Origin of the sequence: Poriferisphaera corsica (genome assembly GCF_007747445.1) — a bacterium.
In the GTDB taxonomy this organism is placed as follows: Bacteria; Planctomycetota; Phycisphaerae; order Phycisphaerales; family Phycisphaeraceae; genus Poriferisphaera; species Poriferisphaera corsica.
Genome location: NZ_CP036425.1, coordinates 57,672 through 288,357 on the forward strand (window position 1 = coordinate 57,672; position 230,686 = coordinate 288,357).

Here is a 230,686-nt window from a genome sequence, read left to right on the forward strand (position 1 = left end):
GACAAACCATCAGATTCAACACGACAAGTGGTACCATTTTGCAGTAGTTAGTGACGGTAAGACGCTGAGTTTAATACTTGGTTACAAGGACACTAATGGGGAATTTGTAACCGATGAGATCGTGCACACCTATACGAATACTGCCGAACCATCTATCGTGGTAAGCGAAGCCCAAATAAGTGTAGGTGGTGTAGGAATCGATAGGGGATGGGGCGATTCAAATGCACTCGGTAATGGCGATATGGATGAGGTTCGTTTATCAAATATTGCAATTGCGCCTGCTGGCTTGTTGATGAATCAGAATATGAACAATGCGAGTTCACAGGTGGCTGTCGAATTTCCTATGAATAGTAGCAATGATGATTCTATTGAGGAGATAGCGGAGCCTGGCCCGATCAGGAGTATTACAAAATGGGGAGATTATCTGTTAGGTGTGCGGGTCGGACCAAATGAGAATATCGCTTCATTTTTAGGTAAAAATGTCCACGTTACATCACCGTATTTTTCCGGTGCTACTGAGGTGCAAAATCTGGTCATTCATGTTTTTATGAGTCGTGATCAGGGTAGTACATGGGAGCGAATCAAAAATATTGATGTTCAAGGGGGGCAACCGTCAGGTCAAACTTACGCTAATCTGATTGTGCCAACAGATATCACGATCAGTGCGCAGGATGGTTTTGTCGTTGTGGCGTATCGCGCGGAAAAATATGATCTAAAAGAGTCGAATAATTGGAAAAATGAGATCAAAGATTTCGACAAGATGGGTTTGCATGTTGTCAATCAGATACATGATCGCGTACCTTTAGAAGGCTATTATGGGGTGCGTGACTCAAATTATGGCAACAAGATTATTGCTAGTAGTTTTACGGTTACACATAGAATTGAAACGACTCTGACGAGTAGGATTTATGAGCCAATCGAGTTGGTGCATGTTGATTCGAAAGATATTTCTACTCAGGCTTATAATTCGAGTTTAGAAACATCATATTTTGTGGGGGCCCCGCATATTTATCGCGCTTCTGATAGTTCTTGTATCGTTTTTTACGACAATGAAGTCGCAGATAATGACCCGACCAATGGTCACAATCAGTTGATTGCTTATAGGCGAATAACGTTTGGTAGTAACCATCACATAGCAGTTTTATCAAATGAGTATCAGTTAACAAAGACAGATAATCGGATTCTTAAACGGGATGGAATGGCGACGGTAGCGCGTGTTAAAGCAAAGTCGGGTGGCCGCGATAAGGTGTTTGTTGTATTTGAGGGTATTGAGGATAAGACGGGTGCCAATCGTAATGTTGTGTGGGGGTTAATCGGTGAATTGCCGCAGCATAATGCGGGGAGCTCGCATGCGTTTCAGAATGACGAGCCGTTTGAGGTCTATAAATCGCCTACGAAGCCGAATGGTCAGAAATATAATGCGTATGCGCCTTATATCGTGCGTTTGTATGATGGCGATGAGATTTTGAATGATTATCCCAATTATGCGATCGCATTTTGTACGGATGAGGATGTGTATTTGATCAATGATAGGGCTCCGGCTGATTCACCGAGTGAGGATGTCATGAAGCGAAGATCAACGATCAAGGTTGTTTTTGGTAAGTATGCAGAAACGCCGTTATATCAACGTATTTTTAGTTCGCCCAAGACAGTATGGCCTGGGTATATGGTGGATGTAAGAGATCCGAATGAATTTCATAGCTATATGCCGGGTCTTGTGAGGCTGTCAGAAAATAGTCTTTACATCATTGTTGACTACTTTAATAACCATCAAGCAGGCTTCGGTTTCAGGCGTGCGGCTAATTAATAAGAATAGGCGAATTGGAATAAATATAAATCACTCAATGTGAAGGAATATAAAGATGAGATCATACAGTATGATCAGTTGTATCGTTGTGTTATTGATGAGTTGGTGTGGGGTTGTGCATGGGGAGTCGTGGCAGCGAGGTGTGAAGGCATATTGGCGGTTTGAGAAGAATCTTGCGGGGGATGGGATTCATCAGTTTGATGATAGCATGAAGAATGGAACTGGTTTGTGGGGGTCGGCGTGGCCGGGCGAGAGTACGGATGTTCCGTTTAGTGGGGTGGTGTCTAACAATGGATATGCGACAGCGCATTCGTTATTTGTAGATGATGATCTTCATTTGATGACGAACACAGAAGCGCATATTAATGGTGGTCGGTTGGTGAAGGTTGATATTGAGACTCTCAGTTTTCGTCAGTTTACGGTAGAGGCGAGTTACAAGCCGGACTTTACGAATTATTCGAATAGTGGCTGGCGATCGGTGATTGCGTGTCAGGTTTGGAATAAGTATGAGGCGGGTCATGCGGTACGTGACGGGTCGTTTGTGAATGAAGTATTCCGAATATTGTGTAAGAGTGATGGTAGTATTGAGTTGCGAGTGGTTGGGCCAGACGATACTTATGTGATCTCGACTCCAGCAGGTTACATGCCGACGAATGCTGGGAGTGAGCAGTGGTACAACATGGTGGCGGTCGGTGATGGTAAGACGGTCAAGTTTGTGATCAATGGAGAGTTGATCGGTACGGCTATGATTGATCCGGCCCATAAGTTGAATTTCAGGATAGCGAATGATATTGCCAACAATGATACGATTGCTCGCTGGGCTGTTGGTTCTTCGCGGCATTGGAATAGTTCGAGTCAGGGTTTATTTGCACGGGGAAAGATTGATGAGGTTCGGCTGTCTAATATTGCATTAGATGAGTCGGCGTGGTTGCAGAACGACATGCCGACAATCGAGAATATGGTGTGGGAACAGGTTTATGGTCATGAGAAGGAGGACGATGGTGATCCTGCGACGGGGGCGGATGATAATCCCGGGCCGTTCCGTCACATTACATCATGGGCGGGGCAGCTGTGGGGTATGACGGTAGAGCAACATGATGAAGATGGCAACGGGGTGGATGAGAATTATCTGGTTTTGTATTGGAGTGTCGATGAGGGGGATACGTGGACTCAACTGCAAAAAAGAGGCGAGACGGAAACACATGAATATAAAGATCCGATGTTCTTCTACGGGGATGTGAAAGATAGCTCGGGTAATATTGAGCAGCAGCTGCTTATTGCTTATCTCAAGAGGTATTCGGGGGCAAGTACAGGGCCTTGGTTTATGCATGTTGAAGAATATCTAAAAATACCGGAGAACGCGGCTTCAACTTCGAGTGCAGTGATAGGGTATTCGGATTCGCCGTATTTGCATGCATTGTCGGATGGGACGTTACAGTTGTATTACGTTTTTGAACCGAATTGGTCGCCGCATAATAATCGTACAAGTGGACGACAGGATCGGTATGTTGTGATGCGTCATCTTACGTTCGATTCGGTAGCAGGGGTGGCGTTGGGTGATACAAATCATCAATCGGTTTGGGTGAGTGATTTGAGTAATTACATGACGAATGGGCGTCAGGATGGGATGCCGAGCGTTGTGACGTTGAAGGAGGGGAGTTCGGGTAATGATGAGCTGTTAGTTGTGATGGATGGTGTTGATGAGTTGGAGAGTACGACGGAGCAGCCGCACAATATTGTGCATGGTGTGCGAGTGAGTAATGGCGGGAAGCTACAGGCGGATTGGGACAGTGGAGTGAGAAGTGTTTTATATGAGAGTACGAAGCATGGATATCACGGGCGAAAGTTTAATGCGTATTCGCCGTATGCGGTAATGCCGATGAGTAATCTTTATAACAATAGCTTGATGGATGGTGATGGGGAAGACCGTGTTTGGGTAGCGTTCTCGACGGATGAGGATTTTGAAGAGCATAGTGCGGACAGCCCGTTTACGCCTGAGGTTTTCAGACGATCATCGGTGAAGCTGATTGAGGTGAATACGGAGAATGGGGGGCTAAGTGTGCAGTCGGGCGGGCCAGCGGTTCTGTATACAGGGGATGAGAGTGATGATGTTGGCGATGTTCATCATTACGGGATTGGTCTACTCCGCATTGCTGATAATGAGGTCTATGGTGTTTTGGATTTCTTTAATGGAGATGTGAAGGGATTCAAATTGAGAGTGAATGATGAATAGTTTGATGTGAATATGACATGTTAATTGAACTGAAGAGCGGAGCTTTTAGCTTCGCTCTTTTTATGTGGTGATATCGTAATGAAGTGATGGTGAATTGATATTCATGTGGTTTGCGTGTGGGATTTTGGCTGGTGTGGGCGTTATAGATAAAAGTTTGATTGAAATGAGATAATTTAGTGTATTTGGGCTATTGACTTGTGGTTTTAGGTTATGGCTTTAAAGAGCTGTTATTAGGGATAATGGAGCTTGTACCGCGAAGGCTAGTACGAAGGAATGGATGAGTGGCGAGGTGGGTGGATGTAGATTGTGGCGCGAGTTCTTTGCTGGTGCAATTTCGGGAACAATGTGATTGAGGAAAGCATGATCGGCTTGCTATGTGGTAAGCCGAGAAGTGTTGTTTTGAGGAGAGATTAGTACGGATTGGAATGTTGTTTGTTTATTAATTTGATGCACTGAAGATAGAGGAAAATGAGATGAAAAAATTATTATGTCTGTGTTTATTTTTGTTATCAATAATGGGGGGGACGTTGTTTGCGGATGCAAGTGATAGTGTGTTGGCGTATTGGCGGTATGATGGGCTTACACAAAGCGTTTCGGGTGTTCCGTATTATCAAAATGATCATTCGGGAAGTGGAAACCATCTACGTAATTCAAATGGCCAGCAAGTTTATTACTCAAGTTCTGTGCCTTTTGATATTGTCCCAGAAACTTTATGGGAAAATTATCTAAGTTATTGGTTAGTTGAAACTGATATCACGCAATTGGCAAAATTTAATACTGACTATGTTAATTATCCTTTGCCAAGTTCGCCTTCCCCAGATATTACGACAGCCAATTATGATTTAATGACAGTGGAACTAAATTATTATCCACAATTTACCGATTCATCTGGAAATCCGAATCTAAACGTTGGTGATATACGTAGTCTTTTATCATGCTATCTAAAGGATGGTAGTGGTTATGTCAGTCAACCCTTTGCGGTTGCAATGTTTGCCATTCAGGACCCGGTCAGTAGCGATGTACTGGGGAAATTCGTGACGGCTTATATTGATAACAGCAACAATATGCATTTTATTGAAGTGCCGGTTAACGATTGTATTGTGGCGAACGCTGCTAATGAAAAGTGGTATAGCATTCGTGTTGTTAAAAGTAATACAGCTTTTGAATTATGGGTCGATGGTGAACTAAAAGCATCGGAGGCCATCTCAGGCGCGCAAACCACATTTAAGGCGCGTGGATCAGGTGAGATTTATCAGTGGAATTTAGGATATGGGCGAGATCATATCAATGGTATTGATGGTTATACAGCTTATGGCAGATTAGATGAGATCAGAATTTCTAACAAGGTCGTTGATCAAAGTAATCTTTTGGAAACATACACTTGGAATGTTAAAGAAGAATTTAACGGGTCGGGCCCGTTTCGTAGTGTTGTGAATTTTAATGGTGCGCTGTGGGGCGTTCGAAATGGCCCGCATGAGATCGTTGAGTTGATTAATGGTGAGTATGTTGTCAAAAATCTGAACGATGGTAATAATGCAATCCATCTGTTTCGAAGTACGGATAACGGCAAGACATGGCAGCGTATGAGAGATCTGTATTATACAGATACTGACTTACGTGATCCTTCGCTATGGGCGGGTACTGTCACGGAAAGTGGTGGCACAGCGACAGCTAAGCTGCTGTTAGCTTACGGGATTGTTAATAAAACGACAAAAAATTTCTCAGTCAAGGTTGGTATTGTGGATGGCGCATCGGCCACTACGTTGCCGAACAATTTGTCGTCGCCAAATCTGAATAGCTCTTCAATCAAAACGATTGCAACTGGTGCTAATATTACGATCAACAAAGTGCCGAATGATCCCAATCAAGGTACCATGCCGTACCATACGTTTGTGGGGGCGCCATTTATTCTTCAAACGGGGGACAATTCTTTTCAAGTGTATTATGACAACGAGACAATAACACCATCAGACTATAATAGCGGCAATGGGTATCAGCAGATTACATGGCGAAAATTAGAATTTAACAATGGGTCGATTGTATTGCCTAGTGCTTCGCCAATATTTAATGATATTCCTATCGGAGCAACTGGTTTGACTCGTGATGGTATGGCGACTGCGGTATCCCTTGGTAGTAATAAAATTATAGCGGTGATGGAAGGGATTAAAACAGAGACTTATCGAAGTGATAACCAGGATAAGCCTAATGATTTTAATGTCGTGCGTTCGGTGGTATCGAATGATGGCGGTGTAACTTGGACGAATCGATCGATTATTTATGAATCTTCTAAGAAGGGGCCGGATGGTCGTACGTATAATGCGTATTGTCCTTACGCGACAAAAGTTGGTAGAGATGGCATTGCGGTGGTTTTCTGTACGGATGAGGATAAGAAATTATTGGAGATTCGGCCGGATGAATCATTTATGTCACCGAGTATGCGATCTTCATCCATTAAATTTGGTTTGCTCAATGATAATCATGATGGTTTTGCGCATGTAGAAACTGTACACTCCATGTTCCCGGAGGGTGTGGTTGATCCATCTTCGCCGGTTTGGCGGCGATATAAAGAGGGTCTAGCAATCGAAACGATTGAAGATTCTCATAATTATCACCCCGTACTATTTGATGGGAAGCAAAATAAACAGCTGCATTGTCTTGTTGACTTTTTTGGGGGCAAGCAACGCGGGTATTTGATTGGTAGTCCTGAAAAATAAAAATTAGTTGCATAGATCTATAAAATGATGAAACGCGCAGCAAAGGGCTGCGCGTTTTTTTTATGTTTGGACGTTGTAGATGGTGTGGCAGAGTGGAGTTGGATAAAAAGGGGTAGGGGGTTATGCGTTGGCGTAGCGGGCGCGGAGGATAATGCGGGCGGTAGCGAAGAAGAGGAAAAGGAAGAAGATGATCGGAGCGGCGATGCCGACAAAGAGCTGTAAGGTTTGGGGGTCGGCATAGAAGGAATACTGGCCGACCTTGAAATCGAGGTGACGATAGATGGGTTTGAAGAAGTTAGCTTGCGTGATGAGGATGGTGATGTTGATGAGGATGGGGTAGAAGAAGAGGAAGAGGAGGACGGGTGCGGCGGCGAGGTTGGCGATATGCATGGCGAGGTGTGGGCGGAGGCGGCGGGCGGTGATGAGGATGGAAGCTGTGTTTAGGAGTGCGATGATTTGGATGAGTGAGTAGAGGATGAGCAGGGGTAGAAAAAGAAGGGGTAGGAGTGAGATGAGGCTTTCGATGTAGTTGATAAAGGTGTTGGGGAAATTGTAGGGATTGGTGTTTGCGAGAATTGGAAAGCAGAGAAGGGTGATGAGAGGGGTCATGAGGAGCGTTGCGAGGAGGATGACGCGGGCGGTGTGGTGGTGTGTCTGTGGAGGGGTTAGTGTTTGGAGGGATCGGCCAAGGGATGAAGGGGTGAGTAGGAATTGATAGGCGAGAGCGGGGATCGTGAGGATTTTTTTAAGAAGGGTGGGAGCGCGGTGGATGGGATCGCCTATGCGATGGTTAGATGGTATGGATAAAGAGATAGGCTGGCCACATTCTGGGCACCCCCGGAAGTTGTCTTCCTGTGTGTTTACGGTCGCTGGAGCGGTGAGGGTTGCGGTGGCTACCGATTGGGGTTGTGTGGTGAGTGATGTTGATTCGGATATCGATTGTTGATCGGTGTGGAAGCTGTCCAACTTTCGGGGATTCTGGGGGGGGCTGGGGGGCTGGGGGGAGAAGATGGGGTAGTTGCAGGATTCGCATGAGGCGGGCCAAGAAGAACGGGGGGGGGCCGGACGGCGGTGGGTGAAGATGCGGAGGAGGGTGAGGAGGATCATGGAAAACAGAAGAGGCGTGAACCAATACGAGGTGGAATTGATGAAGTGGATGCGATGGCGATATGGGGAATCATTTATTTGTTGTTCGTGAGCGACGTATCGGGATTCCCAATCAGCGTAGATATTCCGCTCTTCATCGCTAAGATCGCCAATTATGTTGTAGCCGTATGATTCACTTGGGTCGGGGTTTTGCGTGAGCCAGTTGCTTCGTTGTTGTGTGATGTAGCTGTTTTCAAGCTGGCTTGGGGTGACGAGGGCGGTGAGGGCGAGAGTGAGGATAAAGAGTATGAGTGGGATGAAATAGGCGGTGCGCTTGTAGGCGGAGATGTAGGCAAAGCGGAAGGGGAGATGGGGGGCTGCTGTGCGCGGGGTGAAGAAGAGGGCGATGATGGGGAGGATCAAGGTGAGTGCTATGAGCATGATGAGGAAAGGAGGGAGATAAAGATCCGAGGCAGCAAGGTAAGCGTTGGTGAATGAAGAGATGAAATAGGCGTTGGTCTGATAGGTTGAGTAATCGAAGTAGATGTAGCTGAGAATGATGATGAGTGGTGCGAGGATGAAGGAGGCTAAGAGGGTCAGGATTGTGGGGAGGGAGAGGAAAAGGAAAAGTAGAGAAAGGTGTGTGGTACGTTTCATGGTGGGCCCGGAATGTTGGTGTTGATGCTGGTCGTTGAGGTTATTTTAAGAGATTGGCGGATGGGTTGTCATGAAAAAACCTCGCGATTGAGCGAGGTTTATGGATGGCGGATTGATATTGATTATTAGTTGGATGAGTTTACTGAGTGGGGATGAGTTTTTGTAGGGTTGTGGCGATGTTCGGGCCGAAGAGGTCGGTGTCTTTCGCAATGATTTGGCCTGTTGGGGAGATGAGGTAGATGCATGCAAAATCGGATGCGCCGAGTGTTTGGGTTGCAGCATCGTCGGCGGCGTTGGGGAGTAGAACGACGGGCCAATCGGTTTTGTTTTCGTAGGTTTTTGGATCGTAAGGGTCGAAGTCGGGTGAATCTTTGAATAGGAATGAGAAGAATTTGACGTTGGGATTGGATTTGAATTGTTGGTAGGCGGTGTTGACGTCGGCGATTTGAGAGAAGGCGAAGCCGTTGAAAGCAGGGGAGAAGTCAAGGAGGACGTACTTGCCGCGGTAGTCGTTGAGGTTGAATGATTGGTTATCGTTTAGATATTTGGCTGTAATTTGTGGGGCGGCATTGCCAGTGTCTAACGATGCGTTAGGCGCGCTGAGGGGAATAGTGCCAAGGTTGAGGACGAGTGGCGGGTTTTCTGTGGGGATATTGATGGTTTTGCGGAGAGTTTTGTTGTCAGAGTTATCGAGGACGTTTTCAAGTTTGTTGACAAAGGAGATATTGGCTGAGAGTGAGAGTTCAGCTGGGATGATAGATTGGAAGGTGAAAGAGCCATCGGGAAAGAGGGTTGATGAGTAATTCTTGAGAGGTTGTTTGGAGGAGAGCTCAATCGTTGCGGAGTAGAACTTGGGAAGTGGTGTGTGGTCGTAGTTGATGATTTTGCCGGTGATGATGGTATTGTCGAAGTCAAACTTAAGGACAGGGAATTTGTCCGACTGGACTTTGATGAGGTTGTTTTGGATGACAGTATCAGGACGGTATGGGTCGTCTTGGATGATGTTTGCGTTGATGAATTGGAAGGGCATGTAATCGAAGAGGAACGAACCATCGGTCTTGGTGCGGGTTTTGAACGAGAGAAGGATATTAGTGGGTTTGAAAGTGTCTTCTATGGCGCCGGGGGCGTAGAGTGGGCCGTTGATTTTGATGAGCTGGCCGGCGATGGGTTTGTCTTTGAGTTTGATTGAGCCGGTGAGAGGTTGCCATTCACCGAGCGTAATGCTGTTGGGTTGATCGGTATCGAGATCTTTTTGTTCGAGTAGTTGGTAGCCTTGTGGCGAGAGGATGAGGAGGCGGAACTTTTCGTTGTGAGGTGGGAGCGTGAAGGAGCCGTCGAGGTTGGAGTTGTAGATGAGGAGTGGCTTTTTGTTTGTGTGAGAAGCTTCGATATCGGCAGAGGGGTTGAATTGTTCGAAGATTGGGCCGGAGATTGTGACGCGAGTATCGTCGATGACAGGGATGAGTTGTGCGTTGTAGACAGGGTTGCCAGACGGGGAGAGGATCGTGCCGGTGATGTTGGCGGCAGGTTTGAGTTTGATCGACCAGGTTGAGTTGAGGGTATCAAGTTCCCATTCGTGAGAGTACTGGGGGAGATAGCCGGGTGCGGTGATGTAGAAGGCGTAATGAGCGAGTGGCTCAGTGGTACGGATCTTGAATGTGTTTTCAGTGATACGGACGTTGAATGGGGCGAAGGATTTGAGGGGGTACCAAGTGGTGTCGAGTTTGGAGGGATCACGGTAGCCAATGGTGATGTCGAAGTTATAGATTGGGGAGCCGGTATCGGCATCGGTGACAGTTGCGGCGATTGCAGTTGTTTGTTTTTTGGTGGGCGCTTTGAATGCGGCGGAGAGGTCGAGCTGGGCTGCGGCGGGTGCGCAGAGTAGCGTGAGTGTGAGAAGGAATGAAAGGGTGTGGCGGATGGTCATGCTGGATCTCCGGATGATTCGTTGTTGTGGGTTGCGGGTGGCGTGGTTGCTGGTATCTGTAAGTTGTTGATATGCAGGTAGATGCTGTGGCTGTCTATTTGTTTGGTCATAAGCAGGTCCGTGAATCGGCCTGGTTGGTTATCTGAGCCGTCCATCATAAAAGAGGAGGGCGGTTGATCGCAAGATTGGTACGTGGATTTGGGGGTAAGGGTTCGGTTTCTGATTATGTGAGGAAGGTTTTAAGGGGTGTTGATTTAGTTTTTCGAATAGTTAGAATATCTAACTAAAATAGTCTCTGGCAGTGCATATCGGTGTTGGGACCGAAGGCGTGTTGGATAAGAAAGATTGTGATGCGACAGGCGCATTTGGGTGGATTGGGTGGCAGTAAAATGAATCTATCTTTTTAATGAGGAAGATGTGATGGAGCAGCGGCTTAAAGAGATCATTGACGTGAGTGAGGAACTGGGTGATTGCTTGGTTTTCAATGCGATTAGTCGTGTTGATCGAGCGGGGAAGGACGCATTGTCGGGGTTAACGGGACGGCAGATTCATGTGGTGGTGGGTTTGTCGAAGATCGAGCCATGCAGTTTGAAAGCTGCGGCAAAGCGGATGGGTGTAAGCGATGCGAGTGCGAGTGTGATGGTGGACACATTAGTGGGGAAGGGGATGCTCAGGCGGGTGAGGGATGAGCATGATCGACGAAAGGTGTTGATTAGCCTGACGGATGAGGTGAGGCAGAGTATGGAGGAGATTGATGAGGAGATTTGGGCGACGTATGTGAGATTTACAAAGAAGTTAGATGATGATGTGCTGGACAGGTGGCATGCGGTGATGGGGGAATTAAAGGAGGTTCTCGATGAGTGCCGAGACGAGTTTGAATGAGCAAGCCGAAATGGCAGTGGGGAAGATGGCACATTTAGGTGAGAAGCCGGTGCTGGGTTTGTTGATGGGTTTCTTTGCGCCGGCGATGGTGGGGATGATGACGCACGCGCTTTATAACTTGGTGGACAAGATTTATGTGGGACAGGGTGTAGGCGCGATAGGTTTGGGAGCATTGACGGTGGTGTTTCCGGTCATGATGGTGGGGTTTGGTGTGTCGTTGTTGTATGGGGCGGGGGGTGCTGCGCTGATTAGTTTACGGATGGGCGAGGGGAAGGTGAGGGAAGCGGAGAAGTATTTGAGTGGTGCGATTGGGATGTCGTTGTTGATGGGGGTGGTGTTGGTGGGTGTGGTGATGTGGTGGCAGGAGGATGTGTTGCGATTGTTCGGGGCGAACGATGAGTTGATGGGCGATGCGAAGGCATATTTATTTTGGATATTGGTTGGATTTCCGATGTTGTCGGCAGGTTTTGTGATGAATTTCGCGATAAGAGCGGAGGGGCGCCCGACGGTTTCGGTGGTGATTATGATGATTTCGACCGTGGTGAACATCGTTCTGGATCCGATTTTGATTTTTGGGTTGGAGATGGGTGTTGCGGGTGCGGCGCTGGCGACGTGTTTATCACAGACGGTAACGTTGATGTTGGGGGTGGTTTATTATGCGGGTGGTTGGAGTGTGTTGAAGGTGAAGATGAGGTTGTTGTTGCCACGTTGGGGGGTATTGCGGCCGATGTTGCTGTTAGGTTTGCCGGCCTGTTTGGCTGATGCGCTTTTTGCGGTGCAGCAGCTGTTTATGAATCAGAAGTTGGTTGAGCATGGTGGGACGATGGGTGTTGCGGCGATGGGTGTTATTTTTGGGGTGATGACAGTGGCGGTGATGCCGATGTTTGCGATGGGGGATGGGCTGCAGCCGGTGGTTGGGTTTAACTACGGGGCGAAGTTGTACGGGCGGGTGAGGGAAGCATTGCTTTGGACGAGTGGATTGGTGTGGTTATTGGGTGGTGTGATGATTTTGCCGGTGGTGGTTTGGCCAGAATTGTTTGTGTGGATGTTTACGGGTGGTGATGAAGCTTTGATGGTGGAATCAGTGCGGGGATTGAGGGTGTTTAGCTTAGGGGTACCGTTGTTTGGGATGTGTTTTGTGATGACGCGATACTACCAGGCGATCGGTCGTGGGGGGATTGCGATGGTGTTGTCGACATTGAAGCCGTTGGTGATGTTTGTGCCGCCGCTGTATGTGATGGCGTGGTTGTGGGGGATGAAGGGCGTGTGGGCTAGTGAACCTGTTAGCGGTGTATTGAGTATGGTTGTGGTGGGTTGGGTGATGCTGTTGGAGCTGCGATCTGGTCGCGGTGAAGCGGCTGCGGTGGAGGCGTGAGTGTCAGGTGAGGGCGCAGTGTGAGATGGCGGGGAGGGGTACAGTTTGAGTTTTTTTTGATTGAAGGGGAGCAATTAAATCAGGATGATCTGGTACTGATTTGTAAGTTATTTCTATAAATGATGTTATTGTGGGAAATGGTCTGTGTTTTCAAGGGGTATGTGGGATGATTATTTTTGTTTATGTCACAAAACGGGGGTATGATGAGGGGACGGGTTGATTGTGAGATGGTGTATGAGGGGCGGATTTTGGGGTGTGCGGTTATGTTGCATTGGTATTGGTGGGGAGGTTGACGCGTTGAGATGTAAGCAGCGTGTCATGAGATCATGGAATTATGGAAGGTCGTGGAAGATGAGCGAGCAGCCGTCAAAGAAGTTTGGGTTTTCGAGTCGAGGTCGTCGTAGTGTGGATCAGCCGATCAGTTATCTGATTGCGAAGGCGGTTGAGAATCCTGATTTGATTTCATTGGCTGCGGGGCTGGTGGATTATGAGACACTTCCGGGTGAGGAAAGTTTGGAAATCCTGAAGGATATTTTGGGCGATAAGAAGCGTAGCGAAGCGGCGTTGCAGTATGGTATGACTGAGGGATCGGGCGAGCTTCGTGATGAGCTATATAAGCATTTCTGCGAGTTGGAGGGGATGAGCGAAGCTGAGTTTACGGGCAGTGCGAAGGATATTGTTGTGAGCACAGGCTCGCAGCAGTTGTTGCATATGTTGGCGGACTTGGTTTTGGATGAAGGGGATGTGGTGATCAGTAGTTGGCCGAGCTATTTTGTGTTTACCGGTGTGCTGTCGGCAATGGGTTCGACGGTACGCAGTGTGGACATTGATGAAGGTGGGATGAAGCCAGAAGAGTTGGACAAGATGCTGGCGAGCTATGAAGCAACGGGGCAGTTGGATCGCGTGAAGATGGTGTACCTTGTGAGTTACCATCAAAATCCAACGGGTATCACGTTGGCTGAAGAGCGGAAGCCTGAGATTTTGGAGATCGTTAAGAAGTACTCGAAGAATCATAAGATTTTGATTATTGAGGATGCTGCTTATCGTGAGTTGACGTATGGGGGGAAGGCGCCGGCGTCGATGAAGGTTTGGGATAAGGACAATGAGTATGTGGCATTGCTGCAGACGTTCAGCAAGCCGTTTGCGCCGGGGTACAAGACGGGCTATGGTTTGATACCAACGGACTTGATTGACGGTTTGATATTAAACAAGGGTGGGCGTGACTTTGGTTCGAGCAATTTGGCTCAGCACGTTTTGGCGGAGGCGATGAGGCGGGGTGTGTTTAAGAAGCATGTGGAGAAGCTTTGTGCGAAGTATGCTGAGAAGCGTGACGCGATGTTAGAAGCGCTTGAGAAGTACGTTGGGCCGCTTGCGCCAAATGAGATTGAATGGACAAATCCGAGTGGCGGTTTGTATGTTTGGCTGACGCTTCCAGAGGGTATTGATACGGGTAAGGATGGAAAGCTATTTGCGAAGAAATTGGAGAAGGGTGTGATTGGTGTGCCGGGTGTTTACTGTTATCCGGATGACCCGGCGAGAGAGATTCCGGTGAATAAGATTCGCTTGAGTTTCGGTACGCCGACGAAGGAACAGGTTGTTGAAGGTATCAAACGCTTAGGCGAGGCGATCGCTCACGTTCTTGAAGAAGAAGGTGTGGCGAAGAAATAATTCCTTGTTATCCAGATGAAATAATGAACGCTGGCCGAGTGGCCGGCGTTTTTTTGTATGGGGTGATGCGTGTAGATGAGTTAGAATATCGGGCATGATGGAATGGAAAGCATTATTGAATGGTGAACGGTTTTATGACGCGAGTCGAGGGGCAGGTGATGTACGTTCAGAATTGCAACGTGATTATGATCGGGCGCTATTTTCGAGTGCGGTAAGGCGATTGCAGCATAAAGCGCAGGTATTTCCGCTTGAGCCGAATGATAAGGTGAGGAATAGGTTGACGCATTCGCATGAGGTGAGTTGTATTGCGCGGAGTTTGGCGGAGAGATGGGTTAGTGGATATGGGGCTAACCGAGGGTTAGACGAGGAGGTTCGATTGGGGGTGCCTGTGGTGTGTGCGACGGTGGGGTTGTTGCATGATTTGGGGAACCCGCCGTTTGGCCATGCTGGCGAGATGGCGATTGCGGAGTGGTTTGAAAGGCATGACGAAGAGGTATTTGGGGGTGTATTAGATGAGGATGATAAGGAAGCGATATGGGTGAGAGAAGATTTTTTGAAGTTTGAAGGTAATGCGCAGACGATGCGGATCATCTTAAAATTGCAAAGTATTTTGGGGGATAGTGGCTTGAATTTGACGTATGGGACGTTGAGTGCATGTCGTAAGTATGTCGGGCGGTCGATCGATGTCTGCAAGGATGATCAGGGGTATAAGAAGCCGGGCTTTTTTTGGTATGAGCGGGAGCGTGTTCGCAAAGTGGAAATACGGACGGATTGTGTTGGTGATGATGGGCGCGGGGTAAGGCATCCGTTGACGTACTTAGTCGAGGCTGCGGATGATATTGTCTATAGCACAGTTGATTTGGAAGACGCTTTAAGTAAAGGGGTTTTGAATTGGGAGATGTTAAAAAAAGAGCTGTTAAGGCGAGTGAAAGATGCGGGACAGAAAAATGTTTTAGCTGAGATTATTGAGCAGATTGATGAGCGTCTTGAAAAATATATTGTTGTGGATGTTGCCACGGAAAGAAATACGGTTGCAGGGCAATTATTGCGAACGATGTTGATTGGCCGATTTATCGAATCGATGGTTAGAGCGTTTGATGAACACTATGATGCGATTATGAAAGGTGAGTTTGGCGATGAGTTGGTTGCGGTTAGTGATGTGTGTGAGATCGTTAAAGCATGTAAAGGGGTTGGGTTTGATCATATATATGTGATTGTGGCTAACTCAAAGTTAGAGGTCATGGGTCGAAAAGTGATTCATGATTTGATGGATCTTTTTTGGGATGCAGTAAAGGATTATGAAGGTCGTGATAGTCTAAAGGGGAGTGGGTATGGTGAAAAAGTTTGGCGTATTATGTCGGCTAATTATCGGGGGTTATTTGAGACGTGGTATGAACAAGCGGATAGTGAGCTGGAGCGTCAAATCTTGAAGCTGCATCTGGTAACAGATTATGTTTGTGGCATGACGGATCATTATGCAAGGGAGTTGCATCGCGAATTGCTTGGGTGGTAAGACGTGAAGGTTGTGTAAGCAACATGTTATCAGTGGTGAGTAAGTGTATCACCTGATTCCTAGGATCAGGTTGCATTTGCGCGCATTAACATAGGACGGGTTAGATCATTTTTATTAATTTGGTTGTTGGTCATGAAATTTAGGTGTTGATACTGAGTAGGGGTACTGTTGAGGGTGTGGGTGGTCGTACATGTTTACCCAATAAAAGTAAAAAAAGTCTTGAAAATAAGGGTTATTGAACGATTTCTTGGCAAGGTAGGTGGAAAGTTCGTGTTGTGGCTCAAAGATCTATGAGACGCAGACAACAATCCGAGTGGATTTACGGTGTCTGTCGAGAAATCTTGTGAAAGGTGAATGTTATGAAGTCGATTGATGTGATAGCAGCAATTCTGCTGGTGATCGGTGGTTTGAACTGGGCGTTGGTTGGTTTGTTCCAGTTTGATCTGGTTGCCGCAATCTTTGGTGGCGTGGACACGTTCCTCGCACGTCTGGTGTATATCGTTGTTGGTGCTGCTGCTGTATGGCAGATTGCACAATTCAAAGCGATCCAGATCCGCTGGAGCCAGACAAGCATGAACTAAAAGGTCATGCGAGTAAAGGATTGAAAGTTGATAACGGATTAGGCTGATGCGCACGGAAGTGTGTATCAGCTTTTCATGTTTAAGGGGTGAGTGTTGGTAATAAGGTGGTCATGCAATGGCTAATGGGTTAAGAAAAAAATACAACGCCATGATTGATGCACGCTACTTTTGGTTTGTCGTGTTGATGATGTTATGTATGTTTTTGGGTTTTGGTGTTGTGTTGTTTATCAGTGAACGTGCGTTTGGTGAGTCTGTATTTGAAGAGGATGGGCCATTCTTGCTTAGAGAGAGAAGCAATGTGTATGAGGTTGTTGAGGAGCACGATCGGTTTTCGGTTTTTGAAACGTTGGTGAAGCACGCGAAATTGGTAGATGAATTAGAGGGGGAGGGGCCGATGACATTATTTGCGCCGACAGATGATGCGTTTGAGGATATGGAGAAGGGGATGCTTAATGCATTGTTTATGGAAAAGAATCGTGGATTATTGGTGAAAGTGATTGTTTATCACTTGTCGCCGCGGATTTTCCTGGCTGCGGATGTTGTGAATGAAGAAGAGTTGCCAACAATCGAGGGCGAGAAGTTGGTGGTGGAGATACGTGGTGATGATGTTTATTTGAATGGAAAAGAATTGGTCGGAACAGATGTTGTCACGGGGAATGGTGTTGTTCACGCAATCGATGGGGTGCTTATTCCTAGAACAGTATTAGAAAAGTTGAATGAGAATGATGATCGAGAAAAGGACGAGTCGTAGGTGAACTGAGCTATATAGAAGCGATAGCGTGGCTAATACGTTGAGGTTGCGCGTCGTTGAATGATTAGTGACAGATAGCACTGATAGGAGAAAAGTCATGTTTAAGATTGAAAAGTTGAAAACAATAGGGTTAATGTTAGCGATGACGTTGCCGTTGGGTTTGGTCGCGTGTAGTGGTGAGACTCAGCAGAGTAGCCGTGATTCGGTTGAGATGGATGATCAATCGATGATGAATCGACGCGACGCAGATAGAAATGCGTCAATGGGAATGGATGAGCCAAGCACGATTGTGAATGTAGTTATTGATCGTCCTCAGTTCGAAACATTGGCAACAGCGGTGAGTGAAGCGCAGTTGAAGAGTGCTTTGGAAGCCTCAGGGCCATATACGTTATTTGCACCAACCAATGATGCGTTTAATGCATTGCCTAGCGGTGTGCTTCAGAAGCTTCTCAAGCCTGAGAACCGTGGCAAACTGCAGATGGTTTTGAAGTTCCACGTGGTACGTGGTTACTTCCCAGCTGACAAGGTGATGAAGACTTCACGTATGTTGACGTTGGAAGGTCAATCGTTGAGCGTGGATGTGCGTGGTAATGAGGTTTATATTGATGGCGCGCGCGTAACGCAGACGAATCTGGATGCGAAAAATGGTGTCGTTCATCAGATCGATAAGGTTTTATTACCTACCGGTTTTGATGTGAATTCTCTGAACTAACAAAGTTTGGAAGAGAAAATTGATATTAAAGAGGCTCCCCTGGAAATGCTGGGGGAGCTTTTTTATTTTGATCTGTTGGTGTGCTATGCTTTGCATCATGAGCAGTAACATGACTTCAAGCCATAAGCAGGACGTTGGTAAGCACGGATTCGAAGCTTCGGATTTACCGCCATTTGAGGATGGCGCGTTAGATGTGTTGAAATATTTCGGTTTTATCGACATATCTTTGCCTCTTGAGATCGAGATTGGGTCTGGTAAAGGCACATTCTTAATACAGCAGGCTCCCCAAGCACCTGAGATCAATTATTTGGGAATCGAATACGCGAAAGCGTATTGGCGTCATGCGGCTGATCGGATGAGAAGGCACAATCTGCCGAATGTAAGGATGCTGCATGCCGAGGCGGGGTTCTTTTTGCGGAATTATGTGGCAGATGATTCTGTACAGCAGTTTCATATCTATTTCCCAGATCCTTGGCCGAAAGCGAGGCATAACAAGCGACGGCTGGTACAAGAGGGGTTCTTGCGGGAAGTGTGGAGTAAGTTGAAGGTGGGTGGGCAGATCAGCTTAGCGACAGATCACCTAGACTATTTTGCATGGATGGAAGAACATGCTGCGAAGGTGACAGATCTCTTTGAGCGGCATGAGTTTGTGTCGCCAGAGAGTGCGGGTGAGGGGGAATTGGTGGGGACGAACTTTGAACGGAAGTATCGTGAAGAGGGCAGGGAGTTTAATGGGATGATCCTCAAACGGATTGGATAGCTATAAGTTTGAAGCTGATAGGGGATTATGTGAGCAAAGATTAGAAAAAAGAGGGTGGAGAGGTGGGATGGATGTTTACGTTTTGGGTGGAGTTGGAGTATGATGTGTGGCGCCTGTCGAAGGACGAATACTTAGGCAAATAGACGCAGTCTTTATCTATCTGGAGATTTTGATCATGTTGAAACGAATTGCGAGTGTGCTGGTTGTGGCAATTGTGGCAGGCGGCTTTGTCGCTGGTTGTGCCAATAGCCCGAAGGCTGCAGAAGGCCCCGAGCACAGCATGTCTGAACCTGTCGCAATCAAGAAGGCTCAGGCCGGTTCTGACGAAGCGTTGAACACGGCTGGTGTTCAGGTTGTGAACAGTGATGTTGAACTAAATGAGTTGGGTGCAGATCTTGATCTTCAGCCTAACTTTGATGAAGAGTCGGTTGTGATCGTCTCTTTGGGTGAGCAGAACACCGGTGGTTACTGGGTTGAGATTACCGGCGTTCAACAAGTCGGCGATACACTCTATGTTCAGGGTGTTGCTAATCAACCAGCTGAAGACGAGATGACGACTCAAGTTATTGAGTACCCATACGCTGCGGTTGTAGTCGACAAGGTTGATGCTGTGAACGTGATTCCTGACCTTGACCAGGTTTCTGGCAAGAAAAAATAATCGGGACGCATCATTGCGAAAACTGAATATTAAAGACGCCGCTCGTTGAGCGGCGTCTTTTTTTAGTGGTAGTTGATCGGGGAGAGCAAGTTGCGATAGGCCGATAACTTGAGTGGAACAGCGTTGGTGAGCTGGGAAGATAGCGTAGTCCGGTAAAAATCGCGCGTGAACGTGGGTGCGACTGATTGGGCCGATATTGTTGGTGTATGGCAGACAATGCAAAACAACGGAAAACGCAACGTAACAGGACAGAACCTGTTGCACGTTTGGGTGCTTATAAAGAGCGGCCAAACGTGTTGATGTTGACGCATCGTGTGCCTTATCCGCCGGATCGCGGTGATCGAATCCGCAGTTATCATTTATTGAAAGAGCTAAGCCGTCATTTCAATGTTTCGCTTGCATCATTCACAGAAGAAGATGTTACGGTTGAGCAAAAGACGAAATTGGATCGTTTAACCAGACGGTTTGCGATACAGCGTCTCAATAGAAATCAGAAATATTTTAGAGCAGGCATGAGCTTGCTAAAGGGGAAACCGATCACGACATCGGTGTTTTACGATGCAAATTTGGCGAAACAACTTCGCCAATGGCATACAGAGGTACGGTTTGATGCGGTGGTGACATTTTGCTCGGGTATGGTCCAGCATGCTCGGGATATTGTTGGTGGTCGATTGCAAGCAGGATGCAATATTCATGGCGGGGGATTGCATCTGCTTGATTTAGTGGATGTGGATTCGGTGAAGTGGGCGAATTTGGCTCGGCAATCCAGTTTCTTGAAACGCATTATTTTTCAGCGTGAGTCCAAATTGTTACGAGAAGTTGAGCTGGGTTTACATGACCGAATTGATGTGTTGAGCGTGGTAAGCAAGGCTGAGCTTGAGGTCTATGAGCAGATTAGAGAGCATCATTGTTCAGTTTCTCCGTCGGTGGATAGTGTTGTGGCGAGCCATCTTCATGGCTTTGATCAAAAAGGCTTGCGGGCGTTTGCGGTAACTAACGGTGTCGATCTTGATTACTTTAAAGCAAGGTTTGATAAAGGGGCTGCATGCTACAACATCGTTTTTGTGGGTGTATTGGATTATCAGCCTAATATTGAGGCTGTTCAGTGGTTTGCTACGCAGGTGATGCCACGGATTCGTGATCGTGTACCTGATGCGAAATTTATAGTGGTGGGTAAGCGGCCAGCAGAAGCGGTAAGAGTGCTAGATGGATACATGGGAACGAAAGTCGTGGGTGAGGTTCCAGATGTGCGACCCCATGTATATGATGCGGCCGTGGTCGTTGCTCCGCTGAAAATTGCGCCAGGCGTGCAGAATAAAGTTTTAGAAGCGATGGCAATGCAGCGTGTGGTGGTCTGTTCACCCGAGGCCGCGAAGGGCATTGATGCGATGGTTGGGCGGGATCTGCTCACTGCGGATACTGTTGCTCAGTATGCAGATACGATCACAGGGCTTTTAAGAAATCCAGCTGCACGCGAAGCGATCAGTCAAGCCGCTCGATATCGTGTTGAGATCGGGTACGATTGGCATGCTGTTCTCAATCCGCTCTCACAATATCTAATGCGAAGTGTGCGCCCGAAGGCCAAAAAATCACAGTCTAAACAGGCGATCTCCAAGGTGACGCAAGCAACTCGATTGGCAGCCTAGTTGCGTAGTGCTCTCGTTTATCGGGGGTGTGTAAAACATAAATCTAGAAAAAATATAAGCTTGTGGAAAAAGAGCAGCTTGTCACAATCGTCATATCTTTCCTAGGAATCAGCCAAAACTATCTTTATATATAGGTTATGGCGATTTATATACGTGTTATATATTTATCGTTTCGCCGTTAATCGTTCTCAAGATGCAAAAATATACGTTTATCGTCCATTTAGTGCGTCTAGTTGCTGTATTTCGAATGGATACGGGATTGAAACATGCTGATTTCAGGTATTAATCCTACTAATTTTACGGTTTTAGAGCATATTTGGCGTGTAATCTGATTTTGTTAGGCGAGCAAAACGCTCTTGTGGAAAGGGCAGCCCAAGTATGTAAGTTCCGTTAAATGGAACCTCGTTCGCTAGAACAGAATTTGAAACATACTACAATCTCGGCCATGCATTGGCGCGAGAACCCATTTTTACTGACGAAGATACTGGCCACAGTTGGCCCTGCTTGTAATACTCCCGAGAAATTCGCGGAGATGATCAAGTCAGGCGTTCGTGTGGCACGGATTAACTTTTCACATGGTAGCTTTGAGGATTTTGAACAATCACTCAATGTGGTCCGTGAGGCTTCCAAACAGACCGGCATTCCAATCGGTGTGCTGGGCGATCTGTGTGGCCCCAAAATCCGAACCAAAGAATTCGAGCATGGCGGCATCGTTCTTAATTCCGATGACTCCGTCCGGATCGTCGCAGATGAGTCCGTGATCGGTAACAGATGCGAAGAATCAGGCGTCTCTACCATATCAACCAATTACGGCTTGATGGTTGACGAGATTAAACCCAACGAACGCATCTTTATTAATGATGGTGCGGTCAGGCTTCGGGTCAATTCGATATGCGGCGAAGGCAAAGAGAAATATCTTGATTGCCAGTGTATCGTTGGCGGCTTGGTTTCAAATAAAAAGGGAATCAACCTCCCCGATTCAGACATCTCAACGCCATCTGTTACGGATTGGGATAAAGAGTGTGTTACATGGGCGGTTAAACATGATCTTGATTACCTGGCGCTTAGCTTCGTCCGTACTGCTGTTGATATCAGTACGCTGAATGCGTTACTGAGACAGCATGGTTGCGATAACAATGGTCGTGGTGGCCGAAAGCATTTACCGATTATTGCAAAGATTGAGAAGCCACAAGCGATTGACGATCTAGATCGCATTTGCGAGAAAGCGAATGCTGTGATGGTTGCACGCGGTGATCTTGGTGTGGAAATGGATATGGCCGAAGTGCCCGTGATCCAGAAGAAAATTATCGCTAGGGCACACGACTGGGGTAAGCCAGTAATCGTGGCAACTCAAATGCTTCAGAGCATGATCAATGAAGCAACGCCGACACGTGCCGAAGTGAGTGATGTTGCCGGCGCGATCATGGAAGGTGCTGATGCTGTCATGCTCAGCGGCGAAACCGCAGTTGGTCGTTATCCACTTGAGGCAACAGCCGTGATGGCGCGCACCGCTCGTATCACTGAAAAAGAAGCAAGCAGGGAACGCAGTCATCAGCATTCGAAACCACCCAAGAAGCTTCAGGAAAATAAACGCCGCACACCAGCACTTGCACACGGTGTTAGTGTAATTGTCAGAGACTTACAAGCGAAGTATGTTGTCGTCTGGACGGAATTAGGCGGTACAGCACAATACATGTCTCAAAATCGTTTGTGTGTGCCAATCATCGCGCTTAGTGCCGATCAACGAACACTTCGGCAGATGGCATTGTTTTTTGGCGTCTTCCCGATGTATATGGATCGACCCAATGATAGTCAGGAGCTGACTGCAGCGCTTGATAAGCTCATGCTCTTGTATGCATGGAGTGATGTCGGTGAGCCAGTTGTCGTCTGTCAGGGGGAACCACTCGGAACTCCCGGTATCACCAATACGATTCGCATTCATTATGTTGGTGATGTGCAACGCATGGATTGGCATGACGAGGAAGAGGAATCAAAACAGATATCCTCTGACACGATTGCTCAAAAAATACTTGATCAATAATCAGCTCAGTTGATCGGGATTGCGAAGTCCATAAGATTTAATTTTTCGATAAATCGTTGCCTCTGATATTTCTAGATGCTTTGCAGCTTTACCCGGTGAGCCTTGGCACAATTGAATCGCGTGTTCAATCGCTCGTCGTTCTAACTCTGCAATAGGGACAATATCTTCTGGTTTTTTAGCGTGATCAGGGTTGTAGGGTAGCGCGGGCGTTGTCGGACTTGGGAATGTATCTGTATGCTCTTTGATGGATTGTAGAGATTCAGAATTATTGGATTCAGATTTAACAGACGGCTGCTCCATCGGATGCAAAATATCGTGTGGCAGCATATCCAGTTCCAATGTCGTCGCATCATTTAAAACAACCACACGTTCAATCGTATTCAACAACTCACGCACATTGCCTGGCCATCGATAATGTTCAATTGCGGCTAATGCAGCAGATGAAATCTCATTAAACGATTTACCGTATTTTTCAGAGTAATCATATAGAGCATGCATTGCGATTAATGGGATATCACCATCACGATTACGCAGCGGCGGGACTTCTATAGGTATCACAGATAATCGGTAATACAAATCTTCACGAAATCGATGATTTAGAACTTCTTCTAGTGGGTGTCGATTGGTCGCACTAATCAATCTGACATCTGCAGTATGGACAACCGTAGAACCAAGTCGATTGAATTTATGTTCTTGAGCAAACCGTAATATTTTTGGCTGCAACTCAAGCGGCATTTCTGTTACTTCATCCAAAAACAACGTCCCAGTGTCAGCATCTTCGCATGCGCCTGTACGCATTCGATCCGCACCCGTAAATGCCCCCTTCTCATGGCCAAACAGCATCGACTCAATTAAGGTGGCGGGTAAAGCTGCCGTATTCAGCGCAATCATTGGGTTAGGTACACGATGTGAACGGTTATGAATCGCATGAGCAATGAGTTCCTTGCCCGTTCCAGATTCTCCATGAATCAAAACTGCTACATCAGTTGGTGCGACCTTGCTGATCATATGAAACAACTTTTGCATTTGTTCTGATCTGCCGAGGATTCCTTCATATCTCGCATTTGTATGTGTAGCAGCTGAAATATGATCAGGATCTTTTACCGTTTCGATTAAATGGTAATGTTCAATTGCACGGCTGATCGTTTGAATCAAAATATGTTCTTTGATCGGTTTACTCAAAAAATCGAAAGCGCCACTTCTCATCGCATTCACAATTAAATCAGGTGTATCATGCGCAGTTAATAAAATGACAGGTGCGTCAGGGTTGGCCGCATGTAATGGAGCGATCAAATCCAGCGAAGTTTCATCGCCCAACCGATAATCTAATAAAACAACATTTGCTGACGGATTATTGGATGGAAAAGCTTTTTGTGCCTGCTCAAATGAATAAGCGCAAGTTAACTGTACCGGTATTTTCCGTAGCATGAACCGTACCAAACGATGAATCTGTACATCATCATCAATCAAAAGCACATTAATTATTGGCGTTTGACTCATAACCTGATTATTGACCCAACCTTATTGCGAATACCCATTCTACTCACACCTTTAGTATCGGAATGATAGGCATTGCTCTCAATATGCGCTTATGTCATAATTAACCCGGACGTCGATCAGTTCCAAAGAACAACCATTGATACGACTGATATGATGCCTCAATCAGTCTGCGGTCAATTGATGACAAACTTATGTAACCGATACAAAGCATAACCAGCATTTTGGTTATTGCTTTATTTGTGTGTTAGCCTGCTATTCAAGAGATAGTGTGTGAAAAATATGGCAGATCAAAATCACAAAGCAACAACAGGCGACCAAATCGAGTTGATGGATCCAACGGGTTTCATCGTTCCCGCTCGCCTGATTATTCTGGGATTACCCATTATCGCCTCAATGATATCGCGCACCATTATGGGGTTTGTCGATTTCATTATGGTTTCACAGCTCGGAACAGATGCACAAGCCGCCATTATCCCTGCAGGCATCCTACTGTTTTGTGTTCTTGCATTTGGTATGGGGTTACTTAGCGTCGTAAATACATTTGTCGCACAAAACTACGGCCGAGGTGAAAAAGCATCTTGCAGTGCATATACATGGCAAGGTGTTTATATTTCAATTGTTATCGGTTTCTTTGTGCTGCCTGGCTGGTACCTCGCAAATCCATTTTTCGCATGGGTTGGCCATGAATTTGAAGTTGCCAAAATGGAGGCGATCTATGTTCAGATAGGAGTTCTCGGTGTCGCCCCAACACTGATCTGTGTGGCTGTCTCAAATTTTTTTAACGGAATTCATAAACCTGTTATTGGATTCTGGGCAGCCGTCATCGGTAATATCATTAATGTGATCGCAAACTATGCCCTAATCTTTGGAAAGTTTGGATTGCCCACTATGGGTATCGCAGGGGCAGCTTGGGGCACTTTTGGCGCCGCTATCATACAAATGCTTATCTTGCTTGGTTGGTTTTTGCTCCCACGCTTTCAACGTGAATACGCAACGGCAGTTGAATCTCGCATCAATCTTGCACGCTTATATGACATTATCCGCATAGGTTTTCCTGCAGGTGTCCAATTCATGATGGATGTTTTGTCCTTCACCGTCTTTACACTTTTCCTCATCGGGCGATTTGGTACGGAGCAGCTAGCAGCAAATAACCTGACATTTAAATGCCTTGAAATTAGCTTTATGCCTGTTGTCGGCATGGGAGTTGCTCTTACTGCTGCAATCGGTAAATCCATTGGTGAAGGTCGACTTCGATTAGCACGTATTCAGGCACGTTGGGTATGCGGTATGAGTGTTGCCTATATGGGCTGCATTGCAGCGTCTTTAATTTTGTTTAACCACCAATTTGCTGGCCTACTCAGTGATGATCCCGAAGTCATACTATGGGCGAGTCGGATGCTCATAATCTGCGCAGTTTTTCAAGTTTTCGATGCTGTTGGCATTACATACAGCAGCGCTTTACGTGGTGCTGGAGATACTTTTGTGCCCGCAATAATGATGGTGACAAATGCATTCATTGTTTTTATGGGAGGTGGCTTCATCATGGTTTACTATTTCCCGCAACTTCAAAGCATGGGACCGTGGTATGCCGCAACCGCCTACATCTGTATTCTGGGAATCGCCTATAGCATTCGATTTGCATTTGGCGCTTGGGAAAGGATCACCATCACCTCACGTTAATCATCCGTTTAGCGTTTTATAGGATCAGAAGGTATTTCTACTACTAGTGCAGATCTGCCACGTTTTTTTGTCTTTCTCGTTTGGCCAGTATCTTCATTCATGCGCTTTAACATCAATGTTGCCACGTCAGGCGCAATGTCTTCTGGTATCTGCCCCAATATTATCTGCTGCACAACTCTATCCTGATCACAAAACCAACCAAGCACACGAGAAACCATTTCCTTCTGTGTCATACCATTCCAATTACGTAATTTCTCTAAGCGATCCTTGTTAGTAGCAGTTAATTCAATATTCAAATTTTGGCGGGGTTCATTCATTATAGAATCCCTCATATGCTTTTAGTATGGAAATGAAACACAATATGTAGTGTACTTCTGGCGAGATAATATGCAATTGCGTATAAATGCGTATTAATGTGTTTTTGTTGTATGTGGTCAATTATACTTCATATCATTCAACAAAAAACCTCACTATTCATATAAGTGAGGTTATCCTTTTGAGCTGGAGTGTACATTTATTTACTTTGTACTGATGCTTCCTTTGATTTGGCTTCCTCATAAATTTGAATCAATGACGAGCACAGATCGGTTATCGTTACAAGTAAGTATATTTGTGAACAGTTTAACTGTACTGAATGATCTATAGTCAAAGTAAGTGATGCAAAAGAATTTTGATACTTAAAGCTTTCATCTGCCCATAAACATGTACTAGGCATGATGTTCAAAATCGATTTACCTGTACATGTATTATTTAGTACATCTGGGTTTTGATAGTTTATTAATACTTTCGGTTGTTTAATCTTTGGATGGTACTCGAAACAACACGATTCAAGATGCAGTAAAGCCAACAACTGTTTTTCAATCTCATTAATAAAATTACGAATCTCAATTTGATCAATAATTTCCAAATTTGTAGCGATCCAATTCATAAAACAATCAATTTTACCCGCATCATCAGCCACTATTTGTCTAGAATTACGTTCTAAATGCATATTAAGATTAGTAATTCTTGAAATATATAAGTGCTTGCTAGACTCAATATGCTTCTGATATTTCTGAATAATTTGATATGCCAAAAAAGCAATAATTTGTCTTATCTGTCTTTCACTAGTAAGCATGTTAATGTCAATACGGCAAATGTCATGTCTGCAAATACATGCTATTTCCTGCCGATTAAAAAACAGCGCTTCTTCAGTAATATTCAAATCATATCCTATATCATCAATGCAAATTCTCATCTTCAGGTCCAGCCATATCAAGTTGTGTATACTCGATCCATCAAGCAACACAACGGCTTCCTTTCGATACAGTCCTGGTATCGAATACCATGCCTTGAGACTTTTGCCCTATGACTACCAATCAAAATTAAGATGAAACAACCCCGCCTGAGATATAATTGATTTGAATGATTGCTTCTAAAGTAATCTGATATCCTTCACGCAGCAAGAAGATATTATCCTCATAGGATCAACCGTTATCGCACATATGGATACACATATCCCGCCAATATATACCATAGACAAAAATCATATAACTATGATGAAGCAGACGCCTGCTAATAGTATTGATGCCTATCACCGCACAAATAATTACTAACAAGCCTAAGAGTATATTAGTGTATACAAATGTATTGACGTGGGCTTATGTGTTTTTTACTTTAGAGATAGATCAACAAGTGATAGCGAAATTTACTCCAAATCGCTTGTTGTAATCTAACACATCATTCGGAAAACAAAGCATGAGCTCGGATGGTGATGAATCATATCTGAAAATGAATAATTAATAATAACTAGAATCTCCCAATTATTTGAAGGATAGCGCGGCGCAGCAAACCAAGTTATGGAAGATTAATCTGAAATGGCCAAGGACGGCCCGCGTCGCTCATCAATTGACGTGGTGCAATTCACCATAGCCATACAGAATGAATTAATGACTGATAATGTTTAGTTCGATAAATATCGTCCTAATTACGCCATAACGATTATGCCAACGCAGCCTCCCGATGCGACCTGTCATCGACCCACCCCAGCGACAACCATCGGGAGGTATTTTTATAGTCATAAGTTGTTTTGACACGAAAATATCATAACGATCATAATTGGTTGTGGCAGCATAACCCAATGGTCAGAAATATGCTCATGACGAGTGTTGCAGTCAACTTTTCAGTTATATTTTTATCGTATGCATACGACTCGTCCGAATGAAGCAATGTCAAGCGAATCTATTTGTTATCTATGAAATTTCTTGATTGCGGTTAGTTAGTTCTTGGTCTCGTAAAAAAAATAAAAACCAAATTCATCCCTCTAGCATCAGCAAAGGAGTGCATCGTTATGAATTGGCAGGGAATGCGTCATATCTTACGCAGTATTAAAGGTGGTGGTCTGATCCTCGTAGTGTGCGGTAGCGTCACACTCGCCGGCTGCAGCATGCTTTCAACTCGTTCCGCAAAAGTCAGCAACGATAGCAAGGCATTTAGCCAAAGCCTCGTTGCCTGTACTCAAGCAATACAACGTGGCAATCTCGAGAAAGCTGAAATGCTTCTCTCTGAAGCCCGTCCATCAGCAAAGAGTTCCAAGCAGCGCATGAAAATTAGAAGCCTTCAAGCACTCATCGAAGGGGCAGAAGCGCTTATGAACGGCAACGGTGAGCTCGCAGAAACACACTTTTCACGTATCGAAGATCCATATCTTCGCCGTGAAGTTCGTGTAAAAGCACGACAGGTCGACCTCAAAGTTCCAATCACGCCTCTCGCAGCATACGGAGGTGGCCGATGAGAAAAATTACTTTTAGTAAAATCTCTCTTTTGGCGGTCGTCGGTGTTCTCGGCAGCATGACGCTTATAAGCGATATCAATGCAGCTGAAGTAATCGATATCCGTTCGAAAAAGAGTAAAAGTACACTAGATCTTGAAGGGTACGACTTCGGCCATGTTGTCGAAAAGCTCGCAACATCTATTGATCCATTAGAACGCGAAATGGAAACCAGCTTCACCACTTTTGTTGAGGCAGTCAATGATGCAGAACAGCTGCTTGCTGAAGGCAATACACGTAATGCACTAGAAAAATGTGAAGTTGCAGTCGAGAGTGTTCTCAAGGCACGTGAAAACGTTTTAAATCCCATGTGGGACGGCCAAACTTATCTTACCGAACAGATCGGTTGGGTTCGTATGCGTCTTGCCCGAGCACTAGAAGCAGAAGGCAAAGCAAGTGATCTAAACCCAGATGCTCGGTCAGAGAAACTTCTCGATAATATAGCCAAGCGAATTCCAGAGGAAAAGGATCCTGTTCGCAAGAAATGGCTTGTCGCACATTATCGCACCGTTCGTGATCTTGCCAAGATCAAACGGATGACTGATCGTCTCTCTCCCGATCAGCGTAAACTCTGGGTGAACGTGCTCAGCGTTCTCGATGAAGCTTCGCTTGCTCATCAACAAGTCCTTATGGGTACGGAAGTTCTTTTTGCTCAGTTCGAATCGACTGCAGTACGTTTAGATGAATATCTCACCTTGCTTGATACCGTTGATGGTGCCTCTGAGCTCCTTGATATGGTGCGTGGTATCGGTGGTTCATCAGGCGAAATCAGCGCATTCACGTCAAGTATGACTCAGCTTCAGGATCAACTTAGCGGCTTCAACACCGCTGTTGAAAATGCGCTGCAGGAAAGTATGTTCGAACTCGAATCGACCATCGATTCCATTCAGCCTAGCGATGACGGTATGTACTCCTCAAATGGTAACCGGACCGGTTTTGGTAGCACTAACGAAGATGAAGAGCTTTCAGCTCGCATCATGAAGCTCCAGGAAACCGAAGGACGTTAAAGGGAATAAGAGGGCGCAGGCCGGCCACCCCATGGGGATGGCTGGCTTTTTCCTCTCTTCTACGACAAAAGCAATCCATCCTTAAGGACATTGTGATGAATAATCTCAACTTACTAAAAATCTCCTCAGCCGGCTGGTTGGTTGCAATGTTAGTCATTACAGCAATGCTAGCATTAACGACAAATCTGCAAGCTGAACCTAAGAATGTCGCGAAAGAGCGAGCTACCTATTACAAGCTTATCAATGAGCGTCAAGTAATTCGTCAACGCCTCGCGCAACTTGATCGTCGAGCCGCCCAACTTATGCAGCAAGGCCAGGACCCCGTTGTCCTCCATGCTGAGCAGGTTGGCTTACAAGACAAGCTTGATTTAATCGAACTCCGTTTGGAAATCGTTGCCGCACGACTGGGCTTCGATGTTCCACTCAACGACCCTGTACAGCCAGAAGCTGAAGTTGTTGAAGAAGATCCTATCAGAGCAAAAGCGAACCGCGCATTTGAACGTGGACGTGATCGCACCATGATCCGTCTCCGTGAAGACGCGAAACGCCTGCTTTCTTCTATTAACTTTTCACGTTTCCTTGCAGAACCGGTTGTTGACAAAAACAACTATTGAGCCGGTGTTGCCACAGATTGTAGACATATAGTCTGTGGCATTCCTCTCAATCCGCAACAACACACAAGCCCTCGAAAGGGTTTAGAGAACCTACGCACGCTTGCAGAGCCTTGAAAGGATAGCCAATGATCCGTATCTGGGATTACTTTGAACTTGGTGGCTTCATGATGTGGCCATTGCTCGTGTGCTCCATTCTCTTAGGAGCAGTACTGATCGAACGTGTCATCGTCGTAGGCCTTTGGGGTGTTGTTTTCAAACGCCCGCTCACTAAACGTGTTTGGTGGGGGCATGGCCACATTCTTCGATTCTTCGAGGAAGTTCCGCCCGGCCTCGGCCTTCTCGGCACTATTATCGGCATCGTTCAAAGCTTTCATCTTGCTGACGGACAAGTCGCAGGTAGTGAAGTTGGTGCCGGACTCGCCGTTGCATGCATGACTACAATCTTTGGCCTCTCCATCGCGATCGTCGCAACCGTAGTTCGATATATGCTCGATGCCGCAGCCAATCGCGCTATCCACTTCGGCCAAGTTAAAGCGTAAATACGAATACATAAACACTCTCACGGTACCAAACCATGCTTCAAAAAGGCTTCATCGACATGCTCTTTATACTCCTCTGTGCCACGATTGTTTTGCTCAGCGAATCAGTCCGAATCGGTACAGTGGATGCAAAGCCCGCAAAAGTCGGTGGTGGCGCCGTGACCGATATCTCAGTAAACCAAGTCAGGATCGTTATCGTCAGACCCGACGAACTGATCTTTGAAGAGCAACCGTATGGAAATATGACCGATATAGCGAAAGCTAATCAATGGTTAGGTGATGAATGTGCCGTCCTCATTCCCTCAATAGAGAATGTTACACATCACCGCATGATGGATGTATGGTCCAGCTTTCAGGAAGCGGGCTATCAGGTTAAATTCGGCGCCAAAGCTGTCAACGATGAGCAATCTGTCCCCACTAGGACCGTTGCCTCGACTGGTAGTGAGCAGTGATTGGGGGTGACGCTTGTCCCGTACTGTGTTGATATTAGGATTTTTTGTTTCGTTTCTTTTGCATGCGATCTTGATCGAACTCCCCTTGTTCAATAAACAGGACCGTTCGATCGATATGCAGCAACTCGCAGCAGTCGTTGAACTCGCAAAAGTGATGAAGGAAATTGAACAGATCGAAGAGCCTCCTCAAGAGCAGGCCCCAGATCCCGAACCGGAACCGGAAATCAAGCCTGAACCCGAGCCTGAACCAGAACCTGTTCAGCCGGAGCCCGAACCCGAGCCAGAGCCGCTCCAGGAACCCGAACCGGAACCGGAGCCTGTTCAACCTCCACAGCCACAGCCTGAACCCGAACCGCTTAAGATGGACAAGATTTTTGAAACACAGAAAGCTGAAGCTCCCGAAACCCCCGGCGACTTCGCAACAGGTAGCCAGGAAACTAAGCATAACCCCGAGCTTCGTATCGATTGGGGCTCTGCTCAAACCGCTCTCAATATCATCAAAAGCGGCGGAATGCGCCTCGTTGTCTATTCAGGTGCAGCAAGTTCGATTCACTATGAATACGTTAATCGAAGCGGACAATGGCGACGACAACGCCTAGCCGTCAATCGCAGACTCCGTTTTTCTAATCGAATCCGTATCGTTCAGGATGTCCCCGCATTCAGCAAAATCATCCAAGGCGACGATTGGAAAGAAAAGGACCGTCTCGCAATTATGGTCCCCCGTGATATCGAACAAATGCTTCAATCCGCACAGCTCACGGCCGCATCCACTCAGGGACTCACCATGAGAGATATCCATAGTTTCGCTGGCAGATTCCAACTCGTAAACAGCAATCAATTAAATTTTGATGTGACAGCAATTCGTGTACGCATGCAGTAAGCGTGAGAAAGGCAAGGAACATGAGCGGCAATAAAGACGACAAAAAAATCAACCAAACCCTGTTTGGCGTCAACCTGCTCCTAATCATTATGCTCGTCGTTGGTATGATCGTCTATTTTAATATTAGACAGCAACGTAAGTCCGAATTTGAACAATTCAGACCAACCGATCAATCCGTCGCTGAGCAAAAGCAGTCAGATACCCAAACTCCACAAGTCGTTTCGACCGATAAGCTTGGGAAAGAACTGCCCAGTAGAAAAGCGAATCGATCCGGCGAATCGAACGCCTCCGCTTCCGGCAGCGCAACAAATGCTGACGGGATTCATGCGGCAGCGAAAGATTCTAAGGAAGAAATCAAAATGACCATGGCCGAAGATATCAAAGATATCATGGACCAGGACAGCAATGATGATCAAAACGTCATTGATGAAATGTCCATCGACTATGACAACGGCTCCGACCTTCTCTCCGGAACAGATCGAGCCCGCCTCATACTCCTTGAAACCAAGGACATGAAGCTCGTTGATCAGCTTGTCGGCCAAGATGAACAAGATAAGAAAAATAAATCAGCGTCAAGATCCAAAAAATCAGCGCTTGAGCAAGCCGCTGAAAACTCTTCCGGCCGACGTCCCAACTACGGCAAGGTACGCAAGGGACTTATCGGCGTCGCCGAAGCGCTCGTTAGACTCAATTCCAGAATCGTTGAAGTCGAACCTCTAAAGGAAGACGACGAAGAAGCCGTCACCTCTTTAGAGTATGGACCATAAAACGTGTATGTTCCTGCCTGAAACTATGCACGAACATGGTTTGGGATGGGTCGGAGTCCACGAGTTGCTCCGACTCATTTTTTATTTCCTCATCCCCAGTTTCCGCAATATCCCCAATGATATCGGCAATATCGTTCCAGCATTCTCTTCCACAAACTGCTCAATCTCATTCAACCCCACCACATTAAACTCCCTATATTCATCGTTCTGCGCTTCATCTAGCCTTGCCACCATCGCCCTATAATCTAGTTTTGATCGAATCCGCGCACACACTTCGAAGCTCGCTTCCTTCATATCTCTACCAAATCCGATCACGTCTACACCATCCATCTCCGCGACTTGCAGCCCTGTCTCTTCATGTAACTCTTTCATGAGCAGTCGTTCATAATCCACCATCAATTTATCCGTATTCAAACATGTCGGATCAACCGCTCCTGACGGTGCAAGCTCCCACGCACCCGGATAACACATCACCCGATCACTCCGCCGACCAAAAACCACATAATCTTCATGCGCAATAATCCCGCTAACACCCAATGGAATCAAGAACGTATTCTCAAACAGATACGGATCATAACGGTGCGCGACATAATATTTATATTCAAACCATCGCCCCATGACCCGCCGTCGATCATAATCAATCACGCCAAATAATCGCCCGTTAAACAGCCCATCGCCTCGCTTTAGCTTCTCTTGCTCCCATATTTCATCCACAACCTTCGCAACCTTATCGTCTGGTTGCCACATCGCATTATCCACCACATTCACCTCAAATCCATCATCAATATCATTAATCCAATGTGTCTCATCCATCCGTCTATCCTACATCTACTCACATTAAAATCCCAACTTCAATTTTAACCGTGTCTCAATCGCTCTGCATGTTAAAATAGACACGACATATTTTTTAACGAATCATTTCTACTTTATCCCATTGGGAGCAAACGTTTGAACACGTGCATCGTACACGACTGGATCGCCACATATGCGGGCTCAGAGAAAGTTGTTCAATCCATCTATAACACATTCCCTCAATCACATCTCGCCACGCTTTTCGCAAAACCCGGTCCACTAAACCAGATGCACATGTCTAACTTACCGCTGCAAACAACCTTTTTGCAGAAACTTCCTTTGGCAAGCCGCTCCCACCGCTACCTTCTCCCGCTCATGCCCTTCGCAGTCGAGCAACTCGATCTTACTCCCTACGATCTTATCATCTCATCCGCCCACGCCGTCGCCAAAGGTATTATCACCTCACCTGATCAGCTTCACATCTGCTACATGCATACCCCCACACGCTACGCATGGGATCTACAAAACCAATACCTTTCGTCTAAGTCTCTCAAAACGAAACTACTAAACCCATTAATGCGCCTTGCGCTTCATCGTTTCCGCATCTGGGATCAACTTGCCGGCCAGCGTCCTGACCTTATCATCGCCAACTCTCATTACATCGCACGTCGTATTCAAAAAATCTACAAACGCGCCGCACACGTGATCTATCCGCCCGTTGACGTCGATCGCTTCAAACCGCAAACCAATCGAGACAGCTTCTTCCTGACGGTCACACGCGCCGTTCCTTATAAACGCTTAGATCTTATCGTGCGTGCTTTCAATCAAACCAACCACACCCTCAAGATTGTCGGCTCGGGACCGCAACTCTCATACCTTAAAAAAATCGCTAAACCCAACATTCAATTCCTCGAGCATCAACCCGACAAGACAGTGACAGAACTCATGCAAACTTGCCGCGCGTTTGTTTTTACTGCTCTAGAAGATTTTGGGATCTCTCCCGTCGAGGCCATGGCCGCTGGCGCTCCTGTCATTGCACTCGGCCAAGCAGGCACAGCCGAAACAGTTATCCATCAATCCACTGGCCTCCTCTTCCCCGAACAAACCCCTCAACACCTCCTCGCCGCCATCAATCAGTTCACAGATACCTCAACAAATTTCGACCCAAACTATATCGCCAACCACGCGCAGCAATTCTCTATTCAACGCTTTGAGTCACAAATTAAAACATATATCCAAGAACAATATCATCTCTTCCAGGAGCGTAAAAATGAACATCTTCAAGCCCAGCCTCACCTCCTCTCCGCCGCATCCCAAAATTAAATATATCACTGATCTTTTACTGATCCTTGTGACTTCCCCAGTCCTTATCCCCCTCTACTTTTTCATCACTCTACTAATCCGTCTTCAATCCCCCGGCTCCATTCACTACACCACCACAAAAATGAATCATCGCGGGCAACCCATACGCACAACACAATTCCGAACATTTCATTCCTCCGCCGATCACCTCGTCCATGAATTCCATCAGCGCTACGCTCACCTCCATCACACACTCACACCCGACCAACAAGCCTACCAACCGCGCTACACCCGCATCGGCCGTCTCCTCACTCGTACAAACCTCCACAACCTTCCTCTGCTGTTAAACGTCATCACCGGCCAAATGTCTCTTGTCGGTCTCACTCCCCGCTTTCGTGAACAACCTACGACGCAGAGCATTATTACTCCAAAAACAACCACCGGCATCCTCAGCCTGTGGCACCTCGCACAACATCGAGGCTCCCCTTCGCATCATCGTTATCGATACGACAACCTCTACCTCCAAAACCAATCTCTCGCACTTGATCTCAAAATTCTTTTCCGCACAATTACGCAATCTCTTCATCTATTTTACGGTTAGTAATAAAAAAAATGAGCGTCCAACTTTGGACACTCATTTCAATAAACCGTATCTAACGCCCTCTCCCCCCACAATTCATAATTACCCAGCCGGCAGCGTCAGCAGTGGCGCCATCAGACCCGTGTCCCTTGATTGTAGATTAAACAAATAAGTTAGTAGTGCAAACGTCCGTTTCGATTCCTTATCATCATCCGAGATGTAATAGTATCGCTCTCTGAACCAAATCTTTACAAACGCTTCTTGCGGGTCACTATTCGTTGAATATATAGCCAGTAAATGGTCTTCCACTTCTTCCGACATACTCATCAGCATCTCTTCAACCACATACCCCTTCTCGATATCTTCTTGCGATGCCATCACTGTCCTGCTCAGCCCCATCAAAATTGTTAAGATCGACTTAGTTTGCACCGCAAGCTCCATCCCATTCCGCTGTACCGGGCTTGTCACCAGTGTAAACTTTGTCGCTGTTTGGCTCAGACCCAATAACTGCTTCGCTCGCTTCGCCAGATCCTTCTCATCATCCGACATCCCAGCAGGCGGCACGAACAACACAACCGTCGATCCTTCTTGTTCAACACGGATATCCAGCATCCCCCGTTCTTGCATCGCCTTCAACATGATCAACAGTTCATGAAACTCATCCAGCCCAGATTCGCTCGCTTGATTTTTGGTTGTCCCCGTGATTGCTCTGTTCTTTATCCCATTCACCTGGTCCACACACATCTCAAATAAGTGGTCCACCGGCCAGCCCGATTGTGAAATATATATCAACGTGATCGGATCAATCGGCTTCAACAGCCTTTCCGTAAACTCCTCACCAACCAAAGGCGAATATGTGATCGTCGGCGCTTCTCGGAACATGCCTTCCAACTGGAACGGAACTTCCCACAACCCGCTCACGCCATCACCATTGGCGATGAACCCGCCAAACGATGAAATCTCCAACTGATACTGCTGCAAGATCGAGTTCACTTCCACAAAATGTGGCGTTCCTCCGTACCGCATCCTCACCAAATTTTGCAATAGTTGTGTATTCCACGACTGTGCGATCGACTCGTTGTAATCAAACCGGTCAGGCCCAATCGTTGTTGGCCCATACGCCCGACAACCCACCATTCCCCCCGTTATCACCAATAGACAACCAACTGCCAGCAGTCCGATCAGCAACCTTTTCATGAGCCATCCTTTGCTCTTTATTCACTTATTTACTGCATTACCAATAAGATATGATCCGTGATCCAAAACGTAACGCTCAATGCCTACCTTCCCAATGACCCCCATTAGCAAGATCACCACTGAGTTTCAGCATCATCCCCAGCATAATCCTCATAAATCTTTTGTATATAGCGAATAACACTTACTTTGCACCCGATTTCGTTAATACCCCGGCCAAGGACCACCGATTTTGCCTCTCAGCCCCCTTCTCATAAAATACCTTACTCAATTTCACACAGTCATTACCCACGGAGCTTCTCATGGCCGGTCACAGTAAATGGGCGAATATCAAACACCGCAAGGGCCGTCAGGACGCTAAGCGTTCCAAAATCTGGTCCAAGTGTTCAAAAGCCATCATGGTCGCTGCCAAAAACGGTGGCGGCAACCCTGAAATGAACCTCGCCCTCCGATATGCCATCGACGAGGCCAAAGCTCAGAACATGCCCAAAGACACCATCGCCAATGCCATCAAAAAAGGCACCGGCGAAATGGATGGCGTGGTCTTCGAAACTATCGTCTACGAAGGCTACGGCCCCGCAGGTGTCGCCGTCATGGTCGATATCCTCACCGACAACCGTAACCGCACCGCAGCCGAACTACGCAAAATCTTCGAGCGAAGCGGCGGCAACCTCGGCGCAACCGGCTGCGTTGCCTACAACTTCGAACAAAAAGGCCAAATCTTTGTCGCCAAACAAGGCGCAGACGAAGAAGAGCTCATGATGGCCGCGCTCGAAGCCGGTGCAGACGATGTCTCCGGTGCCGATGAATCATTCGAAGTCCTCACTGAGCCCGCCGCATACACCGATGTCCGATCTGCTCTCGACACCGATTACACCATCGAGTCTGGCTCCGTCGCCATGATCCCTCAACAAACCGTCGAGGTCACAGGCAAGGATGTCAATAAAGTCATGAACTTCATCGACGCTTTGGAAGACAACGATGACGTCCAAAAAGTTCATGCAAACTTCGATATATCCGACGAAGACCTCGCCGCACTCGAAGACTAAGCCGCGCCAACTCATAACCCACTGGTCAACGAAGCGAGTAATTTCGCAAGACACACTAAAACATAAAGACAAATATGATTCGTTACACAGTCCACTACATCGGCCGCGTTCAGGGGGTTGGATTCCGTTACACCTGCGTTAATATCGCACACCGTTTCCACGTCGCCGGTTACGCTCAAAATCTTCCCGATGGCTCCGTTAAACTCGTCGCAGAAGGTGAAAAATCCGAAGTTCTCACTTTCATCGACACCATCACTGAACGCATGTCCCGCAATATCGATACCGAAGATCGCACCACCACAGAACCCACCAATGAGTTCGGCGACCCCGCAAGCCCCGATACTTTTACCATCCGCTATTAAGTCACCCCCAAAAAGATACAACCACAAACAAACCAAACTTTTCAAGCCCACGACCGCTGGTCGTGGGGTGTCTTACAACCCAACATTTATTCGCCTGCAACTCCTTATTCTCCCACAATTAAATCCACCGCCCGTTTCACACCATCTTCGCCTGCAATCTGCCCCGCCATATTCTCACAATTCGACTTCATCTCCGCATCCCCAACCATCTCCTCTAACCGCGCCGCTACGCGCTCAACCGTAAACTTCTTCGGCGCAATCCAATCCCCCGCCCCCAGCTCCTTCACCCGCTGCCCATTGTCCGGCTGATCATGCGCCAATGGCATAATTATTTGCGGTACTCCGCTCCCCAAACACCGCGCTGTCGTTCCCACGCCCCCATGATGCATCACCACACTCACCCTTTTAAACAACACGTCAAACGGCGCATACTCGCACCACATCTCCCGCCCTTCTTTTAATTCGCATATCTGCTCCGGGTATCCCGTCATTACCAACGCCCGTCTTCCGATCTTTCGACAAGCCTCAACACCCACCTCAATAAATTTCCCACCAAACACATTCGCACTCCCCGGTGTAATCACCACCGGCCTATCCCCCCCACTTCCCCCCTCATCTCCCCCATTCAAAAAAGCTTCCAATTCAGCGCTTAGACCCGCCTTTTCCTCATCATCCCAAACGGGAAACCCCACCACCTCACTCACCCGTGGCCACTCCTCTCCCTTCTCCGCAAACCACTCCGGAAACATTCCCAAAACCAAATCCGGCGAATGCCCCCAATCTCTAAAAATGCCTTTTTTAACAGGCTCAATCCCATGCTCAACCTGCCATTCATTCAGCGGCTTTCTCACCACACCATCCAACAATAAATCCGCGACACCATAAAACCCCCGGTTTACCCATCGTGGCAATTTCCGCATGTCCGGCCCATACACACTAAAACGAGGTGGCTTGCGGGTGTCCCGGAAAACCAATGGCTGCAAATGCACCGTCACCAACCTAAACCCCCATTGCTCCCGCGCCAACCTTGCGCCAAATACAAGCATAGACGCAATCACGACCAAATCTTCTCCATGTTTCTCATACTCATTCCTAACCACTGCATAGCTCGGATCGATCAACTCCCCAATCTTCTCAGCCACCATAAACGATGCCTTCCACGGATGCCAGATATCCGGATTCCGCACACTCTCCTCATATAGTGCATCATCCCCCGCACCAATAAATTCAATCCCAATCCTTTCCGCCATCTCCCTCGTCCCCGGCCGAGAGCAGAACGCAACATCCTCACCCCGTCGTTTCAATTCCTCACACAACCCAAGCATCGGAAAGACATCCCCATAACTCCCAAACGTCATCACAACATAGCGCTTTTTTCTGTTCATCTCCCTATTCTAGCATTAGAACAACTTGCGTGACTATTCGCAGGTTTTTCCTAAGTAAGCAAACAGCACAACAGCTTACGATGCCTCATCAAATCGTAAACCACTTTCTGGTCAATAAGTGAGTATTTACGAATAACGCTCTAGATGCGCCTCGTGATATCCCACATATTTCCCAATCCTATAATCAATACATCACACCCACATCAACGCGCATTAAAAACGCGGCCAAGCATCTCGCTTAGCCGCGTTCATCCATCATTTAATTTTATTTAGGTGATCTAAACGAGCGAGCCGCCGCACGGATACGCTTCGTTCGCTTATCCGTCTTTACTGCAGCACGATCTAACTTTACGTTATCCGTAAACCGCATCTCCCCGCGGTATGCTGCCTGACGCTTCTTAATAATCTTTTCAACCGCAGCGCTGACCTTGCTATGTGCCTGATCGCCAGCATAAGCTTTCGATGCAAACCCACCGCCCAACACACCAATGCTCAGCGTAGCTGCAATCACAGTATGCTTAACAAACAAACCCAAACCCGATCGTGTTTCCCGTTTTTCTTGCAATCTCATCATGATCTCCATTTCTACAATTCAGCCTGTGAAAGCCCTCCAATGGTGCTCCCACGTGTTATCGCGTTTCCCGAGTTACTATGCATAGCCCATTGGGGCCAGTTTTTATTTCATCGTCAATTCAGAAATTTTGCGCAGCGCCTATAAAAAGCAATTGCAAGATTCTGAGTACAGATGGGTCACCAACCCCCCGCTTCATTCCAAACAACCCGCTAAACAGTTGAGATCAACACACTTAAGTAAAATAAAAAAAACGTCGATGCCCAGCCCAGCATCGACGCTCACAATGCAGTGATTTGCTCAATCAGTTTTTATAGTCGCCGATCACTTTCACTAATCTTGACATCATTCGCGCTCATGTCGCGCCGTCTCATCAGCCCTTCCTCATCAAACTCCCAATGTTCATTCCCATGTGTCCGGTACCACTGCCCCGCCGCATCTCGCCACTCATACTCAAACCGAACACTGATCCGGTTACCCGTATAACACCACAACTCCTTCATCAGCTTATAGTCCAGTTCTTTCTCCCATTTGTGAGTCAAAAACGTGACGATCGCCTCACGTCCTTGAAAAAACTCACCTCGATTCCTCCAATCACTATCCACGGTATAAGCCTTCGATACACGCTCAGGATCGCGTGAGTTCCACGCATCTTCCGCTAACTTCACTTTCAGCCGCGCCGTCTCCTCCGTGAATGGTGGTTTGATGCTCATCTTTTTATCCATCTTTATGACCTTTATTTCATAGTTAGAAAATATACGCAGCCGTGCAACACACCAATAGCCACGCAGAACGCTCCTAACGGTTGTTTCTGTCCATAAACGCCCGGATCCGTTCCGCGATAAAATCGCCATCCTCCTCTAGCGCAAAGTGACCCGTGTCTAACAAATGAAATTCCAAATCCTTGATGTCGTCTTTGTACGGATACGCGCCTTCAGCAGGAAATATGACATCATTCTTCCCCCACATCAGCAGCATCGGCGGCTGATGCTCTCGGAAATATCGCTGCCATTTCGGATACTCCTTCACATTGCTCCCATAGCTATAGAACATGGCTAGTTGAATCTCCTGATTCCCTGGCCGATCCAAACGCGCCTGATCCAAAACCCATACATCAGGATTAATCATTTCCGCATTTCGCGCACCTTCCACGTACTGCCACTTCGTTGCTTCGAGTGTTAATAAGCTCCGAAGGGCATCCCCGTTTTCTTTGCTCCGATCCGCCCAATAAGCTTTCAGTGGTTTCCAGAAATCGCTTAATCCTTCTTCATAAGCATTACCGTTTTGAACAATAATCCCATCCACCCGATCCGGATGCTTGGATGCGAGGCGGTAGCCGATCGGTGCGCCGTAATCCATCACATAAAGTGTGTATGAATTCAAATCCATTTTTTCCGTGAATTTCTCAACCATATCCGCCATGTGCGCGAACGTGTACTCAAATTCATCAACACGAGGCATGCTACTGTTGCCATAACCCACATAGTCCGGCGCAATCACGTGATACTTATCTGCCAGTGCAGGGATCAGATTTCTGAACATCTGTGAGCTGGTCGGAAAGCCGTGCAGCAAAAGCACAATCGGCTTGCCGCGTTTCCCCGCTTCACGATAAAAAATCTCCTGCCCCATTATCTCAACGGTTTTGTATTGAATTTCCGGTACGAGCATTTTTTCTGTTTCCATCATGGTCTCCTTTATTTTTTAAGAGGTAGCCTTTGTATTTTGCCGCCAAGAGGCGGCTCCCAGATATCAATCGTTAAAGTGTGCGATCTCAAAGCGAGTGTGATATTTAGTATGGCGGTGGATAATGGTTTGCTGAACCGCGTTATTTGCTTTGAGGTGGGCTCCATCCGCAGCATGCGATTCAGATGCGAGTGCGCCGCCGGTGATTGTGGCGAAAACGGCTGCGCCGCCGAGGAATAGTTTTGCTCTGGGTCTTGTGCTGCGGTTTTGCGCACATTTTTGAAACTTAAGCAATTTCATGATGGTCTCCAAATTGATTGTGAAAATTGAAAAACGTGGTTTTTGGATGGCTTTTCAATAAGGTTTTTATGTATACTGTACAGTCTATATGTTATAGGTTTTATTTCAGGTTGGGGAACTATTTTTATTGTCATTATTCAAAATATTATGAAAATAAGAATAAAATGGCTGTTTAAGGCGTGTGGCAAGGAATATTTGGGTTGGTTTGGACATGTATTATATGTATACTAATTAGTATAATTAATCGCGATGATGAGGTGAGTGAGGATGCGCATGTTTGTGTGAGCAGGAAGCAGGGGGTGTTGGGTTAAGTTGGTGCTGATTCGTGGGGGGGGTGTGGGTATAGGGGGGACGTGTAGGTGTTTGTAGGTGTGTATGATGGGGGGATAAGGAGTTTTGATATGCCGCCGAGTCGTCGAGATGATCTTGTGAATGCTGCTGTGGACGTGTTTTACAGACACGGGTTCCATAAAACGAATATTGATCAGGTGTTGGAGGTGGGGGGGATTAGTCGGATGACGTTATATAACCATTTTGAGTCGAAGGAGGCGTTGGTGGTTGCGGCGCTTCGGCAGCGTGATGAGCAGTTTCGTGAGTTGATGTTGAAGGGAGCAGATGAGGCGATTGATCGATATGAAGGCGCACTTGCGCGCGCGGTTGAGGCGCGGGCGAAGGGTGGGGAAAACGGGGCTGTTGGGCTTGAGAGCGTGATGGATTGTGAGGGGGGCGAGTGTGGGGCGGATGAATGGGTGAGGGAAATGTCGCTTGGCCGGCGCAAAGGGGTGTGGCGGATTATTGGGTTGTTTGATTTTCATTGTGGGTGGTTTGAAGAAGAACAGTTTTCGGGGTGCATGTTTATTAATGCGTCGGCGGCGTATGAGGATGCGGGCTGCGAGGTGCGCGGGGTGGCGAGTGAGCATAAACGAACGGTCGTTCGATTCCTGCGTAACCAGTGTGAAGAGGCGGGGTTAAGGAATCCATCAAGGTTGTCTGAGCAGTTGAATATTCTGTTGGACGGCGCGATTGTTGCGGCGCAGGTGGAGGGACAGGTCAGTGGAAATGAGATTGGTATGGGTGACTCAGGTGAGTGGGCGAAGCGGGCGGCGTTGGTGTTGATGCGGGAGGCGGCGCGCGATTGAGGTGATGTGCTGGTGTGATGATGAGTCGTTCGATAGGCTTTGGGCTTGGATGGCTATCCATTTTGTGCGCACAGATGGCGCGCACGTTTTGTACAGATTTAGGTGGGTGGTTGTGGCAAGTGATGACAGCTTAGATGATTAAAGCAATTGACGGGCTGGCTTGTTGCGCGCACAGAAATGGAAGGGCGGTGCACACAAATGCGCTTGTTTTTAAGGGTTTTTAGGTTGCAAATGGTTGTGGTGGGTGAGGTTAGGCTTTGAAGTTGGGGGAAACCATTGGTTTTAAGAAATGGCGTGTTTGGGCCAAACTTTGGTGAGCTTTGGTGAGAAAAGGTTAAGGTTTTGAGAGTTTTGATGCGTTTTTTGAGCACATGCGCAGAACGTGCGCGCTGAGCGGTTTAGTTTGTGCGCGCGTCTAGTTGAGGTGTGTCTCGCAAGTGAAAATTTGGAACGATTGCAGATTTGAGGGGTTTATGTCGGGGCGGCTAATGGTGTTTTGGCTGGGCTTGTCGTGTACAACGAAGTGGGTATTTAGTGTTGCAGGCGATTGATGGTTGATTATTAAAAACACCCCATAACCGGCGGTCATGGCTTGAAGAAGTTTGGATGAGCGTTTTCTTTTGGGCTGATGACGAGTTGGAGGTTTGGGAGTCATGCGTGAAAGAAATAAAAATGATCGGTAGGAGCGAAGAAGTAAAAGATACAAAGGGAGGAAACAGAGATGAAACAGGGGGGAGATGAGGGGGGAGATGAGGGGGGATGGGGTGGGGTATAAGAAATGGTGGTGTGGTATGCGGCAAGGTGGTATGTTGTTTGGTGGTTGAATTAACTCTGTTGTTTATTAATAACTAACTCCTGATTAGAGGTGAGGTGTGATGATGAGTCAGATGAAGCTGATTGCGTTGTTTGTGTTAATGGTCTTGGCTGGTGGTGCTGGGAGTTGGGGGGCTGAGGCTGATGGTGGTGATCCGTTGGGGTTGGGCGAGTTGAAAGCGCGGGGGGAGAAATTGGAGGTGAGTTGGGTGGTGTTAGCGGGTTTGCCGAATGAGCTGTTGGGGGGTGGGGTGAGAGCGGATGGTACGGATGCGGCGGGTTTGGATCGGGATTATTTGAAAGGCCTTGATGGGGTCGGGGGTGAGGCGGAAGTGGTGCTGCGTGATGGGATGGTGGTGAGGTATCAGGATGATAAGACGGGTCGACTATGGGAGGCGAAGGCGGCGCGGATGAATCGTAAGCTGGGTGAGGTGGTGAATTTTCAGGATTTGGTGACGGCGAGTGATCGGCGAGTGGGGTATGCATATGGTGAGATTGCGGCGAAGGAGGCGGGGCAGGTTTATGCGGTGTTTGGTTCGGATGACCGAGCAGTGGTTTGGGTGAATGGTGAGCAGGTGCATGCGTTTCGCAAGCATGGCCGATCGATGGCGCTGGGGGATGATGCGTTTGCGTTTGAGGTGAAGCGAGGCGTGAACCGGGTGATGGTCAAGGTTGAGAATGGGACAGGGGATTGGGGATTTGTGTGGGATTTGATGACCCGGGGTGAGCAGGAGGCGATGCACCGGCGGCAGCAGTTGAAGGTGAAGGTTGAGCGGCTGGCGGGGATGCGTGTGGTGGGTTTGGGGGATGAAGGTGCGTATCAGTTTCATGTGGGTGATGGCGCGTTTCCTGAGTTAGGTTTTGAAAACGAGACGATGGCTGCGGAGGTGCTGGGTGACTATGCGCTGCGTGTGAGGTGGTTTGATGGTGAGGCAAATGAGGTTGAGAAGCCTGTAGGCGTGGGGCGATATGGTGCGGTGATTGAGGTGTTGAGTGATGAGGTCAGTGTTACGCGGGGTTATCCATTTTATGGTTTGCCTGATGGGTATGAGAAGGCGGGTTTGCTGGGCGAAATAGATGGTGATTATTTAGAGATGGTTGGGATCGATCGCGCGGTATTGACGGATGGGGAGGCGATGATGGGAGTTGAGCAGGTCTGGCGGCAGGAAGATCTGGTGGCGAAGCAGCAGCGGCGAGCTCGCGTGCTGGGCGCGCTGCATGCTTGGGGTGAACAGAGGAAGGCGGGGGCTGAGTGGGAGGAATGGTTGAATACGCGGATCATGAGTAGTGATTATCTGTTGAAGGTTAAATTGAAGGCTGATGGGATTGAGGCTAAGCCTAACCGAAGGATAGAGGGGCCGCGTGTGATAGGTGCGGATGAGGAGCGTGGGATGATGGTGCATGAGGGGGGATTGTCTGAGGCTGGTTTTAAAGAGGGGTTTAAGGAAGCGATTGCGGAGGTGTGTCAGACGTGGAGTGATGAGGGGGGCGAGCCGTTTACGGTGATGGTGGTGAGGAAGGGTGTGATTGGTTATCGAGGGGCGCACTATCCGAAGGATAGTCGGGTGATTGATGAGAAGACGCGGTTTCATGTGGCGTCGATCTCGAAGTTGCTGTTTAGCTCGGTGTTATCGATGGCGCGATATGAGGGGTTGATCGATGTGGAAGATGCGTTGGGGCTGTATTTAAAGGGGTTTGCAAGGGAGGGAGAGAAGATGATGTCGGTACGGATGTGTATGATGCATTCGGCGGGGACGGAAGGGCATGGGAATTATGGTGGGATGGGGAATTTATGGTTTGAGGAGAATGTGAAGGGAATGTTGCCGAGTTTGGAGCCTGGGGTGAGGGTGAAGTATAACGGGCTGAGTTTGAATTTGGTGGGACGCACGCTAGAGGTGATGGGGGGTGTAAGTTTTGAGCGATATATGCAGAAGAAGCTGTATGGGCCGTTGGGGTGTGTGGATACGGATGTGTATGACACGTCGTTTGGTACGAATACGACGGCGCGAGATATGGCGGTGGTGGGACAGATGTTGTTGAATGGTGGGAAGTATGGGGCGTTGAAGTTTTTTGATGAGAAAACGCGGGACGAGATGTTGCCAGTACGGAGGGGTGATGTGTTTGAGAAGATGAGCGAATATGATGATGAGTATGGTTTGGGATCGAATTGGTATCGCGATGTGCATGAGGATGAAGCGCGAACGAAGTTACGGTTTGGCAAGCGGATGTTTGGACATGGGTCTGCGACGTCGTCGATTTTTCGGGTTGATTTAGATCATGGGCTGGTTATAACGATGGCGCGGCCGGGGGGCGGGAAGGATTATGAGGAGCATTACCAAGCGTTTTTCCATACGATCGCGGACTACATGGAGTGAGATGAGAGATGAAGATGAAACAATGACACCCCACGGCTGACGATCGTGGGGTTGTTGTGCGCAGGTTTATGAGCGTATCCACAGTTAGATGAAACGAAAAAGGGGGGGATGGTTAGAGGTCGAGCTTGGTTTGGATTGATTTGACCATGCGGAAGAGAGATGCGTTTTTTTTGCAAAGATCGCGGAGCTGGTAGATGAGGGAGATGGGGAAGAGGCGGATGATGAGGAATGATAGATGGTCACGTTTGTAGCGGATCCAGCTGCGGCGGATGACGTTGTAGAGCTTGGTGAGGGACTCGTTGTGCTGGGACGCTTTTTCTTTGAAGACGAGGAGGGAGGAGAATGAGATTTCGTTACGGGTGACACGTTTGGCGGCGCGGTGGATGGGTGAGTTTTTGCCCCAGAAGTGTTGTGCGATGGCGGGGAATTTATCGAGTGCGAGTTCGACGCGGCCGGCGATGCCGAGGTAGAGGAATGAATCGTTCTCGCCACGCTTGAGGAAGACGGGGTCGGGGTAGTACCAGAGTGTGAGATTGTTTTTGGCGATGGCGTAAGCTTTGGCCTGAATGATCCAGCAGGAGTCGTGGAATTCGGTGCATGGATCAGCGGCGAGCCAATCGTTGCGGTTGACGATGATGGAGGAGATGAAGCTGAAGAGGGCGGTGGAAGTGAGCGAGCGGGAGAGGTAGTCGTTGAGTTCGGCAGGGTCTGACCAGTTATAGGTTTTGTGTTTGTCGGCTGAGTTTAAGATGTCGTGCGAGGTGATGGGGTTGAGGTTGTAGTCGCAGAGCATGAAGTTGAGGATGGCGATATTCCACTGGCCGGTGAGGTTTTGGAAGATGAGATCGATGGCACCTGGTGAGAGGACGTCGTCGGCGGAGAAGAGCCAACAGTAGTCGCTTTGCGCGAGTTCGACGGATTTGAGGATATCTCGATCGACGCCGCAACGTTTGTCGCGCTTGAAGAAGGTGAGTCGGGGGAAGCGTTGTTGATACTCGTGGATGATCTGGTCGGTGTTGTCGGTGGAGTTGCCGTCGACAATGACGATTTCGATGTGGCCGTTGTCTTGAGAGATGATGGAGTCAAGTGTTTGTGGAAGGAACTGGCCGAAGTTGTAGGTGGGGATACAGAAAGAGAGACGGGGCTTGTTGGGTTCTGGTTTAGGATTCAAAGTGCAGGCTTTCGTGGTGTGATACTCGCTAAAGTGTTAAGGTTCTTAGTAAGAATAAAAGAAAGATTGCGACGTTAGTGTTTGAGGGTAAGCTATGTGTGGATGCGTGTTATCGAGCAGGTGGTCATTTACAGATGGAAAAATGTGATTTCAGCTTTGGAATAAGAAAAGGGGTGATTGAATGATTCAGGGATTCAAGCGGAAAGTCTGGGGCTTGATGGGACGCGTGCAGCGTAGTTGGTGCTATTTTAAGATACTTCTGAGGGATGTCTATGATAGTTATGTTGGTGGGAAATGTGAGGCGGCAACGACGAAGTGGGGATTTAAGATGGTGGGGTCGCGGTCGCAGCATCATGTGGCGATGCAGCGGGGAGAGTTTGAATTAGATGAGATTGCAGTGTTGGGTAAATTGCTTGACGATGTTGATGTATTTGTTGATGTGGGAGCAAATATTGGATATTTCAGTTGTTTTGCGAGAAATCGAGGTGTGAAGGTGGTAGCGATTGAGCCGCTTCAGAAGAATTTTCAGCATCTGTGTGAAAATATGTATTTGAATGGTTGGGATGATATTGACCTGTTTTCATTTGGTTTGTCGGACAGACGAGGAGTCGAAGTGATGTATGGCGCTTCAAGTACGGGTGCTTCGTTCATTGAGAAATGGGCTGGGGCTTCGTCAAAATTTAAACGCTTTGCTGCGATGACGACGTTAGATAGGTTAATCGAGGAAGAATACCTAGGTAGTAAACATTTGATCAAAATGGATATCGAAGGTTACGAATATCACGCGTTACGTGGGGCTAATCGAGTGATAGAAGGTGATCAAGAAAGCGGAGAGAAGCCGATCTGGCTGATTGAGATAACGATGAATGAATATCATCCAGATGGTGTAAATCCCTGTTTTTTAAGGACATTTGAATTATTTTTTGAATCTGGTTATCGATGCTTACTTCTTGATGAGAATGCTGAAGAGGTGGATGAAGAGATGGTTAAAACTTGGGTTAAAGAAAGAAGTACGGGGAGATTGGCGGTTAATTATTTGTTTGTTGCGGTGGGTCGATTTGAAGAAGTTGTGGGCAAGATTAAAAGTATTGAGTATCAACTTGGATAGGGTTATATTCTGAGTGTGGTTTGTGGTGGTGTATGTTTTTAAAGTGTGTTGCGAAATTACTGACATGATGATTAATGATTTGATGTTGAATGATTAGTAGATATCAATGATCTGCTGATGAACATAGACTAGATCATGTGTTAAGTGTATACGTTTATTGCTTTAAAAAAGAAGTGTGGTTGTTCTATTTGTTTGATTCATATTTGTTTAAAGCTTCTTGCGTAGTATGCACATGTTAACCTTAGGGTTGATGTGATGGCATGTGGCGATTTAATTTGTTTGTCATGTGTTTGTTTATGTTTTGTGTCTATGCATGTAGTTGGTTTCTTTAGTTCATGCGATGATCAAACGATTGTTTGATTGTGTTTGTTGATGGCATATCGAAGCACGTTGATGCGTGTTGTTTGATGGGACATTCTGCGAAGGACGCAGTGTGTTGTGTGATGTGCTATTACGTTGATTCACCTGATGAGTTCATCATAAAGGATTGTTATGCGCGCGTACGACTTGCCGAAAGCGGAAGGCATTGGGACGAAAGTTGATGAGCGTGTTGCGGCGGGAGAGATATACCGAGAACGCGAGAATTGCAGGGTTTGTGGGACGCGGTTAGAGAAGGGCGTGGTTGATTTAGGGATGCAGGCGATGACGGGGATATTTCCGAAGGATGCGGCGAGTGATCCGCCGTTCGGGCCGTTGAGTCTGGGTTTCTGTACAGGGTGTACGTTAGTGCAGTTGTGTCATGATTATGATTCGGGGCTGATGTATGGTGAGAACTATGGGTATCGATCGGGGCTGAATAAAAGTATGGTTGTGCACCTTGAAAAGAAGGTGTCGTATTTGAAGCGATTAGTCGGACTCGAGGCGGGCGATTGGGTATTGGATATTGGGAGCAATGACGGTACATCGTTGAATGCATACGGGGGGATGGGTTTGAATCGGGTTGGGATTGATCCGACGAGTGAAAAGTTTTTGAAGTACTACGAGCAAGATATACAGGTGGTGCATGATTTTTTCTCGGCTGAAAATTACTGGGGGGTGAGTGGGGGTGAGAAGGCGAAGTTGGTGACATCGATCGCGATGTTTTATGACTTGCCTGATCCGGTGAAGTTTGCACGTGATATTTGTGAGGTGCTGGATGATGAGGGGGTATGGCATTTTGAGCAGAGTTATTTGCCGGCAATGTTGCGGACGAGTTCGTATGACACGATCTGTCAGGAGCATTTGTTGTATTACAGTGTGCATAGCATTGAACGGATATTAGATCGTGCGGGGATGAAGATTTTGGATTTGTCGTTTAATGATGTGAATGGTGGAAGTTTTGCGGTGAGCGCGGTGAAGAAGGGTAGTGAGCGTTCGTGTAATCATGCGGTGATTGAGTGGGCGATGCGGTCAGAGATGATGTTGGGTGTGACGGGAGTTGGGGTGTTTGAACGGTTCCAGAAGAAGATTGATTTACAAAGGGATTTGCTGCTGGATTTGTTGATGCGGATAAAGCGGGCGGGTCAGGTTGTTGTGGGGTATGGGGCATCGACGAAGGGGAATGTGTTGTTGCAGTATTCGGGGATTGATGAGGAATTGGTGAGGGCAGTTGGTGAGATTAATCCGGACAAGTTTGGGTGCGTGACGCCGGGGAGTCATATACCGATTATGTCGGACGGTGATGTGAGAGCGATGAAGCCGGATTACTTTTTGGTTTTGCCGTGGCATTTTCGCCATGACATATTGAATCGAGAGCAGGGTTACATGAATGATGGTGGGCATTTCATCTTCCCATTGCCGGAGGTCGAGGTTGTCTGAGAAGATTCATTTAATTGTGGGGCATGAGGGACAAGATGGAAGGTTATTACGTGAGTATTTTGATGAGCAGGGGAAACTATGGATCGGGGTCGGGCGGCGTGGTGTTGCGTGCTCGGCGGGGCTGAACGTTGGGTTTGAGCGGATAGATGTGCGTGATGAAAAAGAAGTGGGATGGTTGATGCGCGAGGTCGGGCCACGAGAGGTTTATTATTTAGCGGCGCATCATCATGCATCTGTAGGGAAGGGGAGTCGTGATAGAGAGGTTGATGATTTAAGAGAGGGGTTGGAATGTGGGTTTGATGTGAATGTGCGGGGGGTGGTGAATTTCCTGGATGCGATTGAGCGGTATGTGAAGGGGGCGAGGTTGTTTTATGCGAGTAGTTCGTTGGTGTATGGGGCGCCTCGTGGTGGGGTGAGGATTAGTGAATCGACGGTGAGGGAGCCGAGCGAGGTTTATGGGGTTGAGAAGCTGTATGCGATGCAGATGTGTGAGGCGTATCGGAAACGCGGTGTTTATGCGGCAGTGGGGATGTTGTTTAACCATGAGTCGATCTATCGGAAGCCGATGTTTTTTACACGGAAGGTTGTGGATGGTGTTGCGCGGATCAAGCTGGGTTTGAGTGATGAATTGGTGGTGGGGGATATGAATGCGGTTGTTGATTGGTTGTATGCGGGAGATGTTGTAAAAGCGATGGTCAAGGTTTTGGGGCAGTGTGACGAGCCACGAGAGTATGTGATCGCGTCGGGAGTTGGGCATTGTACGGGTGATTTTGTGCGGCATGCTTTTGAGTGTGTGGGCTTGGAGATGGAGAAATATGTGCGTAGTGAAGGGTTGGCGATGAGGCGGCGGAACAGTGGTCGGGTGGGTGATGCGAGTCGGATTATGAGTGTGACGGATTGGCGGCCGGGGGTGTGTTTCGAGGAGTTGGTGGAGACGATGACGGCACAGGCGATTGTGCTGCAGGAAAGGGCTCATGGATCAATCATTGGTTAAAGAGAAAAATGCTGAGGCTGTGGGTGGGTCGTTGCGTCGGCTGAGCGTAAATATTTTTGCGGGCAGTACGGCGACGGTGTTGCAAACGTGTGCAAATATTTTGTTGTTACCTATATATATCAAGTATTTGGGGATGATGGGGATTGGAGTATTGGGTGTTTTTCAGGTGATCGCGAATGTACTGCGATTATTTGATATGGGATTGTCTGCATCGCTGAGTAAGCAAGTTGCAGAGGAAAGAAGCGGGGTGTGGGATGGGGTGTCTTTTATTCATGTGGTGAGAACCTATGAGGTGGTGTTTTATTTGTTGGCGGTGTTGATGTTTGTGCTGGGTAGTCTTGGGGTATGGATGATTGGTGGGACATGGTTGGGGGTAGAGCGGTTTGGAGGTATGCGGATTGAGGTTTTGTTGTTGATTGCGTGTGGTGTTGCGACGCTTCGATGGTGCGCAGGGATTTATCATGCGGCGCTGGTTGGAAGAGAACGGATTGTAACGAGTAATGTAATTCGATTGATTGATGTTATGGTCTATCATACGGTTAGCTTGAGTTTGCTGGTTGGGTTTGAAGGTGATGTTGGGGTGAAGGCGTTCTTTGTGGGTGTTTTGGTGTGTGCTGGGCTGTATTGGGTGTTGTCGTTTGCGAGTATTTGGGCGGGGCGATTGAGGGAAATGATGAGGGCGAATTTTGATTTGCAGGTTTTATTAGGGACGTGGGATTTTGCGGCGGCGATGCTGGGGATTATGTTGGTGAGTACGGTGTTGACGCAGATGGATCGTGTGTTGGTGAGTGGGGTGATGGGTCTTGAAGTGTTTGGTTATTACACTTTGGCGATGACTATTGGTAGTGGGATTATTAGTGTGTTGTCGTTGCCGATATATAATGCGATGTTTCCACGGTTTGTGGGGATGTTAAAGAAGGGGCATTTGGGGGCATGTCGAAGGCAATATATTTATACGATGTGTTTGTTGACGGTGGTGTTGCTGCCGATGTTGGGGTTCGTCTATTTATATAGTGGTGAATTCATCTATGTTTGGACGGCGGAGTTGGAGGTAGCGCGATTTTTGAAGCCGGTGCTATTTGTGTTGGTGTTGGGGCCGGCGCTCAATGTGTTTGTTGTGCCGGCATATACGGTACTGTTGGCGGGCGGGTACGAGAAACATGCTTTGGTTGTGGGGATTGCGCTTACGATATATGCGTTTGTGGCATACTGGGTTGGGCTACATTGGTGGGGTTTGTATGGTCTGGGTATCGCGGCGGCGGTGTTGTATTTTTTGAATGTGATTTTACTGTCAGGGATTATGTCACGTAAGTTGTTAGGTGGCGTGGTCGGACGGTATTTGGTAATGGGGATGCTGCCAGGATGCGCATTGATTGTGTTGAGCGGGTACGTTGTTGAATTGTTTAATGTTGGTGACGGAGTAGGACGGTTTGAGCTGCTTATGGTGTTGGTGGGTAAAGGCGTATTTATGTTGTTGGTTGTAGGTGGTGGGATGATGTTCTTTTGGCGTTTAATGGATGCTCGCAGGAATGCCGAGCTGGGTGATAATGAGGGTGGGGTCATGGAGGGTGTTGCGCATGATTACGTTGCTAAAGAATCAGTCTGAGGTTGAGTCAGCAGTTACGTTTTTGAATGAACGTAAGATCCCGTTGCATTTCACACGGCAGAAAAATTGGGATCATGTTTGTGTGGTGAATGAACTCAATCGAGTGAAGCGAGATGTGAAGGTTTTAGATATGGGTTCTGGGGATGGTTATACGCTGCGGTTATTGCGTAAATTGGGGTATCGAAAAATTCAAGGGATAGATTTTAGTAAGCCAATTTTGAGACGACGTCAGAGATGGTTGCGGAAGTTTTGGCCGTTTGGTTATACGGGGGAACATGATATTGTGGTTGGAGATTTGTGTGATACGCCGTTTGAGGATGAGGGGTTTGACGTACTGACGTGCGTGTCGGTGATAGAGCATGGGGTTGATTTGGAGCGGTTTTTTAGAGAATGTGGGAGGCTATTAAAGAATGAGGGGAAGTTGATTGTCACGTTTGATTACTGGCATGATTTTGATCAAGGGTTATTGGTTGAGGAGCGGATTTTCGATTTGCCGTGGTGTGTGTTTAATACAGAGATGGTTGATGAAATGATTGGTATGGCGGCCCAATACGGATTAGTGGTTGCTGGAGAGCGTGAGATGCCACGGTGTGAGGAAACGACGGTTCGGTATCGCGGTTTTGATTACACGTTTATGTGCGTCATATTTGAAAAGATGAATACGACATGAGATTGCTGATCTTGACAGGTCGGATAGAGGGATGTGGGATTGGGATGTACGCCAAGCATTTAGCTGCGCATTTGAGTCGTGTCGGTGTGGATGTGGTGTTGGGATGCGTAGGGGATGGCAAGGGAGGTTGGGTGAGTGATGAAGATGGTGTGCGTGTTGTGCGGATAGATGTGCGGCGAGGAGTAGGGATGTGGGATGTGTTGGATAGGTGGAAGCCAGAGGTTGTTCATATACAGTATCCATCGAGTGAATCGTTGGCGTTGTATCTGTTTTATAAGGCGCTTAAACGGTTTTATCGGCGTGTGCCGATTGTGACGACGTTACATGAACGGCCTAATAGTTGGCGTGTTTGGCCGATTGTATGGGGGGCGAAGGTGGTGATTAGTCCGAGATGGGCGAAGCTGATGTGGGGATGGAAAATCGCCACAATGAAGCGGATGGTACATATTGCGAATGCCAGTATGTTGCCGAGTGCGAAGGTTGGGCGGGGTGGACGTGAGAAGCTGAGAGAGAAATGGGGTGTAGGAAAGAAGAAATTGGTGTTGTCGTTTGGCTTTTTGACGCCTGCGAATGAAACTGAACTATTGTTCCAGATTTGTGATGTGCGAAAACATCGGCTGGTCGTGTCGGGACGGGCGTTTGAGCAGACAGAAGCTTACCACGCGGCGTTGCGAGATCGGTGCGGTGAATATGGTTGGGATGCTGCTGAGGTGTTTTGTGGTTATCTGGATGGTCAACGGCTATCGGATTTGATGGAGGTGAGTGATGCGATTGTGTTGCCATATCGGGATGGTGGAGATGATTGGAATACGTCTTTGCTGGCGGCGATGGAGCATGAAACGTTTAAGCTGACGACATCGAAGAAAAGGCGGGGGTATGAATCAGAGACGAATACGTATTATGCGCGGATAGGTGATTTGGATGAGATGAAGAAAGCGCTGGAGAGGTATATTGGGGTGCGAGGTGGGGATGTGAGGCAAGGCCGGCAATGGGAGGATGTGGCGTCGGAGCATATGGAGGTATATGGGCGGTATATGAATGTTATTGAATGGTGTGAGGCTGTGGAGAGATCGTGAAAAAGCCAACATCACTGTGATGTTGGCTTTGAATTTACCTTGAATATAAGTCACGGAGTATGCCGTCAAAATCTACCTGATTTGAGGCAGCACTTTTTGAAAGCGTTTGTTTGAGCCGCAGGGGCAGGGGTCGTTTCGACCAAGTTTTTCTTCGAGGATTTTGTTAGCGTGAACGATGCGTATGCCGCGTTTGACGTTGGTTTCGGATGGGAAACCACGTTTGCGTTTACTCATCGGCCAGTTAAAAATTGTCCTTGTGGTATTTATTTGCCATGGTGCACCTCCGTGGTTGGGTGGCAAGAGAACATTGAAAAAGCCAGCATCGTGAAGATACTGGCTTTGAAGTTTTAAGCTCCCCCGGCTGGACTCGAACCAGCAACCTGCGGATTAACAGTCCGACGCTCTACCAATTGAGCTACAGGGGATCGCTAAGGCTTGGAATTTTAAGCATAAACAGGATTTGAAGCAAATTGTGGGGAGGTATACCCGTGGTACAGTTTAGAGGTGAGGGGAGATCGGGATGTGCTTGGGCAAGGTGCCGTCGCATGATGGTTATAAGTTATTTTAGAATAGGAATTTAAAGGTCAATGATTTTGGGCTGTTGAGGTGAGGTTTTGGCGAGAATCTCAGTCTCGATTGAATGGTTGAGGGGTCTTGATAACGTGTGGAAAGGGGGGTATGTGTGCGTTGTGTCATCAAGTTGAACTTGAAGAAAAAGAGCTTTAAATGACTGCCGTATATTGGGTTGTGTAAGTTTATGTTATATAAGGGTTTGCGGGTTTATGGGTGATGCGACTTTTACGTACTCGTAGATGGTAAGGCTGATTGATATACTTGGAGTATGGGTTCAAGAGGGGAATATGTGGGATCTGGGGAAGATTTATAAGATATGACGTTGTGTGTGGGTGCTGTGAATGACCCGTGTGGTAAAAGATGCGGAGAAATTGTCTGCATCGGAATGAAGGGTTTAGACAATGGCTACAAGCTTTGGTGCTTTATGCACTGATTTTTATATTAATCAGAAATTGGCGATGAAACTCGAGCTGCCGCGAGATCGGGAGACCGTGTTGCACTTTTTTGATCGCATGAAGCGGTCGATGCCTGAGATGCGGAAGTTTCGTCATTATGAAGGTGAGCTGGCGCTTGAGAGTGCGCGGCTTGATGCACGTTACAAATGGTTGGCGCTGTGCAAGAATCAAATCCGTGCGGGGCAAGTGAATCCTGAGACGATGAAGGAAGCGTATGACTACCATAAATTGATTATGGAGTTGAGCCCGCATTTTCTGACACTCAGTCCACTGGATATTGATTATGTGGAGGTGCTTTTTGGGTTTGATCTAGAGTGCGAACGGAATCACGATGATGTGATTTATGAGGCTTTGTATACCGGTTCGCCGCTTGCAGAGTTGTTGTATAGTGAGCATGGGAAGGTGATGGATGTGCAGCCGTCGTTGGGTGGTACGTTAACTGAGCGAGGGGATCTGCAGGTTTATTATGAGATTAAGAGTCGGCAGAAGAGTCGAAGGGGTTCGAGTCAAGCGTTTCGAGATCAGCCGTTGAGCGTGTTTTTGACGATGCGGAAGTATGAGCCGGTGGGTGATGTTCGGGATCTGGGGAAGGTGTTTAGTGAGTTGTGTGGTTATGGTGAGCAGTTGGCGATGGATAAATTGGTGCCGCATGTGATTCAGCCTATTAGTCAGTATATAACGACGGGTGGGCATGATTCGGGGCCTGATCATGGCGGTGGGATGTATCAATAAATTTAAGAAAAGACAGTGTTTTATAGACCCGCTGAGATGAGGCGGGTTTTTTTGTTGGCGTGTGGGTAAAGGCAAAAAGGCAGATAAAAAAAACTGGGCGGAGAATAAAAGTCTTGCCCTCGAACCATGGGTGTGCAACAATTGCTCAAAACATACGTGACCACGTGTGTCAATAGATGGAACAATGAAGAGGCCAGAGGCTAGCCGGGCGTGACGAATGAGTCGGGTATCAGGTTGATAAACCGGCTTAGCTGATGGTCGAAAATGGTGTATGGAACAACGATGCGTCGGTTGTGACCGGTGCGGTGTTGTCAGTAGGTATGGTGTGTGTTTCGCTACTCTTTGACAGGACGCTATCTATGAGCAGGTTCACAAAATTGTTTGTAACAGGTTGTGCGGGGCTTTTGTCGTTATCACTGTGCAGCGGATTGCTAGCTGTTGACGAGGGAGTGGAAAAGCAGAAGCCGATGACGAGTGAGTTTATTGGGGTGAATGATCATGCGATCCGATTCAAGCCCAAGCTTAATGCGCCGTTGATCAAAGATTTTATGGGGATCAATGGCCATACGTTTCAAATGAATGCGTCGATCTATAGTCCACTAGTCAAGAATGCTCGAGATTTTCATGGGATTAATTGGGATCTGGCGGATGACTCAAGTAGAAAAACAACATTTCCTATCGCAGCAAACGGGACTGATTGGAATATTATTTATGGTAGTTGGCTCGGTTCCGGCATGACGGTTGATGTGTCATTAATGATTCATCGTTTTACGGAAAAAGATTGGAAGAATGTCGAAGTTGATGCACCTGCGTACGCAAAGGCTTTTGCTGAATTTTTTGGGCCAACTAAAGGCAATGGGCTTGTGTCTTCGATCGAGATTGGTAACGAAACGAAAACATACAACGACGAGTTTTACTTGAAGGTTTTCAAGTTGATGGCTAAGGCAATTCGTGATGCGGATCCAGCGATTCGGATTTTACCTGCTTCAGTACAGTATCGTGAAAGCTCTAAATACCATCGTAATGTTGAGGTATTGCGCAATGATATTGATTTGTTTGATGTATTAAATGTTCACACTTATCCCTTCTTAAAGAAGTGGCCCAGCTATGAAATGACTTATCCTGAGCATCAAGAAATTGAATACCTCAAATCGGTTAAAGGTATTATTGAGTGGCGTGACAAGTATGCGAAGGATAAAGAGATTTGGATTACTGAATTTGGTTGGGATTCATCTACTCAAAAGCCGAATCCAAATGGTAATTGGAAAGATTGGGTTTGTGTAACTGATCGTCAGCAAGCTCAGTACATTGCTCGTTCGTACCTTATTTTTGCGGGTATGAAGGTTGATCGTGCGTATCTGTTTTGGTTTGATGATAATGATGTGCCCCAGTTGTTTGGTTCATCGGGTGTGACGCGCATGGGTAAGCCGAAAGAATCATACTGGAGTATGGAGCAAATCCAGCGTTTATTGGGTGAATATCGGTTTGATCGTAAGATCAAAGAGACAGAAAATGTATACGCATACGCTTATGTTAATGGGTCGGATGCGAATGAAGAGATATGGGCGATTTGGTCACCTACTGGTGAGGATCGTGTTGCTGAGGTTGTATTAAACGGCTTTGAGGGACAGGTCGAATGGGTTAAGCCAATGGCTGTGGGGCGTACAGGTGATTGGCACGGCGATGTTGTTTACGATGATCATATTAGTGATAAGCCAAATGGTGGATGCAAAGTCGTTAATCGTAGCCAACTAAAAGTGACCATTAGTGAATCGCCGATCTATGTGAAAATTAATAAATAATAATCTCCAATGTATTTGATGTTCGTGTTTATAAGCAACTCAATTGAGTTGCTTTTTTATACGGATATAAATAAGTATGCTTGCTGTAGTCAACGAGGCATGTATAGATTCATGCTGTAAAAATAGTGTTAAACATATTTTTTTAGCTGATACAGGTAGGCAAATTGACAATGTTTTTTAGTAAATATTGTTAATAGTATTTCGTTTAGCAAAACTAACTTAGTAGAATTAAATTATTATAAATAACAAAACAGAATATGTTGTGAAGTATTTCTAACTTCATTTATAGTTAGAAACATTGAAATTTCATTTAAATGAGTTCACATTGTTCTTTTGTGGAACAGTGAGGTTGTTATACCTATTTGGAGAGCTGAGATGCAAAAAAATTGGAGTCGTGTGGGTCGTGAAATCGTCGTTTTGGTGATCGCATATGTGTCAATGATGTCGACACTATATGCTTCGGAACCTTTGATGAAGGATTTTGTTGGTATTAATGGTCATACGGTATTATTCAAGCCAGAGGTCTATAGTCCCGTTTCAAAATTGGCTCGTGATTATCATAGTTTTTCTTGGGATGTGGGTAATGATTCTGCAAATGCGACCAGTTTCCCTTTTGCACAAAATGGTGTGAATTGGGAGTCGTTATATAGTAAGTGGAATGCACAGGGAATTGATTCACATGTCAGCATCATGTTTAATCATTTTCAAAAAGCATCTGATTGGACAAATATTGCCGCGGATGCAAAGGCATATGGTCGTGCCATTGCACAGTATTTTGGCCCGACGGTTGGCAATGGACTGATTAAAACAATTGAGATCGGTAATGAGCCACACGATATGGATGATGAGCTTTATGTGAAGATATTTCGAAATATGGCGATGGGTATTCGTGAGGTCGATTCAAATCTGAAAATTTCGACAGCCGCTGTTGGAATTAATCCGCAGAGCAAATACATCAAAGATATTGAAATAATGAAAAGTGTGATTGATTATGTTGATATTATCAGTGTGCACACTTATCCGAATCTTACGAGATGGCCTTATTACGATGTTAGTCATCCTGAAGATGATCGGATGAGCTATCTTGAAAATGTACGTGATGTCATCGATTGGCGAAATAATTTTGCAGAAGGTAGAGAAGTTTGGGTGACTGAATTTGGCTACGATGCGCCATCATCCAATGCGAGTACGCCAAACGGCTGGGAAAAGTGGCGGGGTGATGTAACAGAACGTCAACAAGCGCAGTATCTCGTACGATCCTACATGGCTTTTGCTGAGATGGATGTTGAGCGTGCGTATATGTTTTGGTTTGATGATGATGATAAGGCGATGCTGCATGGTTCGAAGGGGATTACTCGTCATGGCGTACCCAAAGAATCATATTGGGCAATGAAGCAAATGCAGGAAAAATTGGGTGACTATCGTTTTGAAGGTATCATCGAATCAGATACTGATGCTTATATCTATTCATTTGTTAGTGGGGAAAATGAACACGATAAAATATGGGTGATGTGGTCGCCAACGGGAGATGGTTTGGAAATAGATTTGGATGTAAGCCTTTTGGGTGCTCAAGTTGAATGGGTTGAATCGATGGCGTATAGCCAATTTGGTGATTGGTCTTCGGATTTTGAATTGCTTAATGACAATATTCAGATCATAGTTGGCGAATCACCTGTCTATGTGAAATTGCTTGTAGTACCTGAGCCCGGTGTTTTGATAGTGATTCTAGGAATTATTGGTGTGCTTAGTATGAAACGCTGTCGATTTACGTTGGCTTAATTAATAAAACGTCAAACCACGCCATTTATTCGCTTTTGTGTCGTAGGGCATGAGGCAGGATAGGTGGCGTTTTTTATTGCGATGGTAATTTTATAATCATGTTGATATTGAATGTATTTCAGATTTATGATGTTTACGAGAGATATATTGTGGATAGCCGATGAATATTCAGGCGGTATTACGCGTTAGATATATAAACATGAGTAAATCAAGCGATCACAACGACTGGAATGAAGAAGATGATGCTAAGCATTTGTCAGCGAGTTCTGGCGATGAGGATGTACCTTCAAAGTTACCGGACGCAGGTACGCTGAAATCGGGTAACAAAAACCAGCCAAGCAGAATGGCTTTACGTGCGGCTGAATTGCGTGATGCTAACATTCGGGTTTTGACACTTTTGTGGTGCTTATGGCTGTTGGGTGCATGGTTGGTCGTTGCGTTGCTAGGTGGTGGTAATGAGGGCGTTCGGTGGATGGTTTTTGGCGCAGCGATTGGATTGTTTGGTGTATGGCCAGCATTTCGGCTGAGTAGTATTGGGAGCCGCTGGCTTGTTCGGAAAAAGAAGTATTTAATGGTGGGCGAGGTCTTTATGGAGTGGTTGAGCTTAATTGTCGTTTTGCAGGCCGTTATTTGGCCGCTACAAATTACTGGTGGCTGGTATATTGAACAAACTATTTTGATTAATGGGCTATTGATCGGTTGGAGTTTGCTTACTGGCATTGTCGTTGCTTGTGGTGCAATGTCGGTTCATGGTTCACGAAGAATTATTGCGATGTTGATTTGTATGGTGTTGGTTTTTGGTTTGGCTTTACTTGAGTTCACACCCTTGCAACGGCTGCTAACTGTTGAGGTTACAGGAACTAATTACACATTCAGTGTGGTTAATTCCTTGGAACAGCTTTGGCTTCTCAGTGCTGGCGACGGTGGGCTCGGGCTTGATGTTTATGACAAAGAAATCTGGTGGATAACGATTGGTGCGGTGATGGGATTGGGGATATGCGGCTGGGTTGTTCTGAAGATGATCGTATCGACCAAAGCAAAATAATGTTCGTGGTAAAAAGATTGTGATATCTATTGTCGTTAATTACGACGCTTGCGGATGTCGTGGAATAAAGATGGCTTGATGGGGATGGTGGGATCTGTAAAAATGTCATGGTATGTTGTGATACACTACAGTTCTGGTTGCATATAATCGCAGTGCAGAATCGTGGTTAGGGAGATTTGGGGGCTTGGATTGTGTGGTCAATCTTGGGGTAATGGGCTTGTATACCCGTGAGGTGAGGTCCGGTAAGGAACCGCCGCAAAACAGTGGTCAACCGAACGTGATTTCGGTTACGATATTGATTTGAAAGAAACATGTAAAAATACCGGCTGGGAAGTCGCCAGACCCCAGAATAGCCGATGAAGGGAGTAGTGATCGTGGAATTCGTGACTGCAGAAGAAAAAGAAACGCTGGAAAAGCGTTTGGGAGAATTGAAGAGTAGACGACCAGAGATCACAGCACGCATCGCGGAAGCGCGAGCTGATGGCGATCTCAAGGAAAACGCTGACTATCACGCTGCACGTGATGATCAGGGTATGAACGAAGCCGAAATTCGTCGTTTGGAAGAGCGTCTCACCAACGTTTCGGTTGCCGCTGCAGAAGATATTCCCGATGACATGGTTTTCCTCGGTGCCGTCGTGAAGCTCCGTGATCTCGATGACGACGACGAAGATCTTTATAAGCTGGTCGGCGAAGCCTCAGGTAATTTTGATGCAGACGAAATCGAAGTTACCGCTAGCAGCCCAATGGGTGAAGCCTTGATGAAAGCTCGCGTTGGTGAAACCGTTAAGGTTGATCTGCCTCGTGGTGAAAAGCGTTTTGAGATCATTGAAATTCTCTGATCGATATGCAGGATGATTTTCACGATTTAATCAGGTCACGTTCAGACGTTTGGGCAGCCAGATTACCTTAGAAAGATCTGGTTTCCCCTCATCCCAATCAGCAGGATTGATACACCCTGCCTTAGTTTTTGAGCTACTATTCAATGTGTAGCTCAGTGATTTGGATGATGACTCATCACGCACCCCGCACTGGGCTTCGTATGTCAAAGGATCTTGTATCCTGACAGGTCAAACAATCACACGTCTATACCCTAATGGGGCATGACATGAACAGACACCGAATCATCAAATTACTTGGCGTTGCTGGCATCCTTATCATAGGAATGGATCAGCTTCACGCGCAGCAAGCAGTTAACCAATCGGGCCAAGCCCTTGATGCCAATCAACAGATTGGTACCGGCGGTCTCAACGAACCGAGATTCCAAGAGGACTATCGTCTCCGTAACGACCTCGTCACTGACAATGTTCCCGGTCTTCGCGGCTTCCGGGGTGTTGTCGGCTACACCGCACCCGGTGTTTTTGGTTTCACAAACGAAGACACCGACCCACTCTTCCGATTCCGCGCTCAAAGCCTCGCATCCAGCCCCTCCAGACTCGATGCCGTACAGATCGGCCGCTCCGGCGCAGAAGACTACCAAGGCATCAGTATCTACGGCACATTCACCGATATCCCACCCTTCCGAACCGGCGATAAAGTGCTCTCCGCTGTCGACCTCAAACCCGGTGTAGGCTACCAGGTCATCGCGCCAACGCGCACTGCGCGTGGCGTTGTAATCGAGACTGATGAAGGTGTTATTTCATATCGCCCACAAGCGAGCACGATCGGTATTTCTGAACTCCCACAAAGTGCGGGGCAACTTGAAGTACAGGCATCGCCTCTGCTCGGTGTCCGCCAATACCTCCGGTTGACCAACCCCACATTAGATACCACAAACCCAGAGTTCCCGACGCTCGCACAAGAAGAGCAAACAACACCAGAAGGCATCACCAGTGTCGATTACCGTGTCGAAGGCACACCAAATGCCGGCGTCGGCACGCTCGAAGCATTCACCGAACGCCCCGCGCAGATCGCACCTGGCTTAAGAATCGGCCAACAACTGCAAACGCAAATCACGCAACAAGGTGATGAAACAGAAGCTGAGCGGATTGAACGTCTGGAAGACAACCTATTTAATCCACCGCTTAGTGATCGTCAGGCGAAGCCCGGTGACGATGTCTACGCCGATTTACTCAATGCAGCCAGAGAACAGAATAGCGACAAGACCAATCAGCTCCCAGAAAACACGTTTGGCACGCCGCCAACGCTTCCTGATGATGAGTCACAGCAGCAGGAGCAGGGGAATAATCCATACCAACCTCAGCTCCCAGAGCAAACGACAACAGAAAAACAACTCAGCCCACTCGAACAAGCTATGTACGATGCCATCAACAAGCCTTCTGAAGAGGAAGTTGAGGCGGAAGAAGAAAAGGCCGCGCAGCAGCGTCGCCGCTTGAATATACCATCCAATACGGTTTACAGGCCTCGCACCACGCGTCCGACACAAGAGCAATATCAAAAGAGCTTGGACGAGTTGATGAATCAGCTCGATTACAATTTACCGCGTATCGAAACCTTAGCTGGCACGAAGAATGATCGTTTTAACCGAGAACTTCGAACAGCTGAAAAAGAGCTTTCTGCGGGTCGATACTTTGCCGCTGAGGATGCTTATAGACGAGCAGTTCGCGAAAGACCAGAAAACCCACTCGCTCGCATCGGACTCATCCATGCGCAGCTTGGAGCGGGCTTGGTTCGCAGCTCTGCACACAATCTCCGCCTGCTCTTTGAGCAAAAACCCCAGCTCATTGCTGCACGGTACAACCCGAAGCTCCTCCCCACGCCACAGCGTGTTAAATGGGTGCAGGGTGAACTCGAAAACATGATCAGGGAAGGGCAGGGTGGAGCCGATCCCGGCCTGATGCTTGCCTATCTCGGTTACCAAATCGAATCCAAGCCTCTCGTTCGATACGGCCTTGCCGTCATTGAACGTATCACGCCCACAGATCCGCTTGTTCCCGTTCTGCGACGCATTTGGCTCGATGAAAAGCCACAACTGTCACCTGCAGAACCGACCAAGTAACAAACCCAAACAGCTATTTCAAAACACGGCCCATACGGTCGTGTTTTTTTTACATACCCTTAATTGGGTACTGTCATTCCCCCTTAATGCCACCATGCTGTCTCTCAAGTACGTCATTTCTGTTAATTTTTACTGTCACAGACCCCCTTATATTGCAATTCACGCCTGAGGCTGTAACTTGGCCATAATGAATGACTTTGAGTCACAAAACATCACTGGGGATTCGCTATCCACTGCCTCCCTCTTGGAGACTGTTACAGAGGGTGCGGTCGAGCGCGCAGGCGGCCTCCTCTCTCTACGTGACTTTCTTGACCTCAATTTACTCCAAGAAATCCAAGATAGCTTTACCGCAGTCACCCGCCTTTCAGCTCGTGTCGTTGATGAGGACGGTGATCCTGTCACTGCTGAAACCAAACGTGATGAGCGTGATGCATCAAACATCGCTCTCGCTCATCTCATCGGCCCGGAAGACATGGAAGAGGGTTTTCTACGCGCACCCATCATCGTGGAAGGTAAAGCGCTTGGCTCGATCATGGTTGAGCCCGAAACAACCGATTGCCAGCGTGATCCTAAATGCATTGAAAAATTCCGTTCCCTTGCATGCCGACTTGGTGTTGAACACAACAAGCTCGATGGTCTGATGAACGCTTTCGATCAATCATTCGGCGCCTCCAGAGCCGCATCCATACAGCTCCTCTATCTGCTAGCTAATGCGATCGCGCGACTCTGCTACGAAGAATATCAATCTCGGCTTCGCGCCGAAGAGCTTTCTGTCCTCTATGAAGTTTCGCGTTCGCTTGCTGTAAGCCGTGATCTTCAACAAGTCCTTGATAAAGCAGCCAAGCTCATCGCTGAGGTGATGAAGGTTAAAGCTGTCGGTATCCGTCTACTTGAGAAGAACAAGGATGCGAGCGAGGATCTTGTTCCAAAAGCCATCTACAACCTTTCTCCGCATTACCTTCAGCGTGGCACCATCCGACTCGATACCTGCAATATGTTTGGCGAGGTGATTGAAGGTGATGACATCTACGTGCGTGATATGCTCGATGATGATCGTGTTATGTACCCTGGCGATGCCGCTGCCGAAGGCCTTCGCTCAATGCTCTGTGTTGGCCTCGTCTATCAGAACAAAGCTGTTGGTACACTTCAGCTTTTCACAGGCAACCTCCGCGAGTTTTCTCAATATGAGATCCGCCTCGCCCGCGCGATTGCTCAGCTGCTCGCCACCTCGGTCGAAACCGCCCGTCTTGAAGAGCAACGCAAAAAAGGCAAAGAAATGATGCGGCAAGTTCAACTCGCCGCTAGCGTTCAACGCCGCATGCTCCCCAAACGTGAACCCGACGTTGATCCATTCGACGTTGCTGCACGTTATGTTCCGTCGATGGAACTTGCCGGCGATTTCTACGACTACATCTTGCTCGATAACAACCTCGGCATCTCGATCGGTGATGTGGTCGGTAAAGGTGTTGCAGCCGCGCTTCTCATGGCCTCTGCCAAAGCCAGTATTCGTGCATACGCACAAGACCTCTACGATATCGATGAGATCATGCAACGTGTTAACGAAGCACTCATCCGTGACACACTCACTAGTGAGTTTGCCACCATTTGGTACGGCGTCCTCGACCCTAAACACATGCGCCTGACTTACTGCAACGGTGGTCATGAGCCACCTATTCTCATCCGAAAAGGTGCTATCCATCAGTTAGATGTCGGTGGCATGCTTGTTGGTGTTATGCCCGGACATCCTTACGAGAAAGGCCTTTGGGATCTTGAGTCTGGTGACATAATCATGCTCTACACCGATGGCCTGCTCGATGCCTTCAACACCGATGGCGAAAAGTTTGGACGTCAGCGTGCGATGAACGCATTGCTTACAGCTTCAAGAGAAAAGCAGAACGCTTCAGAAATGCTGAACCACGTCCTCTGGGAGATGCGCCAGTTTACAGGGATTCACCGCGCAACAGACGACACTACAGTCGTCGTTGTCCGTGTGAAATAAGACCTTCACATAATCCATTGAATTAAAAAAAGCCGTGATGTCGCATCACGGCTTTTTCTAAGTTTATATTTAATCAATTATTTTATTGCTTCGCAGCAATCTTTCGAGTTGACCGGATCAGCCTTAGCGACTGCAAGGTTCCACTCTTTAAACTCGTTATAAATATCTTCACCCGCATAACGTTTTGACAGGAAGTTACCAAACTCCCAAGTAATCGTTCGCGTGACATATTCTTCACCCAGCTCATACTGCTTGTCGTAGCGGGATTTCGGTGCCGAGTAGAAACGTAAATCATTACTCACCAAGGTCGTGATGTCTTCTTGCGTTGTGTAAGTGTGATCATCGAACGACGGGTTCTTGATAAATGTTTCAACGTTATTCCAGAACACCATGTCATGCTTGTCCATGACTTCTTTGAAGCCCGGATAGTAATCGACCACATGCTCAGGCCGCAGGTTACGCGTGCAGCCCACACCGTCTTGCATGGCCACCACATCAAACATACGTTCAGTCAGGAATGAGTCCCACCAACTCGCTAATTCCGCAGGCGGGAAACGTAAGCTAAAGAATGGCGAAGTCAATACCGGCAGATCCGGAGCAATCGCTTTCAAATTCTTATACGTATTCGTACAGAAGTGCTTCAGCGAATCTTCGCGGCTTGTGTTTCGGCAATTGTCCTGGTCCGGCTCATATGAAACATAAAAACCAGCAATCGGAGCCACATCACCATATTGTTCATACAGCTCGTTGAACAGCACCTTTGAGATGTTTGTATCACGCTTGCACAAACGATCAAAATTCTTGTCATCAACATTCCAGAACTGATTGTTAATCTGGCCCGAAAGATAAATCGGCATCTTCGTGTCGCGACAAGCTTCCATCAACGGCGTCAACGTGTCACGTTCATGCCATGTCTCAAAATGATCTGAGAAATGGTACGTACAGCCGTAAATCATCGTACGTGCCGGAATCACAGTTGTGATGCCTGCTGCCTGCATATCCGTCAACTCTTCACACCACTGATCATAATTCAGATCAAGCAGATACTTGTCCAAATGCGTACGTCGGGACAAGTCAATGAAGGTTGCCGAAATCTTGCCCCGCTTCGACGGTTCTGGGACATTTCTGAAACTCATGAGCGCTGAATCCTGTAATGAGGGTACACATAAACACACCGGGTGCCGGCCTGCATCATACTTCACAAAACCCTCTCAGTCTAGAATGATAGTGTAAGAGTGGAAGAGATCATGAAAAAGTGTGGCGATTATAACAGTTATTTCGTGACTATCATTAAGTAATCGTATGAACGAAAGAGATATTAAAATTTTAAATATTTATAAAATATAGATTTATAATCATGAAACAGTGTGGTATTTCAAGCTGTGTTTTGCGGCGTAACGAGTTAAACTGTGTCAAAATCGACTCACTTGTCTACTTAATATTTCCTCTGTCAAACTCAGAATGACAAGTTTCATCGTTAAAATGTAACGGTGAGTATAAGACCTCCTCCTAGTTCGCAATAACCTCATCTCAGTTTTACTGAGACACATCGACAAACTTAGGCAACCGCTTTGGGGTGTCCTTACGCATGAAGTACGACGACATCTCCAGCCGCTTCATTCCCTTCGGCAACGGCACATAATCCCTGTTCATCACATAATTAAACTCATCATCCAGCTTTTCCATGACGCCCTTGCCATATTTCCCTTCTAATGCTGCGATCACCACATCGTTGTAACCGTAAATCGACTTGTCAGGGTCCTTTGGCAGCTTCCCTCTATAAATATGTACTCTCACCCCAACCTTATCCCATAAAAATCGACTATAAACGCGAGGCGGATACGCGATCCCAGATGAACGGAGTTCCCACTTCCCCTTTGACAGATCTTTATGCGCTTGCATCGGCCCGCCTCGATGTGGCCCTACGCATCCACCAGCTACTAGCACAAACAAAATAGCCAACAACAACACGGCTGTGCTCGTTACTCGATTCATCTTGATGTTCTCGTCTTTTCACTTCAGGAAGGTATGATCCGCAGCCGCGTTCACTGCATAATCGCGACCATCATCAATTTCGTCATAAACGGGCCCCCAATCCACCCCACCCCATCAAGCACTTTCCCCTTGTTATCACGACCGTACTCATCAGGTATTAAAAAAGCTCGGCACATTTACCGAGCTTTCGTATTTAGATTTATTGTTGGCCTCAATCTTTAAACTTCACCTTGTCAAACTTCCCGGCCAGCATATCCTCACAAAGCTTCCAACACATCAGTTGCATCCGCGGTAAGTGGAACGGGCCCTTAAAGATATTTCCCTTCGATGGTTGCGATATCTGTCCATCTCTTCTTAAATAGCCAAACCAGTCGCCGTGCTCTGCATCCGGGAAGAATTTATATGCCCAGTCATGCACTTGCTGATGCATCTCCGCATACTTCTTTTCACCCGTCATCGCATAGGCATACAGCGTTGCAATGATTGCTTCATTGTGGGGCCACCAGAACTTCATATCCTGCCAGTATTCTTGCACAGGCTTACCATTTAGCCCGACAAAATACATCAGCCCGCCAAATTCCTTGTCAATACCGCGTGCCCACATCCAATTGAGAATATTCAACCCCAAATCAATGAGTCGTTTGTCATTGTTGCGGTAGCGTGCTTCATGCAGAATAAACCATGACGCCTCGATCGCATGACCAGGATTCAGTGTTTGTCCGTCAATATGTTCAATAATCTCACCCTCTGGCGAGACCTGTTCCATACAAACTTCCAACTCAGGCTTCACAAAATCCTTCTCTATTTCATCAATGCAGCGCATGATGAGGTCGTCCCACTCATCCGTATCTAACGCCGCACGTAACTCTTGACACGTCGCCATCATAATCATTGGCGTGCCAATCCCCTTCGCCGGACGTACACCCGTAAATTTCGGCTCAACCAATCCCGGCGTGTTGTTGTATTTCAAGATCAGATCAATCAGATTGCGTGCGCGATCTGCATAAAAATCGTTGCCTGTTGCCCGAGCAAATGATGCTGAAGCGATCGCACCAAAAGTTTCTGTAAACGTATATCGGCGTTTACGGATTGGCTTGCCATCTTTCGTTAACTGAAAGAACATGCGCCCATCACTATCAAACATGTTCTCATCCATGAACCGCATGGACAGCTTTGCCGCGTCCAAATACTCCGGTTTCTGCTCATGGAAGTTCCACATGTTCGCATACGTCCAGATCGCACGTCCCTGCTGCCAGCCACCCTTGTCCGTATCAAGCAGCGAACCATCACGATCCACGCACGTCATAAATCCGCCGTACTCGTGATCCAAACTGTGCTTCAGCCAGAACGGCAGCACATCATCTATCAAACCACCCTTATAGATACCCAGCAGCGACTCCAAACGACTTTTTTCCATCTTTCAATCCGATCATAAAACGACATCCAGCAATTATAGATAATTGCCCATTCTTCTTGAACACGACAGACCCACTGCTTGTCCCTTTAGCATAGCACAACCATCCCCCCCCTTCTAACCAGCCGCTTCATAAAAAAAGCCGAGCATAATGCTCGGCTTCTTAATTTCAATCAAATTGCGATCGATTAAGCTTTAACCGCCTTCGTCTTGCGAACCTTCAATGTCGAACCACAGAACAACATCTCTGCAGCTTTCAACTCAAGCTCCACACCGTTGAAGACCACGGATTTCGCACCAGGTGCATGCAAAACAGGGCGAATTTTCAAGCCGCCACCCGACAGATCACGGTCGACAACATCAATCTTCACGACACCACGAAGTTGGCGAACCTTCAACGTGACACGCGTACGCTCGCCTTCCTGATAAGCAAACGTTTGACCATCATCGTAGCGATACACGTACTCAGCAGCTTTCGTATTGTCCTTGCTCAAGAAGATATGCAGCTCGATATCATCAAGCGTATTCTCATGGGTCTTACGCTCGCCAACCTGCATCGGGACAATCGCTCCGTCGCGAATATACATCGGCGTCGTTTCATCTTCCTTCTTCGCCATGACTTTCTTGCCACCATCAACCCATTGACGCTTCATCACGTCAAGCCACTTGCCCTTAGGCAACGCAACTTCTCGTTTCGCTTCATCTTCTTCCATGCACGGAGCCTGCATCAACGAATCACCAATCATGAACTGATCATCAATCTTATCCAGCGGCACACGGTTCGTGTGCTTAAAGTGATACATCAGCGGACGCAAGATCGGATCACCATCTTTCTCCTGGTCCATAAACAGATTGTAAAGATATGGCAGCATCTTATAACGCAGTTGAATATAGTGCTTAAGCACCTTGCGGATCTTCGGCCCAAACGCCCATGGCTCTTGGTCTAATGTACCAATAGATGAGTGGTTACGCAGGAATGGGAACATGAAACATGTCTTATACCAATCAATCGCTAACTCAGGGTTAGAGTCAAACCCAAAGCCCGGAACATCCGGCCCGTTAAACGGAATACCCGACAATGACAAGTTTAGCGTACATGGAATCGAACACTTCAGATAATGTCTATTCGACGCATTGTCACCCGTCCAGATCGCAGCATAACGTGAACTTGAGATAAACCCACTACGACTCAGCAAGAACGGACGCAATTCAGGATTCGCCATCAGGAACCCGTCACGTGACGCCTGCTGCATACCCATCGCGTACTGCGAGTGATACGTCGTGTGCTTATCTTTACCATCATTAAACAGCATGTAATGGCATTCAGACGAACCTGTTGATGGGTCGTTCATATCCAACCATGCGCCGATGATACCTGTATCGCTGACAAACTTGCTGACCCAAGCCGCCCACCATGAACGCGCCTTCTCCATCGAAAAGTCTGGGAACACCGTTGCGCCCGGCCAAACAAATCCAATGAAATCACCACCCTCAGGGTTCTTACAATAAACACCCTTTTTCAGACCGTCCTTATAAACTTCGTAGTTCTCATCCACCTTCACACCCGGATCAATGATCGGCACGACTGGATGGCCCTTCTTCTGAATCTTGCCAATCTCTTTGCCCGGATTTTTGAACAGCTTGTTGTCGAACGTGAATACGCGGAAGCCGTCCATATAGTCAATGTCGATCCAAAGACCATCGTTCGGAATCTTATACTGCGTGAATTTCTTTTCGAGGTTGTCCAAATCCTTATACGACTTATAACCCCAGCGGCATTGCTGATGGCCAAACGCCCATACCGGTGGCAATGGCGTTGTGCCTACGAGTTTCTGCAACTTGCGCGTAAGATCCGCTAAGCTTTCGCCCTGAATAAAGTAAACCTCAGGTAGCCCATCAGCAGATCCAATGCAGAATCGTGTACCCAAAATATCATCCGCATCGTTCTGATTTGCAATGATCACATTCGGGTTCATATGCATGAACACCGCATCAGGGTTGTTCACCAAAATGCCAACATAATTCTCACCGTTCTTCACGATCAGGTAAGGCACAGATACGTAATACGGATCGGGACGACCTTCTGCCAAAGATTCAAACGGGAAGTCCGCCCAAGCATCCGTATTCCAAAATTTCGTTGAGCGCCCCGTGTGCTCAAAACCAAACATCTTTTCACCCAGCCCATAAAACCGCAGATCTTTTTCATAGTCGAACTGCATAATCCATGCATTACCCGACACACCAAAGAACCGCCCTTCACGTGAGCCAAGCACCGTCTCGCCGTCTTCATTACTGATCTGCAAACCTTTACGCTTGCTCAAACTCGCACGACCAAGCTTCTCTGCCCCTTCAGGCTCACTCAGTTCCGCTTGCGAATACTGCTTCGGCCACACCTTATTCTTCACGACCAGCTGATAAACATCATCACCACAATCTTTGAAAGCAAACTTGAATGAACGTTCCGAAATCGACATCGAGCCATTTTCAACGTCCAGCCCCGTCGGCTTCACAAACGAAAAATTCTCTGGCTGTGGGTACTTATTGAAATACATCTAAACAAACTCCGATCTGCATGGGGACCGTATACAACCAAACCGACAAGCCTCGTCAATCCTTCTCACGACACTTGCTCAGCCCAGTTCACGCAATCCATATGAAATTGATCAACCGACAAATAAACCCAGCCATCTATCACAGCCTAAATCCATCTGTCACGATCGTCTTGGATCGTTAAAGCAAATTGCGCATTTACCTGGTGTATCTGAAAAGAGTAAAAATTCAGCAGCAGACCAGTACGATGACCGCTATTTACGAGACGGCTCACTGGTCAATGCTCCAAGTGTTTGGCAAAACGCTCTAAACCCATCATCCTCAAGACGATCCACCCTTGCTCATCTCCCGGCCTAAATACCCGATTTAGTGCAACTAAAACGTTGTAGCAGCCCTGGTATGAGCCCCCAGATTGTAAACGCATTGAGCATTTGAGCCAAACCAATAACCTCTATTCTGATAAACTTTCTTTCTTCCCCACATGACATTCACCCCATGCCCTATGACCACTAGAGCAATCCAATCTCAGCATTCTTGTACATTTCCCTCACGCGCCGATAATACTTCTGTGACAACCCCTGCTCCCAATCAAAATAGTCTCAAAATCATCGTCCTCGCAGGCGGCCCCGACGCCGAACGCGAAGTCTCTCTCCAATCCGGCTCTCAGGTCGCTGCCGCCCTCCAAACCGCCGGCCACCACGTCACTACCCTCGACATCTCACCCGACAACCTCACCGCCATCGACATCTTCCATCAACAGCAAGCCGACCTCATCTTCCCCGTCCTCCACGGCAAGTTCGGCGAAGGCGGACAGCTCCAGCAAATCCTCGAATCACACAACCTCCCCTTCGTCGGCTCGCACTCCCTCGCATCACGCATCTGCATCGACAAGCAGCAAACCAAACTCATCCTCCAGCAGCACAACCTCCCCACCCCCGCATTCGAAGTCCTCACCCCAGACCAATCCCCCACCATCCCCGCACCCGTTGTCGTCAAACCCGTCGACGAAGGCTCCTCCATCGACCTGCTCATCTGCAAAACCCAAACCCAACTCACCGACGCACTCGCCCAGCTCCACACCAAGCACCACCGCCTCATGGTCGAGCAATTCATCCCCGGCCGCGAACTCACCGTCGGCATCATCCCATCCCCCCCCTGTTCGTCGGATGTATATTGCAATTCCGCCCTTGAATCGGCGCGTAAAAACAACACAAAAGAGCAGGGTGGTTACCTTCCTCTGCCCATCCTCGAAATCATCCCCGCCACCGACTTCTACGATTACCAAGCTAAGTACATCCGCGACGACACCACATACACCTTCGACGTTGGCCTCACACCCGAGCAAACAACCCATATCCAATCACTCGCCCTCCGTGCGCATCACGAACTCGGCGCTCGCCATCTTTCGCGCGTCGACTTCATCCTCGCTGATGACGGCACCCCCCATATCCTCGAAATCAACACCATGCCCGGCTTCACCTCTCACTCACTCCTACCCATGGCCGCCAACCATATCGGCCTCTCGCTCCCACATCTCACCTCCCTCATCGCTCACACCACACTTCAAACCCATCACACCATCGACACGTCTTCAGAATACGTCGATAAAAACTAAAAACATCGACACACTCTCACGGCATGTCGATCCCATCAACCAATCCCCCATCTTTGAATCACCTGAGCAACGCGCTTGCTCTCGCCATCATCGCCTATCAATCCTAATGGTGCGCCCATCCACTTTTCACATAACCCCAGCTCCGCCATGCCCGCTTTAACCGTACGCACTGCTTCGTTCACACCCCCACCTTCCAAAAACAAATCGCGTGCAAAACCATCAAGCTTTTCCCACAACACCGCAGCCACATCATCATTCCCACGCAACACCGCTTCACAGTACCCACCATAAACCCCCGGCCACAAATTCGCTCCACCACACACACCACCATCACCACCCATACACATCACTTCCTTCAGCAGCACATCCGGCCCAACCAATACCACTGCCTCTCCCTCATCGCGTAATCCAATCACTTCTTTCACATACCCCAGATCCCCCGACGAATCTTTCATCCCCACCACGCCCTCGTGTTTCATCAGCTCACCCATCAAACCCGCACTCAAGCGATGCCCCGTCACCGCAGGAAAGTGATACACCATCGTTGGCATGCCGCCTTTCTCAACCAGCCTCACCAAACTTTCCGCCACAACCCCTTCACTCACCTTAAAATAAAACGGCCCACCACACAGCACACCATCCGCGCCACACGCACCACTCCACTCAATCAATTTCAGCGCATCCACTTCCGAACACGACATCACCCCAATCAACACTTCTCCCTCCCAATTGCTGCTCCCTTTGCACACCTCAACGCCCCGTTCCACAACTTCACGCTTCATGCCTTCGCTCAACGATGCCCCCTCGCCCGTTGAGCCCATCAATAAGATCCCATCCACGCCACCATCACCACTCCCCTCCATCACATAATCCAGTACATCACTCAACCCCGCCACATCCAGCCCCCCGTCCTCATCCACAGGTGTTACCACCGGCGCAATCATGCCACTAAATCTTCGCCGTTTGTGCTGTCCCATAATCACCCTTTCAAGCAAGTACACCCACCAACATTCCTATCGCCCATCCCACCACAGCACCCACAATTACCACACAATATTATTAGCCGCCGATCCATGATCCACGAAAGTCTTTCCCCTCCCCCATCAAAGTCAGCCATCCAATCACCACCCTCACGCACTTCCGATCCTTCGCATTTCTAGCAAAGCACGAACCACTAGCACTAAAAAAAAGAAACGCGTCCCTGATCGGTAACGCGTTTCCCATCTTCTCGTTTGTACCAGCCATCTATTTGATGGTTAGTACAATCGGCATCTTTTATTATCGACTAGAGCATGTTGCCTCATTACGTACCACATGTCCTGCGAAACAATCGGATGCAGGCTTATGTGAAAAGCGTTTTTAACGTAACGACCCATTGCTCAACGAGGCAAGTCATTTCGCAAAACGTTCTAATACGTGTTATTCACCCGCCGAAATCCCCCTTGTTGCTCCCCCTTGGCCGGTGCACCCAAACCCTTTCCTCTTGTAATCCGTGGCCCAGTAATCTCAACATACTGACCATCAAAATCAATCAACCCGCCTGTTTGAACATTATTCGCAAGCTCAACAAGCCGCTGCAATTTCACATCACTCGCCACCTCAATCCCCTGATCATCCCGTGGCGACCTTCCCCAAACAACTTCACCACCATTCACCGTCTCCAGCACAACCTTTACCCGCCCATACATATCCGCACCACTCACATCCACGCTCGCGATTTGCTTCGCCACACCCACCTCAAAACGTAAACGATCCGCCACCGCAATCCCAGCCATCACCTTCGCATCTTCCCAGCGATCGCCTGCTCTCACATTCGACCAACTCACACCTGAAATCACTGGCAACCATTCCCGATATAAATCCACCTGCTCCGACTGCATGATCATTGGCAGCAAATAACCTTCTTTGTCCACCGCCTGATAACCATCCGCCCGCGCGACCAACGCCACCGGCTCACGGTAATCAGCCTCAACCACAATCGTCCCGCCCTTCACTCTTCGAATCTGTTTCAAATCCCTCACCCACGCAATATCCGAGATCAGTCCCGCTGCTTCCTGCAATCGACCCCCATCAAACGGCCCCGGCACCGGCAATCCTTCTGGACAAATCGCCGTTGCAACCAACTCCTTCACTTCTTCCGCCACCCAGTTCGGCTTACCACGCTCATCCAGCATCCATCCCGGCACACCCGCCAGATAAACATCACCCGCCAAAATCTCGTGACTCCAATTCCGCTCCGCATAATCCATCACCCCCTTCTCCATATACCGCCATCCCACCACGAGCGCCACCACCAGCGCGATCCAACCACACACCTGCACACCTACCACCGTCTGCGCAGGATCCCACTTCGGCGAGGCACTCTTCGCACCACGCTTCGCTGTTGCTTTCTTCTTCTTACCCCCGTTAAAACTCTCACGTGTTAAAAACCAGCCCATGCCTACTCCATGTAAACCGTGTTGTTTTCAATTCAGTACCCGTCCCCAGTCCAAAACGGCAAGCTTACAGCTCGCACTTTTTTGACCCGCCCTCTCACATCCTTTCATCGGCAATACCTTCCCATAACCAACACCCATGACCCCACTCCCAATACTGCCGCCCCCACAATTATCAGCTCCCCTCTTTTATCAGACCTTCCTCGTCTCGCCCACCCCCTCGCCCCACTTCCCCAACCTTTCACCACCCACTTCACAATCCCCATCTTCATCATCACTTAAGCAAAACTTGATCTCATCATCACGCTCCAATAAAAAACGCTACCCGATTGAGCAGCGTTGATTATGGCCCTTTATTTTTCCCCTCTCTATCACCCCACACTCATAGCTTTCTCTTTCTCAACTTCTTCACCACGATTTCTAGGGGTGAATGCTTTCGCAATCCGCGCCTCCTCAACTCCCGGCGTCACCCACGATACCACCGGTACCACAAACAACGGCACGATCATCGCCACGCTCGCACCCACCGGCAAACCCAATCCCCCATATTCATACCCAAACCAGCCGCAAATCATCGGCAAGTTAAACACCACACCCGCACACAACAGCCCACTCACCATCCCCGCATACGCGCCCCACTTCGTCGTTCCCTTCCAGAAAAACGCATATAACATCACACCCATAAACGCCCCCGCCGTCGTTCCCCAACTATACGAAATCAACTGCACAATATACGTAAAATCATTCAACGCAATCACGCAGCTAATCGCCACGAACACCGCGCTCATCACCCGCATCAATCCCAACCCGCCCTTCTTCTCGCACTTCTTCATCGCCCCCACAATATCCACCGACACCGCGCTCGCACTCGTCATCACCAGCGCCGCCAGCGTCGACATGCTGGCACTGAACATCAACAACAAAATCACCGCCAACAACCACTCCGGCAACTCGTTCTGCAAAAGCTGAGGCACCATCGCGTCCCATTTCGGGATCGTCTTCTCAACACCATCCACCACCTTCGTCACCGCCAGCGGCTTCTCAAAAAACATATGCAGCATACTCCCCATAAAATACGCCACACCACCAATCACACCCGCAAACAAACACGTCGCAATCCCGCCCTTCACAAACATCCCCTCATCCTTCACCGCAAAAAACTTCTGCGACATCTGCGGCAATCCCCACGTCCCAAAGCTCGTCATAAACACCAACCCGCCCAACAACAACCATCCCGGCCGCCTACCCACCGGCATATGCGCCTCATACGCATTCTGTATCGCATCAAACACACCGCCCAAACCAACCTTCATACTCACATTTTCACCACCAATCATGTACATCTGACCTGCCGGCATCCCCGCCACTTTCATCACCAACACCCCAATCATCAGCGTCGAACCCACAAGCATCACCATCCCCAAAATAAAATCGATCAACGACACCGCAAAGTACCCGCCCAACACCAAATAAAACGCTGTCACAACCGCCATCCCGATTACCGCATATTCATACTCAAGCCCGAACACCAACCGGAACATTTCGCCCAATCCTTTATAAACACTCGCGCTGTACGGGATCAAAAAGATAAACACCACAATCGCCGCCAGGATCCGTAACCCCTGACTCCCAAACCGCTCCGCCAAAAAGCCGGGCACCGTTACCACACCAAGGTTATGACTCATCCGCCTCGCTCGCGCACCCAATACAAGCCACGCCCCCAACGAACCGATCACCGCATTACCCACCGCAATCCAAAGCCCGCTCAGCCCAAACCCCCAACCAATCTTCCCCGCAAACCCAATAAACAGCACTGCCGAAAAGTACGCCGTCCCAAACGAGAGCGCACTCATCCAAGGCCCGATCCCTCTCCCCCCCAACACATAATCATCAACGCTCCGCGTCTTCTTCATCCCCCAGATCCCGATCCCAAACATCAAACACAGAAACACGCAAAATAGAGCAATCGCAAACACGTTCACGTTTCAGCTTCCCTTCATTCCCCCCATCCTCTCAGACAGTCATTCGTACCTAAAATGCCCACCACTCACATCTAAAATCCCACTCAATCAAGTGTAACGCAGTATAACAGCTATCAATAAACCAATATATCTTTATATAGCCCCCCCCGTCCCCACCCCCCCCACCTCACACCAATCACTTCATCCCTCCAACCTTCAAGCCCCGCACCGCCGGTGCGGGGGTGTCATTCCGTCCATCGTCATATTTCAACACAGCATTCTTCCCCAAAAAAAGCGCTTTCCCCTTCTTCATCAATGAAACCAGCACGACCCGCTCGCACTCGTACAACTAAAAATTTAAACTACCCTTCGAGATCGTCATTCTCACTTTCCATCAATAAGGGCAAAGCATGCAATTCATCCAAATCGAAGGCAAAACCTCTCTCGAAAAAACAATTCAATCGCATCAATCCGATACGAAATTATTCATTTGCGGCTTACCTGAGGAACAAGACAATTTCCAAGATCTAGCATGCATAAATCCAGAATCCCCATCCAATATTCTGAAAAGTGCAGATGAAATCGACGTTCAAGAATGGTTCGCTAGTCGTAGACGCGAACTAGAAGACGAGCATGGCGAACTGGATTTTTACGAAGGTACTTGGCCAGGCGAATCTGAAAACTCTCACGGTATCCAGCTCAATGAATTTGGTACCATTAAAACAGACGTAACCTGCATTACATTACCGATTACTTCCATTTGGAAAGTTTTCGCCCATTTGAAATATGGCAACTGGAACGATTGCCCATCACCTGAAACGCACTGTGCCATCTGGAAATACTGGGAAGAAAAATACGGCGCTAAAGTAGTCGCAGTCAGCAATGATATTGTCGAAGCTTATGTCACAAAACCGCCAACAACCCAGGAAGAAGCCATGAAACTTGCGTGGGAGCAGTTCATCTATTGCCAGGATATTGTCTTGCAGGGGGTTGAACGGGTTGCCAATCTCGCTTCGGCAATGAAAAACAATCAGTACTGGTACTTCTGGTGGGATTAACCGCTCTCTAAAACTTCCTCCTCCACTGCTCACCTATTAAACTACCCCTCATGGCCATCATCCACACCACCCAAACCCGTGTCCGCTACGGCGAAACCGACCAGATGAACACCTTCTACAATGCTGTCGCTCTTGACTGGTTCGAAGTCGGCCGCAACGAAGCCCTCCGATCCACCGGCCGCCCCTACACCCAATGGGAAACCGATGGCATCTTCCTCCCCGTCATCGAAGCACGCATCTTCTATAAAGGCCGCGCCAACTACGACGACCTCCTCGACATTACCGCCACCCTCACTCTCGAAGGTCGCGCCCGTCTCCGCGCCGCCGTCACCATTACACGACCCGACCACGACGGCGCATCCGTCGCCGAAGGCTACACCATTCACGCACTCGCCAACCCCGCCGGCCGCCCCGTCCGACCTCCTCAATGGGTCACCGACCTTTTTACAAATTGATCATCGATCTAAGTAAAATCCGATTAATACAACTTTTCATTACAGAATTACCCAAGCACACCCATCAATCCTGTTGTTTTCTCTTGTTCATGAACGATAATTTCACCATGTTCACATCCGCCTGTGAACATTGTTCGTCGCCAGATGCCTGTGTTCCCGTCACATCTCTCGACATATAAAACCAAAAGCATCAAACGGGCCTTACCGTCCCCAAACCCGATTGCTGTAGCACATAAAGCATCTAGCACAATGACATGCAGCAATGAATAGCCGCCGCGACACTTCGCGGCGCGCCAATATAAGTTTTCAGCAAATCCATTAACACGCAAACGCTCAACTCGACCTATTTTCTGAGATGTTGCAAACAGTCACCCAAGACGTATTAAGCAGTTGCGTCATTCAACACCCAAAGGGAGGAATAGATGTCATTCACGAAACCATCCGTTATTTGCACGATTCTGCTCGCAATTTTCACCATCATCACAACCACCCACGCCGCACCCATCAACTTCGGCAACGACACCGTTAATTCTGCCGATACCCACATCTTCGGCGGCGATGCACTCCTCGGCCTTCAAATCAACGTAACACACAACACCGTCGCAACACACATCGGTTCAATCTACCAAGGTACCGGCAACCAGGTTCAATTCGGCATCTACTCCGACTTCAACAACGCCCCCGATCAACTTATCGCATCAACTAATCCGCATAACATCATCTACAACTCACACAACCACATCCCACTGATATCCAACACACCCATTAACGCCGGAACCTACTGGCTCCTCTCCCTCTACGACGTGCAAGCCACTGGCACGATGCGCGCTGAATCAACCACGAACCCATACATCCTCACATCCTTCACTGGTTCCATGCCCCCAGTATTCCCCGCAAGCCACCTCACCTATGTCGGCAGATCATTCAATTACTACCTCATTACCGACATCAATGCTCCCATCCCCGAACCCGCATCCCTCGCCCTACTCTCATTCACTATCGCCCCGATTTTTCTTCGCCGCAAAAAAATAGGCGTATAATTTTGCCTAAACTGCCTAATTCCCCTTGTTTTATAGACTATTACAAAAGAATAAAATTCTTTTTTTAAAACGTGCTCATTTATTTGTAAAGCGATTTTCTCGGATTAAACTGAATTGAGTACGTAAAACATGCACCACGTTTTCGCGTTGTAAGTTGTCGTTTACAAGGGTGGGAGCATTTCCTTTATACGCATATTGTGTATCAGGTAATCAAACCAAGGTTTCGCCGTTTTGTTTGTAACTAATCAACGGTTAGAGCCGATTGAGGGAGATCGCAAATCATGAAGACCCAATGGCTAAACGCTTTTTTAAGCGTCCTGACTATTTTTACCTTATCACTCACCGCTACCGCCGCGCCTGTTAACTTTGGCAACGATCAACCCCTAAGCGGTACAACCACATATGTTGCAGATTACCTGCTCGGCATCCCCGTCACCATCACCCAAGACACATTCATCACACACTTCGGCTCAACTTATAACCAAGCCGGCTCACAGGTTCAATTCGCACTTTACGCCGACAACAGCAATGCGCCTGGTGACCTCATCGCAACATCTGTTTCGCACACCACATCCCTCGGCATCAATGAAATAGCCGTCGATACACCCACGCAAACCTTTACCCTCGGCACAAGTACATACGAAATGGATCTCCCCATCTCACTTTCCGCAGGCAATTACTGGATCATGGCCATCTACGACCAAGATACACTCGCAACCATCGGCGTCGGTCAAGGCTCAAGCAACATACACTACATCAGCCAATCATTCGACAGCCCACTTCCCGCAACCTTCCCCCCATCTCACAACAGTTATGACACTGGCGGCCTCATCAACTACTTCGTCGTCACCGACGACGACATCTGTGTAAAACCTCGCCTCGTCGTCCCAGAACCCGCCTCACTCTCACTCATCGCACTCTCATCCCTTCTCCTACTCCGCCGCGAACGCAATCGCGCATAATCTCAACGCAGTCCATGCTCACAACAAGAACAACAAACATCATCAGCCCGACCACCGCGTCGGGCTTTTTTTATAGCATCTCATCGACATATATCTAAAACATGTCGATAAAAACGAATAATATCGACACATAATGCAAGCATGTCGATCATATAATGCGCCAATACCATCCTTTCACTCTTTCAGCCTGTCTCGATTTCATTAAATGCGAACCACCCCATCTGTCCCATCTATCACATCCCATATCCTCGGTTTCCCCACCCTCTCCCCACTCAATTGAGACTCTTTCTCATTTCAAAATAGTTAAAGATCCTTTTATAATGTTCCTGTAGCTCTAATGGTCTTCCCTCTCGTCCGCACCTTGCCTGTGCCCCGACCCATTGAGCTTCTAAACGTCCGACGCCTGTGGTTCGACTCCCTATTCGAGCGCTGCAGTCTACGGAGGTGGCCAACAAGCACGCCTGCCACGCTTGTTGTCTCACCGCTTTGCTTCGCCTGTGACCCGATCAGTGTTCGCGATCGATGTCTTTGTTGTGTCTCGCTTGTGTTGTCTGTGTTGTGCGTGTTCTGTGTTTTCATCAACTACGCCTTCTTCCGAGACGCCATCATGACCGCCGCCTTAGATCAAATCGCCCTCTTTCATCCGACTTCATCTCCGGATTACTTGCCCGTTGATCAGTTGCGCCAGCTCCAACTTCAACGCCTCCAGCAAATCGTCCAGCATTCCTACGACAACGTCCCACTCTTCCGTAAACGCATGGACGAACGTTCGCTCACGCCTACAGACATCCACACACTCGAAGACATGAAGCTTCTCCCTTTCACCGTCAAAACAGACCTCCGCGACGAGTACCCACTCGGCCTGCTCGCCGTCCCCATGAAAGACGTTGTTCGGCTCCACGCCTCCTCCGGCACAACCGGCAAACCTATCGTCGTTGCCTACAACCAAGACGACCTCACCACCTGGGCCGAAGTCATGACACGCACCTTCGCAGCCTGCGGCATGCACGCCGGCGACGTCGTACAAAACGCCTACGGCTACGGCCTCTTCACCGGCGGTCTCGGCGTCCACTACGGCATCGAATCACTCGGCGCAACCGTCGTCCCCATCTCCGGCGGTAACACCACGCGCCAAGTCATGCTCATGAAAGATTTCGGCACAACCGTCATCTGCTGCACCCCCTCATACTTCCTCCGCATCATCGACAAAGCCAACGAAATGGGACTCGACCTCAAAGACTTCCCCATCCGTGCAGGCATCTTCGGCGCCGAACCATGGACCGACTCCATGCGTAAACGCATCGAACAACTCACCGACATCAAAGCCTACGACATCTACGGCCTCTCCGAAATCATCGGCCCCGGTGTCGGCTGCCAATGCTCCGCTCAAGAAGGGCTTCACATCTTCGAAGACCACTTCTACCCCGAAATCATCGATCCCGAAACCTGCCAACCGCTCCCCGATGGTACCGAAGGCGAACTCGTCCTCACCACCCTCTCCAAGCAAGCGATGCCCATGCTTCGCTACCGCACACGCGACATCACCACCATCTACAACGAACAATGCTCCTGCGGCCGCACCATCCGGCGCATCGAACGTATCGGCCGACGCTCCGATGACATGTTCATCATCCGCGGCGTCAACGTCTTCCCCTCACAAATCGAAACCGCACTTCTCAACGTTGAAGGCACACTCCCTCACTACCAAATCATCCTCACCAAACACAACGACCTAGACCAGATCGAAGTCCAGGTCGAAGTCACCGCCGAGCACTTCTCCGACACCATCGGCTCACTCGAACGCCTCCGCAAAAAACTCTCCGCCGCCATCGCCGAAATCATCGGCATCCGCGTCAACCTCCGACTCGTCGAACCCCACACCCTCCAACGTTCAGAAGGTAAAGCTAAGCGCGTCATAGATAATCGCAACGAAGCCAACACATAAGCCGAACATCAAGCCCACACGTTACACGTATGGGATCACTCGCCTGTTAAAACAAAAAACCAACCTAACTAACAGTTAGAAACTTAAAGAGACCAGACATGAAAATCCAGCAACTCTCAGTCTTTCTCGAAAACAAGCCCGGACAAATGGCCGCCGTCTTCGACATCCTCGGCAAGAGCAGCGTCAACATCATCACCATGTCTACCGCTGACACCGAACAGTTCGGCATCCTCCGCATCATCACACCCGAATGGGAAAAAGCAAAAACCGTCCTCGAAAAAGGCCAGTTCGTCGTCAATCTCACACCCGTCATCGCCATCCAAGTCCCCCACAAGCCCGGCGGCCTCTCCTCCATCCTCGCACTCTTCCAAAACCAAGGCATCAACATCGAATACATGTACGCCTTCCCTTGCGCCCACACCACCGAAGCCGTCCTCATCGCCCGCTTCGAAGACCCCTGCAACGTGGCCGACGTCATCAACGCAACCAGCGATTTTAAAATCCTCTCAGAAGCCGATGTCTTCAAAGAAAAGAAATCCTGTGAAATCCAGTCCTAATTACAAGTTAGATTGATACTCAAGCCCACCACCGCCGGTGGTGGGGTGTTTGGAAGAGCCGCCTGCATTTGTTCAATCTCGTCACGGATGAAACCCTGAAAAATGACACAATTAGCAACCGAACAAACGATCTGGGATAAAAACGAATCCCTGCCTCGCGAAGAACTCCAAGCCCTTCAAGCAAAACGCTTGAAGCAAGCCGTTGCCCGTGTCTATCAAAACGTTCCCTTCTATACCGCAAATCTGAACGCCCTTGGCCTCACCGCCGATGACATCAACGCCATCGACGATGTTCGCAAACTTCCCTTCACCGTCAAGACTGACCTCCGCGATAACTATCCCCTCGACCTCCTTGCCGTTCCACGTGACCAACTCGCCCGTCTTCACGCATCATCAGGCACCACCGGCAAACCAACCTTCGCAGTCTTCACACAAGAAGACCTCGACACTTGGTCAGACCTCTGCGCCCGCTTCCTCTACGCAGGCGGGTTACGCAAAAACCAATTCGCTCACGTCGCTTTCGGCTACGGCCTCTTCACCGGCGGATTCGGCCTTCACTACGGCATCGAACGCGTCGGCGCCGGTGTCATCCCCGCCGCCTCCGGCAACACCCGCCGGCAAATCGCACTCCTCCGCGACCTCAACACCGAAACCCTCATCTGCACACCATCCTATGCATTGAATATAGCCGAGGTTGCTCGAGAAGAAGGACTCGATCCCGCAACCGACCTGCCAATCAAATTCGGCCACTTCGGCGGCGAACCTTGGACAGAAGACATGCGCGTCGCTATCGAAGCTGAACTCGGCATCACCGCATTCAACAACTACGGACTCTCCGAAGTCCTCGGCCCCGGCGTCGCCGGCGAATGCCCTTGTCGCAACGGCATGCACCTTCAGGAAGATCACTTCCTCTTCGAACTCGTCGATCCGCAAACAGATGAGCCTGTAAAACCCGGCGAAATCGGCGAACTCATCATCACAAATCTCACCAAACAAGCCACCACCCTCCTCCGCTACCGCACCCGCGATCTCTGCGTCATCCACGAAGAGCCTTGCGATTGTGGCCGAACCACTCGCCGCATGGGCCGCGTCATCGGCCGCTCCGACGACATGATGATCATCCGTGGCGTCAACGTCTTCCCTTCCCAAATCGAAGAAGCCCTCCTCTCCGTCGAAGGCACAACCCCGCACTACATGATCGAACTCGACCGTCCCGGCAACCTCGACCAAGTCACCGTCTCAGTTGAAATCCAACCTCACATGTTCTCCGACAAGATGACCGAGATGAACATGCTCAAACGCGCCATCGACAAAGAAATCCGCACCATCACCGGCATCGGTGTCACACTTAATCTCGTACAACCACAAACCCTCGCCCGCTTCGAAGGTAAAGCTAAGCGCGTCATAGACAACCGCTTTGCTCCCGGAAGCATGGAAAAATAAAACAAACACCCCCACAACTCCTCAAGCCCGCCACCGCCGGTGGCGGGGTGTCTGAGCAAATAACTCCAAGTTTGCCCAACTCAAAACAAGCCCCACGCTCCGTGTATGGGGCAACACCCCTCAACCCACACAACCTAATCAACGATTAGCCGTATTTTCCTCACGCATAAACTCACCGCCTGTTCGACATGCCGTGCATGTCAACGCAAGTAATTAGACCCAACCCCGTTCAACGATGTATTGACGGAAGACAACCATGAGCGAATTAAAACAAGACCTCCTCTCCGGCAACGACGCCTATGCACGCGGTGCATGGGAAGCCGGTGTTACCGTGGCCGCCGGATACCCCGGCACGCCTTCGACTGAAATCCTCGAAGCGCTCGCTGCATACAAACAACAAGACCTTCACTGCGAATGGTCACCCAACGAGAAAGTCGCCCTCGAAGTCGGCGCCGGCGCCGCACTCACCGGTGCCCGCGTTCTCGTGACCATGAAGCACGTCGGCCTCAACGTCGCCGCTGACCCCTTCATGACACTCGCATACACCGGATGTGTCGGCGGGATCGTGATCCTCGTCGCCGACGACCCCGGCATGCACTCGTCTCAAAACGAGCAGGACACCCGTCACTTCGCCCGGTTCGGCAAGGTTCCAATCCTCGAACCCTCCGATGCCACCGAAGCCAAAGATATGATGAAACGTGGTTTTGAAATCTCAGAACAATTCAAAACACCCGTCATCGTCCGTTCAACCACCCGCGTCTCCCACTCCCGCGGCCTAGTCGATCTCGAAGACCGCCAACTCCCCGAGACCAAAATCGGCTTCCAGAAAAACCCACGCCAATTCGTACCCGTCCCCGCATTTGCTCGTCAGATGCGCGTCGATCTCGAAAAACGCCTCCACGATATCAAAGACTTCGCCGAGACCGACTCTATTAATCGAATAGAGTACAACGACAAATCTCTCGGCATCATCACCTCATCAACCTCATACCTCTACGTCAAAGAAGTTTGGCCTGAGGCTTCCGTCCTCAAACTCGGCATGGCCTATCCATTCGCCGACAAACTCTTCAAAGAGTTCTCAGAGAACGTCGACAATGTCCTCGTCATTGAAGAACTCGACGACTTCTACGAGGAGCACATTAAAGCACTTGGCATCAAGTGCGATGGTAAAAACTTCGTACCAAACATCGGCGAATTTACCCAATCAAAACTCGCCGTCATTCGCGCCAAGTACGAAGGTAAAGAAGCGCCGAATCTTTCACCCGTGGAAGAAGCAGCCGACCTGCCCATGCGACCGCCGACACTTTGTCCCGGTTGCCCGCACCGCGGCATGTTCACAGCACTACGTTACTTCGATTGCATCGTCACCGGCGACATCGGCTGTTACGCTCTCGGCGTCGCGCCACCCCTATCCCGTATCGACACCATCCTCTGCATGGGCGGCGGATTCACCATGGCTCACGGCATGGATCGCTCACCCGAACCGAAGAAAGTGGTCGGCATCCTCGGCGACTCCACCTTCTTCCACTCTGGCATCACCGGCCTTTGCAACATCGCCTACAACAAGGGCACCTCAATCATCATCGTCCTCGACAACCGCACCACGGCCATGACTGGTCATCAAGACCACCCCGGTACGGGTAAAACGCTCATGGGCGATCCAACACAAACACTGTCTATCGAGAAGATAGGCGAAGCTTGTGGCATTAAACGCATCTTCTCGGTCGACCCGCGTGATATCGACAGCAACGTTCAATTGCTTAAACAAGAGTTTGAAGTGGATGAGCCGACGTTGATCGTAGCGAAATACCCTTGTGTTCTGAATGATAAATCGGTCTGGGAAACGCCGCGTGAGATCGATCAAGATCTCTGTGTTTCCTGTGGTAACTGTGTGCAGCTCGGTTGCCCGGCGATTGAGTACAACGGTGAAATTCCGAAAATTGAACCATTGATGTGTACGGGTTGCTCGCTGTGTGAAAATGTTTGCGAGCTTGACCTGATTAATGCTCAAGGTACGGAGAAGTAAACGCTGCGGATCGGTTGAATAATCGAGCAAACGCTTGCAGTTAAGATACTTTGTGCAAGCCAAAAGATAGCGTTAATCAGTAGTAAAAACCTCGAAATGATAACGAGTGATGATAAAATGAATCAAGTAAATGCTAGCGAAGATAAAGTCACAAGCGTCGTTTTGCTCGGCGTGGGCGGTCAGGGCATCTTGCTCGCCAGTGAGATTATGGCCCGTGCGGCAATGCACGCCGGGTTTGATGTGAAGACCAATGAAGTGCACGGTATGGCCCAGCGCGGCGGCTCCGTGATTGCGCAAGTACGTTATGGACAAAAGGTTTACAGCCCTTTGATTGCAGAGCGTACGGCGGATGTTTTGGCTTCTTTTGAGAAGGTCGAAGCGGTGCGTGGTGCGCACTATGTGAAGTCGGGCGGTCTAGCGGTGATTGCGAATACGCAGATTATCCCAACGACAGTCTCTTCGGGCCTTTGTGATTATCCGGCTGATATTGATGATCGGCTGAAGAATGCGTTCAGTAATCTGAGCCTGATTGATGCACAGCAAAAAGCGGTTGAATTGGGGAACGTGAAAGCTGCTAACGTCGTGCTGATGGGTGGTTTAAGTGTTGGTTTGGACTTACCGTTAGATGTATGGCATGAGGGTGTGAAGACGTCGGTGAAACCCAAATTTTTGGAGTTGAACCTCAAGGCGTTTGATGAGGGTAGGGCGATGACGATTGCATCACAGAGCGCGAATGCGTGATGTAAGCTAACTATTTGATGATGTTATGAGGCTCGCAGTCTTTGGCTGCGAGCCTTTGTTATGCGCACGTTTCGCTCAGTGTTTGGTAGTGAGTGTGCTCGCGTTTGATTCAAAAAAGGGGGTGTTCAATTGCGTTAACTGCGCGCACAAACATAGAGAAAACAGGGGGGAAACGCGCGTTTGTGCGCACGAAATCTCCAAATCAGTGACTTACCCGTAGTTAAAATTGGTCTGTTTTGGTGAGAAATGGCTAAAGAATAGCAAAATTTGGGTGATAACCGCGCGCTAACTGAATTTACCACACGAGTGCGAATAGGGGCAAAGGCGCGTTTGTGCGCTTTCTAAAAGATTTTTAGTCTCAAGATGAGGGGCTATTCGTGATTTTTACGCGTGCGTCGTGTGCTCATGTTTATGCTGCAGCTTGATGATTGGGTGGCGGCTTTTGGATAGGTGCGTGCGGTATTTGCTGTGTGCCGTGACGTGTTGAGGAATGGATCGAGTTGATATCCACACGGAGCTAAATGAGCTATCTGCGTTGTGAGATTTTGGGGAGTCAGTGCGTGGAGAGAGACAAAGATTTTTTAGGTGGGGGGGATTGGGGTTGTGTTCGATATGATTGCGATAACGAGGCGTATTTAGATGCTGTAAAAAGGTATGACTTGATGCGAGGCTAGAAATATGCTTGCGATAAATTGGGTTGTATAACCTTTGATTAGATTAATTCGTCTAACGTGAAACGCCTAAAATAATCTAACATTTGAATAGAGTGCTAAATGCTTGTCTTTATAACGTGGCAGCAAACATCTAATTGTAGATCCCTGTCATCTTTTGTGATCCTAGCTGGCAAACACTGTTTTCTGATGGCAACTGCGTTTGATGATGAGACCTATGGCCAACGTTGGCAAGTTGAAACCGTGACGAGCATGTTGAAACGAAATCTTGGCACCGCGCTAACTGCTCATAGTGATGCACGTCGCAATCAGGAAATGATGCTGATGGTACTCACACACAACCTCGCCATCATCTACATCCGCGGAGGGTTTCTACAGAGCATACCTGGCACCTTTTATTCCCAATGGCGGGTAGGTGTGAACCTTCCAGCTCGCATTGCTCTCAGATTATGTAAGTTTGTTTGAAAAACTAACAATTGATTAGCCAAATTAATATTCCCGAAATCCTCTATTTCTTCGATTAGTCAACCTGAGTTATTGCATACACAAGAGGATCTCCATACTCCGTACCAAACAAGTACAGAGCATTACCCAAAAATAGGGAATAAAAATCGAATGGTGATGGCGATTGTTCACCCATAATATTCAGTTCAACTTGCGGTGGAGCGGCCTCATGCACATGAAACTCTATTCCAGAACACAGTTGCATAAGAAAATGCATTGGTATATCTCCATCATAAGAAGCTGGTGACTCATTTTCCGACATCCATTGTGGCGTACCCCCCAACATTCCAAAGTTGCCAAGCTCATTGGATTCAATCAATTCAATCGCACGAAATTTCACTTTCTCCTGATAAGATTCCATCAGGAAGCCATTATTGGTTTCAAAGACTAAAAACTCGAAGTTCCTTTGGTAATTCGATAAAAACTCTCCAGGGATATCGGCTTGGTGCAAAATCGTTTTAAGCATCTGTGGAACAATAAAGCTTTCATCCATACAAGATGTACAACAAAACAGTGCAATTGTTTTATCAGCCCAAAACATTCCCGTGGGTAAGGCAATCTGATAGTAAAAGCATTGCTCATTGCCGCATAATTTACATTTTGGAACAGTATACCCTCTTGGAATACAGGGTTTTCCTCCCAAGAAAGAAATCTGTTTATTCTGAATGATGTCATTCGTAATATTTAGTGACCAACTCATATCAGTTTGAAAATATCCTTGTGTATGTAGTACCATCAATTTTCACTTGATATACAACAGAATGTGGCCGTGTTGCCCTAGGTGCATATTAAAACATAATTTTGGCGCCATATTAACGACTCATAGTGATGCCCTTTGTAATCTGAGAATGAGGCTGATAGCGTTCACATATAGCCTCGTAATCATCGATCACTGCACAGAGTTACTACAGAGCATTCCTATTACCTATTATCCCTTGCTTCAAATTTATGAGCCAATCCCCTCTCGATAAGCTCCATGTACTGACCAAACTCAGGATATTGTGCATAGTATCCAGAGACATCGACATGAGAATGTAAAATTTTTGTTTCGGGCGAATTATATGCTGATTGCCGAATACACAAGTCGCCTGACGTTTTATAGATATAAGAACGACCATCCAAGACATTGTCAGTATTTTGTTCATAAGATCGTCGTATAGCCATCCTCATAAAAAGTCGACTTGTGTGTACCTCTTCATAGTGAAATTCTAAATAAATGCGTAACAAATGATCTAAAACACAAACACAAACAAACGTATCTTTTACAATAATTACATACTTAGGAATCTCATCTTTGCTGATAAGAACAGTGTACATTTGCCTTGCATTATGATCATATTGTGCAGTTTTTTGATCTATTATATTTAGTGCTTTTTTCTTAGCGTTAAACCACGATCTACAATAAATATAACTTATCATACTCAGTACACCTTTCCATTCACATCCCTTATTAGTACACCATGCTTATCCGCATAATCTAATACCTTCTGTGGAATTGGCCTATTTTGTACAGGTACTTCAAGTATATATTGTCCCTGCAAATTGAGTCCAACTAATCCATTGCTCGTAGGCACATCCGCTATCTTAGCACCAACTGGATACTTTTTGGTATTTCTCTGATATAAGATTTTGCTGTGTTCAATTTTATTTGATTGGATTGCGTATATTTTCTTGATACTATCTCGCCCAAATCTGGGTTGTATGAATCTAACCTAACATGATTTTTACCAGATCTTTCAATATACACTTCATTATATGGATAAGAAGCACGTCTATCTCGATTAAACTGATTGCCTTCTATGATATTTTGTTTCCATTTCGGCAACTCATCAAATGACGTTATGGTTTTGGGTGATTTAGGTAGCTTCGTAAGCGGTACGAGTACCATAGCAGTATCATAAGCCACACTACCTGCGTATGTTAGATTGCTTTCATGATCAACATCATTATATACAAATTCTCTTACTTGATTTCGCATCCCTAGCGGATTTAAATCTTTACGAACTGGTACCCTTAAGCCTAATTTTTTATACATTGAATCAAGCAATCTCATGACGTAAAATATATAATCATTGAGTACCGCAATTTCTTCAGCAAGCGCTCCAGCAGTCCCTGCCGTATAGTTACCTAAAATATGTGTATTACTCCCACTAGAAATGCGTTCTCCATTAACAAGATGAATCGTAGTGGGTTGTTTCTAACATATGCATAGAGGTTGTAGCCATCGACGTAGCCGGCGGGGTCGCGTTGGAGGAAGCGGCCTAACTCTGGGCTGTAGGCGCGGCGACGGTAGTGATACAGTTTGGATTCTGAATCGTAACGTCGGCCGGTGAAGCCGTATGGGTTGTTATATGCAGATGTAGCGAGGGGGTTGCCGGTGGCGTCGAAGACGGAGGTGCGGCCGAAGGAGGTGTGGGTGTATTGTTCGAGGATTGTTGCGTTGGATGCATCTGCCATGGCGACAACGCTGTAGCGACGATTTTGTATCAGCAAGCGAACATCGGTGAGCGCAGGGTTGGTTTGCGTCATGATGGCTAACGGCTGATCGACGTATGAGCCGTAGAGGTATGACTGCTTGAAGACTGCGTTTGCGATGGTGGTATCGGGGCTGTGGTGCTCTTCGATGACCTGTGAACTGTTGTAGATATAGAGTTGAAAAGTTTCGGCGAGGTTGTTGGCGTAGCGGGTTTTGGTGATGCGGCGATCATTGATTTGCTAGAACGGGCGAAGCGGCGAAGTGAGGGGCATGATGGTTTGGCTGAGTGATTCTTTGAGATGGGGTTGACAGGTGTTTGGGTGCTTATTAGACTTAAAGAAATTGAGATTCAATCTCAATAAAACAAACAGGCTTCGGTATTCCTTCCACTCCCTGATTGCTGATGCCACGGTTGTTGCCATGTGCCATGTTGTAAATGCATGTTTGGCAGTAGCTTGTGATTTCGGTGACAAAGCCGAGCCTGTGGTGCTGGCTGTGTTGGCTGGCAGTATGGTGCGTTAAACGTGTTCGCGTTCGATTGGTGAATTGTTCGCTATGAAGGACGGAACATGAGGCGCAGGTCTGCTGCGAATTGTCTTGTTGTTGAAAGCAACGAGTCGTGAGGCGGGCAGTTTATATGAACCCTCGTTTCTGGAAGGAGAGACGATGAAGAATTCAGGTCATTTAGGAGCGGCATTGGTCGCTGGGATGGTGTTTGTTGGTGTTGTAGGTGGTGTTGCGGAGGCGACGCCTGTGAATTTTGTAGATCCGGGTGAATGGTCGGTGGGATCATCGGGGTCGACGTATCAGGCTTGGGATGTATTTACGGGGACAACGGGGAACGGGCCGGATGTTGGCTATAACCGTGAGGGAGATTTGGTGGCGTCTTCTGGCGTGCAGGTTAGCGGGCCATATGTTGCGAGCTCGGGGAATTTTTATGGGTTGTTTGGTGAGTTTGATGTGACGGCGGATGTTGTGAATGCGTCTGGTGGTAGTGGCACAGGTACGCATGTCGTGGTGCAGATGGCATCGACGTCGAGTGCAGATGAGGTGAAGGTTTTCAATGGAGCTGGTGAGGAGATTGCGGGTGCGGTGCAGTTGCGATCGGATGAACTAGGGAAGGTGTTTTTGTACAACATGACACCTCCGGGTAGTTCTACGCCGGTTCCGATTTACAGCTATGAAGATATTTATGAGTTTTATCTGCCTGACTATGTCGGTGATTACCAGATTGTTGCATCGTATGCGGGGCATTCGAGTTTTGATGGGTTACGGATTGATAGCTATCTGACGGATAGTGCGATGTCGGTGACGGTTGTGCCAGAGCCGGCGGCGGTTGCGCTGCTTGGTTTGGGTGGGTTGATGATACTACAGAGACGTAGGAAAGTTTAAGGGAGTGGAAGGGGCGGCTGCGTTAGTGGCCGCCTCTCCTTTTTCTGTTTTGGTAATCTTCGGGTATTGATCATGATTGGAAAGAAGATGAAGAGGGCATGGCCCGGGTTTACATTAATAGAGTTACTTGTTGTTATAAGCATAATCGCGATGCTTATAGGGATGCTATTGCCAGCGCTTAGCAATGCTCGGGTCGCGGCGATGTCGGTGAGGAATCGGAGTAATTTAAAACAGGTTTTAGTGGCTGGCGAGTTGTATGCAAATGAGTATGACGGGGAGTTGTTGTATGGGTATGCGCCGCCGACGTTAGGGGGTGTGGGTTTTGATGTTGAGGCGAATGGATTGAAGTTGTCATTTCCGGTGACATCGCGGTATGCGTGGCGGTTGTCGCCGTATTTTTCGGGGATATGGGAGGTGATGTATGACCACACGGCGTTGCCAGAGGTTCCGCGGGTGGGCGAGGATGCATCGACGGCTTTTGAAAAAGCGTATGCGATTAGTGTGACGACGGGGTTTGCGCCGAATTCTGTGTTTGTGGGTGGTCATCATTCGGTAGCTTTTTTTAAGGGGTTTAGGCCGGCAGGCTGGTCGTATGAACGGAATGTGGGTGAGCATGTGGTGTTTAAGCGATCGGAGATCCGGAACGCATCGGGGTTGATTTGGTTTACAGAAGTGCAGCAAGTGTTGACTGGTGATCTGGTTGAGGGGAATGGGTTTTACTGGGCTACGCCACCGGTTGCGAATGGGCGGAAGTGGGATGTTGAGGATGGTGAGATGGTTGTATCTAACCAAGGGATAGGGATGGGTTTGCCGAAGGGGCGATATGGGGAGGTGACATCAAGCGGGTTTTTGGATGGGCATGTGGAGGGGCTTCGAGCGGAGGAGCTGTTGGATATGCGGTTGTGGTATCAGGGTGCGAAGTGGGCGGATGATGATTTTGTGGATTAATTGATTATATGTAGGCAGAAATCAAAGGAGATTTTGATATGTCGATAAATGGTATGCGAAAGCAGATGAAGTATATGTTGCCGATGGTTGTGATTGTTGGCGCTTTGGTTATGACTGCGGTTTTGCCGTTGGTTGTGTCGGGGGCTGTGGGTGATAAGCAAGCTGATGTAAAGCAGGTTGTTAAGGATGATGTGGCGGTTGTGTTGGTTGGGCATGGGGTGCCGCCGAGTGATTTCCCGAGGAATGAATTGCGTGCAGCGATCAAGGCGCTGAATGAGATGACGGGTCATGATCATGGTGATGGGGGAGAGGATCATGAGCATGATGCGGAGGGGGAAGTGCTTGCGAAAAAGCTGCTGAATTGGCCGATGACGCGAGAGAACAATGCGTATTATTTTGGTGTGAAGGATATTGCAGATGTTCTGCGATCGAGGTCGGGATTGCCGGTTTTTATAGGTTTTAATGAGTTTTGCGGGCCGACGACGGGCGATGCGATTGATACGGCGGTGAAGCAGGGTTATACGCATGTGATTGTGACGACGGTGATGATGACGCCGGGGGGTGGCCATTCGGAGCGGGATATTTTGAATTCGATGAAACGTGTCGAGGAGAATTATCCGCATGTTAAGTTGACGTATGCGTGGCCGTTTCCGGTTGAGCGTGTGGCGGGGGTGTTGCATGAACAGGTGATGGATTCAATGAATTGAGGATTGTGAGGAGATTGATGCTGAGAGAAAAAGGACAGGCTTTTGGGCCTGTCCTTTTCTAATTGGTGAATCGATTGATGTGTGATTGGGGGGGGAAGTTAAGCTGCTTCACGGATTTTGAATTGGCTGACGAGCTGCTTGAGCTGATCGGCTTTTTCAGAGAGGTGATTGGCGGCTTGGGCGGCTTGGTCGGTGCCTTCGCGTGATTGGGCAGTGACGGCTGAGATGCTTTGGATGTTTGAGGAGATTTCTTCGGCGGCGGCGGATTGTTGTTCGGCTGCTGCTGCGATGGTTTGGATGAGGGATGAGACGTTGTCGGCGCCGTCGATGATTTCGGAGAGTGAGGAGCCGGCGTCGGTTGCGGTTTGTACGCCGCGTTCGACGTTGCCTTTGCTTGCGTCCATTTGTGTGATGGCATCGTTTGTGCCTTGCTGGATGTTGCCGATGAGTTCGGTGATGTCGTCGGTGGCTTTGGTGGTGCGGTCGGCGAGTTTGCGGACTTCGTCGGCGACAACGGCGAAGCCTCGGCCATGCTCACCGGCGCGGGCGGCTTCGATGGCGGCGTTGAGGGCGAGGAGGTTGGTTTGATCGGAGATGTCATTGATGACGACGATGATTTCGCCGATGCGCTGAGCTTGTGAGCCGAGGTTGCCGATGAGTGAGCCGACTTGTGATGCGTCGGAAGCGATCTGCTCGATGCCTTGAATAGTTTGAGAGACGATGTCGGAGCCTGTAACGGCGGTGGATTTTGCTTTGTTTGAGTTTTCGTGGGCATCGTTACTGCGGGTGGCGACTTCGGTGATTGAGGCGGACATTTCTTCGATTGCGGAGGAGACTTCGGTGACCTGAGCGGATTGCTCGGACATGCCTTGGGCGATTTCTTCGCTTGAGGATGCGATTTGGGTTGCTGCGGAGGCGACTTGCTGAGTTGTTTCGGTGACTTGAGCGATGATATCGTGGACTTTTTCGGCGAATGTGTTGAAAGCGTCTGCGAGGTCGCCGACTTCGTCGTCGGTTTGTCGGGCGAGACGTTTGGTGAGGTCGCCGTCACCTTGGGAGATGTCGTTCATGCCATCAACGACTTGTTTGATTGGGTTGGCGATTTTGCCGCCGAGGTAGTAGAGGAGGAATGAGGCGGCGATGAGGCAGAGGAGGCCGAGGCCGATCATTTTGAGGAGTGCGGCTTTGGCGGGTGCGAGAATGACGGATTCGGGTACGGCGATGATGGTGGTTGAGAATTGGCCGCCACGTCCGAAGGATGTGGGTGCGTAGACTTGGAGTAGGCCTTTGGCTTGCCAGTTCATGGATTCGCCTGCGAGGATGCGGTCTTTATTGAGCTTGAATTCTTCGTTGATATCGGCGGCGTTGGTGTTGAGCAGGTCGGGCTGATCTTTGTAGCCAACGATGTGACCACCGGGGCTGAGGATGACCATTTTGGCTGAGCCGTCGAAGGCGTCACAGGCGCTTGCGAGCTGTTGTAGATTATCGAGTGGGATGTCGATGCCGATGACGCCGACGGTTTTGTTGTTTTTGATGATGGGAGTGGCGAATGAGGCCATGAGGACGGTTTTGCCGCCGACTTCGTATTCGTAGGGTTCGGTGGCTGCGTCTTTGCCGGCTTTATAGGGTTGTTGGTAGTAATCGGCTGTTGCGGGTTCATTGGTTGCGATGTCGGTGTAGATGAGTTTGCCGGTGTCGTCGCGCGACCAGTAGAAGTTTGCGTAGGTGTCGGGCGCTTTTTCGGTTTGGTTGGTGGGTAAGAAGTTGGGTTCGTAGTTGAGCCAGACGCCGACGTAGCCGGGGTTGGTTTCGAGTGTTGATTTGAGGGTTTGTTTGATGAGTTCGGGGCTATCAATGCGATTGGTTTGTGTGTTGACGGCGCTGGCTGCGAAATCTGCAAGTGTGCGGACGGTGCCCATGTCGTTATCGAGTGCGCCTTTGATGGTGTTTGAGGTGGTGAGGGCGATTTTGATGGCTTTTTCAGTGGCAGAGGATTGTGCATCACTCCATGCTTTCCAGCCTGCGAAGGTGGTGGCGACGGTGAGTGAGGCAACGAGCGCGAGGCTGGACCAGGCGACGAATTTGGTTCGGACAGATTTGAACTTCATTGGTTGGCTCTTTCTATATAGATAGAGAACTGGTGGAGAACAGTTGTGCGCGCAGCGATCGCGCATTTTGTTGTTGGGATAGATGAATAAGGTTTTATGTGGCCGGCGTATTGAGACCGGGTGAGCGTTAAGGGGGTTTTGTGTTGTTATTTGCTCATTGAGCAGCGTGTCGTTTTGTGAGAGTGGCTTACAGCATTGATTTGCTGAGGCCGCACATCTGGAATACTGGGTGGTTCATAATGCGAACGATTCTTGGCTTCTAAACAATGAATTCAGTAATCCTGTTTCTGTTATCGTTGTTTAAGCTACCCTTGTTTAGTATTAATATTTAGTAATCGTTATTACTTTTAGGGGTATTGCCTTGGTGCTATATTTGAAATGACGTTAAATAGTCATGAATGAGGGGTTGTCGGCAGGTAATAGATGATTTGTGTAAGAGTAGAAGTCTGTAAGATAAAAATTCTGTAAAACACTGTTAAATCTTGTATAATGGCCGCATCTCTGAAGTCCACGATTCAGTGGCGAGCGTGATTAAAAAGGTATCGGAATTGTCTGATAAAAAGGCGATTTTGAGTCAATAGAGCAGCTTTTGGGCGAGGGATTTGGCTGCGAGCGAAACAAGTGGGTCTTGTTACGCGAATGAAAGTTTGTGGCGGCTATATGGAGGAGAGAGATAGCTGCGACGGGCTTTGAAGGTCTTCGGTTGAAAGCGTGGCGGCGATGAGCTGCGGCGAGCAAGACTGAGAAAGAGATGACACGGTGTGCGGGCGCGCGATTGGCGTGAGCGTTTGCTGTGGATATTGAGAATGTGGCTGCACTGCAGATGAGTATGTCGTGCGGTTGAGAGAAAATGAGACCCCGAATCCTGTAACTTCCGGACATTGAGGCTGAGGAATGAAGCCGAGGTGAGGTTAGTGAAGCGTCGCGAAGGTGTAGCCAGAGTGGTTATGCCGGGTGTAGGTGAGCGATGCTGAGTACAAGGGTTCATAACGAAATCAGGTGATTGCCCGTGAATATGCATGCATTGGACTGGACGCTGGTCGGAATCCTGTTGGTCGGGATTATTGGTTTGGCGTACTACACGAAGCGGTACACGCAGAGTGTGGCGGACTTTTTGGCGGCGAACCGTTGTGCGGGTCGTTATCTGCTGGCGATCTCGGAAGGGATGGCGGGGCTGGGTGCGATCTCGGTGGTGGCCCAATTCCAGATGTTTTACAACGCTGGTTTTACGGCGACGTATTGGTCGCTGGCTTCGCAGCCGATGCTGATTTTGATTACGTTGTCGGGATATGTGATATACCGATACCGTGAGACGCGTGCGATGACGTTGGCGCAGTATTTTGAGATGCGGTACAGCAAGGGCGTGCGTATCTATGCGGGGATACTGGGTTGGATCTCGGGGATTGTGAACTTTGGTATTTTCCCATCGGTGGGTGCACGATTCTTCATGTACTTCTGCGGGATTCCAAGATATATCCTGGGGAGTGTTGAGTCGGGCGGTGGTCACATTGTTGCAACGAGCAGTAAGGTGACGCATTACCTGGCGAATGGTGAGACGAATGTTTATGCGGGTGATGCGTTATCGAAGCTGGATTTGTCGAGCTTGACGTACACGTTTTGCTGGGCACAGATTGACTTGACGTATATTGCGCTCATGTTGGGTTTGCTGGCGGTGTCGCTGTTCTTCGTGTTTATGGGTGGCCAGATTGCGGTGATGGTGACGGACTTTGTTCAGGGTATTTTCACGTTTATCGTGATGCTTGTGATTGTTGCGTTCATTTTCTGGAAGCTTGACTGGGTGGATATTTCGACGACGCTGGCGAGCAAAACGGGTGAGGGGAAGAGTATGCTGAACCCGTTTGATACGGGGAATATTGACGGGTTTAATCCGTGGTTCTTCTTTATCAGTATTTTTGGGATGTTCATTACGTATATGGCGTGGCAGGGTGCTTCGGCGTACAACTCGAGTGCGAAGAATGCACACGAGGCGAGGATGTCGAAGATTTTGGGGTCATGGCGTGGGATGGTGTTTATCATGGCAACGATGTTGCTTCCGATTGGCGCATGGGTGCTGATGAATCAGGGCGGTGATGGTGCTGAATCGGCGGCTGCATTGACGGGTCAGGTTGATGGGGCGCTTGCGATGATTGGTAATGAGAGTGTTCAGAATCAGATGCGTGTGCCGATTGCGCTGACGAAGATGTTGCCGGTGGGGATTACGGGCGCGTTCTGTGCGGTGATGTTGTTTGCGTTTATCTCGACGCACGATACGTATTTGCACAGTTGGGGTAGTATTTTTGTGCAGGATGTGATTTTGCCGTTCAAGAAGAAGCCGTTTACGCCGAAGCAGCATATTTGGATGTTGCGATTCTCGATTATGTTCGTGGCGTTGTTCATCTTTATGTTCAGTTTGTTCTTCCAACAGAGTCAGTACATCTTGATGTTCTTTGCGATTACGGGTGCGATTTATGCGGGCGGGGCAGGGCCGGTGATTGTGTTTGGTTTGTACTGGAAACGCGGTACGACGAAGGCTGCGTTGACGTCGTTGACGCTGGGTTGGGCGGTCGCGCTGTCGGGCATGGTGTTGCAGAATGGTTGGAAGAGTGTGTGGTATCCGAAGATGGAGGCGTATGCACCGTGGATGCTGGATGTTTGGGCTGGTTTATTTGAGATGTGCCGTCAGTTGCCGGGGATCAACTGGGCGCTGGATCCTGAAAAGTTTCCGATTGACGGGCAGTGGTTCTTCTTCTTTGCGATCGTGCTTTCGCTGACGGCTTATATTACGATTTCATTGATAGAGTCATATGTGCTTGGCAAGCCTACCCATAATATGGATCAGCTGTTGCATCGTGGTGATTATCGAATCAATGATGACCATGCGGAAGCAGAGAAGCCGCCGGTTGGCATTAAGGCGATCTTGCCTAGCTCTGAGTTTACGTTCAGAGACAAGCTGGTTTACTGGGGTAACTTTGCGTGGGTTGCGGTCTGGTTTGTGGTGTTTGTGGTGGCAACGACGATGAACTGGTTGTTGCCAAGCATGGGGTATGACACGTCATTTGGTAATGATGGCTGGGCGAAATTCTGGCAGGTTCAGGTGTTTGCATCGATCGTGTTGTGTATATTTACGGTGATTTGGTTTATTGTGGGTGGTTTGGGTGATATGAAATCTATGTTCAGGACGCTATCGACTGCGAAGCGCGATGTGCGAGATAATGGTATGGTTCATGATGGACATAGCATTGTGGATGATGAACTGGTTGAGGATGCAGAAGAGAAAGAAGCTGAAACAGAGACTGTTGAGGCTTGATAATTAGAGGCAAATCGCTTGCTGGCAGTTAACGCTGCTGGCAAGTATTTTAGGGTGGGATTACAGTGTGGGCGGATGAATGGGGGGAGGGAAAGGGATTGAGGCTAACTGACGATTAGGAGTCATAAGATGAAATTGATGAATATGATGAGCGTGGGGCTGGTCGCTGGTGGTGTGATGATGGGTGTTGGTTGTGCTGGTCAGGAGTTGGTGAAGGAAGGGGGGCCGATTGCTGGGGTATCGGGTCGGGATGTGTTGGTGGATGGTTTTTACGCGTTCTATACAAGTGAAGAAATGACGATGGATGGGGTGTTGGATGAAGAAGTGTGGGCGAATGCGGACGAGGTGCCAATCAAGTATGTGTTTGCTCCAGAAGGTTTTGAGGGTGAGGTGAGTCAGACGACCGCGAAGCTGATTTGGAATGATGAGTATTTGATTGTGGGGATAGAGTGTGCAGATAAGGATGTGAGGTCACATAGCGAGAAGCATGATGACACGTTGTGGGATGGTGATGTGGCGGAATTTTTTGTGAAGCCAAGTGAGGATGGGCCGCGATATACGGAGATCGTGATAGCGCCGAACGGTGCGTATTATGATGGTGCCTATAACAAGCGTTGGAAAGATAATGGGGCAGGTGGGCCGGGCTGGGAGAGTGAAGCAGAGATCGGTACGGTTGTGAAGGGGACGGATGGGGATGCGAGTGATGATGATGAGGGGTATGTGGTTGAGTTTAAGGTGAAGCTATCGAAGTTCACGGATGGTGAGCCAGCGAAGGCTGGTGATGTGTGGCGGTTTGGTGCGTTTCGATATGATTTTGCGAAGCAGTGGGAGAAACCGTTATTGCTGATGAACTTTGAGAAATCGGAGAAGGGGTTCCATTATTACGAGGGATACTTGCCGATCCGGTTTGTGAAATAAGTATAGAGTGATGAATGAGCAACATGACAACGCTTGCGGCTAAGGCTGTGAGCGTTTTTTTATATGGCTTCGGGTTTGTGCATGAGCCGGGGATAAGCAGAGTGCGGATAGGATTTTAGAAAAGAGACAAAAAAGATTTTTATTAGTTACTGAGATGAACGTCTGGTCATTAATAAAGACTTGAAAATCTTATGATCATGATTTTATGAAAATGAATTGATATGAGTGGGAAGTAGGCGTTGCGGGCGTTGTTAAATGGTACTGAATGGATGCGAATAAACACGTAACAGGATTCATGTAAACCCTAGAAAGCGGCGTGTGATTGTAGTATCTTGGGGCAGGGTGAGGCTTGTTTTATGGTTGAATGGAAGCCATAAGACATTATCATCTTGAGATTAACGGATCTGGTGACTGAATTTTGTATTGAGCATCAGATTTGTAAGGTGTTGTCGAACATGTAGGCTGAGAGATCAGCTGGGCCTTGTTGATGTGTTGAGCGTGTAGCAAAGAGGAGTATTGCTGCGAGACATGTGAACGAGAATGAGAAACGCTGCTTGTGTTGGCAATTTCATGTTTAGGATTCAGCTTCGAAATGATTGATGAGAATACGTATGCCGCTGCAGAGAGGTAGTCGGTGAGTGATCTGCTGCTGAGTGTAGTGGATGGATGTGATTGAGCGTTAATGAAGCGAATCTAATTAGTTTGAGCAGTCTGCCCGTAAGCATGTTTGTGATGTAAAAGAAGAAGCGTTGTGTGCTGATGTTTTATGGAATGTTAGTACGCATGAAATTCGAGTGAAGTGTGGCGAGCTGATATCGGGAGATATGGGTGTCGTTGGATTTCCTTTAAGTGAATGAGCAGGGACTGTTGTTATGGCGAATGACTCGGCAGTGACAAAAAAAGCATCGATAGCGGTAAGCGGGGAGAGCTTGGAAGAGTTCAGTTACGATGACGCGATTGTGCGTAAGTTTCTGACGGCGATGCTGATTTGGGGGATCGTAGCATTTTTGGTGGGTTTGATCATTGCGATTGAGCTGTTTTTGCCAAGCTTGAAAGAATCACTTCTCAATGGTGTGTTGGCGAGTCTATTGCCGGCGGCGATCGCAGAGCTTTGTGTGAACGCGATTGATTCGTTTTTTGGTATTCAGTATTTGACGTTTGCGAGGCTGCGGCCGTTGCATACGAATGCGGCGATCTTTGCGTTTGCGGGGAATGCGATATTTGCGGCGGTGTATTATTCGACGCAGCGTTTATGTAAAGCGCGGATGTGGTCGGATAAATTAAGCATCGCACACTTCTGGGGTTGGCAATTGATTATTGTGAGTGCGGCGTTGACGCTGCCTTTGGGGATTACGCAGGGTAAAGAATATGCGGAGTTGGAGTGGCCGATTGACATTGCGATTGCAGTAGTTTGGCTAGTGATTTTTGGTGGTAACTTCCTGATGACGGTTTTGAAGCGTCGGGAAAGGCATATGTATGTGTCGTTGTGGTTTTATATTGCGACGATTGTGACGGTGGCGTTGCTGCATGTGTTTAACAACTTGGTTGTGCCGAGCGGGCTTTTTAAGAGTTACTCGATGTATGCGGGTGTGCAGGATGCGTTCATGCAGTGGTGGTATGGGCATAATGCTGTTGCATTCTTTTTGACGACGCCGTTCTTGGGGTTGATGTATTACTTTTTGCCGAAGGCTGCGGATCGTCCGGTGTTCAGTTACCGATTGTCGATCATTCACTTTTGGAGCTTGGTGTTTATTTACATTTGGGCGGGGCCGCACCATTTGCATTACACGGCGCTGCCTGACTGGGCGAGTAGCTTGGGGATGTTGTTTAGCTTGATGTTGTGGATGCCGTCATGGGGTGGCATGATTAATGGTTTGTTGACGCTGCGTGGTGCTTGGCACAAGGTACTGACTGATCCGGTTTTGAAGTTCTTTGTGGTGGCGATCACGTTCTATGGGATGTCAACGTTTGAAGGTCCGTTGTTGTCGATCAAAGCAGTGAATGCGTTGTCGCATTACACGGACTGGACGATTGCACATGTGCATGCGGGTGCGCTGGGTTGGAATGGCTTTATGGCGTTTGGCATGTTGTACTGGTTGGCGCCACGTATTTTCCAGACAAAGTTGTGGAGCCAAAAGATGGCGAACGCACACTTCTGGATGGGTACGATTGGTATTTTGCTGTATATCCTGGCGATTTATGTCGCTGGTTTGGCGCAGGGTTTGATGTGGCGTGCGATTGATGACAATGGTCAGCTTCAGTTTGCGGATTTCATCGTGACGATCGATTCGATTATTCCGATGTACTATGTGCGTGCTGTGGGTGGAGCGTTGTTCTTGTTTGGTGGTTTGATGTGTGCGGTGAACTATTTTATGACTTGGAGGAGTCGCCCATCGACCTATGAAGAGCCAGTCTATGCAGCGGCGCCGCTGAAGAAGGTTTACGAAGGATCGGAATCTAAGGCTGAGGCACGCATTGATGGTGTGCTTGATTCGGCGAAGGCGATTGATCGGTTTAATCAGTTTAAGTGGCATAGACGTTGGGAGCGTTTGCCGGTTCGATTTACTGTCTTTGTTGTGGTGAGTGTGACGGTTGCGAGTTTGTTTGAAATTATTCCGACCTTCTTAATTCGTTCGAATGTACCGACGATTGCAAGTGTGAAGCCGTATACGCCGTTGGAGTTGGCGGGCCGTGATGTTTATATCGCGGAGGGTTGCTACAACTGTCACTCGCAGATGATTCGTCCAATTTTTGCGGAAGAGTTGCGATACGGTGAGTACAGTAAGCCGGGCGAGTTTGTTTATGACCATCCGTTCCAGTGGGGATCTAGACGAATCGGGCCAGACCTGGCTCGTGAGGGTGTGACACGTCCACAGGCGCTGTGGCATTATCGTCACTTCCTGAATCCGCCAGATACTTCGCCTCGCTCGTTGATGCCTCCATATCCGTGGTTATTTGAGCAGGATTTGGACTGGAGTTCGATCAAAACGCGCGTATGGGCGATGCGTGCATTAGGTGTTCCGTATAGCGATGAAGAGTATGCGAATGCTCGTGAGTTGGCTGAGAAGCAGGCACAGGAAGTTGTTGCGAAGTTGATCGAAGATGCGCCGTCACTTAAATCAAAGGCGGCATCGCTTGAGAAGAGTGAGGGGATTGCATTGATCGCGTATTTGCAGCGAATGGGTACGGACATCACGAAGGAAGCTGAGCCTGAGGCAGATGCGAAGTGATTCGGACTTTTGTTGCGTGCTGATTGATTGTGGACAATGAAGAAGGAATGAATGATGTTTAAAGATGTGCTGAACAGTTTTGGGAACTACACGTTCTACGCTGAGATAGCGCTGATTATTTTTTTCGTGGTGTTTGTTGCGGTCGGCATTCGTGTGATGATGAAGCCGAAGGGGGAGATGGATCATATGGCTGACTTGCCGAATGAAAAGGATGATGGGCCGGTTGGGGAGGAGATGCGAGAAGAAGAAGAGGATGAGGGTACGGATAAGTAATTAGTCGAAAAGACTATCTGCTGATTAGGAGCAGTTTGCGATGGCTGAAGATAAGAAGAAAGAAATCGATAACCTGACGGATCATAATTACGATGGGATTATGGAATATGATAATCCTTTGCCGGGATGGTGGGTATGGCTGTTTTGGGGGACGATTGTGTTTTCGATTATCTATTTCTTTATTGTGACGATGGCGCAAGGGGAGCTGAGCCCATTGGGTGAATTGCGTCGTGAGAAGGCGATGTGGCAAGAGAGAAAGTTGGCGGTGTTGGGTGAGATGGCGCCAAGTGAGGAGACGATGTTGCGGTTGATGAGTGAGCCGGCGATGTTGGAGCAGGGGCGGAGTTTGTATGTGGGCAAGTGTGCGGTGTGTCATGGTCAGAATGGCGAGGGGATTGTTGGGCCAAATCTGACGGATGACCGGTATCGTAATGTGAAGACATTAATGGATGTGTTTAAGGTTGTGAAGGATGGTGCGGGCGGTGGATCAATGCCAGCTTGGAAGACGCAGATGATGGAGAGTGATATGCTGCTGGTTTCGGCTTATACAGCTTCGTTACGTGGGGAAGATTTACCGGGTAAGACACCGGAGGCGGCGGATGTTGAGATTGCGCCGTGGCCGAAAGCAGAAGAGAAATAAAAATGGTTTTGGCGAGGTTGGTTGAGTGGGGGATGTGTCGCTTGTGTTGTGATGGGCAGGCGCATGATGGGGGAACAGGAAGGATCATGGGTCTTGGGAGCTAGAATGAGTATTGTTTGTCCGAATTGTATTGACGGATAAGCAAGAAGCGTGGACGACTGAGGGAAGGGAATGAATGGCTTGGTTGCCACGCGGCTTGTTCGGTAGAGATGCGTGCGAGAGACATGAGACTAACTGTAGAATAGAGGAAGAAAAACATATGTCTGAGGCAGAGCGGAATGATGGGCCTATGCCCATGGAATCGCCTGAGCAGGTATTGACGACGCTGACAAAGGAGGGGAAGCGTGCGTGGATGTATCCGCGGTTGTCAAAGGGGAAGTATCTGTCGATGCGTCGGTGGGTTGCTTATTTATTGATTGGTGTGTTCACGCTGTTGCCGTACATTAAGCTGAATGGCAAGCCGTTTGTTTTATTGGATATTGTACACCGTAAGTTTACGATTTTTTTCTACACGTTTTTGCCTACAGATAGTATTTTATTAGCGATGTTGGCGGTAAGTTTCTTTGTGGGGATTTTTTTGGTGACGGCGGTTTTTGGTCGGGTGTGGTGTGGGTGGGCTTGTCCGCAAACGGTGTATATGGAGTTTTTGTATAGGCCGATTGAAAGATTGGTGATGGGGACAGGTGGGAAAGGTGGGAAGCCGAGAGATGTTGGTGGGGGAAGATATGTTTTGTTATACATGATGTATTTTCTTGCATCATGCTTTTTGGCGCATACATTTCTTGCATACTTTGTTGGAGTGGATGCGTTGTGGATGTGGATATGGGGTTCGCCGTTTAATCACCCGATGGCGTTTTTGGTGATGGCGGCGGTGACGGGTTTGATGATGTTTGATTTCGCGTTCTTTCGGGAGCAGCTTTGTATTATTGCTTGTCCTTACGGGCGTTTTCAATCTGTATTGCTTGATAAGAACAGTTTGATTGTGAGTTATGATCCTAATCGTGGGGAGCCTCGAGGCAAAAAGAAACGGGCTAAGAAGGGTGAGGATGTGTCACTAAAGGTGGTGGATGAGCAAGGGGATTGTATTGATTGCAAAATGTGTGTGACGACGTGTCCGACTGGGATAGATATTCGTGATGGCTTACAGTTAGAGTGTATTTCGTGTACGCAGTGTATTGATGCGTGTAATACAGTGATGGATAAGATTGGTAAGCCACATGGATTGATACGCTATAGTTCTCGTGCAAGAATCGATGGAGAATCTACACGGTTTTTACGGCCGCGTGTGATTATTTATCCACTAATCATTTGTTTACTATTAAGTATATTTGTTTTGTTCTTTATTAGTAAGCAGCATGCGTATGTGAAGGAATTACGACAGATCGGTAGCCCGTTTACATTGGTAGAAGGCGGGAATGTTGTGAATATCAAGCGATTTAAGTTGATTAACCGTGATGATGTTGAGCACGTGTATTCGTTTATGGTCGTGGATGATGATCGTGTTGAGTTAATGATGGGAGATGAGATGATTCGCTTGGGGCCGGGAGAGGCGACGGAGGTGAGTTTGAGAATGATCGTGCCACGAGATATGTTTGAGAATGGGCATCATCGTTGCAAGATCAGGATTTCTGATGATGGTTCGTTCAGCAAGATATATACATCGAGGTTGTTAGGCCCGCTGTGATTCGACTGTGTTTTAGTTTATAGGGGCTGCGGAAGCAGCTTGGGAGATACGTGATGAGTGATTTTACGAAAGAACGCAAAGCAAAGTGGTTGTGGGGTGGAATTATTGTGCTGTTGTTGGGTGGTCATGCAACGATCATGATTGGAGCCGCCTATTTAGCGCTTAGTGATCGATCTCATGCGGTTACACCGAATTATTATGAGAGGGCGGTTAAATGGGACGAGACACGTGCCGAACAAGTGAAGAGTGATGCTTTGGGTTGGGACATTGAGTACGCGTTTGGTGAGCCGGACCTAACAGGTGAGCGGGAGCTTGTTGTGCGCGTAAAGGATGCGGCTGGGCAGTTGTCAGATGGGATGAGTGGATGGGTCGAAATGTTTAGTCATAAGGTGGCAGGGAAGGTGATTGGGATGGAAGTAAGTGTTGGCGAAACGGTTAAGGTTAAAATGCGTGAGAGCGGAATATGGACGATTCGTTTTCGAGGTATTGGAAAGTCAGCGGATGATCTGTGTTTAGATGAAAGGCAGGTTGTGTTGGAGGATTGGCGGGCGGGGAAAGTGAAGCCATTCTAATCGAAGGATAGGATCAGCAAATGGATATGACAGTATTGTGGGCGGTATTGTTGGCAAGTTTGGCGGGATCGCTGCACTGCGCTGGTATGTGCGGGGTGTTTGTGATGTTCGCAGTTGGAATGCCGGATGAAGAGCGTGCAGGGTTCTGGCGGAATCGACATTTGTTGAATGGCGTTTATCATTCGGGGCGATTACTAACGTATACCTTGTTGGGTGTGGTCAGTGGTGCGCTTGGGCAGATGATTGATATGGGAGGGACCATGGCTGGGGTGCAGAACACAGCAGCGGGGTTGGCCGGTGGGATGATGGTGATTTTGGGATTGGTGATGATTTTGAGATGGCGCGGTGTAAAGATTGGCGAGATGAAGGCGCCCGGATTCATGCAGAAATTGGTGGTTAGTGGGCAACGGCTTGCAATGGGATGGCATCCTTTTGTAAGAGCGGGTGTGATTGGGATGTTGACGACACTTCTTCCTTGTGGATGGTTATATCTGTTTGCAGTGTTTGCGGCTGGAACAGGGAGCGCGGTGATGGGGGGGGCAGTGATGGCAGCGTTTTGGTTGGGAACGGTACCGGTTTTGGCGACGCTGGGGATAGGTACGGGTTTTGTAACAAATAAGTTGGGTGCGAAGATGCCGTTGGTTTCTGCGGTGATCATTATTGGGGTTGGTTTATTTACAGTCGTCAATCGGATTGGGATTGATACGAGCGCTTTTGCAGAGAATGCTAATCAAAAATTAGATTTGGTTGAAGAACAATCGGACCAGACGAAAGGGTTGACGACATCGGATTTGCCGTGTTGTTTTGAAGGTGAGTAATGGTGGCAGCTAATCAAGACAGTGTCGATGCACGTGATGCGGATCACGTGAAGGAAAAAGTTGGTGGCCCGTGCGATCATTGTGGGCTTCCGGTACCACGCGGTTTGTGGGTTGATGATGCGGATCTACAGTTTTGTTGTAATGGATGTAAAACGGTTTATGAGGTGATCCATTCTTGTGGTTTGGATCCCTATTATACGATTAGAGAACGGGCTGAATCGGGGGGTGGAGTTGATAAGCAGAAAGCAGCGACGAGCGGCAGAAAGTACCGAGAGTTTGATGATGAAACGTTTTATGAGCTTTATTGTCAACGGTTAGGTGAAGAAGGTAGTGAGCGTTTTGCGATCGATTTGTATTTAGAAGGTGTTCATTGTGCAGCATGTGTGTGGCTGATTGAGAAGTTGCCATTGGTATGTGATGGTGTGTTGGAAGCGAGGCTTCATCTAGGTAAGTCATTGGTTCGTGTGACATGGGATCGGAGCGTGGTGGCTTTATCGAAAATTGCAAGGATGTTGGATTCATTGGGGTATGCGGCACATCCGGCGCAGGGGAGTGAAACGCAGTTGCTTCGTACGCGTGAGGATCATAAGTTTTTGATTCGTATTGGGGCTGCAGCGGTTTGTGCGGGGAATACGATGCTGATTGCGTTTGCATTGTATGCGGGGATGTTTAGTTGGATGGCGGATGAGCATCGTGAATTGTTTCGATGGCTAAGTATGTTTATTGGGGTGGTGGCATTGTTGTGGCCGGGCCAGATTTTTCTGAAAGGGGCGTGGGCTGCAATCAGAATGAGGACGCCACATTTGGATTTACCGATTGCGGTTGCATTGGTTGCGGGTACCGTTACAGGGATAATCCATACGATGTTGGGGCAGGGCGAGATATATTTCGATTCTTTGAGTGTGTTGATTTTGTTACTGCTGGTTGGGCGATGGTTTCAACATCGTCAGCAACGGCAAGCTGATGATGCTGTGCAGCTTTTGTTTTCATTAACGCCACGTCGTGCGCGACTGGTGATGACAGAAAATGAAAGTGATTTGGAACGGGTGTTTGATTCCGGACACGGTGTTGTGCGTGAGGTTCCGATTGAAGGTATCAATGCTGGGGATGTTGTTGAGGTGCTGGCGGGAGAAGTGTTTAGCGTGGATGGCGATGTGTGTGCGGGTCGATCGAGCGTCAATGAAGCAATCTTAACCGGTGAGTCACGGATGCGTGATTTGCTGGTGGATGATCATGTGTGCGCGGGGACAGTGAATGAGTCCGCGAAGGTGTGGGTGAAAGTACGACAGGCAGGAGAGGGAACTCGTTTAGGTAAGTTAATGCAATTTGTTGAACGATTTGCTCGAGAAAAATCGCCAAGTGTGGCGATGGCGGATCGTATTGCGGGGTGGTTTGTTGTCGTTGTGATTATATTAGCGTCTATGACATGGTTAGGTTGGTTCTTAATTGATCGTGGGATGGCGACTGAGCATGCGATTGCACTTTTGATTGTGGCGTGCCCGTGTGCGTTGGGATTAGCGACACCTTTGACAATTGCATCGAGTATTGGGAAGGCGGCACGATCTGATATTTTGGTTAAGGGCGGTAGTGCGCTGGAGAATTTGTCGAAGCCTGGCCGTATTTACTTGGACAAGACCGGTACGATTACGAAGGGGCAGACGACTCTAAGGGAATGTTATGTAGATTCTGTGTGTGACGATCCTGTTTGGCTAAAGGCTGCGGTACTTGTTATTGAAGAACGGTCGTCTCATCATGTGGCTAAAGCATTTGTTGAGGCTTTTAATGGGCATGAATCTTTGGTTGATCGAAGTTATGACTTGCGTGTTGGTGACGTTGAGCAGATGGCGAATGGAGGGATTGTTGCTGAGATTGATGGCAGAGAGATAGTGATAGGCTCATTGCGGTTTTCAAATGACAGGAGAATAAATCTTGGCAAAAAAGTTCTTAGTGAGGCGGAGACGGTTGTTTCTGATGGATTGACTTGTGTGGTGATATCACTTGATGGACAGGGAGTCGGCGTGGCGGGGTTTGGTGATGCGGTCCGTGATGATTCGCACAAGGCGATTAAAGCTTTGGAAAAATTGGGTTGGCAGATTGGTATTTTGTCTGGCGATAGTCAGGAGATTGCCGAGGAGGTCGCGGTACATGTTGGGTTACAAGGTCGAGATATTTATGGAGGGATGAGCCCTGAAGAAAAGCTGGCGGTCATTAATGAGACGAAAGAGTTGGGTCAAATGACCGTGATGGTTGGAGATGGTGTGAATGATGCTGCTGCTTTGGCTGCGGCTGATATTGGTATCGCAGTAAATGGTGGCGCTGAGGCGTCATTAAGTGCTGCAGATGTGTATTTAGCAAGGCCTGGGCTTGGAGGGATTGTCGAGTTAATGGGACTATCACGGCGTACTGTGCGTGTGATTCGACGTAATCTTGGTTTCTCATTGAGCTATAATGTGATTACGGTTATGTTGGCTATGTTGGGTTTGATTAATCCGTTGATTGCAGCAGTATTGATGCCGATCAGTTCGTTGACGGTAATTACGATGGCTGTTGGGGGAGTGTGGGTTGGGAAGAATAAACACGGACTTTGAAAGGGGACATGATGTCAGTGATCTATATTGTTTTGCCATTGGCGTTGGTGCTCGCATTAATTGCATTGGTGGCGTTTATATGGTCGGTTAGAGGGGGTCAGTTTGATGATCTAAGTACACCCTCGCTAAGGATGCTGCATGACGATGAGCAGCTGCGGCAGACTGGTGATACTGACGAAGTTGAGAGCGAAGATGATTGAGGGGTTACCTGTGGGTGGGATGCTAAAAAATGATGGATAGCGCTTAGTACGATGGATATTGCGATGAATGCGATCAATGATTCATTGGACGGTTATGTTATGTTCAATGGCAAGCATTGTGACCATACAGATAATTGGAGCAATCCAGATGATACGAAAGCAGAAAGATAAGCAAGATCAGTTGTTAACCACAGCGAGCGGGATACCAGTCGGTGATAATCAGAACAGTCTGACGGCGGGCGAACGTGGTCCTGTTTTGATTCAAGATTACCACATGATGGAAAAGTTGGCTCATTTTAATCGTGAGCGGATTCCGGAGAGAATCGTTCATGCTAAAGGGTCAGGCGCATATGGTCATCTAACAGTGAAGCATGATATCTCGAAGTATACATGCGCCAAATTGTTTGATGAGATTAATAAAAAAACCGAATGCTTTGTTCGGTTTTCGACAGTGGGGGGTGAGCAAGGCAGCGCGGATGCTGAACGTGATCCACGTGGTTTTGCGGTGAAGTTGTATACAGAGGAAGGTAATTGGGATCTAGTCGGAAACAATACCCCCATTTTTTTTATACGAGATGGCGTTAAGTTTCCGGATTTCATTCATACACAAAAGCGATGTCCGATGCGTCATGTGAAGGATCCAAACATGATGTGGGATTTTTGGTCTTTGAGCCCAGAGAGTCTGCACCAAGTTACGATCTTGTTTAGTGATCGTGGTATACCGGCTACCTATAGGCATATGAATGGCTACGGTTCACATACCTTTAGTATGATCAATGACAAAGGGAAGCGGGTGTGGTGTAAGTTTCACTTTAAAACAAATCAGGGAATTATGAACCTGAGTGCTAATCAGGCAGAGCGTATGAAGGGTGAGGATCCAGATCATGCTCAGCGTGATTTGTTTGATGCGATTGAGCGGGGTGAGTATCCAAGTTGGCGTTTTTGTATACAGGTGATGAGTGAAGAACAGGCAGAAAAAGTTGAGTTTAATCCTTTTGATTTGACTAAGGTGTGGTCACATAAGATGTGGCCTTTGATTGATGTTGGTGTGCTGGAACTCAATCGAAATCCTGTTAATTATTTTGCGGAAGTTGAACAATCTGCATTTAGTCCCAGTGATGTTGTTCCCGGGATTGGCTTTAGTCCGGATAAGATGTTGCAAGCGAGAATCATGAGCTATCCAGATGCGCAACGCTATCGTTTAGGCACGAACTATCAGCAGCTGGATGTCAATCGGCCACGTTGTCCATACGAAAATTATCAACGTGACGGTCAAATGAGCCAAGGCTTCGGTGGCGACCAACCTAATTACGATCCGAATTCAATACAAGGGACTCCAAAGGAAAATAGAGAGTATAACGAGCCTGCTCTAGATATTGGTCATGCAATCGTAGATCGATACGATCATCGTAAGGGCAATGATGATTTCACACAGGCAGGCGACTTGTATCGTTTAATGACCGATGATGAACAACAACGACTAGTTGAAAATATTGTCAATTCATTAAAAAATGCAAATAAGGTAATTCAGGAACGTCAGATTGTTCATTTCTATAATGCTGATCATGAGTATGGAGAGCGTATTGCAAAGCATTTAAAATTGACATTGCCTAAGAAACAAGGTGTGAAGACAACTTGATGCTTAGTATGGGAGAAATAGAAAACCAGCCGCACATTGTGCGGCTGGGCGTCTCGATGTTCCCGTGTTCGAGATTGTATGTTAGCGTTAGCTTGATTTGATTTTGAGTTTTATACTTGTACTTTTTAATAGTGCTTTAAGTTGATCAAGATTTTCGGAGCTTAAACGAACCATTCTTGATCGGGTAGAGCCTTTAAAGAGCGACAGTGTATAAGAGCCAGTATCCAATTTCGCATTGATGGTAGCATCTGCATCATCAAACGAAATATGACCATTGTGGTGGTATTTTCGGTAAATAAGTCGATGATTGGTGAAGATAATTCCTGCGGATCCTGATTCAGCAGGAGTAATGTCCGTGTCAATCAAATACTCTCTGACGCTTTCGTCAGTTTTCAGATTTGCCCAAATGCATATTTGATTTAAACATTTCTCTGGAATGCGTGAGCTGTGAACGGGTTGCTGTTGTCGCAACTGATGCTTTTTGAATCTTGCATCACGTCTTTTCTTACGTTCAGCTTCCTCATCAATCACTGTTATTTCAATATCATCAATATTCGTATTTTCTAATAGCGAAGTTGATTGTGGTGGCGCTTTAGTTGATGCTGTTGAGGTGCTTTTGAATTTTATATACCGTTTTTTTGTAGATTTAGAATCAGCGTCAGTTTTTGAATCTTTTTTGAGCGATTTCATATCGAGTAGCTTTTTCTCATGTTCTTCATGAAAAGCTACTTCTTCGCGTACGGTCTCTTCGTAATCTTCTTCAAGCCATGATGAAAAAGTATCATCATTTAAATCGTTTACTGGGGAGGGGGCGATGAAGACATGTTCACATAACGTGCACTTTACTTTGCAGCCAACGACTTCAGGAGGAGCAATGAGTGTGTTATCACAATTTGGACAAGGAACGTTCATGGTGAAACTTTCAAATCGTAATGCAGAAGCTAATTCAGAGAGATTGTGCGCAAGTGTTGAGTGAGACAAATTACAGTGTTAGATACTAATGATAAAGGTTCGACGTAATAGTAATAATGAAACCAAGCAAAAGTAAAACAATTGATACAGTTAATGGATGTGAAGTAAAAACAAACATTCGAATATAAAACTGTAACGTTAAATGAAACTCAATGATATAAACACATCATAGCGTATTTTGATCGAAATGCCGAAAGAATTTTTAGATTTATATTCGGTTGGAAACAGATGAGTTGTCTAATGATTTTGATGTAAGATGATCAATAATTAGAGGTTATGAATTTGCTTGATAAGCCACGATGCAAACTCTGCTTTTCGCAATTCGCCGGGAGAGCTTGTTTGGCCACTGGGGGTGATTAATGTCGGTGTTATAACGTCTGCCTCCATCGTGCCAAGTGGATTTGCTACGATCGCATCAACTTTTTTCCGTTTCATTTTAGCGGTTGCTCTTTCAATTAATACGTCAGCTTCCTCGAGTGCGAACGCAATAATCTGCTGATTCGGTTTTTTTTGCGGTGCAAGTGCAGCGGCCAAATCAGGGGTTGGTGTCAATTCAATAATCATGCTATCCCCTTGATCGTGTGAGCGAGGTAATTTCCCGTCATGTTTTTCAAGTGGGGTATAATCAGCCACAGCGGCTGCCATGATAAGTATGTCACAATTGGGGAAATGAACAGAAAGTAGTGATTGCAGATCTGCAGTCGATTCAAAACGTAATATGCTGATCTGGCTTGGCATCTCAGGTAATTGAATCCCAGGACCCATCAGCAAAGTTACATTGTGCTCATTTTTATAAGCTGCTAATGCTAGCGATATGCCAACTTTGCCACTCGAGCGATTGCCGATGTAACGTACCGCGTCAATGGGTTCACGTGTAGGACCCGCAGTGATCAGAATATTCATATATCTTCTCCAAATCAATCGCTTACATTTTAACTAATCGCGAACTGCATGTAGGGTTACTCGATTCTAATGTGGTTTATGATGATTAGGCAAGATAAAGAGATTGCGCAATCTGAGGAAGTCGAATTGTGTAGAAACTCGTTGAGTGCCTGTAGTCGAGAATCATAACGAATGCGATTCTACATGATCGAATAATGTATCATTAGAAAATAAACCATATTTATACGGCAGATTGATTATGCGCCTTACCGCCAATCTGATAGTTATTTCAATTATTAGCCTCTTGGTGGGCTTTAGTGTCCGCTATTACTACCATGCTCAAGTGCTTACGCAGCAAAGCACACAAGTTATGAATGCGCTAAATATGCTCAAAGATGAGGTGGTCTACCGATCGCATCTTGCTAAAGTAGAGCAAAAAAAGAATATTGTCATACGGTACATTGAAGCTGGTTGGTTTCGAGAAGGCCTGCCCTATAACCAGCTTGTGGGGCATGTTCGTCCATGGATTGATCTTGCTCCTCCCAATGATTATTCAACCGAACCTCCAGACCCAATTATCGTTTCAGATTTACAGGCCGGTATTTGGTACAACCCAAGTAATCAGATTTTTAGAGCTCGCATCAAACCGCAATCAACGAAAAAGAAAACTCTTGCGCTTTATAATAAAATTAATCAAGTGACATTGGTTAGTTTGAACAACACATTTAATGTTTCTCGTATGCCGATTGCAATGAATAGGCCAGTTGATGATGTTATTGCGGCGTCCGCTAATATGACTCTTATCCAAGAACAAAATGTGATAATGCCAGATGTTATTTATGGTTCTAATGTGCAAATGTCACATCAAGATTGGCAGGTTGCTCAGGAAGTTGAAGCACTTCAAGGTGATGTTTCTGCTCCACAACGGATTAAGTTAGATGATCTGAGGTTGAATAGAAAGACGCAAAAGACCGAATAATACAGGTTGAAATTTATAGGCATTGGATGCTTAGATGATCTAAAGCGGTTTTTGATGACAGTCGATTCAATATATATAAAAAGCTAAAACCCGTTGCCTAAACTGCAGATAGCTAGCGGGTTGTTTGTATGTATCGAGTTAGCCGAAATTAAGGTGTTAAATTGACTGACCAGGCAGATAAAGACATTAATATTCTTAAGTCAGACAGCGATGATAATGATCATTCGTCAATTTACTCTACGCTTCCTGTGAATCGTGAGAGTTATGATCTGATTGTGTTTTTTATAGGAGAATTGCAGCAACACATTGAGAAAATGAGCGTAAGTTTACATTCGAATAACTTGCGAGATCTGTCGCATCATTTGCATCAGATTAAAGGGGCTGGTGGAAGTTTTGGGTTTCAGATACTAACAGATGCTGCAGAGCGAGCGGAGCAGGTTTTAGAAGAAAAATCAGCACGGGATTCAGATCGGGTTAAAGCGGTTGATTCTTTGATTTGTCTTTGTAAGCGTGTGAAAGCGCCACCAGTTTCGGAGTAATCGTTTGTGGAACGTTTCGCGAAAATATTCGTGATTGATGATTCAAGAATGACTCAACAGCTTGTGATGAGTCACTTGCAGACATTGCGTGTAGAGATCATTCAAGTTTATAGCAGTATTGATGCTCTGGATAAGGTGAAAAGACAGAAGCCGGATGTTATTTTATTAGATGTAAATATGCCTGAAATGAGTGGATTCGATCTTTGCCGAAGGATTAAATCAGAGCCTGAGCTACATGATATACCCATCATTTTTTTAACAGCAAAAGATGAGATTATTGATAAAGTTAAAGGGTTTGATTTGGGTGCTGCAGATTATATTACTAAGCCGTTTGAGCCTGTAGAGTTGCGGATGAGAGTGAATGTACATTTAAAGACAAAGCATCTTATAGACCTTCTCGCAAAAGAAGCTCGATTAGATAATCTGACAGGACTCTACAACCGCTTGTATTTCGATGAACGTATCGAGCAAGAAATACACAGATCAATTCGTGAATTTAAGATAGCAGCAATCATGTTCATTGATGTTGATGATTTCAAGCACATTAATGATACTCTAGGTCATCCAGTTGGGGATCAAGTGCTACAGAGGATTAGCGAACTTATCTTGTCCGTAAGTCGTATTACCGATGTGGTATGCAGATATGGGGGCGATGAATTTTGTATGATTTTGTGCAATACCGATAAAAATGAAGCTGCTCTTGTCGCGAAGCGGATCATAACGACAATTGAAAATGATCACGAATTGAAAAAAACAGTTCAGCAACTCGTCACGGTTAGTATTGGTATTGCTACAACAGGTCTAGATACAGGCATTGATATTCAGCAGATTGTCGTTTCTGCTGATCAAGCGCTATACGACTCGAAAAGGATTGGTAAAAACTGCGTTAGCATCGCCAAGTGATTGATGTGATTCACTGCGAGGTAGCTATTTGTGGGTAATGTGCCACATTACCATGCATGCGATACAATGTCTGGCTATGGATCAGATTTATCAAAAGCAACTTGCAAACGGGCTAATCCTTTTAGGCGAACCAGTGCTAGGATCGGGTTCACTTGCGATGACAATGATGGTACCTGGCGGGCTTGCTGCGCAACCAGCGGATCAAGAGGGTGTTGCCTCGTTACTATCTGAGATCATTTGTCGTGGCGCAGGCGATCTTAATGCACGTGATCATAGCGACGCACTTGACATGCTTGGTGTTGAACGTTCGACCCATGTAGATACGCACCACACAAAATTAGCAGCAACCATGATCGGTTCAAAATTGTCGCAGGCTTTTCCGTTGCTAATGGATATGATACTCAAACCGCATTTTGAACTTGCAGTATTGGAGCCCACGAAACTTCTCGCTTTGCAAGCACTTGAGGCTTTAAAAGATGATCCGCAACAATATGTATTCAAAGAGCTTCGCAATAATCATAACCGGCTTCCATTCGGTCGTTCTTCGCTCGGTAATGCATCACATATCGAGTCTATCACAATAGAGAATGTGAGACAGTTTTGGGCGGCGCGATTTAAACCCAAAGGCACCATACTGGCGTTTGCCGGTTCTTTTGATTGGCATGAACTAGTCGCTTTAGTTGAGCAGAATTTAGAAGCTTGGAGCGGTTCTGCAGATACGGTAGATGCGATCTCCGAAGGCGATCGCGGCTATCAACACCTTCAAGCCGATACATCTCAAACACACATCGCATTGGCGTATGATACGATTGCGGATCGCGAACCTGATTCAATATTACAAAAAGCAGCGATACAAGTTCTTTCGGGCGGAATGTCTGGCCGTTTGTTTACTGAAGTGCGAGAAAAGCGTGGCCTATGTTATTCCGTTTACGCGACATATGGCTCGCAACGTGATCGGGGTATGGTGTTTGCATATGCAGGAACAACAACCGCACGTGCTCAAGAAACGATTGATGTGATGATTCAAGAACTCAATCGTCTGTCTCAGGGTATTGATGAAAGCGAATTTGCACGTGCAATCGTTGGTATGAAATCGCGCCTTGTTATGCAAGGAGAGTCAACAGCAGCCCGAGCCGCCGCGATAGCCAATGAATTATTTATACGTGGCCAATTTATGACGCTAGATGAGTGGGCTACATATACTGATCAAATTACGATTGATAATCTAAATCGTTTTTTAAAAGAAAATCCACCAAACAAAATGACTGTGGTAACGATGGGCGAGAATCAGTTAACTATTTAATCGATGGAAATGCTAGTTTTTTGATAACTTGTGGTCTTTGTTTTTGAACTGAACTGCATAAGCTGCACTTTTTAAGATTTGTAAATAATTGCCTCGCTCATAAGCTCGTTTATCTTCAGCGTGCGATAAATTCATGCAGCCTCGAATTTCGCCAAGTGTGTCAATCTGATGTGATTCACACCATTGTTCTAGCTGCTTTACCATTTGGCTTAATAGGCCGACGCCTTCAGAAATAAATGGCGTGACAACTTGGCATGTACTGGCACCGCACATAACAGCTTTAATAACGTCTTCAGATGACTTCACTCCACCAGTGATACCAATCGGCAATCTGCCATGGCTCGATAGAATTGCGGCCCATCGCAGTCTCAATCGCAGTTCATCTTCATGAGTAGCATTTAGTCGGTAGGTCATGGTGCGTGTTTCAATATCAATATCTGGCTGCATAAAACGATTGAAAATGACAAGCGCTTGAGCGCCAGCGTCACGTATTGCATCAGAATAATGCGATAAACTCGTGTAATTTTGAGAGATTTTAACTGCCAAAGGTACATTGATACGTTTTGTCAGTTCGCTGACAATTTGCACATCCTCAGCTTCAATATCCTCGCTGGATAAATCTCGTTCAGTTGCCACGCGATATAAATTCAATTCAATAGCATCCGCGCCTGCATTAATTGCCTGTATTGCATATTTAGTCCAGCCACCCGGGGTCGCACCATTGATAGACGCGACGATCGGCACATGGACTTCACGTTTCAAATGTTCGATTTGTTTTAAATAGGTGGAAGGATCAACAATCGGTTCTCTTGTTAATGAAGCTGAATCGTGATTCGATTCTTGTTGGCGCATTTGAATGAGCCTGATGTCTTCTTCGAACAGAGAACGCATGACAATCATCGGTGCGCCTGCATCGACTAATTCACGAACGAATTCAATGTCGTAACATAGCGGTGATGCCCCAGGAATGATGGGGTGATCAAGTTCGAAACCCAGATAGTTGGTTCTTAAGTCCATTTAGCATAGTGTAACCGATCATAAACCTCGAATCATCAGATTCTTTTCGATCACTGCTATCACAGTATGCATTGCAGAATTGCTAAATGAAGTGATATACGTATTTACATAATAGAGCACTGCCCGGGGTTCCCAGCCAGGCAGTGCTTGCACGCAACTTCATGCTCTAAAAATGAAATCGGTCGTTTATGATGCACTTAGTAGCGTGTATTCTTCAATATTAAAGCTAACCTCACGTGGATTGATATCAGCAACAGATCCAACGACTAAATCAGGTTGAAAAGCATAATCACCCAATTCATCGCATCGTGTTCCTCCTGAGAGAACCAAGATCGTTCGATACCCCATCTGCACGCCACCCATGATGTCAGTGCTCATCGTATCGCCGATCATCACGGTCTCATTGGAGGACAAGCCAAGCTCCTTTCTCGCAGCCCGCATCATAATCGGCGATGGCTTACCTAATGAAAACGCTTTTGTTCCGGTTGCTTCTTCCAAGAGCGCAACAATCGCGCCACATCCCGGTCGTGTACCGCTTTGTGTCGGACAGTTAGGGTCAAGGTTGGTTGCAATCAATTTCGCACCGTCTAATATCATGTTAGTTGCCGCTTCGAGCATCTCAAAACTAAAAGTACGCGTTTCGCCCACCACAACATAATCTGGCTTTTTATCAACGATCGAATACCCATTGCGATGTAGTGCTGTTGTTAAGCCTGAATCGCCAACCACATACGCGGTACCGCCAGCTTTCTGTTCTGCTAAAAATCTTGCCGTGGCCATCGCACAGGTGAAGATGTGTTTCTCGCCAACATTAATCCCCATTTGCCTCAGCTTCATCACAATATCTCGACGCGAGCGCTGTGAGTTATTAGTAAGAAACAAAAACGGAATGTCATGCTCCAGCAGCGTTTTGATAAAATTATCTGCGCCCTCGATTAGTTCCGTTCCCCGATAAATAACACCATCCATATCAATCAGATAACCATACATATTGCATCTCCTCTAATGTCCAGCCGTGTACCAGACCAATGATTGTTTGCCTGGTTGCTGCTCATTTAAGCAGCAACCATTCAGTTCACCTTTCATTAATGCAAACACCATGCCAACTCAGTTTTGTTTGCAATTGATTAGTACAAATGGGTCTTAGAACGCTAGGAATCGAGATCAACTCGTATTACTCGCTATGTCAGCCCGATCTCGCACTAAGGGTTCTGCCTAAATCTCGTGCAGACCACCTTTGTCTGCCTGATAATGCGTCATATCCAAGACGGTCAATAGATATCCGGGGCTTATAATTGTCCGTCGATTTCAAAAACCGGATTCCAGATTCCACTAAACGAACCCATTGATTGTTATCTTTGCTAAGAACCGTCCAGACTCCCCCAGAGGGGATTTTTCAATCATAATTTGCTACCATGTTGGCACTTGGATCTAGCTCAAAAACAGGATCCAGCCCCTCATAGGCCTCGTCAGCAGTATTTTGCCGACACTATCATTAACAGGCCTTCGCAGCCTTACCGCTGAAATTCGGGGCTGTTGTGACGCATATCACAACACCATCAAGATGTATTCAAAAAGCACAGGAGCCCAAACCTATGGCTATCGAAATCACGATGCCTCGCCTCTCAGACACCATGGAAGAAGGTACTCTCGTCAAGTGGCACGTCAGTGTTGGCGATAAAGTCGCATCCGGCGATCACCTTGCAGATGTCGAAACAGACAAAGCCACCATGGAGCTCCAAGCTTTTGACGACGGCACACTTGCCAAACTCGCACTAGAAGCTGGCAACACCGTCCCAGTGGGTTCACTCATCGCAGTACTTGCAGAAGATGGTGAATCCGTCGAAGACGCCGCCGCTTCTGCTGGCTCCGGTTCTTCAACCGCATCTACTGCTCCTGCACCCGCCGCCGAAGCAGCACCAGTTGCCACAGCGACCGCAACAGCAGCCCCAGCCGCTCCTGCCGGCACACGCGTCTCACCACTTGCCCGCAAGCTTGCTGCCGAGCACAACGTTGATATTTCAACCGTTCAAGGCACAGGCCCTGATGGTCGTATTATCAAACGCGACATCCTCGCCGCCGCCCAAGGTGGCGCCTCAGCCGCATCAGTTACCGCGACTCCTGTCCCGGCAACACCTGCAGCAACCATTGCTTCGGTCGCATCCGAGTTAAAAGCCGAAGAAATCCAGCTCAACGGCATGCGTAAGACCATTGCAAAGCGTCTTGTCGAATCGAAAACAACCATCCCTCATTTCCAGGTCACCGTTGCCGTCGACATGGACCCAATCCTCGAACTCCGCAAAACCCTCAACAGCCAGCTCGAAAACCAAGGCGTCAAGCTGTCTGTCAACGACTTCATCGTCCGCGCATCAGCACTCGCTCTCGTTCAGCACCCAACCGCCAACTCTTCATGGGCTGGTGACAAAATTATCCAGCACGGCACCGTCAACATTGGCATCGCCGTGGCTCTCCCAGCCGAACGTGGCGGCGGACTCATCGTTCCAACACTCCGCGATGTGCACGTTAAAGGCATGCGTCAGATCAGCACCGAAACCAAAACACTCGCAACCAAAGCGCGTGAGGTTGGTCTCACCCCCGAAGAAATGTCTGATGGCACATTCACCATCTCAAACCTCGGCATGTACGGCGTCGAAGCCTTCACCGCCATCATCTCACCACCTCAATCCGCCATTCTCGCGATCGGCGGCGCTGTCCAAAAACCAGTTGTCAAGAACGGCGAGATCGTCATTGGCCATGTCATGAACGCAACCATCTCCGCCGACCACCGCGTCCTTGACGGCGCAGTAGCCGCAGAGTTCATGAACACACTCAAGTCCCTCCTCGAAAACCCAGCCGGCTTGCTCGTGTAACACACGCAACAGAACCTTAAAACCAATCAAGCCCGAAGCGATTCACGTTTCGGGCTTTTTTACTGAACTAGGTAGATTCCCGTGCAGTTTGTATGGTTAATGTTGACGCTTTAAGATACGTCTACCGCGTCCACGCCGCCGCGCTTCTGGGAGCTTCCAAGGCAACGATCTCTAGGCAAATCATGTCTTACTCGAGATGCCGAATCACCGCTAAATAAGCTCAGATGATGAATTAACAAGAATACCACGAGTTTATTATGCGCAAATACTTATCAAATTTGAATAAATCAATAACCGCGTTTTTTGCAACGATCGCGTTATCGGCAATGCCAGCTACTCATGCGATTGGAGGTAGTATTTCTTCTTCGTCATTACATGGGAATGGTGAGATTTGGATAAATAACGGCAATCCCATCGACGGATCATTGACACTAAACGGTGATTCCGCCGCGATCATTCGTATAGATCCAGTAGGCACTGGAGCTGGGTCATTGATACTCTCCGGCACAATCACAGTAGATGGCCAAGAAATCCCGATTGGCGATGGCGGTGGTGAAATCACAGTGGCTGCTCCTAGTTACCGTGTCATTGCAGTATCACAGCAATTTTATCAAATGACTCAAATGCTCGAGGCAGATTTAGTCAGCGATGGTCCACTCGAGAATATTGCCGTTGAACTTCAGCATTTAAGTACATCCGATTACATGCGATCTGTTGGAAGCCTCCTCCAAAATAGCCTCGCAAGTCAGACTGCGATGGCCACTAAAGTGGCCGCGAATAATGCATCAATCATTCATCATCGTTCAAATGCGCCGACCGCAGGTTTTACTTTAAATACCGCCTCCTCATCTGATCAATTAGCGATTCATGAAGCGAATGATCCTAGTCAATACGCTTCATTTTTGCAGAATGAAGAGGCAGCGATAAACGACCGAAGTCTTGATGCGTTTACCGGTTCCGCCATCTTTGATTGGCTGCCCGACAACGAGATCGGCGTCTATCTCCTCACCAGCTACACACAATCCGATATCGACGCGACCGCTAACCAGCTCGGATCTGAATCCAAGCAATTCGATATCCACTTCGGCTCTGATTTCGAAATCGTTGAAAATCTTCGCGTTGGTGGCGCAATCGGCTACGCCAATATCGATAGTGATGCCGACCAAAATCTTGGCAACACAACCGTCGACGCGATCAGCCTTCTCTCTTACGCCAACTATTTCCTCACGCCTAATCTTCGCATAGACACATCCGCCGGCATCACCTACAGCAATTACGACATCGAACGCAACATCTTCGTCGGTGCATCCAAAACCACCGCCACCGCCGCCACCGACGCGCGTCAATACAGCTTCGAAATTGGTGCTAACTACCTCATCGACGACCTGCCTGTCGAAAATCTCACCCTCACTCCGTTCGCTTATCTTCAGTACACCAAAACCGAGATCGACGGCTACACCGAATCCGGAGCCGGAACTGCCAGCCAAAAAGTCAAAGATCAGGAAGACATTTCTCTCGTCTCTTCACTCGGCGCCCTCGTTTCTTACAAAATTGAACGTGGCGCCAGCGTATTCGAGCCGTTTATCTCTGCCAGCTATCAGCACGAATTCAAAAACGATAGCCGCAATGTTTCCTTCTCATTTGTCGGCAACCCTGCGAATCCATTCACAGCGATCATCGACAGCACAGACGAAAACTACTACGCCTTCTCCACCGGATTCCTCTACGCCTCACCCGAAGATTTTTCGATCCGCCTCAACTACGACACCAACTTCGAAAACGATAACATTGAATCACACCGCATTTCCGCTGCCATCCGCTTTAACTTCTAAACCGCAACGTGCAATTTCTTTCTGCACTTAACTAATACAAGCCCATAGCTTCATGCTACGGGCTTTTTTCATGTCCTTTCTTCCCGTTTTTCATTCCCCAATCCGCGCCTTCAACGCCGTTTTGAATTACAATTGCCCTGCAATGGCCTAATCCTATTCAAGATCCGGCCACATCATCCCAAAGCCTTACCACAAGCGAGCTTATCATCATGATGGATCCGAAATCTCTCGAGCAGCTCATCCGAAACATCCCCGACTACCCAAAGCCCGGCGTCCAGTTCAAGGACATCACTCCGCTACTCGCCGACCCCGCTGGCCTCGCTATGGCTGTTGAACTCATGGCCTCTCCCTTCCGTGGTAAAGGCATCGAACTTGTCTGCGGCGCAGAATCTCGCGGCTTCATCTTCGGCACAGCCATCGCTCAAGCACTCTCCGCCGGCTTCATCCCCATCCGCAAACCCAACAAGCTCCCATCTGATACCGCCGCCATTACTTACGACCTCGAATACGGCACCGATACACTCGAAATCCATAAAGATGCCATCAAACCTAAGCAAAAAGTACTCATGGTCGATGACCTTCTCGCAACCGGCGGCACCATGAAAGCCTGTTGTGATCTCGTCGACGGACTCGGCGGCAACATCGCTGGCGTCACCGTTCTCATCGAACTCAACTTCCTCAATGGACGCAACGTCCTCGCCCCATACGACAACGTTCACCCCGTCCTCCAGTACTAATCAGTCATTAGATAAACTGCTCTTCAAGACCGCACAACACAGGATCACTCCCGCATGTCAAAAACTGGACGACAAGCCCAAGGCGAACTCGGCGCCATGACTTCCTACTGGGAACGCTCACATTGGCCACTTCAAGCCCTCATCTTTTTACTCCCCCTCATACTCCTCTACGAACTCGGCACATACCTCTACGTACGCGCCTACAACACGCAGCTCCCCAACCTTCAAGCTGAAGTCCTCCTCTCCAAATTCCTCAACCTCTTCGGCGAAGCCTCCGGCGTATACCTCCCCGGCCTCATCCTCATCATCGTTCTTTTCTGTTGGCATATCGTTCGGCGTGATCCATGGAAGCCCGAGCCCAAACTCTACCTCCTCATGTACATCGAGTCCTTTCTCCTCACCATCCCACTCCTCGTCTTCGCCGCCATCTTCATGCGCGAACACGCCGCCTCCGTGACCTCAATCCTTCAGCAAGCAACGATCCCCGTTGAGACAATTCAAGGTGACACGCTTTCGATCGAAACCAACGTTGCCGTATCCAGTGCCCAATCCTGGCAAGCCGGCCTGCTTCTATCAATTGGTGCAGGCATATACGAAGAACTCGTCTACCGGCTCATCCTCATCGCCATCATCCACACCATCCTCGTCGACCTCATCTCACTCCCCCCATATATCGGTGCGATCGGCGCCGTCCTCGGATCCTCCCTCGCTTTCGGCTACATCCATCCCGAAGCGATCTCGCTCGGAATGCTCCTGTTCTATACAACCGCAGGCATCTATTTCGCCGTCATCTACCTCGCCCGAGGCTTCGGCATCGTCGTTGCCACCCACGTCCTCTACGATATCATCGCCGTCTCCTCCACCTTCCTCTACTCGCTCATGTCCGATTGACCTCCCTCTACCCGTCTCATCATTTTATTTCAAGCCCATGATCTTCCGGGGAGACCGGTAACTCGACACCCCCCATCCCCTTCCGCTACCATGTCAGCGGAGATACGCAATGACCGATTCACAAGACAAAACGACCTCTAATTCCGACCCAAAAGCCACCAATATCACCTGGCATAAGGGTGCGATCACACCCGCAGATCGCCACAAAAATCTTGGACAGAAAGGCTGCACGCTCTGGTTCACCGGCCTCTCAGGTTCCGGCAAATCCACCGTCGCGGTCGCACTCGAAAAAGCGCTCATCAAAGAAGGCCATCACGCCTACTGCCTCGACGGCGACAACATCCGTCACGGACTCAATGCCAATCTTGGCTTTTCCCCTGAAGACCGCGAAGAAAACCTCCGACGTATCGGCGAAGTCGCCAAACTCTTCGCAGACTCCGGCCTCATCACCATCACCTCTTTCATCTCGCCTTATCGTTCATCACGTGATCAAATCCGCCAACTCCACGAGCAAGTCGGCATCCCTTTTTTCGAAATACACATCCACGTCCCTCTCGGCATCGCCGAATCGCGTGACCCAAAAGGTCTCTACAAAAAAGCCCGTGCCGGCGAGATCAAAGACTTCACAGGCATTCATCAACAGTTCGAAGCACCCGAATCCCCAGACCTTTTCCTTCCCACTCACGAACTCAAACTCCACCAATCCATCACTAAACTCATCGACCTCCTCAAACAAAACAATATTCTTACTCCATAACCACACACATTAGAGCAAGTTGCGTGATTATCTGGAACATCCGATGACTCAGAATTCATCAGCCTACGCTTGTCATAGCTACCTTTTACGAAACGACCCTTTGGTCAACGATCCAGGTTATTTCGCAAAACGCTCTAAATAAAACGTGCAATAAAAATGGGCAAGACGCTTTCGCCTCTCACCCATAAACGTGGATCTTCATGCTCCCATTACTTTTGACGTCTTCTGCCAATAGCTGCTAATCCGCCCAATCCAAGCAAGGCTAGACTTGCAGGTTCAGGCACCATCGCGCCTTCAATAAACGCAACAGCCGCTTCGTGAAGCGCTTCACCGTGTTCACCCACAGCAAAAACCAACACACCCGGATCACTTGCCGTTAAACCTTCTTGGCTAAACGACATCGCAACAGCATAGATACCATCTTTGATGTTATCCGTGCCATTCGCCTCATCCAGCATGTAGAAGCCGATGTGTTGATGTAGTCCACTATCAGCACCTGTCTGCCCAATGACAAAACCATCGACATCATCAGTACCACCATTAACCGTAGCAGTGTACGTTTCAAACGGGCTTATCTGCCTAGCAGCAGTAAACATCGTCCCATCGTTCACCGCATCAAATGCGATATCATTAACATCCGACGCATCCCAGTAAAACAGATTAGAGACTGTTCCGCCAAGCTCAAATGCATTGAAATCAAACGACACATCCGTACTTGCCAGTGGTGCAGTGATCCCGTCATCATACTCGTCCGCCTCAACGCCGAACCCCGGATTAGTTGCGTAATAAGATTCCGGCATCTCTGCGCCCATCGCAACTAACTTCTCAATCACACCACCATGCTCAACCATCGCAATCATCTGACCATCCTTAATACCCAGCAGGATATCTGAATGGCCATGATGATGATCTTCAGCAAACGCCTGTGATCCCATAATGCCTGTCGCCATAACAACCCCGCCAATCATCAAACTTTTCTTTAAAGTATTCTTTAAAGTATTCATACGAAAATCTCCCTGTTAATAAAATTGTTTTTGAATAAGAACGAAAATTTTTCAACCACTATTTTCCCACCACCATCGGATCAAAACGATTCTCCGTCGGGCTCACATACACAGTCTCAAACGTAGATGTCTCTGCATGCCCATCCAGATATCCCCAGTTACTGATACTCCCCTTCTCATCTTTCGGCCCCCCATGCGCGCCAATCGCATACTGCTTCGCAGCATTCTTCGGAGCAAGATGCGCCGTCGCGCTCGTGGCCCACGCAGAAACGTGCCCATGATCTGACCCCGCATACTCACCCTCAAACGTCATCATCACAAAATGCACCACCCCAGTTGGCTGCCGCACGTTATCCATCGTGTAATGCCCATCCACACTCCCCATCCCCCAAGGCCCCCACGCCACCAACTCACTATCTAAAAAGTCATTAATCCCATAACTCGTCATGCGACGCCGATCATTCGATGAACCCGGTATCGGATCGCCCTCTGGATGCGGCCCCCAATGCGGGCTATCATCCACCGGCGACCGCAAGACCACATCCACCCCATAATCTTTTGCCAGCGTTTCTGTCCACGGCTCATGCGAACCGTGCGCCGCACCACCATGCGCCAAATTCGCCTGAATCAATTCACCATCGTTATCAATCACATACGCATAATGCGCGATCTCCAACTGACGTATTTGGCTCAAGCACTTGATCGTCATCGCAGTCCGCCTAGCGCTTGATAGCGCTGGCAACAAGATACCAATTAGTAATGCGATGATCGATATCACTACAAGCAATTCAATCAATGTAAATCCACGTTTCATCAGGAACATCTCCCGGTTATCAAATAACCATTAATCACAAGCGACCCGCGATACGCACGCAGCATATCACCCAGATCATTCACTATTGATAGATAAGGGAGTCTCAGATAGTCAGGCTACGTACAATTAATCACCGCACCTTATGCGCAATGTTTGCACGATATCTTACGAATCAATCTGAAACACAACTAGATATGTACTTCAACCCATCGGTGGCCCGCGCCCACGCAACTCACCATCCACCTCCATCGTCCAATTCTCACCTTCCGCAACCAGTGTCTCCACCAGCCCCAAAACATCATGCACACCCACCGCCGAATCTTCAAACATCTGTTGCCGCAGCAGCGTCAACTGTTCGCACACCCCGCATCGATGCTCAGTATTCTTCTCCTCAGCCCCCTCAATCCCACATGTCCCCAGCTCCCCTGCCGTCACATGGGTGACGATCGCCTTAACTCCATGCTCATGCCCCATCGTCAAGTGCACGCCACGCAATAACCCCGAATACTGCATCAGCAGCATCAACACGCACAACCAGACTGCGGCACGTTTGGCGAACATGCCCATAATGATAATAGATTATTACGAAGATGCAATAACCAATTGCAGTTTAATATACTTTTTATTCAAAAACGACTTACCTGCGCGCCCGACGTGTTCCCAGCGTTGGGTTCATCGCCGCGAAATTGAACACCACACCCGCTTTCAAGCCCGCCACTTCCAGATATGCCGTCAGCTTATCCGCCAACTCATCTAGATCCGCATTCATATCCGACAGCACCAACAGCGCAATCTCATCATCCACGTGATAAACCAATTGGCCCTGTACTTCCCCGCCATCCACCAATTCAAATCGCTTCTCAACCATCACACTCCGCACGATCCCCTCATAAACCTTCCCCGGCATACCCGGTCCAGTCGAATAATGTATCGTGTGGATCGCGTCCACAATCTGATTTTCTTTCGCTTCTAATGACATCTATATCTGCTCGCAATCTTTGCGAAGCACTCAGACAGGAAACCATACCTTGCATGAGCCTGCACGCTCACGCAATTCATCAACCATATCGATACCCACCTCACATGCTTTACGCGCCTTCTTCCGCTTCCTCTCTAACGGCCCACCCCAAGCGCACAACCCCTCCCATCTTCTTTTCTATGCCTTCCTAATCCTGACTTCTTTTTCTATGCAATAAAATACGCAGGGAACAAAACCATTATCAACAATCTCTTTGCTTCTGTAAACGTCTTATCACAAGAACACTTAACCCCGCTTGAGCAAGTTGCATCATGACATGCCACATGTCCTGCGAAACAATCGGAAGCAGGCTCGTATGAGAAGCGTTTTTAACGTAACGACCCACTGGTTAATGAGGCAAGTAATTTTACAAAACGCTCTAAAATCCCACTTTTTGTGGTTTATTCCTTGATAACTTCTCCCCCGCACCCCACTGTCCACCGCTAACCACCCATTCATCACTCACCCAACCTTCACTCTTGCAAGCTCTGCAAACTTCTGCGACCATCCTCCCTATGGATGCATTCGTAATTCAAGGCGGAAAACGGCTCACCGGCACAGTCAGAATTCACGGCTCTAAAAACGCCGCGCTACCCCTCATGGCTGCTGCCCTTCTTACTGACCAACCTCTCACCCTCAAAGATGTCCCCGATCTCTCCGACATCCGCAACATGGTCAAACTCCTCAAATCTCTCGGTTGCACCATCGACTCCACCCCCGACCTCGGCACGACCTCCGATGGCCTCGGCGTCGATATCAAACTCCACGCAACCGATCCTTCCAAATCCCTCGCGCATTACGACATTGTCCGCACCATGCGTGCCGGCATCTGTGCCCTCGGCCCACTCCTCGCCAAACGTGGTTACGCCAAAGTCTCTATGCCCGGCGGATGCGCGATCGGCGACCGACCTGTCGATCTCCACATCCGAGGCCTCCAGCAACTCGGCGCCAAAATCCATCTTGCCGAAGGATACATCATTGCCGAAGGCCCCAACGGCCCCGGCTCAAAACTCCAAGGCGCACACGTCTTCCTCGGCGGGCCCAACGGCTCAACCGTCCTTGGCACAGCAAACGTTCTTTCCGCCGCCGCACTCGCCGAAGGCACAACCATTATCGAGTGCGCCGCTTGTGAACCTGAAATCGAAGACCTCGCCAACCTGCTCAACAGCATGGGCGCCAAGATCACCGGCGCAGGCTCGCCCGTCGTCACCGTCGAAGGCGTCGACGAACTCACCGCCGCAACGCACACCATCATGCCCGACCGCATCGAAGCCGGCACATACGTCATCGCTTCCGCCATCACCAACGGCGACGTCATCCTCGAAAACTTTCCAACCCGCACACTCACCGCCGCGCTCGACCGTCTCCGCGTCATCGGCGTCGACGTCACACCCATTCCCCCTCATTCTTCATCAACACAATCACTCGAACCGATTACCACGCCCGATTCCGGCACCCCTATCGCCACATTAGAACCCAAAACCACAACCCTTCCCGGCCTCCGCGACACCGTTCGCATCGCAACCTCTCGCCGCCTCGAACCCGCCCACGTCGTCACCCAACCCCACCCCGGCTTCCCCACAGACCTTCAAGCCCAACTCATGGCTCTCCTCACCCTCGCCGACGGCAACTCCGTCATCACCGAAAAAATCTTCCCCGACCGATTCCTCCACGTCCCCGAACTCCTCCGCATGGGCGCTTCCCTCACACGCATCGGCCCCTCCGTCATGGTCACCGGCGTCCGCGAACTCATCGGCGCCCCCGTCATGGCCTCCGATCTACGCGCCTCCGCAGGCCTCGTTCTCGCAGGCCTCGCCGCACGCGGCACCACCACCATCAACCGCGTCTATCACCTCGATAGAGGTTATCAGCGCATGGAACTCACTCTCCAAAAACTCGGCGCCGACATCCAGCGCGTCAAAGGCGCTTCCGTCTAACAAAAAAGCCTCACTCTTCACGAGCAAGGCTCTAAAACCGTTCATGTTTATTATCGTTTAGAGCAGTTTGCATGTTGACTTGCCGTGTGAATCAATGTTGCAATCGACAGTCATTTAATCTGAAAACTGTTTTTACGTAACGACCAATTGGTCAACGCGGCAAGTGTTTACGCAAAACGCTCTAATACACCTCATCAATTTTTCGCCGCTCACGATCTTTTTCTCTCACCTCAATATCAACCCGAAACGATTTACCCAGACGCGTACGTTCCCATGGCCGGCGGTAATCTATAACCAGTCTCACTTCGCCTGACTTCTTTGCCTTAAACCGCCATACACTTTCCCCGCCTGTTCCCACCATCCCTTCTTCTCTTTCATCCTTCTCATACTCACCCAATCCTTCTTGTTCTAGCACACCATCCCCACTCCAGCCACGCGGCAACATCCACATATACCCTGTCGTCCGATTACTCTCAAGTTCTACCACAACCTCATCACCTTCCCATACCGTCACCGTTTTTCCATCATCCTTCTCAGTGATCCGGACAACCGTAAATAGTCGCGGCGCCTCTTCACCATCCACATGATCCTTCCCATCAACCCGCGTATCGCCCGAGCAGGCACCTACCAGCATCAACAATGTCATCACTAATATTAAAATAACGCCCTTTAGCATTTGTCTATCCTTCGGTTAGTGTCCGAAAACCCATTCCCTTTATCCATGCCTCGATTCTCTGGGAATTCAATAATACCGCCCTCTGCCATGCTCACTCCCCTCACCGTCCTCCTGTACGACCGGGTAATTCGCCGTCTCGCCTTTCACTACATTCACCGTTACCCGAAACACCTTCATCGGTTCTTCATCCTTCTCATAAGGCCGGTGATAAATAAACTTCAAATTGACCAGCCCCGTTTTATTTGCCAAAAAGATCCACGTCCTGATGCCCCCCGTCCCCACAGCTTTCCCTTCCTCATCCTCGTCAGGCTCAAACAACGGCCTGCCCACCGGTGCCAAAATCTCTCGACGGTCCTGCGACAACGTCCACAAAAACCCCGTCGTCGGATCCGCTCTCAGCCGCACATGCAAACTCTCTCCCGTCTTGATATACACCAGCGCCCCATTGTCTTCACCACTCACAACCTCAACCTTCTTACCACGCCCATCCAGCGTCTTCATCGTCTTCGCCGTTGGATAGTATGGCTCCTGGCAGCCGACCATTGCCGATGCCCACAGTACCACACCAATAGCTACCAATATAATCCGCAGATCGCTTATTGCCATCCGTTTTTCTCCCGACACGCATTCATTTCCAACCCTCTTTTACCCTCGTATCTCCGCTATCGTCAACATTCATCCGCCAAATAACCGCCTATCTATGTAATAGGGGATTGACACCATAACTTTGAAAATCAATAACAAAAAAAGACGTACCAGCCTGCGCCAGCACGTCCATATAATCATCTATTCATCAGTTAATGATTCAGCTAATCATCCATCTCGCTGAAATCATCAATAATCACATCAGGATGATCCGGCGTATCAACCCCTTCAACAAACCGATATCCCCTCGGCAACAACCGCTCCCCTTCCTTCTTTGCACGAATCCGTTCTTCTGCGGTGATCTTCTGCTTCCCTCGGATCACAAATTTAATCGGCACCTCACTATACGGCACCACATCACGCAACCGATTCATCATGAATCGCTGATAATTATTATCAAACAATTCCGGGTGATTTACGTTCAACGCAATCGTCGGCGGATTCACCGAAATCTGCGCCGCATAATAAACCTTCGCACGCTTGCCGCTCTTACCGCCGCTCGGCCCCCTAAGCTGCATCAACGCCCCAATAAACGTATTCACTTCGCTCGTCGACAAACGCAAACTCGTCTGGTTATACAACGCCATAACAATATCCATTGCCTCATGGATACCCTTCTTGTCCTTCGCGCTCGTAAACACAATCGGAGCATACGACATCGCGCCCAGCGCCTTGTCCATATACTCAACATACTGTTCTTTCGTGTATGTCTTTTCAGCCAAGTCCCACTTGTTGATCACAAACACAGTCGCTCGGAAATGCTTCCGGATTTCATTCACCAACTGCTTGTCCACCTGAGACACAGGCACACTCGCATCAATCAACATCACACAAACATCCGCACGCCTCACAGACCTGAGAGATCTATGATGCGAATAGAACTCAATGTCGTCCGCCAAACTTTTTCGCTTACGCATCCCCGCCGTGTCAATCGCCGTAAACTTTCGGCCATCCCGCTTAAACGGCACATCCACCGAGTCACGCGTCGTTCCCAATTCGTCCGACACAATCACACGATCATCGCCAACCAACGCATTCACAAACGTACTTTTGCCCGCATTACGTTTCCCAACAAACGCAACCTTAATCCCCTCGTCCGGCTTCGTCACCGCATCACCCATCGATGCCAAATGATCAAAATCAATTTTCTCTCTAATCGCACGATAGAGTGCGTACTCATTATTCTTGTTCTTTGCGCTCATCATCAGCGGATCGCCAAACCCCAGCCCCGACGTCTCATATGCGCCCGCTTCATGCGTCGACCCATCAACCTTATTCGCGATCAGCAGCACCGGCGTCTTTAAATCCGATTTCCTAAGCACACTCGCAACCGTATAGTCCAGCGGCACCAAGCCCTGCTGTGCATCAACCATAAACAGCACAAGATCAGCATCCGCAATCCCAATCTCGATCTGCCGTTCAACATCAGCCGTTAAATTTTGCGTATCCTCAATCCCATACCCGCCCGTATCCACCAACTCCGCATAATTCGGTTCCAATCCCCGCTCCAAATTCGGAATCTCCACCGGCGTGCTCACACGGTCACGCGTCACACCCGCTGTCGGATCCACAATACTGATCCGTCTGCCCGCCATCATGTTCATCAGCGAACTCTTACCAACATTCGGCCGACCCACAATCACAATCTTCGGCAAATAACCGCCGTCGGGTACGCTCATCGCACACCTGCCTTTCATCTCATTCTTCCGCTCAGCCACGCTTCACAGCCATCCAAGCGGAATATCCGGATTCTTTACCCTATCCAGTTCGGGCCTCAGCACTCGCCAAGGAGCCACACATTCTAGCCCATCCCCACCCCTCATCCAAATCAAACCACCCATTAATCAATCCCAAGCCCCTAACCGCCGGTCAGGGGGTATCGTTCAGCACCAGCATCGTTTACCTGCTAGTTACTCCTCCTCACCCAATGTATCAAGTGTTTCTGGGAGCCGATACGGATAGAACACTTCCGCCGTCCGATCACGATTCACCTGAATAATCGTGAATCTATCCGGTGCAGCAGGCAATGGCGTATACGTCACCCACCAATAACCTTCATCCACGATGTAATCCGCTTCAACCGATACACCCAAATAATCATAATCCCAATCATATGGCTCAAACCCCATGTCCTCCTGAGGTAAGAACAACATAGGCTGATAAAACGCATTCGCAATCTGCACCGCCTCATACCCACTCATCGATTTAGGCGACTGTTTGTCTTCTTCAAAAACAACCTCATTACGCACACACCCCACCATCAACATGCACAAACACATCAATCCTATTATGGACGTTCGTTGCTTTAACATCACATGCTTCCCTAGTAATTCATTAGAATCATCGATCACTATCATTCTAATAGACCCAGCATTAAAATAGCGATTGATTATTCGGTATTATCCTTCTTCCGAGGCCTTTCATGCCCATCCCCCCCCCCCACACAACCTCCGAGGTTAATCTCTCCTCAACTCTTCTTCTGCTTCGCCTGCAGTTACAACCTCCCCCACCATTGCCCGCCTAATCATCCCATACGTTTCCTCCGGCCGCTCCATCCCTATACCTTCCGAAAAATCTTCTAATTATCTATCCACCGAATAGGCATTAATTTCCCACCGCCCAACCTTCTCGTTCGCATACAACTCACGCCAGCCCACAAACCCCAGCCCAAAAGCCAATACCAAAACCGTAAACAATCGCATCATGATGTGCCCCATCGGAAATCAAAAATCGGAATCAAAAACAAGGATAGATCTACCTGATAGACGAACCTAAACATGATCTGTTTCAGATTCTCAACCAGCATCAAACACCAAAACATCGCAGGCAAGCGGGCACGTAAACCCGTACTAGCAAACCATCCCGCTCGCGTTTTCTTACCTATTTCTCAGGTAATTCTTATATTCTTCTAGAAGTGAATTTTATCGCACATATTTAGGGCTAAATTTTGAAAATACCAATTTGAAAAACCAATTTTTGAGTTAATATTGCTTTCGACTTTCAATTCATAATTCAACACACGTAACATGGGGAGCAAACATGTTCACGCGCCACCAATTCGCCCAATCTCTCGCCCTGTCCACAATCGCTGCACTACCCCTCACCTCAACCACCCACGCCAAAATCCTCACCCCCGACGACCTCGTCGGCAAGACCCACCTCACAGAACTCTCACTCTCCAGCAAAAAAATCACCGACATCTCAGGCAGCCCCTTCGTCGATATGACCAACCTCGAAGACCTCACCTTCTACTCCAACAAACTCACCACACTCGACGCCGGCGACTTCACCGGACTCATCAACCTCAAAGAACTCGACTTCACATCAAACACCATCAACACCATAAACGCCAACGCCTTCGCCGGACTGCAAAGCCTTGAAAAACTAGAACTTAATATCAACCAAATCTCCCAACTCCAAAACGGCGCCTTCACCGGCCTCACCAGCCTCCAACACCTCAACCTCAGCAGCAATCAACTCACCTCATTCAACGTCGGCCCCGATCACGACCTCACCGCACTCAAATCAATCAATCTATTCAGCAACAAAATCACCGACTTCAAAAACATCAACATCATCGGCATGTCCCAACTCGAAGAACTCCGCCTATCCGCCAACCCCCTTGTCCAACTAAAACAAGACTCTCTCTCCCATCTCAGCCAACTCAAATACCTCAGCTTCGAGCTCACCACCTCTTTCATCAACGCCCATGCCTTCCTCCCCATGACCAACCTCCAGCATCTCGGCCTCGAAAACCATGCCATCAATGACCTGCGCAACATCTCCTTCCAAGGCCTAAATAACCTCAAAAGCCTCTACTTCGAATCCAGCACGCTCACCGAACTCTACCAAGAGTCCTTCACCCACCTAAACAGCATCGAAGAACTCCACTTCTACACACCAGAAATAGATACCCTTCGCGCCAACACATTCAGCCAACTCACCACCCTCAAGAAACTCATCTTCTCAAACTACAACCCCAGCTCCATTTCCGAAATCGAACTCGGCGCATTCAACAACCTCTCAAATCTCGAAGAAATTTCAATCAATTACCACAACCTCCAAGCCATACATGATGGTCTGTTCGAAAATCTCTCATCACTCAAAACACTATCCCTACGCAACAACAACATCACAGAAATCACCGCTGATACCTTCAAAGGGCTAAGCAACCTCAAAGAACTCGACATCCGAAACAACCCATTCACCTCCATCGAACACAAAGCCTTCTCGCATTTCGACAGCCTCGAAACCTTCATCCTCGGCTCCGCCTCCCCAACACTCAAACTCTCCCATGCGAACTTCAAAAACCTCATCAAAGCCGACATCAACTATGGTGTCCAACACCTCGACCTCCAATACTCACAACTTTCCCAACTTGCTTTCGACGCCATCCTCCTCAACAACGCCTCCAACTTCGCATCAGGCATCATGAACTTCTCAAACATCAGATCAATCAATTTCTCAGGTATCGACTTCATCGACATCACCGACTTCGCCGCCCTCACCGACGAGAACGGCACCGACAACATCGAATCACTCTCCTTCGCTTACGCACAAAACCTCTCCGATACTTTCATCATGCAACTGCTCGATGAAACCACCTTCAAGAGCCTCACGCATCTCGACCTCACCGGCGTTTGGGGTTCACTTTCAACCGACACAAAATCCGCGATCAACACTTGGCAGGACAATGCCGCTCATACCGTCGTCATTCCCGAGCCTTCAACCGCGCTGCTCTTACTACCTGTCCTCGTCTGTGTACGTCGGCGACATGCCGTTTAGTTTGATACTGAAAAACTAGCCTAAAACGCAGATTAGCCAGTCGCCCATATGCCTGCGCCTTTTTTGCGCACAATAATTTTCTGAAGCGCGCATCTGTGCGCAAAATCGCTTGTGGATAAGCCTCTGTTTTTAATAATTTCTTTTCAAAACGCACATTTTTTGATTCGTTTTTGGTTAAAACCAGCGATTTTAAACGTTTTTTGACGATTTTTAGTTTTGCTTGCAACTATCTATTGATGAGTTAGTTACGTCAACAATAACCTTCCGGGAGCGCTTTTGTGCGCTCCCGGAAGGTTTTGTATTTGCGTTCAGGTGCAAGACAAACTGCGCGCACACGCCCTGCCAACTGTTGAACATTCCACGCGCACAAAAGCATATTTTTCAGCCGCGTCTAATCAACGATTAGTGCTGTGAAATAAGTTGGGTAGACAAAGAAGTGAGACGCGAAATCGCATCCGGAGGGAAGACAGAAAAGAGGGGAAGGGGTGGCGGGGGAACAAGGGGAACCACTTCCGGGGGCGGCTCGGGGGTGGCTTCCGGGGGGTAGCTTCCGGGGGTAGGGGGGATTACTTCCGGGTGCGGGAGCTTCCGGGGGCAGGGGGGTGGTTCATGTTCCAGAGGGTGACGGCTTCCGGCTCACGGATATAAGCAGCCTGTAAATCCTTGGCTTCAATATACTTGCCAGCCTTTGAAAGCGAACGCCCGATCAGCCAGGTATGGGACGCATCCGCTAAGGCTGCTGGCCCGCTGATGATCTTCACGTTCTGTTTCCGCGTCCAACTGTCTTCGTTCTTCAACGCTTCCGGCAAGACTTCGCCCACAACCACTCTTAGTTGATCGCCCGCCTCGTCACGTAACTCATCACTGCTACGCAGCTTGGGTTCGCTCACAGCGATCATCTCGCCCTCAGCGTTCTGCTGCCAGATGCCAGAGTAGACGGTGTCGCGCTTGAGGTTCAGGCAGGCCGCGATGCAGTCACCTTCTGAAAGATCATCGCTAACACCTTGGTTCATAACAACTTGAAGGGTTGGCACTTCAATAATTTTGCAGCCTAAAACCATGGCGAGCATTTTCGCGGTGGTGATCGCAATGCGGAGGCCCGTGAAACTTCCCGGGCCGGTTGAAATGTAAACCTCTTTGAGATCAGATTTTGCAATGCCTTGTTCTGTAAAAATCTCGTCCACAGTTTGCATGAGATCAAGGTTATGGCGGCGTGAGGCGGGAAGATCGCGGACGGCAAGGATCTGATCACCACGGCCAATTGCAATACGCCCGACTCGGCCGGAAGCCTCGATCGCTAAGCTCACGACAGAAGGGGGTGTAGACTCGCAACCACTTGATTGGCAATTGGTTAAGTTGTGGGATGGGTTCTCACTCATATTGGAAGATATTCTAACACCGAGAAGAGCAGCATCCCAATCCGACATCTCGCAATCAATGACTCAGCACAAAAGCATGTACGAAGTTTGAGTATTCACATGCCTGAGTTGTGTGGGTTTTAGGGTATTCAGAAAAGACTGAAAAACATCAGCTGTTTCTGTTTAATTCTCCACCGCCAATCCACTCTTAATGCCTTTATAGGCTGCGTTTAGAAGGGTTAGGAAATTTCAGGTTAGCCCATTTTGTCTAAATCTACAGATCGAGCGTTTAACGGGGTAGTTATTCGCTAGTATGGTTCGGCTCGTGTAACATAATCGATCCAGCCTGAGCTTTTAAACCATGACTATTTTAAGGGATAGAACATTGCAGCAGCATCACGTGAGTATCAATGGGCTCTCATCGAATCAATATATTGAGGGGGTTTATGCGGTCCAAAATTGTCAGTTGGGGATGACGAAGAATGGCAAGCCGTTCTTGAAGTGTTTGATTGCTGACAAGACGGGCCGGACACCGGGTCGGATGTGGAATGCCTCGGAAGAGTTGTACGCAACGCTGCCAACGGATGGTTTTGTCTACATACAGGCGCAAACTCAGCCGTATCAGGGTGAGATACAGTTGATCATTCAGAATATTAAGCCGCATGTCCCAACGGATACTGAGCTGCGTGAGTTGGTGCCAACCACGAAGTTTAGTATTGACGAGATGTTCAGCGAGGTATTGCGTATGTTGGGTTCGATCGAGAATCCGGTGATCGCAGCCATTGCGAACGAGTACTTGTCTGACGGTCAGTTGATGGATCGTTTCTGCAATGCACCTGCGGCTCAGGTGTTACATCATGCATACTTGGGTGGGTTGTTGGAGCACACGTTGTCGGTGATGAAGTTGGCGGAATCGATCTTGCCGCACTATCCGGGCGTGAACCGTGATGTGGTGGTTTTTGGTTTGTTCCTGCACGACTTGGGCAAGTGTGAGGAACTGTCGTGGGAGGCTGGCTTCTCGTATACGGATGTGGGGCAGCTGATTGGTCATATTGGCCAAGGTGTGCTGATGTTGGAGAAGAAGATTGAGGCGGTTGAACGTGAGCCAGAGCATGCAGACGATCCTGCTGCGGTGAAGGTGCCGAAGGCGATTAAGCACATGCTGCATCACATCATTTTGTCGCATCATGGTGAGCCTGAGTTTGGGGCGCTTAAGATACCGGCGTCTGCTGAGGCGATTCTGATTTCGCATATTGATAATTTGGATGCGAAGATGAATATGGCGATCAGTGAGACGCGTAATGAGGAAAGTAAGCCGGCGCCTGGTGCGGGGAACTTTACGGAAAAGATTTGGGCGCTGAATACGAAGCTGTATCGTCCTGACCCGACGACAGTTGAAGACTAATACTTGATTAGAGTGTTAGGATTGTGAAATCAAAAGGCTGCGAGTTTATAAAGCTCGCGGCCTTTATCTATTTTAACAGGCGTGCGATTGGTATTAAGAATTTGGGGGAGTGTGTTTAATGTGTGTTGGATTGATGGTATGATTTTGCGTCTAAGATTATTGAATTATTGCTTTGGATTAAATCATAAACGGAGAGACGAGATGAAATTCGGGAGCCTAAAGTGTTGTGTGCTGGGTGTATTGATGTGTGGGGGGTTGGGTATGCAGGTCAGTGGCGCAGAGTTTGAGACGGTTATTTTGAGTGGTGAGGCGGCGGGGGTTGTAGGTAAGACGTTACGGGCGTTTGATCGAGTTGATCTGAACAATCATGGGCAGTTGGTGTTTCAGGCGATTGCGGATGATGACGCGGTTGATGAATTGAAGACGTATGCGAATTATTATGTGGATGTGAGTGGTGGGCATCAACTGATTGACAGCCAGACGAATGATCATGACTGGTCAATGAAAGGTGGGCAGGGGGTTGCTTTTTCGACGCATGCGTATCCGCTATACCGGACGCAACTGAATGATCATGGTGATATCGCATATTTGAAGCTGACGGATGTGTGGAGTGATAATGAACTTCACACTGAAGTCGATGCGCCATTTGAGCTTAGACGAACATCAATTAACGGTTCATTAAATGAAGTGTTAGCGAGCAATCAAACGGAGGTTCCAAGTGCAGGTGGTATGCAGTTGGATCATTATTTGGTGAGTGGTAATTTTCAGCTTCTGAATGATGGCGATGTTACGTTGACGACAAAGGCTGAAGGCTTGAGTGCTGCTGCCTCGGGGCTTGGGATTTATAAAATTGATAGTGAGGGTATTGAAAAATTGATTATGACGGGTGATCCGACTGCAACGAACGGGTTGCCGGGGGAGTTTGGCAGTTTTGTGCTTGCACCTTTGTCTCCACGGTTGGTTTCACTGAATAGAAATGGTGATGTGCTGGTTGCGCATGATGGTTTGACTAATCCGAATGGTCATTTTGGTTGGAATGCGAATGTGACGAAATATGATGCATCAACAGGAGAGTTGGATGCGATTACACGTGTTGGTGATCCTGCGCCGGGGTATGAGGATGGTGCGTATTTATATACAGGTTTTAGAGCGCCGGCGGGGCCTGTCATCAATGATAATGGGACGATGTTTTTAGAGTTTGTGGTTCGAGATCCATCTAATGCGAGTGTGTTTCAAAAGGCGTTGTATATATATGATGAGGATGGGATGACGCGGGTTGCCAATTCGGGTGCATCGGGTGGTGTTGTGGTCGATGATTATGATTTTGAAACATTGACATCCCCTTTTGCGTACAACAATCGTGATCAGTTTATGTTTATGGCGATGCCGGCGATCACGGACCCGGCACTTAGTTTGTATATGGGGAGTAAGTCTGGTTGGGAAGCCGTTGCTGTGATTGGTGAAGCGGCGGCGGGATTTGAATCAGAAGGATATGTTTATCGACAGATTCTTGCGGATCGCGCTTGGCGGGATCAGGAATCAGTGCAGTTAAATGACAATGGTGCGGCGGCGTTTTTGGCTGTGGTTGGCGAGGGGTTTGATAATTTAGAGGTGTTGTATGGCCGGGGAGCTGAGGGTGAGCTTGAAGTGATTGCGTATGAGGGGATGGGATTCGAAGTGATGGCAAATGGTGTGTTAGAAATGCGGGTGATTGAGTCGTTTAATGTGGATCTGTTTGATTTGAACAATCAGAACATGCTGGCGTTTGGGTTGGAGTTTGAGGATGGTAGCTCGGGGATTTTTACGACGATGGTGCCTGAGCCGATGAGTGGGGCGGTGATGGGGATGATGGCATTGGGTGTTTTGGCTAAGCGGCGCCGTGTGGGCTGATTGGTTGTTAGGTGGGTTGATAAAATAGGAAAGTTAGAGCCATGAGTCGATGACTTGTGGCTTTTTTTGTTAGTAAATCGTAAAGCATTCAGTAATGATTTAGATTTGCGGAGACATTGAGTTATAATTGCATCACGATTTAGCCTAATAATTGACAGGAGAGATGCTATGTCCGGGAGTAAGTTTGTTGGTGCAGTTGGTGTGTTGGCGTTATTGACAACAGGTATTGCGAGTGGTGGGGTTTTCGAGACCGTTGTTTTATCAGGTGAGCAATCAACGATTGGCGAGAAAACGCTTAGATCATTCGATGATGTTGATTTGAATAACAATGGGCAGTTGTTGTTTCAAGCGTTGGTTGATGATGAAGAAGCGGATGAGTCGTGGGTGCATGCAAATATATATGTTGATGCGATGGGTGGGCGTAAGCTGATTGATTCGGTGGAGCGGGAAGGGGATCTATACATGATGGCTGGTCAGCACTATACACGTGGCGGTTGGGCGAACGGAGATAAATTTATGGGCGGTTTACATCGCAGTCAGTTGAATGATCGCGGTGATATTGCTTACATCAAGGTTGATGGTGAATGGGAGCTTAATGGTGGCAGTGCATCGCAGCTATCACATGAGGTTACAGGTAAAGGGATGATGACGCGTGTTGAGGGCGGGCAATCATCGGTGTTGTTTGGGACGGGGCTTGATATTAATGGGCAGGTGGTCGGTGATAAAGATGCATATCGATATCGTGACTTGCTTGCGCATTCACTTTTTCAGTTGAATGAATCAGGGCAGGTGATTACGTTTGCCCGTGAGGAGAATGATCCGGGGTTTAATGGTGAGTACAAGAGCCGCGAATCGGTTTTATCGGGTGGTTTGGATGGGACGCAGGTGTTGTTTGACTCTCAATCGGTGGATGAAGCTTGGGAGTTTAACTTTGCTGATTCGTCTTATCGTGAAGCTATATATGCGAATGAACATGGTGATGTGATTGCATTCAGTGATGGTTTTGGTTTTACTGATCCAATTTTTTATAGCGGCTCTGATCAAAGTATTGTGTCATTTGTTAATCAAGGTGAGGCCATGCCGGGCTATGGTGAGGGGTCTTATCTACAAGGTCTGATGAAGCCGATGCGGAGTGGCGTGATCAATGATAACGGGACGGTACATTGTGTACTGCGTGTAAAAGATCCAGATAGTCCAGGCACAGTAAATCTTGGTTTATTTGAGTATAAGAATGATCAGTTACGACTAATTGAAAAATCTGGGAATGGTGGAGAGCATCGTTATACATGGAGTATGACGATCATCGATTCCAATAATAATGATACGCTTGTGTATGCGGGGCAAAGTAATTCGATCGTTGGGTATGAGTTTAATATGATGCGGGGTGGTGAGGTGAAGAGCATGTACATGACAAATGATCATGCTGCGGGGATGAGTGAGGATTGGAAGTATGGCGTGAATGGCCCTGATTTTTTTACTGATGAACAGGATCATTTTCGATTGAATGAGAACGATATTGCTGCGATGGTCATACAGATTCGTGAGAATGAAGATGATCCGATCAATGCGATCTATACATACTTTGAAGATGAGATGCAGTTGGTGGTGCATGAGGGGATGGATTTTGAAGTGATGACGGACGAGGGATTGGAAACGCGAGTGATTGAGCGGATTAATGCGTCGGTGTTTGATTTGAACAATCAGAATATGCTGGCGTTTGGGTTGGAGTTTGAGGATGGTAGCTCGGGGATTTTTACGACGATGGTGCCTGAGCCGATGAGTGGGGCGATTGTGCTGGGGGCTGGGTTAATGGGGTTGGTAAGACGTAAACGTGTTGGGTAATTATTTTAGAAATGTAAGAAATGTTAGGGATAAGGCTGCTCGTAAGGGGCGGCCTTATCTATTTTAACTTTTGAGGTTATGTGTATTTTATGATCGTTTAGGCGAGGCTGATCTCGTAGAATGGTGGCTCATGAATCATTGATCAATTTTAAATATAGAGATTCACCGGGAGTGAGCAGATGCTTATTAATATGAGAATGAAGATGGCGGGCTTGGCGATGGTTGCGGGTGTTGGGATGGTTAGTTTGGCTAATGGGAGCGTGTTTGATACGGTTGTGATGAGTGGTGAGGTTGGTGTTGGTGATAAAACATATGAGAGTTTTAATCGGGTTGATATTAATAATCATGGCCAAATCGTGTTTCAAACGGTGATGGACGATGATAATCAATCTGATGATTTGAAGACATATGCCAATTATTATGTGGGTGCGGATCGTAATTGTGCTGTGATTGACTCGCTTGTGTCGGGTGATGTGTGGGAGGTGGGTAGTTATAAATATGGATATGCGTTGGCTTCGCCGATGTATCGTACGCAGATCAATGATCGTGGTGATATTGCGTATGTGAAGATGTTGGAGCCGTGGCCGTCTCATACTATTTATGAAGAAGAACGAGGTGATTTTGAGCTTGTTCGTGTTGGTGTCGGTGATGTGAACCAAAAGGAGGTGTTGGCGAAGAGTGGTGAGGCGACGGGTGGTGTGATGCCAGACCCATTTAATCAGGGGGCCGCAGCGGCGCACTATTACAAGTTTTCTGCTGCGGATTATTTTGAATTGAAAGAAAGCGGGTTGATCGGTTTTTCAAGTGGCGTGAGTAAGCAGGGGGAAGGAGATACAGAGGATCTGGTTGCGCTGTTTACGATTCAGGGAGGCGGTGTGAATGAAGTGTTTATGGAGGGTAAAGAAGGGATTGGGGGGCCGTTCTGGGCGAATATATATGATCAATATAAGTTTAATGTGAACGGGGCTGGGGATGCGATGTTTGTCCATGATTCAGGGGTGCCAGGAACATACAACGGGTCGTTAGCGTTTTACGATTCGGCAACGGGCATGACGACGGAGCTAACAAAGGGTGAAGCGCTTGCGCCTGGGCATGATGATGGGTCGTATTATTCCTCGATCGGTAAGATTGCAACGGGGATGTTGATGAATGATAACGGGGTGGGGGTTTTTGAGGCGTATTTGAAGGTTGATGGAAAATCATCTCGTCAAGCGTTGTATCGTTTGGAAGAAGGCGAAGTGACACTGATTGCAACGTCTGATTTTAATTTTGATGATGAGGGAGAAGAGTTTGGTTTGGTCTATTCGCCGGATGCATTGAACAATCGGAATGAGTATTTGTTTAGGGCGTGGGAGAGTATGGATAAGCCGTTTCATCAGTTGTATTTTGGGAGTGATGATGGGATCGAGGCGGTTTACAGGTCGGGCGATTTGGCGGTAGGTTTTGAATCAGAAGATTATCGTTATGTTGGCACAGCATTTGATTTGATATGGCGTGATCAAGAGCAAATACAGTTGAATGAGCAGGGGGTTGCAACGTTTATTGTTGCATTAGATAAAGAGGGTGTTGGTGGAAAAACTGCGTTGTATTCACGTGGTATAGATGGGGCTCTGGATTTGATTGCCCATACAGGTGAGGAAATTGAGGTGATGGTGGATGGACAGTTAGTCATGAAAACAATCAAAGCATTTGATCATGATTTATTTGATCTGAATGATGAGAATGTACTGGCATTTGGGTTGGAGTTTATGGATGGCAGTTCGGGGCTGTTTACGACGATGGTACCTGAGCCGATGAGCGGTGTGGTGCTGAGTGTGATGGGGATGTGTGGTTTGATGCGGCGGCGAATTGGATGATGGGTGACGCTGGGTAGATATGATTGATATTGAGACTGCAAGCGTTAGGTTTGCAGTCTTTTTTTGCGCCTAACATGAAATGAAACTGATTAGGTGGCAGTTGAGACTATGAGGTTGAGGAGGGGGTCTAAGGAGTGGGTTGTCGGTTGATGCCATTGTGAAGTTGGGACGTGTTATACGTATAGGGGGAAAGTGGCTAAAATGTATGGTGATGGTTGGGTGTTTAGCGGGATTGATACAAAAGACATGCTGCGGCAGTAAGAGCTGATTGCAGTGGATGAATAGAGGAGTTTTGATATGCATATGAAGGCGTCGGATCACGATCATGGGCCGAAGACGGTGAAGGTGAAATTTTTGCTTGAAGATCCTGAAGGGTTGACAGGAGATGGTGGTAAAGAAGAGGTCGAGTGCAAGGGAGCGATTGGCGAGAATATCTTGGAGATCGCGTTGGAGAACGGCATTAACATTGAACATGCTTGTGGAGGTGTGTGTGCGTGCTCGACGTGTCACATCTATTTGGAGGAGGGGGAGAACGCATGTAACGAGCCAGAGGATGATGAGCTTGATCGAGTTGAAGAAGCTCCGGGAATTCAGATGAACTCGCGATTATCGTGTCAGACGGTGATTGAGAGTGAGGAGCCGATTGTTGTGAAGATACCGGCGTGGAATCGTAATGCGGTGAAGGAAGTGCCGCATTAGGTTTTATGAATAGAAAATTATGCTGAAATAACCTGCGTAAAGCAGGTTTTTTTATTGAAAAGGTGATGAGCATCGAGGCAAAATTAGACTGATTAAGCTTTCATTTGGTGAAATATAACTAACAATAAAAGCATGTACTTAGCTGAAAAATCGAGGCAATATGACCAGATGCCTAGCGATTCGTAAGTACGAAAAATCTATCGAATATGCATTGACTTGATTGTTAGGTGTTTTTAGAATTCATGATTGCAATAGTTGCTCAAAATGTGCCTTATTAAAAGGCAAAAGTGTATTTAGCAACAAGGCAAATTTAGTGATTAAGAAAACTATATTATTTCTACTTGTCATTTAGATCTAGGGTGCATGTTTCACCTCTTCTCAATATTCGATTTTGTTCAATAAAGGAATTGTCATGTCAAGGGAATCAAGAAATGGTGTCTGGGATGGTTTCACGTTAATTGAATTGCTTGTTGTAATTTCAATTATAGCATTGCTGATTGGTATACTGCTGCCTGCTTTGGGGGCGGCGAGAAAAACGGCGATGGCGGTAAAATGCAACAGCATGTTACGGCAATTTAATACGGGGAATTATATGTATGCGACAGATAGTGATGGATGGAAAGTGCCTACGCATGCGCCATGGGATACATCTAATCAGTTGCGATGGATTATCAACAAATCCTTTTCGTCATATGTTGCATCTGCGGCTGATTATAAGTCGACGGGTAGTGAAGGTTGGACTGCAGAGTATTTTTGTCCGGAAGCAACCTCGGCGATTGAGGGCGATAATTACTGGGATGAGCCATCTATCTATTTTTCATATACGATGAATGCATCAGACTGGCATTGGTATAACGCGTTAGGAAAAATGGATGAATATCCGCATTCGAGTGGTAGTTGGAAAGGTGCATTTAGGATGTCAAGTGTGAAAGTGCCGACGGAAGTCATTTTTATGGCAGATGGTTTCTCGGATGCTTTTGTTTCGCCTGCGGAGGATCGATATGTTAGTGAAACGTATCATAGTTGGTCATCTAGTAAGGGGGCGCAGTTGGCGGATCAGGCTAAGGGTTCAGGAACGATTGGGTATCGGCACCCAGGTAACTCGGCTAATCTCGCGTTTTTAGATGGGCATAATGAAAGCATGTCGGTCGAGGTGTTGGCAGAAGATTATAAGAAATATTTTTATGATATTGATCAGCGTAAGACAGCCCCGGATTCGATTGGGCGTAATGTTCCACATCCGAGGCCATAGCTTATGGTATGGAAAAGGCCGAGCTATGCTCGGCCTTTTAAAGCACTTGTTATGTAGATGATTTAATAGTTAAGTGGGTCGGGCAAAATTTTATTGTATTTACCATCGATGTAATATTTTGTCCATTCATTTTGCTCTCCAGCCGACTCGTAACCGTTCATTTGATCTTGCTTTATTGATTCGGTGTGCCCGTCCATGAAGACTGAGTTTGCGGATTTTGAGGGGTGACGAAATGCGATATTACCGTTATAACGCCAACCATTTTCAGGATGTTCGTCGGTGCCTTTGTAATTACGATGAGCGCCAAAATTGTAGTTATCTTGTAAGCCATCAGCAAAATGTGAAACATCTGTTGGTGTTGTAAGCGAAGATAAGCGATACATCCCGCGAATAAGGTTGCTATGAGCATAAGGTTCTGTTACCCAGCTTTGATTATATAAAACCCAATCAGACGAGTTTGCAGAATATGATCTGGGCATACCATTGAGATTGCCGCTGGAATTACGTTCAAAAGCAAGTGATGCGTCGGGGCAAAAGAATTCGGGTGTCCATGCATGCCAACCGTTTACATCCTTAACTTCATTCGCGACATATTGAGCAAAGGGGATGTTGTCCCACCATGGATCGGTTTCCGCAGCAGATGTAGCCCCAGCGGCCCAAGCTGGAACGACGTAATCATCGAAGTCATTCGCATAAAGGTATACGGCTAAGCCAAATTGTTTGAGCATACTGCTGCATTTGATTGATTTGGCTGTTGAGCGAGCGGCGCCTAGAGCTGGGAGTAGGATGCCGATAAGGAGGGCAATAATAGATATGACGACGAGAAGTTCGATGAGCGTGAAAGCGAAACGATTTCTATAATCAACTGATCTTGGAAACATTGGAATTTGTCCTCATGAAAGAAGTGATTTTCAATCAAAATCAACTTTGATAAGACCGGAAGTTTGCTTTGAAGAAGAAAATGCTTTTTTTAATTTGATATCTAAACAGTGAGCAAATGTTGCTCTAGATTATCTTGCCATGTTTCACAAGTAGTGTCAATGGGTATTGGTTATGAAAACACATCGTTTTTGGCCGTAAAAGATGCTCTTTTGCCTATTAGGCATCTATAAAATGTTTGTAATGAAAAGTGTTATATAGTGTGTTGTATTGAATATGCTTAGTTGGAAATTTATGAAGAAATTCTAACAAGACGTTTATTTTGCGAAACGCGGCTTTTGGATTTGTAGATCGCTGAGGTAGGTACGGAAATTTACGACATAATCGCCGCGCGTGATGTTGCCAACATATTCGTCGTAGAAAACAGCGTAGAGTGATTCATTGGCGTGACGATATGCGACAGCAGTGCTGTGCGTTGCGTGATCTGATTCATCCCCTTCAGGTTGAAATTTATCGGTAAAAGTCAAAATAAAGCAATAATTGCACGATTGTGCGCCAGAAGGCATATATCTAGCGATATTTAAAGAACTTAAAATATATCTTTGTTGGGCGATTGTTCATTTGATGGGGTGTCGCCTGTAATATGCACAAGTAGCTGGGCAAAGAGAGGGTTGATGGCCGGAGGTTTCTCGCTCCTCACTCCCCCCTCTCTATGTTTGATTACTTGTATATTGCTGAAGATGTGGGCGAGACCATGCTTTGATTGTTTACGCTAGAATGAGCGGTTATTGATGTTGAGTTATGAATGAAGAGAAATGGAGCGAAGCAGATGACTGTTGAGTTGCCGTATAAAATTGCGACCTTGTGCTATATGTTTGATGCTGAGGGGCGGGTTTTGTTATTGCATCGACGGCGGCCGCCGAATCAGGATTTGTATTCGCCGCCAGGGGGGAAATTGGAGAAGGCTGTCGGGGAGTCGCCAACGGCTTGTGCGCTACGAGAGATTCGGGAAGAGGTGGGGCTCGTATTAAAAGAGGACGATTTGCATCTGACGGGGATTGTTTCGGAAGCGGGTTTTGACGATCGGATGCACTGGTTGATGTTTTTATATGAGGTTAAAGGGGTGGTTGAGGTGGAGAGGACGACCTTTGATGAGGGAACGTTAGACTGGGTAAAATCTGATGAAATTGAGGGGTTGCCAATACCTTCGACTGATCGTGATGTGATTTGGCCACTTTTTTGGCAACATCGAGGTGGGTTTTTTATGGCACATATCAATTGCTATAAAGGTCGTACGGATTGGAGTTTAGAGCAATCAATAGTCGTCGGCTAGAAAAAAAGACATCTGGAATGTGGCAAGATTAAGCATTTCTTAATTGCAAAATTGCATAATGAGGTTAACCTGATTTTTTGATCAGCCCGTCCGGGCAATTAGGCAGATCATTTAAATAGTTGTGTATCGTCGCTAATAATATTAGTATAAACCCTAATTCCTTGGGGTCATTGCTAGATTATTGTGTTTTTATTGCTGGTCCGGTTTAAGTGATCTTGCTGGATATGGCGTGTTTTCCCTGATGGGATGGTCATGTAATTGGAGCGTCAACGTGTTTTCAAAGATTGGTGACGTAGCAAACGGGTGGGTTGTACCCTGGTTGACATCGCCGGTCGATTTTCTCGATCAGGTGAAAGAGCATCTGACTTGGGACTCGGTGGTGTTGGGGATTGTTGATGTCCGGACGGTGAAGCCAGACGCGATATTAGTTGCGGATGGTGTTTCAGGAGAAGCTTTAGCTAAGTGGAGTGAAGGCGCTCTGGTTGGTGATGAACTTTTCCGTGAAGCGAAGAAGAAGGGTGATGCGAGTGGAGAGATGGGTGAAGGCGGCGTGTTGCCGGTTGGTATGCACACGACAGTACAGATGTTGCCGGGCTCATTAGATGGGCAGGTGATGTGGTACCTAGCTGTTGGCCGCAAGGATCGTGCTTATGACGATGCTGAGGTGCAGGTTGCTGGGTTGTTGTTGCAGTTGATGAAGGTTGAATTTGCTCATGTTGCAGAATCAGAGATGGGGCGTCTGGTTTTGGATGGTGATAATCGGTTGTTGTTGGCGGATCCTCGTAGTGAGGTGAAGTTCAGGCAGCGGCCCGAATTACTTGAGCAGATTTGTGAGAAGTTGCCAGCGGTGATCAAGCAGCGGTGGGATGTGTTGGATGATGATCTGATGCATGACATTGTGCTTGATATGGAAGGCGTGGCGACTTGGATGCGTATCCGTAAGGGTGGTGTTGCGGGTAGCGGCCGAGGTCACTTGTATATTGAGACAAGGCCGGTTGGTGAAGGCGATGTGCCGGCGGTTGGTGTGCTGGAAGATGAGCGAATCGCGCAAGCGGTGGCTTACCTGTCAGACAACTTTGCGAAGAGTCCAAGTTTGAGTGAAGTGGCGGAGAGCGTTTATACGAGCCCGTTCCATTTTCATCGGTTGTTCTCACGCCAGGTTGGTTTAAGTCCGAAGCATTACTTGCTGCGTATGCAGTTGCAGATTGCGAAGTGGATGCTTCGTGCGACGCGCGTGCCAGTGGGTGAAGTGGCAACGGCGGCTGGATTTAGCAGTCACGGCCATTTTACAGCGACGTTCCACCGGTTGGTTGGGGTGAGCCCAACGCATTACCGTAGTGAAGCGTAAAGATTTTAATTAAGCGATAAAAAAGCCCGGCCAAATGGTCGGGCTTTTTATTTTGCTTATTCGGGTGCGATTGACTCTTTGTTCTACTCTTGCCCGTCGGGTTGATCGTTTTCGTGCTCAGCTTTGAGGTTGTCGAGGTGAGCTTGTGTGGTTTTGAGGAACAGTTGGAGGAGGATGGGTTGATTTGCATTTGAGTATGAAATGGCGGCGGTGATATCGGTTTGGTTCAGGCCATGTTGTTCGTTGCCTTGCGGGTTGTATGGATTGCCAAGGTTGTCAGTGTTGTCGGGGCCAGGATGATAGACGAGCAGGCCGTTGCTGGTGGTTCGGAGTTTGTAGTCGTTGGTTATCTGTTCGTCGATTTCGCCCGCAGCGTTTAATAGGTTGATTGACAAATGATTTGAGGTCAGGTTGGCCAAGTTTTGAGGTGGTTGTCTATTTGAGAGATAGAATCGGTATGAGGCAATTGCGAGCTGCGTTGTGGTTAGTTCGTATTCGATTTGATGGAAGGTTTTGATTGTTGCTTTATGAGCGGGGAGTAATGTGTTTGTGGCGATGTAGACGAAGGGTGCTTGCTGTATCAGTTTGCTGGCGTTGGGCAGGGTGTTTTTAGATGCAATGATGTCCTTCTTGATTGCGTCATAATATTGAATTGCGAAGAGTTTTTCTTTTTTGTTTAAGCCAAGGTGGTGCATGATCGGGTTGTTGGCATAGAAATTAATGCCCGCAAAGAGTGCTGATCGTTCACCCTGAAGCGTTTTAATCAATGTACTGTCGGCATTAATGGGTGTGAGGATCGTTTGTAGTTGTACGAGTTGCTGGTCATTAAAGAGGTGGGCGTTGATCGCACGTTGCGCTTCTTTGTTGAGCAGGCTGAGCAATGAAGTGCGTACGAGCTGGCCGATGAGGAAGGGCTCGTTTTCAAGTGTGTTTGCGAGTGAACGAATGGTAGTCAGTGTTTGCAGCGCATCGTTAGGTTGTTTTTCATGAACGGCGAGCCAGTGTGCAAGCTGGAGATGACGGGAAGTGTTTCTGATTTGCTGGAGATGATCTGCGGGCCCTAAGAGTGGGAATTGGAACTGAGTATCGCGGTAAAAGCAGCCGGTGAAGATGGGCGGGTTTAGTAGCTCGCTGAGATCTTCCTGAATAGAAGCGAGATATGTTTTTGTGTCATTGAGGACGATGAGAGGCGGGGTGAGGTTGAGGCGTGTGTACTCTGAAGGGGTTTCGGTGAAAAAGGGGATTTGAGGTGTGTCAGCTGAGGGCAGGCTGGGCATCATCATTTGTGTTGCTGCGGGGTTGAGTGGGCTGGTCGTGTCGAAGATTTCTGAGGCTACGGTGAGGGCGTCGAAGCGGGGTGTGTAGTAATCGGCGGCGTTGAGGCCGTTGATGGGCTTGGTGTATTGAGCTTGAATGTCTTGTAAGGTGATGAGCTCGCCATTGGCGCGGAGGCGAACGAATTCGGCAGTGAGTTTGTTATCGAGATGACGGTGCCAAAGGAAATAAGAGATGGTGAGGGTGATTAGGCTGAGCAGTATGGTGGTGGCGAGTATGACGAGAATGATTTTGAGGATACTGCGGCGAGGCCTTGGAGTGTTGAAGTGTTTATTAGATGAAGTGTTTTGCGGTATGGTTTGCGATGACATGCTCAGACTCCGGAAGGGTATGGCTTTAAAGGTATTGATATGATACTGCAGGTAGAAAAGGCTGTCGTGACAATTTAGCACTGGATTTATGCATGTTTGGGGGATGATTGGTGAAAAGTCTGGTGGAAGTAAGACGATTGGTTGAGGGTGCTGGGGCGCGTTAAGATATGGGTCTGTCCTGCAACGGGGCGGCGTTGCCTGTCTGCTTGTTTGTATTGATATGAATGATGAATGTCGCGGCTGATACTTTAAAGATTAAGGTAGAAGGCGGCGATGCTGTTGCATTGGGTTATTGATCCGGTGTGATAGTTCTAATCAGGTATTAGTAGGTCGAAAATATGCAGCAGTCAATCAAACCGAAGTTGTTTACGGTGATCCGTGAGTACAATCGTGAGCAATTTGCGAAGGATGTTGTGGCGGGTGTGCTGGTGGGGATCATTGCGATACCACTATCGATTGCGTTGGCGATTGCCTCGGGGGTTGGGCCGGAGATGGGGCTGTATACGGCTGCTGTTGCGGGATTTTTGATTTCGTTTTTTGGTGGAAGTCGGGTGCAGATTGGTGGGCCGACAGCGGCGTTTGTGCCGGTGGTTTATGGGGTGGTGCAGCAGTATGGTGTGGAGGGGTTGGCGGTGGCGGCGATCATGGCGGGAGGTTTATTGATCTTGATGGGGGTGCTGCGGTTAGGGGGGATGATCAAATATATTCCGTATCCTGTGGTGACCGGGTTTACAGCTGGGATTGCGGTGGCGATTGGTGTGAAGCAATTGAGGGATTTGATGGGGATGGAGATTGATCGATTGCCGGGCGATTTTGTGGGGATGTGTGAGGTGTATTGGGCGAATATGGATGGCGTTGATTGGGGGACGATTTTGGTGGGGTTGCTGTCTTTGATCGTGATTGTGTGCTGGGGCAGGTTGCCTTGGGGGTGGGTGAAGTACTTGCCGGGATCGCTCATTGCGATTGTGATGGCGACGGTTGGGGTAATGTTATTTAAGCTTGAAGGTGTGGCAACGATTGGGAGCCGGTTTAGCGGATTAGAAGGCGGGTTACCGCGATTGACTGTGCCGAGTGGGGTGGATTGGGTGATGGTGAAAGATCTGATCGGGCCGGCGGTGACGATTGCGGTTTTGGCGGGGGTTGAGAGTTTGCTGTCAGCGGTGGTGTCGGATGGGATGATCGGTGGGCATCACCGGTCTAATGCAGAGTTAGTTGGGCAGGGGTTGGCAAACATTGGCTCTGCGATGTTTGGTGGGATACCGGCTACGGGTGCGATCGCGAGGACGGCAGCGAATGTGCGAAGCGGAGGGCGGACGCCGATGGCGGGGTTGGTGCATGCGGGGGTTGTGATGTTGGTTGTGGTGGTGCTGATGCCTTATGCGAAGATGATTCCGCTGACAACGTTGGCGGCGGTGCTTTTGGTAGTGGCGTACAACATGGGGGATTGGGTTGCGTTCCGTGATTTGGGGAAAGGGCCAAAGAGTGACGGTGTTGTGTTTTTGCTGACGTTTGGCTTGACGGTCGTATTTGATTTGGTCGTTGCGATTGAAATCGGTCTTATTTTAGCAGTGTTTTTGTTTATGAAACGCATGGCGGATGTATCGGAAGTTAAGATATTAGATGAGGGAGCTGGTGTGTGTGATGAATTGGATGATGATGCGGTGCGCGGCGATATGTTGAGTAAGTATCAGGGTGAATTGGTTTTGTATGAAATAAAAGGCCCGTTCTTTTTTGGGGCAGCAGATAAGTTTGTAGATGTTACGCGAAAGCTGGGCGCGTCGACAAAGGGGATTATTTTGAAGATGGAAAATGTACCTGCTATGGATGGGACGGGGCTTCATCATCTTGAAACGTTTGTTGGTGTGTGTGAGCGTTCGGGTATACGCTTGTATCTTGTGGACGTGCAAAAGCAGCCTAAGCGTGTATTAGATAAACGTGGTTTGATGCAGCGTTATAGTTTTATTGCATTTTGTGCTGATATTAGAGAAGCAGTTGAGCGATATGGACGTGATCGTCAGGGCATGGCTGAGGCATTGCCTGATCGTGAAGTGCTGCTTGGAAATTGATTGTTTGGTAAATAAAAAAAACACCTTACGTTTTTGCGCAAGGTGTTTTTGGGTTGTGATGTTTGTGGGTGCGTGGGTGGATTTATTGAGCAGCGTGTTGTTCGGCCCATTCGGGGAGTTGATCGCCTGAGGGGCCGTAGGCTGAGGGGACGGTGGCGCCGATGAGGCGGAGGAAGACGCCGAGTTGACCGCGGTGGTGATAGAGGTGATTGAAAAGTAGAGAGCGGATTGCTGCGTAACGGGGCAGGGCGAGCATGTCTTGATCGTCTGCGGTGACGATGGTCCAGGTTGAACTGAGGTATTCGTCGGAGAGAGTTGCGGCGGCTGCCTTGAAATCGGCCACGCTTTGTTCGAAGGCATCTTGGATGTGTTGGAGAGATTCGGGGTTTTCGCGGGGGCCTTTATTGAAATCAGGTACCTCGAAGCGGTCTTCGCTGAGCATGTTGAGGATGGCGGATGGGGCGGAGGCGATGTGGAGGCCTAGTTGGCCGATGGTGAGTGATTTGGGGTGTGGTTGCCAATCGAGCTGATCGGCGGGGATGTTGGCGAGAAATTGCCTTGTGGCGATGGCTTCTTGTTCTAGTTCAGCGAGAAAATGGTCGTACAGGCTCATGATTTGCTCCTTGGTTTAAGGTGTGGTGCTTGCAAAATGCAAGTGGTTTGAAGTCTATAGGAATAACTTGCAAAACACAAGTGGATTGAGCTAAAATATGGCATCATGAAAGAAGTTGATTCGCAAAGTACCGAGAATAAGCAGTTTACATCACGTCAAAAAGACGTGATTGAGGAGGCAGGTGTACGTTCGAAGTGTCCGATCAGCATCGCATTGGATCTTTTAGGCGATAAATGGACGATTTTGATTCTGCGTGACATGTTGATTTTCGGGAAGCAGTATTACGGCGATTTTTTGAAATCTGGAGAGCATATCTCGACCAATCTTTTAGCGGATCGCCTCAAACGCTTGGAGCGATGGAAGATGGTCACACGAGAAGTGGACGCAGAGAATGCTGCCAAGGTTCGATATCAACTGACGGAGAAAGGGAGGCAGTTCGCACCGGTTCTGGTGAAGCTGCTGCTTTGGAGTGGTGAGTATCATGAGGCGTGGTTGCCAGAGGGGATGGAGGAGCGATTGGAAAAAGATCCAATGGGATTGGAGCGTGATTTGCTGCAAATCATGATGGGGCAGGCCGACTCAAGGGATGATGAAGAATAAATCCTGTAAGTAATTAAGTAAAAATGAGTTAGAAATGGTATATGGTGAGGGGTGTTTGGTGGGGAAATGCGGATAATATTCGTTTTGTTGGGTTGTTACGGTTGAGCAGCAAGTGGTGGGAGCCGATAATTAGAGTGCTGGATCGAACAGATTGGCTTGTCTGTCGTATTGATGGTGGATGAGGATCCGGTTAGCTGCTTAAAAAAACTTTGCGCAGTTTGACATCGGGACTGGCTCATAGGGTGGTTTGAACGTATCTTGTGAGCAGGTCACATGACAGAAGTTTAGGAATCTAAAGGATTTGAATGTGGAGATATCGAGGATGAAACTGACTTCGTTGCTGTCACTTTTGATGATGGTCGTTTTCTTTGTGGGCTGTTCGTCGCTTGATCGTCATGTGTATGAAAGTACGCCGACGAGTCTGAAAACGATCACGGTCGTGAAAAAGCCGAGTGGCGAGCCGATTTGGAGCTATGACGTCCCGTCTGGCTACCGTTTGGTGATGGATTTCAATACCGACGAGCAGGTCAGTAACAAAGCGAATTCGCATTCAGTTATTCCAACTCAGATGAGCTGGAAGCTGATCAAGGGTGATGAGGATGACCTCACGGGCTTGTACATGATGACTCACGCTGAGGAAAGCGATGTCGTCGCCCTGCCGGGCACACCGATACAAATGGTTGTCTCGCTCCGTTCAGCGAGCGGCGAAGAGGAACTCATGCGTAAGTATGAGATTGACTCCAGCCAGGAAGTCTTGACGGGTAGTGGTGAGATTGAGTCATTGGAGAAGGCAAACGAAGACGTCGAAGGTGAGCATAACGAGTCCAACGATGTGGATTTTGCAGAATAATTAACGATCCGATGCAATAATAGATATTAATTAAACGTCTGTCTCAATGGCAGACGTTTTTTTATTGGTCAGATGCCAACACATACGATTGATATATTAGAGATGGATTGCTGGATCTGATTGCGTGTGGGAACGACTTGAACAATCAGCTTAGGAATCGAGATGCTTATGGATAGACGTACCCGTCATGCGTTCACACTTATCGAATTACTGGTCGTGATCAGCATTATTTCAATCTTGATCGGTCTGCTGCTGCCAGCACTCGGGGCTGCCCGAAATGCTGCGCTTGGCTCTGTCTGTAGCAACAATATTAGACAGATTTTGATCGCCAATACGATCTTTACGAATGACCATAAAGGCCGGGTGCCCGCGAACCGGATTGAACTGAAAACCGGTGTCCATGTGACTTGGCGCGCATTCATGGCGAGAAAGGGCTATTTGCCCGAAACTGATGCATGGCTATGCCCCGCCTCACCCTCTGAGGCGCTGACTGAAGAGGGCAAAACCATCAGCAACTCCAACTGCATCAGTGACCCCAATGCTAACTATGCACTTAATGGTGAGTTGGTCTGGGAGTATAAGAATGAGCGTGAGCCAATGGGCAAACTGCTCGCTGAAAATGTGAGGCGGAATTCAGAGGTCGTCCTGGTGCTTGAAACACGGTCATATTGGCCTGACTTGCGTTATAACTCTGTGGATGGTCGCGGTACTTCGCCGAGCGCATCTGATGATGATGGTGGTGGCTATTTTGCATATTGGCACGGCGGCAAAGGCGCTAACTGGGGTATGTTCGATGGGCATGTTGAATCAATGACATTAAGTGAAATTGCTCAGCCGGATTGCCACTGGCATGATGCAAACGAGCCTGAAGGCTATCACAGCGATTGGAAAGATCGCCTTGCCAGCGCATATCAATAATTTGCAGCAAAAGAGGTAAAAATGAACACACGATGGGTCGTCGTGTGTTTTTTATTGGGGTCGTTGCCGGTAGAATGTTCGGCATGAATACCAAGACCGCCCCTGAATTGGATCAATTACCTCGCACTCGATTTGCTGACCTACCCACCGCGATTGAGCGCATGGATAAGCTTGAAGCGGCGCTCAGTGCTGAGCTTGAAAGGCCTGTCCCCGAATTGTGGGTGAAGCGAGATGATCAGACCGGTCTTGCGTTTGGTGGTAACAAAACGCGGAAACTCGAATTCCTCATCGCTGATGCGGTTGCTCAGGGTGCTAGATGTGTGATCACTGCCGGTGCTGCTCAATCGAATCACTGCAGGCAAACAGCTGCAGCAGCAGTCAAAGTGGGCCTTGATTGTCACCTCGTGCTTGTCGGCCAAAAGCCAGAAAAATCGAACGGTAATCTGCTGTTAGATGAGTTGCTTGGTGCGAAAGTCCATTGGTGTACCCGTGAGGAGCGACCAGCCCTGATGGAGTCACTCAATAAGCAGCTCGAAGAAGCTGGTGAGAATCCATACCTCATCCCCGTGGGCGGTAGCAATGAAATCGGTAGCGTTGGCTACGTCGTTGCGATGCAGGAAATGATGGGTAAGCTTGGCGTTTTTGGCGAACGCCCAACACATATTGTCTTTCCTACAGGCAGTGGTGGCACGCAAGTTGGTCTGGTTGTTGGCGCAAAACTATGTGGTTATGAAGGCAAGATCATCGGAGTGAATGTTTCGAAAGGTAGCGGTGAGGGCCCGACCTTCGAAGAGCAGATGGCAGAGATCGCTCTGAAGACTGCGAAGCGTATTGGCTCAGAAGATACATTCACTGCTGACGATTTTATTGTGAATCAGAATTATCTCGGCGTTGGTTACGGTGTCGTCACGGATGCTGAACGCGAGGCGATTTCATTATTAGCCAAAACCGAAGGGCTTTTTGTATGTCCTGTTTACACAGGTCGCGCCATGGCAGGTTTGCTCGACATGGTACGGTCAGGCGAGTTGACCGCAGATGACAAAGTCGTTTTCTGGCATACCGGCGGCGGCCCCGCGCTCTTCGCTTATCGTGACGAACTGAATGTATAGAGTGTTATGTATAAATACCTGCCAGGTTGATCGGTAGATCGTTGCGAACAAAACAGTGATAGCACGCATCGGCAGCTTAGTGATGTGTTTGTAGGTCCTGCAGATGATCACATAATTGGCTCCGTTCTGCCTATGAAAAAAATCGAATCACACAACGTCGCTTCGTGCGGCGTTTTTTTATGAACCTGTCGTTTGATTTTCGAAACCGTCTGTTTTCGGTATTTGAGTGTCAATTCCCATTTTTTTTAATGAGAAAGACTTGAATTATCGATAATAACAAAGTACTCTGTAATGCAGAGTCAAAATGACCTATTAATTGGGAAAGGCAAATATATGGATGTTCCAGCTGACGAAGCAAGGCGTGCTCTTGAGCAAATCAACCGTGTGACTGAGCAGGCCAAAATGCGCATAGGCATGGGGCCAGCCGGTTGGGTTATTATGCTCTGGGGTGTGATCTGGATGGTTTGTTTTGGCGTCCCATATTGGAACCTCAGTATCAGTGGTTCAATCTGGTTGTATGGAAATGCAATCGGCTTCATCGCTACCGGTCTCATGTTTTGGCGAGACTACATCAAACGAGAGGTTGTCAGCCAAGAACTTAATCAACTCGGTAAACGTATTGGTTTGGCTTGGATGACGCTAAGTTTTTTCACCTTCGGCGGTTTTATGGTGATGAACTCATTCACTGGTGCACAACTTGGCACCATAATCGTTATCTTGATCATGTTTATGTATGTCATCATAGGCTTGTGGTTGAATGCTAAATCACTCGTCGTGACTGGCTGGGTTGTTTCTGCTTTTGCGGTCTCCGGTTACCTATTCGCGAAATGGGGTTGGCTTGGAGAGTTTCGGGTCTTGATGTTATGGCTATCTGTTTTCTGTGGTGGCCCACTTTTCCTGTGTGGTCTATACATCAAGCTTAGGTGGAAATAACGATGCCCGATTTAAATAAAATCATTCACCAGCCCGCTCGCCTGAAGATCATGGCGATGCTCAATGCCATGCCCATTGACGCAGACGTCGATTTTGTTTACCTGCGAGATGAATTGAAGATGACGGATGGTAATCTCGGTTCGCATCTTACTAAGCTGGAAGATGCTAACTATCTGAAACAAAAAAAAACTTTCGTCGGTAAAAAACCACGTACTTATATTAGACTCACCAGCAAAGGCCGCTCGCATTTTGAAACGCATGTCACGCTACTCAAAGAGATTTTGGGCTAGGTGAACATGACAAACGCCCCTTGCGTATCAAGTTCATATGACCATTATCATCTTCCAGGCAGTCAATTATCACTGCTTAACCATTCAAAACTGTTTGGCTGGGATCAAATAACCGATAAAATGGGCAACATGAGCATGAAATGGGGACAACCAGTTAACGTCAGACACTTCGCGGGCGGCCTTGCATTTTGTTTCACGGCCCTAATCGCCGGGCAACTCCTTCATGGCCAAGCCGCGCTCAACGACAATACTGTGGGCAATGACCGCCGCGGCTACGTCCCTGAGAACGTCGTGCAAGGCGGTTGGCGGCCAGTCGATCAAACCGTGAGCGATCTCAGCTCCAACTCGGCAAGTCAACGCCGACTCAACCACGGCAACGCATTGTTTAACAACAACATCACGATGTACACACGTGACGACAACGGCCAACTCCTCACACGCGGGCTTCCAACTGTAGATTTCCGCACAAGCCTTCACGTACCGACCGAATATCAGTTTCGCGCACCGGGTGTAACTGCACTCGTTCAGCGGCCCGAATACGTCTCACTCGTCGGTCCGGATCCTCGTTGGCATACACGTAAAAACAAACAGCCTTTCCGCGATGGTCTCTTTGCCGACATTGGTTCTGCAGGGATGGTCTATAACTTGGATGTTAGATTGCTCAACCCGGTTGTAAATGCGGATCGCACTTCACTCGAACCTGCGCGCGTTCATTACAGCAATCCGATTGTTGATCCTGTTACCATTCCTCAACCGCTTGTTCGCATTAACGCAGCGATTGTGAATGGTCGTATTGATGGCCGCCTTCAAACACAGCAAGTCTTTGGTAACGCCGAACATGTCACGCAAAATTATGATCCAACAGTCGATGGCCGCTTCTTTAATCCAGCCGACAAATCACCAAGACAAGCAGATCAGCAATAGCATTATTATCAATTCTCGAAACTGCCTGTTCGGTTACGTATCCGAGTCTTGACCCGGTACGTCAAATACAACCGTATCATCCCATTGTGTGGCTGTTTTTCTAGCTTATACTTTCGGTTATTGTACTTAATCTTATTCGTGTCTATCCGATGTGCTTCTACCAGAACAATCGGCTTTTCTGCGGGTAAAGTTCCCTCAATTTTCAAGCTGCCATCAAAACTGAAATCAGAATCCACACGAAGAATTGGTTCTGCGTAATATTTGTGTGCTTCTTTCATCATCTCAAAATCAACTGTCAATCGGCTTCCCGGCAAAAACTTCATACCATTGTGTGATCGAACGCCGCCAGACAAGTAGAAATGAACGCCACGAAAAATAAGCTCTTGTAAGCTCTCCAAACTCCTGATCTCACCATCACGCATTCGAATCATACCTTGATTTACACCCAATGATTCGCTGGTTACCAGCGTAATTTTATTGCAGTTAAGAATGCCGTCCTGTGTGATTTTTAGATCCGTCGTATGAAGCGATCCAAGTGTTGCTTCCCCACCAATGATCTCAAGTGGATTTCGATGTTCATACCGTGGAGCAATCAATTTGCCGCCTCGCCCAACAGAAATGCGATTGTTGACACGAAACAGCAAATCATCTTCCGCGGTGAATGAGCCATATATTTTCATGGGATCAGTCAGCACCCCATGTGATTTCATCACACGATCTTTTGTGATCGTTAACGCGCCGCCCAACTGGTGATTGATCCCAAGGTTATTAAATGATGCAAACTGTCTAGGTTTAAATGCTCTGGAATGGATCACAATTGAATTCTTGCCAAGCTTTACCTGAACGCGATGAGCATTCTTAATCTCACCAAGATGCATAAAAAAAGATTCAGATCGCAGGTTAAATCGGCCATTCGAAAAATCTAAACCATCTTCAGAAACCAGCGTTTTTCTAACATGTAATTCCCCATTTTTAAAACGAAATGTATCACGTGATGTAATAAGTTCATCCACACTAAACGTACCATGATCAATTATGATAACTGGGTACTTATCATTGTTTTCAATTGTGGAGAATCGTTTGGTTTGCAGTGTTCCCCCATTAACTATTTTCATCATAGGCGGGATGTAGTTACTGTCTGCAGTTTTTTCACCAAGAATGAAATTCCCTGTATTTATCCACTCAGATTGCTTTCCCAGTACAATCGTTGGCTGCTCTACCGCATACGCTCTGATCCCACCTGAAAACTGAACATTGTCGGTCATTATCTCAGAATTTTGATCTATGAGTACATTAGAAAAATCGCCGCGCAGCAAATCGATGTTAACCTTGCTATCCGATATATCTAGCGTTGGTACCAAAGTACTGCTGAAAGAATCACGTTCTGTTGTTAAATCCAACTGCAATGTATGAAGTTCTGAATTGTTTGTTAATTGTATTTTCCCACCGCATGATATAAGCGATGCTCGCTTGCTAAGTATCTCCGGCCCATCCTTGCAATCTTCGACTTGAGCAATGGATTGATTGAGAGATAATACAGACGTGTTATCTAACAACAGTTCATGCGACTCAAACGTTGAGCCGTTGTACAACTTCATCTCACTTTTTAGAAGATGAATACACTTGTTGCCCAGCAAGAACGGTTGTTTTTCCTTCTGTATCTTACGACCAATAAACCGCTCAGTTGCGCGCTTTAGGGCTCGCTTTTCTTGCGCCGTGTTCCCTAAAACTTGTGCATTCAAAAATAGGCTCAACGCAACGGCAGCCATCGCGACGATGCTTTTCAGTATTCTGTATTTCATCCAATACCCCGGTGGTTAAAGGAAGGATCACCCGCTCATCTTAACACACACCTATCGCGCGAATCAATCAATTTTCATCAACGATGACCGACTTGGCTGTGATTGAATGGGTAGTAGTTTGTTGCTATTGATTAGATCCAAAGATCATATTATCGATTAGCCGTGTTTTGCCCATGTGAGCAGCAATAAGACCGACAACACCGCCGCTGAGTTTAGGTTCAATACAATCAATCGGTTGCAAAGTACGTGGGTGTCTAATCGTTGCATAGTCAATCGAGTCAAAATGATGCGTAGAAATAATATCATTCATAGCTGATTCGACCACCTCAGGATCTGTCTCTCCCCCCACCTCAATCATGTGTTTAGCCTGTTGTAATGCCTTGAAAATCCCAGTCGATTGCCGACGTTCCTTGTCATTCAGATAAACATTCCTCGATGACATCGCCAACCCATCATCTTCTCGTTTTGTCGGTGCAGCGATCACGCGCATGGGCATGCACATATCCTCGACCATTGCCGTGACAATCTGTAACTGCTGATAATCTTTTTGTCCCATCACCGCAAAATGAGGCTGTACGATATTAAACATCTTAGTCAGCACGCGACATACCCCACCAAAAAAATGCGGCCGAAATTCTCCCTCTAGAATCCCATTTAAATTTGCGACATCAACCTCACACGGTATCCCATCAGCCGGATAAATCTCATCTATGTTTGGCAAAAAAATATGTTTTACACCAACCTTCTTCAGTTTCGCTAAATCATCATCAATCGATCGAGGATAAGCATCAAAATCTTCATGTGGAGCAAACTGGGTTGGATTCACGAATATATACACAATCACATGATCCGCATGTTTATACCCCTCTTCCACCAGAGAAAGATGCCCTTCATGCAGCGCGCCCATCGTCGGTACAAGCGCAATCTTACCCGGCGTTGAGTAACGCATCTTACGAACTTCTTCGATTGTTTTCGCTATATCCATCGCTCAATTGTAGACAACCCAGCTCACCGAAACAAAGCCGCATCACTTCGACGATGGAAAACGAATGTTCTGTGTCTGCGGCGCCAGCATCTTGTATATCGCAGACAGTCTCGTAATCTGCTGTGATGCCAATCGATTTGTCGTGACCCAATTTCTTGCAGATTCCCCAAGCTCCAGCGTTGCATCCGGTTGTTCCATGACACGTAACAACAAATTTCGCCATGTTCGCGAAGAAATCGAATCGCCCGACACCACCCACGCCGTCTTATCCGGCAACAAATAATCCAACCACGCATCCTCATGCGCCAAAATCGGTATCTTCCTCGCCATAGCCTGCAGTGTGATCGACCTTGCTCTGCCCAAAGGTTGAGGATGAATCAATACATCAGCTCGAAGCAAAATCTCCCGATGCCCAACCTGCCTCGGAATAATCGAAATGTTTGGCAACAGATTCAATCGCTCCGCCATTTGCCAAATATTATGTTGGTCTACTCCTTGCCCATCAAAGAAAAATTGAATGTTCGGATGGATCTTCACCACCTCACTCATCCCCTGTAATAATGCCTGATAATGACCATCCAATCGCCCATTACCAGAAATGATCGCTGACAATGATGTTCCCACAGCTTCATCATGCACATAACGTGATGCCCGGTAAATCCCAGTCGGGACCAACTGTACTGGCACCTTATTATGTACCGCTCGTTCAATCGCCGCCGCCAATGGTTGTGTCGCCGCCGTAATCACTGTCCGCTCAGAATCCAGTCGTCCCCGTATCGATCGCGCTGTTTCCAAGTCGAAAAATGATGACGCACTCAAAACCACAGGTAAATCCAACTTCCGCGCAATATGCACCCCGCCATGCCACATCCGCCCATCTAACGCATGCACTAAATCAAGCCCCAGCGATTTCATCTCCATCGCCTTCAGTCCTAACCGATGGCGATTCATGTAGCGCGAGATCAATCGCGATTTCATTCGCACTTCTTTCCATCGGACATGATTCACAAACGGTGCAAAGTCCGTTTCCTGAATCGTCTCTGGCACGACCTGCGTCACGCGCACACGCTCATCAATCAAACCCACGATCAAGTGTTTCAAGATCGCGAGTTCTTCATCAATCCACGCCGTATTCGTCAGCAGTGCAACATGCATATGCTAATGGTAATCCCACCACCCTCTCCGGTCTAGTATTCACTCCCCAGCATCCTTGAGCATTCGCCACGTCTGATCAATCACCACCGGCTCCTTGCTCAGTTTGAGCACTCTGCGTTTCAATCCCTCCTTAAAATCCACTTTGCTTAAATCAACCATATACAAGCTAATCGATGAATAGGTCCTGTAATACAGACGCTTCTCATTTAATGCCTTGATCACAATCCATTGCGTGTAATCAAAATCGTCCTGTCGATCCTCTTTCGCAGGCCGGACCATTCCCTTCGCAATGTCCACGGTGTTCAATAGATGCACAGCTAGCCCAACCCCGCTCTCGGTGTTTGCCACATCCACAGCAGCCTCTCTTAACACTAAGATGCGGGCAAATCGTGATGGTGGCGAATAATCTCCAGGCAAACCCAGCAGCCCAAATCCCTGCCCCGCGGGTTTTACAACCATATCCCCCATTCGTTCTGGCTCAGGATTCCAAGCCTTTAACCCCAAGAAATTCTGAAGATTCTCTAATTGCCAATCAAACGGCGGCGAATTCGTCAACACCCCAACACGATTCTCAAACACCTGCAACTGCCCGTCTGTATACTCAATCACAATCCCTTTCCCTCGCCGATCATAAACCGAATAATGCAACGGCAGAATAGACCCAACCCAATCCACAACCCGTCCATACACCACGACATCTGATATTGCCTCCTTAATCTCGTCGACATCCGAAAAATTTCCCAATAACCAATGCCCTAACAGATCATTAGGGATTGAGCGTTTCGCATCACCACCACGAGCCTCTTGATACTTCGCATACCCCGGCAAATACAAACAACCCACCGATAGCCCCCGCTCATTCATCCCATCTGCGACCACCTCACTCTCCCGCCCATTCAGATACGCATATCCAAACTCATTTTTCCAGCTCATCCCCACTTTCCCCTCAACTCGCGGCATCTCAAACACATCACCCCGTGATTGAATCACCAACTCACTCTCCAAATCAATCCCAAACTCCATCGACCGCCCCACTACATGCCCCCCATCCACCGAGCTTACTAAAAACTCCGTACACGCATTTGTTGATGTTCCCAGTAAAGCCAGTACGATCAACAACATCACCACGACACCAAACGTAAATACTTCTCGATTCATCTGTCTAAACTCCCGATAACCCCCACTCCTAAGCAGCGAAATGAATCAACCCCACACCTCATCGGACGAGGCTCCCATCCCCCTTCTATTTTGCCCCTCACCTGTACGATAACTCACCATCTCCCCCCCCCCTTTTTTATAGCGATCCATTTTTCAGCGACTTCTTCCACGAACTCAATAGACTTTTCATACATTGATGAGCGAGCCTCCCTTTGCGGGTATCATATCCCTCGTATGAACACCGTAAGCACATGGACAACCTCAGCCCTGCTTCGCTGGACGACCCAGCACTTCGAGAAGAAAAGCATCGATCATCCTCGCCTCTCTGCAGAGATGCTCCTCGCCTATGTGATTGGCTGTGAACGCCTCCGTCTCTACATGGATCCTGATCGCCCCGCTTCTGAGCTGGAACGTGCAACCTTACGCACGTTGGTCGAGCGCGCTTCAGAGCATGAACCTGTTGACTATCTCGTCGGACATGCCCCTTTCTTCTCCATGATGTTCGATGTGACACGCGACACACTCATCCCTCGCCCATCCACCGAAACCCTTGTCGAACACGTCATTCAGCACGCCCGCGTCACTCCCGGCTTCACAACGCCACTTATCGCCGACATCTGCACCGGTTCCGGCATCATCGCCATCTGTCTCGCTAAACACATCAAGGACGCTCGCGTCATCGCCACTGATATTTCCGCTCCTGCGCTCGAAGTTGCCAAACGTAATGCTGAAAAACATGATGTCGCAGACCGCATCGATTTTCGCCTTGGCAACCTCCTCGAACCGTTGCAAGGTGAACGCTTCCACTACCTATGCTCTAACCCACCGTACATCCCAGATAATGAGTGGGATGTTCTCGATCGCAACGTCAAAGAGTACGAACCCGAGATCGCACTGCGAGGTGGCCCAGACGGCCTCGATTTCCTCACACCCCTCATCACTCAAGGCCGTGATCTCCTCTACACCCCCGGCCAGATCGTCCTTGAAATCGCTGCTGCACACAATCGATCTATTCAACAGTTAGCTGATGGCACGAACCGCTATGCGAATACCCGCGTCCTCCCCGATCACGAAGCTCTCCCTCGCATCCTCATCGCCGATACGATCTAAGTCGCCCTTCTTATCATCCCAAAAGTCCTATTTTTCACGTTAAATCGACCTTCGTCCGATACAACCGAGGGATCCTTTATCGCAGGATTTTCTTATACCGCGTCATCAACTAACGGGTCAACGTGATCAATGATCCAATCGGCGTATTTATAGTTATCGGCTCAGCACTATGCTTGAGGGACACCACTACATCATCGGCAAGCCCAACATGAACGGCTGCCCCTTCGGCGATAAACTTCAACACCAGTGGATCCGTCGACACCAACTCTTTGAACGTTTCGACCAAGGCATCATCATTGACCGCTCCGGACTATCTTGCGCTAAGCCCGAAATCGCCGCCCACCGACTCGCCGCGCAGCTCCGTGGCAATCGTATCTTCATCGCCCATCCCAACCTCGGCATCACCGCCATCGCCTGCGCCATTGCCGGTAAGCAAGTGCTCACCGCCACCACCGATCATCATCACGTCCATATCGCCAAGCACAACGCATCCATCTACAACATTGATCATCAAATCACTTTCCTGGAAGCCGATCCTCGTCAAATCATGCGCGATGCCAAGCCTCGCGACTTCGACGCAATCATTCTTGATCCCCCATTCCCTCCCGCTTCGAAAACCTCCTCCAATCAAGCATTACATCTCCATGATTTCGACCCACCCCTCACCCCGCTCCTTCAGCACGCCGCCTCATGCTCATCCCAAATCGCACTCCTCACACCATCCAGTCTGGATCTAAACCCGCTCTCTCAATACGCCAGCAATATCCATATCCACAATTTTGCCATAGACAATAACACCTCTCATCGCACCATCCTGCTCTGGAACTGATCCCCCCTCACTTCCCCCCACCCCACTCCCTTCTTTCTCACGCTCCACTCATCATCTCTATATAATAAATACTCATGGGTTCGTTACTGCGCACATCACTCAACCTGATGCGCTGTTTACCAAGCATTCCGATACCACGACCCCATGCCACCTCTAAGCCCACCGAGGAGCAAGACGATGGCCAAAGGAAATCTCGAAATGAAATTGCCCGCCGACCTCACTGTTGACTACAAGTTCACTGAATACCTCGAAAAACGTTGCAGCGAGCTCGACCTACTCCACTCCTACGATGTTGGCGAAGACGGCACAGAAGAAATCTCACTCGCCGTCATTAACCTTAACCCATCACCCACCGCCAGTACGCCCACTTTTGCAGGCGTGAACGCTGACAACTTTATCTACCCCTGCAGCATCTACAAAATGTACGTCGCAGGTGCGCTCCTCTCTCTCATCGATCAAGGCAAATATGATCTCTATCAACAAGTAACCGTTGAGTCTCCCAATGACGTTGATCGCTCGAAAGAAATCCCAACAGATCCTCGCCCGCTTCTCGCCGCCGGTGATCTTGTCACAATCAATTACCTTCTGGATCTCATGATCACGCGATCCGACAATACCGCCGCTAATTGTTGCATCGACCTCGCAACACGGCCTGCGATCAACAAGATCCTCGCCAAATACAACTACGCAGGCTCCGAAGTGACACGTAAATACCTTTCGCGCTCAAAAGAAGACGAAGGCTATGCCGATGTCCCCTCGACCATGACCTGTGCCCTCCATACCTCAGACTTCCTTTACCGCGTTGCCACCAATCAATTCGAATCGCCCTGGGTTTCAAAGCAGCTCATGACCCTTCTCGGCCGCCAACTCGATAAATCCAAACTCGCCCTCGGCCTCCCCGCCTCTGCCATGACCTATCACAAGACCGGCTGGTTCTCCTATTGGTCCGGCGATTGCATGATTGTCTCCGACAACACCGCCAACTACGTCATCTCGCTCATTCTTCCTATCCCTGACGAAGACGCCAAACCCATCTACAAGCAGCTCGCCGCCGACATCCACGACTACATCATCAATCTCTAATCATCGATTAGTATATTGCTTTCAATCACCCCACGTTCAAGCCTGCCACCGCCGGTGGCAGGGTGTTTCGCAACCAACCTCAATCGCCTGCAACCAACGACACTAACCAACCCAACCAACAAAAAACGCTGCCTTTTAGAGCAGCGTTTTTCAATTTCATTTTATAGTAATGCTTATCGCATAACTTCCGCATCAGCCTGCAGAACCACAGGTTGATTCTTGATATTCCCAACCAGATTGCCCGGTGTCGAGAACGTCAACATCTTCACACGGCGAAGTAAGACTCTTTCCTTCGTCAATGCATTCTCAGCATAGGCCGATTCGCCCGACAAGCCCGCCACAAAGACACGCATCTCATCAACATCGTGATCAAACGCAGGCCAGATCGCCACGGTTTCCTTCGAGTAGTCAGAACCAACAAGCAGTTCATCCACGACCAGCAACGGATCAATCAAATATGGATTGCCTTCCGCCGCCTGCACAGCATTGAACACATTAGAAGGTACATTCCGGCCTGCCGTAATGATCTTCCCGCTGTCAGTCGCAACCGTCACCTCTGGTGACAAAAATCGCTTCTTCGCGCTGTTGTTCTCAACTGAGTACAGCATGTACCAGTACCACTTAACATTGCCAAACGCATCCTCAACCGCAATCGGCTTCGGTGTCTGGAAATCAAAATCAAGCTGCCATGACCGGCTTACAATCTGTGGCTGCGGATATGCCTGGACGCTGCCCACAAAGTCGCTAGATAGCAAACAAAGTGTCGCGGCCAGCACCGTTACGAGTCCAAAAGTTCTCTTCATCATTACCTCGAACTTATGATGCTGAAGCTTCGGTACGTATACCAAGGCCAAATTCTTTACCTAGTCACATTGACCCAAACACAGCCTCTCCGCTGCGACTACGCACAACGACAGCACTTCCTCGTTCGGATCAATATGTCCCCATTGTACGACCACCATCCCTACGGTCAATCGTTTAATCCCAACTTCACCCACCCATTTTCCATCACCCAACTTATCCCCCCTTTTTCCCCCTCCTCTTTCAGCATCATCTTACCATATAACAACTTAAATCCCATCCAAATCCCTCCCCCCATACCCCCTCTCATCCCCTCACAACACCCTTCCTGGGCAAAAAGCACTCGCAAATCATCAGAATCACATTTAAGATGGTTTTACCTCAAGGTTTCAGCAAAATCCGACCAATCCTTCCATCACCCCATATCCGCGATTCCAACCCAAATGACCTCCGTAAATTCAACTAAATCAACAACTAACGACCAGCCCTCATTCTCATGCGCCCGCGCACAGTCGCATGAGTCGCGTGCCGCCATCGCTACCCTTATCCTTGGCGAGCCGCTCCCCGAAGATCCCCGCGTCGATCAGATGATCGCCTACGCAACTGCCGCCAACTACTCGCTAAAAAATCTCTGGATCGCCAAAGACCCGCAAAATGCCATCCTCTCCGCATTGCTCATGATCCCCACCCCCGGCGGCGCTGGCATGATCTTCCTCTCCCCCACCGCTTCCGCTGACCAAACCCCCATCCTCCAGGCTCTCACACAAGCCATGCTCGCCGCTCAGCCTCGCGCCTCCGCTAACACCCTCTACCAGTCGCTCATTGAACTCAATCAAACTCATCAGCAAACCGCGCTTCTCGCCGCAGGCTTCTCCCACCTCGCCCTACTCAACTACATGCAAATACGTCTCGGCTACGCATCGCCCCCATCCACCTCCCAGTTCACCCAGCAAAACATTCAGACCCACACCTATTCCGACCAGTCCCACCCCCTCTTTGAACGCGCCATTCAAGACTCTTACATCGACACCCTCGACTGTCCCGGCCTCCTCGGCAAACGTTCGATACAAAACGTTATCGCCGGCCATAAAGCCACCGGAGACTTCGACCCCAACCTCTGGCACGTCTTCACCCAAGACCAATCCCCCATCGCCGTGATGCTCATCTCCAAACTCGGTAAGAACCAGACCGCCGAACTTGTCTACCTCGGCATCGCCCCATCGCATCGCAATAAAGGCTTAGCGAAACAATTCCTGTCCTTTGGCATGCAGCTCGCCTCTTACGAAGCGCAACGTAAACTCATTACCGCAGTCGACAACAACAACGTCCCAGCGGTCAAACTATATAAGTCATTAGGATTTATTCAGACTGGCGCGAAGAATGCGCTGATTTATACTGAAAAAACAGATTAAAAATGAAAGTTGTTCACTTTTTTATCCCCATTTCCACACGCGACTTTCTTGTGCATAACACCGTGGATAAAAAAACTTTTTTCTTCTAAACCCCTATCAAACACTGTGATGAAAAAATCAAGACCAAACTAAAGTTCTCTTTCGGTTGATGTGAGACTAGCGCCCACGTAAATTCTTCTTCGGTAGTCAGGACGACTACTCCGCTGCAGAGCGACTTGCTTCCCGTTCTGCTTCGCGTTGGAAATCCGTCGGTGAGTTAAGTAACCATCCTTTCTTTTGGTTCCTCCACCCATCGACTTCCTCTGCTTAGCATAACGCCGCAACACGCTCTCGTGCCTTCCAGTTTGGTGATGCACGCCCTTCTCGGCGTAACGGTCCAAACACGCGACCTCTCTTTACAAGTCGCATCACCTTAGGCACTCTCGATCAGGCGGTCGTTGGATGGAGCCACACCTAATAACTTGATTTCATTGACAGCCGCGCTTCCGTGTCTGTTCACCTTGTAACATACGGTCACCTCATGCCTGTGACCCGTTACCTAGCTGCAAAGGGTGATCGGTGCCTTCCACCATCTCCACATCCTACGCGATCACTACGCGCATCGCCGAACGCCTCGCCGAATCACTCGGCCAGCGCAAGTTCGCCATGTGGTTCGATCACTCCGCTCGTTTCAACTACGAGCCCGCTGACCGCCGTCTTACCGTCAACGTACCCAATCGCTTCGTCGCCGATTGGATCGGCCGCAACTTCGAACAAGACCTTCACCAAGCCGCCTCCTCAGAAATCGGCTCCGACGTCGAACTCAACGTCTGCGTCGACCCCGAATGCTTCAACCAACCCGCATCAAATCAACAACAAGACGCTCAGCAAACTCAAAACCCAGATTTCAACGCTCCCGCAACACCACCATCACCACAATTCCAAACCCCAACCACACACACTGCACATCCCACAAACGCCGCAGGCCCCGCCACGCTCGCTCCCAACACCGTCGTCATGCCTCGCCCCACCTCCTCAGCCCCTGCTTACTCACGCAAGCTCCGCCACGCTCTCGACACCTTTGTCGTCGGCCCAGCCAACGAACTCGCATACTCCGCCGCCACACGCGTTGCCGAAGACGATGCCACCATCGCCGGAACGCCTCTCTTCATCCACGGCGGATGTGGCCTCGGCAAAACACACCTCCTCCAAGGCATATGCAATCGTTATCGCACACGCAACCCACAAGCCAGAGTCCACTACTGCACCGGCGAGCAATTCACCAACGAATACATCACCGCTGTTCGCACCAACAAACTCGACCAGTTCCGTCGCCGCATGCGTCAGATGGATCTTCTCGCCGTTGACGACATCCACTTCATCGCCAACAAATCCTCTACTCAACAAGAATTCCTCCACTGCTTCGACCACATCGAGCTTTCCGGCTCAAACGTCGTGCTCGCCTCCGACTCACACCCCAAACTCATTAAGCAATTCACCGAAGCGCTCGTCTCCCGTTGTGTTCGCGGCATGGTCGTTCAGATCCACGAACCTGACGAAGAAACACGCATCCGCATCGTCCGCGCTCTCGCCGATCGTCGGCAAATGATCCTTCAACCCTCCGCTGCTCGCGAGCTCGCACTTCGTGCCGATGGCTCTGTCCGCGAGATCGAAGGACTCCTCACCAAGCTCCACGCCTTCGCCTCACTCGGCGGCTCCCGCTCAGGCGGCCTCCTCGAGCCCGTCGGCCACACCCTCATCAATCGCCTCTTCGAAGCCGAAGAAAAGACCGGCCGTCGCGCAAAGCCCGTCCGCTTCAACGACATCGTCGACACCGTCTCCTCCGAACTCCAAATCGAGCAAGCCAAGATCCTCGGCACATCACGCAACAAACACATCGTCCTCGCACGATCCATCGCCATCTACCTCACCCGCAACATGACCTCTATGTCATACCCCGAGATCGCCACCGCCATGGGACGCAAAACCCATTCAACCGTCATCACCGCCGCCCAGCGTATGCAGCGCCAAATCGACGAAAACGCCCCCATCCTCCTCCCCTCCGAAGCCTCATCCACCACCCCCAAAGAACTCGTCGATCGCATCAAACGCACCATCAAACGCGCCCCCATCTCATAATCCCCCCCTGTTCGTAAAGTCAAACTTCCAATCTCGCCCCGACATGCAGCGTAATCACCTGCAACTCAACGAGTCACAGATTCTTCCCCCCCCCATCAAAGCCAATCCCTCTCAACATCCAAACCGCGCTCTCACGCACTTCCGATCCCAAGCGTTTCTAGCACTCGCACTAGCCACTAGCACATCTTCCCCGCCCCATCTTGCAACATCTCGCATTTGGTCACGTCTGTATTACAGACACCCAATTTCCGGAGATCTGCTATGTCAACCAACCAATCTGATGCAACGTCGCAATATTGCCCATTTAAACTCCGCCGCTTCTGCCTAAAAGCCTTCTTCCTCTACCTCCCCTTCCTCATCATTTTCATCCTCTTCCCCATCTACCTCCTCTGGCACGCCTACCTCGACTACCGCATCGACTCCGAAATCCAAGCCGTCCGCGATCGGCAAGGCCACAACCTCATCACCGCCCAAGACCTCACCGAAAAATATGAAGTCATCGACGAACCCAACCTCGCCGACTATCTCAACTTCCATATCAGCGTCTTAGCCAAGTCCGACGACAAATACACAGCCGACAACAACCCCAAAGACCCCGAAACCGCAACCCCCGCCCAGCTCGCCGCCACCCTTTTTCCCGGCATGACCCCATACGAACTCGATGAATGGACTTCAATCAACCAAACCCCACCAGACATCCTCATTAGCGCAACCGAAAACTACCTCAAAGCCCAGCAACCCGTCCTCGACCCACTCCTCAACCTCCCCCCATACCAGACCGCCGTCTGGACGAAAAACTACAACGATGGCATCGCCGTCCTCCTTCCCCATCTCGGCAATCTTCGCCGCGCAGCCCGCACACTCAAAATCTACAATTGGCTCGCCGTTCACCAGAACCGCTCCCAAGATTCACTTCGCGCCCTCACTTCCCTCAAACACTTCGCCGATTCGCTCAACAACGAACCTATCCTCATTACCTACCTCGTCAACATCTCCATCCGTTCACTCCTCTACGAACAGATCGAGCTCGGCCTAAACCATCACATCTACAACGACTCACAACTCCAGCAACTCGCCGCCCTCGCCGAACCCATCAACGTCAAAGACTCATTCCTCCATTCAATGCTCGGCGAACGTGCCGCACTCCTGCACTACCTCGATAACATCTACAAAAACCCCAAATTTACCATGGATTTTGCCGGCGACCCCATCCCATACCCCGTCGTTTTTCTTCAACATCATCTCGGCCTCCTCAAAACCGATACCCTCGCCGCCATCAAACTGCACAACAAAGTCTACGACGAATTCCAAAAACCAATCCCCGATATATCCAGCCTTGATGATCAGATCGTTGATCTCAACCGTCTCACCACCATGCACACCCGTTACATCTTCCCCGCCCTCGGTGCAGCCGACCAATCTTTCGAAAAAGTACACCACAAAGCAGTCACCCTCCAGATCGCTCTCGCCATCGAACGTTTCTATCTTGCTAATAGAGACGAAGTTTCCTCACTTCACGAAGCCCTCCCTAACGATCTTCATGAACTCGTCCCCGACTATCTTGCCGCTGTACCCGTCGACATGACTCTCGGCAAATCAGGCCGCGGTAAAATCGCCGCCCCCGAATACCAATACATTCACGACGACCACGGCTACATCATCTACACACTCGGCCGTGACAAAACCGACAACCTCGGCTGCCCCTTCAATTCAAACGGCAATATCACCAACGGCAACCCCAACGATCCCTCCGACATCACCACTGCCGTCACCTTCCCGGGCTCCCAACAAAACATCCTCCAATCCCAGTACCCCCAGGCATACCAAAAATTCGCAGACAACATCACCACCGCCCACGAAGAATATTTCAGCTTTATCAATACCAAAGACCCCGACGACCAATCCAACTAATCCCCCTCTCCTCAAAAAAACTGACCTCAATACCCCAAACTGCGAGCAAGCCGCTCGTAGTTTTTTTATACAACCCCATCATTTTCTCGATCAAGCCCGCCACCGCCGGTGGCGGGGTGTCTTACAACCCATCACCATTTGCCTACAACCATCCCCATCTCCAATGCCGCACAATTCTTTGCTATCATGGCCGTGATAAATAATATTTAGATTTCATTCTGCGGAGAAACCTGTGGCAACAACAAAAAAACCTTCAAAGATCAAAAAGGTCTTCCGTGTCATCGCTTATCTCGTACTCAGCCTCATCCTCTTAGCCACCGCATCTCTCATCACCATCTACACCGCCTGGCATTACTATCTCAACACGCAGGTCGAACAAGCATTCGCCCCAATCAAAAATCAAGATCGGCCGCTCACCCTCACAGAAATCCAAACCGCATACACCACCGACAACAACACCGCCGCCGCCGACTACTACCTCCCCATCATGCAGTCATACGTTGAATCCTTCGAACGATACAACACCGCTTACGACGAAGCTCCAGAAGATCAGTGCGCACTTCTTGAAATCCCTTTCATTCTCGATGCTCCCGACACATGGCATCACTCCAAACAATCTCCCCCAGAGCAGCTTCTGACCGCAACGCGTAAATACCTCGCACAAAACGACGCAACCATTCAGGAGCTCATCAACGCGCCCACATTTAGTAATGCCCACTTCCCCCCAGATTACACCAAAGGCTTCGAGACCGACATGCCTCACCTCGGTCAATTCAGACAATCCGCCCGCCTGCTCCGCCTCTATCATTGGCTAGCAATCTATGAAAACCGTCCCAAAGATGCCCTCAAAGCAATCACCGCCATCAAAAAACTTTCTGATATCTTACACACGGAACCCACACTCATCGGCAGCCTCGTCCGACTCTCTATCCACCGCTTAGTTGCGGACGAATCAGTCCGCGTTCTCAACCTTCATCTCTACAACGATCAACAACTGCAAGCCCTCTATCATCTCAATCAACCACTCAACTCAAAAGACATTGTCCTCAAGGCTCTCGAATACGAACGCGTGATGGCGATGGACGGTATCGACCGTATGGAAAATCAAGATACCACCGCCATCACCTCGAAAAACGTCCCATACGTCAGTTTCCTCTACAGCCATCTTGGTCTCGGCGACCTCGATCGCGTCAAAATCACCGAACTGCACCAACAAATGAGAGATCGTCTCAACCAAGATGATTGGTATCTTTATGATATCGAAGATCAAATCGATGACCTACCGCTCATTTACGCCATGACCAAAGTGTTCATGCCCGCACTCTCAGCCGCTACCAACACCTTCGCTCAGGCTCACGAAGAAGCCGTCGCTATCCAACTCGCTATCGCCACGCAACGCTATTATCTCGCAAACAAGCAATTGCCCAAAACATTCGATGCACTCGTACCAACCTATATCACCAAAGTCCCTGTCGACGAAATTTACTACAACCAGCCTTATCAACTCATCACCCATACCGCCGGCTACATCGTCTATACACCCGGCTATGATGAAGTCGACAACAAAGGCCAACGCACCAGCGAAGGCGAAGTCGGCCGAGGTGACGATGAATTTACGGACATCTCAATCGCCGTCTCATTCAAAGGTCAAGATATCCTTCTCGAACTGTTCCCCGAAGAAGAACAACTCATCATCGACGAACTCGAATTTGATATCACGAACTACTTCCATCGACTCAACGGTGAACCGGAAGAATATCCAACCATGAATTTCGACAACATGCTCCCGTTCCTTGGCGGCATGATGATCGATGAGTTTGACCCCGAACTCGAAGAAGAACACGATTTTGACGAAACACTATTTGAAGAAGTCGAGTAACGCGCGCACAAAATGAATCGCGATCAGTTTTGTGTGCAAAATTGTTTGGCCAAAACCATTTGTTTATCGCGCTAAACTTGATCGTTTTGAACCAAAACGCGCCAAAACCACATCAAAACAGCCAATTTTCGCATTTTTCTGAAATACGCTGTGCGCATATTTGGCGCACTTCTTATCTCATGCTTTGAAACTTAACCGTCCTTCTAATCGTGAGTTAGGATGGCCTGTGCGCACACGTGGCTTGTGGGTGCGACAAAACGCGCGCATAAACACGTTTTCAGATGCCCCTGAAACCCATGAAAAAAGGCTCCATTTGGAGCCTCATTAAACGTTTAACTTGCAACCGATTCTCAAGAATTGTACGTCACGCTGCGCACTGCTTCAGCGATCTTGCGAGCGTTTGGCAGCATCTCTTGTTCCATCGTACGGTTGTACGGAGCCGGCACATCATCGTTGTTCACGCGGATGATCGAGTTGTCTAGATCATCAAAGCAGCGCTCGTAAACCTGTGACGCAATCTCTGATGCGACACTCGCGAACGGCCACGACTGATCAACCACAACACAGTAATTCGTCTTACGCACTGAGTTTACAATCGTCTCGATATCCAGCGGACGGTAAGTACGCACATCAATCACTTCAACGTCAATGCCTTCTTTTTCCAGCTCTTCCGCCGCATCAAGCGCGAAGTGAACCGGACGGCCAGCCGTGACGATCGTGCAATCCGCACCCGGCTTCTTGATGTCTGCTTTGCCAAACTCGATGACAAAGTTGTCATCTTCCTCATAACTCGGCGGCGCCCATTTCCCATTCGCCAAATAACGTGAGAAGTCTTTGTCACCACGAGCACCCAAGCCGAGCATGCGTTCTGACTCAAGATAGAAGACTGGGTCTTCATCTCTAATTGCTGCTTTGAGCATACCTTTAGCGTCGCGTGGTGTTGAGGGAACAGCGAGCTTGAGGCCGGGGACGGAGGAGAACATGGATTCGACACACCATGAATGGGTTGAGCCGAGCTGTCCGCCTGCGCCGTTGTTACCGCGGAAAACTGCGGGGCAGCCGAATTGTCCGCCGGACATGTAGAGCATTTTGGGCGCGTTGTTGATGATCTGGTCGGCTGCGACGAGGCAGAATGACCAAGACATAAACTCGATGATGGGGCGGAGGCCGTACATGGCGGCGCCGACGCCGAGGCCGGCGAAGCCGGTTTCGGAGATGGGCGAGTCGACGATGCGGCGAGCGCCGAACTCTTCGACCATGCCTTGTGAGACTTTATAGGCGCCGTTGTATTCGGCGACTTCTTCACCCATGAGGAAGATGCGATCATCTGTGCGCATTTCTTCCTGCATTGCTTCGCGTAAAGCTTCTCTGTATTGAATGTTTCGCATGATTGCGTCCATTATTGGTTGCGATGCTGATTGTCACATTAGTGACGAGGTCGCAATTTGTTTTGTTGTTCAGTGGGGTGGTATTTAGTAGGGTTGTGATCAATCTTGTGGATGCGTGGGCGTGTGTGTTAGTGACCGTGTGGTAGGGTGTGAGGTTTTGAGGTATGAGCTAGCGGTTAGGTTTGTGCCGCGGCTGTGTGGTGGGGTTGTTGATCGTTGGCCCTTGACGCTGAAACTACTCGAGGTCTTTGCCTTGGAGCATTTGAGGGAGGCCGCCTTTTTTGTAGGGGCCGTAGGGGTTGACGTAGATGTCGGTGAAGAGTTCCTCGATCGGCATTTCAGGAGATTCGTTGGCGAATTTGACGGCGGCCTGGGCTTCAGCTTTGGCGGCTTTGTCGAATTCGTCGATCTGATCCTGAGTGGCGATGTTATTGTCGATGAGGTGATTGACGAGGCGGTTGATAGGGTCTAACTCCTGCTTAGCCTCGACTTCTTCTTTGGCGCGATACTTTTGGGGGTCACTCATGGAGTGGCCTTTGTATCGGTAGGTTTTGACGTTCATGAAGCATGGGCCGACGGGAGCGCCTTCGCGTTTGTAGTCGGGGATGATGCCACGTTCCCATTGCGGGTTGGCTGCGTTGCGTGTTCTGTCGATTTCGCGTTTGAAGGTTGTGTAGACGTCGAGTACGTCGAGTCCGTCACATTCGGCGTAGCGCATGCCGTAGGCTTCGGCTTTGGCACGGAGGTCGTTTGCCATGGCGGTGCCGCGGTTGATGTGGGTGCCCATGGAGTATGAGTTGTTTTCGAGTACGAAGATGACGGGGAGGTTCCAGATGGAAGCGAGGTTGAACGCTTCATGGAAGGCACCCTGATTGACGGCACCGTCGCCGAAGTAGCAGAGTACGACGTTGTCTTTCTTTTCGTACTGGATGGCGAAGGCTAGGCCTGCGCCGAGAGGGCATTGCCCGCCGACGATGGCGTGTCCGCCGTACATGTGGTGTTCTTTGTCGAAGAAGTGCATGGATCCGCCTTTGCCTTTGGCGCATCCGGTGATTTTGCCGAACATTTCGGCCATGGCGTATTTGGGATCCATGCCGCGAGCGAGGGCGAGGCCGTGGTCGCGGTAGGCACCGACGATGGGATCGTCTGGCTTGGTGGCTCCGATGGAGCCGACGGCGACGGCTTCCTGTCCGATGTAGATATGGCAGAAGCCACCGATTTTTTGCTGCATGTACGATTGCATGGTCCGCTCTTCGAAGCGGCGGATTTGCATCATCGATTTGAGCATTTCGATCAGCTTATCGTTGGAGAGCTGAGAAGATGTTGTATCCACTTCTGCTTTATCCTGTGCTGCTGAACCCATAAACGTGGTCTCACTATTAGTTTCGACGAGATTCGTTTCGGTCATTCCAAAACATCCATTTTTGTAACACAGGCATGTTGGCGGGGCGTTAACGGGCGAAGGTTGTAACGGCCACGCGTCATAAAGTCTTTATCGGGCATGTCAGGGGCGGTTGTGCGTTTTTGAGGTCGACGAAGCACGAACCATGGGGAGGCCTGCGTGGAAATCAGGTTGGTCGACTGCCTTAAGTTTAGGGAGTGGGGGAAATCCCAGCAAGCGAGTGTTTTTGCTGTAAGGAGTTGTAAAATAAGCAATTCCGTTGAGTGGGATGATGATTTCAATGACTGGGAGAAGAGTTTTTGGTGTTTTTAGTGTGCTTGAATGCTGCAAATCAGTTGTGGTTCATTGGTTATAGTTGATGGAGTTTGTTTTTAGGAAACGATTATCGTTTTGTAAAAGGGCTGATTAAAAAGTGAGTGTTCTGAGGATCGGATTGTGTGAGATTGCCTATCTTGAAGTGAATGAGGCATTGGGGTGAGTCGAGGGGATGATGGGGGCGAAGCGGGAGGGATGAAAAAAAGCCCCTGAGTATGACAGGGGCTTTGGGGGTCATTGGTTTGAGTGGATGTGTTTTACGCTTTACGTCGGATGATCAGGGGGAGTGCGGTGAGTGAGAGGAGGGCGAGAGAGGCAGGCTCGGGGACGGGAGTGAAGATCGTCCAGACATATGGGGTTAGGATGCCTTGGCCTACGACGGAAGTTTTGAGTAACCCGGGGGCGGCGGAGGAAAAGTCGCTTGCAGGGCTGTGGCTACCATCGATGCGAGCGAAGAACGTACTTGTGTCTGGGCCGACACTTGCCATGAAATAACTGTCGCTGTAGTAATTTGGATTGACAATATAGGTGTCGCCGAGCGCGGTTCGGAGTTGGCTACTGGCGGAGAAGGCGGCTGCGAAATCATCCCAGAAGGCTGGGGCTGCGCCAGTGGTTGAGTCGGAGAAATCGTTGTCTTGGTTGGGGTCGTAGAGATCGTAGAAGCTGTGGGGTGTGGTGATGAATGAGACGTTATAGGTGATGCTATTGACGACGATGCCTTCAACGGCGATGGCGAGGTTGGGGTTGTTGACGGTGTCGGGGTCTAATATGACGATAGGGGCGGCTTGAGAAGCGGCGGTGAGGGTGAGTGCGGTGAGGGCGGTGGTGAAGATTGTTTTGATGTTGTACATGTTGAGGCATCTTTCTCTTGTTGTGTAGGAGCAAGTTGTGAATCGGTATGAGTTAATGTGAAAGAAGAAGGCTGCTTGGATTTAATCAAGCATTATTTTGTCTGTTATTTTGTTTTATGCGTTGCGTTTACGGCGGGTGATGAGGGGTAGGGCAGTGAGGGAGAGGAGGGCGAAGGAAGTGGGTTCTGGGACTGGGGTGAAGGTAACCCAGACGTGTTGGGTGTCGAGGCTTCCGGTTTTGCCGAGGTTGAATAGCTGGACGTCGTCAGTGATGAGGTTGTCTGGGTCTGTATCGAATAGGACTCGAACGTGTGCGTCACTCGTGCGGTGAGCGAAGGGGATGATGAAGCTATCGGTGACGATTTCGTCGTGTGTCATGAGGAAGTTGCTGAGGGCTGTTTCGATTTGATCTGCAGCGGTGTATGCGCCTTGTTCGTTGTCGAAGAAGACGGGGGCGAGTCCGGTGATGCCGTCGGAGTAGTCGGTGTCGCCGTTGGGGTCCCAGATGTTGTTGAATTTGTTGACGAATGAGCTGGAGCGGGGGTTGAAGTTTGCGGTGTATGTGATGCCATCAACTTCGATGCCTTGGATTGCGACAGCGACATTTGGATGTTGGGCTGCATCTGGGTGGAGGATGACGAGTGGTGCGGCGTGGGAAGTTGCGGTGAGGGCGAGCGCGGTGATGGCGCAGGGCAAGATTGTCTTGATCAATTTCATGGTCTCTTTCTCTCTCTCTAAAATTGAGAATGCTTGTGAATGTAGACGTGCAGGGTGATGTACCAAAAAGACATGACAGCACAGGCACGGCTGTAGGATGCTGGTAGGGAGCATCGGGCCGTGACAGTGTAAGGCTAAAAAGAAGGTTTCAAATAGGGGCAAGCCCTTGTCGTTGTGGTGTATGGCGTATTTGGTGCGGAGAGCTAAATGGGATTTTGTTTTAACTGCATATTTAATTGATGGTTATGGATGAAAAGACGAGAGGTTAGGTATTTGTCAATAAATAATCACGAGTCAGTATATTGTGGTAATGGGGTTTGAGTCTTGCGGATGTGGGGTGTTGGGAGGTCTGAGGGGATTAGGGAAACAAATTCTGAAATCCGTGAAGCTGGTCATACGCAAACGGGGCCGATTTCAGGTAAACTGCGTTGATCGTGGGAGGGGTGTGCGCGGTTATTGGGAGTGTGTGGTCCATGAGTGGATTCCGTGAGCAGGACGCGACGGAGTTTGCGATTAGCTTGTATTGCGCGGAGAACAAAAGTTTGAAGGCATCCCGTCTCTTTGTATTGGTTGTTGTTTTATTGTTAGCTCCGCTTGCGGTGTTGGTGATCGGTGGTGGTGTGCTGCATGCTCAGGGCATTGAGATGGAGCATCGGCCGATTGCAGAGATTGATGTAAATGGTTTGCGGCTGGTACCGAAGCAGTTGATATTGAATTCGATTCGTAGTGCGCCGGGCGAGCCGTATTCGGGTGAGCTGGTGGATGAGGATATCAAGCGGATTGTTCACTTGGGTCGGTTTTCAAATGTTGTGGCAGAGGTGTCGTTGACGGATCGTGGTGCGGTGCGTTTGGTGTTTAATGTGGTGGAGGAGCCGCTGCTTGCGGATGTGCAGGTGGTGGGGAATAAGGCGATTGGTGATGCGGAGTTGTTGATGTTGGTGGGATTGATGCCGGGTGATCCTGCGGATCAGTTTTTGATTGACCGTGGTCAGCAGCAGATTATGAAGGCGTATGAGGACAAGGGATTTTTTGTTGCTCATGTTGAGGTGGATGATGAACAGTTGGAAGATTCGGGGATATTGATTTTCAAGGTGAGGGAGGGGCCACACGTTCGGATTCGCGGGTTTAAGTTTGAGGGGAATACGGTTTATCCGGATAGGTTGGTGAGTACGAAGATTAAGTCGAAGGCATACTTCCCGATTTTCAGGAAGGGTGAATTGAATCGTTCGCAGTTGGAGATTGACGCGAAAGAGATTCAGCAGTTTTATAAGAATGGTGGATATTTGGATGCTGAGGTTGGCAGGCGGATTGACTTGTCGCCGAACGAACAGGACGCGGTAGTTGTGTTTGTGATTAAGGAGGGGCGTCAGTATCTGGTGAAGAATATTGAGGTGCAGGGTGTGACGTTGTTTGTGAAGCGTCAGGTGATGAGTTCGATCGATTTAGTTTCGGGTGAGGTTTATACGGAACGTCGTCGTGAAAACTCGCAGAAGTGGTTGGAAGAGTTGTTTGGTAAGTTGGGATATTTGAATACGCGTGTTGATGTTGAGGCTTTATTTAACGATGACACGCCGGATGTTGATGTGTTGGTGAATGTGTATGAAGGGAAGCCAACGAAGGTGGGTAAGGTGATTGTGACGGGGAATGATACGACGCAGAGTCGTGTGATTTTGCGGCAATTGCGTGGGATGGATCCGGGCAAGCCGTTTGATCGTGGTGGTGTTGAATTGACACAGAAGCGATTGGAGGGGTCGCCGCTGTTTAGTGAAGGCGTGGTTTCGATTCTGGGTGATGTTGATGATGAGTATCGTGATGTGTTGGTTGAAGTGAAAGAAGGGGAGACGGGGTCGTTTGGATTTGGTGCGGGTATTTCGTCGAACAACGGTGTGTTGGGTCAGGTGAATCTGACGCAGCGTAATTTTGATATTACGGATATACCGGACTCGATGGGTGAGTTTTTGTCGGGGCGTGCATTCCGCGGTGCGGGTCAGTATTTTTCGCTGAACTTGCAGCCGGGTAATGAGACGAGTGAATATTCGGTTGACTTTAGAGAGCCGTATTTCTTTGAGACGGATTACTTTTTCAATATCAATGGCCGGTTCTTTACACGTGAGCGTGAGGATTGGAACGAGCAACGCTTGGGTGGAACGATTGGGATTGGTCAGCGGTTTGGTGATGTGTGGTCAGGTCAGGTGACAGCAAGAGCAGAGCAGGTACAGATCACGGATATTTCAGCGGGATCGCCTGTGGATGTGTTTGATGTTGAGGGAGAGAACTTTATCGATACGTTGGGCTTCACATTGAGTCGGAGCACGACGGATTCATATATTTTCCCATCGAGGGGCTCGAGCTTTAATTTGACGTTTGATCAGTTTGGTACGTTTGGTGGTGATTTCAACTTTACACGTGTTAGAGCTAGGTTCTCGACGTACTTCACATTGGATGAGGACTTCTTGGGAAGGAAGTCGGTGTTGAGCTTCCGTACGGATATTGGCAACATTTTTGGTGGCGAAGATATCGCGCCGACGTTTGAACGGTTTTATGCGGGTGGGTTTAGAAGCTTTAGAGGGTTTAGATTCCGTGGTGTTGGGCCGCGTGGTCGAAGACGAGCTGTTGATGGTGGTGGTATGACGAATGACCCGGTGGGCGGGAACTTTATCTGGTTGGTGAGTGCTCAGTACCAGGTGCCGGTTTGGGACAAGTTCTTGTCGGCTGTTGTGTTTACTGACCAGGGAACTGTGCAGCAGACAGCGGGGATCGATCAGTGGCGAGCATCGGTGGGTGCGGGGATTCGGTTTAGTGTGCCGTTCCTGTCACAAGCGCCATTTGCGGTGGATTTTGGGATACCGTTGCTGAAACAGGATGGGGATGAGACGCAATTGGTGGCGTTTGATATCGCGATCCCATTGCAATGATTCTGTTAGTGAGAACAGGGTGGGGAGATTGATCGTATATTGTGGGAAGGGTGTGTGTTGATGGTTTTTTTAGGGGGTGAGTGGAGGGGATGGCCGATAAGGCGAAGACGGGAGTTGGGGTCGTCGGGAAGGGGGTCCGGAGGGCAGAGTCGCTTTTTGGACTAGACATATAGAACGGTTTGAAAGAAATCGGAGAATACAACATGACCAAACGTAAGCTGATTGTATTGAGTGCTGCTTTTACCCTGTTGTTTGTGGCGTTTGCTGGCGCGGGTGCTGCGAGCAAGATGCTGGCGCAGCCAACGGCTGTGGCAGTCGTGGACATTTCGAAGGTGATGCAGGGGCTGAAAGCACGCTTGCAGCTTGAAGCGGACATGAAGAAGGCTCAAGAAGACTTCATGAAGGAAATGGAAGGCATGAAGCAAGAGTTGATCGAGCTTCGTGATGAGCTTGAGCTGCTTGAAGGAACGCAGGGGTATGATGCGAAGCGTGCATCGGCTGAAGAAAAGGCTTTTAATATGCAGGCGAAGGATCAGTTCAAGCGTCAGATGCTTGAGCGTGAAGCGATTGTGAGCATGGAAATGCTGTATCGCAAGGTTGTGACAGCGGTTGACCGCGTTGCGACAGCGAACGGTTATGAGATTGTGGTTGCGAGAGAATCAATGGATACGATGGGTACGCCGAAGAATCTGCAGGAGCTTCAGGGCCAGATGATGACCCGTAAAGTGCTTTATGCTGCGGATACGGTTGACCTGACGACGTCGGTGATTCAGACGATGAACAACGACTTTGACGTGGCCCGCTAAACGTTGAATCTGGGGTCATTGTTGTCTAAGGACACAAACTGTATTAATCTCTTAGCCCGCGAATGTGATTCGCGGGTTTTTTTTATGGACCCGGCGTGTTGATTCTGCGGATTTCTGTTCCAAACACCCTGCCACTGGCGGTGGCAGGCTTGAGGGAATGTGACGGACTGAAACATGAATCGATAAATTGCGTGATTTGCGGATTTTTATGGACGATATGCGTCGTGGCTACTTAGGATAGCGGCGTGCGGCGAGGTCGCTGAATCCGAGATTTCATATAGATAAGGAAGTAAGCTTTGACACTGACGGTAAACGAGATAGCGACGATGGTGGGCGGGGAACTTGTGGGTGATGGTGAGATTGTGGTTGAGTCGCTGGAAGAGTTGGAGATTGCGGGAGCGGGGCAGATGACGTTTATCGGTAGCGATGAGTATGCGAAGAAATGGGCCAGCTCGGGTGCGAGTGCGGCGCTTGTGAATGAGAGTTTAGAGGTTGAGGTCGGCGAAGGTCGGGCGCTGGTGTTTGTAGAGAATGCGGACTTGGCGATGGGTCAGGTGCTGGGGGAGTATGCACCGAAGCCGGTGGTTGTGAAGCGGGGTGTACATGCGACGGCGGTGGTGGATGAGACTGCAAAAATAGGTCAAAACGTGGCCATTGGTGCGCAATGTTATGTTGGGCCGAATGTTGTTGTTGGTGATAATACGATGCTGCACCCAAGGGTTACGGTGTTGGATGATGTGGTGGTGGGACAGGATTGTGAGCTGTGGAGCGGCGCGGTTATTCGCGAACGCTGCACGGTTGGTGATCGATGCATCATTCATCCCAATGCGGTGATCGGTGGTGATGGGTTTGGTTACCGAGTAGGGCAAGGCGAGCGCGGGCCTGAATTGGTGAAGATCCCGCAGATTGGGATCGTTGAGATTCAGGATGACTGTGAGATTGGTTGTAACGCGACGATCGACCGAGCGAAGTTCAGCAAGACCGTGGTCGGTGCTGGGACGAAGATTGATAACCAGGTGCAGATCGGTCACAACGTGCGGATTGGTCAGATGTGTGCGATTTCAGGGGCGACGGGGATTGCAGGGTCGGTGGATATCGGCAATGGCGTGACGATGGGCGGGATGTGTGCGATTAAGGATCACATCAGCATTGGGGATGGGGTGACGCTGGGGGGCGGTTCGCAGGTGATTGGGAACGTGCCGACGGGGGCAACATGGGTGGGAGCGCCGGCTCGAGATTACAGGGATGCGGTGAAGGAATACACGATGATTCGCAAGATGCCGGACCTGTATAAGCAGTTCCGTAAGTTGCTGAAGTAGTCCCGAGTTGATGTGATTGGAAGGGTGTTAAAAGCTGTGGGTGGTTGTTTGGGGGTGATTGGGAAAAACGGCTGTGCGGGATATAATCATGTAAATCGCTAAATGCGAGAGAGTTATGATTATTTAGATCTTCCACAACGGGTTCACAAGTATGAATAAGGTGTGAAGAAGTGGTCGGCAGACGCTAAAATCAGCTTCGAAGCCGAGTTGTGTCGATTGAAGGCATGTGGCTTTGGGTTGTTGATTGGTTGGATTGGTGTATTGTGGGGGGGGAGATAAGGGAGTACGGGGGGTGTTTTTGTAGAGGTGTGGAGGATGGCAGCAGGTGATGATGTGAAAGCGGGGGAGTTGCGAATTTACCCGCGGTGAAATCCAGAAAACAGACGAGCGGCTGAAAAGTTGCTCTGAGCTACGGCGAGAACGAGGCCACGTGAAAGCCCAACAGACGATCGCAAAAGAAATCACGCTTGACGGTAATGGACTCTTTGGGGGCCAACCGGTGAGTATGACGATGAAGCCTGCCCCAGCGAATCACGGGGTAGTTTTTGTACGTACGGATTTGGGGGGTGCGGAGATTGCGGCATTGGTGAGCAATGTCGTGAAGCGTCCGCGTCGTACGGCGCTGAGGAGTGGTGAGGCGTCGGTTGAGGTGACGGAGCATTGCTTGAGTGCGGTTGCTGCGGCGGGGGTTGATAACTTACGGATAGAGATCGATGCGATTGAGTTGCCTGCGATGGACGGGAGTTCACTTCCGTTTTATGAGGCGATCATGGAAGCGGGGGTTGTGGGGCAGGATGTTGGGCGGCGGATGTTGAAGGTGTATGAGCCGATTGTGGTGAGACAGGGTGAGGCGACGATCGCGGCGTTGCCGGCGGATGAGGGTGAATCGCATCTGACATATCAGTTGGATTACGCAAACGTGCCGATTATTGGGGCGCAGGTATCGACGTTTGAGATGCATGGTGAAAATTATGGCGAGTTGATTGCACCGGCGAGGACGTTTGTGCTGGAGCATGAGGCGCAGTTGATGCGGTCGCAGGGGATTGGATCACACTTGTCTGAGGATGAGGTGTTGGTGATTGGGAATGAGGGGCCGTTGGGGACGAACGAATTTCGATTTACTGATGAGCCGGTGCGTCACAAGATGCTGGATCTGATAGGTGACCTGTTTTTGACGGGTGCTCAGATTGAGGGTCGGATTGTTGCGCATAAGTCGGGTCATGCATTGAATCAGCTCATGGCTAAGCGCCTATTAGAGCAGTATCGTGCGAATGAGCACAGGCAGATTGCGTTGAAGAATACGGCGATGGATATTCGCCAGATAAACCGTATGTTGCCGCATCGTTATCCGATGCTGATGGTTGATCGGATATTGGAGATGGATTCGGATCGTCGTGTTGTTGGTGTGAAGAATGTGACGATTAATGAGCCGTTTTTCCAGGGTCATTTTCCTGGGACGCCGATGATGCCGGGTGTGTTGATCGTGGAAGCGTTGGCGCAGCTGTCGGGTGTGTTGGTTGGCCAATCGCTTGAACATGCAGGTAAGTTGGCGGTTTTGCTGTCGTTGGATCGCGTGAAGATCAGGCGGCCGGTCACGCCAGGTGATCAGTTGATATTGGAAGCTGAAGCTGTGAAGATCCGAGCACGGGTTGCGCATATGCGTTGTCGCGCGTATGTGAGTGAGGATTTGGCTGCTGAGGCTGAATTGAAATTCATGTTGGTCGATGATGACCAGGATTAAATAGGGAAATGGGCCTTTGTTGAGCGAGGAGAAGGGGCGGCTTGTGAAAAGGCTTTTTTAATCATTATGTCAAAGATTCATCCTACAAGTATTGTTGAGAGGGGAGCGGAGCTAGCGGACGACGTTGAAGTTGGTCCGTTTTGTCATGTGGGCAGTAAGGTGGTGATTGGATCGGGGACGAAGTTGTTGAGCCATGTGAGTGTGCAGAATTGCACATCGATTGGTGAAGGGAATCTGATTTTTCCAAACGCGGTATTGGGCGGGATTCCACAGGATTTGAAGTACAAGGGTGAGGATGCGGAGTTGGTGATCGGTGATAACAATCAGATTCGTGAGCACGTGACGATGCATATCGGTACGGCGAACGATCGAGGATTGACGCGGGTTGGCGATCACAATTTGATCATGGTGGGTACGCATGTGGGGCATGATTGCATGATTGGTGATCATGTTGTGATTGCGAATGCGGTGCAGATGGCGGGTCATGTTCGGGTGGAGGATAATGCGGCGATTGGTGGTGCGGCTGCGATTCATCACTTTGTGAACATTGGCAAGTATGCGTATGTGGGTGGGATGAGTCGGATTGTTGCGGATGTGCCTCCGTTTATGTTGATTGAGGGGAATCCGGCGCGTGTGCGAAAAGTGAATTCGATTTTGCTGAAGCGTCATGGGTTGGAGGACACGGATATTGAGCCGCTGAAGATCGCGTGCCGCATGTTGTTCTTGAGGAATGACGAGAACGGTGGGGTGGGTCGCACGCAAGAGCATGTGAAGGTGTTGGAAGAGCGGTATGCAGGGCATCAATGGATAGAGGCATTGTTGACTGCGGTGCGTGCTTCGATGAATGGCATTCATGGGCGGGCGCGTGAGGCGCAGCGTCGTGATAATCCGTTTAAGAATCCAGTGAAGTAAAACAAGGTTGTGAGTGGATTGATCACGAATCAGAGTGAGGTGAGCGTATGTCCTCGACGTTTATTGTGACGGGTGTAGCGGGATTGGTTGGTTCTCATGTTGCTGAGCAATTGCTGCGTGAAGGACATACTGTGGTGGGGATCGACAATATAAATGATTATTACAGTGTTCCGCAGAAGTTGCAGAATCTGGAAGCTGTGAAGCAGCATGTCAATTTCACGTTTTATGATGACGACATCCGTGAGGGGGAAAAGATGTTGTCTATTTTTGAGAAACATCAGCCGGATGGGGTCGCGCATCTGGCGGCGATGGCGAATGTGCGGTATTCGATTGGTCGATCGCAGTTGTATTCGGATGTGAACATCATGGGGTCGGTGAATTTACTTGAAGCAGCGCGTGTGACGCATACAAATACGTTTGTGTTTGCATCAACGAGTTCAGTGTATGGTCACACGAAGCAGTTGCCGTTTGTTGAGACGGATACGTGTAATGAGCCGTTGTCGGCGTACCCTGCGTCGAAGAAGGCGATTGAGTTGATGGGGTATACGTATCATAATTTGCATGAGATGAATTTTACGGCTTTGCGATTTTTCTCGGTTTATGGGAAGCGGGCGAGGCCTGACATGATGCCGTTTATGGTGACGGACAAGCTGGTGAGAGGGGAGACAATTACGCTGTTCAATGCTGGACAGATGAAACGCGACTGGACGTATGTGGGTGATATCGCGGCGGGTGTTGTTGCGGCATTAAAAAAACCGTTGGGTTATGAGGTGATCAATATTGGTCGGGGTGAACCGGTGTTGATGGCTGATTTTGTGGGGATGTTGGAAGAATTGACTGGGAAGAAAGCGAAATTGGAGACGCCGCCAGCTCCGGCGTCCGAGCCAGCGATTACGTTTGCTAATATCGGCAAGGCGCGTGAGCTACTGGGATACGATCCGACGACACCTGTTGAGATTGGATTGAAACATATGTGGGAATGGTACCGAGATATGTATATTGACTAACAGTCAGTTAGATAAATGAATGAGATACAGGTCAAGTGAATGCTTGGCCTGTTTTTTATGGATTGAGTGGTGTATGGCTTGGTGTTTACAGGGTGTTATCTGGTCTTGATGGTGTGGGCTGAATTGTCGATAACATAAGCAATTGAAGGGGTAATGATTATGTGGGAAGCATTAAAAACAGATGTGCATGCGGTGTGGCTGTTTTTAAGCAACTTGTACATGGTTTTCTCGCACCTGTATTGGCTGTTGATCTTGTTTATGCTGTGCATATTGATGTGCGGGGTGTTATTGTCAATCTTTGATCAGAAATCTTTGGGGAAATCAATTTACCTGGCGTTTATAACTGCGTTAACAATAGGTTATGGTGACGTGACGCCACATACGCATCGCGCAAAGGTTGTTTCGATTGCTGTTGGATTGATTGGATTGGTTGTAACGGGAGTCGTGGTGGCGGCAGCAATCAAGGCAGCAGAGTCTACGATTGAAGAGATAGAGATGCGTCCGTTACTTGAAGATATGGAACAAGAGTCAGAGGGTTATATTACAGAACGCAGTTCCGAAAGATGAGGATGATGGCGAGAGGTCTTTGTTGTGAGATTGGAGAGGTAAGCCCATCATTCGTGCGTCTTCATCATGACTCACGCGCTGGCCAGTGGGTCGATATCGTACAATCGAGATGTCTTCGTGAATGGGCCGTTCAATTTTTACAAGTCCTGTGAATCATTACGCAACTCACTCTAGTCGTGAATGAGATACGTTAACGTATAGGGATACGCTATAAACCTTAGTAAACCTAATGGTATTCTCTAATTACAACTCCTAGGTACTTTCGTTATTTTGTACGAACTAAGCATCATTAGTGAAAGGTTTGTCGATGCGTCTGTTAGGTCATGTCCTTCTTTGTTTTATTCTGCTTCTATTAACATTGTCGATGGGTTACACCGCTGATCGTGAGATCATGATGGGGATGGTTTCGTTCAATGAAGAAGAGGTGGTGGACGACTCATTGCAATGGACGGATTACAGTGATCGAATGATTTCTTTTTCGGGGTATAGTTGGCGTGTGAAGGGGCGTCATGACAATGAACGTTATGAGCCGGGCGGGAATTACTATTCAAATGACTCACGTGATGTTTATGTGGATGACAAGGGTTTTTTGCACCTGAGTGTGGTTTATCGTGACGGGAAATGGTGGTCGTCAGAAATTGTTGCAGAAGAAGTGTTGGGATATGGCCAGTATATCTTTCAGTTAGATAGTCGTGTGGACAAGCTTGATAAGAACTTGGTGATGGATTTACATTTGTATGAGTATCAAGCGAGCAATGAACATAAAGATCGACAAAATGTTCATAATGCTTTTTATCTGCAATTTAGCAGATGGCAGGATGACATTAATAAACCAGCAAGATATGTGTGTCCGCCGAAGAGGCTTGAGAATCGCCATTGTTTCGATTTTAATTTGAGTAATGATGCCGCGTCGACACATTCATTCCGATGGGCTAGTAACCGAATTGAATGTAAAAGTTGGTATGGGTTGCGTAAGCATCCAACAGAAAGTGATATGATTACATATTGGTCATATTCGGGTAGTGAAGTGCCTCGGGGCAAGCCGCGTGTGCATATGGCATTTTGGTTGAATGGTGATAAGCCACATGATAATGAGTCACATGAGATTGTGATTAGATCGTTTCGATTTGAGCCCTTACGACGCGACTCAAAGCCGATGGGGCATTGATTGAGATAAAACACGCCCTATTTGATGAATAGGGCGTGTTAAATATTGTTTGTCGTTGTGAATGCTATGCGGCTTCGCTGTCTTGTTCTGGGGCAAGCTGAATGAATGATGGGGCGTCTGGTTGTTCAGTCCAATCTTCGACACCTGCGATATCCAGCTCCATGTCAGTCGTTTTGCGGTAGCCGAGCTTGCGGATGACTTCGAGGACTTCGGTCCATGTTGGGTATGGACGATTGTTGACGCGTTTGTATGCGTCAATCGCTTTGATGAAGAGGAACTGTTCGTTAGTCATTTCACCCTCTTCGGCGGCCTTCATGAAATCACTGCGTCTACGGCCAGGGCCGCGTCTTCTTTCAAGACCGGTGTATGGGTCATCGGTGGAACGGGTATCGACCACGTTATTGCGGCGGTCTTCACCGGTGCGCATGTAACGAAAATCGCCAGATTGGCTTGAATTGGACATGGTTGGCTCCTCTCCTGCGATGCGGCAGGATCAGGTAAGCCGCGAACGCATATTAGAAATCATCGTCATCATCGTCGTCGCTGAAGATTTCCTCGTCGTCTTCGTCATCGTCTTCGAGGAAGATTTCATCATCGTCCTCGTCGTCTTCGAAGAAGTCGTCTTCGTCGTCTTCGTACAACTCGTCATCCTCTTCATCGTCATAAAAGGTGCCTTCATCAAACTCACCATCGTCATCGAGGTAGTTGATGATGAAGTTCTCATCAGTCTGTGTGGGTTGTTCTGATTGTGCCGTTGTTTGAGACCACCCGTGGATGGGTTTGGTCAGCAAGCTTGTAGGTCTTTCGAGAGGCCCGATCATCTCGTCCGTCTCCACAAAAGAAAGTTATACTTAATCGTCGGCCAATGGAACGACAATTCATTGGCTCGATGTGTTCTGGCGGTTACACTATCGGTCTGATTGTAATTGTCAATCGTATAAAAGCATGTGAAAAAGTAATTTTTTTCCTGTCTGACATTTTCAGGCAAATGATTGGATATCGCAATGGAAAATCACGCAGCAGAAGAGAGAGAATTTCCGCAGTGGCACATTGTGCCGGCGATTGCTGGTTGGCTGCTACCGGGGTTAGGCCATCTGTTGATTGGTGAGAAAAAGCGGGGTTTGATACTGTTGGTAGCGATTTCAGGGCTATGGTTCGGAGGGTTGTTGATTGGTGGTGTGGGGACATTTGACCGGTCGGCACATCCTGCTTGGTTTATGGGTCAGTCGCTGAATGGTGGGAGTATTGTGGCATGGCAGGTTCAGGAATACCTGAAGAATAGTGGGCCGGGCGCAACGGATCCTGGGCCGCAGAACAGGTATCAGCCACCGTATGGGCATGTTGAGTCGCAGGCGATCCTGTATACAGCGTTGGCAGGGCTTTTGAATCTGTTGGCGATGATTGATGTGGTCTATCGTGACCCGAAGCATCACAGGCAGGAAAATATGGGTGATGAGACTGATGAGGGGGCGGAAAAGCCAAATGAGGATGAGGTCGCGTAAATGTGGTTGAATTGAGGTGTGTGGTAATCTGAGAATGAGGTGAGCCTTATGAGCATGATCATGATGAATATAACACTGGCGTATCGATTGTTTTTAGATCCGCTTCCGATTGAGAATAGTTGGATGGTATTTTTGCTGCCGTTGGTGTTTGCGGTGGCGTTGGTATATAAAACGATACGTTTGCCGGATTTATCGAAATTGTGGACTGCGACTTTGTTGCTGGCGACTCAGATTGTTGTGTTCATGGTGATTACGGCAGCGGTGCTTTGGGTGATTACCGCCATATTTTAGTGATGGCATGTCAGTGGTATTGGTGGGTTTGGTTGAAGGCAGAGAATGGGCTACCACTGACCAGAATGAGCGACTAAACTATCGTAACGCGAGAACCCGGATCAGACGTTATTGTGCAAGCCGATGAAGCCCGCTTCTGGATGGAAGATTAGGGCAGGGGGCGGCTTACGGTGAGTGCGATTAAGATGTTGGTTTGATCCCAAAATAGAACGGTATTCATGAAAGACTTACAGGAAATATTGTCGCATATCGTGTCAGGGGGGACGTTGACGGTGGCGCAAACGAAAGCGGCACTGGATTTGATTATGGAGGGTGAGGCGGATCCGGTACAGACAGGTGCGTTTTTAGCAATGGTGGCGCAGCGGCAGGCGACGGCTGAGGAGATTACAGGTGCAGTTTTGGCGATGCGTGAACGCGTCTTGCCAGTGGAAGTACCTGAGGGGTTGACGGCGATTGATACTTGCGGGATGGGGGGAACCAAATCACGGTTTTTCAATATTTCGACCTCAGCAGCGATTGTGGCGGCAGGGGCTGGGCGACCTAAAGGGCTGTGTGTCGCGAAGCATGGTAATCGTGCGATCACATCACGGACGGGTTCATCACAGGTGTTGGAGATTTTGGGTGTGAATTTGGTGGCGCCGCCGGAGACGATCACGCAGTGTTTGGATGAGGCAGGGATTGGTTTTTGCTTCGCTCCAGCACATCATTCGGCGATGCGGCATGCGATGCCGGTGCGGCAGTCGTTGGGATTCAGAACGTTGTTGAATCTAATTGGTCCTTTGACGAACCCAGCTATGGTGACGCGGCAATTAGTCGGTGTACCGAGTCCACAGCTTTTGGAAACGATTGCAACGGTGCTAGACAACTTGGGTGCGAAGCATGCGATGATTGTGCACTCCGAGTTGCCAGATGGCTCGCGATTGGGTGAGATGACAGCATTTGCGCCGACACAGATTGCAGAACTGCACAATGGGATGGTGAAGCATCATAATCTAGACCCGCAGCAGTTTGGTTTGCCATTTGCGGTGCCCGAATCGATTGAGGTGGATTCTCCGCAGCAGTCAGCTGAGCTGATCCGAGATGTGTTGGCAGGTAAGCATGGACCTGCGAGAGATATTGTTCTGCTCAATGCGGCGGCGGCACTGATCATCGGCGGTGTGGCGAAAGATTTTCCAACGGGGCTTGAGATGTCAGCAGAATCGATTGATTCAGGGGCGGCTACGATTGCTTTGGAGAAGCTGGTGCAGATAACTTCGGCGGTGGCTGCGTCATAGTTATCGCTTATGTGAAAGATTAGAGCGTCGGTTTCGTCAGTATGTTAGTGAATGCTTGGATATTGCTGGGAGTTGATGATGGATGAGCAGATGACGACGCAGCAAGTTGGTTCAGATGATCCCAATGTGCTGCCGTTCAAAACAATCTTGACGGGTTTAGTTGGCATCGTGCTGGCGATTGGTTTTCAAATCGGCTGGGTGGCGATGGTGAATCAGTATCTTGCCCCGTTTTTGTTAGCTGGCGTGATTGCGACATTGCCAATGAGATTGTTGAATTCGCCTGCCATTCAAATGCGGAAAGCATATCAAGTTCTGGCTGTAGTAATACCTGCGATCGGTGCGCCAGTTGGATTTGTCCTGGCATACGTCCATTTTATGGAATGGGCGAGTATCCCAGAGGGTTTTACGCTTGCGGACGATTATCGAGAAGCAATGCAAAACCTTCTTTCTTTATCAGGTTTATTAATCGGTGGTTTATCGATTTATCTTGGCTACATTGTTGCGGGTGTTAAGCGATAAACAGCGAATGATACGAATATAAAAAAGCTCGGCTGAAAGTAGCCGAGCTTTTTAAATGGAGAGGAACCTTCTATCTGCGTTTTCTTGAGAGTAAGCCAAGGGAGCCGAATCCGAGTAATAGCATGGCGCTTGGTTCGGGGACACTTGGGAAGACGGGTAGTGTGCCGTCGAGGTAGTCGTCTACCATTCCCATGAAATCATCCCAAGGGAAGTACTGGCCGGGGTCAGTTTTTTGATCGGCTTGAACTTGATCGTGGCCAACGATACCTTTGACGGATGATGGAAGGCGAGGTCCGTTGCTTGCGTAGTAGTAACCGACATCGGTTGGGTGTTGATTTGGAATGTTGTATGTGATGCCGTTACCTGAAGTTTTCTCGATAAAGTAAGCAACGATATTAGCCAACTTATAAAGATTTGGTTTATAGTTTTTCGCGCCTGCAACATATTCAGCATCATGATCGCAATAGACCCATGTGTTGGGGTCGTTTGCATAGCCAGCCATCTCGAAGCTAAGAGCGCGACTGTTGACGTAAGTTTGAGTCCAGGCAGTATTCCAACTGTCTACCATCTGCGTGGCGCTACCATCCTGGTCGATGACATAGTGTGCACTTACGTTGGCGGCGGGATTGTTGAACCAAGATACAGCGCTTGAATAGGATCCTTCTGTTGTATGGATGACGACGAGATCAAGTACGCCGCCGGAACGTCCGGTACTGAAATTAGATGTGTGAGCTTGATCCCATACAACGCCGCTCGGATAGCTGACTGCGGCTTGCGAAGTTGTTGTGATAAAGCTGGTTGTGAGCAAAATTGCGATGATAACACAGGATAAGTATGAAGTTATGTTGAGCATAAATAACTCCTCTCGGTAGTGAAAAATGTGAATGTATGAGTCAGTGGGTCGTACGAAAACAATCAAAACGAAAGCGTAAAGATTAATCAAAGATTCGCTGTGTAATATATCGTCGAAGAATAATATGAGACTCCGCCTCTGGTGATACTAAGAATATCATTTTTATATAAGACGTAAAGTTAGTATTATAAGTAATACTATCAGGGATATAATCTCAAGTATGCGCTAGGTTGGCATTAAGTAATGATGCGAGTTTTATACACACGCAAATGAAATTTCATCGTCTAATCAAGAGATATATATAATTGAATAGGTAAAGCTAATCGGTGAATAAAAAAACGAGCTTTTTCAAGCCCGTTTTTAGTGGTAATGGAATCTGATTATCTACGTCTAATCAGCGCTAAGCTGCCGAGAGAAAGAAGTAAAATAGAGGCGGGTTCGGGGACTTGAACTGGCCAATAGATGTTCTCGTTATTTTCAAGGTAGCTATCAACGAAGAGCATGAGGTCATCCCAAGGGAAATAGATACCGGGATCGGTTTTATTTCCAGGGGTGACTTGATAGTGTCCGCCGATACCAGGCATGTTCAGGGTATTGTTTGGATAGTCGTATGCATCGCCTTGGATTCGCTGGAATGGGATGTCGTATTTCGCGCCTTGTTTCCAAGTTGGGTGGTCGATGAAGTAGGCACATATGTTTGCGAGCTTGTCGACATTAGGACGTAGGTTGTTGTAGGTTGTGCCGTACTTTGATTCCCAAGGTTGGTAGTACCACGTGCTGGCTTGGCCAGCATAGCCAACCATTTCGAAACCGATAGACCGAGAGTTATAGTAATTTTGTGTCCAGGCTGTATCCCATGAATCAACCATTTGGACAACATCCCCATTTTTATCAATAACATAATGAACGGAAATATTGCGGTCTGTATTTTTGAAATAGTTGACCGTGCCGTCGAGTGTTCCGCCTTCGACCGTATGCACGATGAGTGAGTCGATCGTTCTGCTGCGGCCGCTGGTGTATTTATTGGTTGGGGCAGAAACTTCTTCGACGCCAGACGGGTATGTTACAGCGGATGCATAGCTTGTCGTAAGAAATGATACCGTAGCAATTAAGCAGCATAAGGCTGCGACTCTTCTCAGATGTATAGAAAACATTGAAGCTCCCTCGCTCTCTCTAAGTTTTTTGATGAAATCTCTCTAGTTGAAAATTTACATCATCAGCGCGCATAAACATCGCCATACTGGCTAGCCACTGATATTGAAGTAGTTGGGAAACAACTGAGAATGCGGATTGTGTAGGAGCACCGCATGATGTGATGATGATGTTTTGTTTAAATAGTATATAACAATAATGGAAACATCGAAGTATTTTTTGTTTTTTCGTCATTTGTAGCTGGCAAAACTGGTAATTTGGGCAATTCGCGTTGTTTTTTATATAACCTTGTATAAATAAAAAGGGCAGCATATTCTGCTACCCTTAGTCGTTTCTGATTATTGGGATTAATTAGCGGCGACGGCGAAGCAAGAGAGCGGCGCCAGTGATGCCAAGTAAGCTGAGCGATGCAGGCTCGGGGATTGCGCTCAAGTCGTAGTATCGGTTTTCATCATGGTCGACATAGCTTTGGACCATGAGCATAAAGTCATCCCAGGGGAAGTAAATACCTGGATCAGATTTTCGATTTGGATTGATTTGATTATGGCCAACGAAGCCCGGTGTATCCAGTTCCTCTTCCATAATGTATGTCCACTTGCCATTAATCTTTTCGTAATGAGCATCCGCTTGTGCAAGTGAGTGTACGATAGGAATTTGATAGCTGTAGCCGTTAACGTAGTCGTCATCGACTGAGCAGAAGAATGCTGCAATATTGGCGAGCGTGTCTAGGTTTGGGCGGTAGTTTTTGTAAGTTGTGCCGTAGCCTTCTTCGCCTTGTTTATATTTCCACTGATATGGATCGGCGGCTTCACCAGCCATTTCGAAGCCAATAGATCGTTTGTTGTAGTAGTTTGAAGTGATTGCTGTATTTTTTGATGAAACCATCTGTGTCGCATAGCCATCTTTACCGATGACGTAGTGAGCGCTGACACCTGAGGAGCCATTCTGGAACCAGTTGATTGCGCTACCGTAGCTGCCTTCTGTGGTGTGAATGACGATCGAGTCAATCACGTTGTCGGGTGAGCCGATCGAGCTGTAGCCTGTGCGTCCGACACGGTAGTTGTTCTTGTGGGCAGCCTTATATGTGGTCATTTCATCTGGATAGGTGACCGCATTTACGGAAGTTGACAGTGTTGAGACCAATGCTACGCCAAGCGCTGCTGTAATAAGGTGCTTATTAATGCTGAATATGCTCATGCTAACTCTCCTTGGCCCGCGGGTATGATTCTGAAACTAGCTATGTCGTAATACTCATTGCGAGTAGGCGGGGCTCAAGTTAAGTATAAATCAAGATATGATTGGGCGAAATATAAATATATAACAATCAAGAGAAAACTTATGGTTTTTGCAGCTTCGGTAAGGCAGGTAATATAGTGTGTTAAATTAGGTATTATAAATGATTTATATCTTATTGTTTCGTTGAGATTAAAAAATGCTTATGCAAGTGACGGGCGCATTTGTTGGCTAGTTTGCATGAAGATCAAATGATTTTTGGGATGATGCTGTTGTTTTTAGCCTTGAAATCATCAAGGGATTTGTACTCAGCAGGCATGACCGCCTGTTCCGCCAATAGAATCGGTATGCCGTCTCGGATTGGGTACTTGAGGCCTCCGGCCTGCGAAATAAGATGATTATTTTCCATTGTGAGCTTGCTGCGGGTGATGGGGCAGACGAGGATATCGAGAAATTTGGGGTCCAGGGTTTTTTTCATGATCGCATTTTAACATGAAGCGATTGTGTTACTAGCATTCGAATGGCTGCTGCAATGAATTTGTAATGGGCGTTATGCGAGATATTTTGGGGGCGATTTGAGGCCATAAGCTAACTAGAAGATATTTATTGGCTGCTCGAAATGACTCGATTGGTAAGTCTCAATGTTGATCTTGGCGTCGTCTATGCCCATTCTTCAATTTTGAATACCGTTTCGGGTAAGAAAAGTAGTTCTGGCAATCTCATTTCGACGTACTGAAAAACAGCTTTCTGTTTTCACAAGAAGCTGTTAAGAGGGCGAAATAGGATTCGAGGCAACGTACCCAACCATCATTATTTCAATGGTTTATATGATTTCGAGAGACTTGGTGCTGCAATATCCAGTGCATTATCAAGAAAGACGCTTCAGGTCGCTCAAATCGTTGAGTTTCTGCTCCTGCAGAGCGAGAAATGGTTCTGAAACGGCTTCAGAGGTTTGTAGAAAATTTGCTATGAAGAGCAGTTGAGTGTTCTTAAATCATTGCAAGGCTTTAATAATTACACGGCATGATTATGTAGCTTTCGCAGAGTGTCATCGCTTCGCAGGGCGGTTGCGTCTTGGAGGTTCCGCGTCATATGATCGAGATCTTAATGGTTAAGATAAGAAACGCCATTTCGCAAGATGTATCTGGTAGAAGGCAAGCAAAGCAAGGTAATTAAAAGCAGTTTTATTTGTCGATATTTGTAAGCGTTGTTGAATTGAACAGTTCTTTTGCGAAAGACCAAACCGGCTCTTTGTAGTAGCGATGTCCGCCTTGTCCAATGTGTAACTGACAATTATTGGGGACGCCAGCGAGAGTGTAGATGTCTTTTAATTTCTTAAATGATGAGCGAACTGCATGGATTGGGAAAATGGGGTCGTGTAAGCCGGCTACGATCAAAAGTGGGCGAGGCGCAATTAAGCCTGCGATATCCGACATTTCGGCTAAATTCAATATCCCAGGGATGTAGTTGCACGCGCAGTGCTCCATCGCGCCAATCGAGTCCGCGAAAGTGCAAAAGTAGCACGATGGCACAGCTGAAGTTACCCGTTTGTCGATGGCGGCTGTAAATAGACTTGTGGTTCCGCCGCCGGAGTTTCCAGTGAGCATGATATGCTGCGGATCGATCATTTCGTTGGTAAGTGCGAAATCGATTAACTTTATCGTATCCCATACACGTTCGCCGATTAGTGTGCGGCCAAACATTAATGATCGGTGTTGCCATTCGGCACAAGAGCTAACGCTGTTGTTTTTCTGGTTTTTGTCGCTTCGGCTATCGCCGAAGGCGCGGGCTTGAGGGGCGATTGCGATATAACCTTCGCGCACGGCTTGCCGGGCTATATCGCGTTCTCCGTCGATGACCTCGGGGTCGTTTGGGATCGCACCAGCATAGGTGTGGCGGTGGTTGCGGCCATGGCCGTGGGGGGTAATGACCAGTGGACGAGTTTCTGAAGGCCCGAGTGGGCGTAGTAGATAAAAGGGAATGACGATGCCCGGTTCGCTTTCAATTCGCCAATCCTCGCGAATATGATCGTCAAGCGTAACAGCCTCAAGCCGTTCGGTTCGCGGTGTTGTGTGGCATCGTGAAGCGATTGAATGGATCCCCAGTGTTTCTCGTAGCGTCTTGCGTAAGGTCTGTTGCCACGACCGTAGTGCGGGTAAGTCGGTTGCGCAGAAGCGAAATTGCTGGCGTCCATTGTCTCGCATCATGATTTGTGTGTATTGGTCTGTGTTCACAATCGATCCTTAGATTTTCTAATGTTGAGGTAAATGGGTTGTGATAGAGGATGGTTGGATTGTATCAAGTAAACTAGTGTTATATGGAAATAATGCAGATTTCGAAAAATAAATCAAATTTTACGGTGTAATTTGGCAATAAATGTATGTTTAAAATATTTAATACAAGTGCTTTATGAGATAAAAATGTTTATTGGTTAAGTTCACAAGTGAACTTGACATAAGGGTTGTTTTGGGGTAAACTATCCACTTATGGATGAAGTTGCTGGACAAGTAGGTAGTCAAGTCGGGAGGCGGCCGCCGTTGTTTACTCAGGTCGCTGAGAAGCTTCGCCAGAAGATCCGTGATGGGGTGGTGGTGGAAGGGGAGCGGCTGCCGACGGAGCGAGATTTGGCTAGCCGCATGGGGGTGAGTGCGGTGACGGTGCAGAAAGCAATAAAAGAGCTTCAGCGAGAAGGTCTTGTTAAGGGCAAACGCGGTAGCGGTCGATTCGTCGCGTTACGCACAGAGCGTAAAACCTGGACAGTGGCTGTCTTGCTTTATGACTCAATTCATTTCGCTAATCCAGTGATGAGTCATCGTTTGTCGGGGATTCAATCGCCGCTTGAAGCCGCAGGTTATCATGTTCATTACATTGCAATGAATCGGCGTCGTGCTGATGAGGCTGATGCGTCGTGGCTCGCGTCAATTGATCTGTCAAGATATGACGGGGTGGTGGTGCTAGCTCATCAGGCTGAGACATCGCAGGTTCATTCGCTGTCTCAGCAGCTTCCGGTTGTGTGGATGGATCAACATTGTGCTGGCGATCAGTTGATGGGAGTGCGCGTTGATATGATCGGCGGCGGCCTGTTAGCTGCGGAACATCTTGCGTCATTGGGGCATCGTCGTGTTGCATTGTTAAATGCAGGGCGACATGTTGCTGCCTGTCAAGAGCAGCACGAAGGCATGCAGCTTTATGCTCGTCGGCACACGGGGTTTGAAGTGTGCTGGCTTAACGTAACGCATTCCCGGGATCATGAGCAGGTTCGTCAAGCCCTGGATCAGGTGTTTATTGGTGACGAGCGTCCCACAGCATTGGTTTGTGGTGCGCATGATTTTGTTCCCTTGGTAATGAATTATTTCGATTGTTTGGGATTGGCGATACCCCGAGATGTGTCGTTAGTATCTTGGGATGATGTGCTGATGCCGCCGACAGTAAGGCTGCCTTTAACCGTAGTTGATATTGATTCTGCCCACGCCGGTGGCATTGCGTCGGAAGTTCTTTGCAAGCTAATTGATCAAAAGCCGATTGCGCCGGAGATTCTTGAGTCGCAAGTGAAGCCGGCGGGTTTGATTGTTCGTGAATCGACTGCTGTTGCGCCATCACGCTGATGTCACGATAGTAGTTGTTTTTTTTACTTTATATCATTTCTTTAAGGAGACGTGGCATGATTTATGCTCGGGAAAAAGTATTTGGTGTTATATCTGCAATCATGATGTGTACATTATTGGGGGCAGAGACTACGGCTTCAGCCGATGTGGTTTTATTTGATTTTGGCCGTGGTGATACGGGTATCAGCGATCTTCGCACGGAGGGTAATTGGAATAACGTTCATAGTATTCAGGAAGCGGCTGGCGGCGGTACCGGCGGCGTTGGTGTTCGTGTTGCGGATGCCATTACGGATGCTGGTGTTGTAACTACGGTTGACTTGAATGTGACCAATGATTTTTCAGCAGTGAATGCAGGCGGTGTTGTGGCGAGCGATGTGTATGCTTCCTCGGCTCAGCGTGATTCATTCTTTGTTACGGGTAGTGATGGTGCGCAGATTCGTCTCGAAGGTTTAGTGCCGGGAGAAGCTTATGACTTGACGTTCTTTGGTTCGCGTGCAGCAGGCTCCCCTCCCGGGCGTGCGTTTCAGGTTGATATTGCTGAGCACGAGGCCGTAACACTTGATGCAGCTAACAATGCTGACCAGACGGTTTCAATCGATGCTGTCTTGGCCGACAGTAATGGGTTTATTGTGCTCGATATTACAGCAGTGAAAGATTTTGGTTACTTCGGTGTTTTAGAGATTGAAGGTAAGTTCGACGCCGTGCCGGAGCCCAGCAGCCTGGGGCTTACTGTTGCAGCTTTAACTTGCTTAATGATGCGCCGTTTTTAGTTTTGTTTTGTACTGTTGAATTGCGCGTTCTATAACTTTGTTGTAGCTATCAAGACCCATGGAGATTTATGATGAGCACATCATTCTGTAGTGAGCGACATAAAGCGGATCGTGGGAACTGTCATTCGATTTGGATCATTCCATGGAAGGATGATTCAAATCGATATGGTTTTACTTTAATCGAACTCCTTGTCGTGATCAGTATTATTGCATTATTGATTGGCATACTACTTCCGGCATTGCAAAGTGTTCGCGAGCAAGCTAAGCGTATTCGCTGCGCTGCCAACATGCGCCAAACGGTTTTAGCACAGTTGATGTATGCTGGTGACGAAAAGGGATGGTTCCCAATGACAGATTGGGGGACCTGTTCAGCTTTTTACGATCGGATTGATGGCGAGTCGGTTTGGGGAAAAGCTTCGATTCGTCAGTATTTTGGTCAGGGTGGGGAACCCAATACCGGTAGTGAAAGTGCGGGGGCATTGGAAGTGTTGCTATGCCCATCGCAGGGAGAAATCGAATTTGGTTATGTCAATTATAATGACTACACCATCGGTACCACATATCGATTGCCGGCTTCCTTAGGAAATCGTTTAAATAGTCCAGGGAATTGGTATGGGTGGCCGAGTTATTCTCATCGTTGGCCGCGATCTAGTTATCCCGATTCGCCTGGAACTATGGTTCCGCGGCTGGATATGCCGATTGACGAAGCCGATGTCCCAAGCCGACAAGCGGCAGTGATTGATGGTTGGGAAGAGGCAGGGGATTGGCATACCTTTGGTTCACGATGGTTTTCTGATTATGTTGGTGCGGTTAATTTTCTACCAAACAATCATGTTGATGGCATGAATGTCGCTTACGTCGATGGTCACGTTGCGTGGAAAATAGCAGACGAGTCAGAGTTCAGTGTGACACTGTGGGGTGCCCATACGATGCAATGGTAGGAGTATGCTCTATACAAAGTTGTGTGATTATTCACTGGTCTTGCAAAGTGAGTAAACAGCAAATATAGCGGCCAATACCTTATCAAATCGTAAACGACCTTCTGGTCAACAAGTGAGTATTTACGCAAGACGTTCTAAAGGTTTTGATATGAAACAATTGTTAGTATTTACTGTTTCTTTATTTGTGTTGTTAATTGCGACGCCAATTGATGCATCGGATGATCTTCAGGTTCGCTGGTGGGATGGCACAGTCACGTCACGTCCTGTTGGGCAATTGCTTTCAGATAATGATGGTTTTTGGGGAAAACGTATCGTGACAGGTGTTACATACACCTATGAATCGGAGCCGAACGCGCCTGCAGATTTATGGCGTAATGAGTCTGGCTCATTCGGGCGCCGTTTGCTAAACGGGGTTGGTATGCGTCCGCCGATGCCATCAAGTTGGGAAACAACTCAAAGCGGATGGATCGATCGTTTTTTATCTGTTGGTACTTCTGAGGGACCGTTGGTGGTCGTGTTTGATTTCCAGAAGATGTGTCGTTTTAACGAAATTGATTTGTTGTCGCAAAGCAAACATATTTCGGTAGAGGTCGCCATGCGTCAGCAAGATGGTAAACTGTGGCAGGTCGTCGCAGACTATCCTATGGAAAAGGCGGAAGCTTCTGTATGGTCATTGCGGCGCATCGTTTTTAATGAGGCTGTCGAAGCTCGGTATCTGCGTATTAAAATTAAGGCGGCTGTAGGCCCAGCTCAACTGAATCAGTTTTTTGCCTGGGGAGATTCTGCGATTGAACCAGCGGTTGTGCCGCCATCATATCATCCGGTTGTTTTGTCATCTGTTGCAGAGACACCGTCAGCGATATCAATCCCGGGTGTTGAGTCGACGGCGTTTCCGATTACCGAATTTTGGGCGTGGCGCCGCGGATTGGGAGAGAGTGGTCAAGCAGCGGCGGTGTGGGGTGAATTAGCGACTTGGGATCGACTGACGCATGAGCCGATCTTGCCTGATCCGTTGTCAGAGGTAGAGATATCGATGGCGCGTAACGAAATTGAACCGCGGGCATTGGCTCTGGTCAATACGAATGATCAGCAGCCGTTGCATACGAAAGTTGTGCTCTCAGGATTTACACGTCAAGTAGACAATCAGCCAGTGGATGAGGTTTATGGTGTGATCAGGGTTGGGGGTGCCATTGCATCCCAAAAATATGGTGTGGGGATTGGGCCATTGTTTGCTCGTGAAGACCTGCTTGATGCAGATTTGATGCATCAGTATCTGACCAATGGATACGGTATTGCACATTTTCCTGATTTGATACTAAATCCGGCAGGCGCCGCTGTGATCTGGCTTGAAGTGCATACTCAAGGTGCGAAGCCGGGTGTATATCAAGCTACGCTTAAAACTGATGAGGGCGTTAGCCTACCGATTCAGGTTAACGTACGCGATGTGACATTACCCGAAGCGCAGGCGTGGGTGCATAGTTGGAGTGAGACGACCAAGTCGTTCCCATTTAGTGCGATGGACCGGCAAGTAAAGGAAGTGGATTACAAGCAATCGCTTGGAATCAGCGTCTGGAAGGGGCTCCCCGAGCCAGGAACAATCAATGCACTTGCTCGTGAACGAGGGCATGCGATTTTTTATGATTATATTTTGCCGTGGAGTCATATTGATCGTGGTTTTACAAACAAACTCGATCCCAGCAATATTACAGATGAAGATGAAGCTGCTGTACGAACACGGCTTACATCATTTGTTGAGCGGGCTAAGTCACTTGGCTTGAATTACAATCAATGGTTTGGGGAACTCTGGGATGAGCCTGATAAAGATAACATTGCGGCATTCGCTGCCTATGCGAAGTTAGCCAAGCAGATAGATCCAAATTTTCAGTTGTATTGCAATCCGATTTTTTGGATTGGTGGTGGACAAGGGACGGCAAAAGACCCTGTGGTCTACGACGGATTGGAAGGGTGGTATGACCAATATGTCGATGTGTCTGCGCCGAGTTTGTTGTTAATCGATTATCCGAAAAGTGGAAAGTTGTTCGACATCGATTTGTCGGTTAATGCATTTTATCAGGTGGCTTCTCAGCATGCTAAGAGTGAACGCGCGAAAAATGTACTATTTTACCGTCGTTTGCCATGGATAGCGATGCGTCGAGGTTGGGATGGCTGGGGTTTCTATTCTTATTCTCGGCCTCGTGGCAGTGCTTGGATTGACGATGATCGCGATCTGGCAACGAATAGTAATGCTGCGGATTATCAGATTGTATATCCCGGTCCTGCGGGTCCGATCCCCACGCGCGCTTCGGAAGCGGCTCGTGAAGGTTGGGAGGATTATCGATTGGTTCAATATTTACAGAAAATGGGGAGTGGTAGTGAGGCAACTCGTTTGATTGAAGCATCCAAAGGTCGTAATGTTGACCTAACGGACTTGTACCAACAAGGTTTGATGATTATTGATCATGATTAGATTTGTGTTCGCTTGAATAGATGAATATGTCGCAAACTATGATGATAGTTAACACATGGTCGTCTAATAAGTGGTTGGTTCAGTTGCGATATTATCAAATCAATCTTTTTGGCGTGTGTTGAATGTATAACCTCTTTATTGCTGCTCACGAAGATCAGAGGGTGAGCTGCCAGTCATTTGTTTGATGGCTCTTGAGAAGGCGGATAGCGAAGCAAAGCCGCTTAAGTATGCGATACGTGATAGTGATTCATCTGTGCTATTTAGCAGGTACTTTGCACGTTCTAGTTGAATGAGATGCATCGCTTTAAAAGGTGATGAAACGCCGGACTTTACAAATAATCGTCTGAGTTGACTTGCAGAATAGCCATGTGCTTCGGCCATCTCATGGACTGTTGGGCGATCGGTGATGTTAGCGGCATACCAGCCCATGCAGCGCTGTACGAGTGTCTTTGCTTGATCCGTATGAGCTTTATCTGTAATTTTCAAATCGTCAAGCACGAGAAGTGTTAGTTCAAGTAGTAAATGTTGGGCACGCAGGTCTAGATGTTCATGACGTTTTGATGTGTGCTCTTCGAGTTCTGAAAACGATCTTATTAAATGGTTCGCCAAAGATACGGACAGTGGAATGGACACACCATTGCTGTCATTCAATGCGCTGTGAAGTACATTTGGTACATGATCGAAATGGGCAACACCCACACATGCTTCTTCTTTGGGGATGCCTGTCCAGCCATGGATATGGTTTGGTGGAAAGACCCAAAGGCGGCGGGATGAAGCCGACATCTTACGGTCGGGAATTACCGGGCAAATCTGACCTTCTGCGACCGCTTGAAACTCCCATGTATGCCTTGGATGGGGAATAACCGGCTGCTGATGATAGCGTCTTGTACCGTGCGCAATGTAGATAAGCATATCTTTGTATAATCTCAAGAATGCGCGAAATTGTCAAGCGTCTGCGTGGCTTTGTGATAGCTTAAATGATCTATTTTACTAACATCTAAGATTGAGGCTTTCTCCTCAAACAAAATTGTAGTTTATGGATCAAATGTAAAATGGAGCGTGTGATATTATGGATCGTCATCGGTATGCATTAGTCGGAGCAGGCGGCCGCTGTAGAATGTTTGTTGATGCAATTTACGGCAGTTATGCAGAACAGGCTGAGTTGGTCGGTTTATGTGATATTAGTGCCCAGCGGATGGCAACCTGGAATAAATTTCTCGCTGAGACTTATGAGGCGCCGCCGGTACAAACCTTCATGGCAGATCAATTTGATGCCATGATTGCTCAGACAAAGCCAAAAACCGTTATCGTTACTTCAACGGATGTTACGCACCACGAATACATTATCCGGGCGCTTGAATTGGGATGTGATGTCATCACTGAAAAGCCGATGACCATTGATGAAGACAAGGCTCAGCAGATTATTGATGCGGTTGATCGCACTGGTGGGAATGTTCGTGTGACATTTAACTATCGCTATATGCCTACGTTTTCCAAGCTAAGAGAGGTGGTTGCTTCCGGCGAAATCGGGGAGCCGACACTGGTTAATTTCCAGTGGTACCTTGATACCAGTCACGGTGCGGATTACTTCCGCCGATGGCACAGGGAAAAGCGTTACAGTGGTGGGTTGCTTGTACACAAATCCACGCATCATTTTGATTTGGTAAACTTCATTATTGGTGCGCAGCCAGAAACTGTTTTTGCGATGGGTGATTTGTCATTCTATGGTGAGAAGAATGCGAAGGCGCGTGGTGAGCAATATGATTTTGAGCGTTATCAAGACCTTGAAAATCCAATGTCGGATCGTTTTGGCCTTGATCTTCGCGATGACATGCTTAAAGCGATCTATCTGGATGCTGAGGGAGACTCGGGTTACATCCGTGACCGTAATGTGTTCGGCGGCGAGAAAAAATGGCCTATCACCTCGGAAGACACCATGGCTGTTAGCGCGCGTTATACCAACGGCACGCTGCTTAACTACACGCTTGTGGCGTACTGTCCGTGGGAAGGAGAACGTATCACGATCACTGGAACCAAGGGGCAGATTGAATATTTCGGGCGCGGGGCAGGCCATTTAATTGCGGGTCAGTCTGAAGAAGAGCTCGCTGCTCAGCAGTATCAAGGCGAACAGTACATACGTCTTCAAAAAATGTTCGAGCCTGCACAAGAGCTTGAGATACCGGAGGGCAAAGGTGCGCATGGCGGCGGCGATGCTATTTTGTTAGATCGTATTTTCAATCAAAACGCGAAAAATGACCCGCTTGAACGTGATGCAAACCATCATGATGGAGCTTCATCGATTTTGCTTGGAGTGGCTGCAAATAAAGCGATCGAAACAGGTAAGCCTGTTCAGATTGCGGATCTTACTCGTGAATGTGTTCGATAATTACTTCATTTAAAGGACTATTCAATTGCACTGGATTGACTGGGCTATTTGTATTGTGCCGTTGCTTGTTGTCGGTTTTATTGGCTTGCGAGTTAATAAGTACGTCAAAGGAGTTAGCGACTTCCTCGTAGGCGGACGTGTGGCAGGGCGGTATGTTGTCGCCGTTGCTTCTGGAGAAGCTGGACTAGGTCTTATTACGGTTGTCGCGCTATGTGAAATGTACTACAAGTCCGGCTTCGCAATCGGATTCTGGGGCATGCTCAACAAGCCCATCATCATTCTCATCGCGCTAACCGGTTTTGCGGTTTACCGTTACCGAGAAACACGCGCCATGACGATGGCTCAGTATTTTGAAGTCCGTTATTCAAAAAGATTCCGCATTTTCGCGGGCATTCTTGCATGGATCAGCGGCGTCATAAATTATGCACTCTTTCCTGCTGTAGGCGGGCGATTCCTGATCTACTTCTGTGAACTCCCTGAAACTATTTCCATCTTAGGCCTGCAGTTCCCGACATTCGGATTAGTGATGGCCTGTTTCTTATCGCTGGCTGTCACCATTGTCCTCATCGGCGGTCAGATCATGACCATGGTCACAGACTGCGTTGCTGGCATTTTCAGCTATGTCCTTTATGCCGCCATCACCATCACTATTCTTATGTACTTCAGTTGGGATCAAATGCAGGATGCGATGTTAGCACGCCCACCTGGCGAAAGCATGTTCGATCCCTTTGACACGGGCAAGCTCAAAGAATTCAACGTCTTCTATGTCATCGTTGGTCTCATGGGTAGTATCTACAACATGCTCTCATGGCAAGGCGGACAGGGCTACAAAGCTGCTGCGGCATCACCTCACGAACAGAAAATGGGCAACGTCCTCAGTACGTGGCGTACCGGCTTCTCCGTGCTCATGGTCATCCTCCTTGCAGTTGCCGCCTTCACCTACATGAACCACCCCGACTTCGCCACAGGCGCCGAAGCGGTGCAGCAGGAACTGCATCAAAAGATCAACCTTGCCACCGAGGCATCCACCAGCCAAATCCGTGAACAGATGCTTGTACCTGTTGCACTCCGGCACATCCTCCCAGTTGGTATTGTTGGCGCGTTCTGCGCAGTCATGGTCTTCCTACTCATCAGCACCGATACAACCTACCTGCATTCCTGGGGCACCATCTTTGTGCAGGATGTTGTTTTGCCCCTCCGTAAAAAACCGTTTACACCAAAACAGCAGATGTGGTTGCTCCGTTTAAGTATTGCTGGGGTGGCGTTCTTCGCATTCTTCTGGTCGCTCTACTTCAATCAAGTTACCTATATATTGATGTTCTTCGCACTCACCGGCAGCGTTTATCTTGGTGGTGCAGGCGCGGTCATCCTAGGTGGGCTTTATTGGAAACGTGGTACCTCCGCCGGTGCATGGGCCGCCATGGTTTCTGGCTCATCGCTCGCGGTCCTCGGCTTCATACTCACTCAATCTTGGGCAGGTTACATCTACCCATTCCTCAGTACAGAGATGCCCGGAGTCCTCACCTCTCTCACCGCCACACTCGAATCGTTCGGCAGCATCCTACCGTTTGTCGAATGGGAAGTAACACCCGACAAGTGCCCCATATCAGGACAAGAAATTTACTTTACCACCATGTGTTCAGCTGTTTTCTTGTACATCACGGTCTCGCTGCTAACCAGCAAAAAGCCGTTCAACCTCGACCGCATGCTCCACCGCGGTAAGTACATGCGTGAAGAAGATCGTAAAGCACGTCCGGAATACGAACGTGGCGGTAAGAAGAACTGGAAAACGATCCTGTTTGGTTTCGACGACCAATTTACTCGCGGTGATAAAATCCTTTCGGTCAGTGTCTTCGTCTATAGTATAGTGCTGTTCGCCGTTTGGATTTTTGCGGTTCTATGCAATACTCTCTTGGTTAAATATTTTGCATTCGGTCCTGTCGGTTGGGCGAATTACTTTTGGTATACAAACATCGGTCTCACCCTTGTCATCGGCACAGTCACGAGTATCTGGTTCTCTATCGGAGGCGCATGGGATTTGCGCCGACTCTTCCAACGCCTTGCGACACTCAAACGTAATGTTAATGACGATGGACGCGTCCTCGGCCACATTAATGCTGAAGATCTCGCATTCAAAGAGGTTGAGGGCGACGAGGACGTTGAAGAGCTAGTTGCTATAGATTCAGATCAATCGGAGAGTACCCGTTTATGAATCTGTATAAAAAAATAGGTAAACAGGGAATTGTTAATATTTGTCACCTTAACTTGCGAAGACTTGATAGGAAATTCATATGAGTGAATCAATTTCATCGGTAGGTATAGACGTGCCCAAAGTTTTGGGATTGACGCCGAGTATTGGCTTTGGTGACCGTTTGGGAATGGCGACGCAGGGTCATGTGGCAGCTTTAAAAGAGGCAGGCGCGGGGATTAAGGGAATTTTTGCACAGCAGTCGATTCGTGAAATGGCGCGGACGAGTAGAAGCGCCGAGACAGTGATGAGAGATGCCCAGGTTGGATTAAAGAAAGAGGGGTTTGTGGACGTGTGGGGGGCAGATGCGGATCACCTGAAGACAAAAGAAGATGTTGACTTAACGGTGGCCGCGGGTTTTGTGTTTTTTACGATTGATCCATCAGATCATGTCGATCAAAAAGCGGATCACTATGTTGAAGAAGAATTAACATCACGTTTTGAGATTATCCGTGATGAGGTGCCATGGATTGAGGCTTATGTTGATAAATCCATTGAGATATGTGAAGGAATGGATATCACATTTGATGATGAAAGTGTGATGCGTGCAGCAGTAAAATATGGTCGTGCGATCAATGTGGCGCTTGAACTTGGCCAGTATATTGTTGAGCAAAATAAGAAGATAGGACGAGCGTGTGAGCTAGAGATCAGCGTGGATGAAACGGATCAACCGACAACTTGGGTTGAACACTATATTGTTGCTGAGCAGCTGATGAATTCAGGCTTGCCTGTGGTGAGTTTGGCTCCACGCTTTATCGGAGAGTTAGAAAAAGGTGTCGATTACAAGGGGGATTTGGCGGCTTTGGAAGAGAGTATGCGCGGGCACGCCGCGATAGCGAAGCGGCTTGGACCATATAAGCTGTCGCTTCATTCGGGTTCGGACAAGATTTCGATTTATCCGTTGTTGAATCGCGCAACAGAGGGCGTGTTTCATGTGAAGACTGCGGGGACGAGTTTTTTGGAGGCATTACGGGTGGTGGCGATTCACTCGCCGAGTGATTTTCGTCGGATTGTGAGGTTTGCTCGTGATCATTATGAGCGTGATCGTGCGACGTATCATGTATCTGCGACGTTGAGGGGCGTGCGGCCAGCGGATGAGATTAGCGATAATCATGAGCTGGTGAGTGAATATTTGGAACACTGGGAGAATGTGCCAGAATTAAAGGGGTTTACGAAGCCGGGACGTCAGATTTTGCATTGCACGTTTGGTTCAATTTTGACAGATTCAGATTTGGGAAGTGTGGTGAAACAGTTATTGGCTGAGCACCAGGGAACTTATCGTGAGGTTTTGCGCGAGCATTTTGTGCGACATTTAGAAGCGCTTAACCAAAGTTAATAATTACAAGCAGAACATATAGAAGGTGTTTGAGTTATGGCGTTTATACATGACGCATTCTTATTGAGCTGTGAAGAGTCAGTGGCGTTGTATGAACAGTATGCAGCGAACGAGCCGATTCTGGATTACCATTGTCACTTGCCGCCTGCGGATTTAGCGTGCAACAGACGGTTTGGCAATCTATACGATATCTGGCTGGAGGGGGATCATTATAAATGGCGGGCGATGCGAAGTAATGGGGTAGAGGAGCGTTTTTGCACTGGGGATGCGGAGCCGTTTGAGAAGTTTATGGCCTGGGCAAAGACGGTTCCATATACATTGCGGAATCCTTTGTATCACTGGTCGCATCTAGAACTGAAGCGCTATTTTGATATTGATGAATTACTTGATGAAAGGTCTGCAAAGAGGATTTGGGATCAAGCAAATGAGAAATTGGCTGGAGAGGAGATGAGCGCGTGGGGGATTTTAGATCGTTTTGATGTGAGGTGCGTGTGTACGACGGATGATCCGGTAGATGATCTTGTGCATCACAAAGCGCTTGCAAACTCAGACTTGAAGGCAAAGGTGTATCCGACATTCCGTCCGGACAAGGCGCTAACGGTTTGTGATGGGAAGGTATTTAATGATTGGGTCGATCGACTTGGTGAGGCAGCGGATATTGATATTGTAGCGTTTAATAGCTTTTTAAACGCGATTGATGCGCGGCATGCAGCATTTCATGAGTTGGGTTGTCGATTGTCGGATCATGGGCTTGAGGTATGTTTTGTAAATTTCTGTGATGAAGCGAAAGCGCGGCAAATATTTAACAAAGCTCGAGGCGGAGAATTCATCACAGCAGAGGAGGGGGACTGTTTTTGCAGTTACATGATGTTGTACTTTGGTCAGCTTGATGCGAAACGTGGCTGGACGAAGCAGTTGCATCTTGGTGCGATGAGGAACAATAATAGCAGGGCTTTCGGGCAATTAGGGGCGGATTCAGGTTTTGATTCGATTGGCGATTTTTCACAAGCGAAGAAGTTGTCGATGTATTTGGATCGGTTGAATCTTGAGGGGGCTTTACCGAAAACGATTTTGTATAATTTGAACCCATCGGACAATTATGCGTTTGCAACGATGCTGGGAAATTTTCAAGATGGCAGTACGGCGGGAAAGATTCAATTGGGATCGGGTTGGTGGTTTTTGGATCAAAGGCAGGGGATGACATGGCAGATTGATGCGCTGTCGAATTTAGGTTTGTTAAGCCGATTTGTTGGGATGCTGACAGATTCGCGATCGTTTATGTCGTATCCGCGGCATGAGTATTTCCGGCGACTGTTATGTGACATGCTCGGAAAAGACATGCGTGCAGGCGAGTTGCCGATGGATATGGATCTGGTGGGCGGAATGATTCGAAATATTTGTTTCAACAACGCGAAACAGTATCTCGAATTAAGTTTGGATTAGCGGCTGCGTTAAGAAGTATTGTGCGGGCATTGTGCTGATTCGCTTATAAGTCATCAATATTTACAAGCGAAGTATTGGGGTGGAGGGTTTTTATACCAATAAAGGGGTTGCTTATGGTTTCTTTTGAATCTGTAAAGGAAGCTCGTGATCGGATATATGATCATGTTCAATTTACACCGTGTTGTGAATCGTATTATTTGAGCGAACTCACGGGTTGTAAGGTGTTTTGCAAGAGAGAGTACTTGCAGCGTACAGGAAGTTTTAAGGAGCGTGGTGCCGCCAATGCACTGGCGAGGTTGGGTGAAGTTGAAAAGGAAAGGGGGGTTGTTGCAGCATCAGCTGGTAACCACGCGCTTGCATTAGCGTATCATGGAAAGCGTCTGGGTATACCAGTAACAGTGGTTATGCCGAAGTTTGCGCCGTTGATAAAAGTGTCAACGTGCAGGCGATTTGGTGCGACCGTGATATTGGCAGGCGAGTCGTTTGGGGAGGCGAGAGAACAGGCGGATGCCTTAGTTGAGCAGAAGGGAATGGTGTATGTTCATGGTTATGATGATCCAGATGTGATTGCTGGGCAGGGGACGATCGGCTTGGAATTGCTTGAACAGGTGTCCGATGTTGATGCTGTGGTTGTACCGATTGGGGGGGCAGGTTTAATTGCTGGTATCGGGTTGGTTGTGAAGGCTTTGAAGCCTGAGGTTGAGGTGATTGGTGTTGAGCCCGAACGTGTTGCGAGTTATCGAGCAGCGATGAAAGCGGGTGGGCCGATTATGGTTGAAGCGGAGCCGACACTTGCGGACGGTTTGGCTGTTGGGCGTGTTGGTGATTGTGCATTTGAGATTGCACAGAAATGCGTTGATCGAGTTGTTACAGTGACTGAAGGTGAATTGTCGCTTGCAGTATTGCGATTGCTTGAGTTGGAGAAGGCTGTTGTTGAGGGATCGGGGGCGGCAGGTTTGGCGGCTTTGCTTGGGCCTTTGAAGGGTGAGTTGGAAGGGAAGAATGTGGTGTTGCCGTTATGTGGTGGTAATCTTGATCCGTTTACACTGCATCGTGTGATTGAACATGGAATGACGGCTGATGGCAGATTACATGCGTTGGAGATACGTATCAGTGATCGACCGGGCGGACTGGCGAGGTTGACGGAGTTACTTGGTGAGGGGGGTGTTTCGATACAGTGCATTGATCATGATCGTATGTTCGCTGGGCCCGATGTGGCGTGTGTGTGTGTACGCGTGGTATTAGAGACACGTGATATGTCGCATTACCAGGATGTGCTTTCAATGTTGGACGATTGTGGTTTAGAGGTGAATAAATCTATATAAAAGCATAGCATTGATATTTAAAGTGGAATCTTGGCGAGGGAAATCTGAAATATTGAACAAAGCGATGGCGTTTTTATCCTTGATACAAGCTGGATCGAGCTGTGGAACTCGTTATGGCCTAATTAATCACTTACTTTCCGCAGACTAGCGAGTGTACTGACGAACTCAGATATCTGCTTGTGGTCTATGATCATACTGTCACGGAAAGTCATGATGTCGATAACGTGGAAGGAAACTTTTTTCCCCGTTGGAGGAATGTCCAGCCAGGGACCGCTGTGGGTTCCTTCAAACAGCTTATACGTCCAAACCTTGTCACCATCTGCTGCAATGTCTAGGATCGTGACTTTGATATCCGGAAAAGCTCTAAAAAGTATTTCGTGTAGGACTTTGTCGCCTTCAACGTCGTTGGAATAGCTATAGTCATTCTCACTATCTTGATCGGTTGCTAACATCTCGCGCAGATCAGGATTCTTAAAATCTGACGCAAAAAAGCGATGAATAGCATCTACATCCTGATCATTTTGGACGACTTGCACGAATTTTCGCATTCGGGCTTTATTGCTTTCTTGAATGGTCGGCATAGTGTTACTCATGATGCTTAAACATATGGTGGGTGTCTAGTTTGAATAGAAAACTAAAATTCCATTATTAGAATTTTATCTGAAGTGTTGTTGCTCGATTTACCGTCAAGGAGCGGGTGAAGGTTCTTGGCGACTTCAAAAAAGCAGTAAACCGCATATCCAATCTCACTCAAAAAATTCAAGTGCAGCTCATTGTAATATCCGTTGCAGAGCCTGCCTCTATGTGGTGGATTTAAGCAGAATCAAGAGAAAGCGGAAGATGAAGAATTCCCCTCTATTCCGCCAGAAACCCATAAAAATAACTCCTTGCTTTCACAAGGAGTTACAAAAAGTGGGCGAAGTTGGATTCGACTCTAGTGAGTCTGAATCGGTTTTAAGTGATGAATCAGAAAGTGTTTATAGATCTAGTGGTGATCTGTCGGTTAGTAGATTGACCGACACAGTGACCGACAAACCTTCAAAACAGGAACTTCAGCTTGCAATCAATCTCCTGAAGAGGCTGGAAAGCTTATCCGCTGATCAGGAGCAAGAACTACTTAAGTTGCTAAACCAGAATATTGACTGACTGGCTAACCGCAAGCAGTTTGTGATTTTATTGTTGTTGTCTAAATCTTCTTCTTGTGGTGTATCTGTCTTTTTTGCCGGAGTTAGTACTGCCAATCTTCATAGGCTAAGGGTGCAGTGTTCAGCTCATCACGATACTTCTTCCATTGTGGCATCAGTGTGCTCATGTGATGATGGAAGGTTTTGTTGTGGTGGCGTTCAAGCAGGTGAACCATCTCATGAACGAGAATGTACTCTAAGCAGCAGAGGGGCTTCTTGGCTAGTTCAAGATTTAGCCAGATGCGTCTCGCTCCAATGTTGCAAGTTCCCCACTTAGTTTTCATCCGTTTGATTCGGCACTCAGCTATCTCGACTCCCACCTTCGGTTGCCATTTTTCAATCAGTTCGGGTAGTTGCTTGTACATTTCTGCTCTTAGCCAACGGTTGAGGATCTCTTCTCGTTTGCTTCGATCCGTACCTTCAGCGACACGCAGCTCCAGCATGTTGTTCTGGCGAATGCTTACAGATGATCGGCCTTTGGCTTCCACCACGTCTAGTCTGTACTGATGCCCCCAGAGAAAGTGACTTTCCCCGTTAACCATCTCTCGCTGTGATTGGCGTTCTTGATTGCAAAAAGCTGATTGTTGACGTTTGATCCATGCCCAGCGTGAGATCACTGCAAGTCTGACCGCTTCATCGTCAATATGTATAGGTGTAGCGACACGCACCTTCCCATTGGGAGGGTACACCGCAAGGTGGAGGTTCTTGATGTCCTTTCGAATGATCTCGATAGGCGTATCACGAACGAGGATTTTGTGGCGTTTAGTAGTCACGTTGGCTTAGTACCAGTTGGAAGATCTTCTCAGCTAATGCCTTGTCATGTTCTAAAACTTTATGAACAGCTGCTTGGACACGTTTACGTTTTACTGGATTGTTTCTGAAATCAGCCTTTATTTTCTTGCGAACAGCACAATCAACCTTGATAGCTAGTTCCTCATCCTGACCGAGGTTGTCATACAGATTACGCAGTGCTGAAGTTTTCAAACTTTTCGGGTAGTTCTTTTTACCATCTGGCTTCACAACTTTTTTCGTAAGATCCACGATTTGCTTCAGATACTTCTCGTATGAGATCGCTTGTTGTTTACGCTTTAAGATCAGTTCATCCAGTAGCTTAGACATTCTCTCATAGTAAGCTGGGTTTACTTCTGCTTCATCGATGATGACCCTTCGGACATTGTTCTCAATCGTTTCAGCCATCGCCTTTTCGCTAGATTGTGTCCCCTTAGGCATGTCATCGACGAATGCCTCGCCCCTTTCAACAATCAAATCAACCAGCGTCATATCGTCTAGTGTTGAGAGAACCTTGCTCTCACTGGCACTCACATAGCTGTCCAGTAGATGCCGCATTGCTGGTTCATAGATCTTCATGTCGATGTAGTCACAGCTGGCAAGCTTTACTTCTTTTCTGACTTGCTCGTAGTGTGCGATCTCTTGCTTGATCTGCTCAACTTCTTCAGGTGTGTAGCCTGCTTGATCCATGTCATTGGCAAGCTCTGCGTAAGCTCTCAGCAGTTTTCCTGTGAGTTGATACAACAACACACGTTTCTGCTCGCAGTGTTTAATCGCATGTACACGATCTGGCACATCGCTGTCTTCATCAAAACAGAAGTAAGCAAGATACGCTTCCGTATCTTTCGGTGGCAGTACAGGTTCACACAACGCCTTAATGCTCTCACGTGCTTCTTCAAGCTTACGATTGCCTTCCACGATACGATCGTTCAGCAACCCCTTCACATCCTCAGCATCAAAATCTCCAAATGCTTCCCCCGTATAGTCCGTGATAGCAGTCTGCAATGACTTGAACAGGTCTTTGTAGTCCACCACATACCCATATTCTTTATCATCACTGTCCAGCCTATTGACTCGGCAGATTGCCTGAAACAACCCGTGATCCTGCATCTTCTTATCGATATAAAGATAAGTTGCTGGTGGGGCATCAAACCCTGTAAGCAGCTTGTCTACCACAATCAATAGCTTCATCTGTGCAGGCTGTTCGATGAACTTCTTCTTCACATCCTTTTCAAACTCTGAAACCTTACTCGCTACTTTGTTTTCTTTGATCTCGTAGTAGTTTGCGATCATCTTGCGATAAACATCATACTTAAGCTGCTGCTCGGTCTTCCCTTCCCCTGTCTCTTCCTTGTTGATGTCAGAGACATTCGGATCATAAGAAGAAACAATCGCACACTTATCCTTCAGCTCCGTCTCTTGGAACATCTGATACACACGGCAAGCCTGATAGATACTGTCCACTACAAGTAAAGCATTCCCATGCCCGCTCTTGAGCCGATCCTTCGTTTCCATATCAAACAGAATGTCCAACACGATCTGCTGTAAACGCTCCTTAGAGCTGAGCAGCTTTTGCATCGTTCCCCATCGCTGTTTCAGTTGAGCCTTTGCCCAGTCTGACAAACCCTTTGTCTTGGACTTGAACCAGATATCAATCTTGTCTTTAGATCCCAGATTCTGATCGATGTTTCTTGCTTCATACCTTAGATCAAGCACAACCTTATCTTCCACCGCTTGGTCGTACTTATAAGTATGGATGTGCGAGCCAAAGACCTCAATACTCTTTGCCTTGTCCTTCTTAAGCAGTGGCGTGCCTGTGAAGCCAATGATCATCGCATTCGGCAACAGCTCTTTGAGTGCTCCGTGTAGCTTCCCTGATTGTGTACGGTGACACTCATCGACGAACACGAACATCTCACCCTTAGGCGAGAAGTCTTTAGGCAGATATCGCTTAATGTCCCCGATGAACCCCTCAACATCATCATCCTTGCGTACCTTCCCAAACTTATGAATGAGCGTACACATGAGCCACTCATCAGTGCTGTTGAGCTTATTAATCAGATCCTTCGCACTGTCTGTTCGGTAGATATGCTCGTTGACCCCATTAAAAACCTTCTCGATTTGTTCATCTAGCTCTGTTCGGTCGGTGATAATCAAAACGCGATTACCCTTTGAACCCGTTCTCTGCGGATCACGCAACCACTTCGCAAGCCATACCATCGTCAAGCTTTTACCGCTACCCTGCGTGTGCCAAATGATCCCGCCCTCACGTTGCTTCACCCGTTCCTGAGCAGCCTTCACCCCAAAGTACTGATTAGGGCGGCAAGTCTTCTTGATCCCCGCATCAAACACAACAAAATCATGAATGATCTCAAGCAGCTTCTGCTTCGAACAGACCCATGAAAGCTCTTGAAGCAGGTTTCTGTTCTTCCGATCAAACAGCTCCCCCTCTTCCTTCCAGTCCAAAAAGTACTTAGCTGGTGTTTGGATCACCCCGTAACGCATCCCCTCGCTCCAGTTCCCTGCCATGACAAGCTGGATCGTTGAGAAGAAGTTTTCAATGAACTCTTTTTTTTGATTGCTCAGGTTTTGGCGTATCCCTTCATCCACCGACACCGTCGAGCGTTTGAGTTCGATCACCCCTAAAGCGATCCCGTTCACATACATCACCAGATCCGGCCGCTTCGTGTGCTCCTGCCCCTTGATCGTCACTTCCTCAGCAATCGCAAAGTCGTTGTTCTCTGGGTTCTTCCAGTCAATGAGGTAGACGTTTTCGTGTTTCTCACCAGCCGCCGGCGATATCTGAGCGCTATACCGAAGCAGGTTATAAACCCGTTGATTCGCATCGTACAACTTCACCGACCCGCCGATTGCACTTTCCTGTACGATCGCCTGAACCGCTCTCTCGATCAGCGTGTCACTGTGTCCCTGCTTCTTCAGCCAACCCTTGAGCAGCTCTTCTTCGATGTTGCTGTTGTTCTCACGATCCTTCCAGTTGCCGAGGTATTGATAACCCAGCTCACCGACGAAGTAATCGATCACCTGCTGTTGTGTTTGTTTTTCATACTGCCCGACACTGTGCGTTTGCCCAATCGTTGTCATGTTCGCCTCTTCTTCCGGATTCTCGGATACGCACAAACTGATCCGCTTATTGTTCTGTTTTTTCGTTCGCTTAATCGTCTTCGTACATTACTAAATCAATCGTGTTTTGCCCGTGAGTAACTGCTGCATCATCCCCTGCTTGATCGCCTTGGTTTTCTCTAGCCGTTTTTCAAGCTGTTCGATTTCTTCATCCATCTCCGTAAGGATCTCGGCGATGGCTTGTTGTTCTTTTGGAGAAATAATGGGGAATGGTAAACTTCTTAAATCAGGGATTGAGATTCCTTTTACAGTACTTCCGCTTCCAAGATCATCAATCATCTTTGCATTGTTCTCAAACCAATAATAGAGAAAATGAGCACAATGCTCTGGTTTTGTATAAATCGCCTTAAGGTCTTGGTTGATTGCTACGTCAATCTTATAAATAACCGCTTTACCGAGTGCCATGCGGGTAGATATTATAAGTGTTCCTACTGGGATAAGATTAGCCGCACTATTGCGCAATCCGTTCTGAGTTATTGATTCTTGGGTTTGATATGGATTAAAAGATGTAAAATCTTTTACCGTTACCCAAGGTATTCCTTCTCCCCAGAATGCAGGATTCGCACGACTTGGTGTTCCGCCCCCTAATAGTTTCTCAATGGCTCCCTCTAATACCCCATGTTTCCACTCGTCTTCAAATCCGGGCAGGCGTTTTTTGCCGGTGAGGAGTTGTTGCATCGTGGCCTGTTTGATGTCGCGTTTCTTGGCGATCAGCTTCGCCAACGAACACACCAACCCATCCACATCCGACAACGCCTCCGCAATATTCTGTTGTTCGATTACTGTGGGAGGAATCACAAGAGGTATGTCTCGTACAGTCTGGAGATTGATGCCTGCTTTAGCACCTTGATCGGTTGTTGATTTGAAGCGTTGTTGACTGGGGCCATATGCTAAAAAATATGCAGTGAACTTAGTATTTATAGTTGCGTTTTTTGGCATCCGTACCAAGGCGATGTGTTGATTGATATATGCAGGCTTTGAAACAGAGCTATCGATATAGGAAATGATACCAATATCAGCAGTCACTGATATCAACAGGTCACCTAAATGAAGTTGGGTTCTTGCACCTTCGTGATCATTATCTGGTAGTGATATAAACCGCACATTGCTTAGGTCAAGATGAATGTTGTTGCGGCACATATTTGTTATGCGTACAAACAAGCTACCGTATTGGCTATAGAACTTAGCCCAACCACGTGATCCACTTGTAATGAATGGCATAAAGCTGTTAATAGTTGTTTCAACCCAATCCTCAGGAAATGATCCCAAAGTAGTCTTCCTAAACCGAGTAGTTTGCTTCGATTTAGTTACAGCATCTAGAACAGCAGAGTTAGCCATGGATCGCCACTCCCATCTTCTCAAGATGTGCGGTGACCTTGTCGGCAAGGGTATCGACTTCGCTGCTCAGTTCGGGCAGTGTCGCGGCATAACGCTCTTCAAGCAGTTTGACCCGCTTCACTAACCCTTGAATGATCCGCTGCACTTCACTCTCCGCTGCTGCGGTCATCGTGGCAAACCATTTATCCTCGATCACAATCTCCTTGATCGTCTTCTCGGCCAGCTTCTCATACTTGTGTAGCGTGAGCAGATCGAGTTCTTCCTGCTTATCCTTGGCGAGTTTCTTGGCTGTCGCTTCCGCTTCAAGCAGATGTTTACAGCGTTTAAGAATGTCGATCTCTTCGGAGGAGCCACTTCCCTTAATGTCCTTAAGCCGCTTGGTAACGCTTGCCTTGCTGATTGCCCCCTTGTCGGTCTTGGCATCTTCAAGCCAGTTATCTTCCGTGGCTGACTGCTCTTCGATGAAGGCTTCAGTTTTCTGCTTCACTTCTTCATAGATTGCTTCAAGGTTCTCAACTTGGGTTTTCTCTTTGCCAAAATAACGAGCCACAAGTAACGCAGGCGGCACAAGATCCATGATGTACTTATCCCGCTTGATCGTCAGATGCGGAACCTCTTTGATCTTTTTCTTCTTATCATCAATCGCTTGCCGTGGCTTCGCCGCTTCCAGCCAATCATCTTCATTGATCAGGTACGCATCGTCCTGCATCTCCTGTTCCCAGTAGTCCATGAGCTGCTGATAAATGTCATACGAGCTAAGTAGCGGCACATCCGCAAACCGCACCAAGAGATCCTCAGCCAAATCCACGATAAGCTGCTTAGGATGAACTTTGTCTGCTTTAAGGTTTGTCAGACGCTTACGATGAGCATCCTGCCACCCGATCATCAGATCTTTGATTTGCTCAGCATAAGCTTTGTACTTCTTATTGTTGAGGATGGTTGCTTTTACTTCGCTCGGTTCAACCTTGGCAGCAAAGTAACCATCACGCTCCCCATTCTCAAAGAGCTGATTCTTGAGTGAGCCAAACACTTTCCAGTAGGGTTGCAAGGCTTTGATGTCACGTTCAGGGATGCCACCGTTGAGATGGGCATCAAGATCATGCAGATCCTCCGGTTCGGATGAATCAATGTAGCGAGGAATGTTCAGGTTGTAATCGTTCTGCTCAATCTCAGAGTTCAGCACCATACGCGCGTAGCGATCTTCAGGTTTCTGGTTGTTGAACACATCAACGATGCGGTGGATGTCCTGTTCACGTAGACGGTTCTTGTTGCCATCCTTGATGAAGCCCTTGCTCGCATCGATCATGAAGATGCCGGTTCGAGCTTGAGCGTTTTCTTTATCGATCAGGATGATACAAGCAGGGATACCCGTGCCATAGAAAAGGTTGGCGGGGAGGCCGATGATGCCTTTGATGAGTCCGCGCTTGATCAGGTTCTCACGGATCTCAGATTCAGCATTGCCACGGAACAGCACACCATGCGGCAAAATGATCGCAGCCTTACCCTTGCTCTTAAGTGACTTAACGATATGCAAGAGGAAGGCATAGTCGCCATTCTTGGCAGGAGGAGTGCCATAGCCATCAAAACGCTCGAAACTGTCCTTAACGGTTTTGTCCGTGTTCGATTCAAACCCACTCGACCATGCTTTAAGAGAGAACGGTGGATTGGCGACAGCAAAGTCGAAGGTTCTTAGCTTGTTCGCACTCTCGGTCATTTGAGGTGAAGCGAGTGTGTTGCCTTTGTGGATTCCAGCATCGGCGTTGTCGTGCAGGATCATGTTCATCTTACAGAGAGCGTAAGTGGCGTTGTCGTTCTCTTGGCCGTAGATAGAGATCTTGTTGTTGGTTTCGTGTGCAACTTTTAGGAGCAGAGAACCTGAGCCGCAAGTAGGGTCGTAAACTTCTTTACGGCTGCTAGTCTTGGCATCAACACCCACAACTTTGGAGATGATATGAGAGACTTCAGCAGGCGTGTAGAACTGCCCTTTGCTCTTGCCTGATTCGGTCGCAAAGTGGCGCATGAGATACTCATAGGCATCACCAAGCAGGTCATCACCATCAGCTCGATTGCTTGAGAAGTCTAGGCCACCAAAGATGTTGACCAGCTTGGAAAGCTTGTCCATCATCTCCTTGCCACTGCCAAGATGATCGGCATTGTTGAAGTTCACCAGACGGATCACATCGCTAAGATCAGCATTTGCTTTAGCGATCTTGCCAAGGATTTTATTGAGTTTGTCCCCGATCTCCTTGTCGCCAGATAGAGCCACAACATCGTCGAAGGATGCTCCCTTGGGAACTTCGATATCTGCCCATTCATTGTTGGCATACTTGTCTGAGATGTACTTCATGAAGAGGAGGGTAAGGATGTAGTCCTTGTACTGGGATGCATCCATGCCGCCGCGAAGTTCATCGCAGCAACTCCATAGGGAACTGTAAAGTTGTGACTTTTTTAAAGCCATGTGAGTTTAATCCTCATCATCGTTGTCTTGGTTGGCAACCGCCCAGACCCGTTTCAGTGGGATATCTGCTTTGATATCCTCATCGAGATCATTGTACACCTTTAGAAACTCATCGATCAGATCACTGCGATCCCACATCCTGACCTTGAAAAAGAGCCTCGGTAGTTCGTGCTTGATTGTTTTCTTAAATCCACCCCAACACACGAGTAGACCTTGATCTGCTCCTACGTGCTGCATTGTTCCGACAAGTTGGTCGAGAACCGGCCTTTCAAGCGGTGAGTCCTGACTCTTGACCTGAACACAGATTCGAGGCTGGCCAAAGCCTAGAGTGTCAGGAGCGGCCAGTATGTCGATGCCACCGTCTGCACCCTTATCTGATCTGTGTGTTGTAAAACCTTTGGCTTTTAGGATTGCTTCAACCAATGCTTCAAGGCCATGCCCCTTGAACTTAGCTTGTATAGTTCGTGCGATATGGTCGTTGGCAATCTCCTCGATATCGATTTCTTGCTCATTGCCGTTCACGATATCCTGATCATCGTCACCATTTGTAACAGGTGTTTTGATGGATACCCCAACCGATTTCCATCCGTTTGCCTGCATTGCTCTGATGCGTTCCTCTGAATCGTTCCGCTTGATCTGACAGATCGTTGATATAGAACCCAATGAGTACAGTAAGTCCTGATCAAAATTAGTTCGAGGTACATCTGTTTCTATCCAATTGATCGTGCGATGGTGGTAGTACGGATTTTCTGCATCATCGCTGTACACGTAGTTGCCTGTGATCTCTCCTATGTGGATCGTCTTGCGTTTGCTAGGCATACATACCCAATCACCAGCTTTCATGCGCTTGGTGAAAGCCCATATCTGTCCTGAGTTTTGGCTGCGGTGTGCTTTGGTGAAATCTGGATAGAACTTCTCAAGATACTCATGCAGCTCTTTGCGATCTTTAAGCTTGCTAAGGTTTTGCTTAAATCCACTCCATGTCAAGTAAATGCGATTTTCATTTAGAAACTTGCTTTCGTGTTCACAGTGTCGTCCAGATCTAAGTAGCCAAAGTGCCATTGGATGCCCCGTTTGGTTTTGCGGATAGTTTTGCAGATTGTTGCTGCCAATGCTCTATCAAGCAGTGGATTTTTGATTATATCACTACGCCAATGTTCATATAACCCTTTGTTTAATGATGCTTTGGTGTTGTTTGTAGGTGTGGTAATGATTGGTGTGGTGTGTGTTGTTTTAAAGCTTGTGAATGCCCATGTTTACGTTTTGTGTGGCTATTTGTTCTGCACTTTAGAAGAAGAAATGCGAGGCAGATTGTTATGCCCTCTTCTTCATTTTGTAAACATTTTTATGGAGGTATATCCTTGGAACAAGAAAGCACTAAAAGTAAACGTAGTAAAAAAACAGAGTACTCACTGATGATGGCTAGAGTGTTACAAGCTACTGATGAGTTTCGGTATTTGAGCAAAACAATGTCGGTAGCATCGCTACAGGCCTTCTACTTCATCGCTTCAAGAGCACCTGAAAGCGTATCGTTTACTGAGGTAGCAGATATGATCGGATCGCAGCAATCATCAGTACACAGAGCAATCTACGTCTTGGCTTGCGATGGTGTAGGGAAAGTTAAAGGGCCTAGGTGTGGTTTGGTTGATATCGCAGACGATCCTTACGACAGTCGTAGACGGCAAATCAGTCTCACTAGGAAGGGGGATGAGTTGGCAAAGAAACATAACTTCATCCTTCAACGCAGGTGGTTTTAGGGAGCGATGAACCACAGAAGAACTTGGAGACAAAGGTAGTGCTTCTACCCCCTGCCTGAGTACCCATTCCTATTAGTCCGTACTTAGGAGAGAAGGGGGAGGTATTTACTATATATTTAATATATAAGAAGTATATGAAGTGTAGTAGATTAAGTTAAGATACCTCCCCCTCCTTATCCAAGGATAGTAAAGATTAAATATTGAATACAGTATCTCCTGTGCTACTAATCTTATTGAGAAACAGATAATCAACCTACTTCATTGATGAACCGGAGAAAAACTTGGAGACAAAGGTAGTGCTTCTACCCCCACCTGAGTTCGCATTTCTATTAGTTCGTACTTAGGAGAGAAGGGGGAAATATTTACTATATATTAAATGTATTAGATATATATGAACTGTAGTAGATTAAGTTAAGATACCCTCCCCTCTCTATCCAAGAATAGTAAAGATTAAATATTGAATACAGTAACTCCTGTGTTACTACTCCTCTTTGATGTAAGTCTTACTACTTCATTGAGGTAGTGTGTATATATATCAACACTCTTACTTGATTGTGAGGGTGTTGCTTTCCCTGTGGTTGGGGATTGTTGTGTTGTAGTCTTGTCTCATTGAAAGATGAGAGAAGGCTTTCCTTAAATCTTGGAGTGTAGAGGGAGAAGATGTTTCAGGTACAAAACATCTGAGAGGTCTTTTCCTACCTACCCCAAAACCCAGTCCCCCCTGTACCCCCGTCAACTTCGGTTAGGTTTAATCAATCAAGGTACAGGGGAGAAAAAGCTAATAGATCAAGACAATGCTTCCATGTTTCATTCGTTATGAATGTTGTGTGGTGGTGTTGTCTCTTTTACTTCCGATGTAGACATGATTCTTCTTCAAATTAAACACATAAAACAAAGTTAATCTTGTACGTTCCATCTAGATTTGGTTTGTGGCCGCATAAAGGCTTTGTGTGTTGTTGGTGGCCAATCTCATTGGTTGAGTTTAAGAACTGTTCTGTAGGGTGTGTATGGCTCTTTGTAGCTATTTGAAGGGTTATGTTTCATCAAGTTAATTAATCCGATGTTTGCCTCACTCGTTGTTGGGTGGGGTTTTATTTTATTTTTATTCAACGAAAGGTTTTGAAATGGTTGTTCAGCAACAACAATCTAAACAAAAGCGCATGATGCCACTGCATTATGTCAACAACAAATCAATGTCTGAGTATCTCGGTGTTAGTACTCGTACGCTCTATCAGCTTAGAAGGCGTGGAAAAGATCCAATGCCATCATTCATGCTTGGTTCTAGGGTGTTTTACATCCTTCATGATGTGGATGAGTGGATAAAAAGGCAGCGTGAAAACACAGCAACAATAACCAAAAATAAGAAAGTTCAGGAGGTATAAACAATGAATACAAATATTCAAGCAAGTAATGAGCAGGACATGAATGATCAAAAGCCTGCAGAGTACACTCAAAAATATTTTACAGTTAAACAGATTGCTGAAAGAGCTGGTTTAACTGAGACAACGATCAGAAGTTACGTTAAGAATAAAGGGCTTCCTGTTATAAAAATAGGCAAGGGTTCTAGGTGTACTTCAAGAATCGCTGTAGATGTATTCGACAAATGGTTTTTGTCGTTTTCTCAATCATATAACAACTAACAAACAAATATTTTGTGCGTATGTCATGCTAAGAGCTTGACACCGTTACTTCATCACAGGATCATTTTTAACATGAGTTCAATACGACCTAGAGTTTCACTTCGAATCAATGGCTGCAAAACGGTAGATATCTATCTTGGGGCAAAGTTTAAAACGAAGACTTCAATCCTTGACGCTAAAAGGCATATCTTGAATCTGAGAGATGCTAAGGCTTCCGGTTCTTCTGTCTCACGAGTTACTTCTGAGTGGGTTTCAAGCATAGACGACAAGCTTCATGATCGGCTTGTACGTTATGGGCTTGTGAGTCCTCGAGAAGTTTCTCAGAGGATGACATTGGGTGATCTTTTGAAAGACTATATCACTCAGAGATCAAAGGATCGTAAGCTTGGGAAGACAACAGAAGCTAAAGACAATCAAACCAAGTTGGATCTTGTTGAATGCTTTAGTATCACAAAGCTACTATCATCGTTTACTGTTGCAGATGGAAAGAGATACCGCACACATCTAGAGAATCGCAGTAGCAGACGTAGCAACAAACACGTGCGGCTCGCAGAGAACACGGTTAATCGTAAGTGTGGGTATGCCAAGGCTGTGTTTAAGTGGGCGGTGGACAATGACTGGATGGATTTTAACCCCATTCACCAAAAGGGTATCTCAACCGCTACTCGTGGCAACAAGGAAACTAAGTTCTATGTTGATCATAATCTCTCCTCTAGGGTTTTAAATGCTCTAGATAGAGAGTGGTCATTGTTGTTTCTCTTTGGCCGGTATCTAGGTCTAAGGCTTCCAAGTGAGATTCAGAAGCTGAAATGGGAGCATTTCGACTGGGTAAAGTGTCAGATACTTATCCATGCGCAGAAAACTTCCACCAAGCGATACCCTCCTCTGATGCCAGAACTGAAAGCTCATCTCGAAACTTTCTATCCTCGAGCTGCAGAGATGAAGGGGTATGTGTTCTCATCCAAGATGAGAAGCTACAAAGGCCTTGCTGTTATGTTCCGTAAGGAGCTAAAGAAGCATGATATCGAGTGCTGGGATAAACCCATGCAGAACCTGAGAGCTTCTTGTGCTCGAGACATTATCAGAGAGTTTGGAGCTAAGGCAGAGTCCGAGTGGCTCGGACATGGTGAAGATGTCGCCATGGAGCACTATGACATGCTCACCGATGAAGAGTACCAACAAGCAGTCTCTCGTCCTGCTCAGGTAATCAAGCAAGCTGTACCCGTTGGCGTACCACCCGTTGTAACTGATCAAACCGCAAAAGTGACCGACATATTGACCGACACTTATAGCAACACATGGGATCAGACAAAAACAGCAACCCCCTCTAAACATAAGAAAACCCCACTTTTCAGTGAGGTTTGGTCTTATTTGAGGGACATTGCTGTCCTATCAATGGGCGAAGTAGGATTCGAACCTACGAAGACGTAAGTCAACGGGTTTACAGCCCGTCCCATTTGGCCGCTCTGGCATTCGCCCTGAATGTCATTTTAGAGCCTGCAACAGAACATTCCGTTAGATTGCAGACCAACAATTTAATCCATCCTGTCGCCAGAATCAAACCACATCGGTTTCTTGGGGAGATCATGGGTAAAACCGGTGTTATTCAGTCCAGAGAATTCATTTCACGGAATTCCCGCCTGTAGGTTCTCAATTCATCTTATCGATAAATATATTAGCCCATTCAATCTTCGTTCAAGTTCTCACAAAGAGCGTATGGGACTTAAATTTGTGTCATAGCAGACTTTATGGAATCTTTGTTTTGCGGAATGCTAACTTCTCGTTTACGATGAATACATCATTTCACATTAATGTTTAGTTTTAGTAGCAGTTTGTTTTGAATCATGACATAGTTTTTTGAAAGTTTAGCAT

General features: G+C 48.0%; 196 protein-coding genes and 2 tRNA genes (2 of these 198 only partly in view). 129 read left to right on the forward strand and 69 right to left on the reverse strand.

All coding sequences use genetic code 11. The features are described 5' to 3' along the window. From KS4_RS00195 to KS4_RS00205, 3 genes are all read left to right on the forward strand, one after another. Nucleotides 1-1,807, forward strand: partial view of a LamG domain-containing protein gene (locus KS4_RS00195; RefSeq protein ID WP_145072871.1) — the 3' portion only. Its footprint begins 560 nt before the window's first position; only the last 1,807 of its 2,367 coding nucleotides appear in the window; the start codon falls outside the window, past its left edge; the stop codon is at nucleotides 1,805-1,807. A 55-nt stretch (nucleotides 1,808-1,862) separates the two neighbouring features. Beyond that, the gene (locus KS4_RS00200; protein WP_145072874.1) at nucleotides 1,863-4,040 is read left to right on the forward strand and encodes a LamG domain-containing protein; all 2,178 of its coding nucleotides are present in this window, start codon (nucleotides 1,863-1,865) and stop codon (nucleotides 4,038-4,040) included. Nucleotides 4,041-4,513: 473 nt separating this feature from the next. Continuing rightward, complete coding sequence (locus tag KS4_RS00205) at nucleotides 4,514-6,754, forward strand: hypothetical protein (RefSeq protein WP_145072877.1); 2,241 nt, start codon at nucleotides 4,514-4,516, stop codon at nucleotides 6,752-6,754. Between the two features lie 120 nt (nucleotides 6,755-6,874). Here KS4_RS00205 and KS4_RS00210 read toward each other — a convergent pair whose 3' ends face one another. Beyond that, on the reverse strand, nucleotides 6,875-8,497 hold the full coding sequence (locus tag KS4_RS00210; RefSeq protein ID WP_145072880.1) for a hypothetical protein: 1,623 nt from the start codon (nucleotides 8,495-8,497) through the stop codon (nucleotides 6,875-6,877). A 139-nt stretch (nucleotides 8,498-8,636) separates the two neighbouring features. Beyond that, a complete protein-coding gene (locus KS4_RS00215; protein ID WP_145072883.1) occupies nucleotides 8,637-10,424 on the reverse strand; it encodes a peroxiredoxin family protein in 1,788 nt (595 codons plus the stop codon). Nucleotides 10,425-10,844: 420 nt separating this feature from the next. Here KS4_RS00215 and KS4_RS00220 point away from each other — a divergent pair, with 420 nt between their 5' ends. From KS4_RS00220 to pyk, 11 genes are all read left to right on the forward strand, one after another. Beyond that, complete coding sequence (locus tag KS4_RS00220; RefSeq protein WP_234698891.1) at nucleotides 10,845-11,306, forward strand: MarR family winged helix-turn-helix transcriptional regulator; 462 nt, start codon at nucleotides 10,845-10,847, stop codon at nucleotides 11,304-11,306. Then, nucleotides 11,281-12,681, forward strand: coding sequence for an MATE family efflux transporter (locus KS4_RS00225; protein WP_145072889.1), 1,401 nt, complete (start codon nucleotides 11,281-11,283; stop codon nucleotides 12,679-12,681). The genes KS4_RS00220 and KS4_RS00225 overlap by 26 nt, the downstream gene beginning before the upstream one ends. Nucleotides 12,682-12,999: 318 nt before the next feature. Then, the gene (locus KS4_RS00230) at nucleotides 13,000-14,349 is read left to right on the forward strand and encodes an aminotransferase-like domain-containing protein (RefSeq protein ID WP_200761412.1); all 1,350 of its coding nucleotides are present in this window, start codon (nucleotides 13,000-13,002) and stop codon (nucleotides 14,347-14,349) included. 94 nt (nucleotides 14,350-14,443) lie between these two features. After that, complete coding sequence (gene dgt / locus KS4_RS00235; protein WP_145072895.1) at nucleotides 14,444-15,862, forward strand: dGTP triphosphohydrolase; 1,419 nt, start codon at nucleotides 14,444-14,446, stop codon at nucleotides 15,860-15,862. 359 nt (nucleotides 15,863-16,221) lie between these two features. After that, nucleotides 16,222-16,443, forward strand: a complete 222-nt coding sequence (locus KS4_RS00240; protein ID WP_145072898.1) for a DUF378 domain-containing protein — start codon at nucleotides 16,222-16,224, stop codon at nucleotides 16,441-16,443. Nucleotides 16,444-16,558: 115 nt separating this feature from the next. Next, nucleotides 16,559-17,194: a fasciclin domain-containing protein gene (locus KS4_RS00245; protein ID WP_145072901.1), complete on the forward strand. Its 636-nt coding sequence runs from the start codon at nucleotides 16,559-16,561 to the stop codon at nucleotides 17,192-17,194. Between the two features lie 97 nt (nucleotides 17,195-17,291). After that, complete coding sequence (locus KS4_RS00250) at nucleotides 17,292-17,906, forward strand: fasciclin domain-containing protein (RefSeq protein ID WP_145072904.1); 615 nt, start codon at nucleotides 17,292-17,294, stop codon at nucleotides 17,904-17,906. A gap of 109 nt (nucleotides 17,907-18,015) precedes the next feature. Then, on the forward strand, nucleotides 18,016-18,666 hold the full coding sequence (gene trmB / locus KS4_RS00255) for a tRNA (guanosine(46)-N7)-methyltransferase TrmB (RefSeq protein WP_200761413.1): 651 nt from the start codon (nucleotides 18,016-18,018) through the stop codon (nucleotides 18,664-18,666). A 175-nt stretch (nucleotides 18,667-18,841) separates the two neighbouring features. Next, nucleotides 18,842-19,324: a protease complex subunit PrcB family protein gene (locus KS4_RS00260; protein ID WP_145072910.1), complete on the forward strand. Its 483-nt coding sequence runs from the start codon at nucleotides 18,842-18,844 to the stop codon at nucleotides 19,322-19,324. A 206-nt stretch (nucleotides 19,325-19,530) separates the two neighbouring features. Further along, a complete protein-coding gene (locus tag KS4_RS00265; RefSeq protein ID WP_145072913.1) occupies nucleotides 19,531-20,970 on the forward strand; it encodes a TIGR03087 family PEP-CTERM/XrtA system glycosyltransferase in 1,440 nt (479 codons plus the stop codon). A gap of 445 nt (nucleotides 20,971-21,415) precedes the next feature. Beyond that, nucleotides 21,416-23,011 carry a pyruvate kinase gene (gene pyk / locus KS4_RS00270; protein WP_200761414.1) on the forward strand — a complete coding sequence of 532 codons (1,596 nt, stop codon included), beginning with the start codon at nucleotides 21,416-21,418 and terminating at the stop codon, nucleotides 23,009-23,011. Here pyk and KS4_RS00275 read toward each other — a convergent pair whose 3' ends face one another. After that, the gene (locus KS4_RS00275; RefSeq protein WP_145072919.1) at nucleotides 23,012-24,511 is read right to left on the reverse strand and encodes a sigma-54-dependent transcriptional regulator; all 1,500 of its coding nucleotides are present in this window, start codon (nucleotides 24,509-24,511) and stop codon (nucleotides 23,012-23,014) included. 279 nt (nucleotides 24,512-24,790) lie between these two features. Here KS4_RS00275 and KS4_RS00280 point away from each other — a divergent pair, with 279 nt between their 5' ends. After that, nucleotides 24,791-26,191: an MATE family efflux transporter gene (locus KS4_RS00280; protein WP_234698892.1), complete on the forward strand. Its 1,401-nt coding sequence runs from the start codon at nucleotides 24,791-24,793 to the stop codon at nucleotides 26,189-26,191. Between the two features lie 8 nt (nucleotides 26,192-26,199). Here KS4_RS00280 and KS4_RS00285 read toward each other — a convergent pair whose 3' ends face one another. Both KS4_RS00285 and KS4_RS00290 read right to left on the reverse strand, forming a co-directional pair. After that, nucleotides 26,200-26,508 (reverse strand): hypothetical protein, encoded by a 309-nt coding sequence (locus KS4_RS00285; protein ID WP_145072925.1) that lies wholly within the window; start codon nucleotides 26,506-26,508, stop codon nucleotides 26,200-26,202. Nucleotides 26,509-26,705: 197 nt separating this feature from the next. Continuing rightward, nucleotides 26,706-27,395 carry a hypothetical protein gene (locus tag KS4_RS00290; protein ID WP_145072928.1) on the reverse strand — a complete coding sequence of 230 codons (690 nt, stop codon included), beginning with the start codon at nucleotides 27,393-27,395 and terminating at the stop codon, nucleotides 26,706-26,708. A 1,125-nt stretch (nucleotides 27,396-28,520) separates the two neighbouring features. On the opposite strand from KS4_RS00290, the gene KS4_RS00295 reads away from it, so the two are divergent. From KS4_RS00295 to KS4_RS00325, 7 genes are all read left to right on the forward strand, one after another. Then, nucleotides 28,521-28,964 (forward strand): outer membrane protein assembly factor BamD, encoded by a 444-nt coding sequence (locus KS4_RS00295; RefSeq protein WP_145072931.1) that lies wholly within the window; start codon nucleotides 28,521-28,523, stop codon nucleotides 28,962-28,964. Beyond that, a complete protein-coding gene (locus KS4_RS00300) occupies nucleotides 28,961-30,007 on the forward strand; it encodes a hypothetical protein (RefSeq protein ID WP_145072934.1) in 1,047 nt (348 codons plus the stop codon). Before KS4_RS00295 ends, KS4_RS00300 begins: the two co-directional genes overlap by 4 nt. A 95-nt stretch (nucleotides 30,008-30,102) precedes the next feature. Next, nucleotides 30,103-30,621: a hypothetical protein gene (locus KS4_RS00305; RefSeq protein WP_145072937.1), complete on the forward strand. Its 519-nt coding sequence runs from the start codon at nucleotides 30,103-30,105 to the stop codon at nucleotides 30,619-30,621. Between the two features lie 125 nt (nucleotides 30,622-30,746). Beyond that, nucleotides 30,747-31,160, forward strand: a complete 414-nt coding sequence (locus tag KS4_RS00310) for a MotA/TolQ/ExbB proton channel family protein (RefSeq protein WP_145072940.1) — start codon at nucleotides 30,747-30,749, stop codon at nucleotides 31,158-31,160. 35 nt (nucleotides 31,161-31,195) lie between these two features. Then, on the forward strand, nucleotides 31,196-31,612 hold the full coding sequence (locus tag KS4_RS00315; RefSeq protein ID WP_145072943.1) for a hypothetical protein: 417 nt from the start codon (nucleotides 31,196-31,198) through the stop codon (nucleotides 31,610-31,612). An 85-nt stretch (nucleotides 31,613-31,697) separates the two neighbouring features. Next, nucleotides 31,698-32,492 carry a hypothetical protein gene (locus KS4_RS17400; protein WP_200761415.1) on the forward strand — a complete coding sequence of 265 codons (795 nt, stop codon included), beginning with the start codon at nucleotides 31,698-31,700 and terminating at the stop codon, nucleotides 32,490-32,492. A gap of 20 nt (nucleotides 32,493-32,512) precedes the next feature. Continuing rightward, entirely contained in the window at nucleotides 32,513-33,259 is a 747-nt protein-coding gene (locus KS4_RS00325; RefSeq protein WP_145072946.1) for a hypothetical protein, read from the forward strand. An 81-nt stretch (nucleotides 33,260-33,340) separates the two neighbouring features. On the opposite strand, the gene KS4_RS00330 is transcribed toward KS4_RS00325, so the two are convergent. Next, entirely contained in the window at nucleotides 33,341-34,072 is a 732-nt protein-coding gene (locus KS4_RS00330) for an NUDIX hydrolase (protein WP_145072948.1), read from the reverse strand. 135 nt (nucleotides 34,073-34,207) lie between these two features. Here KS4_RS00330 and KS4_RS00335 point away from each other — a divergent pair, with 135 nt between their 5' ends. Both KS4_RS00335 and KS4_RS00340 read left to right on the forward strand, forming a co-directional pair. Continuing rightward, complete coding sequence (locus tag KS4_RS00335; RefSeq protein ID WP_145072954.1) at nucleotides 34,208-35,374, forward strand: glycosyltransferase; 1,167 nt, start codon at nucleotides 34,208-34,210, stop codon at nucleotides 35,372-35,374. Then, nucleotides 35,322-35,954: a sugar transferase gene (locus KS4_RS00340; protein WP_145072957.1), complete on the forward strand. Its 633-nt coding sequence runs from the start codon at nucleotides 35,322-35,324 to the stop codon at nucleotides 35,952-35,954. The genes KS4_RS00335 and KS4_RS00340 overlap by 53 nt, the downstream gene beginning before the upstream one ends. A gap of 81 nt (nucleotides 35,955-36,035) precedes the next feature. On the opposite strand, the gene KS4_RS00345 is transcribed toward KS4_RS00340, so the two are convergent. Next, nucleotides 36,036-37,130, reverse strand: a complete 1,095-nt coding sequence (locus KS4_RS00345) for a hypothetical protein (protein WP_145072960.1) — start codon at nucleotides 37,128-37,130, stop codon at nucleotides 36,036-36,038. Between the two features lie 299 nt (nucleotides 37,131-37,429). Here KS4_RS00345 and KS4_RS00350 point away from each other — a divergent pair, with 299 nt between their 5' ends. Together KS4_RS00350 and KS4_RS00355 are read left to right on the forward strand one after the other, a co-directional pair. Then, nucleotides 37,430-38,176, forward strand: a complete 747-nt coding sequence (locus tag KS4_RS00350; protein WP_145072963.1) for a YebC/PmpR family DNA-binding transcriptional regulator — start codon at nucleotides 37,430-37,432, stop codon at nucleotides 38,174-38,176. 74 nt (nucleotides 38,177-38,250) lie between these two features. Then, entirely contained in the window at nucleotides 38,251-38,538 is a 288-nt protein-coding gene (locus KS4_RS00355) for an acylphosphatase (RefSeq protein WP_145072966.1), read from the forward strand. 104 nt (nucleotides 38,539-38,642) lie between these two features. On the opposite strand, the gene KS4_RS00360 is transcribed toward KS4_RS00355, so the two are convergent. From KS4_RS00360 to KS4_RS00380, 5 genes are all read right to left on the reverse strand, one after another. Further along, the gene (locus tag KS4_RS00360; RefSeq protein ID WP_145072969.1) at nucleotides 38,643-39,923 is read right to left on the reverse strand and encodes a glycosyltransferase; all 1,281 of its coding nucleotides are present in this window, start codon (nucleotides 39,921-39,923) and stop codon (nucleotides 38,643-38,645) included. 265 nt (nucleotides 39,924-40,188) lie between these two features. Further along, nucleotides 40,189-40,494, reverse strand: a complete 306-nt coding sequence (locus tag KS4_RS00365; protein ID WP_145072972.1) for a hypothetical protein — start codon at nucleotides 40,492-40,494, stop codon at nucleotides 40,189-40,191. Nucleotides 40,495-40,805: 311 nt separating this feature from the next. After that, nucleotides 40,806-41,207 carry a nuclear transport factor 2 family protein gene (locus KS4_RS00370; RefSeq protein WP_145072974.1) on the reverse strand — a complete coding sequence of 134 codons (402 nt, stop codon included), beginning with the start codon at nucleotides 41,205-41,207 and terminating at the stop codon, nucleotides 40,806-40,808. Between the two features lie 85 nt (nucleotides 41,208-41,292). After that, nucleotides 41,293-42,177 carry an alpha/beta fold hydrolase gene (locus tag KS4_RS00375; RefSeq protein WP_200761416.1) on the reverse strand — a complete coding sequence of 295 codons (885 nt, stop codon included), beginning with the start codon at nucleotides 42,175-42,177 and terminating at the stop codon, nucleotides 41,293-41,295. Nucleotides 42,178-42,243: 66 nt separating this feature from the next. After that, nucleotides 42,244-42,477 carry a hypothetical protein gene (locus KS4_RS00380; RefSeq protein WP_145072977.1) on the reverse strand — a complete coding sequence of 78 codons (234 nt, stop codon included), beginning with the start codon at nucleotides 42,475-42,477 and terminating at the stop codon, nucleotides 42,244-42,246. 401 nt (nucleotides 42,478-42,878) lie between these two features. On the opposite strand from KS4_RS00380, the gene KS4_RS00385 reads away from it, so the two are divergent. Next, nucleotides 42,879-43,616: a TetR family transcriptional regulator gene (locus tag KS4_RS00385; RefSeq protein ID WP_145072980.1), complete on the forward strand. Its 738-nt coding sequence runs from the start codon at nucleotides 42,879-42,881 to the stop codon at nucleotides 43,614-43,616. An 878-nt stretch (nucleotides 43,617-44,494) separates the two neighbouring features. Continuing rightward, nucleotides 44,495-46,804 (forward strand): serine hydrolase domain-containing protein, encoded by a 2,310-nt coding sequence (locus tag KS4_RS00390; protein WP_200761417.1) that lies wholly within the window; start codon nucleotides 44,495-44,497, stop codon nucleotides 46,802-46,804. A 112-nt stretch (nucleotides 46,805-46,916) separates the two neighbouring features. On the opposite strand, the gene KS4_RS00395 is transcribed toward KS4_RS00390, so the two are convergent. Next, on the reverse strand, nucleotides 46,917-47,975 hold the full coding sequence (locus tag KS4_RS00395; RefSeq protein ID WP_145072986.1) for a glycosyltransferase family 2 protein: 1,059 nt from the start codon (nucleotides 47,973-47,975) through the stop codon (nucleotides 46,917-46,919). Nucleotides 47,976-48,336: 361 nt separating this feature from the next. Here KS4_RS00395 and KS4_RS00400 point away from each other — a divergent pair, with 361 nt between their 5' ends. The 6 genes from KS4_RS00400 to KS4_RS00425 all read left to right on the forward strand — a co-directional run bounded on the left by KS4_RS00400 (nucleotide 48,337) and on the right by KS4_RS00425 (nucleotide 55,226). Continuing rightward, entirely contained in the window at nucleotides 48,337-49,083 is a 747-nt protein-coding gene (locus KS4_RS00400; protein ID WP_234698893.1) for an FkbM family methyltransferase, read from the forward strand. Nucleotides 49,084-49,575: 492 nt separating this feature from the next. Further along, the gene (locus KS4_RS00405) at nucleotides 49,576-50,880 is read left to right on the forward strand and encodes a class I SAM-dependent methyltransferase (RefSeq protein ID WP_145072993.1); all 1,305 of its coding nucleotides are present in this window, start codon (nucleotides 49,576-49,578) and stop codon (nucleotides 50,878-50,880) included. Then, nucleotides 50,873-51,874, forward strand: coding sequence for a GDP-mannose 4,6-dehydratase (locus tag KS4_RS00410; protein WP_200761419.1), 1,002 nt, complete (start codon nucleotides 50,873-50,875; stop codon nucleotides 51,872-51,874). The genes KS4_RS00405 and KS4_RS00410 overlap by 8 nt, the downstream gene beginning before the upstream one ends. Next, the gene (locus KS4_RS00415; protein ID WP_145072999.1) at nucleotides 51,855-53,480 is read left to right on the forward strand and encodes a lipopolysaccharide biosynthesis protein; all 1,626 of its coding nucleotides are present in this window, start codon (nucleotides 51,855-51,857) and stop codon (nucleotides 53,478-53,480) included. Before KS4_RS00410 ends, KS4_RS00415 begins: the two co-directional genes overlap by 20 nt. Next, complete coding sequence (locus KS4_RS00420; protein ID WP_200761420.1) at nucleotides 53,452-54,150, forward strand: class I SAM-dependent methyltransferase; 699 nt, start codon at nucleotides 53,452-53,454, stop codon at nucleotides 54,148-54,150. The genes KS4_RS00415 and KS4_RS00420 overlap by 29 nt, the downstream gene beginning before the upstream one ends. Next, complete coding sequence (locus KS4_RS00425; RefSeq protein WP_145073005.1) at nucleotides 54,147-55,226, forward strand: glycosyltransferase; 1,080 nt, start codon at nucleotides 54,147-54,149, stop codon at nucleotides 55,224-55,226. Before KS4_RS00420 ends, KS4_RS00425 begins: the two co-directional genes overlap by 4 nt. A gap of 72 nt (nucleotides 55,227-55,298) precedes the next feature. Here the strand turns inward: KS4_RS00425 and KS4_RS00430 are convergent, their stop codons facing one another. Together KS4_RS00430 and KS4_RS00435 are read right to left on the reverse strand one after the other, a co-directional pair. Beyond that, the gene (locus KS4_RS00430) at nucleotides 55,299-55,460 is read right to left on the reverse strand and encodes an SEC-C metal-binding domain-containing protein (protein ID WP_200761421.1); all 162 of its coding nucleotides are present in this window, start codon (nucleotides 55,458-55,460) and stop codon (nucleotides 55,299-55,301) included. Between the two features lie 118 nt (nucleotides 55,461-55,578). Continuing rightward, nucleotides 55,579-55,651: transfer RNA gene (locus KS4_RS00435), tRNA-Asn, on the reverse strand. A 549-nt stretch (nucleotides 55,652-56,200) separates the two neighbouring features. On the opposite strand from KS4_RS00435, the gene KS4_RS00440 reads away from it, so the two are divergent. From KS4_RS00440 to KS4_RS00470, 7 genes are all read left to right on the forward strand, one after another. Then, entirely contained in the window at nucleotides 56,201-56,986 is a 786-nt protein-coding gene (locus KS4_RS00440) for a hypothetical protein (RefSeq protein ID WP_145073008.1), read from the forward strand. Nucleotides 56,987-57,345: 359 nt separating this feature from the next. Further along, on the forward strand, nucleotides 57,346-58,788 hold the full coding sequence (locus KS4_RS00445; protein ID WP_145073011.1) for a glycoside hydrolase family protein: 1,443 nt from the start codon (nucleotides 57,346-57,348) through the stop codon (nucleotides 58,786-58,788). A 375-nt stretch (nucleotides 58,789-59,163) separates the two neighbouring features. Next, on the forward strand, nucleotides 59,164-60,567 hold the full coding sequence (locus KS4_RS00450; protein ID WP_145073014.1) for a glycoside hydrolase family protein: 1,404 nt from the start codon (nucleotides 59,164-59,166) through the stop codon (nucleotides 60,565-60,567). Nucleotides 60,568-60,727: 160 nt separating this feature from the next. Further along, nucleotides 60,728-61,612, forward strand: coding sequence for a hypothetical protein (locus KS4_RS00455; RefSeq protein WP_145073017.1), 885 nt, complete (start codon nucleotides 60,728-60,730; stop codon nucleotides 61,610-61,612). A gap of 374 nt (nucleotides 61,613-61,986) precedes the next feature. Then, nucleotides 61,987-62,451, forward strand: coding sequence for a GreA/GreB family elongation factor (locus KS4_RS00460; RefSeq protein WP_200761422.1), 465 nt, complete (start codon nucleotides 61,987-61,989; stop codon nucleotides 62,449-62,451). Nucleotides 62,452-62,717: 266 nt separating this feature from the next. Then, nucleotides 62,718-64,568, forward strand: a complete 1,851-nt coding sequence (locus tag KS4_RS00465; RefSeq protein ID WP_145073023.1) for a tetratricopeptide repeat protein — start codon at nucleotides 62,718-62,720, stop codon at nucleotides 64,566-64,568. A gap of 187 nt (nucleotides 64,569-64,755) precedes the next feature. Next, nucleotides 64,756-66,567, forward strand: coding sequence for a SpoIIE family protein phosphatase (locus KS4_RS00470; protein WP_234698894.1), 1,812 nt, complete (start codon nucleotides 64,756-64,758; stop codon nucleotides 66,565-66,567). Between the two features lie 77 nt (nucleotides 66,568-66,644). Here the strand turns inward: KS4_RS00470 and KS4_RS00475 are convergent, their stop codons facing one another. The 4 genes from KS4_RS00475 to KS4_RS00490 all read right to left on the reverse strand — a co-directional run bounded on the left by KS4_RS00475 (nucleotide 66,645) and on the right by KS4_RS00490 (nucleotide 72,528). After that, nucleotides 66,645-67,703: a DUF4434 domain-containing protein gene (locus KS4_RS00475; protein ID WP_145073029.1), complete on the reverse strand. Its 1,059-nt coding sequence runs from the start codon at nucleotides 67,701-67,703 to the stop codon at nucleotides 66,645-66,647. Between the two features lie 400 nt (nucleotides 67,704-68,103). Continuing rightward, on the reverse strand, nucleotides 68,104-68,562 hold the full coding sequence (locus KS4_RS00480; RefSeq protein ID WP_145073032.1) for a hypothetical protein: 459 nt from the start codon (nucleotides 68,560-68,562) through the stop codon (nucleotides 68,104-68,106). A gap of 211 nt (nucleotides 68,563-68,773) precedes the next feature. Further along, nucleotides 68,774-69,979: an AGE family epimerase/isomerase gene (locus tag KS4_RS00485; protein ID WP_145073035.1), complete on the reverse strand. Its 1,206-nt coding sequence runs from the start codon at nucleotides 69,977-69,979 to the stop codon at nucleotides 68,774-68,776. 185 nt (nucleotides 69,980-70,164) lie between these two features. Then, on the reverse strand, nucleotides 70,165-72,528 hold the full coding sequence (locus KS4_RS00490) for a glycoside hydrolase family 31 protein (RefSeq protein ID WP_145073038.1): 2,364 nt from the start codon (nucleotides 72,526-72,528) through the stop codon (nucleotides 70,165-70,167). 566 nt (nucleotides 72,529-73,094) lie between these two features. On the opposite strand from KS4_RS00490, the gene KS4_RS00495 reads away from it, so the two are divergent. Beyond that, nucleotides 73,095-74,141, forward strand: coding sequence for a D-alanine--D-alanine ligase family protein (locus KS4_RS00495; RefSeq protein WP_200761423.1), 1,047 nt, complete (start codon nucleotides 73,095-73,097; stop codon nucleotides 74,139-74,141). Nucleotides 74,142-74,176: 35 nt separating this feature from the next. Here KS4_RS00495 and KS4_RS00500 read toward each other — a convergent pair whose 3' ends face one another. The 4 genes from KS4_RS00500 to KS4_RS00515 all read right to left on the reverse strand — a co-directional run bounded on the left by KS4_RS00500 (nucleotide 74,177) and on the right by KS4_RS00515 (nucleotide 78,489). Next, nucleotides 74,177-75,118, reverse strand: a complete 942-nt coding sequence (locus tag KS4_RS00500) for a dihydrodipicolinate synthase family protein (RefSeq protein WP_145073044.1) — start codon at nucleotides 75,116-75,118, stop codon at nucleotides 74,177-74,179. Between the two features lie 82 nt (nucleotides 75,119-75,200). Then, the gene (locus tag KS4_RS00505; RefSeq protein WP_145073047.1) at nucleotides 75,201-75,386 is read right to left on the reverse strand and encodes a hypothetical protein; all 186 of its coding nucleotides are present in this window, start codon (nucleotides 75,384-75,386) and stop codon (nucleotides 75,201-75,203) included. A 164-nt stretch (nucleotides 75,387-75,550) separates the two neighbouring features. Next, on the reverse strand, nucleotides 75,551-76,579 hold the full coding sequence (locus KS4_RS00510) for a cell division protein FtsQ/DivIB (protein WP_145073050.1): 1,029 nt from the start codon (nucleotides 76,577-76,579) through the stop codon (nucleotides 75,551-75,553). 368 nt (nucleotides 76,580-76,947) lie between these two features. After that, nucleotides 76,948-78,489, reverse strand: coding sequence for a sodium:solute symporter family protein (locus KS4_RS00515; RefSeq protein ID WP_200761424.1), 1,542 nt, complete (start codon nucleotides 78,487-78,489; stop codon nucleotides 76,948-76,950). 458 nt (nucleotides 78,490-78,947) lie between these two features. On the opposite strand from KS4_RS00515, the gene KS4_RS00520 reads away from it, so the two are divergent. The 10 genes from KS4_RS00520 to KS4_RS18080 all read left to right on the forward strand — a co-directional run bounded on the left by KS4_RS00520 (nucleotide 78,948) and on the right by KS4_RS18080 (nucleotide 89,900). Beyond that, nucleotides 78,948-79,595 (forward strand): DUF4253 domain-containing protein, encoded by a 648-nt coding sequence (locus tag KS4_RS00520; protein WP_145073056.1) that lies wholly within the window; start codon nucleotides 78,948-78,950, stop codon nucleotides 79,593-79,595. Nucleotides 79,596-79,645: 50 nt separating this feature from the next. Then, the gene (locus KS4_RS00525; protein ID WP_145073058.1) at nucleotides 79,646-80,050 is read left to right on the forward strand and encodes an acyl-CoA thioesterase; all 405 of its coding nucleotides are present in this window, start codon (nucleotides 79,646-79,648) and stop codon (nucleotides 80,048-80,050) included. A 422-nt stretch (nucleotides 80,051-80,472) separates the two neighbouring features. Continuing rightward, nucleotides 80,473-81,090: a PEP-CTERM sorting domain-containing protein gene (locus KS4_RS00530; RefSeq protein ID WP_145073061.1), complete on the forward strand. Its 618-nt coding sequence runs from the start codon at nucleotides 80,473-80,475 to the stop codon at nucleotides 81,088-81,090. Between the two features lie 281 nt (nucleotides 81,091-81,371). Next, a complete protein-coding gene (locus KS4_RS00535) occupies nucleotides 81,372-82,052 on the forward strand; it encodes a hypothetical protein (protein ID WP_145073064.1) in 681 nt (226 codons plus the stop codon). 607 nt (nucleotides 82,053-82,659) lie between these two features. After that, the gene (locus KS4_RS00540) at nucleotides 82,660-83,997 is read left to right on the forward strand and encodes a phenylacetate--CoA ligase family protein (RefSeq protein WP_145073067.1); all 1,338 of its coding nucleotides are present in this window, start codon (nucleotides 82,660-82,662) and stop codon (nucleotides 83,995-83,997) included. A 98-nt stretch (nucleotides 83,998-84,095) separates the two neighbouring features. Further along, the gene (locus KS4_RS00545) at nucleotides 84,096-84,554 is read left to right on the forward strand and encodes an amino acid-binding protein (RefSeq protein WP_145073070.1); all 459 of its coding nucleotides are present in this window, start codon (nucleotides 84,096-84,098) and stop codon (nucleotides 84,552-84,554) included. Nucleotides 84,555-84,656: 102 nt separating this feature from the next. Beyond that, a complete protein-coding gene (locus tag KS4_RS00550) occupies nucleotides 84,657-85,997 on the forward strand; it encodes a phenylacetate--CoA ligase family protein (protein WP_145073073.1) in 1,341 nt (446 codons plus the stop codon). 256 nt (nucleotides 85,998-86,253) lie between these two features. Further along, a complete protein-coding gene (iorA, locus tag KS4_RS00555; RefSeq protein WP_145073076.1) occupies nucleotides 86,254-88,023 on the forward strand; it encodes an indolepyruvate ferredoxin oxidoreductase subunit alpha in 1,770 nt (589 codons plus the stop codon). Between the two features lie 117 nt (nucleotides 88,024-88,140). Further along, the gene (locus tag KS4_RS00560) at nucleotides 88,141-88,764 is read left to right on the forward strand and encodes an indolepyruvate oxidoreductase subunit beta (protein ID WP_145073079.1); all 624 of its coding nucleotides are present in this window, start codon (nucleotides 88,141-88,143) and stop codon (nucleotides 88,762-88,764) included. A gap of 860 nt (nucleotides 88,765-89,624) precedes the next feature. Beyond that, nucleotides 89,625-89,900, forward strand: a complete 276-nt coding sequence (locus KS4_RS18080; protein WP_390620468.1) for a transposase — start codon at nucleotides 89,625-89,627, stop codon at nucleotides 89,898-89,900. A 55-nt stretch (nucleotides 89,901-89,955) separates the two neighbouring features. Here KS4_RS18080 and KS4_RS00565 read toward each other — a convergent pair whose 3' ends face one another. The 4 genes from KS4_RS00565 to KS4_RS00580 form a co-directional block, all read right to left on the reverse strand. Beyond that, a complete protein-coding gene (locus tag KS4_RS00565; RefSeq protein WP_145073082.1) occupies nucleotides 89,956-90,639 on the reverse strand; it encodes a hypothetical protein in 684 nt (227 codons plus the stop codon). A gap of 221 nt (nucleotides 90,640-90,860) precedes the next feature. Continuing rightward, on the reverse strand, nucleotides 90,861-91,358 hold the full coding sequence (locus KS4_RS00570) for a hypothetical protein (protein ID WP_145073085.1): 498 nt from the start codon (nucleotides 91,356-91,358) through the stop codon (nucleotides 90,861-90,863). A gap of 160 nt (nucleotides 91,359-91,518) precedes the next feature. Then, nucleotides 91,519-91,974 carry a hypothetical protein gene (locus KS4_RS17405; RefSeq protein WP_200761425.1) on the reverse strand — a complete coding sequence of 152 codons (456 nt, stop codon included), beginning with the start codon at nucleotides 91,972-91,974 and terminating at the stop codon, nucleotides 91,519-91,521. A gap of 92 nt (nucleotides 91,975-92,066) precedes the next feature. Beyond that, complete coding sequence (locus KS4_RS00580; RefSeq protein ID WP_145073088.1) at nucleotides 92,067-92,468, reverse strand: RHS repeat-associated core domain-containing protein; 402 nt, start codon at nucleotides 92,466-92,468, stop codon at nucleotides 92,067-92,069. A 613-nt stretch (nucleotides 92,469-93,081) separates the two neighbouring features. On the opposite strand from KS4_RS00580, the gene KS4_RS00585 reads away from it, so the two are divergent. The 3 genes from KS4_RS00585 (at nucleotide 93,082) to KS4_RS00595 (ending at nucleotide 95,462) form a co-directional block, all read left to right on the forward strand. Continuing rightward, nucleotides 93,082-93,807: a PEP-CTERM sorting domain-containing protein gene (locus tag KS4_RS00585; protein WP_145073091.1), complete on the forward strand. Its 726-nt coding sequence runs from the start codon at nucleotides 93,082-93,084 to the stop codon at nucleotides 93,805-93,807. Nucleotides 93,808-93,894: 87 nt separating this feature from the next. After that, nucleotides 93,895-94,755, forward strand: coding sequence for a type II secretion system protein (locus tag KS4_RS00590; protein ID WP_234698895.1), 861 nt, complete (start codon nucleotides 93,895-93,897; stop codon nucleotides 94,753-94,755). Nucleotides 94,756-94,793: 38 nt separating this feature from the next. Next, the gene (locus KS4_RS00595) at nucleotides 94,794-95,462 is read left to right on the forward strand and encodes a sirohydrochlorin chelatase (RefSeq protein ID WP_145073098.1); all 669 of its coding nucleotides are present in this window, start codon (nucleotides 94,794-94,796) and stop codon (nucleotides 95,460-95,462) included. A gap of 98 nt (nucleotides 95,463-95,560) precedes the next feature. Here KS4_RS00595 and KS4_RS00600 read toward each other — a convergent pair whose 3' ends face one another. Next, nucleotides 95,561-97,570, reverse strand: a complete 2,010-nt coding sequence (locus tag KS4_RS00600; protein WP_200761426.1) for a methyl-accepting chemotaxis protein — start codon at nucleotides 97,568-97,570, stop codon at nucleotides 95,561-95,563. A gap of 1,015 nt (nucleotides 97,571-98,585) precedes the next feature. Here KS4_RS00600 and KS4_RS00605 point away from each other — a divergent pair. The 11 genes from KS4_RS00605 to KS4_RS00655 all read left to right on the forward strand — a co-directional run bounded on the left by KS4_RS00605 (nucleotide 98,586) and on the right by KS4_RS00655 (nucleotide 113,439). Further along, on the forward strand, nucleotides 98,586-100,877 hold the full coding sequence (locus KS4_RS00605; protein ID WP_234698896.1) for a sodium:solute symporter family protein: 2,292 nt from the start codon (nucleotides 98,586-98,588) through the stop codon (nucleotides 100,875-100,877). Nucleotides 100,878-101,006: 129 nt separating this feature from the next. Next, nucleotides 101,007-101,795: a carbohydrate-binding family 9-like protein gene (locus KS4_RS00610; RefSeq protein ID WP_145073105.1), complete on the forward strand. Its 789-nt coding sequence runs from the start codon at nucleotides 101,007-101,009 to the stop codon at nucleotides 101,793-101,795. An 872-nt stretch (nucleotides 101,796-102,667) separates the two neighbouring features. Then, the gene (gene ccoN, locus KS4_RS00615; protein ID WP_145073108.1) at nucleotides 102,668-105,025 is read left to right on the forward strand and encodes a cytochrome-c oxidase, cbb3-type subunit I; all 2,358 of its coding nucleotides are present in this window, start codon (nucleotides 102,668-102,670) and stop codon (nucleotides 105,023-105,025) included. A gap of 51 nt (nucleotides 105,026-105,076) precedes the next feature. Continuing rightward, nucleotides 105,077-105,298, forward strand: coding sequence for a hypothetical protein (locus tag KS4_RS00620; RefSeq protein WP_145073111.1), 222 nt, complete (start codon nucleotides 105,077-105,079; stop codon nucleotides 105,296-105,298). Nucleotides 105,299-105,338: 40 nt separating this feature from the next. Beyond that, the gene (locus KS4_RS00625) at nucleotides 105,339-105,938 is read left to right on the forward strand and encodes a cbb3-type cytochrome c oxidase N-terminal domain-containing protein (RefSeq protein ID WP_145073114.1); all 600 of its coding nucleotides are present in this window, start codon (nucleotides 105,339-105,341) and stop codon (nucleotides 105,936-105,938) included. A 259-nt stretch (nucleotides 105,939-106,197) separates the two neighbouring features. Beyond that, nucleotides 106,198-107,622 (forward strand): cytochrome c oxidase accessory protein CcoG, encoded by a 1,425-nt coding sequence (ccoG, locus tag KS4_RS00630; protein WP_200761427.1) that lies wholly within the window; start codon nucleotides 106,198-106,200, stop codon nucleotides 107,620-107,622. A gap of 53 nt (nucleotides 107,623-107,675) precedes the next feature. Continuing rightward, nucleotides 107,676-108,194, forward strand: coding sequence for a FixH family protein (locus tag KS4_RS00635; protein ID WP_145073120.1), 519 nt, complete (start codon nucleotides 107,676-107,678; stop codon nucleotides 108,192-108,194). 20 nt (nucleotides 108,195-108,214) lie between these two features. Continuing rightward, on the forward strand, nucleotides 108,215-109,012 hold the full coding sequence (locus KS4_RS00640) for a sulfite exporter TauE/SafE family protein (protein ID WP_145073123.1): 798 nt from the start codon (nucleotides 108,215-108,217) through the stop codon (nucleotides 109,010-109,012). 2 nt (nucleotides 109,013-109,014) lie between these two features. Next, nucleotides 109,015-111,600: a heavy metal translocating P-type ATPase gene (locus KS4_RS00645; protein ID WP_200761428.1), complete on the forward strand. Its 2,586-nt coding sequence runs from the start codon at nucleotides 109,015-109,017 to the stop codon at nucleotides 111,598-111,600. Nucleotides 111,601-111,611: 11 nt separating this feature from the next. Then, nucleotides 111,612-111,800 carry a cbb3-type cytochrome oxidase assembly protein CcoS gene (ccoS, locus tag KS4_RS00650; RefSeq protein WP_145073129.1) on the forward strand — a complete coding sequence of 63 codons (189 nt, stop codon included), beginning with the start codon at nucleotides 111,612-111,614 and terminating at the stop codon, nucleotides 111,798-111,800. A 148-nt stretch (nucleotides 111,801-111,948) separates the two neighbouring features. Beyond that, nucleotides 111,949-113,439, forward strand: a complete 1,491-nt coding sequence (locus KS4_RS00655) for a catalase (RefSeq protein WP_145081297.1) — start codon at nucleotides 111,949-111,951, stop codon at nucleotides 113,437-113,439. An 87-nt stretch (nucleotides 113,440-113,526) separates the two neighbouring features. Here the strand turns inward: KS4_RS00655 and KS4_RS00660 are convergent, their stop codons facing one another. Beyond that, a complete protein-coding gene (locus tag KS4_RS00660) occupies nucleotides 113,527-114,351 on the reverse strand; it encodes a hypothetical protein (protein WP_145073132.1) in 825 nt (274 codons plus the stop codon). A 327-nt stretch (nucleotides 114,352-114,678) separates the two neighbouring features. After that, the gene (locus KS4_RS00665; RefSeq protein WP_145073135.1) at nucleotides 114,679-115,314 is read right to left on the reverse strand and encodes a phosphopantothenoylcysteine decarboxylase domain-containing protein; all 636 of its coding nucleotides are present in this window, start codon (nucleotides 115,312-115,314) and stop codon (nucleotides 114,679-114,681) included. Nucleotides 115,315-115,552: 238 nt separating this feature from the next. Here KS4_RS00665 and KS4_RS00670 point away from each other — a divergent pair, with 238 nt between their 5' ends. The 4 genes from KS4_RS00670 to KS4_RS00685 all read left to right on the forward strand — a co-directional run bounded on the left by KS4_RS00670 (nucleotide 115,553) and on the right by KS4_RS00685 (nucleotide 119,017). Next, nucleotides 115,553-116,272, forward strand: coding sequence for a hypothetical protein (locus tag KS4_RS00670; RefSeq protein WP_145073138.1), 720 nt, complete (start codon nucleotides 115,553-115,555; stop codon nucleotides 116,270-116,272). 161 nt (nucleotides 116,273-116,433) lie between these two features. Further along, nucleotides 116,434-116,811, forward strand: coding sequence for an Hpt domain-containing protein (locus tag KS4_RS00675; RefSeq protein ID WP_145073141.1), 378 nt, complete (start codon nucleotides 116,434-116,436; stop codon nucleotides 116,809-116,811). A 6-nt stretch (nucleotides 116,812-116,817) separates the two neighbouring features. Further along, nucleotides 116,818-117,714, forward strand: a complete 897-nt coding sequence (locus KS4_RS00680; RefSeq protein WP_145073145.1) for a GGDEF domain-containing response regulator — start codon at nucleotides 116,818-116,820, stop codon at nucleotides 117,712-117,714. A 76-nt stretch (nucleotides 117,715-117,790) separates the two neighbouring features. Then, on the forward strand, nucleotides 117,791-119,017 hold the full coding sequence (locus KS4_RS00685) for a M16 family metallopeptidase (protein ID WP_200761429.1): 1,227 nt from the start codon (nucleotides 117,791-117,793) through the stop codon (nucleotides 119,015-119,017). Nucleotides 119,018-119,029: 12 nt separating this feature from the next. On the opposite strand, the gene KS4_RS00690 is transcribed toward KS4_RS00685, so the two are convergent. Together KS4_RS00690 and KS4_RS00695 are read right to left on the reverse strand one after the other, a co-directional pair. Then, nucleotides 119,030-120,034 carry a dihydroorotate dehydrogenase-like protein gene (locus tag KS4_RS00690; protein WP_145073151.1) on the reverse strand — a complete coding sequence of 335 codons (1,005 nt, stop codon included), beginning with the start codon at nucleotides 120,032-120,034 and terminating at the stop codon, nucleotides 119,030-119,032. Nucleotides 120,035-120,220: 186 nt separating this feature from the next. After that, nucleotides 120,221-121,024 carry an HAD-IIA family hydrolase gene (locus KS4_RS00695; RefSeq protein WP_145073154.1) on the reverse strand — a complete coding sequence of 268 codons (804 nt, stop codon included), beginning with the start codon at nucleotides 121,022-121,024 and terminating at the stop codon, nucleotides 120,221-120,223. A gap of 605 nt (nucleotides 121,025-121,629) precedes the next feature. On the opposite strand from KS4_RS00695, the gene KS4_RS00700 reads away from it, so the two are divergent. From KS4_RS00700 to cysC, 5 genes are all read left to right on the forward strand, one after another. After that, complete coding sequence (locus KS4_RS00700; protein WP_145073156.1) at nucleotides 121,630-122,904, forward strand: pyruvate dehydrogenase complex dihydrolipoamide acetyltransferase; 1,275 nt, start codon at nucleotides 121,630-121,632, stop codon at nucleotides 122,902-122,904. Nucleotides 122,905-123,230: 326 nt separating this feature from the next. After that, the gene (locus tag KS4_RS00705; RefSeq protein WP_200761430.1) at nucleotides 123,231-124,736 is read left to right on the forward strand and encodes an autotransporter outer membrane beta-barrel domain-containing protein; all 1,506 of its coding nucleotides are present in this window, start codon (nucleotides 123,231-123,233) and stop codon (nucleotides 124,734-124,736) included. 209 nt (nucleotides 124,737-124,945) lie between these two features. Next, nucleotides 124,946-125,473, forward strand: coding sequence for an adenine phosphoribosyltransferase (locus KS4_RS00710; RefSeq protein ID WP_145073162.1), 528 nt, complete (start codon nucleotides 124,946-124,948; stop codon nucleotides 125,471-125,473). A gap of 54 nt (nucleotides 125,474-125,527) precedes the next feature. Continuing rightward, the gene (locus tag KS4_RS00715) at nucleotides 125,528-126,364 is read left to right on the forward strand and encodes a CPBP family intramembrane glutamic endopeptidase (RefSeq protein ID WP_145073165.1); all 837 of its coding nucleotides are present in this window, start codon (nucleotides 125,528-125,530) and stop codon (nucleotides 126,362-126,364) included. A 109-nt stretch (nucleotides 126,365-126,473) separates the two neighbouring features. Next, nucleotides 126,474-127,121 carry an adenylyl-sulfate kinase gene (cysC, locus tag KS4_RS00720; protein WP_145073168.1) on the forward strand — a complete coding sequence of 216 codons (648 nt, stop codon included), beginning with the start codon at nucleotides 126,474-126,476 and terminating at the stop codon, nucleotides 127,119-127,121. 209 nt (nucleotides 127,122-127,330) lie between these two features. Here cysC and KS4_RS00725 read toward each other — a convergent pair whose 3' ends face one another. From KS4_RS00725 to KS4_RS00740, 4 genes are all read right to left on the reverse strand, one after another. Next, a complete protein-coding gene (locus KS4_RS00725) occupies nucleotides 127,331-128,125 on the reverse strand; it encodes a PEP-CTERM sorting domain-containing protein (RefSeq protein ID WP_145073171.1) in 795 nt (264 codons plus the stop codon). Nucleotides 128,126-128,183: 58 nt separating this feature from the next. Next, nucleotides 128,184-128,939 (reverse strand): type II secretion system protein, encoded by a 756-nt coding sequence (locus KS4_RS00730; protein WP_234698837.1) that lies wholly within the window; start codon nucleotides 128,937-128,939, stop codon nucleotides 128,184-128,186. Between the two features lie 201 nt (nucleotides 128,940-129,140). After that, nucleotides 129,141-129,500, reverse strand: coding sequence for a hypothetical protein (locus tag KS4_RS00735; RefSeq protein WP_145073177.1), 360 nt, complete (start codon nucleotides 129,498-129,500; stop codon nucleotides 129,141-129,143). Nucleotides 129,501-129,576: 76 nt separating this feature from the next. Beyond that, a complete protein-coding gene (locus KS4_RS00740) occupies nucleotides 129,577-129,918 on the reverse strand; it encodes a hypothetical protein (protein ID WP_145073180.1) in 342 nt (113 codons plus the stop codon). Between the two features lie 554 nt (nucleotides 129,919-130,472). Here KS4_RS00740 and KS4_RS00745 point away from each other — a divergent pair. After that, nucleotides 130,473-131,894, forward strand: coding sequence for a UDP-N-acetylglucosamine 1-carboxyvinyltransferase (locus tag KS4_RS00745; RefSeq protein ID WP_145073183.1), 1,422 nt, complete (start codon nucleotides 130,473-130,475; stop codon nucleotides 131,892-131,894). Between the two features lie 181 nt (nucleotides 131,895-132,075). Here the strand turns inward: KS4_RS00745 and KS4_RS00750 are convergent, their stop codons facing one another. The 5 genes from KS4_RS00750 to KS4_RS17970 form a co-directional block, all read right to left on the reverse strand. Beyond that, on the reverse strand, nucleotides 132,076-132,570 hold the full coding sequence (locus KS4_RS00750) for a protease inhibitor I42 family protein (protein ID WP_145073186.1): 495 nt from the start codon (nucleotides 132,568-132,570) through the stop codon (nucleotides 132,076-132,078). A gap of 66 nt (nucleotides 132,571-132,636) precedes the next feature. Then, nucleotides 132,637-133,176 carry a protease inhibitor I42 family protein gene (locus KS4_RS00755; RefSeq protein ID WP_145073188.1) on the reverse strand — a complete coding sequence of 180 codons (540 nt, stop codon included), beginning with the start codon at nucleotides 133,174-133,176 and terminating at the stop codon, nucleotides 132,637-132,639. Nucleotides 133,177-133,379: 203 nt separating this feature from the next. Further along, nucleotides 133,380-134,933 (reverse strand): ribosome biogenesis GTPase Der, encoded by a 1,554-nt coding sequence (gene der, locus KS4_RS00760; protein WP_145073191.1) that lies wholly within the window; start codon nucleotides 134,931-134,933, stop codon nucleotides 133,380-133,382. A gap of 192 nt (nucleotides 134,934-135,125) precedes the next feature. Then, on the reverse strand, nucleotides 135,126-135,527 hold the full coding sequence (locus KS4_RS00765) for a hypothetical protein (protein WP_145073194.1): 402 nt from the start codon (nucleotides 135,525-135,527) through the stop codon (nucleotides 135,126-135,128). A gap of 270 nt (nucleotides 135,528-135,797) precedes the next feature. Continuing rightward, nucleotides 135,798-135,920 carry a hypothetical protein gene (locus tag KS4_RS17970; RefSeq protein ID WP_261341879.1) on the reverse strand — a complete coding sequence of 41 codons (123 nt, stop codon included), beginning with the start codon at nucleotides 135,918-135,920 and terminating at the stop codon, nucleotides 135,798-135,800. 334 nt (nucleotides 135,921-136,254) lie between these two features. Here KS4_RS17970 and KS4_RS00770 point away from each other — a divergent pair, with 334 nt between their 5' ends. Then, nucleotides 136,255-138,000 (forward strand): leucine-rich repeat domain-containing protein, encoded by a 1,746-nt coding sequence (locus KS4_RS00770; protein ID WP_145073197.1) that lies wholly within the window; start codon nucleotides 136,255-136,257, stop codon nucleotides 137,998-138,000. Nucleotides 138,001-138,566: 566 nt separating this feature from the next. Here the strand turns inward: KS4_RS00770 and tsaB are convergent. Further along, a complete protein-coding gene (tsaB, locus tag KS4_RS00775) occupies nucleotides 138,567-139,379 on the reverse strand; it encodes a tRNA (adenosine(37)-N6)-threonylcarbamoyltransferase complex dimerization subunit type 1 TsaB (RefSeq protein WP_200761431.1) in 813 nt (270 codons plus the stop codon). A gap of 379 nt (nucleotides 139,380-139,758) precedes the next feature. Here tsaB and KS4_RS00780 point away from each other — a divergent pair, with 379 nt between their 5' ends. The 6 genes from KS4_RS00780 (at nucleotide 139,759) to KS4_RS00805 (ending at nucleotide 148,302) form a co-directional block, all read left to right on the forward strand. After that, on the forward strand, nucleotides 139,759-140,763 hold the full coding sequence (locus KS4_RS00780) for a 3'-5' exoribonuclease YhaM family protein (protein WP_200761432.1): 1,005 nt from the start codon (nucleotides 139,759-139,761) through the stop codon (nucleotides 140,761-140,763). Between the two features lie 201 nt (nucleotides 140,764-140,964). Further along, nucleotides 140,965-142,653 (forward strand): DUF7453 family protein, encoded by a 1,689-nt coding sequence (locus KS4_RS00785; protein ID WP_145073206.1) that lies wholly within the window; start codon nucleotides 140,965-140,967, stop codon nucleotides 142,651-142,653. Between the two features lie 168 nt (nucleotides 142,654-142,821). After that, on the forward strand, nucleotides 142,822-144,495 hold the full coding sequence (locus KS4_RS00790; RefSeq protein WP_145073209.1) for a hypothetical protein: 1,674 nt from the start codon (nucleotides 142,822-142,824) through the stop codon (nucleotides 144,493-144,495). 179 nt (nucleotides 144,496-144,674) lie between these two features. Continuing rightward, nucleotides 144,675-146,351, forward strand: coding sequence for a DUF7453 family protein (locus tag KS4_RS00795; RefSeq protein WP_145073213.1), 1,677 nt, complete (start codon nucleotides 144,675-144,677; stop codon nucleotides 146,349-146,351). A gap of 297 nt (nucleotides 146,352-146,648) precedes the next feature. Further along, complete coding sequence (locus tag KS4_RS00800; protein ID WP_145073216.1) at nucleotides 146,649-147,050, forward strand: 2Fe-2S iron-sulfur cluster-binding protein; 402 nt, start codon at nucleotides 146,649-146,651, stop codon at nucleotides 147,048-147,050. A gap of 412 nt (nucleotides 147,051-147,462) precedes the next feature. Continuing rightward, complete coding sequence (locus tag KS4_RS00805) at nucleotides 147,463-148,302, forward strand: type II secretion system protein (protein WP_145081300.1); 840 nt, start codon at nucleotides 147,463-147,465, stop codon at nucleotides 148,300-148,302. A 62-nt stretch (nucleotides 148,303-148,364) separates the two neighbouring features. Here the strand turns inward: KS4_RS00805 and KS4_RS00810 are convergent, their stop codons facing one another. Further along, nucleotides 148,365-149,183, reverse strand: a complete 819-nt coding sequence (locus tag KS4_RS00810) for a type II secretion system protein (protein ID WP_145073219.1) — start codon at nucleotides 149,181-149,183, stop codon at nucleotides 148,365-148,367. Nucleotides 149,184-149,498: 315 nt separating this feature from the next. Continuing rightward, a complete protein-coding gene (locus KS4_RS00815) occupies nucleotides 149,499-149,708 on the reverse strand; it encodes a hypothetical protein (protein WP_145073222.1) in 210 nt (69 codons plus the stop codon). A 278-nt stretch (nucleotides 149,709-149,986) separates the two neighbouring features. Between KS4_RS00815 and KS4_RS00820 the strand changes: the two genes are divergently transcribed. Together KS4_RS00820 and KS4_RS00825 are read left to right on the forward strand one after the other, a co-directional pair. Continuing rightward, on the forward strand, nucleotides 149,987-150,514 hold the full coding sequence (locus KS4_RS00820) for an NUDIX hydrolase (RefSeq protein WP_145073225.1): 528 nt from the start codon (nucleotides 149,987-149,989) through the stop codon (nucleotides 150,512-150,514). A 271-nt stretch (nucleotides 150,515-150,785) separates the two neighbouring features. Then, entirely contained in the window at nucleotides 150,786-151,862 is a 1,077-nt protein-coding gene (locus KS4_RS00825; RefSeq protein WP_200761433.1) for a helix-turn-helix transcriptional regulator, read from the forward strand. 83 nt (nucleotides 151,863-151,945) lie between these two features. Here the strand turns inward: KS4_RS00825 and KS4_RS00830 are convergent, their stop codons facing one another. Beyond that, entirely contained in the window at nucleotides 151,946-153,508 is a 1,563-nt protein-coding gene (locus KS4_RS00830; RefSeq protein ID WP_145073231.1) for a hypothetical protein, read from the reverse strand. Nucleotides 153,509-153,846: 338 nt separating this feature from the next. Between KS4_RS00830 and KS4_RS00835 the strand changes: the two genes are divergently transcribed. Beyond that, on the forward strand, nucleotides 153,847-155,574 hold the full coding sequence (locus tag KS4_RS00835; RefSeq protein WP_145073234.1) for a SulP family inorganic anion transporter: 1,728 nt from the start codon (nucleotides 153,847-153,849) through the stop codon (nucleotides 155,572-155,574). An 82-nt stretch (nucleotides 155,575-155,656) separates the two neighbouring features. Here the strand turns inward: KS4_RS00835 and KS4_RS00840 are convergent, their stop codons facing one another. Beyond that, a complete protein-coding gene (locus KS4_RS00840; RefSeq protein WP_145073237.1) occupies nucleotides 155,657-156,187 on the reverse strand; it encodes a DinB family protein in 531 nt (176 codons plus the stop codon). 105 nt (nucleotides 156,188-156,292) lie between these two features. On the opposite strand from KS4_RS00840, the gene KS4_RS00845 reads away from it, so the two are divergent. From KS4_RS00845 to KS4_RS00875, 7 genes are all read left to right on the forward strand, one after another. Further along, entirely contained in the window at nucleotides 156,293-156,787 is a 495-nt protein-coding gene (locus KS4_RS00845) for a winged helix-turn-helix transcriptional regulator (protein ID WP_145073240.1), read from the forward strand. Nucleotides 156,788-157,109: 322 nt separating this feature from the next. After that, nucleotides 157,110-157,637 carry a hypothetical protein gene (locus tag KS4_RS00850; protein WP_145073243.1) on the forward strand — a complete coding sequence of 176 codons (528 nt, stop codon included), beginning with the start codon at nucleotides 157,110-157,112 and terminating at the stop codon, nucleotides 157,635-157,637. Between the two features lie 168 nt (nucleotides 157,638-157,805). After that, nucleotides 157,806-158,555: a prepilin-type N-terminal cleavage/methylation domain-containing protein gene (locus KS4_RS00855; protein ID WP_145073246.1), complete on the forward strand. Its 750-nt coding sequence runs from the start codon at nucleotides 157,806-157,808 to the stop codon at nucleotides 158,553-158,555. Nucleotides 158,556-158,638: 83 nt separating this feature from the next. Next, on the forward strand, nucleotides 158,639-159,664 hold the full coding sequence (locus KS4_RS00860) for a D-cysteine desulfhydrase family protein (RefSeq protein ID WP_200761435.1): 1,026 nt from the start codon (nucleotides 158,639-158,641) through the stop codon (nucleotides 159,662-159,664). Between the two features lie 333 nt (nucleotides 159,665-159,997). Next, nucleotides 159,998-160,597, forward strand: coding sequence for a hypothetical protein (locus tag KS4_RS00865; protein ID WP_145073252.1), 600 nt, complete (start codon nucleotides 159,998-160,000; stop codon nucleotides 160,595-160,597). Nucleotides 160,598-160,599: 2 nt separating this feature from the next. Further along, a complete protein-coding gene (locus KS4_RS00870) occupies nucleotides 160,600-160,887 on the forward strand; it encodes a winged helix-turn-helix domain-containing protein (protein WP_145073255.1) in 288 nt (95 codons plus the stop codon). A gap of 129 nt (nucleotides 160,888-161,016) precedes the next feature. Next, nucleotides 161,017-161,811, forward strand: a complete 795-nt coding sequence (locus KS4_RS00875) for a hypothetical protein (protein ID WP_145073258.1) — start codon at nucleotides 161,017-161,019, stop codon at nucleotides 161,809-161,811. 8 nt (nucleotides 161,812-161,819) lie between these two features. Here the strand turns inward: KS4_RS00875 and KS4_RS00880 are convergent, their stop codons facing one another. The 4 genes from KS4_RS00880 to KS4_RS00895 form a co-directional block, all read right to left on the reverse strand. Next, entirely contained in the window at nucleotides 161,820-163,613 is a 1,794-nt protein-coding gene (locus tag KS4_RS00880; RefSeq protein ID WP_145073260.1) for a hypothetical protein, read from the reverse strand. A gap of 124 nt (nucleotides 163,614-163,737) precedes the next feature. Beyond that, nucleotides 163,738-164,598: a pantoate--beta-alanine ligase gene (panC, locus tag KS4_RS00885; RefSeq protein ID WP_145073263.1), complete on the reverse strand. Its 861-nt coding sequence runs from the start codon at nucleotides 164,596-164,598 to the stop codon at nucleotides 163,738-163,740. 42 nt (nucleotides 164,599-164,640) lie between these two features. Next, nucleotides 164,641-165,753, reverse strand: coding sequence for a glycosyltransferase family protein (locus KS4_RS00890; protein WP_145073266.1), 1,113 nt, complete (start codon nucleotides 165,751-165,753; stop codon nucleotides 164,641-164,643). 39 nt (nucleotides 165,754-165,792) lie between these two features. Beyond that, a complete protein-coding gene (locus tag KS4_RS00895) occupies nucleotides 165,793-166,911 on the reverse strand; it encodes a linear amide C-N hydrolase (protein WP_145073269.1) in 1,119 nt (372 codons plus the stop codon). A 234-nt stretch (nucleotides 166,912-167,145) separates the two neighbouring features. Between KS4_RS00895 and prmC the strand changes: the two genes are divergently transcribed. The 3 genes from prmC to KS4_RS00910 all read left to right on the forward strand — a co-directional run bounded on the left by prmC (nucleotide 167,146) and on the right by KS4_RS00910 (nucleotide 169,933). Then, nucleotides 167,146-168,021 (forward strand): peptide chain release factor N(5)-glutamine methyltransferase, encoded by an 876-nt coding sequence (prmC, locus tag KS4_RS00900; RefSeq protein WP_145073272.1) that lies wholly within the window; start codon nucleotides 167,146-167,148, stop codon nucleotides 168,019-168,021. Nucleotides 168,022-168,190: 169 nt separating this feature from the next. Then, nucleotides 168,191-168,850, forward strand: coding sequence for a hypothetical protein (locus KS4_RS00905; RefSeq protein ID WP_145073275.1), 660 nt, complete (start codon nucleotides 168,191-168,193; stop codon nucleotides 168,848-168,850). A gap of 177 nt (nucleotides 168,851-169,027) precedes the next feature. Then, the gene (locus tag KS4_RS00910; RefSeq protein WP_200761436.1) at nucleotides 169,028-169,933 is read left to right on the forward strand and encodes a serine hydrolase; all 906 of its coding nucleotides are present in this window, start codon (nucleotides 169,028-169,030) and stop codon (nucleotides 169,931-169,933) included. A gap of 173 nt (nucleotides 169,934-170,106) precedes the next feature. Here the strand turns inward: KS4_RS00910 and KS4_RS00915 are convergent, their stop codons facing one another. Beyond that, complete coding sequence (locus KS4_RS00915; RefSeq protein ID WP_145073281.1) at nucleotides 170,107-170,736, reverse strand: hypothetical protein; 630 nt, start codon at nucleotides 170,734-170,736, stop codon at nucleotides 170,107-170,109. Between the two features lie 441 nt (nucleotides 170,737-171,177). On the opposite strand from KS4_RS00915, the gene KS4_RS00920 reads away from it, so the two are divergent. From KS4_RS00920 to KS4_RS00935, 4 genes are all read left to right on the forward strand, one after another. Continuing rightward, entirely contained in the window at nucleotides 171,178-172,146 is a 969-nt protein-coding gene (locus KS4_RS00920) for a GNAT family N-acetyltransferase (RefSeq protein WP_200761437.1), read from the forward strand. 558 nt (nucleotides 172,147-172,704) lie between these two features. Further along, complete coding sequence (dnaA, locus tag KS4_RS00925) at nucleotides 172,705-174,264, forward strand: chromosomal replication initiator protein DnaA (protein ID WP_145073287.1); 1,560 nt, start codon at nucleotides 172,705-172,707, stop codon at nucleotides 174,262-174,264. A 261-nt stretch (nucleotides 174,265-174,525) separates the two neighbouring features. Further along, the gene (locus KS4_RS00930) at nucleotides 174,526-176,175 is read left to right on the forward strand and encodes a hypothetical protein (RefSeq protein WP_145073290.1); all 1,650 of its coding nucleotides are present in this window, start codon (nucleotides 174,526-174,528) and stop codon (nucleotides 176,173-176,175) included. A 232-nt stretch (nucleotides 176,176-176,407) separates the two neighbouring features. Next, nucleotides 176,408-178,054, forward strand: a complete 1,647-nt coding sequence (locus tag KS4_RS00935) for a hypothetical protein (RefSeq protein ID WP_145073293.1) — start codon at nucleotides 176,408-176,410, stop codon at nucleotides 178,052-178,054. 350 nt (nucleotides 178,055-178,404) lie between these two features. Here KS4_RS00935 and KS4_RS00940 read toward each other — a convergent pair whose 3' ends face one another. From KS4_RS00940 to KS4_RS00955, 4 genes are all read right to left on the reverse strand, one after another. Continuing rightward, nucleotides 178,405-179,442 (reverse strand): alpha-ketoacid dehydrogenase subunit beta, encoded by a 1,038-nt coding sequence (locus KS4_RS00940; RefSeq protein WP_145073295.1) that lies wholly within the window; start codon nucleotides 179,440-179,442, stop codon nucleotides 178,405-178,407. A 235-nt stretch (nucleotides 179,443-179,677) separates the two neighbouring features. Continuing rightward, entirely contained in the window at nucleotides 179,678-180,850 is a 1,173-nt protein-coding gene (locus KS4_RS00945) for a thiamine pyrophosphate-dependent enzyme (protein ID WP_200761439.1), read from the reverse strand. Nucleotides 180,851-181,416: 566 nt separating this feature from the next. Beyond that, nucleotides 181,417-182,010, reverse strand: coding sequence for a hypothetical protein (locus KS4_RS00950; RefSeq protein WP_145073298.1), 594 nt, complete (start codon nucleotides 182,008-182,010; stop codon nucleotides 181,417-181,419). Between the two features lie 114 nt (nucleotides 182,011-182,124). Then, the gene (locus KS4_RS00955) at nucleotides 182,125-182,727 is read right to left on the reverse strand and encodes a PEP-CTERM sorting domain-containing protein (RefSeq protein WP_145073301.1); all 603 of its coding nucleotides are present in this window, start codon (nucleotides 182,725-182,727) and stop codon (nucleotides 182,125-182,127) included. Between the two features lie 473 nt (nucleotides 182,728-183,200). Between KS4_RS00955 and bamA the strand changes: the two genes are divergently transcribed. The 8 genes from bamA (at nucleotide 183,201) to KS4_RS00995 (ending at nucleotide 193,162) form a co-directional block, all read left to right on the forward strand. After that, on the forward strand, nucleotides 183,201-185,642 hold the full coding sequence (gene bamA / locus KS4_RS00960) for an outer membrane protein assembly factor BamA (RefSeq protein WP_145073304.1): 2,442 nt from the start codon (nucleotides 183,201-183,203) through the stop codon (nucleotides 185,640-185,642). 203 nt (nucleotides 185,643-185,845) lie between these two features. Beyond that, entirely contained in the window at nucleotides 185,846-186,448 is a 603-nt protein-coding gene (locus KS4_RS00965; protein ID WP_145073306.1) for an OmpH family outer membrane protein, read from the forward strand. Between the two features lie 296 nt (nucleotides 186,449-186,744). Beyond that, nucleotides 186,745-187,767 carry a UDP-3-O-(3-hydroxymyristoyl)glucosamine N-acyltransferase gene (gene lpxD, locus KS4_RS00970; protein WP_200761440.1) on the forward strand — a complete coding sequence of 341 codons (1,023 nt, stop codon included), beginning with the start codon at nucleotides 186,745-186,747 and terminating at the stop codon, nucleotides 187,765-187,767. 430 nt (nucleotides 187,768-188,197) lie between these two features. Continuing rightward, nucleotides 188,198-189,508 (forward strand): UDP-3-O-acyl-N-acetylglucosamine deacetylase, encoded by a 1,311-nt coding sequence (gene lpxC, locus KS4_RS00975; protein WP_145073309.1) that lies wholly within the window; start codon nucleotides 188,198-188,200, stop codon nucleotides 189,506-189,508. Between the two features lie 66 nt (nucleotides 189,509-189,574). Further along, nucleotides 189,575-190,420 (forward strand): acyl-ACP--UDP-N-acetylglucosamine O-acyltransferase, encoded by an 846-nt coding sequence (gene lpxA, locus KS4_RS00980; protein WP_145073312.1) that lies wholly within the window; start codon nucleotides 189,575-189,577, stop codon nucleotides 190,418-190,420. Between the two features lie 47 nt (nucleotides 190,421-190,467). Next, nucleotides 190,468-191,427 carry a GDP-mannose 4,6-dehydratase gene (locus KS4_RS00985; RefSeq protein WP_145073315.1) on the forward strand — a complete coding sequence of 320 codons (960 nt, stop codon included), beginning with the start codon at nucleotides 190,468-190,470 and terminating at the stop codon, nucleotides 191,425-191,427. Nucleotides 191,428-191,586: 159 nt separating this feature from the next. Next, nucleotides 191,587-191,994, forward strand: a complete 408-nt coding sequence (locus KS4_RS00990; protein WP_200761441.1) for a potassium channel family protein — start codon at nucleotides 191,587-191,589, stop codon at nucleotides 191,992-191,994. 307 nt (nucleotides 191,995-192,301) lie between these two features. After that, nucleotides 192,302-193,162 carry a hypothetical protein gene (locus KS4_RS00995; protein ID WP_145073321.1) on the forward strand — a complete coding sequence of 287 codons (861 nt, stop codon included), beginning with the start codon at nucleotides 192,302-192,304 and terminating at the stop codon, nucleotides 193,160-193,162. 64 nt (nucleotides 193,163-193,226) lie between these two features. Here KS4_RS00995 and KS4_RS01000 read toward each other — a convergent pair whose 3' ends face one another. Next, a complete protein-coding gene (locus KS4_RS01000) occupies nucleotides 193,227-193,625 on the reverse strand; it encodes a hypothetical protein (protein ID WP_145073324.1) in 399 nt (132 codons plus the stop codon). Between KS4_RS01000 and KS4_RS01005 the strand changes: the two genes are divergently transcribed. The 5 genes from KS4_RS01005 to KS4_RS01025 all read left to right on the forward strand — a co-directional run bounded on the left by KS4_RS01005 (nucleotide 193,624) and on the right by KS4_RS01025 (nucleotide 196,748). Next, a complete protein-coding gene (locus KS4_RS01005) occupies nucleotides 193,624-193,908 on the forward strand; it encodes a hypothetical protein (protein WP_145073327.1) in 285 nt (94 codons plus the stop codon). The two genes, KS4_RS01000 and KS4_RS01005, sit on opposite strands and share 2 nt — an antisense overlap. A 258-nt stretch (nucleotides 193,909-194,166) precedes the next feature. Continuing rightward, nucleotides 194,167-194,664 carry a DUF6677 family protein gene (locus tag KS4_RS01010; RefSeq protein ID WP_145073330.1) on the forward strand — a complete coding sequence of 166 codons (498 nt, stop codon included), beginning with the start codon at nucleotides 194,167-194,169 and terminating at the stop codon, nucleotides 194,662-194,664. Nucleotides 194,665-194,724: 60 nt separating this feature from the next. Next, nucleotides 194,725-194,955, forward strand: a complete 231-nt coding sequence (locus tag KS4_RS01015; protein WP_145073333.1) for a hypothetical protein — start codon at nucleotides 194,725-194,727, stop codon at nucleotides 194,953-194,955. Between the two features lie 218 nt (nucleotides 194,956-195,173). Then, nucleotides 195,174-196,229 (forward strand): anthranilate phosphoribosyltransferase, encoded by a 1,056-nt coding sequence (trpD, locus tag KS4_RS01020; protein ID WP_145073336.1) that lies wholly within the window; start codon nucleotides 195,174-195,176, stop codon nucleotides 196,227-196,229. Nucleotides 196,230-196,307: 78 nt separating this feature from the next. Then, nucleotides 196,308-196,748, forward strand: a complete 441-nt coding sequence (locus tag KS4_RS01025; protein ID WP_145073339.1) for a hypothetical protein — start codon at nucleotides 196,308-196,310, stop codon at nucleotides 196,746-196,748. A 70-nt stretch (nucleotides 196,749-196,818) separates the two neighbouring features. On the opposite strand, the gene KS4_RS01030 is transcribed toward KS4_RS01025, so the two are convergent. From KS4_RS01030 to KS4_RS01050, 5 genes are all read right to left on the reverse strand, one after another. After that, nucleotides 196,819-197,601, reverse strand: coding sequence for an N-acetylmuramoyl-L-alanine amidase (locus KS4_RS01030; protein ID WP_145081309.1), 783 nt, complete (start codon nucleotides 197,599-197,601; stop codon nucleotides 196,819-196,821). A gap of 380 nt (nucleotides 197,602-197,981) precedes the next feature. Next, nucleotides 197,982-198,755, reverse strand: a complete 774-nt coding sequence (locus tag KS4_RS01035; protein WP_145081312.1) for an N-acetylmuramoyl-L-alanine amidase — start codon at nucleotides 198,753-198,755, stop codon at nucleotides 197,982-197,984. Between the two features lie 349 nt (nucleotides 198,756-199,104). Continuing rightward, nucleotides 199,105-199,950: an N-acetylmuramoyl-L-alanine amidase gene (locus KS4_RS01040; RefSeq protein ID WP_145081315.1), complete on the reverse strand. Its 846-nt coding sequence runs from the start codon at nucleotides 199,948-199,950 to the stop codon at nucleotides 199,105-199,107. Nucleotides 199,951-200,233: 283 nt separating this feature from the next. Continuing rightward, nucleotides 200,234-200,464: a Trm112 family protein gene (locus KS4_RS01045; protein ID WP_145073342.1), complete on the reverse strand. Its 231-nt coding sequence runs from the start codon at nucleotides 200,462-200,464 to the stop codon at nucleotides 200,234-200,236. 706 nt (nucleotides 200,465-201,170) lie between these two features. Continuing rightward, entirely contained in the window at nucleotides 201,171-202,220 is a 1,050-nt protein-coding gene (locus KS4_RS01050; protein ID WP_145073345.1) for an alpha/beta hydrolase family protein, read from the reverse strand. Between the two features lie 252 nt (nucleotides 202,221-202,472). On the opposite strand from KS4_RS01050, the gene KS4_RS01055 reads away from it, so the two are divergent. The 4 genes from KS4_RS01055 to KS4_RS01070 all read left to right on the forward strand — a co-directional run bounded on the left by KS4_RS01055 (nucleotide 202,473) and on the right by KS4_RS01070 (nucleotide 207,769). Continuing rightward, nucleotides 202,473-203,591: a LacI family DNA-binding transcriptional regulator gene (locus tag KS4_RS01055; protein WP_145073348.1), complete on the forward strand. Its 1,119-nt coding sequence runs from the start codon at nucleotides 202,473-202,475 to the stop codon at nucleotides 203,589-203,591. 56 nt (nucleotides 203,592-203,647) lie between these two features. Continuing rightward, complete coding sequence (locus KS4_RS01060; protein ID WP_145073351.1) at nucleotides 203,648-204,361, forward strand: PEP-CTERM sorting domain-containing protein; 714 nt, start codon at nucleotides 203,648-203,650, stop codon at nucleotides 204,359-204,361. A gap of 71 nt (nucleotides 204,362-204,432) precedes the next feature. Next, nucleotides 204,433-205,302: a type II secretion system protein gene (locus tag KS4_RS01065; protein ID WP_145073354.1), complete on the forward strand. Its 870-nt coding sequence runs from the start codon at nucleotides 204,433-204,435 to the stop codon at nucleotides 205,300-205,302. Between the two features lie 148 nt (nucleotides 205,303-205,450). After that, nucleotides 205,451-207,769: a hypothetical protein gene (locus KS4_RS01070; protein WP_145073357.1), complete on the forward strand. Its 2,319-nt coding sequence runs from the start codon at nucleotides 205,451-205,453 to the stop codon at nucleotides 207,767-207,769. Nucleotides 207,770-207,904: 135 nt separating this feature from the next. Here the strand turns inward: KS4_RS01070 and KS4_RS01075 are convergent, their stop codons facing one another. Next, nucleotides 207,905-208,681, reverse strand: a complete 777-nt coding sequence (locus KS4_RS01075) for a helix-turn-helix transcriptional regulator (RefSeq protein WP_145073359.1) — start codon at nucleotides 208,679-208,681, stop codon at nucleotides 207,905-207,907. A 157-nt stretch (nucleotides 208,682-208,838) separates the two neighbouring features. On the opposite strand from KS4_RS01075, the gene KS4_RS01080 reads away from it, so the two are divergent. From KS4_RS01080 to ilvA, 5 genes are all read left to right on the forward strand, one after another. Beyond that, nucleotides 208,839-210,155, forward strand: a complete 1,317-nt coding sequence (locus KS4_RS01080) for a Gfo/Idh/MocA family protein (RefSeq protein ID WP_200761442.1) — start codon at nucleotides 208,839-208,841, stop codon at nucleotides 210,153-210,155. 25 nt (nucleotides 210,156-210,180) lie between these two features. Continuing rightward, nucleotides 210,181-212,367, forward strand: a complete 2,187-nt coding sequence (locus KS4_RS01085; protein WP_200761443.1) for a sodium:solute symporter family protein — start codon at nucleotides 210,181-210,183, stop codon at nucleotides 212,365-212,367. Nucleotides 212,368-212,446: 79 nt separating this feature from the next. Continuing rightward, complete coding sequence (locus tag KS4_RS01090) at nucleotides 212,447-213,739, forward strand: tagaturonate epimerase family protein (protein ID WP_145073368.1); 1,293 nt, start codon at nucleotides 212,447-212,449, stop codon at nucleotides 213,737-213,739. Nucleotides 213,740-213,775: 36 nt separating this feature from the next. Further along, nucleotides 213,776-215,182, forward strand: coding sequence for a glucuronate isomerase (gene uxaC, locus KS4_RS01095; RefSeq protein ID WP_145073371.1), 1,407 nt, complete (start codon nucleotides 213,776-213,778; stop codon nucleotides 215,180-215,182). 113 nt (nucleotides 215,183-215,295) lie between these two features. Continuing rightward, nucleotides 215,296-216,507, forward strand: a complete 1,212-nt coding sequence (gene ilvA / locus KS4_RS01100; RefSeq protein ID WP_145073373.1) for a threonine ammonia-lyase — start codon at nucleotides 215,296-215,298, stop codon at nucleotides 216,505-216,507. Between the two features lie 122 nt (nucleotides 216,508-216,629). On the opposite strand, the gene KS4_RS01105 is transcribed toward ilvA, so the two are convergent. Further along, nucleotides 216,630-217,088, reverse strand: coding sequence for an ester cyclase (locus tag KS4_RS01105; RefSeq protein ID WP_200761444.1), 459 nt, complete (start codon nucleotides 217,086-217,088; stop codon nucleotides 216,630-216,632). Between the two features lie 259 nt (nucleotides 217,089-217,347). Between KS4_RS01105 and KS4_RS01110 the strand changes: the two genes are divergently transcribed. Then, nucleotides 217,348-217,653, forward strand: coding sequence for a hypothetical protein (locus KS4_RS01110; protein ID WP_145073379.1), 306 nt, complete (start codon nucleotides 217,348-217,350; stop codon nucleotides 217,651-217,653). An 82-nt stretch (nucleotides 217,654-217,735) separates the two neighbouring features. Here KS4_RS01110 and KS4_RS01115 read toward each other — a convergent pair whose 3' ends face one another. The 5 genes from KS4_RS01115 to KS4_RS01135 form a co-directional block, all read right to left on the reverse strand. Next, complete coding sequence (locus KS4_RS01115; RefSeq protein ID WP_200761445.1) at nucleotides 217,736-218,464, reverse strand: M48 family metallopeptidase; 729 nt, start codon at nucleotides 218,462-218,464, stop codon at nucleotides 217,736-217,738. Beyond that, the gene (locus KS4_RS01120; protein WP_145073382.1) at nucleotides 218,454-221,582 is read right to left on the reverse strand and encodes a type I restriction endonuclease subunit R; all 3,129 of its coding nucleotides are present in this window, start codon (nucleotides 221,580-221,582) and stop codon (nucleotides 218,454-218,456) included. Before KS4_RS01120 ends, KS4_RS01115 begins: the two co-directional genes overlap by 11 nt. Nucleotides 221,583-221,672: 90 nt before the next feature. After that, the gene (locus KS4_RS01125) at nucleotides 221,673-222,959 is read right to left on the reverse strand and encodes a restriction endonuclease subunit S (protein ID WP_145073385.1); all 1,287 of its coding nucleotides are present in this window, start codon (nucleotides 222,957-222,959) and stop codon (nucleotides 221,673-221,675) included. Then, complete coding sequence (locus KS4_RS01130) at nucleotides 222,952-225,417, reverse strand: type I restriction-modification system subunit M (RefSeq protein WP_145073388.1); 2,466 nt, start codon at nucleotides 225,415-225,417, stop codon at nucleotides 222,952-222,954. Before KS4_RS01130 ends, KS4_RS01125 begins: the two co-directional genes overlap by 8 nt. A gap of 6 nt (nucleotides 225,418-225,423) precedes the next feature. Next, entirely contained in the window at nucleotides 225,424-226,404 is a 981-nt protein-coding gene (locus tag KS4_RS01135) for a restriction endonuclease (protein WP_200761446.1), read from the reverse strand. A 78-nt stretch (nucleotides 226,405-226,482) separates the two neighbouring features. Between KS4_RS01135 and KS4_RS01140 the strand changes: the two genes are divergently transcribed. From KS4_RS01140 to KS4_RS01160, 5 genes are all read left to right on the forward strand, one after another. Then, a complete protein-coding gene (locus tag KS4_RS01140; protein WP_145073393.1) occupies nucleotides 226,483-226,833 on the forward strand; it encodes a hypothetical protein in 351 nt (116 codons plus the stop codon). Nucleotides 226,834-226,886: 53 nt separating this feature from the next. Then, complete coding sequence (locus KS4_RS01145) at nucleotides 226,887-227,174, forward strand: MarR family winged helix-turn-helix transcriptional regulator (protein ID WP_234698838.1); 288 nt, start codon at nucleotides 226,887-226,889, stop codon at nucleotides 227,172-227,174. Nucleotides 227,175-228,298: 1,124 nt separating this feature from the next. Then, nucleotides 228,299-228,556 (forward strand): helix-turn-helix transcriptional regulator, encoded by a 258-nt coding sequence (locus tag KS4_RS01150; RefSeq protein ID WP_145073399.1) that lies wholly within the window; start codon nucleotides 228,299-228,301, stop codon nucleotides 228,554-228,556. Nucleotides 228,557-228,559: 3 nt separating this feature from the next. Further along, a complete protein-coding gene (locus KS4_RS01155; RefSeq protein WP_145073402.1) occupies nucleotides 228,560-228,814 on the forward strand; it encodes a helix-turn-helix domain-containing protein in 255 nt (84 codons plus the stop codon). Between the two features lie 72 nt (nucleotides 228,815-228,886). Further along, the gene (locus KS4_RS01160; RefSeq protein WP_145073404.1) at nucleotides 228,887-230,245 is read left to right on the forward strand and encodes a tyrosine-type recombinase/integrase; all 1,359 of its coding nucleotides are present in this window, start codon (nucleotides 228,887-228,889) and stop codon (nucleotides 230,243-230,245) included. Here the strand turns inward: KS4_RS01160 and KS4_RS01165 are convergent. Next, nucleotides 230,211-230,293: transfer RNA gene (locus KS4_RS01165), tRNA-Tyr, on the reverse strand. The genes KS4_RS01160 and KS4_RS01165 overlap by 35 nt on opposite strands. 391 nt (nucleotides 230,294-230,684) lie before the next feature. On the opposite strand from KS4_RS01165, the gene KS4_RS01170 reads away from it, so the two are divergent. Beyond that, nucleotides 230,685-230,686, forward strand: partial view of an HNH endonuclease gene (locus KS4_RS01170; RefSeq protein WP_145073407.1) — a 2-nt sliver only. It continues 637 nt past the right edge of the window; just 2 of its 639 coding nucleotides fall inside the window; only part of the start codon is in view: it crosses the right edge, with 2 bases visible at nucleotides 230,685-230,686; its stop codon lies beyond the right edge, outside the window.

Excerpts from the sequence above, each read along its gene's own strand:
- KS4_RS00200 (WP_145072874.1), top strand. The coding sequence starts at position 1,863 with ATGAGATCATACAGTATGATCAGTTGTATCGTTGTGTTATTGATGAGT.
- KS4_RS00205 (WP_145072877.1), top strand. The coding sequence starts at position 4,514 with ATGAAAAAATTATTATGTCTGTGTTTATTTTTGTTATCAATAATGGGG.
- KS4_RS00210 (WP_145072880.1), bottom strand. The coding sequence starts at position 8,497 with ATGAAACGTACCACACACCTTTCTCTACTTTTCCTTTTCCTCTCCCTC.
- KS4_RS00215 (WP_145072883.1), bottom strand. The coding sequence starts at position 10,424 with ATGACCATCCGCCACACCCTTTCATTCCTTCTCACACTCACGCTACTC.
- KS4_RS00220 (WP_234698891.1), top strand. The coding sequence starts at position 10,845 with ATGGAGCAGCGGCTTAAAGAGATCATTGACGTGAGTGAGGAACTGGGT.
- KS4_RS00225 (WP_145072889.1), top strand. The coding sequence starts at position 11,281 with ATGAGTGCCGAGACGAGTTTGAATGAGCAAGCCGAAATGGCAGTGGGG.
- KS4_RS00230 (WP_200761412.1), top strand. The coding sequence starts at position 13,000 with ATGAGATCATGGAATTATGGAAGGTCGTGGAAGATGAGCGAGCAGCCG.
- dgt (WP_145072895.1), top strand. The coding sequence starts at position 14,444 with ATGATGGAATGGAAAGCATTATTGAATGGTGAACGGTTTTATGACGCG.
- KS4_RS00240 (WP_145072898.1), top strand. The coding sequence starts at position 16,222 with ATGAAGTCGATTGATGTGATAGCAGCAATTCTGCTGGTGATCGGTGGT.
- KS4_RS00245 (WP_145072901.1), top strand. The coding sequence starts at position 16,559 with ATGGCTAATGGGTTAAGAAAAAAATACAACGCCATGATTGATGCACGC.
- KS4_RS00250 (WP_145072904.1), top strand. The coding sequence starts at position 17,292 with ATGTTTAAGATTGAAAAGTTGAAAACAATAGGGTTAATGTTAGCGATG.
- trmB (WP_200761413.1), top strand. The coding sequence starts at position 18,016 with ATGACTTCAAGCCATAAGCAGGACGTTGGTAAGCACGGATTCGAAGCT.
- KS4_RS00260 (WP_145072910.1), top strand. The coding sequence starts at position 18,842 with ATGTTGAAACGAATTGCGAGTGTGCTGGTTGTGGCAATTGTGGCAGGC.
- KS4_RS00265 (WP_145072913.1), top strand. The coding sequence starts at position 19,531 with ATGGCAGACAATGCAAAACAACGGAAAACGCAACGTAACAGGACAGAA.
- pyk (WP_200761414.1), top strand. The coding sequence starts at position 21,416 with ATGCATTGGCGCGAGAACCCATTTTTACTGACGAAGATACTGGCCACA.
- KS4_RS00275 (WP_145072919.1), bottom strand. The coding sequence starts at position 24,511 with ATGAGTCAAACGCCAATAATTAATGTGCTTTTGATTGATGATGATGTA.
- KS4_RS00280 (WP_234698892.1), top strand. The coding sequence starts at position 24,791 with ATGGCAGATCAAAATCACAAAGCAACAACAGGCGACCAAATCGAGTTG.
- KS4_RS00285 (WP_145072925.1), bottom strand. The coding sequence starts at position 26,508 with ATGAATGAACCCCGCCAAAATTTGAATATTGAATTAACTGCTACTAAC.
- KS4_RS00295 (WP_145072931.1), top strand. The coding sequence starts at position 28,521 with ATGAATTGGCAGGGAATGCGTCATATCTTACGCAGTATTAAAGGTGGT.
- KS4_RS00300 (WP_145072934.1), top strand. The coding sequence starts at position 28,961 with ATGAGAAAAATTACTTTTAGTAAAATCTCTCTTTTGGCGGTCGTCGGT.
- KS4_RS00305 (WP_145072937.1), top strand. The coding sequence starts at position 30,103 with ATGAATAATCTCAACTTACTAAAAATCTCCTCAGCCGGCTGGTTGGTT.
- KS4_RS00310 (WP_145072940.1), top strand. The coding sequence starts at position 30,747 with ATGATCCGTATCTGGGATTACTTTGAACTTGGTGGCTTCATGATGTGG.
- KS4_RS00315 (WP_145072943.1), top strand. The coding sequence starts at position 31,196 with ATGCTTCAAAAAGGCTTCATCGACATGCTCTTTATACTCCTCTGTGCC.
- KS4_RS00325 (WP_145072946.1), top strand. The coding sequence starts at position 32,513 with ATGAGCGGCAATAAAGACGACAAAAAAATCAACCAAACCCTGTTTGGC.
- KS4_RS00330 (WP_145072948.1), bottom strand. The coding sequence starts at position 34,072 with ATGGATGAGACACATTGGATTAATGATATTGATGATGGATTTGAGGTG.
- KS4_RS00340 (WP_145072957.1), top strand. The coding sequence starts at position 35,322 with ATGAACATCTTCAAGCCCAGCCTCACCTCCTCTCCGCCGCATCCCAAA.
- KS4_RS00345 (WP_145072960.1), bottom strand. The coding sequence starts at position 37,130 with ATGAAAAGGTTGCTGATCGGACTGCTGGCAGTTGGTTGTCTATTGGTG.
- KS4_RS00350 (WP_145072963.1), top strand. The coding sequence starts at position 37,430 with ATGGCCGGTCACAGTAAATGGGCGAATATCAAACACCGCAAGGGCCGT.
- KS4_RS00355 (WP_145072966.1), top strand. The coding sequence starts at position 38,251 with ATGATTCGTTACACAGTCCACTACATCGGCCGCGTTCAGGGGGTTGGA.
- KS4_RS00360 (WP_145072969.1), bottom strand. The coding sequence starts at position 39,923 with ATGAACAGAAAAAAGCGCTATGTTGTGATGACGTTTGGGAGTTATGGG.
- KS4_RS00365 (WP_145072972.1), bottom strand. The coding sequence starts at position 40,494 with ATGAGATTGCAAGAAAAACGGGAAACACGATCGGGTTTGGGTTTGTTT.
- KS4_RS00370 (WP_145072974.1), bottom strand. The coding sequence starts at position 41,207 with ATGAGCATCAAACCACCATTCACGGAGGAGACGGCGCGGCTGAAAGTG.
- KS4_RS00375 (WP_200761416.1), bottom strand. The coding sequence starts at position 42,177 with ATGGAAACAGAAAAAATGCTCGTACCGGAAATTCAATACAAAACCGTT.
- KS4_RS00380 (WP_145072977.1), bottom strand. The coding sequence starts at position 42,477 with ATGAAATTGCTTAAGTTTCAAAAATGTGCGCAAAACCGCAGCACAAGA.
- KS4_RS00385 (WP_145072980.1), top strand. The coding sequence starts at position 42,879 with ATGCCGCCGAGTCGTCGAGATGATCTTGTGAATGCTGCTGTGGACGTG.
- KS4_RS00390 (WP_200761417.1), top strand. The coding sequence starts at position 44,495 with ATGAGTCAGATGAAGCTGATTGCGTTGTTTGTGTTAATGGTCTTGGCT.
- KS4_RS00400 (WP_234698893.1), top strand. The coding sequence starts at position 48,337 with ATGCAGCGGGGAGAGTTTGAATTAGATGAGATTGCAGTGTTGGGTAAA.
- KS4_RS00405 (WP_145072993.1), top strand. The coding sequence starts at position 49,576 with ATGCGCGCGTACGACTTGCCGAAAGCGGAAGGCATTGGGACGAAAGTT.
- KS4_RS00415 (WP_145072999.1), top strand. The coding sequence starts at position 51,855 with ATGGATCAATCATTGGTTAAAGAGAAAAATGCTGAGGCTGTGGGTGGG.
- KS4_RS00420 (WP_200761420.1), top strand. The coding sequence starts at position 53,452 with ATGATTACGTTGCTAAAGAATCAGTCTGAGGTTGAGTCAGCAGTTACG.
- KS4_RS00425 (WP_145073005.1), top strand. The coding sequence starts at position 54,147 with ATGAGATTGCTGATCTTGACAGGTCGGATAGAGGGATGTGGGATTGGG.
- KS4_RS00430 (WP_200761421.1), bottom strand. The coding sequence starts at position 55,460 with ATGAGTAAACGCAAACGTGGTTTCCCATCCGAAACCAACGTCAAACGC.
- KS4_RS00440 (WP_145073008.1), top strand. The coding sequence starts at position 56,201 with ATGGCTACAAGCTTTGGTGCTTTATGCACTGATTTTTATATTAATCAG.
- KS4_RS00445 (WP_145073011.1), top strand. The coding sequence starts at position 57,346 with ATGAGCAGGTTCACAAAATTGTTTGTAACAGGTTGTGCGGGGCTTTTG.
- KS4_RS00450 (WP_145073014.1), top strand. The coding sequence starts at position 59,164 with ATGCAAAAAAATTGGAGTCGTGTGGGTCGTGAAATCGTCGTTTTGGTG.
- KS4_RS00455 (WP_145073017.1), top strand. The coding sequence starts at position 60,728 with ATGAATATTCAGGCGGTATTACGCGTTAGATATATAAACATGAGTAAA.
- KS4_RS00465 (WP_145073023.1), top strand. The coding sequence starts at position 62,718 with ATGAACAGACACCGAATCATCAAATTACTTGGCGTTGCTGGCATCCTT.
- KS4_RS00470 (WP_234698894.1), top strand. The coding sequence starts at position 64,756 with ATGAATGACTTTGAGTCACAAAACATCACTGGGGATTCGCTATCCACT.
- KS4_RS00475 (WP_145073029.1), bottom strand. The coding sequence starts at position 67,703 with ATGAGTTTCAGAAATGTCCCAGAACCGTCGAAGCGGGGCAAGATTTCG.
- KS4_RS00480 (WP_145073032.1), bottom strand. The coding sequence starts at position 68,562 with ATGAATCGAGTAACGAGCACAGCCGTGTTGTTGTTGGCTATTTTGTTT.
- KS4_RS00485 (WP_145073035.1), bottom strand. The coding sequence starts at position 69,979 with ATGGAAAAAAGTCGTTTGGAGTCGCTGCTGGGTATCTATAAGGGTGGT.
- KS4_RS00490 (WP_145073038.1), bottom strand. The coding sequence starts at position 72,528 with ATGTATTTCAATAAGTACCCACAGCCAGAGAATTTTTCGTTTGTGAAG.
- KS4_RS00500 (WP_145073044.1), bottom strand. The coding sequence starts at position 75,118 with ATGGGACAGCACAAACGGCGAAGATTTAGTGGCATGATTGCGCCGGTG.
- KS4_RS00505 (WP_145073047.1), bottom strand. The coding sequence starts at position 75,386 with ATGGCTGGTACAAACGAGAAGATGGGAAACGCGTTACCGATCAGGGAC.
- KS4_RS00510 (WP_145073050.1), bottom strand. The coding sequence starts at position 76,579 with ATGGGCTGGTTTTTAACACGTGAGAGTTTTAACGGGGGTAAGAAGAAG.
- KS4_RS00515 (WP_200761424.1), bottom strand. The coding sequence starts at position 78,489 with ATGAAGAAGACGCGGAGCGTTGATGATTATGTGTTGGGGGGGAGAGGG.
- KS4_RS00520 (WP_145073056.1), top strand. The coding sequence starts at position 78,948 with ATGCAATTCATCCAAATCGAAGGCAAAACCTCTCTCGAAAAAACAATT.
- KS4_RS00525 (WP_145073058.1), top strand. The coding sequence starts at position 79,646 with ATGGCCATCATCCACACCACCCAAACCCGTGTCCGCTACGGCGAAACC.
- KS4_RS00530 (WP_145073061.1), top strand. The coding sequence starts at position 80,473 with ATGTCATTCACGAAACCATCCGTTATTTGCACGATTCTGCTCGCAATT.
- KS4_RS00535 (WP_145073064.1), top strand. The coding sequence starts at position 81,372 with ATGAAGACCCAATGGCTAAACGCTTTTTTAAGCGTCCTGACTATTTTT.
- KS4_RS00540 (WP_145073067.1), top strand. The coding sequence starts at position 82,660 with ATGACCGCCGCCTTAGATCAAATCGCCCTCTTTCATCCGACTTCATCT.
- KS4_RS00545 (WP_145073070.1), top strand. The coding sequence starts at position 84,096 with ATGAAAATCCAGCAACTCTCAGTCTTTCTCGAAAACAAGCCCGGACAA.
- KS4_RS00550 (WP_145073073.1), top strand. The coding sequence starts at position 84,657 with ATGACACAATTAGCAACCGAACAAACGATCTGGGATAAAAACGAATCC.
- iorA (WP_145073076.1), top strand. The coding sequence starts at position 86,254 with ATGAGCGAATTAAAACAAGACCTCCTCTCCGGCAACGACGCCTATGCA.
- KS4_RS00560 (WP_145073079.1), top strand. The coding sequence starts at position 88,141 with ATGAATCAAGTAAATGCTAGCGAAGATAAAGTCACAAGCGTCGTTTTG.
- KS4_RS18080 (WP_390620468.1), top strand. The coding sequence starts at position 89,625 with ATGGCAACTGCGTTTGATGATGAGACCTATGGCCAACGTTGGCAAGTT.
- KS4_RS00565 (WP_145073082.1), bottom strand. The coding sequence starts at position 90,639 with ATGAGTTGGTCACTAAATATTACGAATGACATCATTCAGAATAAACAG.
- KS4_RS00570 (WP_145073085.1), bottom strand. The coding sequence starts at position 91,358 with ATGATAAGTTATATTTATTGTAGATCGTGGTTTAACGCTAAGAAAAAA.
- KS4_RS17405 (WP_200761425.1), bottom strand. The coding sequence starts at position 91,974 with ATGTATAAAAAATTAGGCTTAAGGGTACCAGTTCGTAAAGATTTAAAT.
- KS4_RS00580 (WP_145073088.1), bottom strand. The coding sequence starts at position 92,468 with ATGACGCAAACCAACCCTGCGCTCACCGATGTTCGCTTGCTGATACAA.
- KS4_RS00585 (WP_145073091.1), top strand. The coding sequence starts at position 93,082 with ATGAAGAATTCAGGTCATTTAGGAGCGGCATTGGTCGCTGGGATGGTG.
- KS4_RS00590 (WP_234698895.1), top strand. The coding sequence starts at position 93,895 with ATGAAGAGGGCATGGCCCGGGTTTACATTAATAGAGTTACTTGTTGTT.
- KS4_RS00595 (WP_145073098.1), top strand. The coding sequence starts at position 94,794 with ATGTCGATAAATGGTATGCGAAAGCAGATGAAGTATATGTTGCCGATG.
- KS4_RS00600 (WP_200761426.1), bottom strand. The coding sequence starts at position 97,570 with ATGAAGTTCAAATCTGTCCGAACCAAATTCGTCGCCTGGTCCAGCCTC.
- KS4_RS00605 (WP_234698896.1), top strand. The coding sequence starts at position 98,586 with ATGCATGCATTGGACTGGACGCTGGTCGGAATCCTGTTGGTCGGGATT.
- KS4_RS00610 (WP_145073105.1), top strand. The coding sequence starts at position 101,007 with ATGAAATTGATGAATATGATGAGCGTGGGGCTGGTCGCTGGTGGTGTG.
- ccoN (WP_145073108.1), top strand. The coding sequence starts at position 102,668 with ATGGCGAATGACTCGGCAGTGACAAAAAAAGCATCGATAGCGGTAAGC.
- KS4_RS00620 (WP_145073111.1), top strand. The coding sequence starts at position 105,077 with ATGATGTTTAAAGATGTGCTGAACAGTTTTGGGAACTACACGTTCTAC.
- KS4_RS00625 (WP_145073114.1), top strand. The coding sequence starts at position 105,339 with ATGGCTGAAGATAAGAAGAAAGAAATCGATAACCTGACGGATCATAAT.
- ccoG (WP_200761427.1), top strand. The coding sequence starts at position 106,198 with ATGTCTGAGGCAGAGCGGAATGATGGGCCTATGCCCATGGAATCGCCT.
- KS4_RS00635 (WP_145073120.1), top strand. The coding sequence starts at position 107,676 with ATGAGTGATTTTACGAAAGAACGCAAAGCAAAGTGGTTGTGGGGTGGA.
- KS4_RS00640 (WP_145073123.1), top strand. The coding sequence starts at position 108,215 with ATGGATATGACAGTATTGTGGGCGGTATTGTTGGCAAGTTTGGCGGGA.
- ccoS (WP_145073129.1), top strand. The coding sequence starts at position 111,612 with ATGTCAGTGATCTATATTGTTTTGCCATTGGCGTTGGTGCTCGCATTA.
- KS4_RS00655 (WP_145081297.1), top strand. The coding sequence starts at position 111,949 with ATGATACGAAAGCAGAAAGATAAGCAAGATCAGTTGTTAACCACAGCG.
- KS4_RS00660 (WP_145073132.1), bottom strand. The coding sequence starts at position 114,351 with ATGAACGTTCCTTGTCCAAATTGTGATAACACACTCATTGCTCCTCCT.
- KS4_RS00665 (WP_145073135.1), bottom strand. The coding sequence starts at position 115,314 with ATGAATATTCTGATCACTGCGGGTCCTACACGTGAACCCATTGACGCG.
- KS4_RS00670 (WP_145073138.1), top strand. The coding sequence starts at position 115,553 with ATGCGCCTTACCGCCAATCTGATAGTTATTTCAATTATTAGCCTCTTG.
- KS4_RS00685 (WP_200761429.1), top strand. The coding sequence starts at position 117,791 with ATGGATCAGATTTATCAAAAGCAACTTGCAAACGGGCTAATCCTTTTA.
- KS4_RS00690 (WP_145073151.1), bottom strand. The coding sequence starts at position 120,034 with ATGGACTTAAGAACCAACTATCTGGGTTTCGAACTTGATCACCCCATC.
- KS4_RS00695 (WP_145073154.1), bottom strand. The coding sequence starts at position 121,024 with ATGTATGGTTATCTGATTGATATGGATGGTGTTATTTATCGGGGAACG.
- KS4_RS00700 (WP_145073156.1), top strand. The coding sequence starts at position 121,630 with ATGGCTATCGAAATCACGATGCCTCGCCTCTCAGACACCATGGAAGAA.
- KS4_RS00705 (WP_200761430.1), top strand. The coding sequence starts at position 123,231 with ATGCCAGCTACTCATGCGATTGGAGGTAGTATTTCTTCTTCGTCATTA.
- KS4_RS00710 (WP_145073162.1), top strand. The coding sequence starts at position 124,946 with ATGATGGATCCGAAATCTCTCGAGCAGCTCATCCGAAACATCCCCGAC.
- KS4_RS00715 (WP_145073165.1), top strand. The coding sequence starts at position 125,528 with ATGTCAAAAACTGGACGACAAGCCCAAGGCGAACTCGGCGCCATGACT.
- cysC (WP_145073168.1), top strand. The coding sequence starts at position 126,474 with ATGACCGATTCACAAGACAAAACGACCTCTAATTCCGACCCAAAAGCC.
- KS4_RS00725 (WP_145073171.1), bottom strand. The coding sequence starts at position 128,125 with ATGAATACTTTAAAGAATACTTTAAAGAAAAGTTTGATGATTGGCGGG.
- KS4_RS00730 (WP_234698837.1), bottom strand. The coding sequence starts at position 128,939 with ATGAAACGTGGATTTACATTGATTGAATTGCTTGTAGTGATATCGATC.
- KS4_RS00735 (WP_145073177.1), bottom strand. The coding sequence starts at position 129,500 with ATGTTCGCCAAACGTGCCGCAGTCTGGTTGTGCGTGTTGATGCTGCTG.
- KS4_RS00740 (WP_145073180.1), bottom strand. The coding sequence starts at position 129,918 with ATGTCATTAGAAGCGAAAGAAAATCAGATTGTGGACGCGATCCACACG.
- KS4_RS00745 (WP_145073183.1), top strand. The coding sequence starts at position 130,473 with ATGGATGCATTCGTAATTCAAGGCGGAAAACGGCTCACCGGCACAGTC.
- KS4_RS00750 (WP_145073186.1), bottom strand. The coding sequence starts at position 132,570 with ATGCTAAAGGGCGTTATTTTAATATTAGTGATGACATTGTTGATGCTG.
- KS4_RS00755 (WP_145073188.1), bottom strand. The coding sequence starts at position 133,176 with ATGGCAATAAGCGATCTGCGGATTATATTGGTAGCTATTGGTGTGGTA.
- KS4_RS00765 (WP_145073194.1), bottom strand. The coding sequence starts at position 135,527 with ATGTTAAAGCAACGAACGTCCATAATAGGATTGATGTGTTTGTGCATG.
- KS4_RS17970 (WP_261341879.1), bottom strand. The coding sequence starts at position 135,920 with ATGATGCGATTGTTTACGGTTTTGGTATTGGCTTTTGGGCTGGGGTTT.
- KS4_RS00770 (WP_145073197.1), top strand. The coding sequence starts at position 136,255 with ATGTTCACGCGCCACCAATTCGCCCAATCTCTCGCCCTGTCCACAATC.
- tsaB (WP_200761431.1), bottom strand. The coding sequence starts at position 139,379 with ATGAGTGAGAACCCATCCCACAACTTAACCAATTGCCAATCAAGTGGT.
- KS4_RS00785 (WP_145073206.1), top strand. The coding sequence starts at position 140,965 with ATGAAATTCGGGAGCCTAAAGTGTTGTGTGCTGGGTGTATTGATGTGT.
- KS4_RS00790 (WP_145073209.1), top strand. The coding sequence starts at position 142,822 with ATGTCCGGGAGTAAGTTTGTTGGTGCAGTTGGTGTGTTGGCGTTATTG.
- KS4_RS00795 (WP_145073213.1), top strand. The coding sequence starts at position 144,675 with ATGCTTATTAATATGAGAATGAAGATGGCGGGCTTGGCGATGGTTGCG.
- KS4_RS00800 (WP_145073216.1), top strand. The coding sequence starts at position 146,649 with ATGCATATGAAGGCGTCGGATCACGATCATGGGCCGAAGACGGTGAAG.
- KS4_RS00805 (WP_145081300.1), top strand. The coding sequence starts at position 147,463 with ATGTCAAGGGAATCAAGAAATGGTGTCTGGGATGGTTTCACGTTAATT.
- KS4_RS00810 (WP_145073219.1), bottom strand. The coding sequence starts at position 149,183 with ATGTTTCCAAGATCAGTTGATTATAGAAATCGTTTCGCTTTCACGCTC.
- KS4_RS00820 (WP_145073225.1), top strand. The coding sequence starts at position 149,987 with ATGAAGAGAAATGGAGCGAAGCAGATGACTGTTGAGTTGCCGTATAAA.
- KS4_RS00830 (WP_145073231.1), bottom strand. The coding sequence starts at position 153,508 with ATGTCATCGCAAACCATACCGCAAAACACTTCATCTAATAAACACTTC.
- KS4_RS00835 (WP_145073234.1), top strand. The coding sequence starts at position 153,847 with ATGCAGCAGTCAATCAAACCGAAGTTGTTTACGGTGATCCGTGAGTAC.
- KS4_RS00840 (WP_145073237.1), bottom strand. The coding sequence starts at position 156,187 with ATGAGCCTGTACGACCATTTTCTCGCTGAACTAGAACAAGAAGCCATC.
- KS4_RS00845 (WP_145073240.1), top strand. The coding sequence starts at position 156,293 with ATGAAAGAAGTTGATTCGCAAAGTACCGAGAATAAGCAGTTTACATCA.
- KS4_RS00850 (WP_145073243.1), top strand. The coding sequence starts at position 157,110 with ATGAAACTGACTTCGTTGCTGTCACTTTTGATGATGGTCGTTTTCTTT.
- KS4_RS00855 (WP_145073246.1), top strand. The coding sequence starts at position 157,806 with ATGGATAGACGTACCCGTCATGCGTTCACACTTATCGAATTACTGGTC.
- KS4_RS00860 (WP_200761435.1), top strand. The coding sequence starts at position 158,639 with ATGAATACCAAGACCGCCCCTGAATTGGATCAATTACCTCGCACTCGA.
- KS4_RS00865 (WP_145073252.1), top strand. The coding sequence starts at position 159,998 with ATGGATGTTCCAGCTGACGAAGCAAGGCGTGCTCTTGAGCAAATCAAC.
- KS4_RS00870 (WP_145073255.1), top strand. The coding sequence starts at position 160,600 with ATGCCCGATTTAAATAAAATCATTCACCAGCCCGCTCGCCTGAAGATC.
- KS4_RS00875 (WP_145073258.1), top strand. The coding sequence starts at position 161,017 with ATGAGCATGAAATGGGGACAACCAGTTAACGTCAGACACTTCGCGGGC.
- KS4_RS00880 (WP_145073260.1), bottom strand. The coding sequence starts at position 163,613 with ATGAAATACAGAATACTGAAAAGCATCGTCGCGATGGCTGCCGTTGCG.
- panC (WP_145073263.1), bottom strand. The coding sequence starts at position 164,598 with ATGGATATAGCGAAAACAATCGAAGAAGTTCGTAAGATGCGTTACTCA.
- KS4_RS00890 (WP_145073266.1), bottom strand. The coding sequence starts at position 165,753 with ATGCATGTTGCACTGCTGACGAATACGGCGTGGATTGATGAAGAACTC.
- KS4_RS00895 (WP_145073269.1), bottom strand. The coding sequence starts at position 166,911 with ATGAATCGAGAAGTATTTACGTTTGGTGTCGTGGTGATGTTGTTGATC.
- prmC (WP_145073272.1), top strand. The coding sequence starts at position 167,146 with ATGAACACCGTAAGCACATGGACAACCTCAGCCCTGCTTCGCTGGACG.
- KS4_RS00905 (WP_145073275.1), top strand. The coding sequence starts at position 168,191 with ATGCTTGAGGGACACCACTACATCATCGGCAAGCCCAACATGAACGGC.
- KS4_RS00910 (WP_200761436.1), top strand. The coding sequence starts at position 169,028 with ATGGCCAAAGGAAATCTCGAAATGAAATTGCCCGCCGACCTCACTGTT.
- KS4_RS00915 (WP_145073281.1), bottom strand. The coding sequence starts at position 170,736 with ATGAAGAGAACTTTTGGACTCGTAACGGTGCTGGCCGCGACACTTTGT.
- KS4_RS00920 (WP_200761437.1), top strand. The coding sequence starts at position 171,178 with ATGACCTCCGTAAATTCAACTAAATCAACAACTAACGACCAGCCCTCA.
- KS4_RS00930 (WP_145073290.1), top strand. The coding sequence starts at position 174,526 with ATGTCAACCAACCAATCTGATGCAACGTCGCAATATTGCCCATTTAAA.
- KS4_RS00940 (WP_145073295.1), bottom strand. The coding sequence starts at position 179,442 with ATGCGAAACATTCAATACAGAGAAGCTTTACGCGAAGCAATGCAGGAA.
- KS4_RS00945 (WP_200761439.1), bottom strand. The coding sequence starts at position 180,850 with ATGACCGAAACGAATCTCGTCGAAACTAATAGTGAGACCACGTTTATG.
- KS4_RS00950 (WP_145073298.1), bottom strand. The coding sequence starts at position 182,010 with ATGTACAACATCAAAACAATCTTCACCACCGCCCTCACCGCACTCACC.
- KS4_RS00955 (WP_145073301.1), bottom strand. The coding sequence starts at position 182,727 with ATGAAATTGATCAAGACAATCTTGCCCTGCGCCATCACCGCGCTCGCC.
- bamA (WP_145073304.1), top strand. The coding sequence starts at position 183,201 with ATGAGTGGATTCCGTGAGCAGGACGCGACGGAGTTTGCGATTAGCTTG.
- KS4_RS00965 (WP_145073306.1), top strand. The coding sequence starts at position 185,846 with ATGACCAAACGTAAGCTGATTGTATTGAGTGCTGCTTTTACCCTGTTG.
- lpxA (WP_145073312.1), top strand. The coding sequence starts at position 189,575 with ATGTCAAAGATTCATCCTACAAGTATTGTTGAGAGGGGAGCGGAGCTA.
- KS4_RS00985 (WP_145073315.1), top strand. The coding sequence starts at position 190,468 with ATGTCCTCGACGTTTATTGTGACGGGTGTAGCGGGATTGGTTGGTTCT.
- KS4_RS00990 (WP_200761441.1), top strand. The coding sequence starts at position 191,587 with ATGTGGGAAGCATTAAAAACAGATGTGCATGCGGTGTGGCTGTTTTTA.
- KS4_RS00995 (WP_145073321.1), top strand. The coding sequence starts at position 192,302 with ATGCGTCTGTTAGGTCATGTCCTTCTTTGTTTTATTCTGCTTCTATTA.
- KS4_RS01005 (WP_145073327.1), top strand. The coding sequence starts at position 193,624 with ATGGTTGGCTCCTCTCCTGCGATGCGGCAGGATCAGGTAAGCCGCGAA.
- KS4_RS01000 (WP_145073324.1), bottom strand. The coding sequence starts at position 193,625 with ATGTCCAATTCAAGCCAATCTGGCGATTTTCGTTACATGCGCACCGGT.
- KS4_RS01010 (WP_145073330.1), top strand. The coding sequence starts at position 194,167 with ATGGAAAATCACGCAGCAGAAGAGAGAGAATTTCCGCAGTGGCACATT.
- KS4_RS01015 (WP_145073333.1), top strand. The coding sequence starts at position 194,725 with ATGATGAATATAACACTGGCGTATCGATTGTTTTTAGATCCGCTTCCG.
- trpD (WP_145073336.1), top strand. The coding sequence starts at position 195,174 with ATGAAAGACTTACAGGAAATATTGTCGCATATCGTGTCAGGGGGGACG.
- KS4_RS01025 (WP_145073339.1), top strand. The coding sequence starts at position 196,308 with ATGGATGAGCAGATGACGACGCAGCAAGTTGGTTCAGATGATCCCAAT.
- KS4_RS01030 (WP_145081309.1), bottom strand. The coding sequence starts at position 197,601 with ATGCTCAACATAACTTCATACTTATCCTGTGTTATCATCGCAATTTTG.
- KS4_RS01035 (WP_145081312.1), bottom strand. The coding sequence starts at position 198,755 with ATGTTTTCTATACATCTGAGAAGAGTCGCAGCCTTATGCTGCTTAATT.
- KS4_RS01040 (WP_145081315.1), bottom strand. The coding sequence starts at position 199,950 with ATGAGCATATTCAGCATTAATAAGCACCTTATTACAGCAGCGCTTGGC.
- KS4_RS01045 (WP_145073342.1), bottom strand. The coding sequence starts at position 200,464 with ATGAAAAAAACCCTGGACCCCAAATTTCTCGATATCCTCGTCTGCCCC.
- KS4_RS01055 (WP_145073348.1), top strand. The coding sequence starts at position 202,473 with ATGGATGAAGTTGCTGGACAAGTAGGTAGTCAAGTCGGGAGGCGGCCG.
- KS4_RS01060 (WP_145073351.1), top strand. The coding sequence starts at position 203,648 with ATGATTTATGCTCGGGAAAAAGTATTTGGTGTTATATCTGCAATCATG.
- KS4_RS01065 (WP_145073354.1), top strand. The coding sequence starts at position 204,433 with ATGAGCACATCATTCTGTAGTGAGCGACATAAAGCGGATCGTGGGAAC.
- KS4_RS01070 (WP_145073357.1), top strand. The coding sequence starts at position 205,451 with ATGAAACAATTGTTAGTATTTACTGTTTCTTTATTTGTGTTGTTAATT.
- KS4_RS01075 (WP_145073359.1), bottom strand. The coding sequence starts at position 208,681 with ATGCTTATCTACATTGCGCACGGTACAAGACGCTATCATCAGCAGCCG.
- KS4_RS01080 (WP_200761442.1), top strand. The coding sequence starts at position 208,839 with ATGGATCGTCATCGGTATGCATTAGTCGGAGCAGGCGGCCGCTGTAGA.
- KS4_RS01090 (WP_145073368.1), top strand. The coding sequence starts at position 212,447 with ATGAGTGAATCAATTTCATCGGTAGGTATAGACGTGCCCAAAGTTTTG.
- uxaC (WP_145073371.1), top strand. The coding sequence starts at position 213,776 with ATGGCGTTTATACATGACGCATTCTTATTGAGCTGTGAAGAGTCAGTG.
- ilvA (WP_145073373.1), top strand. The coding sequence starts at position 215,296 with ATGGTTTCTTTTGAATCTGTAAAGGAAGCTCGTGATCGGATATATGAT.
- KS4_RS01105 (WP_200761444.1), bottom strand. The coding sequence starts at position 217,088 with ATGCCGACCATTCAAGAAAGCAATAAAGCCCGAATGCGAAAATTCGTG.
- KS4_RS01110 (WP_145073379.1), top strand. The coding sequence starts at position 217,348 with ATGAAGAATTCCCCTCTATTCCGCCAGAAACCCATAAAAATAACTCCT.
- KS4_RS01120 (WP_145073382.1), bottom strand. The coding sequence starts at position 221,582 with ATGACAACGATTGGGCAAACGCACAGTGTCGGGCAGTATGAAAAACAA.
- KS4_RS01125 (WP_145073385.1), bottom strand. The coding sequence starts at position 222,959 with ATGGCTAACTCTGCTGTTCTAGATGCTGTAACTAAATCGAAGCAAACT.
- KS4_RS01130 (WP_145073388.1), bottom strand. The coding sequence starts at position 225,417 with ATGGCTTTAAAAAAGTCACAACTTTACAGTTCCCTATGGAGTTGCTGC.
- KS4_RS01140 (WP_145073393.1), top strand. The coding sequence starts at position 226,483 with ATGCCCCGTTTGGTTTTGCGGATAGTTTTGCAGATTGTTGCTGCCAAT.
- KS4_RS01145 (WP_234698838.1), top strand. The coding sequence starts at position 226,887 with ATGTCGGTAGCATCGCTACAGGCCTTCTACTTCATCGCTTCAAGAGCA.
- KS4_RS01150 (WP_145073399.1), top strand. The coding sequence starts at position 228,299 with ATGGTTGTTCAGCAACAACAATCTAAACAAAAGCGCATGATGCCACTG.
- KS4_RS01155 (WP_145073402.1), top strand. The coding sequence starts at position 228,560 with ATGAATACAAATATTCAAGCAAGTAATGAGCAGGACATGAATGATCAA.
- KS4_RS01160 (WP_145073404.1), top strand. The coding sequence starts at position 228,887 with ATGAGTTCAATACGACCTAGAGTTTCACTTCGAATCAATGGCTGCAAA.